The sequence below is a fragment of the Bacillus ndiopicus genome, assembly GCF_000612805.1.
In the GTDB taxonomy this organism is placed as follows: Bacteria; Bacillota; Bacilli; order Bacillales_A; family Planococcaceae; genus Metasolibacillus; species Metasolibacillus ndiopicus.
Window position 1 is genome coordinate 57,672 of record NZ_HG964403.1, and the last position, 230,686, is coordinate 288,357.

A 230,686-nucleotide genomic window follows, 5' to 3' on the forward strand; every position below is an offset into this window, starting at 1 on the left:
GGGGACTATCGAGTTAAGAAGGGGCCGTATGCTGAAATTGCTTTGATGACCTCAAAGCATGTATGTAATATTTTAAAGTCATTATGGGCAACAGAGCAATTTGAGTTATTTGAGCGGTTAATTGAAATTTATCGAAAATATTTATTTATACCAGCTCATTTTAAACAACTTCGTGCGTTTGTTGCCACAACAGTTCGTTCAAATGACTTTTGATATGGCTCCAATTGGAATGTTGTGCATGGGCTTAGAGCGAGGAATGAAAACATAGCGACTTAGTTCCCCTTTATAACGTAAATGCATATAAGGAAGCTTGCCCAAATCTGTTGGCTTCATAAAATATGGACACAGCCCGTCCAAGCAAAAGCCAGCCTCCTTTAATAATGTCGCTATAAACTGTGAGCAAAAGAAAGCCCACTCGCGTTCTAGCTTAATGCGACAAGCTATGCCAATTAAGCCAATGAAATTGTAGCGGTACTTGTCCATATGTTGTTTGAAGTATTGAATTCTTTGCTGCAGTATTTTGTATTGTTCGTCCGATACATAACATTCATAAATAGCACAATTAGCAGAGCGTAATAATTTAGAGTGAATACTTTCTTGAACAAAGCCCCCGATAAAGGGATTGTTTTCAAATTTCCTTCCGAAACTATACATTTCTGTTAAATTGCGGTCAAATGCAATGGAGACGTGGTTAAAATTTTCTTGCGTATATAGTTGTATGGCGCGAGATAGAAATGAACCTGTTTCTGTTAAAACGATATAAATTATTTTACCCATGAACATCACCTCAATATTACGATAACAAATAAAAATGAAGAAATAGTGTAATTAAAAATGAAAAATGTCTTAATATTTAGTACGTTTTAAATCAAGAAAAGATTCATCATATATGGATTATTTTTCATATAAAAATAAATGTAATGTGAATAATCCGAATATTACGCCTTCCGAATAAATTCTGTGGTACAATTTATGTGTAAATACATATCAATTTGGGGTGAGCAATATGGATTTTTTAAAACAGCCGTTTCATTCACAGCGCTATACATATTTTGCACGTAAAGGAATGGTGGCAACATCACAGCCACTTGCTGCACAGGCAGGCTTAGAAATTTTAAAGAAAGGCGGAAATGCTGTAGATGCAGCGATTGCAACAGCAGCAGTTCTAACGGTTGTTGAGCCAACCTCTAATGGCATCGGTGGTGATGCCTTTGCTATCGTTTGGATGAATGGGGAAATGCATGGCTTAAATGGCTCAGGACCAGCTCCAAAGTCTATTTCAATCGATGCGGTACGTGAGCGTGGCTTTGAAAAAATGCCTGTTTATGGCTTGCTACCAATAACTGTTCCAGGTGTACCAGCATCTTGGGCAGCATTATCAAAAAAATTTGGTAAGTTGTCGCTGCTTGAAGCGTTAACACCTGCGATAGAATATGCAGAAAAAGGCTTCCCACTATCACCGATTTTAGGGAGCTATTGGGAAAAAAGCTATACGAAATTTAAAGAATCTTGCACTTCAGCAGAGTTTGAAGCATGGTTTACAACATTTGCCCCAAAAGGATGCGCTCCAAAAATTGGTGAAATTTGGTCGTCGCAAGGTCACGCAGACACTTTACGCTCAATTGCTGAAACAGATGCACGCAGTTTTTATGAGGGTGAATTAGCACATAAAATTGATGCTTTTATGAAGGAGCATAACGGTTTTTTAACAAAAGAAGACTTAGCAAGCTATGAGCCAGAATGGGTGAAGCCTGTTTCTGTAAACTATAGAGGCTATGACGTATGGGAAATTCCGCCGAATGGTCATGGTATTGTTGCGACGATGGCACTTAATATTTATCAACAGCTAGAGCAGCCTAAATGGAAAGATGCGGATACACTTCATGCACAAATCGAGGCAATGAAGGCTGCATTTACGGATGGGAAGGCATATATAACTGAGCAAGCAGAAATGCCAGTAACTGTTGATTATTTATTATCTGAGGAATATGCAAAATTAAAGGCCTCAGAAATTACAGAACGCGCTGCTAGCCCTGCACCAACAAAAATACCTTCTGGCGGTACAATATACTTAGCGACAGCTGATGAAGATGGCAATATGGTATCGTATATCCAAAGTAACTACATGGGCTTTGGCTCAGGTGTGGTTGTGCCTGGAACGGGGATAACATTACAAAATCGGGGACACGACTTTTCATTAGATCCGCAGGCACCAAATGCACTACGAGGTGGCAAACGCTCATACCATACAATCATACCAGGATTTTTAACAAAGGATGGCGAGGCAGTTGGACCATTTGGTGTGATGGGTGGCTATATGCAACCACAAGGACATATGCAAGTTGTCTCACATACAGTGGACTTCAACTTAAATCCACAGGCGGCGCTCGATATGCCAAGATGGCAGTGGACAGGTGAAAAAACAGTATTAGTAGAGCCACACTTCCCACAATATTTAATTGAAGAGCTAAGACGAAAAGGGCATAATATTCAAATTAGCGAATCAGGTAGCTTTGGTCGTGGACAAATTATTTGGCGCGATGCAGAGGGAGTATTAATGGGTGGTACGGAGTCTCGTACTGATGGGCATATTGCAGGTTATTAATGTTAAAAGGGGTGCAGGGAATTGAACTTCCCTACACCCCTGATTGTTGCTAAAACATCTATTTTAACGTATAGAAAAACTATTTTTGTAAATATAATTCAGTATTAATATAGAAGATTCGAGTTTCCTGAAAAATACTACGAATTTGCAGGGAACCGAGCGAAAGTTATACTAGCTTAACATTTTCGTGCTAATACACGTTTTGCGGCTTCAGCTATATTTGTAGGCAATAGCTCGTATTTGTTCAGTAAATCATCATTATCTGCTGATTCAGAGTTGCGGTCTTTAACACCTACAAATTCGATTGCTGTTGGTTTATTTGCAGCTAAAATTTCTGCAACAGCACTACCTAAGCCTCCGTAAATGCTATGTTCCTCTGCTGTTACAATTGCTCTGGTGTGTGCTGCTGCATGAATAATAGCTTTTTCATCAATTGGTTTAATTGAAGGCAAATGTAATACGGAAGCAGAAATATTTTGCTCAGCTAATATTTCTGCTGCTTCTAATGCGCGACTTGTTTGTGTACCAGTAGAAATAATAGTAAGATCGGTACCTTCACGTAATAGAACGCCTTTTCCTAATTCAAATTGGTATTGATCGTCAAAAATAACAGGGTAGTTGTCGCGTGCTAAACGAATATAGACAGGCCCATTATACTGATTTGCCCATTTAATCATTGCAGCCGTTTCAACTGAGTCAGCAGGTGCTAACACAGTCATATGAGCTAGAGTTCTGAAAATCGCAATATCCTCTAAAGCTTGATGAGATTTTCCTGTTAAACCTGTTAATAAGCCACTGTAAGCGCCAATCATTTTCACATCTAGATTCGTCTGTGCGATTTGGACTTGAATCTGGTCAAGGGCACGCTTTGACATAAAGGCAGCAAATGTTGCAACCCATGGCTGTAAGCCTGTTGTCGCTAATCCAGCAGCAACACTTAACATATTTTGCTCAGCGATGCCCATTTGTAAAAATTTCTCTGGTAACTGTGTTGCGATAGTATCTATTTTTGTAGATGTTGCTAAATCTCCATCCAATACGTATACTTTTGCGTCAGCTTGCGATATTTCTAAAAGGGCAGTACTAAATGTATCTCGCATTGAAACTTTTTTAAGCTCAGAAATTTTCATTTATAATCCTCCTACGGCATTTAATTCGTTTAATGCCTTTGCTAATTCTTCGTCTGACGGGACTTTTGAGTGCCATAAATAATTGCCCTCCATGAAGCTAATACCTTTTCCTTTTACAGTATCAGCGATAATTACTGTAGGTTTTTGCTTCGTCGATTTTGCCTCTTCAAACGCTTGTAAAATATCAGTATAGGAATGACCATCTATACGAATAACATGCCAACCAAAAGCAAGCCATTTTTCTTCTAAAAGGTTGTTTGGTGCAGAACGTTCAGTTTCAGTACCAGCCCAACCGTATTGCTGTAGCTTGTTATAATCAAGTATGATAACAAGGTTATCAAGCTGATACTTTGGGGCGATAAATGCAGCTTCCCACACTTGTCCTTCTTGGGATTCGCCATCACCAATCATGCAATAGGTGCGGAAATTTTGATTTTGTAATTTTGCCCCTAAAGCCATACCAACCGCTGCTGAAATACCTTGACCTAAAGAACCTGTAGACATTTCAATTCCTGGCAAAGCTTTCATATCAGGATGTCCTTGTAATCTAGAATCTAAAGAGTCGAAAGTGAATAATTCTTCGTTTGGGAAGTAGCCTCTTTCAGCAAGAACGGCGTATAAACCAATTGCAGAGTGTCCCTTTGAAAGTACAAATCGGTCGCGTTCTGGATCATTTGGCTTGTTTGGGTCAATATTCATTTCTTTAAAATACAGAACTGTTAATAAATCGATTGCAGATAATGGACCACCAATATGCCCAGCTCCTGCGTGATGTACAACTTTTAATAAATCTTTTCGTGCATTTGTAGCCTTTTCTTGTAATGAGTTAATGAGTGACATAAAATTCCTCCTTGATAATTATGGGGTAAGCGCTTAACCATTCTTGAAAATTATAAACTCACCGTCGTTTCAAGGAAATTTTCTTGAATAGGTGAGACATCTCCGTCTAAAAGAGGTGTTAGATAACTTGAAAACATTTCTTTAATCGTATTTGTAGTTTGGTCATACCATTGAATCGGGAAATGCTTTTCGATATCTACTACTTTTTTTAAAGAAACTGTGCCGTAAATCGGAATATAAGTAGTACCTTCTTGTCTAATCAACGTTACCATTACATTGTTATTGCCTTTTTGGACGGCTTCCCAAGCTTTAATTCCTAAAGTATATGCTTCCTCAACATCTATCATAGATAGACAGCTAGTGCAACATCTTTGCCAAATACTGGTATCTATATAGCGAGTTGAGATTCCGAGATTTTGGTGAATTTGTTGTTTTAGAATATAAGATACACCACCCAACTTCGGCCTATCGAGCGCATCGAAAAGAAGGTTATCAGAAGCAATTAATGTTTCGTTTTTATCACGAATACCTTCAGCAACAATAAGAAGTGTATGACAATCATTGTTATTATTTCTTTCAATGCTTTCTAAACACTGCTCCATATGAAATGCAATTTCGGGTATATAAATGAGCTGCTGGCAGTTAGATTGAGAGTTTGCTGCTAGCGAGCAGGCCGCTGCCAACCAGCCAGTATTACGTCCCATTGTTTCTAAAATCGTTACTTTTTTAGGGCGCTCATAGCTATTAATATCGAATGTAATATCCCGTGTACAAGAAATTAAAAACTTCGCTGCACTAGCATAACCAGGTGAATGATCAATTAAATTTAAATCATTGTCAATAGATTTAGGGATGCCAATTGTATATAAGTCATAATTACTTTTACGAGCATACATACTAATTTGATGTGCAACATGCATTGAGCCATTACCACCAATATAGAAAAAGTAACGAACATTTAGAGCTTTGAGTGTTTCAATAATGTGTTTTAAATGTTGTTCACCTACTTTTAAGCGACATGTTCCCAGCAATGCCCCAGGAGTGTATTTAATTTTATTTAGCTGTTGTTCTGAAAGAGAATCTAGACGCACAAATGTATTGTGGACTAATCCTTGTAATCCACCTTTTGCGCCGTAAATAGGGATATCGACTTTTTTGCGAATAGCAGTGACAAGCCCAACTAATGAACTGTTAATAACAGCAGTTGGCCCACCTGACTGAACAACCATAGCAGTTCCAGTAATAATAATACTCGCCTCCTTAAAATTAAGTTAAGCGCTTAACCTAATTTTACGTTATTATAAAATGAATTTTTAGAATTTTCAACTACAAAGTTAAATTTTTTACTGTTTCTCTTTCAATAATTTCTGTTTTAAGCGTAATTGTTTGATGCGTTGTATCCCCATTAATTGCATTCATAAGAAGTTGGACTGCCTCTGTAGCAATATCTCGCTGTGGTTGCGCAACTGTTGTTAAAGAAGGCTCAACAATTTGGGCAAAGATACTATTATCAAAACCAATTATTGAAATATCCTCTGGCACACTTAAATTAAGTGTTTTACATGCTTTAATAGCCCCTGTGGCAATTAAATCATTACATGCAAAAAATGCAGTTGGTTTTGTAGGAAAGTCGTTCATAATTTGTTGTAGGCTTTTAAAGCCATCTTGAATTGTTGATTCTTTTGCATAATAATGTTCATCCATAGGAATAAGACCATTAGCACGCATCGCATCTGCATAGCCTCGAAAGCGTTCACGGTTACTCCAAATATTACGCGCAATAATAGCTATGTGCTGATGCCCTCGTTCAATCAAATAAGAAGTTGCACGAAAACCAGCATCATAGTCATTAATCGATACAAGATTTAATTTTTCTCCAGGTGCATTTCGAGCAACAAGCACAATAGGGATATTCATGGCTTGTATTTTTTTTATCGCATCAAAATTTTCAAAACCTGACGCTAAAATAAATCCATCCACATTTTTTTGCAGTAGCAAAGATACATACATTTCTTCTTTTTCTGTAATATAGTCTGTACTACAAATAACGACATTATAGTTAAAGCTACTAGCCATATCCTCAATATACCTAGCTAATTCAGAGAAGAAGGGGTTAGCTAAATCAGGCAATATAAAGCCAATCGTACATGTTTTTTTGCCCATAAGTGCAGAAGCCATTAGATTAGGCTTATAATCTAACTCTTTTATTACATCATTGACCTTTTTACGTGTTTTATCACCAATTCGTCCTGTGTTATTAATAACTTTTGATACTGTAGCAATCGAAACATTTGCTGCTTTAGCAACATCATAAATATTTACTTTCATACTGTAAAACCTCATTTCACTTAATAATATACTTATATGCTTGGTTGTCTCATCTCGTATTAGTTATAAGGAATTGGTTTGCACAGAAGGCACAGCATTCCAACAAAATAATACTCCAAACAAGATATATATGACGGACGTTAGCTACAAATAAAAGCTTGTTCTAAAAATTGTTCATTGCATTTTTTGATAAATAGTAATGTAGCATACTTAATTTTCAATGTGTATTATTTAACCAAATGTTGCAATTAATCCGCTAGATGTTTAATAAATAAAAGTAGTATCTTTTGAGTAAGAATACCATGATTTTATTCTTTAGCAATAGCTTTAGCAAAAGGATTTATTTGTTATATATAAGATAGAATCTAGGTTCAGAATTTTTGGAAAATGTAGAAAATTGGATTGTTTTAGAGTAAATTTAATATTGACTTTTTTAATAAGCACTCCATATAATCGTATGTAAACCTTTACATCGAATATTAAAGGAGTGAAAATGATGAATAAAAAAGAATTTTTAATTATTAACGGTGAACAAATTGATACAAAAGAACAAATTGAAGTAATAAATCCAGCAACGAATAAAGTGATTGGTACGGTACCTAAAGGTGGTGGCGAAGAAGCAAAATTAGCAGCTGATGCAGCATATGAAGCGCTTAATTCTTGGTCGAAGCTAACTGCTGAAGAACGCTCAAACTTATTGCAAAAATGGTACCAATTAATTGATGACAACAAAGAATTAATTGGAAGAATAATGACTGAAGAGCAAGGCAAGCCATTAGCAGAAGCAATCGGTGAAGTAAATTACGCAAATAGCTTTATTTCTTGGTATGCAGAAGAGGGCAAGCGAGTTTATGGGCATACTGTTCCTTCATCAAGTTTGGTTAAGCGCTTACTCGTTGTGAAACAACCTGTAGGTGTAATCGCTGCTATCACGCCATGGAACTTCCCAGCGGCGATGATTACACGTAAAGTAGGTCCCGCACTTGCAGCAGGCTGTACAGCGGTTATTAAACCAGCATCGCAAACACCATTTACTGCGATTAAATTAATACAATTAGCACATGAGGCTGGCATTCCAAAAGGTGTATTAAATATTGTCACAGGGAATGCGGGGGCTATTGTAAAAGAGTGGATGGATGATAGTCGCATTCGTAAAGTAACATTTACTGGTTCTACAGAAATCGGTAAACAGTTAATGGAGCAGGCTGCGAAAACGGTTAAGAAAATCTCATTAGAGCTTGGCGGACATGCGCCATTCATTATTACGAAACATGCTAATTTAAAATTAGCGGCTGAGAATTTACTAAAATCAAAATTCCGCAATGCAGGACAAACCTGTGTATGTGCAAATCGTATCTACGTACATAAAGATGTAGAGGAAGAATTTGCAAATATTTTTGTAGAAGAAGTCAAGAAATTAAAAATCGGAAATGGTCTTGAAGAAGGAGTTATTATTGGCCCGTTAATCGATAAGCATGCAGTCAATAAAGTGAAAGCGCAATTGCAGGACGCTGTTGATAAAGGTGCAGTTATTTTAACTGGTGGCAAAGAGTTATCAGATAGCCCTGGTTACTTCTTAGAGCCTACAGTTATTTCGAATGTTTCAGATGAAATGGAATGTATGTATGAAGAAACTTTTGGTCCGTTAGCACCGATTACAACATTTGACACAGTAGAAGAAGTACTTGAAAGAGCCAATAATACACCGTTTGGTCTAGCTGCCTATGTATTCTCTGAAAAAATTTCTGAGGCTGTACGAATTTCAGAAGGCTTAGAATATGGAATTGTTGGTTTAAATGATGGATTACCATCTGTAGCACAAGCACCATTTGGTGGATTTAAAGAAAGTGGTTTAGGTAGAGAAGGCGGTCTTTGGGGTATTGAGGAGTTTTTAGAAGTTAAATATATATCTGTTGGCATTGAATAAGGAGGGGATTCGAGAATGCAAGCACTTTTAAAGATGAAAGGCGGAGTGGGCAATATAGAAGTTGGCACAGTGGAGGAGCCTACATGCCAGGATCATGAGGTGAAAATTGAAATTGCTTATACAGGTATTTGTGGAACAGATTTGCATATTTATCATGATACATTTAAAAGCTATCCACCCGTTATACTTGGGCATGAATGCTCAGGTGTAGTCATTGAAGCAGGAAAAGATGTAAAAAAAATAAAAGTAGGCGACCGAGTAACTGTTCTTGGCTCTACAGAGCGTACTTGCGGTAAATGTATCCATTGTAAAACAGGCTATTACATGTTTTGTGAAACACGCCGAGGAATGGGACATGGTGTAGATGGGAGCTTTACAAAATATCTTTCCATTAAGGAAGATGCGGTCTATAAGCTGCCTCAGCATGTATCATTGCAAGAAGGAGCTTTAGCGGAGCCATTAGCCTGTGCTGTACAAGCAATTGAGGAGCTAACAGATATTAAAAGTGGCGATGTCGTCTTGTTGTCTGGTCCGGGACCAATTGGTTTAATTTGCATGTCGTTATTGGCCATCAAAGGATGTAAAGTGTTAGTAAGCGGTACAGATGTTGATTTACAACGTTTAGAAATTGCAAAAGAGCTTGGCGCTTCTCGAATTATTAATGTGCAACAAGAAAATCTAGCGAATATTGTAGCTGAAGAGACGAAAAATCAAGGTGTTGATATTACAATTGATTGCACCGGGGTTCCAATGGCAATTAGTAGCTGTTTAGAGCAAGTTAAAAAGCGCGGACAGCATATTCAAGTGGGGATTGTTGGGAAAGCGTTTAACCTAGATTTTGATCTTATTTTATACAAGCAATTACAAGTATACGGATCATTAGCTCACTCGATGACAACTTGGGAAAAAGTGATGAAAATTTTTGATCAAAATAAAATCAATCTAAAGCCAATTATTACACATGTAATGAACTTAAACGATTGGCAAAAAGCATTCCAATTATGTGAAGAAAAACAATGTGGCAAGGTGCTTATTCAATACGATGAATTTACAAAATTGGAGGATAAATTGTGAGTATAGTGGATCGAAGTCAAAAGATGCAAGTTGCAAGTTTAACTGGGCTTTCACAAGTAGAAGTAGATTATGACACAATACCTAACTTACTGCCAAATGAAGTTTTAGTGAAAGTAGAAGCTGTAGGAATTTGCGGTTCTGATATCCATTATTATCAGCATGGTCATATTGGCACAAGAACTGTACAATACCCACATATTCAAGGTCATGAATTTGCTGGAACAGTTGTTGAAATCGGCTCAAAAGTAACAAATTTTACGGTTGGTGATCGTGTGACAGTTGAACCAGGAGTTCCATGTCGTACGTGCGAAAAATGTAGAAATGGTAAATATAATCTGTGCGATAAAGTTATATTTTTATCTACACCACCACATAAAGGTGCATTGCGTCAATATATTAGTCATCCTGAGGATTTTGTATTCTTGATACCAGACGAGTTAACCTTTGAAGAAGCTACGTTAGCAGAACCATTATCAGTAGCTATCCATGCTTTAAGGAGAGCTAATTTACGACCAGGAATGCGAATTTTAATTACTGGCATGGGACCAGTTGGCTTAATGTGCGTTTGTGCTGCAAGCTATTATAATGCGAGTGAAATTTTTGTTACGGATATGGTCGAACATAAATTACAAGTGGCGACAGAGTTAGGGGCAACAGACACTGTGAAAATTCCATCAGAAGTCATTCCAGAGGATTATTTCGATATTGTAATTGAAACATCTGGCGCAAAATCTGCTGTTCAAAGTGGTATTCGGGCATTAAAAAAAGGTGGGAAATTCGTCAGCATTGGCTTCCCAAAAGACGCAGAAGTACCTATCGATTTAACATTAATGCTACAGCGAGAGTTAGATCTAATAACGGTTTATCGATATGCCAACACTTTCCCGTTAGCCATTAGTATATTAAAAGATTTAAAAGATGTTATCGGGGCTGTTATTACATCCACGTTTGAATTAAAGGATATTAGTGAGGCAATGAAAAAGGCAACGGAAACACATTTAGATTCAATTAAAGTCATTGTTTACCCAAATAAATAGAAGGAGGCTACAAGCGGATGAAAACATACCGAATTGCGACAATCCCTGGTGATGGTATTGGAAAAGAAGTTGTACCAGAAGCGATGCGTGTATTAGATACACTAGCTGAACTAGATGGCAGCTTTAAATTTGAATGGGATATTTTACCTTGGAGCTGTGATTATTACTTAGAACACGGTGAGATGATGCCAGAGAATGGCTTAGAAATATTGAAAAAATATGACCAAATTTTTTTAGGTGCCGTAGGGTTACCAGACATAGTGCCTGATCACATTTCGCTATGGGGATTATTAATTAAAATTCGAAGAGGTCTGAAGCAGCAAATTAATATTCGCCCAGCTAAATTATTAGAAGGTTTAGAATCTCCATTAAAAAACCCTGGAGATTTTGATATTGTCGTTGTCCGTGAAAACTCTGAAGGAGAGTATTCAGATAGCGGTGGTCGCATGCATTCAGGAAGCGATGAAATTGCTATTCAAAATGCAGTATTTACACGTAAAGGTACTGAACGAGCTATCGCTTACGCTTGTGAGTTAGCGTCCAAACGATCTAAAAAGATAACGAGCGTTACGAAATCAAATGGCTTATCACATAGCATGCCATTTTGGGATGATGTTTTTAATGATGTAGTAACTAACTATGATGAGCTACAACATAATAGTGCACATATCGATGCAATGGCTGCGTACATGATTATGAAGCCTTCAGAGTACGATGTGGTCGTAGCATCCAACTTATTTGGTGATATTTTAACCGACATTGGTGGGGCAATTATGGGAAGTATCGGCATTGCACCAGCAGCGAATTTAAATGTAGAAAGAGAATATCCATCTATGTTTGAGCCAGTACATGGTTCTGCACCGGATATTGCTGGTTTAGGCATCGCAAATCCATTAGGGCAAATTTGGACAGGCAAATTAATGTTAGACTTTCTCGGATATGAAGAATTAGGTGAAAAGCTTCTAGCAGCTATTGAATATACATTAAAATCTAATATTAAAACAAAAGATTTGAAGGGCTCTGCAACAACGATAGAAGTGACAGATGCTTTAATCGCTTACTTAAAGCAATCTTAACTTGAAGAAAAAAACAGAAATAATAACGAAAATAAAAAACGTACTAGGATGTTCAGACAAAATAAAAAATATCAAAACAGATTTTGGAGGGTTATAGTATGAAAAAATTGGCAGTTGTTATGATACTGAATCTATTAATGGTTATTCTAGCTGCTTGTGGCTCTGATAAGCAAGATGGTGCAAATGGTGACAATAAAAAAGGCTCAGGGAATCAAATTACTCTTGGTCTGAGTATTCCGGAACCAGAAGATGCGAAGTTTGGTTTAACTGCAAAAAAATTCAAAGAGGAAATTGAGAAGTTAACTGATAATCAAGTAACTGTAAAAATTCATGCTAACAATTCTTTAGGTGGAGAGCGTGAAGTATTTGAGTTAATGGGAATGGGTTCTGCTGATATGGCAATTCAATCAGTAGGCCCTGTAGGAAACTGGGTCAAAGAATTTAACGTGCTAGACTTACCGTTTCTTTTTGATAATCGTGAGCATGTTTATAGTGTACTAGATGGAGAGATTGGACAGGAGTTAAGCAGTAAATTTGAAGCAGAAGCAAATGTTAAAACTTTAGGCTGGTTAGAAAATGGCTTCGTTGCTACAACATCTAATAAAGCGATTAATTCTGTTGAAGATGTAAAGAAAATGAAAATTCGTGTACAAGAAAATGAAATTCAAATTGATACTTGGAAGGCATTTGGCGCAGAGCCAACGCCAATGGCTTGGACGGAAGTATTCACAGGCTTACAGCAAGGCGTTATTGATGGACATTCAAACTCTTTAGCAACAGTAAAATCTTCAAAGATTTTTGAGGTACAGGATTATGTTGCTGAGCTAGGGGACCGTTTCAGTGCAGCAACAATTTCTATCAGTACAAAAACATTTAATAGTTTAACGCCAGAGCAACAAGAAGCGGTGGTAGAGGCTGGTAAAGTAGCTGCTGAATTCGGTCGTCAGGCAAATCAAGACAAAATTAATGAGGCGCGTGAATTCTTATTAGAGCAAGGCAATCAAATTACAGAGCCAGACAAAGAATCATTTAAAGCAACTGTAGGCCCTGTATATGATAAATGGGCTCCTAAACTAGGAAAAGATTTAATTGAAAAAATCCAAAATACATCCTATTAAGTATTGCTAGTTGCATTCTTATTGTGAATACAGCACTTTGTAACGAATGTAGGAGTACAAAGTGCTGTATTTTTCAGATGAAGAATTAAAGAGCAAGCTCGATTACGAGAGGTGAAATATATTGAAATCTATATTGCGAGGGTATATACGTATCGTAGATATCATTAATAAAGTAATGGGTTACGTACTAATGATTATGTTAGCAGTAATGACTGCTATTATCTTTTGGCAAGTGTTTTCTCGTTTCGTTGTAGGGTCTTCATTAGCTTGGTCAGAAGAACTATCACGATTTTTAATGATATTTATGATTTTTATTGGCGCTTCCATAGCTCTTAGAGGGAATGAGCTAATTTCTGTTGAGTTGCTTTTTGAGAAATTGACTGGAACAGCAAAAAAGATGTTAGTTGTAATTATTCAGCTTGTTTCAATCGTTTTCTTTATTATTTTGATTAAATATGGTTATGCAATGGCAGAGAGCTTTAGTAATCAAAAAGCTCCTTCATTAGGTGTATCCATGCAAGTAATTTATCTATCTTTGCCTTTAGGTGGCGTTTTAATGCTTATTAATTCTATTGCATGTATTATTGAAGAATTTATAGGGAAGGGGGAGAAGTAAATGTTAATAGCTTTTTTCATATCACTCTTTGTTTTTATGTTTTTAAGCGTGCCAATTGCATTCTCCCTAGGTCTATCAACAGTAATTGGAGTTTTAATGCATGACACCTTGCCATTAGAGATCATACCACAAAGAATTTTTGTATCTTTAAACTCATTTCCTTTAATGGCGATCCCCTTCTTTATTTTAGCTGGGAATATTATGGGTGCTGGCAGCATGTCTAAGCGCCTTGTCAATTTTGCTACATCCTTAGTAGGGCATTTCACAGGTGGCTTAGCTATGGTTGCTATTGTAACATCTATGTTTTTTGCTGCAATTTCAGGGTCAGGTGCTGCTACTACAGCGGCAATTGGTTCTATTTTAATTCCAGCGATGATTGCTAAAGGCTATAAAATTGAATATGCAGCAGCAAATCAAGCGGTAGCAGGAGCTCTGGGTATAATTATACCACCAAGTATCGCAATGATTTTATATGGGGTAGCTGCGGAAGTATCGATTGGTGATTTATTTATTGCTGGTATTTTACCAGGATTACTAATTACATTTTCACTATTAGTAAGCGCTTTAATTATTGCTAAAAAGAATGGTTATGTCGGAGAAGAAAAAAAGGATTTTCCTCATATTTTCAAAGCATTTAAAGAAGCTATTTTAGCAATTTTAATGCCTGTAATCGTATTGGGAGGTATTTATTCAGGTGTATTCACGCCGACGGAGGCGTCAGTAGTGGCTGTTGCATATTCTGTTTTTATAGGTGTATTTATTTACCGAGATTTAACGATTGCTAAATTAGGCCAAGTATTTAAAGAGAGTGCTGTAAACAGCTCGGTAATTATGTTGGTAATTGGGGCAGCGGGTGCATTTGGCTTTTTCATTGGTATTAATAGTGTTCCAGATATGATTTACGGATCAATCTCATCTTTTGTAACGAATAAGTATGTATTCCTGATTATGGTGAATATTATTTTATTTGTTGCAGGTATGTTCTTAGAGGGTGGGGCAGCTATTCTAATTTTAGTACCACTACTATTAGGAACAGCCTTAAATTTAGGAATCGATCCAGTTCATTTTGGTATTATTATGGTATGTAACTTAGCGATTGGATTAGTAACACCACCAGTAGGTATCGATTTATTCGTTGTTGCTAAGCTGACCAATGTCAGCATTATGAGGATTGCAAGGTTTGCAATACCTTTGATACTTATTTTAATTGTGGACGTATTAATTATTACGTTCGTTCCAGCTTTATCTACATGGCTACCATCATTAATTAAATAAACTGATGGGGCTGTCGGCTAATCTTTCCGGCAGCCCTTTTATGCATGTACTTATAGAATGAGATGTCACGAATTTACTAATTTTAGGTAATGATATTGGGGGAAGTGGGAAAGGTTGTGCAACAATTTGAAATTTCTTGCGAGCATAAAGATATAATAGTTAATAAAAAAGCAGGCTGGCTTAAAACTTAAACCAAACCTGCTTTTGATATTTTGTAACTAATAAAAATTACTTATAAAATCCGAATGTGAAGTACGGAATATTTTGGTTAGAGAATTGTACACCGATGAAAGAATGAGCAAATTTTGCTTGTAAAATATTTTCACGGTGACCTAATGAATTCATTAATGCTTCATGTGCGTAAATGGCACTGTATTGACCAAAAGCTAAGTTTTCACCACTTGTAGTAAATTTGATGCCACCAGCTTTCATACGATCCCATGGTTGTCTGCCATCCTTGCTCTTATGATCAAAGAAATTGTAATAAATCATATCTCGGCTATGCTGACGACCGATGAAGTTATATTGTGCTTCATATGTCAAGGCCGGAACACCTTTTGCTACGCGCGCCTGATTCATTAAATGGAATGATAATTCTTCAAAGCTATTGCGTAAATCGTTTGACGATGCAGTAAAGAAGCCTTGCTTAGACATTTCAGTTTTATCTGTTACCCATAAAATAGAGCGAATTGTGTTTTTAGCGTGTATATCATAGAAAAACGTTACATACTTTCCATCGATTAAATATGTGCCAGATGTTATTTTACCATTACCATCTTTATAGTTTTGCTTGTATTCTGTATTGCCTTTAATAATACTTTCGACAGGCTTACCATATTTTTTGGTTACAGTACTGCTCAAATCACCAATTTTAATACCAAATAAGGTTTGTCCTTTTCGCGTGTCGTATCCACCTACAACCTCATTGTTTTTGCGCCCAACTAAATAAAACTCTTTATAATCTTTTTTCTCCATTTCCCACATCATATCGTACTCTGAATAAAACTTTTTATAAGGCTTTTGCTGAGTAGAAGCTGTTTTTGTAGCCGTAGCTTGTGCATCTACGTGAGTAAAGACGGATGATATAGTGAAGATGGAGCAGGCAACGACAATTGCAGCTAACCATTTTTTTAACATAAATAGTAACCCCTCTCTTTAAATAAATTCCGTTAATATACTAAATTTAGAATGAAAGTGTGTTTTGTGCTTCGTTTGTTTAAATGATTCTTAAAGTCGGAACGAGGGCCAATCAAGGTGTTACACAATAGGGTCAATAAGAAAAATCAACACATTTACATAATATAATAAGCACATTATTTAATAGTAATATTACTATGAAATATTTTTCGGTACTATAGTGGAAAAGGTGTGAAAATAAGTTTTAATTATTAATGTAATGAATAAAAAGTTTTATAATGGGGCTGTACGATGTAGAGGATGGAAAGCGAATGAGGTAATAAGACCTTTATTTTAAATGGAATTTATCATAAATCATTAGATTATTCTAACCATTTTGCAGGGCTTGCGGATATTTCTAAAGCAACTGCATTTTTTTATTTTCTTCTATGAATCTACAGTGTTTATAGCCGATAATACTACTATATGATTCTTTTTTTCCTATTATATATAAAGCGAATTGAAGGAGGAGCTCATGAAAAATAATTATAAAAAATTAAGTAAAGCGGCTGTTGCTACAGTATTAGCATCGAGCGGTATTCTTGTTGCAATACCACCAGTAGCGAATGCTTACGTATTTAAAGATTTAAATCCTAATGCGGATTATTATAAACCAGTACTAGATTTAGTAAATCGGGGTGTTGTAAGTGGTTATAGTGATGGTACTTTTAGACCGAGTGAGGCAATAACTCGTGGTGAGGCGGCGAAAATCATCGCTTTAGCAATGGGTCTAAATGTAACACGACCAAAAAACCCTGGCTATACGGACGTATCACAATCACACCCATATTATTCATATATTGCAGCGATTGCAAATGAAGGGATTATTGATGGCTTCAACGACAAGACATTTAAACCAAATGAATTAATTACACGTGGTCAAATCGCAAAAGCATTGACACTCGGCTTCAAGCTTGAAGTGGCGACAAAAATGAATCATAACTTCAAAGATGTGACAAGCCAAAATGCTAATGAAGCATTTATTCAAACCCTGTACAACTTAGATATTGCAAAAGGCACGACAGCGAATACGTTTGAGCCATTTGGTACAGTAACGAGAGCACAGCTAGCAACGTTTATTTGGCGCGCAGAAAAAGCGGATAAAGGCAATCCATCTTACAAAGTTGGCGATATTCGTGGTGATATTATTTATATCAACGGCGTCCAATACACAATCGGTTCTTCGCTGAAAGCTTTTATTAATGAAGGCAATGCTACGGCTTTAAAAGGAGCTGTTATTGACGGTACATTTGATGGCAAAACATTAACAGGTATTAGTCAATTAACGATTAACGCTTCTGGTACAGTAAATCACCTAATTGCATTGGATGGTGGTGATGCAAGCTTTAATGGCAACTTAACAATTAATGGTACATATATACGTGTGAAAAATATGAAGCTATATGGTCGCACAACAATTGCTGAAGCACCACGTAAGACTTTAGCTGACTATACGCAGCGTATCCAAGGATTAAACGTTGCGAGCATTTCAGGTGTAGGCTTTATTGATTGGTCACAGCCAAATGTACCAGATGATAGTGACTTTTTAAACCCAAATGACAATGAAGTATTAAAGCCTGTCCCTGATAAAAATGCCAAACCAAATACGCGCTACACAGCTCGTATGGGTAAGGTGGATGGTTATGTAGATTTTGAATATTCGTATGTAGCGAATTTATTCATTGAGCGTAACAACACATTCGTATCAGCAGATGAAACACTAAGCCGTGTAACGATTGCACGCGATGTAGAGCAGGCAGAAATTTATGCAGACATGACGACACTGTACATTGAAACAGAGCGCAATCTTGTTTTATATGGTGTACACAATATTGAAACGGTATATAAAAATAATTATAAGAGCGTTTATTTCAACACAGATAGCTTTATCGATTTCCTGTATGTAGACAATGGCTCGGGCTATATAGATCTTGGGGAACATGTATATATTGATCGCGTTATATTACCAAAGGACAAAAAGCCAAATCAAATTTTCGATGACTTCGAAAACGATAATGATAAAATCGGTAACATCACTGATCCTGATGGTAAGCCCGTTGATCGTGAGGAAGAGGACAAGGAAATCCCTGATGAGACAAGACCAGTTGCGACAATAACTTCTGTAGATACAGCAGGTGTAACTGCTACAGCAACGTTTACATCCAATGAGGATGGGACGTATTATTATGTAGTGCGTGAAGCATCAGAGCGTCCACCAACAATTCGTGAAATTTTACAAGAAAGCAAAGATTTCCGCGGTACAGTAAAGGCCAATACACCAACATCATTCCTAATCAGGACTCAGTTGGAGGAAGAAACAGAATACACTATATACTTGGTTGTAGTAGACAATGCAGAAAACGTTTCAGAAAAGGCAGAGTATACATTCTCGACGAAGGATGGTACGCCACCAAGAGTGACAATTAGTGCAGTTCCTATGCATGGCGGTCAACGTGCACTATTAACTATTAAGCCATCTGAGGCTGGAGAATATTACTATTATGTTCGTAAATTAACGACAGCGCCAGATCCAACAACAGCAGATATTTTGAGGGAACATACTGGCAAAGGTACAGCTAATTCAAGAAATGATATTGAAGAAATTATTAGTGACTTAGAGGCAAATACAGAGTATGAAATTTATGTTGTGATGAAAGACAAGTCAGGTAATATTTCAAAAGACCCAGCAGCAAAAACAAAAGTGAAAACATCAAATCTTGATAATGAACATCCGTATGTAGTCGAAGGGAAGTTAGAGTCAAAGGGCAATAACCAATTTGAGTTGACTGTAAATGAGGCATTAGATGTCGACAGCGCAAATAATCCTGATAATTATTTATTAACAGGTACAGTTATTGTCAATACTACGGATGGAAAAGGGATTAAACCTTCAAAGGTAGAGTATAAAGCAGGAAGTCGCAAGGTTTTACTAACAATCCCTTCAAATACAGGCTTTGTTAATGGCGATACACTACGTGTAACTGTACTACCAGGCGTTAAAGATTTGGCGGGTAAAGCGTTTGAGAATAGCAATACGGTGACGCCAGGTGACCCAGTTCGTAACTTTGCAGAATATGTACATGAAGACAAGCTAGCTCCAACAATTAAAGTCGAAAATGTTATAAATAAAGCTGATGAATCAGATGGCTTCCGTCGGGCAGAAGTAGAGTTTAGGCCGAACAAAGCGGGTTCATACTACTATATGATACTACCAAATACAGTAACAACTAGTAGCGGTGATACAGTAACGCTCCAGCAATATTTAGCAGACAACAATATTACAGAGCGTGATTTTGTCAATGAATGGGCGAATAATAGCTCAGACCGTTCTGGTAAATTCCAAATAGGCGGAAAAAACATTTATGTTCTAACAGGTACAGGACCAGCTAATTTAGAAACGAGTACACAAAAATTCCCGATTTCTATCGAGCAAAATAAACTAAATCCATTCAATAGTTATTCTATTTATATGGTATTAAGGGATCGTGGGGGAGAACTCTCTAAAATCGCAGGACCTAATGAAATTTTCGGAGATGTCAAAGCACCATTAATCCGTAATTTAGAAATTAAGCCAAAAGAAAATGACGATACAAAAGCAACTATCAGCTTTGAAACGAACGAAACTGTGAAATTGCATTATTGGTTTGTACCGAAGAAGATTAAAGATAAAGATGGTCTGATTATTGATAATCCAGAGGCAAACTTAACAGCACCAGCAGATAAGACATTTTTAGAAACAGAATTAAAAAAGAAACCCTATGTTGAGAAAATAGATAAAGGTCTTTCAGGTGTACTTGATGCAAGAGGTGTGACGCTAACAGCTCATACCGAATATGTTGTGTATGTAGGGGCAGAGGATACGTACGGTAACTTTACGATTTATAAGGCAAACCCAAATTATACTGACCATGACCAAACAGCAACAGGTTTTATGAAGCAAAATTACTATGCTGATGGTACAGCACCAAACATTGGTATGGTATCGCCTTTAGATAAAAAGCATTATCCAGGATTGATTTATCGCAATAGTGATAGTACATTTACGATTACATTTAGTGAAACAATTATGCGCGATGTGAATGGTAAATCGCAACTTGTAAGTACAGGAGATACAGTTGTTATTGACTTATCAACGATTTTAACGATTACTTCAACAGATGCGAATGGTAATGAGATTGATGTCACAAACCAATATGAGCCTGTTCGTTATACAGTGGGTACAGATACAACAAAGGATAGTCAATTAATTATTAGACCTAAAGCGCCAAATACTGGAGACCAGACTATTACGGTTAAAATGAAAGACAACGCAAAAGACTTTGTAATTCCAGGTTATGAAGGTCATAACTTTGTAAATGAAGGTAAATATTTATATCGTGAACTGGATGCAATGTTTATGGAAATAAAACTTAGTCATAAGACAGTTGTGGGAGATGATAAAAAGGTACAAGTAACATTCGATTTATTGGGATCTATTCAGCAACTCTTTGAAAATGGCGAAGAGCTAAAATACTACTATTTAGTTGATACTGCAGGAACAGACGAGGACGTAATTAAAAATAGAACGTCGGCTCAAGTAATTCAAGCAGTTACAAAGGGGACAGATAGCTCGTTAGCAAAAGGTACAGGTATTGTTGCAACCAATGTAGCGCGTATTACAAGAGAACTAGAACATCCAGCTAAATTCTTCAATGGTGACTATGTAACGATTGTTTTGGAAGATAAGTATGGCAATTTCAATAAGTTCTATGCAACAGTGGGTTATAGACATCCTTCTATTAATAATCCAACTACTCCATAAGCACTATTTTACTGTTAGAAAATAAAACGATGGTAATAAAAGCCAAGTGGTCATCTCGAGATCACTTGGTTTTTTATGTACTTAACATAATTAAGGAAAATGCATTAACAGATGAGGAAAAGCCCGTATTCCAGTAGCGCATTAAACATCTTGGTATCTCTAGTATATTAGACATATCAATTGGATGCGCTTTTCTTAGGCGAATGAACGATATAGTGATGTGAATATCGGTGTTAAAGTTTGATGATAAATATTAATTGAAAAGGAGCGTTATATGTTAAAGAGAAGTATTTCGAAATATTGTGGTTTTATTAGTGATCGTCATTTTGCTAAATACTGTAATTGAGGAACATTTGAAAGAGTATGAAAGAAGAATAAGGTAAGCGGAAATAGAGATTGTAGAAGCTATAGCTAATGAACAAAAAATTCTTTGAGAAAGAAATGAAGTGATGTCAGAAGTAAATACTATGCAAGATACATTGTATAAGAAACAAAATGAGTACATGGATGAGCGTGAGAAAATATTTGCTTTGAATAAAAAAATAAAATACATACTACAAATTTATTGATACAGTAGTCTATTAAAAACCAGTAAGGAGGTTGCACTATGAAACGATTTAGTCTTAGAAAAAAACTTATTTTATCATTTCTATTAATTCTTTTAATTCCATCAATAGCAATTGGGGTTGTATCTTATCAAAGTGCAAAAAAGCAAATTTTATCCGAGCAGCAATCAAGTGCAGCGGAAAGTGTGCGCATGCTTGATACGAATATTACGAATATGATTGCACCTAAAATTTATGATATTGAATATTTTGCTAGTAAATTTACTAAAGCTAGCTTGCAACCAGAGAAACGTGAGGAATTAAGGGTGTTACTTAAGGAGTATACGAATGTACATCCTGAGGTAGAGGTGTTGTATATTGGTACTGCGGATAGGCAAATGATTGATGAGCCCGCATTTGATTATCCAAGTGATTATAATCCAAGCGAACGTCCTTGGTATACACAGGCGATGGACAATAAAGGAAAGGTTTCAATTTCACCACCATATGTTTCAGCGTCTAGTAAAGACATTGTCGTAACACTTTCAATGCCATTAGCTGATAACTCGGGTGTTGTGGCACTGGACTTAAATATGTCTGTTCTTAGCGATATTGCGAGCAGCGTTAAAATAGGGAAAACAGGCTTTACATCTTTATTAGATGACCAAAAGCTATATATTGTGGAGCAAGGAAAGGAAAGTGGTGCAGAAGCATCAGAAAAATATATTGAGGATATTTATGCACAAAATGAAGGTATTGTAACTGAAAAGAATCGCCATATTCTATTTGGAACGAATGAACTAACAGGCTGGAAAGTGCTCGGCACAATGTTTACAGCCGAGGCAACGCAATCCGCAGCTAAAACATTAACAATGATTATTGTTATTGTTGCGATTGCAGTTGTTTTAGGAGGCGGATTTGTGCTGTTTATGATTCGTTTAATTGTGCGTCCAATTAAAGAGTTACAGGCAAACGCGTTGAAAATTAGCGATGGTGATTTAACAACATATATTGAAATTCATACAAAAGATGAGGTTGGTCAGCTTGCAGAGGCTTTTGTGTCGATGAAGGTTAGCCTGAAAAGATTATTGCAGCATATGGAACAAAATGCTTTACACGTGCAAGAATCTGCGCAAAACTTGTCAGCAAGCGCTGAGCAAAATATAGCGGCTTCAGAGCAAGTAACAGATGCGATGCAGGAAGTCGCAAGCAGTACAGAAAAGCAAACAGTAGGTATCGAGCAAAATGCTATTTCCATTGAGGAAGTAGCAAAAGGTATTGTGGAAGTGACAGATAGCACGATGCAAGTATCTGATTTATCTAGCTATGCCATTCAATTAGCAGGTGAGGGCGACCAGTCTGTGCAGCAAACAGTAAATCAAATGCAATCAATTCATACATCCGTATCACAATCAGACGAAACGATTAGATCCTTGTATGAACGAACAAAGGAAATTGGCTCGATCTTAGAAATTATTACAGCAATTTCTGATCAAACTAATTTATTAGCATTAAATGCAGCGATTGAAGCAGCAAGAGCGGGCGAGCATGGTAAAGGTTTTGCGGTCGTTGCGGATGAAGTGCGCAAGCTAGCCGAACAATCGCTTCAGTCAACAAGTCAAATCGCAGAGCTAATAGCTGCAATTCAGCAGGATACAGCGCAATCTGTTCAATCAATGGATAAAGCGACAGCGGATGTTGAGCAGGGTATGCAGCTAACAGCGCAAGCACGTGAGAAATTTACAAGCATTGTAGAAGGCTTACAAAATATTGCACCAAAAATCGAAGGAATTTCGGCAGCTTCTGAGGAGATTTCAGCAGTAGTGGAAGAGGTATCAGCAACGGCACTAGAGCTAGCTGATCATGCAAAATCAAATGCAGCAGCCTCTGAGGAAGTAGCTGCATCGACAGAGCAGACGTTAGCCTCAATGCATGAAATGGCAGCAGCAGCACGAGTATTACAGGATATGGCTGATGAATTACGTGACTATATAGGGCAATTTAAATATTAATATAATTTAAGGGAAGCTTCTGAAGTTAAGGAGCTTCCCTTCTTTTTATATCGAATTATTAAAAATACAGAAAAATCAGAAATCATATTCTTTTTCATTAATGATGTTGAATTAAAATGAAATGATAAGAAAGCGGTTACATTCTATATTATATATAAATCGTTTAAGTAAAAGGAGATGGAGAAATAGCCATGCTTGTTACTTCTAAAAAATTATTTGAAATAGCTTTAGCAAACAACTTTGCCATTCCAGCAACGAACTTTGTTGATCAAAATACATTGCGCGCATATATCGCCGTTGCAGAGAAAAGGCAGTTTCCACTTATCATTTCATTTGCGCAAGCACACCATGAAGTAATGTGCATTGAGGAAGCAGCTTTACTTGGGAAATTTTATGCCGAGAGAGCAAAAGTGCCAATTGTTCTACATCTCGACCATGGGCAAGATATAGATTTTGTAAAGCGCGCTGTGGATCTTGGTTTTTCTTCTGTGATGATTGATGCCTCACAAGATACCCTAGAGGATAATATTGCGAAGACAAAAGAAATTGTGAACTATGCAAGGCCTAAAGGAGTTGTTGTAGAAGCTGAAATTGGCCATGTTGGTTCAGGGGATAATTATGAGAACCTGGAGCAATCAGAATCAATGCTCACTACAGTAGAAGATGCAAAGGAGTTTTATAAACGCACTTTAGTAGACTCATTAGCTATTTCAATTGGAACTGCTCACGGTAATTATATTGGTACACCGAAAATTAATTTTGAAAGACTTCATGAGATTTCTAAAGTCGTGCCAGCGCCGCTCGTCTTACATGGTGGGTCTTCTTCTGGGGACGATAATCTACGAAGATGTGCGTTGAGCAATATTGTCAAAATAAATATTTTTACAGATTTAATGAATGCAGCAGTGAAGGACTTAAAAGCTAATGAACAAAATTATTTCGATATTCAAGAAAAATTACGAACTGGCATCGAAGGGTGTTTAGATCATTATTACTCTGTCTTTAATACCCAAAAAGTGCTTATCCCGAATTAACAGGAGTAATTGATTGAATATAGGGAAGGGAGCAGCATTATGAAAACGATTCAAGCACCTTTTTTTGTAGTAAATCCTAAATCTTTTTTATATGGAGCAGAATTATTAGACTTGGCACAACATGCTAATCGCTTAGCTGAGCAATATAATGTAACGCTATTATTTACAGCACCACATCCAGAATTAGCGAAAATTGCTCAGGAGTGCCCAAATCTCATTGTGACAGCGCAGCATATGGACAGTGTAGTGCCAGGGGAGGCAATGGGGCATATTTTTGCAGAGTCATTAAAATATGTTGGCGTGCAGGCAGTTGTATTAAATCATGCGGACCATCCTTTAACACTGGCAACAGTAGCAAAATCGATTCAACGTGCCAAAGAAGTAGGGCTACAAACAATTGTCTGCGCGGATTCAATAGCAGAAGCACAAGCTATTGCAGTGCTTGGGCCGGATATTGTGCTAGCAGAGCCAACGGAATTGATAGGCCAAAGTCAAAAGAGCGATGGTCATTATGTCACAGCAACTGTTCAAAAAATAAAAGAGGTTAATCCAAATATTTTAGTTGAACAGGGGGCTGGTATTCGCTTAGAGGCTGATGTAATAGAGTTGTTACAGCTAGGGGCAGATGGTGTTGGTGTGACTAGTGGTATCGTGAAAGCAGCGAGCCCGAAAGAGATGATGGGAAAAATGATTCAAGCTGTTGCAACGTATAAAGAAAAAGGAAGTGAATGAAGATGGCCGTTTATTCAGAGAAGCTAACGCTCACATCTCATGGTAATCGAGTAACATATCATGAAATTACAAAGCAAGTACGAGAAGTTGTTGCAAAAAGTGGTATTAAAGAAGGGATTTGTGTAGTAGCCTCACCACATACTACTTGTTCTGTAATTTTCGAGGAATATTCGTATGACAGCAATTATTATGGTTTTGAATACTTGCAAGTAGATTTAAACAATATTTTAGAGAAGCTAGTGCCAAAATGTACGACAGAAGGGCAATATTATCATCCAGGCCCCAAGCATATTCAAGTTGGGCTTGAGGACTTTAAAGGAAAAATTAGCCCAGAGGCATATACGATGCTCAATACAGATGCACATTTAAAAAGTACATTGCTCGGAACAAGTGAAACATTTGTTATTGAGGATGGCGAAATACAGTTAGGCTTAGTAGGTTATATCTATTTTATTGATTGGGATCAAATTCGCTCAAGAGATCGTGTATGTCATGTGAAAATCATTGGAGAATAAACGTTGTTTTTGACAATCTCTACATTATTCACCACACTAATAATCGAATACTTCAAAAGGTAAGGATGTGTCGATAGTGTTTGATATTACGTCTCGTCATGCAAAATTAATAGATTTGCTAATTAAAACAGATGAATATTTACCAGCAAAATATTATGCAGATTATTTAAATGTATCAGAGCGTACTATTTTTAATGATTTAGATAAATTACAAAAAGTATGTGAGCAATTTAATTTAGTTATAGATAAAAAGCGTAATCAAGGTATTAAACTCATTGGAACGAATACGATGTTTGATGAATTTATTCAAAAAGCTGTTGCTAAGTATAGGGAGAAGGATCATGAAAGCTTATCTTCCTTAGAGCGCCAAATATTGATTATTAAATGGTTACTTATTCATAGTCGAGTTGTTACTTATCAATCATTATCTTTAGAGCTGTATATTAGTACATCATCATTAATTAAAGATATTGAACGAATTCGTAGCTTTATGGATGATGAGCTGCAATTTATTTCAGATACGAAAGGTACTAGAGTACATGGAAATGAAATTGCTATTCAGCGAGCTATTAAACGCTTTGCCTATTATTTAATCGAGCAGGAGCTTAATAACTATTCGTTATCAACATATGCACATCTTTTAGAGCCGTTATTTGATAAGAGGGTTATCGAAGTCGTTTATAACACAATCGAAGAGCTACTTGTGGTGTCTGAAAGTGATATATCAGAGCAATATTTAAAATCACTTTTTATTTCCTTACTTATTTTAACGGAACGCTCATATCTAGGCTACCATTTAAGTGAGTACCCTGAAATACAGCTAGAGGGAGCAGAGTATTTAGCCAACTACCCTTTAGCGTTGGAAATTTGCCACAAGATTTCATCGGACCTTCCAATTACTTTTACAGAACTGGACTATCATTATGTCAGCAACCAATTATTTGCCCATCGTATCCAGCTAAAAATAAGCAATAAGCAAATTGAAAAGCTATTTTCACAAGATATTGATTGCTTGATTAAGGATGTTAGTAAGGCTTTAGATATCAATTTAAAAGATGATGGGCAGCTATTTGACTCACTTATATATCATGTATTTCCAATGATTTACCGTTTAAAGTCAGATATATATGTTTATAACCCTTTATTAAATGAAATTAAAAATAACTATGGTGTACTGTTTCGAATTATTTGGTACTCAATGGAGTTTTTCGAGGAGAAATATGAGATTAAGCTAACAGATGATGATGTAGCTTTCATTACACTTCATTTCCAAGTAGCAATTGAAAGAAAAAATAAAATGTCGCAAATATTAGTCGTTTGTCAATCTGGACTCGTGACATCTGATTTAATTATTCATCGTATAAAAAATTTATTGCCAGCGAATATACATTTCAAATTAATCGCGAAGCCATTATTAAAAGATGAGGATTTATCTAGAGTAGATTTTATTATTTCTTCTGTTCAGTTAGGGGAAGTAGGACGTCCTGTTGTTTACGTTTCTCCCTTAATAAGAGATATAGATTTAAAAAAGATTTATGACTATTATTTGAAACACTCTTCTAAAAATGAAGAAGCTGATGATATTACTACTAACTCACAGCTAATCTCTCAATATATGAGTAGTCGCTATATTTTTATGAATGATGATGTGCAAACGAAGGAAGAATGTTTAAATCGGATGATTCAAAGGTTAGAGGAGGATCATATTGTAAAGCCATCTTTTAGACAATCTGTTTACGAGCGAGAGCAGCTAGGAAATACGGTTGTACAGGGATGGGTTGCCATTCCTCACGCGTTGTCTACTATGTCAAACGAAACGCAAATTTCAATTATGACAACAAAACACCCTATTAAATGGAATCATGAGGCACATGTTTCATTCATTATTTTGTTAGCAGTAGCAGAGGAGGATTTAAACCAAGTTCGAAAGCTACTTGCCCATTTATACAAAGTAATTATCAACTCAGAAAGTCGGGGGAACATTCAATCGATTAAGTCGATGACTACACCTAGAGATTTATTCGCTTTTTTAAATAAATAAGGCGAAATGGAATCAAGTCTCTCTTGAGTATAGGAGGAAACAATATGTATGTAGAAAAAAACTTAGTTTTCTATAGTCAAAGATTTGAAGATCAAAACCAGCTCTTCGACTTCATGGCAGACGAGTTAGAAAAACAAGATTATGTAAGGAAAGAATTTAGGGAGGCTATTAAAGTTCGTGAGCAAAACTTCCCTACAGGACTACAGCTACAAAACTTGAATGTTGCTATTGTGCATACGGAAGTTGAATATTCGAAGGCAGAGAAGCTTGTCATTATGAAGCTAGAAAAGCCACTTATTTTTCGGAATATTGCAACGCTTGAGCCTCTCGATGTTGAGCTTATTATAGGGCTAATATTGAATGATAGTAATAAGCATCTAGAAGTTTTACAAAAAGTTAGCCAGCTTCTACAAAGTGAAGCGATTATCCAGGAAATTAAAGATACATCCACTCATGAGGAATTAGCGGAGCTTATGCAAAACTATTTTAATTAAAAAGGAGAATGTTATATGAAAAAGAGAATTGTTGTTGCTTGTGGAGCAGGACTTGCTACATCTACTATGATTTTACAAAAGGTTGAGGAGTTTTTAAAGGAAATTGGAATAGATTATTCAATCAGTCAATCACAAATTTATGAGCTGGATTTCTATGATGGGGAAGCAGATTTATTCGTTACTTCAATGAAATTAGATCAAAATAAATATAAGACGCCAATTGTTGTTGGTACACCGTTTTTAATTGGTATTAACGAGGATACGTTAAAAGAGCAAATTAAAGAAATATTATTAAAGTAAGGGGGGAACTTATATGGGGATTATTGATTATTTTCTATCTCTCGGCTCATCTGTTTTTGTACCTATCGTTTTAATTATTATCGGCTTAATTTTAGGGCAAGGGATTTTGAAATCCATTAGAAGCGGTATTATGGTCGGGATAGGATTTATTGGCTTAGGGTTAGCGATTTCGTTAATTTCTAATCAGCTAGAGCCTGCTGTTAACCAAATTGTTGAACGTTTTTCATTTAATCTTACAGTTATTGATATCGGTTCTGGTGCGGCTGCTGGAATAGCATTCTCATCTTTAGTAGGCGCCCTTATCATACCTTCTGTTTTCATTTTAAACGTTGTTTTATTATTAATTGGTTTTACAAAGACGATGAACATTGATATTTTCAACTATTCTCACTATGCATTCACAGGAGCGGTTATTCATTTAATAACAGGAAGTGTTGTATTAGGCATAGGGGTTAGTTTAGTGCAAGCGACTTGGTCACTATTAGCGGCTGACTACTCAGCAAAAAAAGTGCAGGAAACGCTCGGTGTCGAGGGAATTTCCATTCCACAAGGTTTCGCTTCAAGCACAATTCCATTGTTTAGCGTACTAGATAAAATTTATAATCGCATTCCGTTTTTACGTAATTCAAAATTAGATATTTCATATTTACAAGGGAAAATCGGGATGTTTGGAGATCCAGTTATTATCGGTGCAGTTTTAGGTATTATTTTCGCTTTATTAGCAGGCTATAATTTTGCAGATGGTGCAAGCTTAATGATGAGTGTTGTAGCAATCATGGTTCTTTTCCCTCGCATGGTAAAGATTCTTGTTGAAGGATTACTTCCAATTTCTGAAGCAGCTAAAACATTTTTCAATAAACGATTCAAAGGGAAGGAAGTATACATTGGGTTAGACTCTGCTTTAACTTTAGGTTTACCAACTACACAAATTGTCGGAACGATGTTAATTCCTATTACACTTGTACTTGCTGTTGTATTGCCAGGAAATCAGGTTTTACCTTTAGGCGACTTAGCTTTCGCGGCATTTTTCACATGTATGGCGACAATTATTCATAACGGTAATATTTTAAAAACGATTATTAGCGGTATTATTAATATGATTTTAGTGTTATATATTGCAAGCTTCTTTGCACCGCACTTCAGTCAACTTGCTGCAAATAGTGGAGCTAATTCGATAAAAGGACAAACGACAGCTCTTTGGGCTGGTAATACGTTTGATTTTATTATCGTACAAATTGGTCGATTTGGATATATTGGCCTAGCTATTTTAATCGTTATTACAATTGGACTTGGATTATATGTGAAAAAAGTAACGAAGATGGAGGCAGCAGAGTGATTTAGGGAGGAGAGGTAGTCGATGATTGTAGCAACCTCAATTTTAAGTGCTGATTTCCTTAATTTAGAAAGAGATATACGCGCAATACAGCAAGCAGGAAGCGATTATATTCATATTGATATAATGGATGGCATATTCGTCTCAAATGTTACTTGGGGGCCTTCTACTGTCAGTGCTATTCGCAAAATTACGGACCTACGATTAGACGTACATTTAATTATCAATCAATCTGAATTGATGCTGGATGCTTATATAGAAACTGGTGCTGATATTATTACAATTCACCCTGAGAGCACACATTTTTTAAGGAAAAACTTACTGAAAATAAAAAATGCAGGTGTAAAGGCAGGAGTAGCATTAAAGTTAGAAACACCAATTGAATCTATTCGACACTGTTTAGATTTAGTAGATGTTGTGTTGTTCCTTACTTGTGATGAGGGATTCGGAGGTCAAGCATTTCATTCCCTTGCTTTAGAAAAAATAGCACAAGCCACAAAATGGCGTAAGGAAAAAGGATTCAACTACCTCATTGAAGTTGATGGTGGTATCATTCCTGAAACTGCCGAAAAATGCAAAGAGGCGGGTGCAGATATTGCTGTTGCAGGTTCTTATATTTTTAAAAATAATATGCAGCAAGCAATTCAGCAATTGAAAAATATTTAAAACTGCGATTCGAAAAGACTGAATATTTCATCTCTTTGATTGAGAAACGGAGGTATTTTATTATGCAAGGAACGTATCAGCTTTCACCAAAAGTAGTGGCATTTCTGAAAGGGACGAAGAAGCTTTTTATTGACGGAAAATTTGTCGATTCTGTTTCTGGTAAAACATTTGAAACTGACAACCCAGCAACAGGGGAAGTTTTAGCGGTGGTGAGCGAGGCACAAGCAGAGGATGTTGATAAGGCTGCAAAGGCTGCGAAAAGGGCATTTGAGGAAGGGCCTTGGTCTAAAATGAGCGCGGCTGAACGCGGTAAGCTTATGTATCGCTTAGCTGACTTAATTGAAAAAAATAAGCAGGAATTAGCTGAAATTGACTCGTTAGACAATGGTAAGCCTATACGCGATTTACTTGGAAATGATATCCCGAATGCAGTTGGTCAATTTGAATATTATGCAGGCTGGACAACGAAAATTGTTGGACAAACAATTCCTGTATCGGGGAATTTTTTCAACTATACGCGCCATGAGCCTGTAGGAGTAGTAGGGCAAATTATTCCTTGGAATTTCCCGCTGATGATGGCGGCTTGGAAAATAGCGCCAGCATTAGCGACAGGCTGCACAGTTATATTAAAACCAGCGGAACAAACACCTTTATCAGCATTGTATTTGGCAGAGCTTATTGCGGAGGCTGGGTTCCCTGATGGTGTAGTGAATGTTGTGCCTGGCTATGGTGAAATAGCAGGGGATGCGCTCGTTAAACATCCCGATGTAAATAAAATTGCTTTTACAGGATCAACAGTGGTAGGAAAGAAAATTATGCAGGAAGCCGCAAATACATTAAAACGCGTAACTTTAGAATTAGGAGGTAAATCTCCGAATATCATTTTACCTGATGCGGATTTATCGAAGGCTGCTCCTGGTGTATTTTCTGGGATTATGGCTAACCAAGGTGAAGTGTGTAGTGCAGGTTCAAGAGTGTTCATTCAAAAAAATAATTTCGATAATGTAGTGGCTGACTTAGTATCTTTTGCGAAAAACGTCAAGCTTGGAAACGGTTTATTGACAGACACAGAAATGGGACCGCTTGTTTCAAAAAAACAACAAGACCGCGTTGTAGGTTATATTAACAAAGGAAAGACAGAAGGGGCAGAATTGCTAACTGGCGGAGGCCATAGTTCCAAAGGTTATTTTGTAGAACCTACCGTTTTTGCTAATGTAAATGATTCGATGACAATTGCAAGAGAGGAAATTTTCGGACCTGTTGTAGTAGCGATGCCATATGATGATATAGATGAAATCATTGCACGTGCTAACAACTCGCAGTTTGGTCTTGCTGCTGGTCTATGGACGGAAAACTTAAAAAATGCGCATTATGTAGCAAGTCGTTTGAAAGCAGGCTCTGTTTGGGTGAATTGTTATAACATGACAGACCCAGCCTCTCCATTCGGTGGTTTTAAAGAATCTGGATTCGGGCGAGAAATGGGCTCTTATGCACTAGAAAACTACACTGAAGTGAAAAGTGTGTGGATTAATTTGGACTAAGAGAGGAAGACTAAATATGGTTGAAAAATTTTTCAAAGTAACTGACCCTACAGGGATTCATGCACGTCCAGCATCATTAATAGTGCAAGCTGCGAATAATTTTAAAAGCGAGATTAATATTGAGTTTAACAATAAAAAAGCCAATTTAAAATCTATTATGAGTGTTATGGCTTTAGGTATTCCGCAGGATGCAGAAATAAAAATTGTTGTTATGGGGCAGGATGAAACAGAAGCAATGGACACTTTAAGCGACGTATTTGTACGACAAAAATTAGCGGAATAAATAAAAATGTAGGGAGCTAGTCACTCCCTACATTTTTTATTTTCTCTTCACAACACATTTCCCAACAACATCAAAGTACAATCGATGTTTCCCTCTACCTAAGAAAAAGCGTAGTACATGAATAGCTAAAACAAGCACAAGTATAGTCAATAGTATGAAGGAGCCGAGTGATATAAATACTTGGTAAACGTAAAATGGTGAATCCATATTAAGCTCGATATTACTCATAACATTTAAGCCTTTAAATACTAAATATGTGCTGTAGATTGCCACAAATCTACGAATGATACCGACTGCCGAAAATACTTCTGCGCTTTCATCGACTAAGCGGATTTTTAACAACTTCATACCAAGCGTTTCACCGCCTAAGAGCAACGGAATAATTGCAAAAATAAGCAAGTAGAGCGCTGTTTGAATGAAGAATTGCGGAATTGTTAAAAAGCTTAATGCCGTATTACCCATTGAAATAAGTGCAAAGTCAACGATGACAGCTAGTAGTATTTGCAGAGGCCTTACACCATTTTGTGCAATAATCTCTTGCCCATATTTTATTACGTCTGTATGCTTCGGGAATAACGCCCAAATGACAGGGGCGGCGAAAAATCCTAGTAACGAGCCAACGCTGTTAAGCAGTAAATCATCAACATCAAAAATACGATAAGGGCAGTTGTAAATGCCATAAATGCCCGTTACTTGTGTAACTTCATAAAATAAAGTCAAACCTAATCCAAATAAAAATGCACGCTTCCAATATTTGCGCTCCTTTAAGAAATATCGCAAATAGACGCCAAAGGGCATAAGTAGTAAAAAATTGAAAAAGGCTTGATAAAAGGCAGGTTGCTTAATGATAGTCACCCATGTTGAAGGATTTTTTAAAGTAATATCTGTTTTATATAAAATATCCTGTACAAATTGAAATGGGCGCAAATTAAAAAATTGTGTACCTGGCTTTTGGAATGCACATGTATTCGTTGTTTCAGGTAAGGGGAGCAACACTAAAAAGAGTGCTGTTAAAAAGTAAAATACAAAGCTAAAGACGATAATGGTTTTCGAAATCGATAAAAACCCGTATTTGCGATATGTGTAAATAAGCCAAGGAATCCAAATTAAAAAAGCTAGTATAAAGAAAGCTATGGCTGCAACAAAAATAGGACCTGTATAAGTGCCGTTCAAATGTTATCCCTCATCTCAAAATAAGTTATTTATATATTGAAGTAAAAAGCGGGAGCATGCAAGAATAAGGTAATATATACTAAACAGAATAATTTCACATGTAGAAAATTTAAAAGCGCGTGAAATCAAATTAAAAACTTGATTTCATGCGCTTTACCTATTGTTTTCGAAGTGTTCCAGAGAAGTTTGTACCATTTGTGCGCTCAGCACTGCAATCGATTTCTGTAACCTTTATGGCATTGTTTAAATGCTCAAATTCGATAATACAACGGTTACCTTTGATAGATTCTTGCATAATTGCTTTTTTTGCAGAAGTGACGACAGCATAGCCTTCCGTTGTGCCCTCGTATTTGCCATCATAGGCAGAGAGTTTAACATAAAAGTCTTTGCTACTAGCATTGGAAATTGTTACATAGCGTGCATTGCGCTCATATTGCCCTTTACCCCATTGGTAGATATAGCGGTAGCTGCCATGCCAAGTGCTATTGCTTGATGGATTTTGCTGAAGAGAGGCATCTAGCTGTTTTTTTGCTTCTACAGCTCGTTCATTTAATGAAAGAGTGCCGGCGTTGTTGTGGATTGCTTCAGCATCCTCGGAAATATAATAGAAATCCATTGAATCCATGCGATATAGTAATGTAACAACTTGTGCACGTGTCATATTGTTTGTAGAACCGAAAAACTTTTGTAAGTCACGATTTTCGTATTTTGGATTTTGTCCTGTTGAAATTGAATGCTCAAGTAAAAATTCAATAGAGCTGTCTAGATTTTGCTTGCCATCTGCTAAATGGGCAATGGCTTGTGCCACGACTCCACGCTTAACTGGTTGAGCACGAATTGTATTGTGTAAATAGCCATTTAGCGGTACACCGTAGCTTGCTAATGAATTATAAAATTCATCAGACCAATTTTCTGATAACGTTTGCTTTTTCAACTCATTCTCTATTACATCTAGCTCAAAATAGTTAGCTAATAGTTTAGCAAATTGCTGTTCAGTAATCGTTTCGTTCGGTTTAAATGTACCATCACTATAGCCATTAATAATTTCGTATTTTTGTGCCCATAACACCGCATTATATGCAAAATGTTCCTTTGGTACATCTTTGAAGCCTGATGCCTCAGCACGTAAAGTGGTCAGCATAAAAACGCAGGCAACGATAACAAGCGTATTAAAAATAGATCGAAGCAAAAAAATTCCTCCTCTCGATAAATGCTTTACCTCTAGTGTAGACGTATATTGTGAAAAATTTCAAGATGGAATTTGTCCTAAAAGATAACGCATCTTGGTACTATGTCTTTTTAGTATTTATGTTTATAATTGTAATAAAGGTATATTGTCGAAAAGTAAAAATGGATTTAGCTTGGAGGGGAAGAACCGATGAAAAAAAAGCAAATCGCTACAGCACTGTTACTTTCAGCCTCTGTAGCTGTAGTTGTGGCTCCTGTTGGCCATGCTGCTGATGCAACAGACAAAGAAAAAGAAGATCAAGCGAAAAAGCAGGCAGATGAGGTAATAGGAAAAATAAAGGCACTAACGAATAGCTCAACAGAGGAACAGGTAAAAGCGGCACGTCAAGCTTATAATGCTCTTTCTGATGAAGCAAGAGCGTTAGTTAATAAAGAAGCAGATGTATTCAAAAGGTTAATTGCTGTAGAAGAGTATCTAAAAAATGCACAAGAAGCAGCTAAGAAAAAGGCACAAGCTGACGCAACTGCAATTGAAGCAATAATTAATCGCTTAACATATAGCTCTCCAAAAGAAGATGTGTATGCAGCAAAAAATGCATATGACGGCTTATCTTCGTTAGCGAAAGGTTATGTCACAAGCTCAAGCTATTTATATTTAACGAAGTTGCTACAGGAAATTGCTAAGCAGGAGGCTGCTATTGCTGCAGCGAAGGCAAGTGCAGCGGCATTTGATAGATATATGACAAATGTGACGAGGCAGTCTTCGGGTACTGTATTAGCAAATGCACGTACATATTATAACAGCCTTTCTTATGAGGCGAAGCAGTATGTAACAACGTTGTCTAAGCTAGAGCGTTTAGAGGAATTGTATGGAAAAAACCCATCAGGACCACCGAAGCAGCCAACACATCCGAATACAAAGCATGAAGATTTAACTGGAATTATACAACCAGAGAACAATAGCAATCCCGCACCATTAAAATATATTCCTGATAATGAATATGGCACTTTTGTACCGAATAGCACGGAGCTGCATTTTGTTCGAGCTGGTGAAGAACTATTTGCTTATATCCCAAGCGATATTATTTATTACCAGCAAGAGCCAATTACGATAACAGCGACCAATGGTGTTAATATAAAGCTTCCTATTAACGATTTAAAGAGGATTAATGGAACGGTAACAGTGACATTAACAATTGAAAATGATACGTTTTATTTTTCAGCAATTGCTCGAGGTAATACTATCAATTTCACAGAAAATGTAGAAATTACAATCCCTACAAAAGAACTGAAAGCTACTGCCAATTCGATTGTTTATAAGGAAGAAAGTCGTGCACAAAAAACGCGTGTTCCATTTAAAATTGAAAAAAATGCTTTTGTTGTGAAAACAAAAACTACTGGTAGTTTTATTGCAACAGCATCAAGCAGTTCTTCCAGCTATTTTGATGTTGAAGGGGATCCGAATGCCTTTTATATTAACGAATTAACGAAAAGAGGAATTATATCAGGGGCCTCTGGAAATAGTTATTTACCAAAAAAAATAGTAACACGTGCTGAATTTGCAACGATGCTAGCACAAGTGGCAAATTTATCGTCGTCTAACTATTCACCGTTTAGAGATGTGCGTGGTAAATCATATACTAATGAAATACAAGCATTGCATGAAAAAGGCATTATGACGGGTACAGGGAAAAATTACTACAGTGTAAATGGACAAATGACACGTCAGCAGGCTGCTGCTGTACTAGATCGCTACTTAGCCTATTTAGGTGTAAATACGTACCAAGTGGCAGATGCTGAAATTCTAAAATATACAGATGTTCAAGACCTTACTGATAAAGATAAGAAGAGTATTGCGTTAATGGATACATTAGGTATTTTCACAGTAGATGTGAATGGAGCATTTAGACCATATTCTTCTATAACGCGCTCTGAAATGGCAAAAGTGCTTTATGTAACGATGGAGTTAGCAGGGCTGCTTTAATGAAAATTTGAAAATAGCTGTCAGGGAAGAAGATATTCTCTGACAGCTATTTTGGTTTAAAGTCACTGGTACTAGTTTACAATATGTATCGACAAATTGTAGCCTCAATTTTTGAGACGCTCAGGATTATTGGAGAAGTTCAACAAGACAACCCCACCGATAATTAATAATATGCCAAATGCCGTTAACCATGTGAATTTTTCTTGCCATAAAATGATGCCAATTATGACAGTAGCGATTGTACCTAAGCCTGACCAAATTGCGTAAGCTAAACTAAGGGGGAGGTGCTCAAGGCAATGTGACAAAAAATAAAAGGCAAGTATGTAACCAATCGCTACAATAATCGAAGGAGCTAGCTGTGTAAATCCTTCAGAAAACTTCAACATAATCGTAGCGATAACCTCAAGGATAATAGAAAGACTTAAAAAGAAATAACCTTTAATCATATATATGCCCCTCATATTGCAATATTTAATACAACAACGCCTGCAATAATAAGCAGGAGACCGAGTACTTTAGATATATTTACTACCTCTTTATAAACAATGACACCAGCGATAGCGGTTAATGCTGTGCCTAAGCCAGACCATATTGCATAGGAGAAGCCTAATGGTAATTCATGCAATGCTAATGCCAATAAATAAAAAGCTAAGGCATAGCTTACTAGCATGCCGATTGTCGGCACTAATTTACTAAATTTTCCTGTCATCTTTAGTAATGAGCTACCTATCACTTCACAAATAATAGCAGCCAATAAAAATAAAAAACTCATTGTTTCACCTCGAATGAATGACCTCTCTATTAATTTTACCCTAAAAGTCCATTCATAGTATAAAGTGAAAGCTAACAATCAAGATTTTACGTACAGTTATCGCCCACTTACCCTTTTTGTATTTTAAGTCGTCTGTTCTCCCGCGATTACTCGTCGCAGTAAAAATTCCTGTCTGTTAATGCGGGATAAACATTACAATCTGCAAACGCCACTTAATATAAGGAAAGCTTTCAAAGAGCTTCTTAAAACAGCAAAAAACACATTCTGTATTGTAAAAGAACTATAAGTAATAAAAATAACAACCTCTAAAGAAAAAACGATCAAAAGAATTTTCATCCTTTGATCGTTTAATTATATAGTTTTGTTATTGAATTGATAAAGAGACACGAGCTAGAGCATTAATTATTTTGTATAAGGATTTGTTAAATCCATACCTTCCAATGTTAACCCCATTGCTTTTGCTACACCTTCACCATATGCTGGGTCAGCTAAGTAGCAGTGTAAAATGTGACGGCGTTTAATGAATTCTTCTACTGGAGCCATTTCAGCTGCCGTCGTATCAAATAGACGTTGCTGCTGCTCAGGTGTTAATAAGCGGAAGAGCTTACCTGGCTGTTCGAAATAGTTGTTATCATCTGCACGGAAATCGTGAATGCCAGCGTCACCTTCAAGTTTTAATGGTGGTTCTGCTAACTCTGTGTTGTGCTGCCATTCACCATAGCTATTTGGTTCATAACCTATTGTTGAGCCTAAGTTACCATCAAAGCGCATTGCACCATCACGGTGGAATGTGCGGAATGGACATTTTGGTGCATTAACAGGAAGCATGTAGTGATTTACACCTAAGCGGTAGCGTTGTGCATCTGCATAGGCAAAAATACGACCTTGTAGCATTTTATCTGGTGAGAAGCCAATACCAGGAATAATATTTGATGGTGCGAATGCCGCCTGCTCTACCTCTGCAAAATAGTTTTCAGGGTTGCGGTTTAATTCAAATTCACCGACAGGAATTAATGGGAAATCACCTTTATACCAAACTTTTGTTAAGTCGAATGGATTATATGGTAATTTACGTGCTTCTTTCTCTGTCATTACTTGAATATACATTTTCCATTTAGGGAAATCTCCACGTTCAATTGCCTCGTATAAGTCACGTTGTGAAGATTCACGGTCATTACCAATAACCTCAGAAGCTTCTGCGCTAGTTAAGTTTTCAATACCTTGCTCTGAACGGAAATGGAATTTTACCCACACACGCTCGTTATCTGCATTAATCATTGAATATGTGTGAGAACCGAAACCATGCATATGACGGTAGCCTTTTGGAATCCCACGGTCAGACATGACAATCGTTACTTGATGTAGTGCCTCAGGTAAAGACGTCCAGAAGTCCCAATTTGAATTAGCATTATGCATATTCGTGCGTGGGTCACGTTTTACAACGTGGTTTAAGTCTGTAAAGTGTAATGGGTCACGGAAGAAGAATACAGGCGTATTGTTACCAACTAAGTCCCAATTTCCTTCTTCAGTATAAAATTTTAATGCGAAGCCACGAATATCGCGTTCAGCATCTGCTGCTCCACGCTCACCAGCTACTGTTGAGAAGCGTGCGAACATTTCTGTTTTTTTCCCAATTTCAGAGAAAATTTTCGCTTTAGTGTATTTCGTAATATCATGAGTTACTGTTAATGTTCCGAAGGCACCAGAACCCTTTGCGTGCATACGGCGCTCAGGAATTAATTCACGGTTAAAGTTTGCGAGCTTTTCAATTAACCAAACATCTTGTAATAATAGTGGACCTCGAGAACCAGCGGACATTGAATCATGATTACTTACTACGGGTGCTCCACCAGCGGTAGTGAATTGGCGTTGTTTATCTATTGTCATATTGAAAATACCCCCTACAAATATATATGATTTAAAATCTCTACATTTATAACTATAACAAATTCACATCATAATTTCTACTAAATTATAATAATTCTATTTAAGGAATTTATCTTTTGTTCTGAAAATTCAGGAACACGTTGCCAGAAGTAAATAAAATAGTTGTTTGAATAAAAATAAATGTTGATTTATCAACGCTTTAATGTGTCAGATTGAAAATGCTAGAAGTGTGTAAATAATATGGAGATAGGCATGTTTTGCATTATATGTTTGATGAAAATAGAATATACTAATTGAAAAAATGAAGGATGTTTTCCTAGGGTTTATCTACATCTAATGTAAAGCGTGGGCTTGGGAGCTTGCCTGTTTAAATTTAATCATACCTACTTTTAGCTTATCTTTATTAGCGAGAATCCCCATTAATAGGAATTTCACTTTATGACATTTTGGAGGAATATTACTGCTATAGGCGAACTTTCTATTCGTTTCTTATACAATAGAGGGGAACTATAGCGAGAAGGAGTCGCGATCTATGCAATTAACATTAACATTTATTATTTTAATTACGACAATTGCTTTGTTTGTAACGAATCGTTTTCGTGCAGATTTAGTAGCACTGCTTGCGTTACTTGCCTTTGTTGTATGCGATATTTTGTCGCCAACTGAGGCGCTAGCAGGTTTTTCAAATTCAGTTGTTATTATGATTGCTGGGCTGTTCGTAGTTGGTGCAGGTATTTTGCGCACAGGACTTGCGGGAATGGCAGGTAATCTACTATTAAAATGGTCGGGGGATAGTGAGCTTAGATTATTTATATTGTTGCTTGTTATCGTTGCAACAGTTGGAGCATTTATGAGTAATACGGGTACAGTTGCTTTAATGTTGCCTATCGTTGTAAGTATTGCGATAAGTATACAGGCTAGCCCATCCAAATTTTTAATGCCATTGTCTTATATTGCAAGTATGTCAGGGCTGATGACATTAATTGCTTCACCACCAAACTTAATTGTGTCACAAATTTTAGTCGAAAATGGTTTTGAAAAGCTTGGCTTCTTTACAATTACACCAATTGGAATTATCGCGACAATTACAGCTATTATTTATTTAGTCTTGATTCGTAACAAGCTGCTACCAAATGATAAAAAGCGTATGCAAACAAATGCTGGCTATAAATTATCACCAAAAAAGATTGTGCAGGAATATGATTTACACGATAAGCTATTTTGCGTTAATGTTCCAGAGGCCTCTACTATTGTTGGATTGGGGCTAGCTGAGCTAAAGCTACCTGCAAAATATCATATTTTTATTATGAAAATTCAACGTCGCGCAACAGAAGGGATGAATCTGTTGCCAATGACATATCAGGAAATGGCGGGGCCAACTAGTGTTATTCGTCCAAATGATGCCCTATATGTACAAGGGACTCAGGAGGATGTGGAGCGATTCGCCTCTGATTATAGCTTGGCTATTGATTATATGACGGATGAACATGTCGAGGAGCTAATTTCGAAAAAAATCGGTGTCGCGGAAGTGCTCTTAACGCCACAATCGAGCTTAATTGGCGAAACAGTAAGTGAAATGGGCTTCCGTAAGAAATATAATTTAAATATTATAGGTATTAATCGTAAAGGGGAATATATACTGCAAAATATGGCGGAGCAAAAGCTGCGATTCGGGGATGCTATATTAGTGCAAGGAACGTGGGATGAAATAGACTTGTTATCGCGTGAGACACAGGATGTTGTTGTTGTAGGGCAACCACGTGAACATGCAAGTGTAGCGGCGGCTACAGGAAAAGCACCGATTGCTGGAGCAATCATGGCATTAATGGTCAGCTTGATGGTGTTTGAAGTGTTTGATGCCGTTATTTCTGTTTTAATCGGCGCTATTTTAATGATTATAACAGGCTGCTTGCGCAATATGGACGATGCCTACAGTAAAATGAATTTTGAGAGTATTGTGCTTGTAGCAGCAATGCTTCCAATGGCCACAGCGCTGCAAAAAACGGGTGGTATGGTTATCATTTCGGATGCTATTATTCGAGTGCTTGGTGATTATGGACCATACGGTGTATTGCTTGGCATTTATTTATTAACGGTTGTCTTTGGACAATTTGTTAGCAATACAGCAACTGCGGTATTATTTGCGCCAATCGCAATGACAGCCGCAATCGCGATGGATGCTAATCCGTACACATTTATGATTGCAGTTGCGGTAGCTGCGGGCATGGCCTTTGCAACGCCAATTGCTTCCCCAACAAATTCATTAGTATTAACGGCGGGCGGCTATAAGTTTATGGACTTTGTGAGAGTGGGAGTACCGTTGCAAATTATTATGTTTATCGTGATGATGATTGTTATCCCGATATTGTTCCCATTTTAAATAAAAGAAGCATTTAAAATCTTAACAAGCGTAAGAAATCCATTTGAAAAAATGTCGATTTCTTGCGCTTTTCTGATTTTATTTTGCTTATGAGCAAAATTCATTATGAATCGGGCGAATGGTTATTTTATATTATGATCTAAAAATCATCCCATTTGCATCCAATTTTACTGTATAATAACTTGGGGGAGGGAAAAATGACATGATTCAAGCATTAAAAGTGGGACTTAAAATTGAATTAACTAACCGAAAAAATTTGTTTTTATTGTTCATTGTTGCGCTCATTACAGTAGGTATGATGTTTTATATAGAGTCGCAATCCGCAGGAAATCAAATTGTTGAAAAGACAGGGGATTTTTACTCAGCACAGGCAGCGTTAACGAAATTCCAAGTAATAGATGCATCAGATGATGGGGATGGTAGCGATCTATATAAGAGTTTAAACAAGCAAAAAATTGCTGTTGCCTTACAAATTGCTGCACTAAAAATGCAGAATAGTAAGATGTATTATGAAACTTCTATTGAAATTGCTGAACTACGTGCGAAAGCCTTTGATATGGAGGAATATGATAAAGTGGCATCCTTAATGCCCTCACGCATCAAAAATACATTAAACCATATGTATTTTTCTCATCTATTAAAAGCGGAGCAGGAGATGACACCAAACCTGCTACAATATTTCCCTTTTTTACTGTTTTTCTTTAGCATCGTTGGGGCTGGCTGGTATGTTTTTATTAGCTTTTATACAAGCTCTATTTTGTTGGAGGATTTCGAGCATTCAAGCTTAATTAAAGGCTATCCAATTCGCTTTGACCAATATATATTTACGAAATGTGTAACATATTTTCTATACATAATAGGATTTATAGTGGTCGTCTTTGCTTGTGCAGTACCTTTAATATTTATAAACGGAGCAGGGGATGCAAGCTATCCAATTGCTGTGTATGTGGGGCAACCTGCGATTTATTCGACAATTCATTATGTAGCGCTGAGTATTAGCTATATGATTATCATTGCTATTTTTGCAATGTTATTGTCGATTATTTTAAATGTTCTATTGAAAAATATGTATTTAACATTGTTCGTGCAAAGTATTTTGTTCTTTTTACCAGAAGTATTTCCATCAATGATTAGTTTCATGCCTTACAGTCCGTTTAATTTTTTGAATTTTAACAAGATTTTGAGTGGTTATCCTTTAGAGCTTGCGGCACCTGTAGATATAACGATGACGACTGGGCTAATCATCTTGCTTATTTGTATTGCATTGATGATGTTAGTAATTAAAACATTCTTTTCTACAGGGAAAATAGCGAGAACATAGGGGGTACTACAATGTGGGCATATTTTAAATTTGAGCTGGTGCAATTTTTTACGAATAAGAAAAATATCGCGATTTATGTATTGTTATTGTTTGCAGCTTTGTTTTATGCGATTAAAATAGCACCTGCTTATGATCCGATTGAACAGGTAGATGCAGATGAAATTGAAGCGCGTTATTTAACAAGAGAAACATTTATTAACGATATGGCAGGGAAAAATTTGAGGTTTGCACATCCCTCTGTTAGGTTGGCATTACAAATATTCAATGAACTTAACCCATTGGATTTAGAAAGGCTAGAGGCATTGGAAAAGGGAGATTTACAAAAATACGCCGCTACAACAAGTGATTGGTACTATATTACGAATAGCTACACGCACAATAGCGGTTCTCTTTTCTATAATCCTCGTTACTATGCATATGGTAGTCAATACGCCGATGATGATGCATATTATGCCTATTTAGAAACAGGTAAACGCTATGAAGAATTTGCGAAAGCGGATTATGAGTTATCAATAAATTTATTTGAACAAAGAACTGCATGGCAAACAATAGAGCGTTTGATGACAGGTGTGTTACCTATTGTCCTTATCGTTTGTGCATTGCTGCTAGCAGTAGATGTTGTAACAAAGGACCGCCTACACCCTACACTATTAAAAGGGTTTCCAATTGCTGATTGGAAAAAGCTCTTGGTAAAAGGCTTTGTTGCATTTGTTGGTAGCCTTGTCTTGTTTGTGCCATTAGCTGTAGGTTTCTTGATTATAGGTGTACAATTTGGCTTTGGTCATCTCGACATTCCAGTTCCACAATATATTGTGGATTATAAGGTACAGCAGAAACAAGGCATATTTACAGTTATATCTCTTGGGGCATTTTTAGGACAATGCATCCAGCTATTATTGCTATGGTTTATGGCGATTATTGCGATAGTCTTGTTATGTAGTGTCGTGCTACGTAATGAAGTGATTAATTTAGGCATCGGTCTTGTTATTATTTTTGCAGAGTATTTCTACTTTAGCCGTGGTATCGGCTTTTTATGGGATATCGAAAAGTATCCGACATCATATATTCAAATTGGACAAGTCGTATCAAAAATACGAAATTTCTATTATAACTCGGACGCGATGGCAGCACAGTTAGGGATGAAGCTGCTGGCAATTTATATTGTTGTAATGTTAGTTATTACGTTAGGTATCTCGCTAAATAAACGTTTTAAATTAGTGAAATAGGAGGGGAATGGACTTGATTGAATTACAAAATATTAAGCTGAGCTTTGGAGATAAAAAAGTATTAAATGATATTAGTGAAACTTTTCATCAAGGTGAAGTCATAGGGCTTGTTGCACCGAATGGGACAGGTAAGTCTACATTGATGAATGTTATGATGAATTATGCAGCCCCAAATAGCGGTAAAGTGCTGTTTAAAAACGGCTTGGCCTATTCAAGTAAAGCAAATGAAGTAAAAATTCATCAATTAATTTCGATGATGCCTGACCAAAGTGATTTGTACAATCACCTGAGTGGGCGCGATCATTTAAAAATCTATTGCACAATGTGGAAATCGAATCCAAAGCTGATTGATACAACGATTGAAGCATTGAATATGGGGCATTATGTTAATAAAAAGGCAGGTACCTATTCATTAGGGATGCGTCAACGCTTATGTTTTGCAATGCAAATTGTTGCCAATACGGAAATCATGCTAATGGATGAAGTAATGAATGGGCTTGATCCAATTAATGTGGAAATTATTTCAGGTATGTTAATGCAAAAAAAAGCTGAGGGCAAAATGATTATTATTGCCTCGCATTTGCTTGATAATCTAGAAAAATACGCAGATCGCCTTTTCTTATTTAAGGATGGCAAGCTAATGGATGTTAATGATATTATAGAAGGCTTTAGCGAGAATACAATGACAACAGTACGTGTGAAAAATATGTCTGATAATGTAAAAGTAGCATTCCAAGAGCGCTATCCAAAGCTTGCGGTTCAAACATTAGTCAACGATATGACCTTGCTTACATTGGATAAAAAAGATGCTGAAACACTGGGAAGCATGACTGCACATTTAGCAGAGTTAGGCGTCAACGATTTCACATTCGGTAAAGTAACGCTGAACGATTTGTACGCAATTTATTATGGGTAGGGGCGTAAGTAAGGGTGGAACATGTAATTAGCCTTTACAACAATTGATTCATATTCAAAAAAATTGCCCGGAAAGCGGCGTGCCAGCCTGCTTTTCGGGCAACTTTATACTCTTAGTTACGAATCAAATAATCAAATGCGCCGAGTGCAGCTGTTGCGCCTGAGCCCATTGAAATAATAATTTGTTTGTAGGCACTATCTGTGCAGTCACCTGCTGCAAATACACCAGGGACGCTAGTTGCGCCGTGTCTGTCGACAACAATTTCACCAAAGCGTGTACGTTCGAATTCTTCACCTAACCACTCTGTGTTTGGCACAAGACCGATTAAAATGAAGACACCTTGTACATCGATATGGCGCTCCTCGCCAGATTCGCGCTCTACGTATGTTAGACCGTTTACTTTATCAGTACCTGTAATTTCTTTCGTTTGAGCATTTGTTACAACAGTTACGTTTGGTAAGCTAAATAAACGCTTTTGTAACACTTCGTCTGCTTTTAGCTCAGCGTTGAATTCTATAACTGTAACACTCTTCACGATACCCGCTAGGTCAATTGCCGCCTCGATTCCTGAGTTACCGCCACCGATTACTGCTACATCTTTGCCAGCGAATAATGGACCATCACAGTGAGGGCAGTAAGCAACACCCTTATTTTTAAATTCAGCTTCGCCAGGAACGCCTACATTGCGCCAACGAGCACCTGTTGATAGAATAACTGTTTTACTTTTTAATACGGCACCGTTCTCAAGCTCGACTTCGACTAAATCTTTCTTTTCTAAACGAGTTGCACGCTGTAAATTCATAATATCGACAGGATAATCCTTTACATGCTCCTCAAGGCTAGCAACAACTCTTGGACCTTCTGTGTGCTTCGTTCCAATAATGTTTTCAATCGACAATGTATCGTTTACTTGACCACCGAAACGATCTGCAACAATACCTGTACGGATGCCTTTACGCGCTGCATAAACTGCTGCACTTGCACCAGCAGGACCACCGCCAACAACAAGCACATCGAATGGCTCTTTATTGTTGAATTCAGAAGCATCTGGCCCACTGCCTAGCTTGCCTAAAATTTCTTCTAATGTCATACGACCACTACCGAATGACTCACCGTTTAAATAAACAGTTGGTACTGCCATAATATCTTTGCTTTCGACTTCTTCCTTGAATGCTGCACCATCAATCATTGTATGTGAAATATTTGGGTTTAATACGCTCATAATGTTAAGCGCTTGTACAACATCTGGGCAGTTATGACAGCTTAAGCTAATGTATGATTCAAAGCGATACTCGCCTTGAATTGCTTTTACTTGATCAATTACAGCCTGTTCCACTTTTGGCGCACGACCACTGACTTGTAATAATGCTAAAACAAGTGACGTGAATTCATGACCAAGTGGTACACCTGCAAAAACAATGCCCGTATCTTCATTTACACGATTTACGCTGAAGCTAGGAGTACGTGGAAGTGTAGCCTGCTCAACTGTAATATGTGATGACATCGATTTTAGCTCGTCTACTAATGCTAGCATGTCGCGTGAAACGTCATCTGAGCCAGCGCTAATTTTTAGAACAATATCGCCTTCCATTAACTCTAAATACTGGGCTAATTGTGCTTTAATATCTGCATCTAATAACATGAGAGAAAACTCCTTATTTTAATAAATTTTCAGGGGTATAAACATGAACGGCTGCCTGGAAAGTGGTATGTTAGCCTACTTTCCAGACAGCCTCTGTTTTTTCTTAGATTTTACCTACTAATTCAAGGCTTGGTTTTAATGTAGCAGCGCCTTCCTGCCATTTAGCTGGACATACTTCACCTGGATTGTTACGTACGTATTGAGCTGCCTTAATTTTGTTTACTAATGTGCTTGCATCACGGCCGATACCGTCAGCGTTAATTTCTACTGCTTGTACAACGCCGTCTGGATCGATAATAAATGTACCACGGTTTGCAAGACCTGATTCTTCGTCTAAAACGTCAAAGTTTGTAGAGATTTGGTGAGAAGGATCACCAATCATAATGTATTCGATTTTGCCGATTGCTTCTGAAGAATCGTGCCATGCTTTATGTGTAAAGTGTGTGTCAGTTGATACAGAGTATACTTCAACACCTAGATCTTTTAATGCTGCATATTGGTTTTGTAAATCTTCTAATTCAGTTGGACATACGAATGTGAAGTCCGCTGGGTAGAAGCACACAACGCTCCATTGACCTTTGAAGTTTTCTGAAGATACTTCGATGAATTCACCTTTTTGGAAAGCCTGTGCTGAGAAAGCTTCTACTTGTTTACCGATTAATGCCATGATAAATTTCCTCCTTGTTTATGAAAAACTACAATCACTATTCTACACGAATCGCCAGCAATTGAGAAACGAAATGCATTATAAGCACGTTAAAAGACCTAAAGTCTGTATGTAAAAAGCTTAATAATGACAACGAATATCAAGCATAGTGCATTAGCAAATTCGCTTTATTAATAGTTATTGCTTTTTTATAATAATTATTGCCTACGACTCAAATTATGGTGTACAACCAACTATTCTGTCAAGGTTATGATAGCCAAAAACGAGCACTTTATACAGAAAGTTTGGAAATTGTTCATAAATGGTGAGAGTTGTTTTATATTTTGATGAAATTAATTGATGGGGTGCTAGAAACTCCTAATGAAGTAAGTTTCATTTGCCTCAAAAAATTTTTATAAAAATCTTTGAAACTATTTTCGAAAATCTCCGTCTGTACGTTGCTTAAATGGCAGAGGAGGTAAATTAATTGAGAAGAATTTATTTTAATGGGCTGTTACTTGTCAGCTTTATCATATTAATAATAGGTATTAATGCAAAATGGAGTTCAACCGATGTAGATGGTAGCAAAGCGTTTGCGCAAACTATTCAAAGGGAAGCACTTATGACAGAAAGGGAGTTTGGGCAAGTGCTAACACTGCAAGAGCGTCAACCGATGTATATGAAAGGAGCAACCTTCACTAAAATTGGTGAATTGGAAGCAAACCAGCCAATTGCTATCGTAGGAGAAGATGAAGTGTATTATGAGCTTCGATTTGGAAAAATGGCTGTCTTTGTTCCGAAAGAGCATGCTTCTGTTGAAAGGAAAAGTTTAAATGCATTAGTACATACAGAGCGCCAAGTGGCAATTAAAACGCTACAAAAAACAGCTGTTTATGAGGATGCAGATTTACAAAGTGCTTCTATAATGTATTTGGAAGAAGGTTATCGCTATCCAGTAGTACACGAAGAAAAAGATTGGTATATCGTAAAAATAGGAGAGCGACCAGGCTATATATATAAACAGTCAGTTGCTTTGGATGAAGGGTTACCGGTACTTTTATATCATCATATTTTGCCTCAAGACTGGATAAAAACGACAGCTAGTACGATATCATTAGAAGCTTTTGAGCAGCAGATGGCCTATTTAGCTGAAAATGGATTTAAAACATTAACAACACATGAGCTCTATGATTATTTGGAAGGACGTCTCATTGTACCAGAAAAAGCTGTATTAATTACATTTGATGATGGCCTATTATCTACGAGAGAATATGCTTATCCTATTTTGAAGCAATATGGATTTACCGCGCTACAGCATATTATTTCCTCTCGTACAAATAGGGAGCAAGGGGCACAAATATTCAACACTGAAGGACCGCTACAATTTTTTTCAGCATCAGATTTAGAGGAGCTAGCAGATGTTTTTCACTTTGAGGCTCATACGTATGATTTACATTCGCTTAATAAAGGCTCGGGTATTGCATTAGAGCATTCAAAAGAACAAATTATTATGGATTTACAACGAAATATGGAGGAGGTTCCAACAGCTATTTCGTTAGCTTATCCATATGGACAATATAATGAGGAATTTATCGCTGCGACGAAAGAGGCGGGGCTACTAATCGGTTTTACAACGAGGGAAGGATATGCAAATATGAATACGTCCAACTACGAGGTATGTCGATTTGGAATGACAGAAAAAAGGTCTTTTGAGCAATTTACTACTTATGTTGATGGCGAAATGACATGGTAATAGAAGAAGGTGAGATTTCATAAATGAACCAAATTAATCAAATAATCGATGAACACTCACGCTATTTAGTACGCATCGCTTATTTATACGTGAAAAATTGGCAGACAGCTGAGGATATTGTGCAAGAAGTATTTGTTACGTATTTTCAAAAGAGCGACCAATTTCGCAATGAAGCATCATTAAAGACATATTTAACTAAAATGACAGCCAATCGTGCAAAAGATTATTTGCGCTCATGGAAGCATAAAAAAGATGTGTTGTTTGATACGATTTTTACTTCGACAAAAGGAACAGAGGAAGTATTGTTAGAGCAGGAGCAATTAGCAGAACTGGAGAAAAATCTTTTCCAGCTTCCTTTAAAGTATCGCGAGCCTTTAATATTATTTTATTATGATGAGCAGTCTATAGCGGAAATAGCAGATTATCTACAGCTAAATGAAAATACTGTGAAAACACGTTTGCGGCGAGCTAAGCAACAATTGAAAGAGTTTTTTGAGGAAGAGGAGGTAGTAAACAATTGAGCGATTTTAAACGCAAACTCGATCAAATGATGGGCGACACATCAGAACAGGAAAGACGCATAAAACAACGTGTACATGAAAGTTTACGAATATCAAAGAAAAGGTTCTCATGGCAGGTGCCAGTCGTAACAGCAGCGATTGCTGTAGTAGCGCTTTTCCTATTCATCACATTCAACCCGCTAGAGCAGCTTTCATCAAATGAAGGACCAGAAATTCCATATGATCCACTAGATGATCTAGCGCAAATTTCGGCACTGCAAAAAAAGAAGCAACTATCAGAGATTGATTATGAACAATTTGCAACGCTTCCGCAATTTGATCAAGTCGATGGCCTGAATTATGTGGACAGTGAAGCATTTTCTCTAAAGGGGAGCTCAAGCACTTTCCATACAGTGATAGAACGCAAAACCAACTTATATGATGGAACGGTTTACAAGGCTGGAGATATAGTTCGGACAATGACAAATACGACAAGTCACCTACCAACTTACGCAGATGCATACTATGAAATCATTGCTGTACCAGGTGATCGAGTTCTATTAAAAAATGGGCAGTTGGAGGTAAATGGTAAGCCGCTAAAATCTAAGATTATAGAGCGTTATAAAGAACAAGGAGTTACGATTGTTGGGGGTTATGACCAGCTATTAAATGCGCGTGAATATTTTTTATTAAATCATTTTCCAGCTAGTGAAACAGTACAGGCCGGAACAATAACGCCTGTTCATAAAATTTATGGTGAGGTTGTGGGGTTGGCAACAGAGGAAAATACTGAATCAATTTATTTAACAAAAGGACAAATGGACACATATAATCCAGAGCAATATTTTGATTTGTTTTTGTATAACAGCCTTTTTGGTGAGGGAGATTTAGCACAATCACTCATTGATTCCTCAACATCATTTTCACAAACCAATCGTCTTGGCGAATTATTTTTAGAGGCAGCCTATCGAAAGGTTTCTCCTATTTCCGACAATGAGGTTGAAATTCGCTATCAATACGGACGAGCAGGAGTTAGCGAGTATGTGTTTTATATGACGCAGCAGCCTAATACAGGCTCATGGATAGTAAGTGAATGAGAAAACGCATGAAATCTCTCCTGATTTCATGCGTTTTTTTAGTTAAGTTCGAATTGTTACTTTAGACCTATTTAAGCAAGCACTCAGCTTTTTAACTGATTATTCGCTCGGTAACGATATGGCGTTGTGCCTTGCTGCTGCTTGAACACTTTAATAAAATAGTTAACATCCTCAAAGCCATTTAAATGTGCGACTTCGGTAATGGCTAAATCGGTTTCTAGTAATACTTTGCATGCTGCTTGGATGCGCACATTTTGAACGTAGCGTTTGAAAGGAATACCCTGTTTTTTAGAAAATAACGTGCTTAAATAGTTCGGACTAATACCAAGCTGATGGGCAACGGAGTGTAAGTTCAAATTACTATCGCTAAAGTCACGTTGAATTAATTCCACCGCAAGCTCGCTATAGTCCGCCTTTAGTTGCTCCTTCGACTTTTCAACAGCATCCATTAGAGCTTGGGTAAACAACATCATTTCTTGCAAAATCGAATATAAAATTGGTCCCTTCAATATAAGATGAAATAGCTTTCGATAGTCTGCCTCAATGCTTGCTTGTTGCTGCAAATGATATTTCATCATATAGCGGCGCAGTTGCGCGAGCACACTTGTTAAATGTATGCGCACATCATCATGATGGTAAAATGTATCCGCCTTCGCTAATTGATAAAGGAAAGCTTTAATTGCCGCTGTATTTCTCTCCTCTAAGCTATTAATCCAGAGCTGCTGTTCCTCGGGTGTTAATAAGGGGTCAAGCCTTACAATTGAAAACTGTTCAGAGCTAAGAAAAATATGCTCATAGCCTTTATAAAAGCGTTGTATTAACACCTTTTTCGATTCTTCATACATTTCACGTATTGTTGCATTGTCGCCATCGTATAAGGCAATATTCATATATTCTGTGCTGACAATATGCCATTCTTGAATAAGTAAACGTAGTTGCTTTAATAATTCGCTACGTTCGCTATTTTCTACTACACAAATTATGCGATTTTGTAATGGTAATGCAGTCATTTGCTGAAAGAGATGTAGTTCTATAAACCATTCATAAAGCCGCAAATTTGATTCGAAATTGGATGGCTCAATAATAAAAAATTGCTTTCGGCTGACATCAACAATCGTCGGCTTTTTTAAATATAAATCAACGTATAATTGTACATCTGTTGTTTCTTGCTGCGCTAAAGTTGAAGCAGCTCGATCAATATTTAAAGCGAGTAAAGTCGTTTTTAGCTGCTCCAACGGAATTGGTTTGACAAATAACTGTGCAGCTTGTAATTGTATAGCCTTTGCAGCATGTTGAAAAATTGGCTGTGCTGTTAATGCAATAATATGAGGCTGGTAGCGCAATAACAGCTTTTCAATAGAGGGCGTTAACATTTCAATTTCAACGATAACGACATGCGGGTGCAACATTTCCAAAGAATTTTGCAATTCCGCTGTATCTTGTACATGCTCCACTTCAACATGGCTCGGAAAGTAATTTTTTATATACCAGCTAATACCTCTTGCCTCTTCAACATCTCGATCTATTAATAAAATTCGCATTTTATCACCTGTAATAAATTATATTTGTTAAATTATTTCTGTTTTTAATTGTAATTATGGATTAATTTCTTTAAATATTACTATATTGTGCGAGCTAAATCCATTTATTCAGAATTGAAAGAAATTTAAAGTAAGAGTAAGGGGAGGGAATAAAATGACGAGTCATCAACAAACAGAAAATCCACAGCCATTGATAGGGTTTCGTCCTTCACAAGCTTTGAAAATGATTATCTGTAGTTTGATTGGGATAGCTAGTTTCTTTGTTACATTTGAGTGGCAAGGGAAATCATCCATTTTAATTGATCACATTGTAACATTTCTTTCGACAAATTTGCCGCAAGCAGTCAATGTTTATATCGTGTTAATTTTAATTTTAGGCTCATTTTATCCTTTTGTTACAGGGAAATGGAAGAAGTCAAAGGTTGATATCATCTTATCCATTTTTAAGATTGGCGGATTAGTTGCTGGAATTATGCTAATATTTGGATTTGGTCCAGCATGGTTGTTTAACCCAGATATTGGCCCATTCTTAATGGAAAAGCTTATTAAGCCAGTAGGGGTACTTATTCCAATCGGTGCTATTTTTCTAGCGCTACTCGTAAGTTATGGCTTACTCGAGTTTATAGGTGTTTTTATGCAACCTGTTATGAAGCCATTGTTCAGAACACCTGGACGTTCAGCAGTTGATGCAGTGGCATCATTTGTAGGAAGCTATTCTGTAGGATTATTATTAACAAATCGCGTATTTAAAGAAGGTAAGTATACGATAAGAGAAGCTTCTATTATTGCAACTGGCTTTTCAACTGTATCTGCTACTTTTATGGTTGTTGTAGCGAAAACACTTGATTTAATGGAACATTGGAACGCATTTTTCTGGGTGACATTAGTAATAACATTTGTTGTAACCGCTATCACAGCAAGAATTTATCCGTTACGTTCGATGAGTAATGACTGCTATGAGGGCTCGACACCACAGCCAGAAGTCATCGTGCGAAAGGATCGCCTGAAAACAGCATGGCATGAAGCAATGGTAGCAGTTGATTCTAATCCACCATTATTGAAAAATTTATATCTTCATTTGAAAGATGGTCTCATAATGACGATGGGAGTTATCCCTTCCATTTTATCAATAGGTTTACTAGGGGTGGTACTCGCAACATATACACCAATTTTTGATATAGTTGCATACATCTTTGTACCATTTACTTATATTTTACAGTTACCAGATCCAATGTTAACAGCAAAGGCTTTATCGCTATCTATTGCGGAAATGTTTTTACCAGCATTAGTAGTTACACAAGCTGCAATGGTAACGAAATTTATTGTGGCAGTTATATCAATATCAGCGATTTTATTTTTCTCAGCTGTAATTCCAGTTATTTTATCAACGGATATCCCGTTATCTATTCGTCAAATGATCATTATTTGGTTTGAACGCGTAGTTTTAACGTTAATTTTAGTAACACCAATTGCATTTTTATTATTTTAATATTAAAGGAGAGAATGACAGATGACTTTTAAAACAAATATTCGAGCACCACGAGGTAATGAATTAACATGTAAAGGTTGGACACAGGAAGCAGCAATGCGTATGCTGATGAACAACTTAGATCCTGAAGTAGCAGAAAATCCAGATGAATTAGTTGTTTATGGTGGTATCGGTAAAGCTGCACGTAACTGGGAAAGCTATGAGCAAATTATCGAATCATTAAAGAAACTAGAAAATGATGAGACGTTAATCGTGCAATCAGGGAAACCTGTTGCTGTATTCCGTACACATGAAAATTCACCACGTGTATTAATTGCTAACTCAAACTTAGTACCACAATGGGCAAATTGGGATAAGTTTTATGAGCTTGAAGAGCGCGATTTAATGATGTATGGACAAATGACAGCGGGTAGCTGGATTTACATCGGTGCGCAAGGTATTTTACAAGGAACATACTTAAGCTTTGTAGAAGCAGGTAAAAAAGTATTCGGCTCAGCAGATTTACGTGGTAAATTCATTTTAACTGGCGGTATGGGCGGTATGAGTGGTGCTCAGCCACTTGCAGGTAAAATGGCTGGCGCAGTTATTTTAGTAGTAGAAGTGGATCGTGCGAAAATCGAACGTAAAATTAAAGAAGCATATTGTGATTATTTAGTAGAAACAGTAGATGAGGCAATTGATTTAGTTAATAAGCTACGTGAGAAAAATGAGCCTGCATCAATTGGGCTTGTAGGAAACTGTGCGGATGTTAACCGTGAATTATTAAATCGTGGCATTATTCCAGATTTCGTGACAGACCAAACATCAGCGCATGACCCAATTAACGGATATGTACCAAATGGCATGACATTAGAGGAAGCATTTGCACTACGCAAGGCTGATCCGAAAACATATGAGCAAAAGGCAAAGGAAACAATGGCGGAGCATGTACGTACAATGTTAGAATTCCAACAGGCGGGTGCAGAAGTATTCGACTACGGTAATAATATTCGTGCATATGCTCAAGAGATGGGTGTTGAAAATGCATTTGACTTCCCAGGCTTCGTACCAGCGTATATTCGCCCATTATTCTGTGAGGGTAAAGGTCCGTTCCGTTGGGCTGCATTATCAGGTGACCCAGAGGATATCTACAAAACAGATGCATTAGCGAAGGAAATGTTCGCAGATGATGAAGGTTTAGTAAATTGGGTTGATATGGCTCAGAAAATGGTAAAATGGCAAGGGCTACCTGCACGTATTTGCTGGTTAGGCTATGGCGACCGTCACCGCTTCGCATTACGTGTTAACGAAATGGTAGCTAGCGGAGAGTTAAAGGCACCAATCGTATTCGGTCGTGACCATTTAGACTCAGGCTCTGTTGCTTCACCAAACCGTGAGACAGAAGGTATGCGTGATGGCACAGATGCAGTATCAGACTGGCCATTATTAAACGCGCTTGTCAATACAGCGAGCGGTGCAAGCTGGGTAAGCTTACACCACGGTGGTGGTGTAGGAATGGGCTTCTCACAGCACGCAGGTCAAGTGCTTGTAGCAGATGGAAGCGAATTAGCTGCAGAAAAAATTAAACGAGTATTAGTAGCAGACCCAGGTATGGGGGTTGTGCGCCATGCCGATGCAGGATACGATATTGCAATTCGCACAGCAAAAGAAAAAGGCGTACAAATGCCGATGTTAAAGGACTGAGAAAATGGCGTTATTAATTATCAATGCAAATGAAGTCGTGACATTAGCGAGTGAGAAAAAAGGACCTCGTATTAAAGAGGAAATGACAGAAATTAATGTGCTACAAGATGTAGCTGTATTAGTTGCTGAGGGGAAAATCGTACAGATTGCTCCCCTTGAGCAACTACAGCGCGATTATGCGGATTTAGTAGCGAGTGCAGAGGTTGTTGACGCAAAAGGTCAAATCGTTTTACCAGGCTTTGTCGATGCTCATACACATTTAGTACATGGTGGTACGCGTGAAAACGAATTTAATATGCGTTTGAACGGTGCAACTTACATGGAAATCATGAATGCTGGTGGCGGGATCCACTTCACTACAACAAAAACGCGTGAAGCAAGCTTTGATGAGTTGTATGATAAAACATATGCACATTTAAATACGTTTTTAAAGCATGGCATTACAACTGTCGAAGCTAAATCTGGCTATGGTCTTGATTGGGAAACAGAGTATAAGCAATTAACAGTTGCGAAAAAATTACAAGAAAACCACCCAATTGATGTAGTATCTACTTTTATGGGTGCACATGCTGTACCGAAGGAATACAAAGAGAACAGCGATAAGTTTGTTGATATCGTTATTGAGGAAATGCTGCCGAAAGTGGCAGAGCAAGGTCTAGCTGAATTTAATGATGTCTTTTGTGAGCATGGTGTCTTTACACCAGAGCAATCGCGCCGCATTTTATTAGCTGGGAAAGAGTTAGGCTTAACGCCAAAAATCCATGCGGATGAAATTGAGCCATATGAAGGGGCAGAGCTTGCTGCTGAAGTTGGTGCAATTTCGGCAGAGCATTTACTTGTTGCTTCTGACGAGGGCATTCGTCGCATGGCGGAGGCAGGGACGATTGCTGTGCTTTTACCAGGAACAGCCTTCTTCCTACGTGCACCATTTGCGCGTGGTCGCCTAATGGTTGATTCAGGTGTTCCTGTTGCAATTTCAACAGACTTTAACCCAGGCTCATCACCAACAATTAGTTTGCCATTTATTCAAAACTTGGCGTGCCTAAATATGGGGATGACAATGGAGGAAGTAATTACAGCGACAACGATTAATGCAGCCTATGCAATTAATCGCGGCGATGAAGTAGGTTCATTAGAGACAGGTAAAAAAGCAGATATCGTGATTTTAAATGTACCAAACTATAAGCAAATGCAATACTTCTATGGTATGAACCATACACAGACAGTAATTAAAGGCGGTAAAGTTGTTGTGAAGGATGGCGTTCTTGTATGAGTGAGGTCATTGTACAACCAAGCTTTGTATGGCAACGCCAAGACGGGCAGGATATAAAAGTGAAGGATTGGATTTGCCCAGCAGCTGAAATGGCAGACGAGCCGCAAGTCGTTGTGCTAGGTGTACCATTATCACGCTCATCAATTAGTGCGTCAGCGGCATCGGAATTTCCGAGCGCCTTCCGTAAAAGCTGGGAGCTATTCACGACATATTATATCGATGAGCAAGTCGATATTCGCGGTTTGCAAGTAGCAGATATTGGCGATGTGAAAATGCATACGACAGATATTTTGCAGTGTCATCGCAATATCGAGCAAGCGATGCAAGATATAATGCAGCGCTATCCTCAAAGTTTTTATGTGTCAATTGGTGGTGACCATTCCATTACAGCTCCGCTTGTGCGTGCTTTAAGAGAAGGAAAGCGTGTCGGCATTTTACAGTTTGACACACATTTGGATTTGCGTGATTTATCGAATGGACCATCAAACGGCACACCGATTCGCCAGCTACTAGAGGCGGGGGTTGTGCATGGTGAAGATGTGTATAATATTGGCTTACATGGCTTCTATAATGCGCCTTCCTTAATTGAGGCCGCCGAGCATTATGGTGTCAATATGATTACACTGAAGCAAATGCGTCGTAAAGGTGCACAGCAACAAATCGCTGAGGTGATGTCTGCACTACAAGAAAAAGTCGATTTCGTTTATGTAACAGTTGATATTGATGTGCTAGATATTGCCTACGCGCCAGGTGTACCAGCTTCTACACCAGGTGGTATGCGTACTGATGAGCTATTCGATTTACTTTTTGAAGTAGGCAAGTACGATGCGGTGCGTGCGATTGACTTCGTTTGCATCGACCCGCACCGTGATACGAGCGAGCTACAAACAGTAAAAGCTGTGACCTATGCGTTTTTAACGACATTGAGTTCGCGTTATATTCATTTGAAATGAGGGACATTATTGTCTCTCATTTTTTTAGTGATGTGAAATAGATGAAGCGCCAATAAAAAATAAATAATGCCTCTTTTCGAGGAGAAAGGTCGTTTGTACTCAGCTCTTATTCTTTCTATAGTGTAAAAGTTGCAAGGCTACATAAACGATCATTAAAAATGCTGGTATTTTGAAAAGCCAGTGACTTTCTACAAATATTAATTGTGGGAAGAGAATAATGATAATAGCGAAAACTAGCAATCCAATTGTTCTGCTCAAGGATATTTGCTCGTCATTCTTTTTTTCGCCACCATATTTTATAGTTGCTATATTTTGCACTAGCATGGCGCTAGTAGCTACAAATATCTCTCATATAAAATAAATTGTGAAAAAAGCAGGGATTAGCAGCCCTAGCACTCTTTTAATAGTCATGTTAGTTTTTAATCCTCGGTTTCTTAATTAATAAAAATTGCCCCAAATTATTAGCGCCACACTAATAGAAAGCCTCAACAATCCGCTTATAGGAGCTAAAAATACAACTATACTTAAAATAATTAAGATTAGGGACATACTCCTTTTATTTATAATAATTAATAAATATGTAATTTTCAATTGCACTACATTTTGACCATTTTTAGTCATATATGAAAGATACATGTTTTATAAATCGGAATGTATATTGGTTTCCACTCAAGCTTCTTCTACAATTGAAGTGAGTGGAGGATGGAACAATGAACAGACAAGAAATGCATGATTTTTTCAATTTATATAAAACAGAATGTAACAAAACAGATGAATGGTTAGCGGAACGCCTTAAAGAGGAGCCGTACCAGCTAACGACAGAGGAATTAACATTTGGTGCGCGGGTAGCATGGCGCAATAGTAATAAATGCATTGGACGTCTATTTTGGCAGTCGTTGCATGTTTTTGATGAGCGCGAATTATTAGAGGAGCAAGCGATTTTTGAGGCATTACTACGCCATATTGATTTTGCAACGAATGAAGGGAAAATTCGTCCTACGCAAACGATCTTTGCTCCAGGACGAGTGCGCATTTGGAATCATCAATTGATTCGTTATGCAGGCTATGAAACGGATAATGGTATTATTGGCGATTCAGACTCATTACAATTTACGAAAATGTGTCTAGAGCTTGGTTGGCAGGGAGAAGGGACAGAATTTGATGTACTCCCCCTTGTTATTCAAGTAGACGAACGAGAGCCGAAATTGTTTGAGATTCCAAAAAAGCATGTGCTAGAAGTGGATATTACACACCCACAGTATGATCGTTTTATGGAACTACAATTAAAATGGTATGCTGTGCCGATTATTTCAAGCATGCGCTTTAGCTGTGGAGGGGTTGAGTTTGCGGCTGCGCCGTTCAATGGCTGGTATATGGGCACTGAAATTGGCGCGCGCAATTTTGCAGATGTGGAGCGCTACAATATGCTGCCTGCTGTGGCAGATATTCTTAATATTGCACGTGAATCAAATAGCTCTTTATGGAAGGATCGCGTGCTTGTAGAGCTAAATATTGCGGTATTGCATTCCTTCAAAAAAGCTGGAGTTAGCATCGTCGATCATCATACGGCTGCACAGCAATTTAAGCTATTCCAACAGCAGGAGGAAGCAGCAAATCGTAAAGTAACAGGCAATTGGACATGGTTAATTCCGCCGTTGTCTCCAGCAGCCACACATATTTACCATCAGCCAATCTCGAATGATATAAAGAAACCGAACTATTTTTATCAAAGACAGCCTTTTTAAAATTTGCAGGAAGTAATTATCATCTCAGTCTAGAGACCTAGTGATAATTCCAACGCAAGGAGGTTTTTGGAAAAATGCTACTTCTATATACTAAAGGTAACAGATAAAGTATGTAGAAGGAGGATATAGAAATGAAAAGAGTAATATTACTTGGTGCAATGATGGGTGTTTCAGTATTAATGTTAACAGGGTGTTTTTCCATTATACCTAGCAAGACAAAAGAGGAGTCCATTGTAGTTGAAAAGGATAAGGCAAAAAATTTAAATGTGGACATTGACCTTGGTGTAGGAGAAATAACGATAGAAAAAGGGGCACAAGAATGGGTAGAAGGTACTGCACAGTACAATAAAAAGAAATTGGCTCCACACGTAAGTTATAAACTGCAAGGAAAAACGGGAGAAGTGACGATTGAGCAAAAAAGCGCAAAAAACCTTGGATTATCAGGAGTAAAAAATAATTGGGAAATAATGTTGAATGAAGATGTACCGATGAATTTAGCTATAGAGATGGGGGCATCTGATGCCGACCTTGATTTACAAGGGCTACAGCTCGAGAAACTAGATATTAATACAGGTGTTGGTGATTTAACTGTCAATTTAGGTGGTGATTGGTCGAATAGCTTTGATGCGACAATCGAATCTGGCGTTGGGCAAACAACTGTTATTTTACCATCAAAGGTAGGCGTAAAAATTACTGTAGAAAAAGGTATTGGTACTCTTGATGTTGATGGCTTTACTGCCAAAGGAAAAGGTGTATATATCAATGAAGCTTATGGTAAAGAAGATGTTACGATTAATGTAGATGTTGAAATGGGCCTAGGAGAAGTAACGTTTAAATTAGATAATTAGTAGAGAGCAAAAAGCGCAAGAAATTAATGTTTCTTGCGCTTTTTTTAGCATTTTCTTCTCATTTTTTAAAGTCCTATCTAAAAAGGTTGTTGTTTTTAGGCTTTTAATTTCTTTATTGATTAGACTGAAGATCAAAAGGGAGAAAAAACATGAAAATACGAATGTTGTTGAATACATAATAGATATTAGTGTTCAAAACACTATAACGAAAATACCAAATTAGTTTTATTTACAGATGGCTATTTCTAAATGCTAAAATAATAGTGAAGGAGCCTATAAATATGAATAAAAAAGATGATGTAAAACCATAGTATATAGATATGTGTGGAAATATGGTACATGAGTGTTGCTAATATAAGCCATAAAATCAGAAAAACCTTTCATTAAATTTTGAAAGGTTTTTCTTCTAATTGTATATTATATAAGCTGCTGTGCAAACATAAGACCGACAGGGATAGTTAACCAAAGGAGTAAGCAACTTGTTAAAATTTTAGAATAAGAGGTGTTTTCTAACTTCTTTTTGGAAACGAATCTCCACATCAATAATGCCCCAATAGCCCATATTGGTAAGATTAAAAAGAATTCTGGGGTTAATTTTGAAGCGTCACCTAAAGCCCCTTCTGCAAAAAAATAAGAAATCAATATTGCAATAAGACCACTGACTATAATATTGCTCATAACTAAGATTGGTTTCAATTTAAACATTTAAATATCCTCCTCCCTTTGATTAATAAATATCATGTTCATCATATGTCAAATTATTTACAATGGATAGGTGTATAAAGATATATTATTAGTGATTTCCACCTTATCATTGGGGATAGTCTAACATAACATCAAATTATTTCAAAATATGTTTACTGAAAAACTGAAATTATTATTCCCCTCTACGATTCTTTATTGAACATGGAGGTAAAACTGCTTTCAAAAAAGAAAGGGGAAATGTAATAATGTAAGAAAATGCTATTATTCTAAACGGCAAGTATGTTAATGACGAGGTAGAGCAAGAAGTGTATGTGCAAAACATTTATACGAAATCGGATTTCCATTTGCTAATAGAGGAACTTCAAAAACATGTTCCATTAATAAAAAGCAGAAGCAGGATATGTATAAACCTGATATTTACATGAAATCGCGAGAAACCAATGTTTCTCGCGATTTTGACCAGTTTTATTTATTTAAAATAAGATCAATCAAATCCTCACGGTCAACTAAATAGACATCATTAATATTAGCTAGTTTGATTGCTTGTTTTGTAAAATGGCTATTTGTCACAACCCATGCCTCAGTTGCATTATACATTTTTACTGCACCAATAATTTCTTGTACAGCTTTTACTCCAACTGTGCCACTATAGCGCTTTGCCTGTACAGCAATAATTTCTTTGCGGTCCTTTAAAATAAGGTCCGCTCCGTAATCACCAGATGTGGCAGTATAGGATACTTTATAGCCTCGGCGTTTGAATAATTCACCTAGAAAGCGTTCAAACTCCTCACCAGTCATGCTATCGACTTCTTTAATTCCAGCTTTACGCAAACGGGCTATACGCCTCGTTTTGAACCAAATCGTAATTACTATAATAACGACTAAGTAAATGACGATGGCACCAACGATACCTTGCCATGTTCTAGTAAAATACCAGCCTGTAGCCCCAGCAACTAATAACAACATTTGCAGAAATGAAGTTGATAAACTTTTTTTACGTTTTTTCTTTCTTTTTTTCAAAATTTGTACTCCTTATTACAATGATAGCTTTCATTATAACACAAAAAGGTACAAATGTTCGCATTAGATTTTGCGATTTTGTGAGCTAATCATACTTGTTATTAAAAGTAGAATAGTAACAACTATGAAAATAACATTAGGAATATGCCAGCCATTCATAGCATCGTGAATATAGCCAAGAGCAATTGGTCCAATTGCTGCAAGCAAGTAGCCAATAGACTGAGCGAAGCCTGAGAGCTCAGCAGCCTCATAAGCCGTATTAGTCCGCAAAGTGAAAAGCATCATGCATAAACTGAAAGAAGCTCCCCCTGCAAAGCCAAGGAAAATCATCCAAATAACGACTGAACTCGTCCATTCCATCATTAACCCTGTAAAGCCTATTAAATAGCAAATAACAAAAAACAATGTAATCGGGCGTTGGGAAGAAAGCTTACCAGCAATAATTGGCACAATAAAGGTCATAGGAATTTGTGAAAGTTGCATGATAGTTACCATCCAACCCGCATTTTCTGGTTGCATCCCTTGCGAAACTAATATTTCTGGTAGCCATGTAGCCAAAGAATAAAAGAAAAAAGATTGCAATCCCATTGTTAAAGCGACAGTCCATGCCAGCCATGATCGAGAAAGCTTTGTGCGTGGTTGCTTGATGCCTGGAGCCATCGTTTCTGCTTTATTGTTGCGTAATAATGGGAACCAAGCAATCAATGTTGTAATACAAAGAATTACAGAGAAGCCTAAAGCCCCTTGCCAGCCAAATGATGACATAGCAATAGGGTGACTAATCCCAACTGCTAGCCCTGCTGAGGCATTCATTGATACGGTATAAATGCCCATTAAAAGCCCAATATGTAGTGGGAATTTCAATTTGAAATAACTAGGGATAAGTACATTGGCAAAGGCAATCGCAACCCCGATTAATACAGTTCCAGTAATGAGCAAAAGTGTCATACCTAAGGAGCGTAAAACGATCCCAGCTAATAATAAAAGAACGGAATAAAATAAAGTACGCTCCATCCCAAACTTACGTGCAATAGGTGCTGCGAATGGTGAAATGACCGCGAAGGCCAATAAAGGAATCGTCGTTAAAAATCCAGCGAGTGCATTAGAAATGCCTAGATCCTCACGAATAAATGGAATAACTGGCCCTACAACTGTTAATGGTGTACGTAAAATAGTCGCAATAAGGAAAATGGCTACGACGAAGAGCAGGGTTTGCTTTGTGATTTTTTTACTTGTTTGATGTGATGAATCCGTATCCATAACAATCCTCCTTAGTACATAATTATTTAATTATATAGCAAGCATACAATATTTTCTAAAAGGATGCCTACTGTAGCTAGGAAAAAGTGATGGAAATATGCTAAAATGCAAGCAATCATTAATTATGAGGGAAGTGAAGAATATGGCGGTATCAGCAGGTTTTTACAAAAAAATAAAAGCATGGGTGACAGATGGTGATGCACAATTAGCTTTTCGCCCATTTCAAGTGGATGGCAATCCGTATAAATCAAAAATGCTAGTAGTAGGTGCATTTGCTACACCTAAAATCGAAAGCGATACAACTGACGAAAGAGTATATATAGAAGCATTAGTGAATGCTCAATTATTTGAAGAGATGTACGGCTTTGAGATGCGACAAAAATCGCGGGAATATTTGGGGACGTTACATTTTATCGAATGGATAAAGGAAGAGCTAAATACTTGTGCAACTATAACGTATATGAATGTACTACAGGCAAGGGATGCTAAGGAGTTCAAGCTAACGCATAAAGAAAATCTCGCACTATATAGTAGGGGTCAGGAAGTTTTCGGAGAAATAGTCGAAGAGTTTCAACCAGAATTTATTGTTTTACATGGTACGGAGGCTGTGCAGCAGTTCAGAACACACTTTGCTGAGCAACTAGCAGATTATTATAGTCAAGTGAACAAAGTGCAACAATTAGAGGAGTATGGTGTTTTTGGAGAGTTACATTGTAAAAATGGTCATATAGTTAAAGTTTTAGCATGTCGCAGTATGAGCTACTATGGTAAAGAGGGCAAAGCATTCCAGCAATTTAAAGAAAAATTGAAAAGCCTGTATAAGTAGTATCACTAAGCTACATAATCAGAAAAGTCTAAAAAAAATTATTATTATAGAACTATTGCATAAAAACGTTTAGATGCTTATAATTGGAACGTTCTTAACTTAAATTTATATTTTACTCATATAATAACGAGAATATGGCTCGTAAGTTTCTACCGACATCCCGTAAAGAAGTCGACTATGAGAAGACATAACAGCAAGCATGTGTGCTACATGTTTTGTTATACGTTCTTTCAGTCTATAAAACTCGAAGGGCTCTTCTCAGTATTGAGATAGCCTTCCGAGTTTTTTTATTATTCTAAAGGAGGAGCTTTACATGAAGCTTTTAAAAGATAAAATTCAGCAAGAAGGAAAAGTATTATCGGACGTTGTATTAAAGGTGGATTCTTTTTTAAATCACCAAATCGATCCAATGTTAATGCAGGCAGTAGGGGAAGAATTCGCAAATCGCTATAGTGATGAAATCATTACAAAGGTATTAACAATTGAATCTTCTGGTATTGCTCCTGCAACATTTTTAGGCTTAGTGCTTGGAGCACCTGTTGTTTTTGCTCGTAAACGTAAATCTTTAACATTGACAGATAATTTATATTCATCAAAAGTATATTCTTTCACGAAAAATGAAGTAAATGAAATTTCAGTTTCCAAAAATTTCTTATCAGCAGATGATCGTGTAATTATTATTGATGATTTTCTTGCTAATGGCGAAGCATTAAAAGGCTTAATAGAAATTGTGCAACAAGCAGGAGCGCATGTTGTTGGCGCAGGCATTGTTATTGAAAAAGGTTTCCAGCAGGGTGGGCAACAATTACGAGAACAAGGCTTACGTATTGAGTCATTAGCAAATATTAAATCGTTAGCAAACGGTAAGGTCGAATTTTTCGATTAGGACTGTAGGAGGTCACACTTTTTATGAATGGCTTTAAGGCAACAGCATTAGGTATTCAGCATTTACTTGCTATGTATGCAGGGGCGATTTTAGTGCCTTTGATTATTGGAGGAGCACTTAATTTTACTCCATCACAAATGACCTATTTAGTAGCAATTGATATTATGATGTGCGGTATTGCGACATTATTGCAAGTATGGAAAGGTAAATATATCGGTATTGGATTACCTGTTGTGCTTGGTTGTACATTTACAGCAGTAAGCCCAATTATCGCAATCGGCTCATCGGGTGGCTTAGGGGATATTTACGGTGCTATTATTGCTTCAGGAGCGATTATCGTATTAATTTCAGGAGTTTTTGGCTTATTAGTACCCTTTTTCCCACCAGTTGTGACAGGCTCGGTCGTTACAATTATCGGAGTTAGCTTAATTCCAGTAGCGATTAACAATATGGGCGGTGGACAAGGTGCGGCTGACTTTGCCTCGGGGTCAAATGTTGGCTTAGCGTTTATTACGCTACTAATTATTTTAGTTATTTACCGCTTTTTTGACGGTTTTATTCGTGCTATTGCAATCTTATTAGGCTTAGTGTTTGGAACAGTTGTTGCGATATTTATGGGCAAGGTGGATTTCACACCAGTCGCAGACGCGGCATGGGGACATCTAGTGCTGCCATTCTATCTAGCAACACCAACATTTGATACGTCCGCTATTATTACGATGACGCTTGTGGCGATGGTATCACTTGTTGAATCAACGGGTGTTTACTACGCGCTTAGTGATATTTGCGAAAAGAAACTATCGTCGAAGGATTTGGCGAAAGGTTATCGTGCAGAAGGTTTAGCTTCTATTATTGGCGGGATTTTCAACGGTTTCCCATATACGACGTTTTCACAAAATGTTGGCTTAATTCAAGTTTCTGGTGTACGTGACCGCAAAGTTATTTTTATTACAGGCGGTATGTTAGTAGCGCTAGGCTTTTTACCAAAGCTTGCTGCCTTAACGACAATTATTCCAACGCCTGTGTTAGGTGCTGCCATGCTAGCAATGTTTGGTATGGTTATTACACAGGGCATAAAAATGCTAGCACCTGAAATTACAAAATCGATGGAAAATGCGATGGTTGTAGCATGTGCGGTTGGGCTAGGTATTGGTGTATCTGTTGTGCCAGAACTGTTCGCTGCATTACCTAAAGAATTCGGCTTAAATATATTAACATCAAACGGCATTGTCTGCGGCTCTGTCACAGCGATTGTCCTGAATATCGTTTTCAATATGATTGGAAGAAAAAAATAGTGGATTTAGGGAAGGGAGTGTCTAAAAATTTATTTTGAGACACTCCCTTTACATTTACTTTAGCGAATATTTGAGGCTGCCTAGAAAGAAGTTTCTATCTAGGCAGCCTTTGATTTTGATGTGTTAAATTTGGCTAAGGAATAGAAAGAAGAAAACCGCTGAAATAACTATGATACCAAACAACGAGGTTATTTTTACATAATTAACAGCTGCTTCACTGACTTCAGGTTGCTCTTTAAATGTCCATCTTCTTCCCCATAAAATAGATTCTTTAGGATTTTTATACGACCGAAACATCAGAAAGTATATAGGGATTGATAGTATGAAAAAAACGATAACAGTGGTCATTCCTAGCCTCCTTCTAGCACAGCTTTAGTTGCCATTTAATTTGGTGAAGTTAAGAAAGATTTTGCTTCATGTCAGCTTCACATAAAAATCTTTACCGTTGTTAATTCCTACAATTTCAGTGTTTTTTATTTTTTTATAATAGTCATCAATCTGTCTTGCGAGGCTTGAATGGCCGTTCAAATAACTACCAGGCTCAATTTTTTTAGCTACATTATGAAATTCAAAATACACTTTCGTATCTTCCTCCATAAGGCTGATAATTTGAGAGAACTCATCAGCAGGAATATGGATACCACGCGTGTAACGGCATTCTCTGCGGTATGTGTCGTGCGAAATGTGGATTGGTTGTTGTTCGTCTGTCATTTCTAATTTAAACATAATGAGCGCCTCCTTAGTATGTTACTTTGCCTGTATTATATCAAAATTCCCTAGTATTGAAAGATGCTCATACTACCAATTCTCTTGCTGTATTTCCTCTGCAATGACTTGTAAATCATAGGCATTTATCGTTAAAAGCTCGTAATTATCATGCTGCTCCATGTATTTCTTTACTAAATTCAGCACGTATTTTGGAGAAGCTTCATTTTCCTCATCATAGACGAGAAGCATAGCGTCAGTATTGTTAATAATGAATTTATCCTTTTCGATAAATTGCCAAGGTGCCTCATAAGGTCGCTTCGTTACACTTGTAACAAAATCAGCCTGTAAAATCATTCGTTGATACTGTTCCTGCTTATGCTCGTTCCAATTTTTCTCCTGTTCTAAAAATGGTGTAATAACAGAATATTTCAAAGTAGGGTATTGTTCTTTCAATGAGCAAACAACCTCTGTAGCCCATAGTTCAACGCCGAGCTGTCCACTAACAATCACCCATTCCAAGCCATCTTCTAGTAGTGTGATTAATTTATTTTCCAATGCTTTTTTTATAATTGTGACGCCGGGATGCTTTTCATTGAAAATGCCAAGCTCGTGTGGCCGATAGCCTGTAATAAAAAGTGTTTTAATCATATAAATCACTCCTTGTGAAAATTAATTGCTTCGTATGTTAAGATGTTTCTAATTGTACGAGATTTTTTGAAGAGAAAGAAGGGAATGGTATGGGGAAAGCTAAAATATATATCATTTTACTTGTCGTAATGCTAGCTTGGGGATTGAATGTTGTTGCCCTAAAGCTATTAGTTTCTTATTTTAGCCCATTAACGATGACTGCTGTGCGTATTTTTATTGCTGGCATTACTGTTGTAGGGATTTTAGCTCTTTTAAAAAAGCTACAAAAACCTACTCGTATCGAGGTTTATGCTATTATGGCTGCCAGCATATTAGGCGTTGTGTTACATCATAGTTTGCTAGCGTTTGGATTGGCAAATACGATGGCCGTGAAGGGCAGTATTATTCTAGGCTTTAGCCCATTATTAACGGCAATACTTGCAATCATTTTTGGTTTTACACAAATGAGCTGGCAACGCTTTTTAGGCTTTATTGTTGGCGCATTTGGAGTGACGATAGCTGTTATGCGTGGTGGTGAAGGAATAACGGGAATAGCAATAGGGGACATCCTCGTCTTTCTATCTATTTTAGCACAAGCATTTAGTTTTTTAATTATTAGTAAAGTATCAAAAACATTAAATCCAGTCGTCCTAACAGGCTATATGATGCTAAGTGGCTCGCTTGTTTTACTATTGCTGGCATTAATTATAGAGCCAGCGCAATTTATCACATTTACTACAGTCGCACCATCAGCAATAGCTTTGTTATTAGCATCTGCTATATTTGCAACTGCCCTAGGTCATGTTATTTACAATTATGCTATTGCTAAAATAGGAGCAGCCGAAACCGCAATTTTCGGTAATTTTAATACACTTTTCAGCTTGCTTGGCACAGCAATTTTACTAAAGGAGCCAATAGGGATGAATCAAATATTTGGTTGCTTGCTCATTATTATTGGTGTGCTGACGGGAACAGGGGCAGTAGAGGCATTTGTACGAAGCCGCAAGTCAGGCACATGAGCAATTTAGAATTGTTTATGTACCTGACTAGTACTACAAAGAAGCATTCCGATAAAGCTAATACCCGCTAATATAAAAAATACGTAGTGAATAGAAAAATTTTTGGCCAGTATGCCAAAAACAGGTGTTAGACAAACGACAGTGCCTTGATTAAAAAACATGCGAATACTGGCCGCACGACCGTGGTATTGTGTCTCTGTTGATATTTGTTGAATGGCTTGAAATGTTGTTCGTATCCATGTTGTACAATATCCAATGCCTGCGCAGCCTACTATAATAAGTGCGATTGATGTATCAAATGCTAGCAACAAAAGACTTGCTATTAGTATAGTCATAATAACTAGTGGAGAAAATCGCTGGAATTTCTTTATGAATTTTGCGCCAAGTAGCCCAGCTAACACACCGCTGATTGAAACTGTTATTTCAAGTATTCCATAAATAGTAGAAGTAGATTTTAAAACATCATACGTATAAGCTGCTAAAAACCCAATGGTTGTATGATAAATCAATTGTCCAATTGCCATGATGGCTAGCAGCTGTAGAAAAAATCGACTAGACAAGGAATAGATAAAGCCTGCCATCATTTCTTTAAATATTGATTGATGGGTACGGGCTGTAGAGGTTTGTTCTGTTGGTAATTGCCAAAGTAAATACAGTGCGATGATTAAGGCTAACACAATGACGAAGGATAGCGTGCTAATCAGTGTTTGCGCAATGAAGAAGCTACTAATAGCAGTGCCTAAAATACCACCAATAATCGTGAAGGAAGCCGATTTTTGAAAAATGACAATCAGATGTTCTTTATTAAAAATGGCAGCTAGATATGCCTGCATAGTTGGTCGTACAATCGACCCGCATAATTGCAGCACCATATTGGATATAATCAACAGAGTAGGCGATATATTTTCGAAATATATTAGAACTATACATATTGTCATAAGCATTAATATTAGTGCCAAGAGCAGTAAATATTTTTTATTGTAACGATCTACAAATACCCCGATAAAAGGTATGCATAATAAGCTTGGCAAAAATCCTAACCCTACAAATAACCCTGTATACATAACATTCTCTGTTTGCTCATAAAGACTCCAAGTAATAAAAATAAAATAAGCGGATAAGGCAAAATCCAGTAATCCTTGTAACCAGATTACTTTTACTAAATGAACCAATCTAAACACTCCCCTTCAAATGCTATAATAAAGCGGACGTAACAAAAGAAAAAGGGACAATTACCGAAGTATATGTCTACTTTTTGAGGTAGGGGGGATGAGTCTTGGAACTGGCATTGCAATTATTATGGTCCCTGCGTAATGAACAGCTATCCATTCATCAGATAGGCGATATGATGCAGTTAAGTGCAAAACAAGTGACCCGCAAAATTAAAAAATGGGAAGCAGAAGGCTGGATACGTTATTATGCAGGCAAAGGAAGGGGACATATATCAAGCGTTCAGTGGTTGCAGGATATCGAAGAGCAATTATTAATAGCATTAAATAACGAATTCAAGCAGAAAAATTTCAAAGCATTAACGGATATAAATATGGCTTATTTCTCAGAGGGATTTCAGCAAAAGGTAGCAACACTATTAACTGAAAATATCGTATCGGATGAAAGAAAAAAAGCATCGATGCTAACAATACCTATTTATAGCAAAAATTTAAATCTTCACCCACATAATTATAGAGATACAGAAAGTGGCTGGGTCCTATCCCATATTTATAGTCGCATAGTAGTTCAAAATAATAATACATTCCAAGGAGATTTAATTCATCATTGGGAGCAATTTGGGCAACGTTTTGTTTTTTATGTACGCCCATATCTTTATTGGCATAATGGAGAAACGGTCAAAATAGAAGAAATCATTCAGTCGATTAAAACAACTTTTATGCTAAATAAATACAGCCATTTTTTCAAAAAACTTATTAGCATAGAAAAATTAACGAATGCCGCCTTTGAAATCACATACATGGAGGAAGGAGAAGAGTTACTTATACTTCTTTCTCAATTGGATTTTAGCTTGTATCATCCGTTAAATTATCGCATTGGAACAGGAGCGTATAAAATAGCTCAGGATGCTAAAGGTGTAGTACAATTAGCCGCCTGCTCTCAATACCACCTTGCACAAGCACTTATTAATAATATTCAATTTGTAACAATACCTTCAACATTGCAAAGAAGGTTGGAGTGGTCAATGCAACAAAATATGGCGCAATACCAGCGCTTTGTGGAGCTAGGTGGAGTTGTATCTGCTTACTTCAATCCTTTTTCCAACAATTTGCAGGAGCGCGAGGTCCGTCTATATATGCTTTGGATTTTAAAGCGATTTTCGCAACAAATAGTGCAAGTAGACTCGCTAAAATCCTCTTGTGTTCATGGAGCCTTATTTAGTCCGCAACGAGTAGATATGCCGCCACTGCGTATTGGCTATATCGTTAATCAATTGAAGTTTGTTGTAGCTTTGCAAAAGTTTTGTGAAGAGCAAGGTATACAAGTAGAGGTAATCAAACTTACGATTGATGATTTACCTGTAAATAATTTATTTGCACAAGTAGATTTATTACTAATAGGGGAGTACCTTGCCCCAACGTTCATTTTAGAAAATGATAAAGAGCATCCATTAGCTATTATTTTTGAAAACTCTAAAGATGAAACATGGTTTGCTGTCTTGTATGAATCTTTCCGTGAAATCTATTACCCCTTTAATTTCAGAAGAGGTGAAGAAAATATTTATGGTTATCCTAATTTAACGAAATGTTGGTTTGGATATAAGTAAGTGCTAGACATACAATCCAAAATGGTTTGTATGTCTAGCACTTTATTACTGTGTTTGCTGTTGCACCCTAATTTGTTTAGAAAACAATCTTACTACCCACATACCAATAACCCCACCAAGTATACTACTTGCCAATGTGAAAATATTTAATATACTTGTGTATTTTAAAATAAACCCTAACTGTGCTAAGACAAGTTCTATTAATTCTAAGGCCAGACAGCTCATAAATATAATTAGTAATGTAGATCCTTTATTGGATATAACGGAAATGAATACACCGATAGGAATCCACAATAACATGCTGTAAATGATTGCTGATGGATTATAACCTGATATAGCGGAATAGAGAGCTTCATAAAGGGTATTTACTTTACTATTACTAGATGAAACATAAACATTTAGTATATCTGCATTTTTAGTAGGAAAAATGATACCTCCCCATTTAATTTGAATGAAGTTAATTAAATAAAGAAAAAAACCATAGAAAACAAGGCGATGCATTTTATTGTTCTCTGATTTTCTAAAATAGTCCAAAAATATATCAATGAAAATATAAACTAACAACAGAATGATTCCAAATGGAACTAAATTATAAATAATTGATGTTGTCATTTACAAAAATCCCCCTAAAATTAGATTTCTTGCTAGTTACTGTTCTTGCTCTAATTGTGTATTTGAATGCTTCCCTTAACCTATAGATCAACTAATTTATGTAATATACTTACAATCATTCTAATAATTATTTTAGAAGTTATTAGAAAAATGTGTAGTATTATATCATAAATATATATATTTCTTGAAGGTGACATAATAGTGTTATAATTTGGAAATCATAATGAGTATTTCACAACACCTTCATAGATTTTGGAAGCGACTAAATGGATTTAATAAATATTTAAAATGTAAAATTGAATTTTGGTTTTGAAGAAAGTTTTAAGATGTTTTGGTCTTTGTTATTATGGAGTTCAGGGAAGCTTAGTTAAGGTATAAATATTAAATAAAAACGAGAAAGAGTGTCAAGCAAGTCAGAATTTAATCTGCTCGCTTGACACCCTCTTTTTTTAGAATACTGATTTAATTTGGTCGATTGCCCAATCTAATTCTTCTTTTGTAATTACTAATGGTGGTGCAAAGCGGATTACTGTATCGTGTGTTTCTTTACATAATAAACCGCGTTCCATTAATTTTTCACAGTATGGACGTGCTGCTTCGTGTAATTCTAAGCCGATAAATAGACCGCGTCCACGAACCTCTTTAATTGCTGGGTGCTCAATTTGGCGAAGTGCTTCTTGGAAGTAGTCACCTAAGCCTTGTGAGCGTGCTGCTAAGTCTTCTTCTTCAAGTACTTCTAGTGATGCAACAGATACCGCACAAGCTAGTGGGTTTCCACCGAATGTAGAGCCGTGTGAGCCTGGGTTGAATACGCCTAAAATATCACGGTTAGCAACAACACATGAAATAGGGAATACGCCGCCACCTAATGCTTTACCTAAAATTAAAACGTCTGGTGTAATATCTTCCCACTCATAGGCGAACATTTTACCTGTACGTGCAAGACCTGTTTGAATTTCATCAGCGATAAATAATACGTTGTTTTCTTCACATAATTGTTTCGCTGCTTTGATGAAGCCAGCTGGTGGGATTAGGATACCCGCTTCACCTTGGATTGGCTCGATGATAAATGCAGCTGTATTTGGCGTAATTGCATTTTTTAATGCATCAATATCGCCATAAGGAATCAAGCTGAAGCCTGGTAATAAAGGACCAAAGCCACGTTGGTAGTCAGCTTCTGAAGATAAAGAAACCGCTGCCATTGTACGACCATGGAAGTTGCCAACACAGCCAATGATATGTGCTTGATTTTCTGCAACACCTTTTACATCATATGCCCAACGACGAGCCGCTTTAATTGCTGTTTCAACAGCCTCTGCGCCTGTATTCATTGGTAATACCATTTCTTTATTCGTTAATTTACTTACTTTTTCATACCATGGACCAAGTTGATCTGAGTGGAACGCACGAGAAGTTAACGTAACGCGATCTGCTTGTTTTTTTAGTGCTTCAATAATTTTTGGATGACGGTGACCTTGGTTCACTGCTGAATAAGCAGATAACATATCCATATATTTATTGCCTTCAGGGTCTTTAACCCATACACCTTCTGCTTCAGAAATAACAATCGGCAGTGGATGATAGTTATTTGCACCGAAATTTTCAGTTTGTGTAATAAGCTGAGCTGTTTTTGTCATAATAAAAATCCCCCTAATTATTAATAGTTTAAACGTAATAAAATGCAAAGAAATTTTGCACTTTATTGTACTCTATACTTATTATAATGCAGAAATTTCTTGCTTTTTTCAAGTTTTATTTTAAAAAATTATTCTTTAGTCGCAGTTATGGCGGAAAATATTATTTTTCCCCTTTCTTTTACTTTTATTCAGCAGGCTTTTCATAAGTAAAAATAAAAAGCTTGAGCCTTCAGAAATTTAAGGCTCAAGCTTTTTCGAATTTTAATAGGTAGTATAATTTTTTGGTTTTTTCCAAAAAATCGTAAGGATCACACCAATACCTAACACTAATGCTGCAAAATAATATGGATAATTGAAATTCACATCAAATAATATACCACCAATAATCGGTCCAAAAATATTTGCTAGGCTTGTAAACATTGAGTTCATTCCGCCTACAAAGCCTTGTTCATTACCTGCAATTTTTGATAAATAAGCAGTAACGGCAGGGCGAATCAAATCAAATCCAACAAACACTAAAAATGTTGTTACTAAAATTGCCATATATGAACTAACAAACGTCATAACAAAGACAAGAATCGTTGAGAAAATTAAAGAGTAGCGAATAAGTGCAATTTCTCCTAACCGCTTCGTTAATCTATCAAATAACACGACTTGTGCAACCGCGCCAACGATGGCTCCACCCGTTATAACGATGGCAATATCTTTCGGTGTAAAGCTAAACTTATGGTCAACGAAAAGGCTAAATAGTGACTCGAAGGCTGCTAAGCCAAATGAAGAAATGAAGATAATTAAAAAGGCAATTAAATACATTGGGACAAAAATACGACGTAATCCTGATTTTTGTTCCTCAGCTTGCTCTTCCTCTATGCTGCGTGTAGGTTCTTTTAAAAATAAAATCGAGCCAATTGCTGCAACTACTCCTAAAACCCCTGCTACATAGAACGGGATACGTGTACCGAACTCCGCTAAAAAGCCGCCGATTCCTGGTCCAATAATAAATCCTGTACTAATCGCTGCAGACATATAGCCTAAAGCTTTGGCACGTGTAGCAACGGTTGTAATATCTGCAATAAAGGCCGTAACAGCTGGCATAATAAAGGCCGCACTAACGCCACCAAGCATACGTGATATGAAAAGAATAGATACAGTTGTTCCCATACCGAATAAAAACTCAGAGAATCCGAAAATAAATAGCCCAATAACAATCATAATTTTACGACCATATCGGTCTACCCATTTTCCTGCAATAGGTGAGATAACGAGCTGTGTAATAGCGAAGGCCGCAACCATATAGCCGACCACTTTGCCGCTTATATTTAATTCATTCATAATTGTTGGAAGAACAGGAATGACGAGGCCGATACCTAGAAATGCGATAAATAAATTTGTTAATAAAATACCTAAGGTGACTTTTGAATCTTTCTTAAACATAAAAAAACTTCTCCTATATAAAATTGTACTCTATATAGAATAAACCCTATAGTAACTATATGGTCAATGTTTTTATATTTAATTTATTAAATCTTTACATTTGATTGAATTAAAAGATGGTAAAAAGTCTGTACATTGTTTAAATTCATTAGCACATTTAGTTTGAATGGGGTTGATAGGGAAGCAGGCTAACACCTGCCCCTCCCTAAATGCCGACTCAGGCTGCCTTTTTCAAAATAGTTTTTCTAATGCTATACCATCTACCAATTAACAAGATGATAAGCGCTAGTGTAACAACAGCTCCTGCAAAAAGAAGAGGTGCTTTATAGCTATTGTAGTGCGCCTCAAATTTGCTCGCTAAAATGGGACCTATGATTTGTCCAAAGGCGTAAAATGTCGTAAGCACAGAGACAACAGTGCCACTTTGTGTTGGAAAGAGTTGGCGTGCATAACCAGTTGACATGGAAACAAGTCCAACGAACGTCATACCGAATAAAAATGCAGAAAGTAATACACTCCATGCTGTTTGTGAAAGAACAGGTAGGATGATGCCGATAATTTGTAAAAGGTAGGCAATTGCCATTGCTTTCACTGGTGAGAGCTTTGACATAAGTGAAACCCATAACGGAGCAGAGGGCACTGCCGCTAAACCTGCGACAACCCAGCTATAACCCGCATATGCACGTAAGCTTTCGATATTGTAAATAATATCAACTAAAAACGTCCCTGTAATAATATAACCCAATCCTTCTAAGCCATAGGCGATAATAAGCCACGGCATAAAACCACGCCAAATATCCGTATCATTTGATTTCGCAATTTTCTCGTTATTATGTACCATCAAATTTCGCCATAGAATAGCAGATGTTGTTGCAAGCAGTGCTGATAAAAAGCCAAGGCCAATCCATGTTCCATCCCAAGCAATGATACTTTCTAAATAAGGAACAACAAGTCCAGAAATGGCAATGCCAAGACCAATTCCACTGAAGACTAATCCAGACCAGCGAGTTAAAATGTGTGCAGCTAAATAATCCATAACGATGCTGGAAGTTAAAACAAAAATAAAGCCACCTGTTAAGCCGGCAATAAAGCGTAAAAGCAACCAGAGAGTTAGAGAATGTGTCAGTCCCATTACAATAATGGAAAGTACATTTAAAGCGACATTTGTCATTAAAAAGGCTTTTTTACGTTTATAAATAAAGGCTGCGCCTAAAGATCCTAGAAAATAGCCAATATAATTGCTTGATGCAAGCCAGCCGCCAATTTGTAATGAAAAGCCCTCGTCCTCACGCATAAAAGGTAAAATAGGTGTGAAGGCAAAGCGACTAATCCCCATCGCTACAACTAAAAATAAAATACCTCCAAATACAATCTTAATATGCTGCCTCTCCATATAAATCCCTTCCTTATAAATTCTGAATAGTAAATAAATTTTATCTTGATTCAGCAGATGTCTTTTTGTATCGAAAGCGAAGCGTCAGATACAAAAAACTCCCACCTCTACAGGTGGTGAGATAAATGCTCTATTTTGTTTTCTATGGTTCAGTGGTTGTACAAACACGCACTGAATCAAGATAAATGCACCGGCGGATGTCACAGATTTTTGAAGAGGAGCTTTTCGAGCAAGCTCGAAAAACATCTGGACGCAATTACGCCAAGGCGTAATTGATTATACCGATAAAATTTATGTTTATAAATAGCATATTGCTATGCATGGGGTGTATATTGACATTTTATAATAGGACAACTATATTCCATTTATACGTGCTCTATCAAATTCAATAACTGCTGCCGAGATTTTTTATTTGAAAAGCCAGTGTTGCTTATTGAATCATTTCATGATGAGTGCAAGATAAAAAGCAACAAAAGGGGAAACTTTATGAAACAATATTTATGGGATACATCAGAAAAACTACGCGCTTTATTATGTGAAATTGTGAGCTGGGACAGTCGAACATTAACAGAAGGGGAAAATGACTTTGCTTATAAATTGCGCAGTGAGTTATTAACAGTACCTTATTTTGCAGCACACGCTAACCATATAGAATTACATGATGCAGGGCAAGGTCGCAATGCGGTGACGGCATTATATAAGCACCCAACAGCAACTGAAACGATTGTCCTGATTAGCCATTTTGATACAGTGCATACAGAGGAATATGGAGAACTTGAGCCTCTTGCCTTTTTCCCAGAGCAGTTGACGAAGAAGCTAATGGAGCCTAAATATTTTAAAGATTTGCCAGAATCTGCGCAAATCGATTTAAAGTCAGGTAAATATTTATTTGGGCGTGGTACAATGGATATGAAGATGGGACTTGCTTTGCATATGCAGCTAATTGAAAAGGCGAGCAATGAAGAGTGGCCAATTAATCTTATACTAACAGCGGTACCTGATGAAGAAGTGAACTCTGCAGGGATGCGCACGGCAGTAGTAGAGCTAGTGAAATTGCGTGAACAATATGGCTTAACATACAAGCTATTTTTAAATAGTGAACCTTCTTTCTCACAAAATCCTACTGATATTAAAGAGTATATTTATTCAGGTACAATCGGAAAAATTATGCCTGCTGCTCTATTCTACGGTAAGGAAACACATGTAGGCGAGCCTTTAAAAGGCATGACGGCAAATTTTATCGGCTCTTATATGACCCAGCATATGGAGTGGAATCCAATTTTCCGTGAGACTGATTTAGGTGAAAGCACGCCGTTACCTGTATCATTGCAACTACGAGATTTAAAAATGGAATACTCTACACAAACGCCATATCGTGCAGCAGCCCTTTATAATGTCTTTTTATTAAAGCGCACTGCATCGGAAATTATGGAGCTGTTTGAGCAAGTAGCAGTTGAGGCAATGGAAGCTTGCAATGCACAATACGCTAAAATTTGCGAGCGTGAGCAAGTGAAGGGTGTAGGCACTGTTAAAGTGTTGCGCTATGAAACGTTATTGCAATATGCTAATAAAAAACTTGGAAAAGAAGAAGTGGCAGCAATTAAGGCACGTGTTATTCGAAACGATAAATGGGATGATAGAGAAAAATCTATCCGCATTGTTGATCAGTTAATGATTCGCTGTCAGGAGTTAGCCCCGGCAACGGTAATTCTTTATGCCCCGCCATACTATCCAGCAATTAATTCATCAGACCATCCTCTTGTGAAAGATGCGATTGAATTAATGAAGAAAACAGCTAAAACATTTGATATTGAAGTGGAGCAAATCCACTATTTTAACGGTATTTGTGATTTAAGCTATGTCAACTATTCCGATGCATCTAGGGAATGGACAGCATTTGAAAAAAATACACCAGTATGGGGAGAAACATATAGTATTCCATTTGAAGCGATGTCAGCATTGCAAGGACCTGTACTAAATGTAGGGCCATTTGGAAAAGATCCACACCAAAAAACAGAACGATTGCATGTAGATAGCGCATTTACAGAAATGCCTGTGATGATTGAAACGTTAATAAAAAGCTTAATATAGTAAAAAGCCCAGTGTTATTGCGCTGGGCTTTTCGCTATATTAAGAATAATTCCCTAAATTATGATGGAAATCGCGCTGGAAAATATACATACGATATGCATCATGGTAAGCACCTGCAGTGAAAAACTCTTCTTTCAGCTCTCCTTCAATTTCGAAGCCTGCCTTTTGATAAATATGAATAGCCTTTTCGTTTTGCTTATCAACGATTAAATATAGCTTGTGTAAGTTGAGGATGTTGAAAGCATATTTCATAGCCAGTACAGTAACTGTATGTGCGTAGCCTTTTCCTTGACAACTAGGATCAATAATAATTTGAAACTCTGCATTGCGGTGAATTAAGTCAATTTCCACTAATTCAACTAAGCCAAGAATTTCTTCATCTTTTTGGATAATGAAGCGTCTTTCACTTTGCTTATGGATATGCTTTTCAAATAAGTCCTGTAATTCTACAAATGACTCATAAGGCTCCTCAAACCAATATGACATAATTCTAGAATCATTATTAAGCTTGTGCACATACTTTAAATCTTCGCGTTCTAATGGTCTCAATTTAATACGATTATCCATTTGGCACTCCTCCGAAAACTAATAATAACTATTTTTATTTTATAAAAGTACATGAAATTTTTCACTTTTTTTCTCTGTAAAGCAATAAAATTATTTAATTTATTATGATTCAGTAGATGTTTGTACACCCACTGAATCATAATAGAAGTCCTAGCTGATGACATAAATCTTGAAGGAGGGCTGCATGACGCAGGTTTGTTAACCATAGGTGGAGGAATGAAGGTTTTAGATAAACTTCTGATAGTCAGTTCGAAAAAAATCTGGACTAGAGTTTGCCGAGGAGTAACGGATTAAGTAAGAATTTGTTCAATTTCTGTTCAGAATAATGTAGTGATTTAGTAAAATAATCTTGTCAAAAAAATAAACATATAACACTAAAAGAGGCTGGGACAAAACTAGCTTCAATTAGTGAGAAATCCGAATTTGAATTCATTCAAATTCGGATTTCTCTATAAATAATTTTAAGCATCATGCGTGGGTGATACGATGGGCAACCTGTTTGGCGTTGGAAGGAGTCAAAGGCTCTCTCTGGTATACTTTCGACTAAATAATGGATGGCAAAAGCAATATCATTTTCTTGTAGTTGAACGGCTAAATCGAGAGGCAAAACTAATTGATTCATGTTATAATTTTTAAACATAAGGACCCTTCTTTCGTATAAAATTTGGTGTGGTAACTTTATTTTATCAAAAGTGGTCCTTATTTTTATTTGAAAATTAATGAAAGCCGGTGAAATTTTACGACGAGTAAAATTTCACCGGCTTTTTCAGCTCAGAGGTGGGTTTTGTCCCAGCCTCTTTTAAATTATGGATATGTTACAGTCCCTGAATAGTTAAACTCACCTTGAGCTCCGTACGAATTCAAACTAAAAGCATAAATTGTATACGTTTTACCTGCCACTACTGGGAAAGAGAAATTTACACTACCATTCCCATCAAATTGCTGGAAGAACACTGAGCTAATACCTGTTTCAGCCATGTAATAATTGCTGAACTTAGGCTTGTTTAAATTGGGAGTATATGCATTTTGATACCCTCGCACAGTTGCTGTACCATCAGCAGTAGGTGTGAATGAAGTAAGGTTAAATTTAGTAGCAGTCATGCTCCCAGGGAAAGTCTTATTGTAGCTAGTAGTTTCAGCTGCAGCCACAGGAGCAACATTAGCAACAATCAGTAATGCAATTGTTAGTATTAGCATTGAAATTTTTTTCATATGTATCACCTCCATTTGTACCAATTATTACATATAAGTGGAATAAAATGAATGTTTTAAAGAGAAAAGGGGTGTTATTTCCTGTTTTTACTGTAATATAAGTATAATTATATATTTTTCAATAAAATTACATTAATTTAATTCCTAATATTTCTATATTTTTAAGAAAAATATATTACGACTTGTAAAAATACATCATGAAGCACAATATAAATACAAATAAACTTTCTTTTTGTAAGCAGATTCTTTAGTTGTAACAATTTTTTGTACTAAAAATGAAGATATTTATTCTAAATTCAATTACACCTTGGTGGTGTTCTTACACTGAGTTCCTCTATTTCAGTGAAGGTTTGTTTACTCATTGAATTATAGAAAACATAATATAGCATTCATCTCATCACCTGTATAGGTGGGAATTTTCTGTATCTGTACCGGATGCTCTGCCTTTGCAACAGAACAACATTTTGCTCCTGTGGTTACTCGTCGCAAATAATCTTTGCTGAATCAAGATAAATGAATGATTTTGTTAGAGGTGAATTAAAAGATAGAGGCATAAAAAGTGACAAGGGTTAATGATTCCTGAATATATCAATTGATAACATAGCTGGATACTTTATGTAATATTGCTGTTAAAGCATCAATAGGGTTTGTAATGAACTTTTGAGAAGTTTGATAAATAGTTTGGATATTTCAAGTGAGGACTAGGAAACAGGGAATGGTGCGAGCTATAAAAAAGACCACCCATAATTGAGTGGCCTGCAAATAATCACATTATTTATTGCGAATTTTTATTCTAACGTCTCATTTACCAGCTTAAAATGTGTTTGTAAAAATTTATTTTCGTTTATAAATGTTGTTACATCAACATCTATAAAAAAGCCACATTGCCGTAAATATATAGAAAGTTTTAAACCACACTTCTCCAAGTGGGTGTCCGCATGAGCATTCCTGTTTATCCCTGGGTCAAAAGAGCCAAGGCCCGCCATTCCAGCTCGGATATAAAACTCCCTGTTACTGTATAAAGGTTAAAACTTAATATTAATACGTACAACGTAGCTTGTTTTTTATTGTAGAGCAACTATTAATCGAGTGCAAGTAAGTGTGTTTGTGCAAATTTGTCAAATGATAACATAGTGGAATTTTATTCTTCCTTCACCATAGCTATCGTTCTTTAATAAACATTAAAACAATAAAATTGGTTATAATTGGCGATTTCATATCTGATTTTTGCAATAAAAAAAGCCTTCCTCTTTAATAGGAAAACTTTGGATTAAAGTTTATTCAAAATTTCATTTGTGAGTGTAGCGACATCGATATGTGTGTCCTCCTGCATCGCATCCTTTAGAATTTCTGTACGGAAGTATTGCACCGTTGCATCTAAAGGGATTAAAAGTAGCTTTGCTAATGCGTTTTGATACATATGGACAAACTCCGTGTCAGTATTACCGCGTTTTAACTCTGCAAAGGCCTCGTAAAATTGATCGAGCTTGTCTGCGAATTCTAGCAAACGTCCTTCGGTTGTCGCGTCCTTACCTTCCTTCATACGCTCGAAAAAAATATCTTGGAAATCGGGGGGGATTTCTTCCCGAATAAATTTCTCCATCATCTTTTCTTCAACATGTGCAAGCATTTCCTTCAATTCTGGAGAGGCATGTTTGACAGGCGTTTTAATATCGCCGATAAATACCTCAGCAAAGTCATGATTAATTGTTTTTTCATATAAAGCTTTCCAATCGATTGCATTGCCAGCGCGTTCCTCTAAAGTAGCAAAAAACATCGCATATTGTGATACTTTCCACGAGTGTGCAGCTACATTGTGTTCCTCGAATTTAAAGCGACCAGGACAGCGGATAATGCGCTCCAAATCATTTAAGCTTGTGAAAAAACGATGAATACCTATAACAATCACTCCGTTTCTAGTTGATGTTGAGAATGCTTGTCAAAAGGGAGGTATGAACAAGCATCCTCACTTACAGCATACTTTAATTTATACCCAAAAAGTATAGAGAACTAAACATTTAACATTTTGTTAACAACAACTTTACAACATAACGATGCTATACTGAGAAAAGAAACAAGTAAAGAGGTGTAGGGATTTGCTACTTTTCAATATTTTACTTTATATACATATCGCAAGTGCAGTTGTATCAATTGGTCCTTTGTTTGCATTGTTTTCTATTTTAAAGCGAATGGAAACGGCAGAAGAATCTACGTTAATCGGTTATGTACAGTCATTTCAAGCGGGCATTACAACAGTGAAGCATGGAGGACATGTGCTCGTGTTATCAGGAATTCTTCTAATTTGGAGGGGAGGCTGGGCATGGCATACATCATGGATTGTGTTAACAATCGCTTTAATGGTTGCCTCAATTTACTTTCTAGCGCAAGCCTTTAAGCCAACGATGAAAACATTTGGTACACCTGCATTCAATCGAATGCAGTTTATAAAAAAACTAAGACGCTCTACATGGTTATATGTGGTGTTGTTACTCGTTATGCTTTGGTTTATGGTGGCAAAGCCTATTTTTTGGTAGTGAGGTAATATTTTCTGTATATATAGTTTTTTCTGAAAACTATTGCTTTCCTCCTAATAATATTACTATAATAAACACAAGTTTTATTTTTCTGAATTATTTTAATCTTTTTTCGGTAACAAATGTTTTTGATATTAATAGTGGAGAGATAGATAGAGAGAATATCCATCACTATAGCTGGCGAGATGTCTACCTGTTTTAGTTTTAATCCAGCTAACGTCAAACTTGTGCTGAATCAAGATAAAGCCTTTGGTGGATGTCATAGATTTTAAAGATTGGTCTATATGGATTAATCATTGTCACAAAATGTGAAGGTGTCCACTAGCCAGCTCGAAAAAATCTAGACTTAAGTGAGTGGAGGCTTAATTGATAAGGAAGATGAAGGAACTTATTTAGTATAGGGGGAGAATGTTATGAAACAAAAATTTTCAACATTATTAATAATTGCTGTGGCAATGCTTGTATTAGCAGCTTGTGGAACAAAAGAGGGGGCTAAGTCAGGTAGCGATACAAGCTCTGACGGCGGCGATAACAAAGTGTATGTAGTAGGAACAGAAGCTACATTTGCACCATTTGAGTCAATTGATGCAAACGGAAATATTGTTGGTATTGACGTAGATGTGTTAAATGCAATTGCAGATGAAGTTGGCATTCAAGTAGAATGGAGAAACATTGGGTGGGACGCAGTTTTCTCAACGATTAATAATAAAGAAACAGATATTGGTGGATCTGGTATCACAATCACTGAAGACCGAAAAAAAACATTTGATTTTACAGAGCCATATTATGAATCAAAGCTATTAATCGTTGTACCAAGTAACTCAAAAGTTAAATCACTAGACGAATTAAAAGATAAAAAAATTGCTGTACAAATTAATGCAACTGGACATGTTGCTGCTAAGAAGCTTCAAGGTGAAACGAGCACAAACATTTTAGCATTTGAAAGTCAGCCATTTGCGATTCAAGAAATGCTAAATGGCAATGCAGATGCAGTAATTGGTGACAATGCTGTTGTCTACGAATATATGAAGGCAAACCCAGATAAAAAATTAAAAGTTATCGAAGACGCTGCCTTTGAAAAAGAATATTATGGTTTCATGGTACGTAAAGGAAATACAGAATTACTAGATAAATTAAACGAAGGTTTACAAAAAATTAAAGATAATGGAAAGCTAAAAGAAATTACAAATTCAGAGTTTTGGAAAGAGTAGTATGAGATTACATTCAGAGAACACGCTTCTCTGAATGTAATCTTTAATTAGATGTAATTTCTATTAGGAAGTAGGCTGGCATATGGATTTATTAAATTTACAGTGGGAAGTTATCTGGAATTATCGGGACATGTTTATACGAGGTGTGGGTATAACACTTCTTTTAACTTTAGCAGGTTATTGCGGTGGTATTGTTTTAGGGTTAATGCTAGGGCTTGGGCAAGTATCAACAAAAAAATGGATCTATTGGCCATGCAAAATTTATGTAGATTTAGTACGTGGTACGCCTATGCTTGTGCAACTTTTAATTATTCACTTAGCATTATTTCCAACGATTTTCGGGCATTCGCTAGGGTATTTGGCATCTGGTATTACAACCCTTGTTTTAAACTGTGCAGCATACAACGCGGAAATTTTCCGTGCAGGTATTCAAAGTATTGCTAAAGGACAAATGGAGGCGGCACGTTCACTTGGGTTAACACATGGACAGGCGATGCGCAAAGTCATTTTACCGCAAGCATTAAGACGTATGATACCACCACTTGGGAATGAATTTATTGCATTATTAAAAGATTCTTCATTAGTAATGGTTATTGCTGCGCCAGATATTTTATACGCAAGTAAAGTAATTGCTGGTGCTACATTTAGACCATGGGAGCCGTATCTTTTCGCAGCTTTTTTATACTTAATACTGACGTATACGGCAACGAAGATTATCGCATTTATTGAGAAGCGTTATAGCAATAGCTACATCCCTCGTAAAGCGAAAGGGAGGTTAGCGCGATGATTAAAATAGAAAATTTGCATAAATCCTTTGGCGAACTTGAAGTATTAAAAGGTATCGATTATGAAATACATGAAAAACAAGTTGTTTGTGTAATTGGTCCATCTGGCTCAGGGAAAAGTACATTTTTGCGTTGTATTAACTTACTTGAAGATATAACAGATGGCGCAATCTACATTGAAAAGGTTAAAGTGAACGATCCAAAGACGAATATTAATGAGATTCGTGCAGAAGTAGGGATGGTGTTCCAACAGTTTAACCTTTTCCCACATATGAATATTATTGAAAATGTCATAATGGCGCCAATGCAAATACGTAAAATGAGCCGTGCAAATGCAGAAGCGCTTGCACATGAATTATTGAAAAAAGTAGGCTTGGATAGTAAAGCATACAACTACCCAGAGCAGCTTTCAGGTGGACAACAGCAACGTGTAGCGATTGCGCGCGCACTTGCGATGAAGCCCAAAGCAATACTATTTGACGAGCCAACCTCAGCGCTTGACCCTGAAATGGTAAAAGAAGTGCTAGAAGTAATGAAGAACCTAGCATTAGAAGGAATGACGATGATTGTTGTCACACATGAAATGGGCTTTGCGCGTGAAGTAGGCGACCGTGTTGTCTTTATGGATGGCGGCTATATCGTCGAGGAAGGCACACCAGACGAGCTTTTTGGTAATCCAAGAAATGACCGTACAAAGGCGTTTTTAGGGAAAGTATTATAAAAATGAAATAGCTGAGAGAAAATACGGGTACTAGCCTATATTTCCTTTCGGCTATTTGTGCTTTTATAGCAAAAATAGAAAAACACTCGAATTACAAATAATATAGAAGATTATTTGAATCAGGAGTTAATTGACATTCATTTTAATTTTCATCTTGATAGATTGTGTCGTAATTATTTGTTAGTCCCATTGAATAAGCGGCTGCAAAGCTTGTATCGATTGACGCTAAAGTTCAAGCAGATGTGGTAATTTCAGAGATTGTAAAGGAGGTGCTGGATGTAATTAATGGTTTTCGAGTAAAGTATATCTTATAGGCTTTTGATAATCCAAAAACGACCATACAAAAGTATTATAAAAGTAAAACCGCCCAGAAAAAGAGCATCCTTTTGGGCGGTTTTTCCGCGAAATGAATCTTATAAATAGAATGCATAAAAAAATTTTGCAAATATTAATAATTCTCATTGAAAATGATAATCAATTGCATTATTATTTAATAGTATTGAAAATCAATATCATTTAGGAGATGGATAAATGAATAAGAAATTAGGTTTATTATTTTCAACTATAATTGCAGCATTGCTAGTTTTAGCGGCATGTGGCAGTTCATCAAATAAAGAAGAGGAAAATTCTTCAGATAAGGAATCAACCGACGAGTCTACACGTGTAATCGAACATGTATTAGGTAAAACGGAAATTAAAGGTAAGCCGCAAAAGATCGTTACATTATACCAAGGAGCAACAGATACAATTACACAATTTGGTGTGAAGCCTGTTGGTGTTGTTGAATCATGGGCAGAGCAGCCAATGTATGAATACATTAAAGCGGAGGTTGGAGATGCGAAGATAGTTGGTCAAGAAACGCAGCCAAACTTAGAGGAAATTGCAGCTTTACAGCCTGATTTAATTATTGCTACACAAGTACGTCACGAGGAAATTTATGAGCAGCTTTCTCAAATTGCTCCAACTATTGTGAATACAACTTTATATGATATTCGTGAAACAACAGATCTTATAGGAAAAGCTTTAGGTGAAGAAGACAAGGCTAAAGAGTTAATGACTGCTTGGGATGCACGAATTGCTGATTTCAAAGAGAAAATTGCAGCAAAAGGAAATTATCCGCTTAGCGTAGCAGTTACAAACTATCGTGAGGATCATGCTCGTATTTATGTGCAAGGGTTCGCTGGTTCGATTTTAACAGAGCTGGGCTTTACTGAACCAAAAAATTTAGTTGGACAAAACCTTGAAATTGTAAAGCTTACAGATAAGGAGTCTATTTCAAATATGAATGCAGATGTTATTTTCCAATTCATGGAGGATAATGCTGCTGTAAAGAGTACACATGAGGAGTGGACGAAGCATCCTCTTTATGCAAATCTAGATGCAGTAAAAAATAATCAAGTGTTTACTGTAAATGAAATCATTTGGAACTTTGCTGGCGGTTTAAAGGCAGCAAATTTGATGCTAGATGATTTATACGCACATTTTGGTCTTGAACAATAAGAGAGAGGGAGCCGTCTGAAAAGTAAATTTGAGACGGCTCCTTTGCGACGAGTAACCGCAGGAACATGTGGTTTTTAGCAAATATTTAATGTAGAAGTAAGTGCTGTCTGAAAGGGTATTACATTTTCAAGCAGCACTATATTTTCATTACTTGAAGAGGGTATGCTATGTTACATTCCATACAATTTAAAACAGTTGGTTTGATATTTTTAGTTGGATTAGTAGGAGTTCTTTATTTTTGTAGCCTTGCTATGGGGCAAACTTCTATATCATTTCCGCTTGCATTGGAGGTTATCACAAATTATGACCCAAACAATGAGGCGCATATAATTGTCGCAACAAGTAGGCTTGCTCGTGCAACAATTGCATTAACCGTAGGTATTGCACTAGCTATTGCTGGTATTTTAATTCAATCCTTAACGCGCAATCCATTAGCGGCCCCTGACTTACTTGGTATTAATGCCGGAGCTATTTTCTTTATTGTGTTTGCACTAACATGGCTAAATATGCAGTCACTTACACAATATATGTGGTTTGGCTTTTTAGGTGCAGCTGTAGCGGCAGTAGGGGTGTTTCTTTTAAGTAATATTGGGCGTGATGGCGTTACACCAATGAAGGTAATATTAGCTGGTACTGCACTTTCTGCATTTTTTATCTCTTTCACACAGGGGATGCTAGTTCTTGATGAACAATCCATTCAAACTGTATTATTTTGGCTAGCGGGTTCGATTGCAGGAAGAGACGTACAAATGTTATTTGATGTGCTACCATTACTCGTCATCGCGATTATTGTAAGCGGCTTTATGGGAAAGGCAATGAATATTTTTAGCTCTGGCGATGATGTCGCAAAAAGCCTTGGGCAAAATGTTGCGATTTTAAAGTTATTGATGGGTGGATTAATTATTGTACTTGCAGGCGGCTCAGTAGCGATTGTTGGATCAATTGGCTTCATTGGTTTAATCGTTCCGCATATTGCAAAGGGATTAGTCGGCAATGATTATCGTTGGATGATTCCATATGGTGCATGTATTGGAGCTGCACTATTAATCGCTGCAGATATTTTAGCTCGATTTTTAATTAGCCCAATGGAGGTGCCTATTGGTGTAATGACTGCATTTATTGGTGGCCCATTCTTTATTTACTTAGCTAAAAAAGGGGTGTCGAGACAATGAAATATTGGAATATGCGCTTGTTTCAAAGCAAGGCATCCTTTCAGCTTTCAAGAAAATGGCTAGTTACATTAATTACAGGTTTGTTGCTGCTGCTAGTTATTTTCATGCTAAGCCTTTCAGCAGGAAGCAATTATGTTTCCCCAATTGATGTGTTGCGGCAGTTATTTAATCAAACAGATGAATTTACATTCGTCATTGAAACATTGCGATTACCTCGTGTCCTACTAGCTATTTTAGTTGGAGCTGCTTTAGGTGTATCGGGGTTAATACTACAAAGTATTGTTCGCAACCCATTAGCTTCACCTGATATTATAGGGATTACAAGTGGTGCTTCATTTGGTGCGGTACTGTTTATTACCTTGGCTACTGGTGTTATTAGTATGGCATTTCTTCCATTAGCCGCGATTTGTGGTGGTCTTCTAACGGCAAGCCTCATTTATATGTTATCGTGGAATAAAGGTGTTACGCCTGTCCGACTTGTATTAATCGGAATTGGTATTTCAGCTATTTTAAAATCAGGTGTTACATTTTTATTAGTTTTCAGTGATACATATATTGCTTCTAAAGCTTATATTTGGTTAACGGGTAGCCTATATGCTGCAACATGGCAGGATGTGATGTCACTTAGCTGTTGGTTGTTAATCCCATTGCCAACGATTCTCTGGCTTGGTCGTAGTATGAATGTGACGGAGCTGGGTGATGATGTAGCTATTAGTATGGGGATACGCCTACAACGGCAGCGTTTTTTATTTCTAGCATGTGCGGTACTGCTGGCCGGTAGTGCAGCCGCGTTTGTTGGGGGAATAGAATTTGTGGGGCTAATGGCTCCCCATATTGCACGTCGATTAGTAGGGCGCTCATTTATTGGTTTAGTACCGATTACAGCGATTATTGGTGCATTGCTTGTACTCGTCGCGGATTTAATTGCTAGAACAATGTTTTTACCACTCGATATTCCTGCTGGTGTCTTTACAGCGGCAATCGGTGCACCATTCTTCATCTTTTTACTATTCAGAACGCGCAATCGATAGGAGGTTTACAATGCAAGGACTTCAAACGAAAGGTCTTACATTACAGTACGGCAATCAAACAATTATTGATTGCTTAGACTTTGATATTCCACTTGGAAAAATTACAGTATTAGTTGGTGCAAATGGAAGTGGCAAGTCTACATTACTACGCTCATTAGCAAGGTTATTAAATCCAGCCTCGGGGGAAATTTTACTTGATGCACAAAAGCTGCATTCCATGTCAACAAAGCAAATTGCTAAACAGCTTGCCATTTTACCTCAAGGTCCAGTTGCGCCTGAAGGTATTACGGTGCAGCAGCTTGTGAAACAAGGACGCTATCCACATCAAAGCTGGTTTCAGCAATGGTCGAAGAAGGATGAAATGCTAGTAGAGCAAGCATTAGAGGCTACGCAACTATCTGCATTAAAGGATCGACCTGTTGACGCTTTGTCAGGTGGGCAAAGACAGCGTGCATGGATTGCAATGACTTTAGCGCAGGAAACACCAATCATATTATTAGATGAGCCAACAACTTATTTAGATATGACACATCAAATTGAACTATTAGACTTTTTATTTGAACTAAATCGTCAATCTAAGCGAACGGTCGTGATGGTACTGCATGATTTAAATTTAGCGTGTCGTTATGCAGATCATTTAGTCGCGATTCATAATAAAAAAGTAGCAATCGAGGGTGCTCCTGAAGAGATTGTGACTTCACAAATGGTAGAGGAAATATTTCAGTTAAAGGCCATCATACAAAAGGACCCTTACTTCGGCACACCTTTATGTATTCCAAATGGAAAGGGCCGATATATTAAATGAATTTAGAGGCTTATGGAGTTACCTTCGTTGAAAAAGCACAGGGCTTACCGATAAAGGAGCTAGAAAGTGGAGCTGTACTTGAGCAAATTGTCACGCAATATGCGACCTATTTACAAACTGATTCAATGGCAATTTCAGCATCCCTTTTTATTAAACGTTACGCGGTACTAACTGCTGCTGCCTGTGTAAATTATTATGAGCTTCAGCGAGGCAAAGATAATTGGCTAGATGCTGCACATTTTGATACGACGACCTTTACATTACAAATTAGTGAGGGGGAGAAGTTATCACAAATGAATTGCTGGAAAGACTATTTGCTAAAGGAGCACTTAGCGAATATTGTGGATGCTTTAGCTGCAGACTATAAAATTAATCGTCGTATACTGTGGGAAAATATTGCAGTGCGCATAAATGCTACACTTGAAAAAAATAGCTCCAGTTATGAGCAAGAGCAACTTGCAGAAATAGCCACGGAGCTTTCAGACCCAACACCACAATGGTATGGTAGCTTAAAAAATCCGTTGCAAGACTATATTCACGCACATACGGCTATTCGCAAAACATGCTGCCGCTATTATCAGCTTGAGAAAAAAGAAGAGGGCATGCCATATTGCTTAGTATGCCCATTGAAAAAATAGTAAGGCGTCTCTTATGGCAATTGCAGAGAGATGCCTTTTATCATTTATTCAAAGAATACTACTCAATTGATGGTGAGTTAATTACTTTGATTTTAATCTGCCTTAGAGTTAGTCGAGACTTAATTGATATACACAAGAAATGCAATAAAGGGTATCGCTTCAAATTCAAACCCAGTAAACAAGGCGAGTATTGTAGGCACAATAGAAGGGAAGAAAATAATTGAGGTGGCAGTTTCACAGTTACGAAGTGCTTCAAATATGTGACTTTGTCATATCCATAATATCAATTTCCAATAATTCCATCACATTATTTTAGGTATGTTATTTCAAAATTCGCCAAAAATAGAATAACTATATAATTTTTATTTAAGTGTTACCTATTGTTGAAAATTAAAAAACAACCGCATTGTTGAAAAACCAAAAGCCATTGGAATTTTACATCATGTAAAACTTCAACGGCTTTTTAGAAATGGTGCTACACCTGTGCGTCAAATAGTTGACCTTTATACGGGTGTTCAGCAGCAGGAGCAGGCATTTCTGCTAGCATTTCAACAACGCCTGCGCCAGCATTCAAAGTTTTATCTAAGATTGACATTTGCAATGTTTGCTGTAGCTGTGCGAGTTGATTGGACATAATTGAATTAATTTCCATTGTGACCCCTCCTTTGGCTTTATATCGGATTGAATTTTCTATATTTTAATATGAATAAACAGCAAGCCAATTTGGCAACAATAACAGCAGGAGGGATAACTATGTATAAAATTATCATATTAAGTGCTGCTTTATTATTATCAGGCTGCTCGCTGTTTCAGAAGAAAGAGGAAGAATTGCCTGTGCATGCACCAAGCTCTGCTACAGCTGTTGCTGAAATGATTAACAGTAAAGGTGAAAGCGTGGGGCAAGTGAAATTAAAGGAAGTAACAGAAGGTGTAGAATTATATGCCGAACTTAAAAATTTACCGCCTGGAACACATGGTATTCACATTCATGAAGTAGGGAAATGTGAGCCACCAACATTCGAGTCAGCAGGTGCACATTTTAACCCGGAGCATAAGAAGCATGGCATCGAAAATCCACAAGGACCACATGCAGGTGATTTGCCAAATTTAGAGGTGGGAGAGGATGGCACAGCGGAGCTAGCGTTTACAACGAAGCTCGTAACGCTTTTGAAAGGTCATGAAAATTCGCTCTTCGATAAAGATGGCAGCTCGATTGTTATTCACGAAAATGCGGATGATTATAAAACTGATCCAGCTGGCAATTCAGGTGCTCGTATTGCTTGTGGTGTAATTCAATAGCTACAGAGCTTAGCTGTCGGGAAAGTAGTGCATTAATCTACTTTCCCGACAGCTTTTCACTATGCATAATTCACGGACTAGTTTGACAACTTAAATGATGCTCTGTAAAATGTATAGTGATTAACAAAAGAGGGGGGTTCTGTTAATAATGAAGAAAAGTAGATTACTATTATTAACAATTTTAAGTGTGTTTGCACTTGTATTAGCTGCATGCGGTACCAAAAAAGAGGAAGGCACAGCAGATACAGATAAAAATGCAGGAGAGGCACCAAAATACCTGTCGATTTTAACAGGGGGTACACAAGGAACTTACTATCCACTAGGTGGAACATTTGCTGATTTAATCTCGACTAATACAGATGTAAAAGCAACAGCAGAAGTTTCTCAAGCGTCTGCTGCAAATATGACAGCACTACAAAACGGCGAAGGAGATATTGCTTTCGTACAAACAGATATCGCATATTATGCTACTGAAGGTATGCTAATGTTTGAAGATCAAAAAATTGATTCAGTGTCAGCTTTAGGAGCTTTGTATCCTGAAACAGTACAGCTTGTTACATTGGCTGATTCTGGAATTAAATCATATGCAGATTTAAAAGGCAAAAAGGTATCGGTAGGAGCACCTGGTTCAGGTACTTATGCGAATGCTGAGCAATTACTTGAAATACATGGTTTAACAATGGATGATATTAAACCACAAAACTTAGATTTCGGTGAATCGACAGATGGTATTCAATCAGGCCAAATCGATGCAGCGTTTATTACAGCTGGTTATCCAACTGGTGCTGTTGAAGCTTTAAATGCAACGAAAGGCGTATACATTATTCCGGTTGAGGCAGATAAAGCAGATGCGTTAATTGAGAAATATCCATATTATGCAAAAGATGCAGTTCCAGCGGGTACTTATGGCTTAAAGGAAGAAATTCCAGCTGTATCAGTAGGTGCGATGCTTGCAGTGAAAAAGGATTTACCAGAAGATTTAGTGTATGAGATTACAAAAGCTATTTATGATAACACAGATAAAATCGGCCATGCAAAAGGTGCGTTTATCAAGGCTGAAAGCGGGTTAGATGGTATTGGGATTGAAGTGCATCCTGGCGCTCAAAAATATTTTGATGAAGTAAACAACTAATCCGAAAAAAGGTTCTGTTGCGCAGTGCTTCAGAGCCTTTTTCATTTTGAAAGGTAGTTGTTACAGTAAAATGAAAAAATGGTACTTATTTATTTTCTGTGGTGTATTATTTATTATTTTGTTTATACCATTTGAAAGAGCATTCACATTTACTGAAACAAAAGTTGAAAAGCCGGAAATGTATTATTTACCATTGCATCAAGAACAGGAATTCCAACTATTATTTACTCATTCTATCCATAAAACAGATGTTATTGAGTCATATGTAGTGTTGTCCAATAATGAATTGCGCCTTATGTCAATGCAATACGAAGATGTAGCAATTGGAATGCCAGGGTATGCGGAAGAGGGGCAAACATTAATATATGATAATGGTGTTTACACTTTATCCTATAATGATGCCAAATTGCCCAATTTTAATTTGTTTGTAGCTAATATAGATGCTTCGCTACAACTAATTTATCAATCTAGTTACATAGATTTGAAGCAGCAATTAATAAAAGGGAAATCTTATTTATTTGAAGTTAAAAGATTATCACTCTACGAAAAAATGAAAGGAGTACGATTATATGGAGAAAGAAAATAATAAAAAGCCTCTTGACCAAAATGAAGGATTTGAACAGCTCTCGGCTGAGGACCAACAAGCGTTGTTAGAGAAATACGATATTGAATCTAATACGCGAAACGTTGCAGGTATGTTTAAATACATTATTTATTTTGGTTTATTGGCATTTTCTTTATTTCAATTATACACAGCTATATGGGGTGTATTTCCAGCTCAAATTCAACGAACGGTGCATTTAGGCTTTGGTTTGACATTTATCTTCTTATTATTCCCAGCTAGGCGTAAAGCACGAAAGGATAAAATACCGTTCTATGATTTTATTTTAGCTATTATTGCAATTTTAGTAGGTTCCTATTGGTCGATAAATTATGAGCGCTTAGTAAAAAGCTTAGGTCAGCTTGAGCAGATGGATTTTATCATAGGTCTATTAGCGGTGCTATTGGTTTTAGAAGCTGCTAGGCGTGCTGTGGGATTACCAATTACGATTATTGCCTCACTTTTTTTGTTATACGCTTATTTTGGTCCGTATATGCCAGATTTTATGGCACACAGAGGGCAAAGTATCGAAGGTATCGTCAATTTAATGTTTTATTCGACAGATGGTATTTTAGGTACACCAATTAGTGTATCAGCGACATTTATTTTTGTTTTCTTATTATTTGGTGCTTTCCTTGTTAAGACAGGGGTTGGGCAATATTTTAATGATTTAGCAGTATCGGTGGCAGGGAAGCTGATAGGTGGGCCTGCAAAAGTTGCGATTTTCTCATCTGCATTGCAAGGGACAATTTCGGGCTCTTCTGTAGCAAATGTGGTAACTTCAGGTTCATATACAATACCAATGATGAAAAAATTAGGCTACAAAAAGGAGTTTGCTGGTGCTGTTGAGGCTGCTGCATCCACTGGTGGTCAGCTAATGCCTCCTATTATGGGAGCTGCGGCATTTTTAATGGTTGAGTTTATTGGGCGTGGAATTACTTATTGGGATATCGCGAAGGCAGCTGCTATCCCTGCTTTGCTTTATTTTACAGGTATTTGGATTATGACGCATTTCGAAGCCAAACGCCTAGGATTAAAAGGCCTTTCTGATGAAGAGATGCCTGATCGCAAAGAAGTATTTAAGAAAATATATTTATTGCTTCCAATAATTTTGATTATTGTTTTAATGCTAGCAGGTGTACCAGTTATGCATGCTGCTTTATATGGAGTGCTTGCTTGTATTTTAGTTGGTATGTTTAATAAAGAGACGCGACTAGGGTTTCTTGATATTTTAGACGCATTAGTAGATGGTGCACGGACAGCACTTGGCGTTGTAGCGGCAACAGCTTGTGCAGGGATTATTGTAGGAGTTGTAGTAAAAACAGGACTAGGATTATCATTGGCAAACAGTTTAGTTAAGCTTGCTGGTGGTAGCATTCTATTAACATTAGTATTCGTGATGATTGCATCGCTTATTTTAGGAATGGGTGCTCCAACGACAGCTAACTATGTTATTACTTCAACAATTGCAGCACCAGCGATTATTGCATTATTAGCTCCAAATACACCGCAAGAGCTTGTGCCAATAGTAGTATTATTATCAGCACATTTCTTTGTGTTCTACTTTGGTATTATAGCGGATATTACACCACCTGTTGCGCTAGCTGCCTTTGCGGCATCTGGTATTTCGGGAGGCGATCCGATTAAAACAGGCGTCAACTCCGCAAAACTAGCTATTGCAGCATTTATCATACCGTATATGATTGTGTTCTCACCAGCGTTATTAATGATAGATGTAACAATACTGCAAATTATTTGGGTAGTATTCACGGCGATAATGGGTATGATTGCGATAGGCTCTGGTGTAATTGGCTATTGGTATCGAAAATTATATTGGTTTGAAAGAATTATTGTAATTGCCGCAGGCCTTGCAATGATTTATCCAGAATCAAAGTCAGATATTGTCGGGTTAGTTATTTTTGCTATTATGTTTGCAATTCAATTTATGGCTAAAAATAAAGGCAACGGGGCAACACCGGTGAAAATTTAAGCATTAAGAAAAACCTATCTCTTTTAGAGATAGGTTTTATATTTTTTATGCATATAATGAATTAGTGACTTGCAGACAAAAAGATATCATAGTATTATATGAATAATCAGAAAATTATTTAAACCGGAGGTGTTATTTATGGGTAAAATTTTATCATCAAATCTTGAGACTTACTTGTTAGATGAGGAGTTAGAATTGGAGCGTAATGAAGAGCTGGATATTTTTAAAGAACGCGATACTTACGAGCAATATCCGACAGGCTTCTTTACAAGCTTATAGAAAAGACGAATGTTCAACTGAGCATTCGTTTTTTGTTTCTGTAAAAAATAGCTATGAAAATACATGTGCTAAAGACGCCCAATCAATTATATGTTAGGCTATAACAGAGAAAAATTTTATAAAGTGGTGACAATATGATTTTTAAAGGGCATTTAGGTGAACATGAATTTTATGTAGAGCGTCTACAAAGTGAGCAATTAGCGCAAATTAAGGCATTGCAGCAAACAGTCTGCGATTCTCTTGAGGATAAGACAATTTTACAACCTCTTAGTGAGGAAGAACTATTATATATTTTAAATGGGAATGGTGTTATGATTGGAGCGGTTGTTGACGAGCAATTAATTGCGGTTCGCGCTTTGCTAGAGCCGAATGCGGAAGAGGAAGAGCATTTAGGGCTTGATGTTGGGGCAGAGGATTTGGGGCGTGTTCTTTATCAAGAAATTTCCTTTATTCATCCACAGTTTAGAGGGTATGGTTTGCAGCAAACTTTAGCGTCTATTATTATGACACAGGTGGAAGAAACAAAGTATGATTGGATTTGCGCGACCGTTAAACCTTATAATATCGCTAGTTTAAAGGATAAGCTAGTGCAGAATATGCATATACGAGCATTGAAATATAAATACGGTGGAAAGCTTCGCTACGTTATAGCAAAGCCTTTACATAGTGAGATCAAGTTTGCAGGAGAAGAACTAGAAGTTTCGATGGGCAATATCGACGCACAGCAAAAGGCTTTAAGTGAAGGTTACTTAGGCGTTGCTATTGAAAAACGCGGGGAAGATTGGTTTGTCAAATACCGAAAATGAGGAGAATCACCATTCGCTCGTGAGAAGGGTAGATTCGCTCATTAAAAGGAAAATGCGCTCGCGAGAATAGGAAATTCGCCCATGAAAGTCCACATTTCGCACGCAGCAGCATGAGCTCTATCAAAAAAAGCGTAGCATTACGAATTTGCTACGCTTTGTTGATTTATTTCAATGGGCAAAATCCGCAAGCCATTAATCCAGGGATATCCTTTGATTGACAACAGCTTTTACGCACAGGGACATTTAGTAGCTGAGAAGGGTGTTTGCCACCTGTGTAATTTAGAAATAATGATTTATCAGAAATATAGCTCCATACTTTTGTTCCCTCAAGAATTTCTATATCCTCATATGCTTGATCCGCAAGTGCCGGATTTTCAAGCAATGTATGGTAATGCCATATAAGATAGCCAAAAATATTTTCCCACATCACAAGAGGGGAGATGGATGTTGTTTTTCGTAGCTGCTGAATGATTTCAAATGTTTGCTTATACAATATTTTTTGTATGACAGCCTCGCGTTCGTCCTCTTCTACGTAACGAAAATCATTCGCTGTAATAAACGTGCCAAGCGTGTTGATGCCATATTCGTGCACTAATGCGAAGCGAATATCCTCTAGCTTACCATCCCAAATTTCATCGTAGGTTGCTAGCATATAAAATTGCATTGCAACGAACATGCCATAGCGACGAGTAAAATGTGAAATAGCAGCTGTTTCCGTTGCTGCCTGTGTAATTCCCATCATTAAGTTACGGAAATCTGTTAAATAAAAATCCTTTTGTAAATTTGCGAGTGTAAATAAAGGGCGCTCAGGGTTTTCGGTATAAATGCTATAAGAATTTAATTGTCGTATTTGATCATAGGATAATGCGGGCATAAACTCACCTTTTTTCATATATCATAACATTTTTTACATGGAAAATAAAAATTGCTTAATGATGTTGACAAGTTAATTGAAAACGATTATCATTATCATATAAGCATTACTCATATGCAATACAGTGCTTATGAGCTTGAACTTTAGCTACTTTTCTCCAGAAGTTCGCTAGTTCAAAATACGTTCTACCCCCCTCATTTTAGAACGTAATTTTTTTACCCTTTATATTTTCTTCAAAGCTTCTCTTGTGAGAACTAATTTTGAGCCGGTCCTTAGCCATAGGACCGGCATTTTTTATAAGTGCCAATAAACATTATTCCATAGCTATACGATTGCGTTTGGCAACCAGCATTGTGTGGTAGCTATGTAGTAACATGCCAATAATAATGATAGCTAGCCCGCATAATGCGATAGGCGTTGGTAGGGGAATCCCTAAAAGTAACATCTCACCAATAATAACAAAGACAACCTCAGTTGATTGTGTTGCCTCAACAGCAGCAAGCTTACCTTGATTATCACGTACACGGTCAGTGGCGATAAAGAATAGTGTAGTTGCGATAACACCTGAGCTTAATCCAACAAGCAGCGATTGAAACATTTGGCTTCCTGAAGGCAGACCAACAGTCATGATCGCATAGATTGCCATTATAATCCATGCTGGCAGAGAGGCAATTGTCATACCGAGCACGCGCTGGAATGTATCGATACGGCCACCACACACTTCCATCATTTTGCGATTGCCCAGCGGATAAGCAAATGCAGCAATAAGCACAGGGAAAATGCCAAGCATAAGCGCGCTTGCTGATACGGATTTAGCGTGTGGGATTTGAATTAATAATATGCCGATTAAAATAATGGATGAAATAAGTAATGCTGTCATCGGAATTTTTTGTCGCATTTTTTGACCTCCGATGACTGTAACAAAAAGCGGTGCAAGTAGCACGCCTGCAACAATCGTAAATTGCCAAGTACCTGATACAAGCCAGCCTGGTCCAAATGCAGCAGCGAATGTTAGAGGTGCGTAAAATAGCACGAAGCCAACGAAGCTCCAGAGCAGCCATTGGCGAGAGTGTGACTTCATTTCATTATGTAATTGTCGATAATTTCCCCGATATAATACAATAGCAATTAAAAATGGTAGCATAAAAAAATAGCGTAAAGAAGCACTCCAAAGCCAGCTACCGCCATCTAATTCCATTGAATGATTTAAAATAAAAGTAAAAGCAAAAAATAAAGCAGCGATAATACCAATTAAAATCTCTTTCATTCTTTAACCACCTCTTTGTAACTGAATATTCGGAATATAGTTCTTGAGAAAAAACGCTAGCGAAGCTTATCGCTAGCGTCTTTTTGTATATTTAAGCGCGTGCTTCAAATGCTTGCACGATTTCTAAAATAACTTCTGTTGCTTTTTCCATTGTTTCGGCTGATACGTATTCGAATTTACCGTGCATATTTTCGCCGCCAGCAAAAATATTTGGTGTTGGTAAGCCCATGTAAGATAGTTGTGAGCCATCAGTTCCCCCACGTACTGGCTCGATAATTGGTGTAATACCAAGCTTTGTCATTGCATCTTTTGCAATATCAACGATTTCCATTACTGGCTCAATCTTTTCCTTCATGTTGAAGTATTGGTCTTCAATCTCTACTGTAATTGCATCATCACCAAACGCTGCTTTGATTTTCTTTTCAGCTTCTACAAAGCGTGCTTTTTTCTCCTCGAATTTTGCACGGTCATGATCACGGATAATGTATGTTAGCGTTGCTTCCTCAATATGACCGTTAAAGCTCATTAAATGAATGAAGCCTTCGTAGCCTTCTGTTTTTTCTGGAACTTCGTCTAAAGGCATTTCATTTTGGAATTTAATCGCCATCGTCGTTGCGTTCACCATTTTGTCTTTTGCAGAGCCTGGATGTACGCTCGTGCCGCGAGTTGTTACTTTAACACCAGCCGCGTTGAAGCTTTCATATTGTAGTTCGCCAATTGGGCCACCATCTAATGTATAAGCATATTGTGCGTCGAATGCTTGCACATCAAATTTGTGTGGGCCACGACCGATTTCTTCATCTGGTGTGAAGGCAACGCGAATTTTTCCATGCTTAATTTCAGGATGCTGCACTAAATATTCCATTGCTGTAATGATTTCAGCTATACCGGCTTTATCATCCGCACCAAGAAGAGTTGTGCCATCTGTTGTGATTAATGTTTGACCCACATAGTTTTTTAAGTTAGGGAAGTAGCTCGTTGACATAACTAGCTGTTCATTTAATTGAATATCACTGCCATCGTAATTATCGATGCGCTTAGGATTAACATTTGTACCAGAAAAATCAGGTGTTGAATCAACGTGTGCTAGAAAGCCTAATGTTGGTACGTTGTCTTTATCTGTGTTAGCTGGTAGCGTTGCAAATAAATAGCCGTATTCATCCAATGTAATATCTACTAAGCCGATTTCTGCTAGTTCATCCTTTAAAACATTTAATAAATCAAATTGTTTCATTGTAGAAGGTGTTGTAGTGCTTGAAGAATCTGATTGTGTATCAATTTTTGCATAACGAATTAAGCGTTCGATTAATTGTTCTTTCATGAATTAAAATCCCCTTTGTTATAGTGTTTCTTTGCTATCCCGCATTTACGAACAGTAACTTCTATTGAAATTGAAGCTTCACTTTTATTGTATCACTTTATTTCGCTGTGCGGAATATTGAACGATACTCAGTGCAATAAATAATTGTGCACCGTAATATGTTGCCATAATCAAAATATGAGAATAAGGAATATCTGTAATAAAGCGATTAATCGCTAAAATAGAATCTGATGAAATAAATAAAAATGCACCGATAATTGCAAAGCTGCTAGCCGTTCGGAAAGAAGTCCAGCCCATTAACAAAATAACGATAATATATGCACAAACTGCAACTGTCAGTATAATATCACCTGTGCTTATTATTGTGCTTGCAAGCCAAAACATCATTGCAGCACCATAAATAATTAGTAAAGTTTTAGCGCTTATTGGCGTTTTACTATTATTCGTTTTACTAAAAGCTGTAATGTAAAATAGATGGCCAATTAAAAAGCTACACAAGCCAATGATAAACCATTGCAATGTGTAATCACCAATTGCACAAAAAATAAGACCACCAATAATAATTGCTTTGTATCCTTTATCTCCTTTGGAACGTAGTGCTAAAATTATTAGTAAAATCATAGGAATAAGCTTAAAAACCATGCGTAATGAAACTGCAATTGAATCTAAGAAAAAGACATAATAAAGACCGAATATTGCGAATAACAGTAAAATGATTTTTCTCTCCATTTGAAACCCCCTTATAATTTAATGAAACTTTCATCTATCCTATACGTAAAAATAAATGAGAGGTGATAATAGTGGGACAATTATTTATAACTGTGCTTATTGCTGCTGTTATAATGACGATTTTAATCGTGCCCTTAACAAAGAAAATACCAAAGGGTGAGTTAACAGGCAAGCAGTTTAGTATACTTTTAACTTCAGTTTTTTTAGGAAGTTTAATTTTAACATTTTTAACGGTATATATTTCGAAAATTGATTTGCATTGGACAGTATTTATGTATATTGTGCCAGTTGTTGCGCTTGTTGGCGCATTGCTTGCAACTGGTGCTGAACAAAAGCTGAAATCGGTGTTAACGCTACTTTCAATTGTAGCAGTTGCATATTTACTGGCTTCGCCAATTTTCAATGCAGAGAAGAAATATCAATCTTCAGAAATGGAAGAGCAAGTTGAAATTCAGCCATTTGACGAAACGAAAACACCGGCAAGTGTACCGCCGAAGTTTGTGAAGAATAAAATGAAAAAAGCATTCGGGCAAGTGCCTAACACAAGCTATTATGAACTGGGGCGTTTACAAATTCAAAAGGTCAATGGTGAATATGTTTATATTGCACCAGTAGAATTTTCAGGGCTATTTAAATGGTTTAACGGTAAAACAACACCAGGTTATTTTACAATGAGTGCTACGGATTCAAGTGATAACCCAAAATTTATGGCGCATGAAATGAAATACATTCCATCAGCTTACCTAAATAAGAATTTAGAGCGCCATATTCGTCTACAGTATCCAACGCTTATCTTCTATGGTGATGTGCAGTTAGAAATCGATGATGAGGGCGTACCATACTATATTCGCACATATGGTAATTTTATTTCTGCTCGAAATGGCTTTGATGTAAAAGGAATTGTTAAAGTTGATGCGAAAACAGGTAAATCAGAAAAAATTGCATTAGCAGATGTACCAGAATTTATTGATGGTGCAATTTCTCCAGAGGCTGTAAGCTTGCAAAATAGCTACTACGGGAACTATGTGCACGGCTTCTGGAATAGCGTATTTGGAAAAAAAGATGTGAAGCTGCCGTCAGATGAAGGTACGGAGGCAAATGTTAGCCCAGTCTTTATGGAGGATGGAGAAATGTATTACTTTACTGATTTCTCAAGCCCAAAAGAGGGTGTTGACTCGATGCTTGGCTATTCTTTAACACATGCAAGAACTGGCAAGGCGACATATTATACTGGCAATCTAGAAGAATCGTATATGGATTCGCGTGGTGCGCTTGAAATTATTGAGAAAAAGTTTATTGAAAAAGAGTGGGAAGGCGAAATGCCAATTTTGTATAACTTCTATGGTGAAGCAAGCTGGCTGTCGGCTGTTTTGGATTCGAATGGTTTCCTACAAAATTACTTTATCGTTTCTGCAGCAAATCCAGAAATTTCGGCGTATGCCTCTACCCCAACTGAGGCGTTGAAGTTATATAAAACAGCGCTTAATCGTGGTGGTAGCGCAGTAGACGGTTCTTCAAATGCAGAAGAAGCACAGCTTACTGCAAAGATTGTACGTGTTTATAAAGAGCGAGTTGGCGACTTTACAATCGTTTCATTGCTAACAGATACAGGGCAGAATTTTATCGTAAGCTCTGAAGCTGCGCCACTTGCAATTTATTTACAACAAGGTGACGAAGTAAAAATGATATACTATGCAACTGGCGAGCAGTTCCAACCAATCAAAAAGCTTGAAATTATGAATATAGCACAATAATGATGTGAAACAAGGGATGTTGAGAAAGCAGGTTTTATCTGTTTTTCTCAATATCCCTTTTGCTCTTTTTATTGTGAATTAGTTAGATTTGATTTGATAACATCAATAATTTGTGGAAGGTATTAACTAGAAAATGTCAAATTTACAATTATAACCTCTCATTCTTTTGAAACAATTATTCGGACCGCACACATGATGACGACTCAAATTTAAGAGGTTTCAGCAGTTTCTGAGCAAATGGCTGCAAGTGCGCAGCAAGTTTCTGCAACGTTTGATTCTTTACAGGCAATTTCAGAATCGTCAACGGAAACATCAAAGCAGGTGGCAAGCTTATCTGAGGGTCAACTTGCTTCCATGGAAGAGATTTCTTCAGCTACACATATGTTAGATAAGTTGGCGGTCAATTTGAGCAGTGGAGTAGGGCAATTTAAGTTGTCATAATGACGATTTTCTGCAACTTTCCACAAATGCTTTGCGTCATTAAGAGTAAGTAAAAGGAATTTGTGGGAGGGAAGTAATTTTGGAGAAAAATGAAATCGTCAGTTGGATTAAAACGATTGTATTTGCTGTTATACTAACCGTTGGAATTCGAGTCTTTTTGTTTACGCCTGTTAATGTAGAGGGGGCTTCGATGATGCCAACGTTTGAAAATGAAGAAAAGGTAATCGTCAACATTATTGGTCCTACTTTATCCGATTATAAACGTTTTGATGTCATAGTTTTTGAAGCACCAAATGGGGAAAACTTCATTAAGCGTATTATTGGCTTACCAGGAGATCGTGTTGAATATCACGATGATGAGTTATTTATAAATGGGGAAAAGTTTAATGAACCATATTTAGATATTAATAGAGAAAAGCTATTAGACAGTGGAAATTTAACAGGGAACTTTACTTTACAGGATAGTTTAGGTGAGGAAGTTGTACCTGAAGGGCATTATTTTGTGCTTGGCGATAATCGCCGTAAAAGCTTGGATAGCCGAGATATGTCGGTTGGCTTTGTAGCACAAGAAAGAATACTCGGTACTGTGCCAGTGGTGGTTTGGCCTTTACCGAATGCGCGCTTTATTAAAGAGTGAAATAGGTAAAAGGTAATGATTCGACTATAAGCGGGGAAGTTCACACGTAAGAAATTTAAAATCGCACGAATGTAATAAAGGAGCTGTGGGAAAATCGCCTTTCCTACAGCTTCTTTGGTTGTTGTTCGTGAATATATTCGAGCATTTTTTCGTAGCGAGCTGTGAGCTGTGTACCTTCAAATAAATGTAATTTATCAAATGCTTGCTGCTGCTCTTTTACAATCTGTCGTTCCTGCAAAAACGCAGCATCAGACTCATGTTGGAAAATATATTGCAAGTGGAATAGCTGAAGCATTGCAACTTCCGGGCTTTCTAGGTTATAAGCAAATTTTATATTCCAGACAGATGTGTAAGATATATATTCATTAACATAAGCAGTAGCATATTGATATTTTGCTTCATCGATATTTTTCTGAATTTTTTTGTGAACATCTGCAAGTGCTAAATTGATTTCGGCAATCGCATAATAAAAGCGGCGAATCGATTTTAATTGTTGGCGCTCTAATGATTTTGCGACATGTCTATTCATTTGCATAGGCAAACACCTCTTAATACCTTAATGTATTGTAGGTATATTTTAGCACGAGCTTGATATTACGTAAAATAGGGCTAGTTATAAAGTTTTGATTTCTAACTAGCCCTATTTTCATATATTTAATTTACTTCCATGTAAAGCCTTGCTTAGCAAGGAAATCTTTAATAAATGGACGCTTTTGTTCGATTAAGTAATCTGCCATTTGCTTTGTCCATGTTGCCATTTTTTGATTTGAAGAGCGACTCGTGTAATAGTTTTCCATCGTTGTATCATATTCATCTAATAATGTAGCATAGCGTACCTCGTCATAAGCATTTTCATGAAGCACTGCTCCGACAGGTAAGCGCGGCTTAGTTTCATTGCGTTTTGTAGGTGTACCGATTGTCATTGCAAATAAAGGGAATACATTGTTAGGTAAATTGAATAGCTCGCTAATTTCTACTGGGTTATTGCGTGCTCCACCGATATAGCAAATGCCATAGCCTTTTGCCTCTGCCGCGATCACAAAATTTTGTGCAAATAAAGATACATCAGCTACGCCAACAAGCAAATTTTCTGCTGAATCTGTGACAATGTTAACGTTGTGCTTTTGACCAGCGATTTGTAGGCGCTTGAAGTCGACGCAAAATAAAAATGCAGCACCGGCTGTCTGGAATTGAAATTCATTTTTTGATAGTTCACCAAGCTGCTTTTTCTTGTCCTCATCTGTTACCCAAATGACACTATATGCTTGAACAAAATGTGAGCTAGCTGCCATTTGCGCAGTTTCGATTAAGTCGATTACAGTTTCTCGTGAAATTTGTTCCCCTGTATATTTACGCACAGATGAATGGCTGCGTAAAAGTTCTCTAGTATCCATTTCCATCCTCCTAAATACCTGTATTATCATAATATTTTATACTACTTATAGCAAATAACCAATCAAGTTGACTAAAAACTACTGTTCAAGCGATTTTTGAAGATTAAAAAACTTTTTAAAAAAATAGTTGACTTCTAGGTTTACAATGATTTATACTCAATCCAACGATGGAACATGAATCAAATACTCTTATCAAGAGCGGCGGAGGGACTAGGCCCTGTGATGCCCGGCAACCAGTAAGTGACGAACTTACAAAGGTGCTAATTCCTACAGATTCGGATTGGGATCTGAAAGATAAGGGGAGGAAAACTTGCTCATTTGCAACCCTCTTCTTAGGAAGAGGGTTTTTTGTTTTTCTACCCTCCTCAAAAATCCACTAGCCATCGAATAAATTTTAGGAGGAACATCATGTCAACATTACGTCCAGAAACATTGCTATTACATGGGGGGCAAAAGCCTGATCCAGTAACAGGAGCAATTGCAGTACCAATTTATCGCACGACTGCTTATGCATTTAATGATACTGCTCATGCGCAGCGATTATTTGCATTAGAAGAAGCAGGCAATATTTATTCACGCATAATGAACCCGACAGTTGGGGCATTTGAAGAGCGTGTCGCTTTATTAGAAAAAGGAGCAGCAGCAGTAGCGCTTTCCTCAGGTATGGCAGCTATCTCGTTTTCTATTTTAAACATTGCTGGCGCAGGAGATCATATTGTATCAGCAGGCTCTTTATACGGTGGTACTTACAATTTATTTGCAACAACATTGCCACGCTATGGTATAACAACATCGTTTGTAGACGAGAGTAATCCTGAAAACTTCCGAGCGGCAATTAAGGAAAATACAAAAGCAATTTTTGCAGAAACAATAGGCAATCCAAGTTTAAATGTGTTAGATATTGAAGCAGTTGCTAAAATTGCACATGAGCATGGTATTCCGTTGATTATTGATAATACATTCCCTTCACCATATGGCTCTAACCCAATCGAATTTGGCGCAGATGTTGTTATTCATTCGGCAACAAAATGGATTGGTGGACATGGTACAACAATCGGCGGCATCGTCGTCGATGCAGGGAAATTTGATTGGACACAAGGCAAGTTTCCAGGCTTTACAGAGCCAGATTTAACGTATCACGGCATATGTTATGGAATTGACACAGCAGCGGCAGCATTTGCCACAAAGCTGCGCGTACAATTACTACGTGATTTCGGTCCGACACTAAGTGCGGATGCGGCATTTAATTTCTTACAGGGTTTAGAAACGCTTCATTTGCGTGTAGTAAGACATAATGAAAATGCCCAAAAGGTAGCAGCTCATTTACGCAACCACCCATTCGTGGAATATGTAAATTACAACGGCTTTGAAGATGCTGTATCGCATTCATTAGCGAAAAAGTATTTGAAAAACGGTTTTGGTTCTATTTTAACTTTTGGAATTAAAGGTGGTAGAGAGGCTGGGCGCGCAGTTATTGATAGCGTTAAATTATTCTCACATGTAGCTAATGTCGGGGATGCACGTTCGCTTATTATTCATCCAGCATCTACAACACATCAACAACTATCAGCGGAAGAACTTGAAATCGCTGGCGTATCTGAAGAGCTCATTCGCTTATCGATAGGCTTAGAAGCGATAGAGGATATATTAGCTGATTTAGATCAAGCATTTGAGCAGATAGCAAAAAATTCTTAATTCGTTGTATTGATTTAGACGCAATGTAGAATGAATTACTAAATCTAAATAACAAGCTGTAGTCTGCATCATTTCGCAGTCGCAGCTTTTCTAATTGAAATATAAAATTTAATACCTAGTATTTTTATAAGAATTATTGACTTCTTTGTTTTTGTGAATTATAATAAAACCAACCAACTTGCAGGGAATTAAAATGATAGATTAATCGGTCTTTCCAGGGAGTTAATTTCCGACTTATTCATATCGTTTTTGCTTAACTTTTAAGGAGGGAATCATACTGCCCGTTAATACGAGGTAAATCAAAGGAGTGTTGAACATGGGACGTACATATAGCGCACAAAACATAGCATCTTATATTGTGTATGATTTAAATGAAACATACACATTCGTCAACTCACAGGCAATTCAAGTATTATTAGCAAATGTTGAAAAGATGTGGATGAAAGTGTTTGGGCATAGTGCTTTCTCAGAACCAACATATGATTTATCGAACGGTTATGTCATAAAAGAAGTTTATGATGCGTATGCGGAGTGCGGAAATGCCCATATTGATTTACCAGCAAAAGAATGGTTTTTACGTTATGGAGAATTTCAACTTATTCAGCGTACGTACGCAGTGCCTGCATTTACGGCTTTAGAGGAAAAAATCATGCAATCGATTTTAGAAAACTATCGCCGTAGACAATTGACGAAAGTAAGTTGAAATTTTCCCGCTTATATAATAGAAGAAATTCCCCCATTTCTTCTATTGATATATTAAAAACAAGAGGAGTCATCTAGTGTTAGATGGCTCCTTTTGCTTTGTGTTAATAAATTTGAACATTTAATGATCTCTCTAGAAAAACAAATGTCCGTTTAAGGTAGAATTTCCTTGTAATATTGTAAGGATTACGCTAGAATCACTATATAATATCTAGAACGATGTACGAATTTGCAGCAGTTTTTCTGTAGGATATGCGCTGTTTTATACTTTTATCTTGGTTCAGTAGATTCTTTTGTATCAAAAGTAACACGAGAAGATTGTGGGTGGTTGAATCCCCACTTGAATAGAAAGACTCAGTCTAAGAGCGTTACACCTTCGTAGCAATGATTGAGTGACCAACACCGTGTTGTTCCAAAAAATACTGGCGTATGTCACAGGTCAGTTAAATTGGGAAATCTGGACAATAGTCAGTCAGGGCGTAAAGGATTGTTCGTGAGAGGAAATTTGGAGGCGAATTTATAATGTCAACAGTGAAGGCAGCCATCCTCGGCTTTGGAACCGTGGGGCAAGGGATTTATCATATATTAAAGGAAAGGAAACATGAACTTCAAGATAAGCTAGGTGTAGAACTCGAAGTTGCGAAAATATTAGTTACAGATGCGAGTAAAGAGCGTGTACCGGGTACATTGCATCTTATGACGGAGAGTATAGAGGACGTGCTAGCAGAGCCAGGACTACAGGTTGTTTTTGAAGCGATTGTCAATGAGGAGCCAGCATTTTCTTATTTGAAGCGTGCAGTAGAGCACAGATGCCATGTAATTACAGCAAATAAGGTAATGTTTGCACGACGAGGGCAGGAGCTTGAACAACTGGCTAAAGAGCATGGTGTAAATGTAGGCTATGAAGCATCTGTAGCTGGAGGCGTACCTGTTATCAAAACATTAAAAAATGTGTTATTGGTAAATAATGCCCAGCGAATTCAAGGTATTTTAAATGGAACGACAAATTACATTTTAACGAAAATGCGTATTGAGAATGTACCTTTTGAGGATGCTTTAAGAGAGGCACAGCGATTGGGCTATGCAGAGGCAAATCCGTTCAACGATGTGTCTGGGCAAGACGCCTTTAAAAAATTAATGATTTTATCAAGCTTAGCATTTGGTGAGCAGCCTAATTGGTCGGAAGTAGAAGTAATTGGTATTGATGCGATTTCTCAAGCGGATGTAGAAAAAGCATATGTGGAAGGTTTACGTTTTCGTCATGTTGCAGAAATAGAGCGTTTAGCAGATGGGAAAATTGTTGGTAAAGTAGCGCCGCTATTAGTGAATAAAGAGCATCCACTATATCCAATTGATGACGTTAATAATGCTGTAACTGTAGAGACGAATTATATTGGAACGATTACGCTTGTTGGGCCTGGTGCGGGAATGTACCCAACCGCAAGTGTTATGGTAGAAGATTACGCAGAGATAATGTTAAGAGGCACAGGGCAGGTTGTGTCAATTTAAATAAGTGCCAGGCACGGGAACAATTAAGAATTGTTTCAGTGCCTGGCACTTTTAGTCTTCATCTTTTACATCAATATCCTCTGGGATTGGGGTGTTACGCCAAATATCGATTTCCTCTTTAATGCGTTCGATTTGTTCGTGATATGTATCAAATTGTCCACTATTTATTAAATATTGTTCTCCATCATGTACAGCTTTAATTCGACCATTATGAATATAATATAAAATTTGTTCTTCCGGCATATTTAAATCTAATGCTGTTTGAGCCACAGTTTTATACATTAACTACATTTCCTTTCCATTTCTTCAGAAATTCTTAAGATTTACGATAAACAATTATTCATTTTTATCCTTTATTATAACATTATAAGAGTTAGCAGTGAGGTGAACGATATGACGAAATTAACAGTATTGGTTGTTGACGATGATCAAGATATTCGAGATGGTATAGAGATTTATTTAAAAAATGATGGCTACAATGTTCTGAAGGCAGCGGATGGTGTGGAGGCATTAGAAATGCTATCGCAGCATGATGTCCATTTAATTGTTTTAGATATAATGATGCCAAATATGGACGGAATTACGGCGACGTTTAAAATTCGTGCTGAACGTAATATTCCTATCATTATGTTAAGTGCTAAGGCAGAGGATACAGATAAAATTCACGGTCTATCTGTTGGAGCAGATGATTATATTACGAAGCCTTTTCACCCATTAGAGCTTATGGCACGTGTGAAGTCACAGTTGCGTCGCTATGTTGAGCTAGGGACATTTCAAAATAGTACAACGCAGATTGAAGGCTTGGAGCTTGACATAGCTGGTCGCCAAGTATTAAAAGATGGAGAGCCTGTAAAGTTGACACCAATCGAATACAAAATTACAGAGCTATTGTTGAAAAATGCAGGTCGTGTTTTTTCCATTCATGAAATTTATGAAATCGTTTGGAATGAAGAGGCGTATAATGCTGAAAATATTGTCGCTGTACATATCCGAAAAATCCGCGAAAAAATTGAGACAGATCCAAAAAATCCACGTTATTTAAAGGTAGTTTGGGGACTTGGCTACAAAATGGAAAAATAACATTGCGCTAATTTGTACTTTAATTAGTGCAGCTGCTAGTATTTTCGGTCTCGTTTATATCGGAATGTTTCTATGGGAGACAAGAGCGGATTTAATGGATACATTGCAACTATTACGAAAGCTTTTTTAGGAGGATTTTAAATGAAAAAGGGAAGAGGCGTCCTCACATTACTATTGATTTTTTGGACGGTATTCGCGTTATTTTCTTTTTGGGGGAATGCGAATAGGATTATCGGTAAGTCCTTTATTAGTTCAGATGAATTTCAAATGGAGCTAAGACAATATTACGGATGGCTGTATGAATATGTTTTAGTACCGTTTGATGCAGAGAAAGCGAAGGAACAAATAAAAATTACGAAGGATGAAATTCATTATTATCGTAATTATTACGGAACAGTGGAGGAACAGATAGAAAATATCGTTCTACAATATAACGAACGTTTGCAAGATGAAGGAATTTCTGAAGAGGTAAAAGAAGTAGCGAAGCAAGAGCGTGATCGCAAAATTGAGGAAATTAAGAAAAACTTTGCAGATGATGCGCATGTAGAAGCAAAAATCCGTGTATTAAAGGAACGGATTATTGATAACTATGCTGCTGAAAAGGAGAGATATCGAAGGGAGTTTATGGCATCAAATAGCTATAAGATGTTTAGCTATGATTTAGTGAATGTTGATACGGGGCAACGTTTTTTCAACAATAATACAGTTGCACCAAATATTTTCGAGCAGCAATTTTTAGCGGAAAATAGCGAATATTTTTCACCACTGGATGTGTATCCCAATGAATCGACTTCTATTCAAGAAATTCACATGAATGGAGGCGTTGAAGAAGAATATGCTTTAGTAGATCAGACGATTCCGCTAACGGTGGAGCAGCCAAAATTTACAGGCACTATTACATTGCCAAAAACAGCTTTAAAAGATTCGGAGCTAAAAAGAAATTATGAGGGCTTTGAAATCTTTAAAATTCTCTCTTATATCGTTTGGGTTACAGGAATTTTAACATTATTAGTATTGTTATTTTTAGTACGACCTAAGAAAGTTGAAATTGAAACACTTCTACCAAAAATGAAGCCGCTATTTAACAAATTGCCAATTGATGTGGGAATTGCTATTGTGTTGTTCGGCATCATGGTACTTATTAATTTAGTCGAAGAGCTGGCTAACACTATTTTTAGTATTTCTTATTATGGAACTGAGCAATACAATATTACAAACACAATAGAATTAATTATAATATTTGCTTTCGCTGTTGCCTTATTTATTGCCATTGTTATTAGTTCAATTTGGTTACTTGGTGATGCGCGAGATATGGAACGATGGAAGAAATCTATTTCTCTTCGAATTTGGCAAGCGGGTCAGGACGCCTTTTTAAATCGTTCGATTGGCATGCAAACATTTGCAATGCTTATCGTATTTTTCCTTGCAGGGGTAGGATTTACTGGCGCTTTGATTGACGGGAAGCTATTTATTATCTACGTACCATTATTCTTATTCATATTTATACCGACACTATATGTATTTCTTCTTCGTATGGGCTACCTCAGTCGTGTAATAAAGCAAACAGAGGATATGGCGGAAGGACGTTTATCAAGTGATATTGTGGTGAAGGGCAAATCACCTATTGCGACACATGCTAAAAATTTAAATAAATTAAGAGATGGCGTCAGAACGTCTATGACGGAGCAAGCGAAAAGTGAGCGTTTAAAAACGGAATTAATTACGAATGTTAGCCATGATTTACGTACACCGTTAACATCCATTATTACGTATACTGATTTATTGAAAAAGCCAGATTTATCAGAGGAAGAGCGTAGCAAATATATAGATATACTTGATAAAAAATCGGCACGTTTAAAAACATTGATTGAAGATTTATTTGATGTATCGAAAATGGCAAGTGGCAATGTCGAGCTATTAAAGCAACGAGTTGATTTAGCACAGCTATTACAACAGGCTGTTGGAGAGCATGAAGAAGCATTTACTACAGCAAACTTAGATATGCGCGTCAATATCGAAAGTCAGCCAATTTTTGCATACGTAGATGGGCAAAAATGGTGGCGTGTCATTGATAATTTAATTGTCAACGCACAAAAATATTCATTAGAAGGCACACGTGTTTATATTACATTGAAGCAGCAAGGGGCTGAAGCTGAGCTTGTAGTGAAAAATGTAGCGAAATATGAACTGATGGAAAATGCAGATGAGTTAACTGAGCGCTTCAAACGCGCAGATACATCGCGTCACACAGAAGGCTCTGGCTTAGGGTTAGCAATCGCTCAATCGATTGTTGATTTACATGGTGCACGTATGAGAATTGAAGTGGATGGCGATTTATTCAAAGTAACAGTTGCTGTGCAAGTAGCATATTAAAATATGAGGCTGTTGGAAATGTAGGTCTGCATCTACATTTGCCAACAGCCTTTTCGTTTTTTTGATTAACATGTGTTTTTTCAAAGTATTAAAATAAGAATTTTTCAATTTCTGAGACTTATATTTTTCTACGCTGAACAAAGTAATGTTATACTTTTGCATGACAAAAGAACAGGAGGATACTGTACATTGCAGTTTTTAATTGGTACATTAGTAGTTGTTATTTATAGTGGGCTGACATTTTACATAGGTTGGAATTTGAATTTATGGTTAACATCTATAAGCATACATATACCAAATCTTATTTTTTGGTCCCTCCTTTACGTGGCAGCATTTGGCTTTGTGTTAGGTAGAATTCATGAATTCTTACGTCCGTTATCAATTTTAGGGAATTATTGGATGTTTATTTTTGAGTACGGGCTAATTTTATGTATTATTGCAAATATCATTACATTTATTACCCCTTTAACAGTGCGTACTACAGGTAGCGTAGGGGTGATTGTTTTCATAGCGCTCTTTATTTATGGGACGTATAACGCCTATTCTCCTGTTGTGAGGGAAACGACGCTTAAATTAAATGTGGATGAGCCGATGACATTTGTTGTAGCTTCAGATTTTCATTTAGGCGCGTTATCAAATAAAGCCCATTTACAAAGATTTGTGACATTATCGAATGAACAAAATCCAGATGTCGTGTTATTGGCAGGTGATTTAGTGGACGATAAGCCCGATTTGTTTATCAAGAAGGGGATGGGTGAAGTGATGGCACAGTTGAAAGCTACATATGGTGTATATGGGATACTTGGTAATCATGAGTATTATGGAAATGCCATTGCAGCAGTGGTTGATGAACTGGAAAAAGCGAATGTAAAAATGCTATTAGATGAAACTATTTTAGTAGGAGAGCGTTTCTATTTAACGGGACAAGAAGATAAAACGAATAAAGCGAGAAAACAGATTGCCGATTTAGCGCCGAAAGAGCTAGATAAGCCTTGGATTGTGATGAATCATACTCCAGATGATTTAAACTCACCTATGAAAGCCGGGGTAGATTTACATGTTTCGGGTCATACTCATTTAGGGCAGCTATGGCCAAATAACTTTATTACAGATAAAGTATTTGAATTAGATTATGGCTATAAAAATAAAGAAGGTATGCATGCACTGGTTTCAAGTGGTTTCGGTTTTTGGGGTCCACCGATGCGCGTAGGTAGTCGCTCGGAGCTGTGGGTAATTCATGTTGAAAGTAATTAAGGTAGAATTGGAGGAATTACGTAGTGGAATGGTTTGAATTATTAAAGGCACTGATTTTGGGCTTTGTAGAAGGGATGACTGAGTTTGCCCCTGTATCATCAACAGGTCATATGATTATCGTTGATGATATGTGGTTGAAAACCCAAGAATTTTTAGGCTCTAGCTCCGCAAATACATTTAAAATTGTTATTCAGTTAGGTTCGATTTTAGCTGTAGTTGTAGTGATGTGGAAGCGAATGTTGAGTTTAATAGGTTTATATAAGATTGATGGAAAAGCAGTAACTCAACGCTTTAACTTAGGGCATGTTATTGTTGGTATTATTCCAGCAGGAGTTTTTGGTGTGTTGCTGGAAGATATGATTGATACGCATTTATTTTCTATTAATACTGTTGTAATTGGCTTAATTATTGGAGCTTTCTTGATGATTATTGCTGATAAATTTGGACCAAAGAAGCCATCGATTACATCATTAGATCAAATTTCGTATGGTAAAGCGCTGAAAATTGGGCTTGTACAATGTATCTCATTATGGCCAGGCTTCTCACGCTCAGGTGCAACGATTTCAGGTGGGGTGCTTTTAGGCTTAGACCATAAAACAGCAGCAGACTTCACGTTTATTATGGCTGTGCCGATTATGGCTGGTGCTAGCGGCTTATCTTTAATTAAGCATTGGGATGATATTAACCCAGATCATTTTATGTTTTATGCGATTGGTTTTGTTAGTGCCTTTGTGTTTGCATTAATATCAATTAAATTCTTCCTGAAATTAATTTCACGTGTTAAACTAACACCGTTCGCGATTTATCGTATTGTGCTTGCGATCGTGTTACTTGTTGTATTATATATGTAAAAATAAGAAAAGCCTTGCTGGCCAGCAAGGCTTTTTACTTACTTGTTGAATAAATCGAATAATCCACCGATGCCGCCTTCATCGCTTGATTTTCCGCCACCGCCTTTAGTAGCTGGGGCAGCTGCGAATACACGGCTTGCAAGTCGGCTAAATGGCAGTGATTGCACCCATACTGTACCAGGTCCTTTTAACGTTGCTAAGAATAGTCCTTCTCCACCGAATAATGCTGTTTTCACGCCACTTACCATTTCGATATTGTAATCGACATCTCTCGTCATAGCAACTAAACAACCTGTATCGATGCGTAATATTTCACCTGGACGTAAATCATGACGATGAATTGTTCCACCTGCATGAATAAATGCCATTCCGTCACCTTCAAGCTTTTGCATAATGAAACCTTCTCCACCGAAAAAGCCTGTTGCTAATTTACGCTGAAATTCAATGCCAACAGATACGCCTTTAGCTGCTGCTAAAAAAGCATCCTTTTGGCAAATAATTTTTCCATTCCATGCGCTTAAATCAATCGGAATAATTTTTCCGGGATACGGTGCAGCAAAATAAACATGGCGCTTGCCAGATCCGGTATTAGTGAATGTTGTCATAAATAAGCTTTCACCTGTCAATAACCGCTTACCAGCCCCCATAAGCTTATCCATAAAGCCACCACTGCCTTTTGCAGAGCCATCACCAAATATCGTTTCCATACGAATATCATCTTCCATCATCATCAAGCTGCCAGCCTCAGCTACAACTGTTTCAGCTGGATCAAGCTCCACCTCTACAAATTGCATATCGTCTCCATAAAGCTTGTAATCAATTTCATGATTGTTCATTGTTTGTTCCTCCTATTAATTATATCTCTACTGTCTATCGTCAAGTTTTTGAAAGCTGTTGTAACATGCGCTAAACTGACCTCTCTTCAAAATATAATTTTTACTATATGTACGTGTCGTAAATAAAAGAAGTTTCGAAAATATTAAAATTATTTTTAAAATCAGAAAAAAGAGGGTTTAAAATAGAGAATGTCGAATAATTTGTAATGTAACACAAGAAATGAAGTTTTTGCGTACGGAAAGGAGAGACTAAATGGAGCTGAAAAACTATATAGCTGGTGAATGGGTCGAAGGAGAGCTACAAACGATGCCAATTATTAATCCAGCAACAGGTGAGCATCTAGGTACAGTGCCACTCTCAACAAAAACGGAAATTGATGCAGCTGTTCAAGCAGCAAAAAAGGCACAGAAGGAGTGGGCATTGCTTCCCGCACCGAAACGTGCAGACTATTTATATGAAATTGGCTTTAAATTGAAAGAAAAAAAGGAATATTTAGCGCAGATTTTGACGAAGGAAATGGGCAAGGTAATTGAAGAGGCGCGTGGAGAGGTGCAAGAAGGCATCGATATGGCGCTTTATATGGCTGGAGAGGGACGCAGATTATTTGGCGAAACAGCGCCATCTGAACTAGCAAATAAATTTGCAATGAGTGTGAGAGCCCCGATAGGCGTTGTTGGATTAATTACACCATGGAATTTCCCAATTGCTATTGCAACATGGAAGTCGTTTCCTGCAATTGTGGCAGGCAATACATTTGTTTGGAAGCCTTCCAATGAAACACCGATGATGGCATATGAGCTTGCCAAAATTTTTGAAGAAGTAGGCCTGCCTAAAGGTGTAGCTAATGTTGTATTTGGTACAGGACCAACGATTGGTACAGCAATGATTGAGCATCCTGATGTGCGTGTCATTTCCTTTACAGGTTCAACTGCTACTGGTAGTAAGGTAGCGGAGCTTGGAGGCAAACATTTAAAGAAAATTTCACTGGAAATGGGCGGCAAAAATGCAGTTATCGTAATGGATGATGCAGATGTGGATCTAGCGGTACAAGGAATTGTTTGGAGCGCCTTTGGAACAGCAGGACAGCGTTGTACAGCATGTAGTCGTATTATCGTGCATCGTGATGTGAAGGAAGAGCTGGAGGAAAAGCTATTAAAAGAAATGCGAGCGATCACAATAGGTAATGGACTTGACCCAGATGTAAAAGTAGGTCCTGTTATTAACCGCCAAGCGCTTGAAAAAATCAATCATTATGTACAGCTTGGTAAGCAAGAAGGAGCGACACTGTTAACAGGTGGTCACATATTAACTAAAGCACCGTACGATAAAGGGTTTTATTTTGAGCCAACTGTTTTTACAAATGTTAGTCCAAATATGATTATCGCACAGGAAGAAATTTTTGGCCCTGTAGTTAGTATCATTGAGATTGACAGCTTAGAGCAGGCAATCGAAGTAAATAATGGCGTGCGCTTCGGATTATCGAGTTCTATTTTCTCACGTAATGTGAATACGATATTTAAAGCACAGCAGCTTTTAGATACAGGTATTGTCTATGTAAATGCAGGGACAACGGGAGCTGAAATCCATTTACCATTCGGTGGAACAAAGGGTACGGGCAATGGCCATAGAGACTCGGGTCAAGCTGCACTTGATGTCTACACAGAATGGAAAAGCGTCTATGTAGATTACAGCGGTACTTTACAAAGAGCACAAATTGATACTTAATGTAGTGAAACGATTAGGTGTATATACTTTATCTTAAAATATCTTCTATTGATTGAGCTAAATCCTTCTAGCGTGAATGCTTAGAAGATTTTGATAGTAAATAAGAGCTTTTTACTTCAATATAAGTGCGTTCAGCTGTCAGAAAAAATACTTTTCCGACAGCCCCACATGACATACTAAATAAAAGGGGTTGGATTACATGAAAGTAGTAGTTCTAGGTGCAGGTTTAATGGGGAAAGAAGTAGCACGTGATTTAGTAGCAAGCGAATCAGTTGAAAAAGTATATTTAGCAGACTTAGTAGTAAGCGCGGCAGAGGAATTTGTCGCTACATTAAATACAAATAAAGTAGAAGTCATTGAACTAGATGCAACATCAGAAGAATCATTGCACAATGTTATGTCGAAGGGAAATGTTGCAATCAACGCATTATTTTATGAATTCAATGAAGCGGTAGCCAAGGCAGCGATTGCCACGGGTGTTCATGCGGTTGACTTAGGTGGGCATATTGGTGGTGTGACAGAGCATGTGCTTGCGATGTCAGATGCAGCCAAGGCAGCAGGGGTAACACTTATTCCAGATCTAGGCGTTGCGCCAGGAATGGTTAATATTTTAGCAGGGTACGGGGCGACAAAACTAGATGTGGTGGAATCTATTAAACTATATGTGGGTGGTATTCCTACAGAGCCAAAACCACCACTACATTATACACATGTATTCTCGTTAGAGGGTGTCTTTGACCATTATACAGAGCCGTCCAAAATGATTCAGGACAGTAAGTTAACAGAAGTTGAATCATTAACTGGTGTGGAGCCAATTTACTTTGACGAGTTTGGTGTACTAGAAGCGTTTTATACATCAGGGGGAATCTCGACATTATCTCAAACTTTCCCGAATGTAAAAACTTTAGAGTACAAAACAATCCGTTATAAAGGGCATGTTGAGAAGTTCAAGTTATTAGCTGATTTAGACTTCTTAAGCAAAGATAATTTTGTAGAGGCAAATGGTCATGAAGTAAGCGTGCGTGAAGTTGTACGTGAAGCGCTAAAGAAAAAGCTAGAGCTTGGAAAGAAAGTAGATGCCGTATTATTACGTGCTATTGTAGCTGGTGAAAAATCAGAAGAGCAAGTGACATATGAATATGAGATGGTTGTGAAGAAAGATTTAGAAACAGGCGTAACGGCGATGGCTCGCGCAACAGCAAACACGGCATCGGTCGTTGCCCAAATGATTGGTAATGGGGTAATTTCAGAGCGCGGCGTCTTTGCACCAGAATTGATAGTGCCAGGTGCGGCATATATTGAAGAAATGGCAAAGCGTGGTGTAGATATCAGAGAAACATCACACCGTTCTGCGATGATTGTAAAATGGTAAAATGAGAAATGGCTGTAGGGAAAGTATTTTTTCCTACAGCCATATTTATTTAGGCCAAGTTTTCAAAACATATTTTTCGGACTTTTCAAAAAATGTGTAACGAAATTTATTGTGCCTCGTCTTATTTAATGACATGGAAAGAAAACCATAAAAAGGAGTGAAGAGAACATGAAGAAAGGGCGGACAATAGGCACAATTTTTACCGTAGCTATTATGTTTATAGCGACGCTAGCTTTGTTTGGGAATCAAAAAGTCTATGCAACTACATCGGTATTAGAAGGGCAGCCATTTTATGTTGATTTTTCAGAAGGTATTATTGCACAGGCAAGCTTAACAAATGGCAAGGTGTATGTTACAGATGCTAGTGGAAAAAAGGTAAATGCGCGGTTGACGTTAAACGAGGCAGCCAATGCGATTATTGTTTGGGATTTAAGTATAGGAGAATACACGCTACATGTTGATAAAGGAGCTTATAAAAAGTTGTCATTAAACAATAAGAAAAAATCTGTAGAGTTTAATGTGGTGAAGGCAGTTGAGCAGATAAAATCAACAAAAGATTTAGTGACTTATTTTGAAACAGTATTGAACAATCAAAATTTTGGTCATAACCGAGTTCAAGAGGAAATGATGGAGACATCTGAATCTCGCAATGATAGCGTGGCAAGTAACAAATCTTCAAGTCATTCTACAACAAATAATCAAGTGGAAGGTATTGAAGAGGGCGATATTGTTGTTACAGATGGACGTTATATTTATTCGATTATTGAAAATGAACTTGTTGTTACTGACGCAAAAAATCCTAAAAACATGAAGGTTGTTGCGAAAAAGAAATTTAAGGAAAATCAATATTTAACAAAGCTTATTTTACACAATTCATTACTAATCGTTGCGTACGATAGCTATGAAGAGCGTCCTTTAAAAGGGAAGGATTATATGCAATCAACATCGTTATCAAAGTTTGCATTTTTTGATGTGAAAGATGCTCAAAACCCAAAATTAGTGCGTGAAATTGGGCAGGAAGGTAATAGCGCTGGTATACGTAAGCAGGGCGATGTTTTGTATATGGTGACGAATTCGTCTCCTAATTATTGGTTGCTACGTGAAGGGGTAGATGTAGAACTGCGCCCATACACATACGATAGCAATATTCAAAACACATCACAGCCGATGCCAATTGAAAAGATTTCAATTTTCCCTGGCAATACAGAGCCAAACTACACAACATTATCAGCAATAGATTTAAAGGATTTTGCTAAAAATGAAGTAAAGACAGAAAGCTATTTAGGTAGTGGCTCTCAGCTATACATGTCACCAGAGGCAATTTATGTGACAGCACCTAAATATGACTTTGTAGCTCCGGCGGCATCAAAGCGCATGGTGACAGATATGATGATTATGCCAGCTGCATCAAACACACAAATTTATAAGTTTGCTGTGAATCAAACAGCAATCAAATTAGTGGCGCAGGCAGAAGTAAAAGGGACAACATTAAATCAATTCTCAATGGATGAATATAATGGATATTTCCGCATTGCAACAACAGAAGGCTTTGCATGGGGGCGCAATGCTGATTCTAAAAATCATTTATTTATTCTCGATAGTAATTTAAAGCAAGTTGGGGCCCTAACAGATTTAGCGCGTGGTGAGCGCATCTTCTCTACACGCTTTATGGGGGATAAAGCATATCTTGTGACATTTAAAGAGGTGGATCCACTGTTTGTCATCGATGTGGCAAATCCAGCAAAACCTAAAGTGTTAGGGGAGCTGAAAATTCCAGGATTTAGCAACTATTTACACCCTCTTGATGATAAGCATTTAATCGGTATAGGCTATGATACAGAAATTCGTATGAGTGAATATACGAAAGAGCCATTTATCGTAACAAAGGGCATGAAGCTAGCGCTATTCGATGTAAGTGATTTAGCGTATCCAAAGGAAAAATCAGCAGTCATTATCGGGGGACGTGGCACATATTCTGAAGTGCAATATGATCATAAAGCATTGCTTCGTCATATAGAGAAAGGCTACTACGGCTTCCCAGTGTCGCTATATGAAGAAAAGAATGCAAACGAAATGATTTATAAAGGAACAGGCTCCCAAGTATACGAAGTGACAACACAAGGAATTAAGCTAAAAGCAGATTTAATAGAGCCAGCACAATCGAGTGAAATGTATGAAGAATGGGATAAAACGGTTCGTCGTATGATTTACATCGATGATGCACTTTACACAATCTCTCAAAGTGGTGTTGTGAGCTATGATTTAAATACTTTTGAGAAATTGAGCACTGTGAATTTTACGAAGTAATATAATGGTATTCAATTACTACTTGTTTTGGGGGTACCCCAAAACAAGTAGTTTTCTATGTATAGTAAAGAATGGGTAGGTGAATATAAAGTGGACAAAATACTTCAACGTTTGCTAAGAAGTGGCGTAAATTATATAAAGAGTGATAGTGGACTTATATTAGAGGCTTTAGAGAACAATCTTTCTCAAGCATCTGAAGTTGATGTGCTTTTAAATGAGCTGTTGTGTCAATTAAAAAATAGTAACTTTAAAACAGTAAGATTTGAGTGTCCTAAAGTTTTTTTAGAATGTTTGAATTGCACTAGAGCGAAAATGCAAATTAAAGGTGAAAGAGTGGTGTATAAGGGGGATTTTGCAACACCGTTAGATGTTTCACCACAGGATTATGAGGTATGGTCAATTTTTAATAGTAACTCTATTGCTTTTTTGGCAGAAGTTATGAGAAAAAGCATTGATGATGCAAAAAAATTTCTAACGGAGATGAATGCAGAACTTCCATTACAGGCACATAAAATGTATACAGTGTACATAATTAATAATAAACCAGTTGGGGTAGTTTTTCCTCATATAGAACCAAATACAAATCAAGAGGGGCGCTTGTTTTGGATAGGCATTCATCCAATTTATTTAGGGCAAGGGCTAGGGAAGAATCTACATGCAATCGGGTTATATAGATTAAAAAATGAATTTAGCGCAAAATCGTATATAGGAATAACGCAAGTTGATAATCATCCAATGAAAAAAATTATGGTATCAAACGGATGTATTGAAAATAAAGAAACACTAGTATCATTGCAATATTCTATTTAGAGAATTCTTGGATTTCTAAATAGCTTAAAATACATAAAGGCTGTAGGGTTATTTGTTTTCCCTACAGCCTCTTGTTATTTAATGATATTTCAAGACCTCACTAACTGTCACAAATGTATAGCCCTCTTCAGTTAAATATTGAAGTACAGGCTCTAAACCGTCAGCAGTTGAAGCATGAATATCATGCATCAAAATAATCGCATTGTTGTGCATATGTTGTTTAATAATCGGCAATAACTGTTTTGCGTCGCGGTGCTTCCAATCTAACGTATCGATTGTCCAGTTGACAACAGGGATTGGTATAAGTCCATTAATACGCTGGTTTGTCGCGCCGTATGGAGGGCGGAATACAGTAGCTGATTGTCCAATAGCTTGATTGATTGCTTGTTCTGTTGAGTTATACTCAGATAAAACTTGCTTAGAAGTAAGCTTTGTTAAAACGGGATGGCTCCAAGAATGGTTTCCTACTTCATGACCTGCATTGTACACTTCTTGAGTAATTTCAGGGTAATATTGTACACGGCTACCGAGCATAAAGAATGTTGCCTTTGCATTATATTGTTCTAAAAGCTCTAAAACGCGTCGTGTCACTTTAGGATCAGGACCATCGTCAAATGTTAGTGCAACACGTTTAATATTATCCTGCTCTACTGGATCATTAGCCGTATCTTGGTCTGATGTAATCGTGTCAGTACTTACCATTTGCTCTTGGAATTGCTCAGCAAGAATAGGATTAATATATGATAGTGATGTTGTTACGGTCGGTACACCTATTTCAGGATTGGCAATTTCACCTGCATCAAAATATAAAACTAGAGCTTCGTTTTGAATAGAGAAGCGTTGGAATAGTTTCCATTTTGGCTCGGTTTTTGCTAACATTTCTTCTTCCAATAAATGACCTTCAAATTCTACACTATCTGTAATTTGTGAGCGAATATGTGTTGAAAATACTTCTAGATTTTTTAAATCCTCACCTAAAATAGCACGAATATCTAGTAGTTCACCAGTTTCATTATTATAAAAATAAGTTGTAACTGTCATATCATCACTGCTACTTGTTCGTAATTTTTTCTTTAATACGAACGAGTAGTAATGTTCTTTGTACGGATATGTTTCGAAGCTAATATTTAATTCGCCAGGCTCGACTTTATTATCGTCTACATTTTTTTCTAAACGCATTTCCGCTATGTATTTTTCCTTTGAGGCCGTAATAAATTTAGTAACGACCTTATTAAAAGAATCTGAATTAGATTGAGGGTATTGAATAGCATACGGCATTATTTTATCGTTCGAAGTATCTGTCACAATGCGAATACCAGGGAAGCTAGATTGGCTTTCTGTGACTTCTCCTTGAAAAGCATCTGTTTCAGTCTGTTCGGATTCGTTAGCTTGTTGGAATTTTGACTCTGGGTTAATAACTGTAAAGAATACAATGGCTGCTGCTAAAACGATGATTGCCCCAATTAGAATAAGGTCAATCCATGGTCCACGTCTTTTTCTACGTTCATTTTTCATGTTGCGTTAAGGGCTCCTTTCTGTTATAAAATATAGACGAATAAGCGCTAAAAAAAGACGACGAATTTAGGGAAAATGTTGATTATTTTGATTTAGCGGGTATCCTGCACCTATTAAATCAAGATAAGCCTCCAGCGAATGTTATAGATTTCTAAAAGTCGAGTGAGCTTAAAAACCTGGGCAGAGTTAGCTGAGGTGAAATTAATTATGCTATAATTTCTAAAATCTAAAAAATTGTAATACTAGTATAATTAATACATTATTCACTTGAATATAAAGGTGGTAGTCACTACTATAATATTGATAAGATAAGTAGGTTTTACTTTTAGTCAAGTTAAAATACCAAGGGAGGTTTGAAAGATGATAGAGAAGCCCCAGCAAAACGAACTAGCCATTGATTGTTTCTTATTGGCCGGTCGCATTATGATGGAAAGTGGAGCAGAAACATATCGAGTGGAGGATACGATGCTTCGAATGGCTCGTTCACAAAATATGAATGATGCACAAAGCTATGTAACTCCAACAGGTATTATATTTTCTCTTGGTAAAACACAGCCAACACGTATTTCAGCTATTTCGACAAGAGTTACGGATTTACACCGTATTGTACTTGTTAATAATGTGTCGCGAAAGCTTACATCTCACATCATAACACTAGAAGAGGCATATGACGAGTTAAATAAGATACAAAAGACAAATTATTTTCTACCTGTTCTTTTACAAGTTTTGGCGGCTTCCTTCGCTAGTATTAGTTTTTTAATACTATTTGGCGGAATATGGGGGGATATGCCAGCAGCCTTTATAGCGGGAGGGGCAGGGCAGTATGTTGTAACAGTTATGCAAAGGCTAACGCGTGTGAAATTTTTCTCAGAGTTTGTTGCGACACTCGCTATTGGCATCATTGCTTCGTTAGCTCTTTATTTCGGTTATGGGGCACAAATTGATAAAATTATTATCGGTTCTGTAATGCCGCTTGTACCAGGACTTCTTATTACAAATGCAGTACGCGATTTGATGGCGGGGCATTTTACAGCAGGTATGGCAAAAGGTGCAGAAGCTTTTTTAACAGCATTCGCAATAGGTGCAGGAATTGCACTTGTGATGGCATGGTAACGGGGGGATAGTATGGATTATGTAATTCAAATCATTTTTAGCTTTATAGCAACAGCCTGTTTCGGTGTAATTTTTAATGCACCTGTTAAAGCCATTCCGTATTGTGGTGTCGTAGGCTCTATCGGCTGGCTAATTTACTATGAATTTGGTATGCATGGGGTAGATGAGGTGAAAGCTTCCTTTGCAGGTGCATTCGTTGTGGCAATTTTAGCACAAGCACTAGCAAGGAAATTTCGTATGCCAATGATTATTTATAGCGTATCTGGTATTATTCCACTTGTACCTGGAGGAGTAGCCTACAACACGATGCGCAATATTGTAGAGTTGGATTATGCATTAGGTATGCAAAATGGAATGCGTGTATTTATGATTTCAGGCGCTATCGCAATGGGAATTGTCTTTGCTGAAGTCATTATGCAAATTTTATTTAGTATGCTGCGCAAAGGCAAAACTTCCATTCAATCATTTGTGAAGGTTAAGAGATAGGGGCTTTTTTGAGAACAAACCTTGAAAATCATTTTTAATAATAGGTAAGGGCTGAGGAAAAGTAGATAAAAATCTACTCCCCCTAAGCCCTTTTTTGCTACATTTTTTCAGTATAAAGTGCTTTCACTTCGCTTGCCGTTGTGGGTTTACACACATAATAGCCCTGCGCTAAATCACAGCCGAAGCCTTTTAGCATTTTAAATTGTTCAGCGGTTTCGACACCTTCTGCTAAAATGGTTAACTGCATAGATTTTGCAAGCTGTATAATACCGCGTACAAGCTGTTCTGTTTTTTCAGACTGTGTCATTGCACGGATAAATGTCGGGTCGATTTTTAATGTTTTAAGAGGCAATAGCTGCATATAGCGGAAAGAAGCGTAGCCTGTACCGAAATCATCAAGCACAAAAACAATGCCTTCTTGCTCTAGCTGACGCATTTGCTTCATTATTGCTGTTTCGCTTTCTGCCTCTAATGCAAATTTCTCAGTAATTTCGATTTGAATTAAATGTGCTGGACATTTTGTACGTTCTAGCGTTTCTAAAATGGAACGAGCCATATTTTTGTCGCGGAATTCACGAATCGAAACGTTAATACTTACTTTTAATGGAATACCTTCCTTTTGCCAAGCTAAAGCTTGTTCGCATGCTTGTTCTAAAACAAATGAACCAATAGAGTGGATAAGCCCTGTTTCTTCAGCAATTGGTATTAGTTCATCTGGTGTGACTACTCCAATTTCTTCATCCATCCAGCGAACAAGTGCTTCAGCCGCAATGATTTTTCCTGTTTGCAAATCTAGCTGTGGCTGATATAGTACATTTAAATTTTTTTGATCAAGTGCCAGTAGAAGGCGTTTTTCGATAATCGCTTGTCGACTCAAAGCTTTATGCCCCTCTTTAGAAAGCGACATAATGCTGTTACCTCCTGCTTTTCTTACATTTGTAATTGTTAGCGTAGAAGCCTTCATCATTTGAGCGAATGTTAACTGATCTTCAGGGAAGCGTGTAATACTACCACTAATTGAAAGTGGAACTGCCATATTATCATTGTAAATAGGGTTTTGCTGTAAATAAGATAGAAACCCTTGAATAAACCACTCAGGTAAAGGCGTGATAACAACAAAATCACTTGCATTAATGCGTGCAACAGTACTGTCCTGGAAATACATTTTAATGCGTTTTCCAAAGTCTGCTGCTAAGCTCTGTGCAGCGCTGAATTCTGATAAACCTTTTAAAGTATAAAATTTGTCAATACTAATATATACAAAGGAGAATCGACGCTCTTCCCTAATCATTTCGTCTATCGCATGCTCTAAACGATGAACATTCATAAAGCCTGTTTCTGTGTCGATATAGGCGATTTTTTCAAGTTGTAATTGCACTGTTTTCTCGCGTGTAATATCTTTTTCAATTAATAAGAATGAGCGATTACCTGCTATCGGAATTGCGAGTAAATCGGTCCAATAGAGCATCCCATCCTTTGTTATTTTTTCTACTTCCCCCTTCCACATATTCCCCTTTTGCAACGTCTCCCAAATTTCTTCAGCGGCCTGCACACCTGTTGAAGATTTAGGGAATAGCTGCCAAAAGGATTTCCCGATAACTCTCTTTGGTGTCCAGTGACTTGTTTTTAAAAATAAGTCATTACATTGTGTAATAAGTCCTTCAAAATCAATTGTTACAACCATGAAATAAGACATAATGCTATTTTTCAAATGAACAAGTGTGTCATTATCATGATGGAATGTGCGAATATTTTTCATTGGAATGCAGGTAACCAATATTCCTTGCTGCTCTCCAAATTGACAAGGCGATGTCATTAGCGTAACCTCAAGCAATTGCTCTTCCTTAGTTAATAATTGTAAGGACTCTAACTTCAACGCATCCTTGCTTTTTAAAATTGCCTCATAGATATGTGGGGGAGCTATGGAAAACAATTGTTCAGTAAATATAGTCGAATCAGAAGAAAAGTCTTCTGTCGCATATTTAAATAAATTTTTACAAGCGGATGTCCAATGCACTAAGTACCCACGTTTATCAATAATAAAGGAAGGGAACTGCGTTTGATCCAATAGTTCTTCATTAATTTTATATAGTTGTAAATCTTTCATACCGAATAATCCTCCTCTATTTTTGTATTAAAAAGCGAATGTCTATAATTGATTTTAGGTATAAAGTATGAATGAAATATTTCCAATTTATTATATTATATATCTTTTGAAACGGTATGTGGATGTATTTTGAAAAAATATTCTAAAGAGCGTTACTAATGTTTATTTTGTAGAAGATAAGAGAGAATAATTCCTTAGAAAAAATAAAAATCTATTTATTTCATATTTACTATATATGTTGAAATGGAGAGAGTTTGGTTCACTATCAATAGCGGAAATCAAAGGCTTTTTTGCCTTTTCTATGAGTAAAGAGTGAAATAACAAGCTATTTATTAAATCAACCACAAGTTACGATGATGAACCGGAAGTTTAATTTTTAAGAATATTGTGGCATAATTATATTTCGAGTTACAAAATAAATTAAACGGCAATCAGTGGAGTTTTTCTTATCTTCATTGATTGTTAGTTTTTACTAATGGGGCTTTTACAGGCAGCAACTGTTTGCCTGCTAAATAGCTCGTTGTAATAAGGGGTGTTACGATGAAAACAGTGTTTTCTTATGTGAAGCCATACAAATGGCCCGCAATAATAGCTCTCATTCTAATGTTGATTGAATTATTTGTTGAGCTTGCGCAACCGTTAATAATGGCAAAAATAGTGGATAATGGGATTATAGCACAGGATGGACAAGCGATATGGTACTGGGGTTTAGTTATGTTTGGCCTGTCAGTATTGGCATTAACAGTAGGCATTATTAATTCATATTTTGCCTCACACGCTGCTCAAAGCTTTAGCTATGATTTACGCAATGCTTTATTTAGCAAAATACAGTCATTTACAATGGCGACATATTTAAGATTTCCAACCTCGAGCTTAATCACACGTTTGACAAGTGATATTACGCAAGTTCAAAATGTCTTTTTCATGAGTTTGCGTATTATGCTACGTGCACCACTTGCGGTTATTGGGAGCATGGTAATGGCGTTTATAGTAAATGCCAAATTGGCTTTGTTTTTAATGATTGGCGCTCCGATTTTAGTTATTTTTTTAGCGATTATGGTAAAGCGCGGCGTAACATATTTTAGCGAGGTACAAGGGCGTCTTGACCGAGTGAACCGCGTGCTACAAGAAAGCTTGCAGGCGATGCGATTAGTGAAGGCTTATATGCGTGGACAGTATGAGGCAAGTCGTTTTAATGGAGTTGCTGAAGCATTAAAAATAGATACTGTGAAAGCTTTGCGTACAATGGAGCTTATTATGCCAGTCTTACTGTTAGTAATGAATTTAAGCTTACTTGCAGTGCTTTGGTTTGGAGCATATGAAGTAAACAATAACGATACTCAAATAGGGGATTTAATCGCAATCGTTAACTATGCAATGCGCATGACAGGGGCATTTTCGATGTTTGCCTTTATTATTATCGCTTTTGCTCGTGCAAAGGCTTCAGCAGAGCGTATGGAGGAAATACTAATTATTGAGGATGGGCTAGAAATTCGCACAAGACAAGCCGAAGAGTTTACTGAAGCTGAATTAGGAACAGTTTATTTTGATAATGTATCATTTGCATATAATGGTGAGCTGAATGTATTACATAATGTATCATTCGATGTAAGACAAGGTGAAAAGCTAGCGATTATGGGGGCAACTGGGGCTGGCAAATCAACGTTGCTGAATTTAATACCTCGTTTTTATGAGACAACTAGTGGGCGTGTATTTGTGAACGGACGTGATGTCAAGGAATGGGATTTGGATGATTTACGTGCAATGATTGGCTTTGTTCCACAGCAATCGCTACTTTTTACAGGTTCTATTTTAGAAAATGTCGGATGGGGTAAGACTGATGCAAATTTAACAGAAGTAGAGGCTGCAGCGACAAAAGCACAAATACATGAATCTGTTGAGAGCTTCCCAAAAGCTTATGAGACGCGTGTTGGACAAAAAGGTGTAAATTTATCAGGGGGACAAAAGCAACGTTTGTCCATTGCACGAGCACTTATTCGGAAATCACAAATATTAATATTAGATGATAGTACCTCCGCATTAGATGTAAAAACAGAGGCTGCTTTATGGGATGCTCTAGAAGAAGAGCGAGCAACGATGCTTGTTGTAACGCAAAAAATTCGCACAGCGCGTGGGGCAGATAGGATTTTGCTCTTAGATGCAGGGCGTGTAGTAGGCTTTGGTAGCCATGATGAACTCTTACAAACAAGTGAATTATACAAAAAAATTGCACAATCACAGCAAGAACAGGGGGATGAGCTATGAAATTCTTAGACAAACCTTTCGGCTACGAGCGTGTGTTGACAAAGGAAGATTTGCAACAGGTAACAAAGAAGAAAAAAGGACCCCGTGCAAATGATTGGAAGTCTACATTGGTCCGTATTTGGAAAATTGTTGACGAACAACGTTTTCTATTAGTTATGGTGCTTGTGATGGTTGTTATTAGCTCGGCTTTAGCGTTAGTAGGCCCATTTTTAATTGGGCAAATGATTGACAACTATATTGTGCCAGGTGATTTTGATGGCATGTTATTAATGATAGGATTGCTTATAGCAATTTATGTTGTACTAGCATTATCGCTATATTTGCAAAACTATTGGATGATTGGGATTGCACAGCAAACGATTTATCGCATGCGAGTCGGCGTTTTTAATAAATTATTACATCTGCCAATCAGTTTTTTTGATAAAAGGCAGCACGGAGAGCTAATGAGCCGTGCGACGAACGATATTGAAACGGTAAGTGCGACATTAAATAGCGCATTTATTCAAGTGTTCTCTAGTGTTTTAACATTAACGGGAACAGTAATTGTTATGCTCTATTTAAGCCCGCTTTTAACTTTTTTGACGATGATTATTATTCCTGCAATGTTTATCGCAATGCGCTTTATTACACGTAGAACAGGTAAGCTTTTTAAGGAGCAGCAGGCAGCTGTTGGTGCACTTAACGGAATGATTGAAGAAACGATATCAGGTCAGCGTATCGTTAAAGCATTTTCGCAGGAGGAGCGTGTCAAAGAGGAGTTTCGTGAAAAGAGTGCTCGCCTAAGACTAGTAGGCTTTTGGGCGCTAGCATATTCAGGTTATATTCCTAAGGTGATGAATGCCTTGAATAATGTCAGCTTTGCGATTGTAGCAGCAGTTGGGGGCTTACTTGCATTGAATGGGCAAGCATCGATTGGGGTGATTGTTATTTTTACGGAATATGCTCGTCAGTTCACACGACCATTAAATGACTTGGCTAACCAATTTAATACGGTATTATCTGCAATCGCAGGGGCGGAGCGTGTGTTTGCGATTATGGATGAAGCAAATGAGGTTGAAACAGGGCATATAGAAAAGGACCGTCAGCTAAATGGGGCAGTCGCTTTTCAAAATGTTTCATTTAAATATGAACAGACAGAGGCCGAACATACATTAAATAATGTTAGCTTCTCTGTACAACCAGGACAGACAGCCGCTTTAGTAGGAGCCACAGGTGCAGGTAAAACGACAATTATGCAGCTAATTTCGCGCTTTTATGATACAAATGAAGGTGCGGTACTATTTGATGGTATTGATGTGCGTGATTTTACGCGTGAAGCTTTACGTAGCCAAATGGCATTCGTATTACAGGAGCCCTTTTTATTTGAGGCAACTGTTTATGAAAATATCCGCTACGGTCGTTTAGATGCGACAGATGAAGAAATTGAGGAAGCAGCTAGAAAAGCAAATGCGCATGACTTTATTATGAAATTACCACAAGGCTATAATACATTATTAACAGCCGATGGAAGTGAAATATCACAAGGGCAAAAGCAATTATTATCAATTGCTCGAGCTTTTGTAGCAGATCCCGTGATTTTACTGTTAGATGAAGCAACAAGTAGCATTGATACAGTAACTGAAATGAAAATTCAAGAGGCACTTGAAGTGCTAATGGAAGGACGTACAAGCTTTGTTATCGCGCATCGTTTAAATACGATTCGAAATGCTGATGTTGTCTTTGTAATGCAGCAAGGAGAGCTAGTAGAATCTGGCTCACAAGAGGAGTTAATTGCTAAAAACGGTGTTTACGCTTCGATGGTAGGTTAAACAGAGGAGGGGAAAGAGGATATAATGAGTTTTTCAACCGTAACGGTATCGTTTCCTGTTGATTCGGAAACATTTGAGGAGATGCTGACGCTGTGTAATGATGCTGCACAGGCTGATGGCGTACAATATGGGCTTATTATGAATTTACAGGCTGCAAAAAATTATGAGATGTCAGGTTTTTGTGTACTCGCTTATGATGATGAGCACAATAAGCTTGTTGGCCTGGCAAGTGCGATTGATATGATGGGCCTGCACACGTATGAATGGTCAATAGTTGTGGCACCAGCATATCGTAAGCTTGGTATCGGGCAGTCATTATTACAAGAAGTTTATAATGGTTTATCTATACGTGGTGCAGAAGGCGAGCTTGCTTTAACGTTAGAGCAAGGTCCATTTGGTGCAGAGTTTTTAAAGAACAATGGCTATCGTTATAGCTTTTCCGAGGCTACTTTACAAGGTGAGGCACAGGCTGTACAGCAACCAGAAAATATTGAAATTCGCCGCTATCAAGGAACGGATCAGCAAATGTTAATCGAAACATTTATGGGCGCATTTGGAGATACTGAGGAAGAAGCACAAGATTTAATTGCCTATAATACAACATCGGAAAATTTGATTTTATGGGTTGCAGTGATGGAAGATACTGTTGTAGGGACAGTAACTACGCGTGAGGAAGGAGCAGCTCAGTGGTTAACTGCATTAGCAGTGCACCCTCAGCATGAGAGGCAAGGCATCGGCTCAGCGCTATTAAATTGGGTACGGCAGTTAGCGTATGATTGCGGACAGCAGCATGTCCTGCTAGATGTTGAAATTGATAATGCACGTGCACTCTCAATCTACGAGAAGGCTGGGTTTATTAAAGTAATGCAAATAGATTATTATGTCTATGTAAAAGAAGCATAATCTCGCTTTTTCTCTCATATAAATATAGTAAACTAAGGCTGTTGGGAAAGATTGTCCGACAGCCTTAAGTTCGTTTCATTTAATCAAAACTAAAAAGGAGATTTTATGATGCGTATGCCTGCACTACCTAGAAATCGTAATGAAGCAGAGAAAAAGACTATTTTTCAAAGATTGCGTAGAAGGATCTCTCAAAAGTGGTTTGCAAAAAAGCCATTTTTTAAAGTGCCGCCTCGCCAAGAATAATGGCTATAACAAGAAAGTTTCCTTTGTTGGTCCTACTAAGTACAACTCATGCATGGCACGAGTTAAAGCTACATACAATAGCTTGCGGTCGATGGCATGATCATAAAAGGCAATATCAAAAGCGGCGATGATAACAGCATCAAATTCAAGCCCTTTTGCTAAATGGCAAGGAATCACCAACAATGTTGTTTGGTCAATGCTGGAATTTTCATTTAGCTCTGCAGCATTGACGGAGTGAGCTTGTAGTAGTGCAACGAATTTTTTCGCTTCCTTTGTCGTTTTACAAATAAGGGCAATTGAGCGGTGACCAGCTGCTAGAATCGATTCGTATAGCTCAGCGATTGTAGCTGCATCAAAATCTTCAGCCTCAATAAAAGTAGGTGCTTTTCCGTGGCGCACAACAGGCTCAACTAATGGCAAATCTTCATCCATTTTAGCTAGTATTTTATTAGCTTCTTCCATAATTTCGATTGTTGTCCGATAGCTTTTTTGTAATGTTGCATATGTCGCTCGTGGGAATAGCTCTAGCACAGGTGCCCATTCAGTTACGGAACGGTAGCTATGAATACCTTGTGCTAAATCTCCCACCATTGTAAACATATCTGTTTCAAGCCCTGTCTTTAAAGCTGTGAGCTGGAAGATGCTATAGTCCTGTACTTCATCAATAAAGACGACGCGCATTTTCCACTTTTCATCAATACCTTTAATGCGTGCATGTAAATAGTACAGAGCGGCTAAATCCTCTAGTGCCCAACGTTCTTTTATATGTGCCTGCAAAAATTGCTCCTGTTCCTGTAGCGTCCATTCAAGTGCTAATTCTTGTAAAAGCAAACGATTTGAAACGATATCACGATAGGTCGCTTTAATTTTCAATTTACTAAAGCGCTTCATATAAGAAGACGTAACTGTTTTTGCCTCTGCTTTAATTTTAGGTATACGTGCATCCCGTTCATCAATGTACTTTGTAACAATACGACGGCGATTTTCTGCATCACGTATGCCATTTAAAGCACGTCCAATTGCTTCTTCATAACGCTCATTCAAGGATTTTAAAATAGCAGTCGTTTTTCGCTTTACTTCTGTTTGAATAACTAATTTAATACGCTCTAGCCTTTTTTCAATTGGCATATAGGCAAATTCATGTAAAAAGAGCTTTTGTAAATGATTGCCGCGCACAATTCGATATTTTTCTAAAAAAACATCTTCAAATAATGAGGCGAGCTGCTCTTCGTAGCGCTGTACGTAGCGTTCCATTATATCACGATATACTAGTGAACCTTTTACTTGTGGAATTGAAAATGTAGGCAGTGCAGCGTTACTGTTCTCTATAATATGTTCTAATTGTTCATTTGGATTTTGCAGCTTTAGTTTAATACCGATAGCATTTTGCACATAATCTGCATATGTTGTTTGGCAAATTTTATCGACACCTAGCTCTGGTAGCACATCGCCAATATATTCGATAAATAACTGGCTTGGCGCCAAAATCATCAGCTGCTCAGGCTTAAAATGTTCGCCCATTGTGTATAGGAAGTATGAAATACGATGTAGGGCAATTGTAGTTTTTCCACTACCAGCAGCACCTTGTACTAGTATGGGCTGGCGCAAGTGCGCACGAATAATTTCATTTTGTTCTTTTTGAATTGTCGAAACAATTTCTGTTAGGCGAACATCTGCCTTACCAGCAAGTGCATCCTGTAGTAACTCGTCATTTGTCGTCAAATCCACATCTTGAAAATCAAGTAACTGTCCCTGTTCAATCTTATATTGGCGCTTACCAAATAAATGGCCAGAATGCTCCTCTTCGCGAACTTGATATGTCATATCGCCAAGCCGTCCATCATAGTAAACATTTGCTACAGGTGAACGCCAATCCACGATAATTGGCTCATTTGTTTCACGATCAAAGAGTGAAGTTTTACCGATATATAGAAATTCCTCTTGTTCATCCGTACGTTGGAAGTGGATTCGTGCAAAATAAGGCTTTTGCATCACAGCCTCTAATCCTTCTTTTTGTGTACGAGCCATCTCAAAAAATCGAGCATTCGTTAAAATATTCAAAAAACTATCACTAGAATCAATGTATTCAAGATTGGTCATTGCGGAGCGAATATTTTGCTGTGCTGCCTGCAAGTCACGTTCAGATGCAGATAAAATATCATGCATATATGTCTTTGTCCGTTCTAACCGTTGTACCTCGTCTTGATAATCAGGATGTTGCAATTTGTCCATTCCTCCAATCATATATCAATTACGCCTCGGCGTAATTGCGTCCAGATTTTTTCGAGTAAGCTCGAAAAGCTCTCTTTAAAAATCTGTGACACCCGCCGGAGGCTCTGTCCAGATTAAGCAGAAATTTGTACACCTATCTCTTTAAAGGTAGGAGGTCTTCTGCTTAATTAAGATAAGTCAGAAATTCATCTTACCAAATTGTAGAAGAAGTAGGCAAGTAGTAGCTGATGTTTAAAAGTGATTCATGCTGGGTATATATAATAACATAGAAAGGGGAAGATACAATGAGTACAGCTTTAACTACAAATAAACGCACACGAGGGCAGCATTCAACATTGACAAAGCTGCGTCAGAAAGGTGCGATTCCAGGAGTAGTGTATGGCTATCAAGTTGAGTCTACACCAATTTCAATTGATGCGAAGCAATTTATGAAGGCATTATCTGACAAAGGTAGCAACAGTATTTTTCAGCTTGAGCTAGATGGTAAAAAGGTCAATGCAGTGTTATCAGAGGTACAGCGTGATGCTTTAAAAGGCTTTATTAAACACGTTGACTTTCAAGTAATTAATATGTCAGAGGATTTAGAAGTAAGTGTACCAGTAACCATTACAGGTGATTCGGTTGGTGTAGCAGAAGGTGGTTTATTGTTACAGCCGATTCGAGATATAACAATTAAAGTAAAACCGAATGCAATACCTGAAACAATTGAAGTGAATGTGACAGATTTAGCAATTGGCTCATCATTAACTGTCGGAGATATTCGTTCGCAGTATAATTACGATATTTTAAATCTAGATGAAGAGGTATTAGTCACTGTTACACCACCAGTTGTGAACGAAGAGCCGACTGAAACAGAAGATGAAGTAGTGGAAGAAGAATAGAATTTCAAAATAAAATCTTAAAAAGAAGCCCAGGGAATTTTACGAACAGTAAAATTCTCTGGGTTTTGTTTGCTCTTACATATTAATTAGTTATGCAAAGTTTCAATGTTATTGAAAAAGAGGTTGTTGGCACCTTTATTTGTTCAATGCTTTTTGAAGAGCTTTAAGTGAACGAAAGGCAACAGTGCAATGGCTGCCATTTTCCATGATGATATAACGCTCTTTGAAATTCACTTCCTTAATATTTTTTAGATGGACTAAAATACTTTTGTGACAACGGAAAAAGTCATCACCTAAATCGAGTTCCTTTAAAGAGCCGTAAAATGAATAGCAGCCGTTGCGTTCATGAAGTTGGATTTTATGTGGCTGTGAGGCTGTTTCGAAAAAATAAATATCCCCTAATGCTATATTTTTCACTTTCTCTCCGATTTTTATTTGGAACCATTTGGTCTGATCTGTCATACCAAGCTGTCTATATTTAGTAAAAGCTGCTTGCAATGCCTCAGTAATATCAGTTTGTATTTGTGCGGGCGAATCTTTCATAATAAAATCAAGTGCCGCTAATTTATATTTAAAAGTCAACGTTAAATACTGGGCGTGAGTTGTAATGAAAATAATATGAGCAAGCGGATCTTGCTGGCGTATCGCTTGAGCAATATCTAAGCCGTTAACGCTACTATTAAGCTCAATATCTAGTATGTAGCAATCAATTTGTGTATGTGCCATCTCTTTTAGTAAACTAGAAGGCTGATTCGTACAAGATGCGATATGAATACTAGGAGCTTGAAATAATGCGTAATTTTTTATCGTTTCAACAATTAGATTTTGATAGAAGGTATCATCCTCACATATTGCTATTCGCATATTCTTCGCCCCTTTCAATAAGTAATTCTTGTACAAACCATTCATCTTCGACATATGTATTGAGCGTAATATTTGGATATTGTTTTAATAATTGCTGTACATTATACAAGCCTAAGCCTTGGTTATTTCTTTTAGTAGAATAATTCTCTTCAAATAGTTTTGTTAGATTAACATAGCTTTGAACTGTTGTGTTACGTATAACTATTAGCTGCTGATTTTCGCTAATTATTAAAATAGCCAACTCAATTTGTGGTGCTTGATGTTGTATGCTTGCTTCAGTAGCATTATCAAATAAAATACCAACGAGCCGTACTAAATCAATGGATTCGATAAAAAAATGTTCAATTGTGTTTGGTATTTCTACATTCATATGAATGGAAAGATTATGGGCTTTGACGATTTTAGCGCTGAGAAGCCCTTTTAGTTCTAGTAATTTAATATGTTCTAACTGCTGAAGACTACGAATAGATGGTGATTGGGTAGTCGAAATCATTTTTTCGAAATAATGTTTAAGCCCCTCTAAATTTTCTACTTCTATATAACCTCTTATTGCTACTAATATGTTGGAATAATCATGCTGAACCTGCTGAATTTCTCGATTCATTTGCTCAAGCTGCATTGTATATTCATAAAATGACTCTTGAACCAATTCCTTTTGCTGAAGCATGCTCTCTTTTCTAACAACCTGTAGCAATATTTTGGCTGTGACAAAAAGAAAAATAGAATAGCAGAGCAGCAAGCTTAAATTGAATAGTGAAAGCGATATATCTCCCTTGTTCAGAGGGATAAAAATCGTAACATAAAAGACAATAAACGTTATTATTGCCATTAAAATCAACAATAGTTCTATTTTTAATGGCAGAATAGTCATTTTATTTGTAAATTTTTTATATGCGTAAAGCGCTGATGTAAATAATAAAGCTACTAGCAATGCATGTAGGATGATTGAAAGGTGAAGTGACTCGATTAATAACAAGCTAGCGTACTCCACCAAGACAGCTAACAATAAAATGACGATACTATGTAAAAAGGCGATGCTTTTTTTCGTTATATAGTAAAAGAAAATGCCACTTAATAAAACACTTAAAATAAGTGCGACCCAATGGTCTGGTGCGCAGTAAATAGCGCTTGCAGCAATGCAGGTATTTAACAATAAAGTAAAAGCTAGCAGTTTGATAGTAAGACGAATATGTAATAAATAAAAGAGTGAGCCAAAGACAATTAAGTAATTTAATAAGCTAAAAGCCCAAAATGGTGAATCCATTAACTACATCCTTCCAAATCATAAGACGTTTAAGAGGAATTTTCTAACGCTTAAGATAAAGTTCAGCTTTTTCTAGTACAAGTTTTTACAATGTATAGTATAGCATTTGCGTAATAGAAAGAGGGAAATGGATGAATAACGAACAATATTTTTCAATAAGCAGTAATGCTTTATTGCTAGCTTTTATTTTATTACTTATTGCAATTGTTCCATTTGGCTTTGCGACAAAATCAAGACACACTGTAAGCTGGAAAAGCGCATTAGCTTTGACATGGATAGCTTTTATATTACAAATCATTTATTTTGTTTGCAGATGGAAGGCGGTTGGGCATGCACCAGTAAGTAATATGTACGAATTTATGACGTTTTTCGGTATAATGCTAATCGGTGCAGTATTGTTAATTAGTTATCTTTATAAACAATGGTCGATTGGCTTTTTTGCTCTCCCTATTGCACTTATAGTTTTAGGATATGGTAGTGTATTTACAAATAAAGCTGCGCCATTAATTCCAAGCCTGCAAAGCAATTGGTTGGCAGTTCATGTTATTACAGTAGCTGCTTCGAGCGCTGTATTATCTGTAGCTTTTGTAACAGGTTTAATGTACTTGTTAAAAACAGCAACAACAAAAACACGTAGCACAAAGTGGCTTGAGCTTGTACTGTTTAATTTAATTGTTGTAGTGGGGTTTATTTTAATTTCAACATTGTGTCATTTATTTTTCAGCCCTCAAACTGTTGAATTTATAAACAAAGGGGGGCAAACAACTGTCGCCACATATACATTACCTATCATCATTTCGAATGATACAGAAGTAGGTATAATTAAATTAACTACTAGTATTAATGCAAAAAAACTTAATACAATTGTGTGGTCTTTTTTAGTAGGAATAGTGTTATATTTAATTATTCGATACACGACGCGTAAAACACTCTGTGAAATTTTGAAGCCTTTTACATTGCGTATGGATTTGAGACTACTTGATGAAATTTCTCATCGAGCTATTTTAATTGGATTCCCCTTATTTTCTCTAGGCGGGTTATTTTTTGCGATGATTTGGGCACAAATTGCATGGGGGAGATATTGGGGGTGGGATCCAAAAGAAGTATGGGCACTAATTACATGGCTATTTTATGCAGCCTTATTACACCTTCGCTTAACGAAAGAATGGGAAGGGGAGCGAACAGCATGGCTTGCGATTATCGGTTTTGGACTTATTGTATTTAATCAAGTGTTTGTTAACCTAGTTATTGCAGGGCTGCATTCTTATGCATGAAATTATTTGGATTCAGCGGGCGATTGTCGTCCGCTGAATCCAATAGTCTAAAATTCATCATAACCTAGTAGTACAAAATCATCTTTGGAAAGTTTTGTTTCTTTCTTAGCTTGATAGATTTTTATGTTATCTGTAAGGTTGTGTATTGTGTCTTCTAAAGCTTGCTCTATTGAAGTGCCAAACCCTATTCCGCCTTCATAACCACCTTCATTTAATGGATCTTTTAATCTAAGATTCGTAAATCCTGTAAAACCACTCTCATGAACATTGGAGTAAATACTTTGTCTTTCGTAAACCTTTACTTTAAAAACCCCATAATGAATAATCCCATCTTCAAATACTTCTTCAAAAAAATTTAACGCAGTAATTTCAAATTAGGCAACGCACTTTTCTATGCAATCAATATGATTGATTTTGATATCTTTCCAGCTCAATAATAGATCTCCTTTAATTTTATTGAAATTAGAATCTACCACTTCGCAACATGTTCTTCAATGCAACCTAACATTTGCTGAATTGTTAATGTTTCGCCATCAGGCAATGCGATTGTTCCATGATAATAGCCTACAAGCTGATGTACTTCAGACGTAACTAATTTTGCGTCTGTTTTTGCTACTCGTTCAAAAAAAGGTGTGAATGTCAGATTTACTTGATTGCTTGATTTAGATTGGATTGCCCAAGGCTGCATAAAGTTGGCACGATTATATGTAAAGGTTACATCCTCACTGATTTTTGTCATTTTGCCATCAATGAAAATAGCATTTTCTGTCATTCCTGTTCCATCGGTCCACTGCCCACCGAAATTGAGTCCAATGCGTCGATCTCGAATACGCTGCGAAGCCATTCCCCAGTTCCAAATCGCTTTGCGTGGCCAAACTCCACGGCCGTAATCAAGTACCGCAAAACATTCCTCTGCGTTAAAAGTATAGCTTCGTTGTCCAATATGAACCGTACCAGAAGTAGGCAATGTATGATGCTTAGCGGTAAATTGGAATAATTGTCTATTCCAAGGGATGACAACATTTAATGATTCATCTTGCTGAGGATGCTGAATTATTAGGTCTGCCTGTAAATATTCATTATCGAAATCTGGTATGGAAACAGAGAGCTGTGTTGTATCATTGTTATAAGTAAAGCGAACATTTAGCTCGTTATGCGTAAACTGCACAGTTTCTAGCACTTGTGTTGGCATTTTTACACCTGTGCCAAGTGGGATTGTTACTGTTTTTTCGAAATAGCGCTGTGTTTCATATTCTAAAAAATAAACGAAGCAAACAGCTGCGTAATCCAAATGGCTAATGGTTGCTGAAAATAGTATATCTTCGCCGTAAACACACCAATAATTCCATTTTTTCTTCCGTAAATAGTGACCGGTAACGTTGCAATCAATCAACGGTTTTTTGGCAAAACCAATTGCAGCAGGATTTAAATTTCCTTTTTTATCACATAGTGGTGTTGGAACCGTCACTTCACGTTCTGCAATTAGCTTCATAAAAATCATCCCCCCTGCATAATGCTATTACTGAATAGTGTAACAAAACATAAGTGAATATGGGAGCTTTAGACACGAAAGATGTAAATATTAGCAAAGGCGGATGATAAATGCGTTATAATCGTGAACAGGCAGTAGCGTATGCAAGGATGTGGTGGGATGGGCGCAACCCAGCCTTTCCCGCGTTTCGTGATGATTGTACAAATTTTATATCGCAATGCTTATATGCTGGAGGAGCACCAATGAGAGGAGCTCCTAATCAATCGGCAGGCTGGTGGATGCGACCAGAGCAAGGAATATGGAGCTTTAGTTGGTCAGTAGCCCATTCATTACGTTGGTATTTAGAAACATCTAAAGAGGGGCTTACTGCGACGCGTGTATATTCACCTACAGAGCTTGAAATTGGTGATGTTATTGCTTATGATTTTACTGGAGACAATCGGATTGATCATACGACGATTGTAACAAGTATTCAAGGTGGCATTCCATATGTTCATGCACATACATCAAATAGTGCAGACAGGGCCTACCATTATCGTGATTCGTCAGCGGCTACCCCAAATATGCGCTATTATTACTATCATATAGCAGATGTGTTTTCATATTAAAAGACTTAAATTTTGCACAAGTTATGCTATTGTATAAGAGAACCTAAAAGATGTAAGGGGATGGAGAAATGACAAAAACATTAACTGTACGAGAAGCTATTACAACTCGTCGTTCAATTAAAAAATTCAATGGGCAGCTTGTAAAGCGCGAAGATTTACTAAGCATTATTGATGATGCTGCTTGGGCACCAAACCATGGTACACGTGAGCCTTGGCGTTTAGTTGTAGCATGTGAGGGGCAATTGCCAAAATTACATGAGCTACTGCGTGATTTAGCTGTACCGAAGTGGCAGGAGCTACCAGAAGAGGTCCTAGCTACACAAATGCAAAAGTTTACTTTAGCAGGTGGCTACGCATTTATGATTGTGCCTGAAGATGCACGCCAAAAAGAACGTTTAGAGGATTATGCCGCAGCATCGAGCTTTTTGCAAAACATGCAGTTATTAGCTTGGGAAAAAGGTATCGGCTCATGCTGGAAAACGCCAGGCTTTTTAGATGTGCCTAAATTCCGAGAAGCATTAAATGTAAAGCCAGGTGAGCGTGTTATCTCAATGTTACAACTTGGCTATTTTGATGAGTTGCCAAAAGGCAAGGAACGTAAAACAGCTGCTGATATTGTAACTATTTTCGGAGAATAAAAAAGAAAAAAATCCACTGTGCATAGCAGTGGATTTTTTTACATGCGAAATGAGTTTAAGTGCTCTATTGATAGATAACTTGGTATCTTTATATGAGCATTTTAATAATAAGCAAAATAATAAAGAATTGAGTAAATGTTAGTTTATTTGGATTAAAGGCTGATTGGCAATTGACCTGAAAGCATAGGACGTGGCTCCTTTAGGTTAACTGCCATCCAGTAGCTCGAAAAAAATTGATAGAAACTTATGTTCAATTTACATATGTTTGTCATGCTATATATGAAACCGTCTAATCAATTCATCTTTAAAGTGTTTACCAGCAAAAATAAAATTTCCTACAAAAGCTAAGGTTGAAAGTAGCGCTGCCACAGCACTTGGCCAAATTAAATTAGAAACATTTAGTGCAAATAATAGCATTGGGATGAATCCAATAAAGACCATAACGAGAGAATACCAAAAATATTCATTCATCATCTTCTTCTCAAGCAACATCTTTAAAATGCTAAAGAGAATGCTAATTATTATTATAAATGGTATAAAAACATTAACTGACCATCTTTCATATCCAAAATTAAAATCTATTACGAAAAATGCAAGTGATGCTCCGAATGTTTGCGATACAATCTTAGAGCCTATATTTCGTTTAGACTTAATAGTATGACTTATGGGAATCAAAAGACAAAAAATAACAACTAAAACATAGATAAACGACAAAGTTGAATCCTTCTTGAAGATTAAAATATTTATTAGCATGCAAATACTACAAGAAATAATGGATAAACATAAGATTAATTTAGAAATAAAACTCTTTTTAGCGACCTCATTGTTGTAAATAGGGTATAGACTTTGCCGAGGAATATTTAATTCGTATGAGAGAACCTTTAAACATAGAGGACATCTTAATGGTTGACCATCTAAAGTTACTTTGCACTTTTCACATTTGTTCATGTCCTTATTCCCCATTCATTTGAATAAATTGTAACGTTTAGCTTCGTAACATCTGCTAAATATCGAAAGAAATATTGAATAATTTCCGTTTCAACGATTCTGCTTGTAAAGGTGATTGTCAGCTGATCATTTACGGAACAAACTCCACAATTGATAGGGCTTTTTGGTGTTGGGTATACGACAGCCTCCATTCGCTTCACATACTGACTCATTTCATCTGGTAAAGTAATCATACCTAAGTTTGAGAGTGTAATTGTCTTTTTACTGTCCCCTAAGCTATCAAAAGTATACTTTAAGAAGGCGTTCTTAATAAAAAGAGGAATAAGTCTAACCCAAATATTCTTTTCTATTTGAACATAGTTCGATATGTTTTTTTGTAAGCTTTCTTTTTGGACCTTTTGATTTAGTTGTTTAATAACTTCTGTCAAAATCATAGAAAATGTTGTTTTTTCAGTAACAGTAGCTCCGATGTTGACGACACTAAAAAAATTCCTTAATGTTTTGGAAGGGAATAATTTCCTTAAACTAACAGGAACCGCTATAATTATTTTTTTATCCTCAAGCCCATATTTCATTTTTTCAAAATAGATGCTATTTATCAATAATGCCGTTAAATACGCTGTTACTGTAGCCCCTTCTTGTTTGGCAATTGCATTTAATTGCGATGCACTTACAACTCCGTTTATGACATTGTTACCATAAGGTTCGATGGGTGTTCCGTTTATTTGAAATGCCTTTTCTTCTTTCAATCGTTGCCACTTTGATGGTTGATAATATTTTAAATAACTGTCTTCTACTTCACACTTAGTAGTCATCTCTTCAGGGAGTAAGATTAGCCCCTCGCTTTTGACGCTGTATCCAAGTAATAATAAATATTGATACACCAAGGTTTTTAGAAATTCTACTGCCCCCGATCCATCTGTTAATGAATGAAAAATTTCCACTGATATTCGTTTGTTATAATATAAAATGCGTAACAATCGTCCATCACTTGCTGGATAGCAGGGATAGTTTTCTTCCTCCTCAACTATGACTCTTCCTTCTTGCACATTCAAATAGTTCCAAAAAGAACCCTTTTTAATTTCTACAGATAACATAGGGTACCTTTTAATTGTTAAATCGGCTGCTTTCTGCAAAATATCACTTTGAACAACTTCCTTAAGAATCATCGCAACACGAAAGATTGCTGTATTAGATTTATTTTTTACAGCAGGAAATAATTTTGCTGCATTATCTAATCGATACCAATTATTCATAGTGCTACTCCTTTAATTTTGATACTACATTCATTCTATCTAGGAAAAGCGTCTATTTTCTTAATCATTTCTTACAAAAAACTTAAGTCTTTGATGTCCAATTTTAAAGAAGATAAAACCCAAGAATGCCATTGAATTAGCATTCTTGGGTTTACTAATATTTTCTGCAAAGGGTTTTTAGGTAGCCTCTCTAATTAATCAAAATTCCTTGTTATACAGATATATTACAAATATTAAATCAAATCCACCTTATCAATTTTACGAATTGCTAAATAGGCAATGTACACACCAATAATACCTAATGTAATTGGAATGAAAATAATATTATTCAATGATGCATCGCCATTGTTAGAGCACACAATCAAAACAATGATTAATGATGAAATAATCGTTGTTGGTACTGAGAATTTCCTCATTCCAAAGAAGAGAGGAATTAAGCTCATTCCTGTTGCTGCAAAGGAGTGCATCAAAATTTTTATACTATTATCAAAAATGCTCAAGGCTGTTAGCGTGCCAGGAATAAGATCATAGACATTACTTAACATAACTATAATACCTGAAAGAAATAGATTAGCTAAATTAATATTGATAAAAGTAAATATAGTAATAATTGTGAGCTTCGCCATAATGATTTTTTTGCGACTAATAGGATACATGAATAGTACGGTTATTGTTTTATTTTTGAATTCCTCAATGACAAATTTTGCAATTAGTGTCGCTGCATATACAATAAAAGTACCTCTTACTATTGTATTAATGATAATAAATAATTCATTATAATCTTTAAACGCAAACTCTCCTCTGGACTTTGCTTCAATGGTAATCAGTGTAATGAATGCAAGTATAACTAAATAAGCTATAACTGAACCTTTGATTAATGTAGCTAGTTTATGCTTTTGAAACTCTAATCGCATTAGATTAAGCATGTATGCCACCTCCATTAATTAACTTTAAGAAGTATTCCTCTAAGGAACTTTGTTTTTTACTAATTGCTTCAATTGCGATATCATGAATGACGAGCATCTTTGAGATTTCAGCCTGTGTCATTGAAGCATCGTAAATTCTTATTTTATTTGCATCAATCAGTTTAAAATTTGAAATTTGTAATTTGTCTTGCAAAATAAAGGCAGCCTTTGAGCCATTATCTACTACAACCTCAATATATTCAGTGTTGTTATCACGAACTTGATCCATTGCTACCTCTTCAATAAGTTTACCGTTATTAATTACACCTATTGTGTCTGCCATCTGTTCAATCTCACCTAAAATATGGCTGGAAATTAAAATGGTAATCCCATAATCCTTACATAACATCTGAAATAAATCTCTTAGCTCTCTTATCCCGATAGGATCAAGACCATTGATAGGCTCATCTAAAATCAATAGCTCAGGCTTTGTTGTAATAGCCCTTGCTATGCCTAGCCTTTGTTTCATTCCAAGAGAGAACTCCTTTACTGGCTTGTTATCAATATTCTTTAAATTTACAAGATTTAACGCTTGATCAATAGCTTGTTTATTGTAATATCCCATATATTCGCAATGAATTTGTAAATTTTCTCTCGCTGTAAGCTTTTCATAAAAAATTGGATATTCTATAATAGTTCCCATTCTCTTTAAAACTTCGTAGGACTCACTTGTTAGACCGCTATCAAATATTTCGATTTCTCCGCTAGTTGGTTTAACTAGGTTTGTAATCATCTTCATAATTGTTGTTTTACCAGCACCATTTGGACCTAAAAACCCATATATTTCTCCTTTTCTAATATGCATATTTACGCGAGAAACAACTTCTATCCCATTAAAGACTTTTGTTAAGTCGGTTGTTTTTAATAGATATGTCACTTCCATTCTCCTTTCGTTCATCAACTCTATTTATAGTATAAAAAGAAGAAATCTCATTTTTCTTACTCAAATCTTACAAAATTCTTAAGTTCCTTAAATCGCATTCTCGCTAGAAATCCATATCAATCTAATTTTAAGAACCAAATAAGTGGCTGTCTAGAAGGGCGAAATCACCTTTGACAAAACAGCAAAAAGTTGTCTGAAAGCAGGGGGGAGTCTGCTTTTCGGACAACTCTTTAATAGCTCACTCTTTGTAATGAAAAAGTAAAGATAGTTTGTTCATTTGGCTTGCTTGAAAGATGAATTTCTCCGCCTAATCTCTCTACTAATCTTTTTGTAATTGTCAGTCCTAGGCCACTTCCTTGGTAATTTTTATTCCTTGAATCATCGAGTGTGTACATCCTCTCGAATACACAATCAATATGGAGTTCATCAATACCTTTTCCTCGGTCCCAAACTTCTACATAAACGTTTTGTTCGTCAGCCCTTACATTAATCCCAATGATATTTCCATCAGCCCCATAAGAAATTGCATTCGAAATCAAGTTATTCAAAATTCGATTAAGTGCTTCTGTATTTCCTGACGCATAGATAGGTGCTTCAGGTATGTTGATACTAACTTCTATTCCTTTCATCGTTAAAATTTCATAAAAAGACAAAATGACGCTTCGGCATGTCTCATTTATATTGATTCGAGTGATTGGAAGCTCTTTATCTCCAGACTCTAGCTTAGCTAAATCGAAAAACTCTTGCATCATTTCCAACACTTCTAGCATTTTAGAGTGTACTTTCGTTAATAGATATTTCCGATCTTGCTCATCTAATTCTTCATCTACATTTAAAATTTCCAAATATCCTACAACTACAGTGAGTGGCGTTTTCAAATCGTGAGATATATTGGAAAGCATTCTTCTCATCGAGTGCTCCATTCTCGTATGCTTGCCAATAATTTGTTGGTTATAGCTTAGCAAATCGTTAATGGCAATCAATAATGATTGTAATTCTTTATTGTCTGTTACAACTAAAAGTTTTTCACTAGTTTCATCGTTGATAATAGTATGTAGTTTTTCATGTATATAAATTAAATCAAGGCTATCAATTTCTTTTTTCTTATATTGGAGATAAATAATGATAAGTAGTCCTACAATGATTATACATAATAATAGAATCATGTTATTCTGCCTCTAGCCTGTATCCTATTCCCCATAAAGTTTTTATATATTGAGGATTAGAAGGATCATGTTCGATTTTTTCTCGTAGTCTTCTCATATGAACATTAATAATATTCTCATCTCCATAATAAGCATCATTCCAAACAAGATTATATATTTGTTCTTTTGTGAACACTCGATTGCGATTGGTCACAAACAATTTTAAAATCTCGAATTCCTTCGATGTGAGCTTTATCGGTTCATTTTCTTTTATAGCAGAGTAATTGGCGATATCAACAATCAAATCACCTACGACAATTATTTGTTCTTCATTCTTTTCTTGGCTAGAGTACTTGGTCGCCCGTCTTATGGCTGCCTTCACTCTCGCTGAAAGCTCTATTAGCGAAAAAGGTTTGCAAATATAGTCATCAGCCCCTAATCCAAGCCCTAATGCCTTATCCACATCACTATCTTTGGCAGACATCATCAAGATAGGCATTGAACTTTTTGCCCGAATTATATTCATCGCTTCAAAGCCATCAAGCTTAGGCATCATAATATCTAAAATAACTAAATCAAACTTTTCCTGAAGGAACTTGGAAACCGCTTCTTCTCCATTCGAAACAGCTGTAACGGAAAAACCGTCCTTTCTCAAATAGTCTTCTACCATTTTGTTTATTGATTCATCATCTTCAGCTAATAATATATGAAAGCTCATTTTTTCCCCCAAATTTTTAATATATTTATTGTAATTGGCTGAAACAGCGAAAGCAAATAGCTTTGGTTTTTATCAATTTAGTTCTGTCACTGTAATAGATAGAGTCACAAAATATTTCGGGAAGTTTGAAGAGGGAATAAAATATGAAAGGCAGCCCTATTATTAATAATGCCAAGGCGTAATTGATTGCCACATAATTGTTCAACTTCTTTTAGACTCCCACTAAATACAACACAATTGGCAGAGAAATAACACTTATTGCTGTTGTAACGAGTGTTGTAAACGATACGAGGTCAGGCTCGGTATCATATTTTAAAGCAAGCATTGTTGTGTTTGCAGCAGAAGGCATAGCTGCTTGAATGATAAAAACGGTTTTTGCTAAATCGCTTAAAGGTAAAAAGGATAAGATAAGTGCTGCTATTAATGGTGAGGCAATCATGCGAATCATACTTGCACCTACAACAAAACGGTAGGTCACCTTTTTTCGTGAAATAACAGCAAGCTGCATACCTAAAACAAGCATAATAATAGGAATCGTCGCATTTGCTACAAGATTAAGAGCATCTTGAAAAGGGGGAGATAGCTTAAAACCTACCCAATGACATAACATTCCAAGTATTGCTGCATAAAGTACAGGCATACGTACAACACTTCGCAATGCTTGCTTATGCCCACCACCTTCTTGACCTCCAAGTGCAGCAAAGAAAATACCAAGAGTGTTCATTAACAAAGAGTGTAGCACCATGATAATAACAGCATAATCAAAGCCCGCAGGACCAAGTGCAAACAACACAACCGGTGCCCCGTAGTTGCCACTATTCATAAAAACACTACTTAAGATAAGAGCAGAGCTTTCAGATTGATTAGCTTGCGTTATTTTTGCAACGATGTATGTAATCACTAATAATGACAAGCTTAATGCCAGCGCGGCTAGCATCATATACATATAATCTAGTGTTATATCGTTTGTATAAAATGTTCGAAACGCTAGACAGGGCGATAATATATAGAGCGACATAGCAGAAATCGATTTAATATCGAATCCAATAAGCTTTTGAGCGATAAAGCCAACTAAAAAAATAACGAGTGCAGGCAAAATAATAAAAAATAAAGTCATTGCTTCTTCCCCTTCGATTACCGAAATAATTATGCTTTCATTATTGCATTTTTCTAAAAGAAGTAAAGATAAACAATTGACAAATATTTTTTTGTCTATTATGGTTATATACATAAGTGTATAACCGTATAACTATAAAAGGTGGTGAAGTGCTTGTGTTTGATAAAGATAAACCTATTTACCAACAAATTCGAGAAAAAATCGAGGACCAAATCGTTAACTGTCAGCTACTAGAAGAAGAGCAAGCTCCATCGACAAATCAGCTTGTTAGTTTTTACAAAATTAATCATGCAACAGTTTCAAAGGGAATTAATCAATTGGTAGAAGAAGACATTCTTTATAAAAAGAGAGGAATCGGTATGTTTGTGGCAACAGGAGCAAGAGAAAAGCTTTTGAAAAAAAGAAAAGAAGCGTTTGTTGATCAGTTCGTAGTGAGCCTTATTCAAGAGGCAAATAAACTTGAAATAAGCGAGCAGGAAATTATTGAATTAATTAAACAGGTTAAGGAGCGTGAAAGCTAATGGCAAACATGGAAGCAAAAAATTTAAGTTTGAATTATGGCCAGCATTTGGCGTTACAAAATATTTCATTTGAGCTAGAGGGGAATAAAATATATGGCCTATTAGGGAGAAATGGGGCAGGAAAGACGTCACTATTATCCATTATTGCTTCTTTCCAAAAACAATCAGATGGTACATTAACAATTTTAGGGCAAGCACCGTTTGAAAATGCTGAAATCATGCAGCAAGTAGTTTTTGCCTACAATAAAAATTATAAAGAAGAATCTGAAAAAGTAATAAATCTGTTAAAAGGCATAGCGAAATATCGCCCAAATTTTGATATGGAATATGCGGAACATTTAATTGCTCGCTTTAAAATTCCACATGATAAAAAGATGAAGCAACTATCGAAAGGTATGCAAGCAGCATTTGACGCCATTATTGGTCTAGCAAGTAACGCACCTATTACGATTTTTGATGAAATATATGCTGGCATGGACGCACCGACTCGAACGAGCTTTTATGAGGAATTGCTAAAGTCGCAAGAGCAATTTCCACGAATGATTATTATGTCTACACACTTAGTTTCAGAAATGGAATATTTATTTGATGAAGTTTTAATTTTGCATACAGGTAAAATGCTTTTACATGAGGAGTACGATACGCTTGTTTCAAAAGGTGTGACAGTTACAGGAAGAGCTGAAGATGTAGATGCATTTGTACAATCAATGCGCCAGCTTAGCACGCAGCAATTAGGCAGTACTAAGGCAGTTAGAGTGTATGGTGATATTTCAGAGCAGCAATATAAAGACGCGGCAATGCGCGGGTTAGAAATAGGTCCGATCACGCTACAAGATTTGTTTATTTATCTAACGGAAGAAGGGAATGATTAATATGCAAAAATCAATCTCAATGAGAGTTGCAAAAGATATGTTTTCAACACAAATGATTTGGGCGTCAGGCTATCTATTTGTCATGCTAATCATTTTTTTAGTAAAAACTGTGGGCTCCTTTATAAACGATATTGAAGCGAATAATTTTATTATGAAAATTATTAAATCTATCGCAAATGATAGAGAAGCTGATAGCTTTTCAACACTCATATTTTACTCATCTAATATTTTTATGTTCGTTATTGGGATTATAGCTGCCTATGGCTTTTTGCAATATTTTGTGAGCAATGGTGTGACACGCAAGCATTATTTTGTTGGCGCAGCGCTTGGTTCTTTCGGTGTCGCTATAGCAATACCAATCATTATCAAACTTGTACTATTAGTTGAGGCAATTTTATTAAAAATACTGCCAGTACAATTTGCAGATAGCGTAAAAATAGTGCAGCCTGACAATGAAATTGTAGGGCAAATAATCCAAAATATTCTGTTCTCTTCGTATATTGATTTAAACAGTAGCTGGCTAGTTGGCATTGTACTATTTTCTATTAATGCTTTTTGTTACTATGTAGCAGGCTGGTTAATTGGTATTAGTTTCTATCACTTCGGAAGTGTAATAGGGCTAGTTTCAATTCCAGTAGTGATTGCATTATTATTGATACATGCTGAAATAATGAATATCGCATTCGATATACAAACAATGAATCTATTGGTGATTCATGCAATGCCGATTCCAATTGCCTATCTATTAGCAATCTCTATTATCGCGATTATGCTTATTTTGATACGTCTGTTTACAAAAAAAGTAGTGATTAAGCTGTGAGATTTAACTTGAAAGGGGCTATTCAATTGGATTTTCTGAAATTTAGTATAGGGCGTTTAGTTTTGTATTTTGTCCTTGTTTCACTATTTCTTTTTGTATCAGCTAGTGTTGGGCAATACTTGATAGAAATGCAAAGTTTAAGTCGACAACTGGGTATGTTCTTACAGGGAATAATTTTTACAGCATTAACGATTATTGTACTTTATCTGCTGAAAAGAAAAAATCCAGATGTATTAGCTCGAATTGGTTTGAAGGGTATGAATTCCTTCCCTAAATTGCTGGTTGGGATAGCCTTACCTTTTATTTTACTCATATCTGGCATTTTAACTGCTTATTTGTTGGGTGGTATTGAAAATGTTAGTTTGAATTTGACAACAACGGTTGTGCTAGCAATTTTAATCAATAGTGTAACTGCATTTCTGTATGAAGCATTTCCAGAAGAAGTCTTTATCCGGGGGCTAATATTTGAAGAGCTACATAAGAAATACAGGTTTATCATCTCATTAATATTGCAGCCACTCATCTTTATAGCTGTACCAACCGCAGTATTGTTATTACAGACCGTATTCTTTGGCAATCCATTTACTCTAACAATAGCCCAGGTTTTATTGTTCTTCTTTTTTGGAATCGCTTTACAGTTATATAGAGAATACACAGGTACATTATGGATGAATATTATTTTCCATGTTATTTACCTTGAGGTGGCTAGATATATTTCGGTGGGGGGCATGTATGCTTCGGATGTTGCTCTTTTAGTATTTGATGAGACATTTGAAGGGTTTATGTTACTATACTTATCCTTTATGTTTATAGTAATATTAAGTGTAGTAGTGTTATCAGTTTTAGTATTTATTGATAAAAGAGGAGGGAAACACAATGTTTAAAAAACTAGCAGCAGATGCATTAGGACTATCGGATATTGGGATAGTTGTGCCAAAAGAGGATTTTGATAAAACAGATTCAGATGATTTTATTTTTAATGAAATTGATGAGAAAATTTACTTTTTAATTAAAACAAAGGCGGATGAATATTGCTTTACTAATTATGCGTTAATTCATGTAGATGGGGCTAATGCAATTAGCAAGAAGCGCATGTTGCGCCGTTATGATTATGAGCATGCAACGGTTGAAAGCGTTTTATTAGAAACAGCAGGTACAATTGATCTTGATGTAGAAATAAAGTTTACTATTGCGGATATCCCAATGTCGATTGATATTCATAAAAAATTCCTTACTGAAATTAAAGACTTATATAAAGCATTGCACGCAATTTCTTTAGAGCAGAAATCAAATACTTACAAATACGATGCTGCTAAGCAAAGTTTGACGCTAGCTGCCAACGCATTAGGTCGTGTTGGAAATAATGAGGTAACGCCTGCTAGCTCCTTTGAGGGCATCACAAAATTCTCACATGACTGGCTATTACAGCAGAAGGCACAGTATGTAAAAAAAGACTACAGTGACGTATTCGAACGCTATATTCATAACTAAGTTGGGGAGATTATTTTATGACAAAGACAACATTTGCATTAATTGGTACTGGTATAGTAGGAGAGCGCATTATTAATCAAATATTAGCGCATCCAAACTGCGAAATTACAGCAATTTTCGATGGCAATCAAACGCGTTTACAAGAAATTGCTGAGAAATATTCTATCCCTGCAGTTGCAACATTAGAGGATTTATTAGCAACACGTCCTGATTGGGTATATATTGGTACCCCACCAGTTAGCCATGCACCACTTGCAAAGGAAATTGCAGCACATGGTTTAAACATTCTTTCTGAAAAGCCATTGGCGCATGACGCATTGGATGGTTTAGAAATGGTTCAAGTTGCGGCCGGTGCGGGCGTACATACAGCGATGCATTTCCCATTAATGTATAGCCCAGCGGTGCATCAATTCAAGCAAACATTAGCTAATAAGGAATTAGGAGAAATTGTGCGTGTTGAGCTTCACACATATTTCCCAGAGTGGCCAAGAAAATGGCAGCAAAATCCATGGATTGCATCGCGTGAACAAGGGGGCTTTATCCGTGAGGTATTCCCACACTACTTACAATTAATGCATCATTTCTTTGGAGATATTACAATCTTATCACACGAAACAACGTATCCAGAGGATGTAGCTTTATGTGAGACAGGTGTGTCAGCCTTAGCAAAAACAGAAGGCGGTCTACCTGTTGTATTAAACGGTTTGTCAGGTATCGGGCAAGAGGAGCGCTTGGAATTTAAAGTTTTCGGTACAGAAAAAGTAATGACATTGCGCAACTGGTCTGAGCTATGGCTAAGTGCTGCATACGAAGAAGCACAGCAAATCACGCCGAATGTAAAGCCAGCATCATTATTAGATGCATGCCAAGCGCATTTACAAGGCGAAGATGCACTAATTGTTTCATTTGAAGAGGGCTTAAAAGTACAAAGATGGGTTGATGAGTTGTTGAAATAACTAGTAAAACTACCTTGCTGGTGGCAAGGTAGTTTTTGTATGCTTGAAAATTAATATTTGGTTATTTAAATAAGAGTGATATAGTAAAGATTCTCAAATAGTCAGGCAGCCAAATATGAATTTTAATACTTAAAAATATAAGTAAATATAATTTTTCAGCATTTGTCAAAATATTAAAAGGCACGTATGATACATAAAAAAGGAGGAATAGAGTGATTGCTTTACAGCGAGATCAAACAGTGAAAGAGCTAATGTTACAAGCAGCTATTCGTCGAGGGTTTCAAGAATATAACGACGAGTTAATTCGATTGCAACAAGGTGTATTAGGTGAACGGTATGTGGATCGAAGCTGGCATGATATGAAATTAACTGAACCATATTATTTAATTCATGATTTTCAAACAGAGGCTCATCAAATTGATACGATATTTCTTTGTCAAAAATTTATCTTGATAGTGGAAATCAAAAACATTGCAGGTCGCATTGATTTTGATGAAACACGCCATCAATTTATTAGAACACTCGATAATGGAACTATCAACAGTTTCCGTAACCCACTAGACCAAGTACGCCGCCATAGAAGAATGCTTCAAGGGGTAGTATCTGATTTACCCATTTTATATGCTATTGTTTTTGCTCACCCAAAAACAATTATTGGTCATATCCCACAAGGAGAGCCTATTTTTCATTGCAGTGGGCTAGAATTTCGCATTCGAAAGCTACTCACACAATATGCCACGCAATTATCTTCAATAGAGCTTCACAATTTAACAGCTAAATTATTACAGATGCATACAATTAAAAAACCACAATTACATATTGATAAAACAAAAATCCGCACAGGTGTGCTTTGTGCCCAGTGTCAGACTGGTGTAAAAATGCTGTATCATTATGGTCATTTTAAATGCCCCAAGTGTCATTACAAAGATACAGGCATTTTATTAAGACAAGCAATGGAGGATTATTGTTTATTAATAGACGAATGGATTACGAATGAGGAGTTTAGGAAGTTTGTAGGCGTTACTTCGGCAGATAGTGCAAAGCGGTTATTAAAAAAATTAGGCTTTCCATGTATTGGAGAGAATAAGGGGAGAAAGTATCGAATTTCTATAAAATAAGTCAAGTCGCTGATATATTCTTTAAAGTCGCCGATAAAATGAAAAAGTCGCTGATATATCCCTCAAAGTCGCCGATATAATTAAAATATCGCTGATATATTCTTCAAAGCCGCTGATATACTTCTAAATTCATTTAATATAAGCAAAAAATTATGACGGTTCTCCGAAAAAACAGCCAGTACCATAGCGCATAGCACCTTAAATAATGTATACTAAATAATAGTGACTATAATGAGAGGTAACTATTATGCAGAAGCAATCTATTATAAATCTATGGGCACAGGCTGTTAAGACAGGCATCATTAAATCTAATTTGATTCCAATGATTGCTGGGCTAATGCTTGCGCTTTATACGTATGAACTAAACTTTATTAACAACATCCCGAATATCATATTGGCAACAGTTGGTTCGGCACTTGTTATTGCGGCAGCTGGTATTTTTAATAATTTGTATGACCGCGATATAGATAAAATTATGCTTCGTACAAAAACACGACCTACTGTAACTGGGGAGCTTCATACACGTACAGTGTTACTTGCAGGGATTATCTTTTTAATTCTTGGTTTAATTGCACTGGCATTCACAACAACACTTGCAATGCTTTTAGGCTTTTTAGGTGTATTTTTTTATGTTGTGCCTTATACGATGTGGACGAAGCGCCGTACAATTTGGAATACAGAGGTTGGTAGTATTTCAGGGGCGATGCCGCCATTAATCGGTTGGGCAGCAGTAGGGCCAGATATTTGGCATCCAGCTTGCTGGGCATTATTTATTATTATGGTGATTTGGCAAATGCCACATTTCTATGCAATTGCGATTCGCAAGCATGATGATTATGCTGCTGCGAATATCCCAATGCTACCAGTAGCAAAAGGGCAGCGCAGAACGTATATCCAAACAAATGTTTATCTAGTAATACTCATGTTAACAAGCTTTTTATTCCTACCATTAAGTTTAGGGCTTACGCTAGTGTCGTTAGTTCTCGGCGGCATTTGGCTATGGCTGAGCTTTGTCGGCTATCATAAAATGGAAGGGAAAACATGGGCAAATAAAATGTTCGGATTCTCATTGATTCATATGACAGTGTTATTTGCGACAGTTATTATTTATGCATCTGTAGGGTTAATTTTACAGGCTCTATAAAGAAAAGGTCTGCCAATTTAGGCAGACCTTTTTTCTTATAGCTTTAACTCTGCAACTTCATGTAAGTAATCACCTAATACACGTAAGCCATTATCGAAGTTTTCTAAATGGAAGTGCTCGTTTGGTGCATGGAAGTTTTCGCTTGAAAGACCGAAGCCCATTAATACGACTGGTAAGCCTAAAATTTCATCGAATGCCGCTACGATTGGAATCGAGCCACCGCCACGAGTATAAGCAGTTGGTACATTATAAACCTTTTCGTAAGAGCGACCCGCTGCTTGGATAACAGGGTGATCAAATGGTGTTAAGTATGGCTTTCCTTTGTCGAATTCAGAAATTGCTACTTCAACACCAGCAGGCTTGTGCTTTTCGATATGTGCTCTTAAAAGTGCAACGATTTCCTCGGGGTCTTGATTTGGTACTAAGCGGCATGTAATTTTTGCTCCAGCTTCAGCAGGTAATACTGTTTTAATACCTTCGCCAGAGAAGCCACCGAATACGCCGTTAATTTCTAATGTTGGGCGTGCCCAAGTTTGCTCTAAATAAGAGTAACCCGCTTCACCAAATAGCTCCTTCACTTTTAACTCTTCCTTCAACTCATTCTCATCAAAGTTTAAGTCTTGGTAAGCTTGGCGCTCTTCATCTGATAGTGGAAGTACTTTATCATAGAAGCCTTCAACTTGAATTGTGCCGTGCTCATCGCGGAATGATGCTAAAATTTCAGTTAATGCATGGATAGCGTTTTGCACACCGCCGCCGTAAAGACCTGAGTGTAAGTCGCCTTTCGCACCGCGCACATCAATTTGTACACCTGTTAAGCCGCGCAGACCATAACAAACAGCAGGCTTGCCCTTCGCATAAAGACCTGTGTCTGAAATTAAAATTAAGTCAGCAGCTAATTTTTCTTTATTCTCCTCTGTATATTTCGGAAGAGATGGGCTACCGATTTCCTCTTCACCCTCATAAATAAATTTCACGTTAACTGGAAGAGTGCCCTCTGTTGCAAACAATGCCTCAATCATTTTTACATGCATAAACACTTGTCCTTTGTCGTCAGAAGAACCACGCGCAAATAATTTATTGTCGCGAATTGATGGCTCGAAAGGTGGTGTTTCCCATAAATTCAGCGGGTCAACAGGCTGCACATCATAGTGACCATAGAATAAAATTGTTGGCTTGCCTTCAGCATGTAGCCACTCGCCGTAGACAACAGGATGTCCAGCAGTTTCTTCAACTGCTACATTTTCAATATTTAATGACTTTAAATGATCTGCTAGCCAGTTGGCAGCTTGCTTCATATCCTCTTTATGCTCAGATAATGCCGAGATACTTGGGATACGTAAAAATTCATTTAACTCCGCTAAATGGCGCTCGCGATGCTCTGCAAAATAAGCATCTAATTTTTCTAAATGACTCATGAAAGAAAGCCTCCCTTTATTTCGAATATGGAAATAGTATAGCACATACAAGCCTTCCACACCTATTGAATCTGCAACTCATGAATCGCCAATTTTACAAAATGATCTATTGTGCTGTCTAGCCTTGAATTTGAATAAATAAATTGTATTTTTCTGGTTAATGAGCGATCTGCTAAATCCTTTTTGATTAAAGAGCCTGTAGCTAGCTCATCCCCGATTAAAGATGCTGAAAGGAAGGCGACAGTCGTCCCGAATGTCAGCATTTTTTTAATTGTGCTTATTGAGTCTAGTTCGATTTTGTTCATGGAGGATTGTGTACCTAGCCACTGCTCAATAAAATGATTTGTTGAGCTGGAGGAGGTGTGCAGCAAAATTTTATATTGTAAAATATCCGCTTTTGTAATCGTTTGTTTGGAGGCTAGCTCATGCTGTGGGCTGAATGCTAAAACAAACGTGTCTTCGCCAATCGTTTCATAAACGAGCAATGGGTTTTCCTGCTTTGTTTCCATAATGAATCCGAAATCTAATTCATGTAGTGCGACGAGCTCCTCGATTTCTGGAGCGGTTTTAACGATTAAGGAAATTTGAATGGCAGGGTAGGCTGTTGATATTTTGTGGATAAGCTCTGGCATAAAAATATGCGCGGGTAAACCACTTGCACCAAGTCGAATTGAGCCGACATTACCTGCCAGTAAATCTTCTATAAAAAGCCCCATCTCCTTATGTAGCTGTACAATTTGTCTTGCGTAATGATAAAGCCCTTCACCAGCGGCAGTTAACCGATAGCCTCCAGCGTTTGTGCGGAATAGCTGGATACCATACTCCTCTTCAATTGAACGAATATGAAAGGAAACGGTTGGCTTTGTAATATGGAGCTTCTCTGCAACAGGGGCTAATTTTTTATGCTCTACTAGTAAGCAAAATGCCTGCAATTTTACATTATTCATTTTATCCCCCTAAAGTAAATTAGATAAAATCTTACGATAGTTTAATTTTATTAGATTTATTTTAACGTTTTGTTAATAGTGGGTTAATATTTTCTAAATATCTAGGACTTATAGTTGTATTAGACGAGGAGGATAATATGAGGATTTCATTAACGAAGATTGAAAAGAAATATGGAGATACACAAGTATTATGGCCTCTTAATTTAGAGTTAGATAGCAAATTCATCACGATTTTAGGTCAGTCAGGCTGTGGCAAAACGACGCTATTAAAAATGTTGGCAGGCTTGGAGCAGCCAACTAAAGGTGAAATTCATTTTGATGACACGCTTATTTATTCATCTGAACGCAAAGTTAATATACAGCCAAATAAACGTAATATCGCAATGGTATTTCAGGATTTTGCATTATGGCCTCATATGACGATTTTCCAAAATATCGCATTTGGCTTGAAGGGCATTGTGCCTAAAGCGGAAATACCACTGCGTGTGAAGCATGTAATGCAGCTTGTTAGTATGGAAGGGTTTGAGCAGCGAAAGCCTGGAGAGTTATCGGGTGGTCAGCAGCAACGAGTAGCATTAGCACGAGCTCTTGCAACAAATCCTAAATTAATTTTGTTTGATGAGCCATTGTCAGCCCTAGATGCGGTGCTAAGAGAGAAAATGCAATACGAAATTATGAATATTATTCAAAGACTAGATTGCCAAGCAATTTTCGTAACGCATGACCAAACAGAGGCGATGACGATGTCTGATCAAATTATTGTGATGGAGGCAGGGCATATCGCGCAAGTTGGAGCACCACAGGAAATTTACAGAACACCAGCAACACCTTATGTAGCTGACTTTATTGGTCGGGTAAATTGGCTAGAGCAAAATGAGCGGATTGTACGTCCTGAAGGAATTTCACGTCTGCAAAGCCAAGGGGCAATTGTAAAGCAGGCAAAGGTTTTAAAAAGTATTTTCGTTGGAGATCGCTATTTAATACAGGTAGATGTGGATGGTAAGGAATGGAGCTTTTACGACACAGAGCCGATTTTACAAGGGCAGCAATTTGAGATTTTTATCGATGAACAACAAATATATCAATTGGAGGAACGAACATGAAAAAGGGTAGATTTAAATTTTTAGCAACAGCGGCATTAATGCTGTCATTGACATTAGCAGGGTGTGCGGAGAAAAAAACAGAGAGCGCAGACAAACCAAAGGAAGAAGTAAAGAAGTCGGAAATAGTAACTGTATATTCAGCAGGGCCAGATGGTTTGGCAGCAAATATTCAAGAAGCATTTGAACAAAAAACGGGCATTAAAGTAGAGATGTTTCAAGGGACAACAGGGAAAATTTTAGCACGTCTAGAGGCAGAAAAAAATAATCCAGTAGCGGATGTTGTCGTGTTAGCGTCAGTTGCTTCAATGGATGGCTTAAAGGAAACAGATCAGCTTCAAAGCTATAAAGAAGCTAAAAATGCAGATAAGATGAATGCAGATTGGTCAGATGCAGATGGCTATTATTATGGTTATAGCGCTTCTGCATTAGGCATTGTCTACAATACAAAAAATGCGTCCGCAGCACCAAAAGAGTGGGCAGACTTAGCACAGCCACAATGGCAAAACAAAATTAATATACCAGATCCAAGCTTATCAGGCTCGGCTGTAGATTTTTTATTTGGCTATACAGAGGCTGACGGGGCAGCATGGGAAACGATGGAGCAATGGAAAAATAACGGCTTACAAGTAAATGGTGCAAACAAGGAAGCACTAGACGCAGTAATTACCGGAGAAAAGGATGCAACGATTGCAGGTGTTGACTACATGGTGTACAAAGCGAAGGCTAGTGGCGAACCTGTTGAAATTGTTTACCCAACAAGCGGAACTGTTGTGAGCCCACGTGCTGTAGGGATTATGAAAGATGCTAAACATGCGGATGCGGCACAAGCCTATGTAGATTTCGTATTGTCTGATGAAGGACAAGCACTTGTGGCAGATGCTTACTTACTACCAGGAAATGCAGCAATTGCTGTAAAGGACCGTGCAACGCTAGAGGAAATTCCACAACTAACTGTAACTTGGCGTGGAGCAGAGAAAAAGCAAGTAGATGTTTTAACGAAGTTTATTGAATTATTCCGTTAAGAATGCATTTTAGGGCTTGCTCGATTATCGAGAGGCCCTTTTTTAGGAAGGACTGACGAGTATATGGTGATGGAAAGCAAACGTAGTTTTATTATATTGTTAGCAATTGTTAGCACGTTTGCAATTGCACCGATAGTAGCCATCGTATTTTATACATTTTTCCAAGATGGGCAGTTTAATATAGAGCAACTGCAGCGTTTATTTTCACAGGATAGAGTGTGGAAAACATTATCAAATTCTTTATTGCTAGGTTTATTAGTTATTGTTGGAACGACAATTATCGCTTTTCCAATGGCATTGATTCGTACAAAAACAAGCTTAGTTAAATACAATTGGTTAGACATTGTTTTGACGATTCCTTTTATGACACCGCCTTACATTGGGTCGATGGGCTGGATTTTATTTATGCAGCATAATGGCTTTTTACAGCAATTAGTACCAAGTGCTACAATGCTTTCTGAGCTGTTTTTCACGCTTTTTGGTATGGTATTGATTATGAGTTTGCATTTATTCCCTTTCTTATATTTAATGCTAAAAAACACATTGCTACGAATTAATGGGTCATTTTTAGATGCAGCTTTGATTTTTGGCAGAGGGGCTTGGCGCAATTGGTTTAAGATTGTGTTGCCTTTAGTCGTATCTAGCTATGTTCTCGGCAGCCTGCTTATTTTTATTAAAACATTGGCTGAGTTTGGTACGCCTGCAACGTTTGGCAGTCGCATTGGCTTTCCAGTATTTACAACAGAGATTCATTCGTATCTTTCAAGATGGCCTGTCGATATTCGAATGGCTACATCATTGTCGCTCTTTTTATTATCCGCTTGTTTAATTATTTGGTATTTCCAAAGTTGGATAGGGCGCAAATATACATACGGCGTGCTTTCGGGGAAAACACCAACTATTCGTGCAATGCATGATGCATGGTATGTGAAGGTCAGTGCGTGGTCATACGTCATAATCATTTTACTGCTATCTATTGGTGTACCTTATTTTTCAATTATCGTCACATCGTTGCAAAAGGTGCGAGGCAATGGCTTACAAGCAGGGAATTTTACCTTTGCCGCATATCAAGAAATATTTACGATTGGCAGCGCAGGCTTTACAGCGTTTATGAACAGCTTTGTTTTCTCCATTTTAACAGCAATCATTACGGCAGTACTTGGGCTATGCATTGCATTGTATGTGAAAAAAGGACAAACGAAAAAACAGCAGCTATTAGATTTCTTTAGCTTAACGCCAACTATTATTCCAGGTATCGTTTTTGTTGTAGGTTTAATTATGTTTTGGAATTCTCCGCTTTTGCCTTTTACAATTTACAATACAAAAGCGATGGTAGTTGTCACATACTGTGTGTTGTTTTTACCATATTCTGTTCAATATACAAAATCTGCGTTCACTCAGCTAGACACATCTATTTTCCAATCAGCAGCGATCTTTGGGCGTAACAAATGGCATGTTTATGTGCATATTATTATTCCGCTCTTAATGCAGGGAATTGTTGCAGGTATGATGATGACCTTTATTATTTCTATGCGTGAGCTTGTCGCAGGCTTATTAATCCTACCTCCGTCTGTCGAAACAGGTGCAACATTTATTTATAGCCAATTCGAGCAAGGCAATGTAAGTGTTGGAATGGCAGTCGCTGTTATGACAGTAATTATCACAGTATTATTTATGCTTTTATTAGAATGGATGCAAAAGGGAGGGAAAAGGGAAGATGCTTAATGTGGAAATTTTAGGCGGTGTAGGTGAGTATGGTCGCAATTGCTTTTTCATTGAAGTAAACAATCAAGCGATTTTGCTAGATTGTGGCATTATGAAAAATAAGCAGAAAACCCTTCCCAATTTATCAACAGCACATGTGGAGAAGCTAACAGCGATTTTCATTTCGCATTCACATATAGATCATGTAGGGGCGCTCCCATTTGCTGAGCAGCTAGGCTACAAAGGGCCAATTATTATGAGTGCTATGACACGCCAGCAGCTTAAGCGACCTTATGCCAATACGCTTGTATTTCCTGAAGAACCTTCTGAGGAATGGATTACTGTTAGCGAAAAGTTGGCTTTTCAATGGGGCTATAGCGGGCATGTCATTGGTAGCGTTTGGTATAAAATACGCTTTGAGGATAAAATGATTTTTTACTCTGGTGATTATGTTGTTGATTCTTACGTATTGCGTGCAACATTGCCACAGGAGAATGAAGTATACGATGTCGCCTTTATCGATAGTGGGCATGTCGAGCTGCATGTTCAAAATAAGATTGTGTTACAGCAAATAGCTGAATTTGTTCAGGAGCATTCCCACCACCCCATTATTTTTCCATCATCATTTTCTGGGAAAACGCTAGATATTGCAACATATCTTTCTCAACATACAACAAGGGAAATCTATGTGGATAAGCAATTACAGCCTTTGTTTCAGCAATATATGGAGACAGAGAGTAATGTGCAGCTAGAAAATGCTGCGCGGGAAGTTTTCTGGTTGCCTATGAAGGATGTGGATACTGGACTTTATTTTGTAGCTGAACAAAATGCTGAGCTTTATCCACAGGCACTTCCAATTTATACAGGGTATTTGCATAGGGAAGGGCAGATGGATAGAGCATATCAGCATTTCTTCTATAAAACACATCCAGATTATGAGGATATTTTACAACTGTCCAAGCAAATACGAGCAAAAGAGATTATTTATTTTCATAGTCCATACCCCTTGAATAAATAAAAATCCACCTAAATTCAGGTGGATTTTTTTCTTATCACTCGCAAACCTAGCCCAATCATTAAATAAAGCAATGTTGTAAAAATACCGGCTGTTGGAGAAACGAAAAATTCCTTACCTTGTGCAATTTGAATATAGCCATCTAGCATCAATGGGTTAATTAACGCATCCTCTGTGGCATGCATAAGAACAAGTGGCCAAATACTTCGCGTCATAAAATAAATTTCTGTATACATAATCGTCCAGACAATCATTGTTAGAATGCCTATAATGGCAAAGGTTAAACGATTAACAGGAAGTACACTCGCAATATCACTATCTGATAAAAATACGAGAAAATAAGGAATATGCCATGCCCCCCAAACACCTCCAACTGTAACATAAAGCCAGAAATCATTTAGCTTAAGCTGTAGCAGTTTACTCGTTAAATAACCCCTCCAAACAGATTCTTCAAATATATTTTTAATAAATTGAATGAAAAATACGCTAACGAAAGCAGAAGTTATAGCTTGAATATTAAAATTAGAAAAATCTATCCATCCAGTTAGATAGCCAAATGACAATAACAGAAATGTTGTCATTGGATAAATTAGAAATGCGACAATATACCACTTCCCATTGCCTTTGAAATTTAGCGTTAGGCCCATATCACGCCAACCGTCGCCAGCGAATGCACGTAAAAAAATCGTTGCAAGTAAAGGTGTAACTAGCCAAATGCCCATTCCTAGTGTGTCACCATTAGGTTGCTCAGGTATAAAACGGTCAATTACCACACCAAGCCAGCCACAAAGTAAAGCAACTACAACAAAGATGATGATATTTCTTTTCGTTTGCATTTTATTTACCTCCTAATAATGTCGATAATCCATTTTGCATCGGGACAAGGGGCGTTAGGATGTAAGGCGATATGCTGAGCGATCCCTTGTAAGGAATTCCAAAAGGCAATAGACAATGCTTGCGGGTTACCATCCTTTATTTCGTTTAAGCGTTGACCTTCTTCTATAAGTGAGACGCTTTTGGCGATTAATTTATCTGCCTCATCCAGCATTACTCTGATATCTGAAGGCAAAGTATCTAAATGCTGCGCATTTTCCATTAACACAAACATTTTAGCTGCAAAAGGGTTGGCGCTAATTGTTTGGAAAATGTCTTCAGCAATTAATTGAAAAATAGTCAATGGTGATGATGTTTCAAAATGTAGCTCCATTTTCAATTTTTCACTGCCGATTCGGATAAGTGTTTCGTATAATTTCTCTTTTGACTCAAAATAATGGAAAAGCAGCCCCATACTCATATTTGCTGCCTTTGCAATATCAGCAATTTTTGTTTCTCCGTAGCCTTTGCGAATAAATAAATCTAAAGCAGCCTGTAAAATAAGTTGTCGTCTTTGTTCTTTTTGTTGTTGTCTACTATTCATATTGATACATCCTTTATTGAATTTGTTTTCATTGAAATTATATTCAATGAAATGAACGCGAATTCCTTCTTAATGCCATAAAAATTTTTGAAAAAGGGTATAAGGATTTTTGAATAGAGGTATAACTTGACGAAGAGGGCATACATAATTTGTAGGTGACATGGAAGCTTACACAATTGTAAGGAAATTGAAAGTAAATACGATAGAGCGTAAGGAACAATTTTGCGAAAATGAGGTTAATGAAGCAGACCGAACGGAGGCAATAACAATGAATGAAATGTTAACGAAAGTTTATGATGAATATAATCGATATATATACCACCTTTGCTTAAAGCTTACACGCAACACACTTGAGGCGGAAGATTTAATGCAAGAAGTGTGGGTGAAAGTGGTACGTTATGAAGCAACGATTGAACAAGTTGATCATGTAAAAGCATGGCTAACAACAATTGCAATGAATACATTCCGCGACCGCTATCGCAAAAATGTAAGACGCAGTAAGTACATGATGAATCAACCTGAACAATTAGACGTTCCGATTTTAGATTTGGTTCCCAACAATGAAGTTTCTACAGAAGAGCAAGTAGAGAAAGTAGAGATTACGAAGATTGTTCAAGAGAAAATGCACGAGCTTGATGCCATTTATCAAAAAACATTATGGTATTTCTATGTAGACCAATATTCATTAGCAGAGATTTCAACATTAATGAAGGTGTCAATTGGTACTGTAAAATCACGTTTATTCCGTGCGAAGGCGCGCTTAAAAGAAATGCTTTTAGCGGATCATAAACTTGCAGATGTCGTCCTACCAGCTTAAAAGGGTAGGGCGGTTTTTTGTGGTTAAACTTGGGTTCTGAGATGCAACGTGGAATAAAACTAAAAAAACGTGGAATAAATCTCTAAAAACGTGGAATAAACCTGCAATTCAATAAAATATAGTGAGACGATAGCAAAAAACACTAACGGAAAAGTAGACAAAATCTGCTTTCCCATTAGTGTTATTTAAAGTTAGCGCATTTTATAAAGATTTGGCGCAAGTTTTCGATTTCTTCCTCTGTGAGCATACCGAAAAGCTGATGAATTAATGTGTTTACTTGCTCACGCGATTCATTTAAAACCTCTCTGCCGGACTCTGTAATCGTAATTTGAGAGGCGCGGCGATCGTTTTCGTTTTGTGCTTTTTCGATAAAGCCGGATTTTAGAAGCTTTGTCGTTAATACCGTAACGCCACCTGTTGTCACTTTTAAATGCTCAGCAATGGCAGAAGGGCGCTTTGGACCTTCATTTGCTAAAAAATCTAATATTAAAATATGTGATTTCGAAAAACCAAGCTCATTTAAGCTGTTCCATTCATTGGCAATTCTACGTTCTAAGGCAGCTACTGCTTCGAAAAGCGGTGTTAAATGCTCATGTTTATAATCACCCATGTTTGTCATCTCCAAATTTTCTTTCATACAAAAAAAGGCGACTTATTCAACCGCCAATTTTTGTAAAGCATTCAGCTCAAACGCACGTACTTTACGTGGGATGAAGCGACGAATATCCATTTCATTATAACCGACTTGAATACGTTTTTCATCGAGTAAAATAGGACTACGCAACATACGTGGGTATTTTTGAATTAATGTATAAAGCTCCTGGATAGAAAGCTGCTCGATATCGATATCAAGGTTTTTGAAGTCATTTGAGTTTGTTGCAATAATTTCGTCTGTTCCATCTTCAGTCATGCTTAAAATATTTTTAAACTCAGCTAATGTTAAAGGCTGAGAAGTAATGCGTTTCTCATTGTATGAAATATTGTTTTCGTTTAACCATTTTAATGCTTTTCGTGATGAGGAACAGCTTGATTGAGTATAAATTGTTACTGACATATTGAATTCCTCTCTTCCTTTACATTGGTAACTTACTTGTAAGGTAATTATTTATATTTATATCTTACAACTAAGTTAATTGTAATGCAATTGTTTTTTTAGTTTTTTTTATTTATGAAAGCGGCTGTCTACTTTATGGTGGATGAATGATTTTTCTTCTCTATCCTATATACATAATAACTAGTATTAGCCTTTTATTACCTAATTAATGTATACCCGCTTTGTTATTAATATATACGTCAAAAGAATAAAAAAGTTTCATAGAATTTGAAAAAAATTGGGGGAGAAAGCAAAAAAAGCTGTGGCAAAATCTAATCTTGCCAACAGCTCTGCTAATTATTCCTCTTCTAATTCAATTGTGCGACCAGTTGTGAACCAATCTTGTACGTTCCAAGTTTTTGTGACAAGTCCTTCATAAAAATCAGGTTCGTGTGATACGAGAACGATTGTACCTTTGAATTCCTTCATTGCGCGTTTTAATTCTTCCTTGGCATCGACATCTAAATGGTTTGTCGGTTCGTCAAAGATTAACCAGTTTGCTTCATTCATCATAAGCTTGCATAGGCGCACCTTTGCTTGCTCGCCCCCTGATAGTGAATTAAGTGGGCGTGTTATATGCTCTGTTTTCAATCCTGCGCGGGCAAGCGCTGCACGTACTTGGGCTTGCTCCATTGATGGGAAGGCATTCCATACATCGTCAATTGGCGTTATTTTGTCAGCTTTTACTTCTTGCTCAAAGTAAGAAGGGTATAAATAATCGCCTCGAATAACTTTTCCACCTAATGGATTAATTTTACCTAGCATTGTTTTTAATAATGTAGATTTACCCACACCGTTCATACCAACAAGCGCGATTTTTTCTCCACGCTCAATTTGGAATGTTAATGGTGGTAGTAAAGGTTTGTCATAACCGATTAGCAGGTTTTCTGCTTCTACTACATAACGGCTTGAGGAACGTGCTTCTTTAAAGCCAAACTCAGGCTTCACTGCTGTTTCAGGGCGGTCGATGCGCTCAAGACGATCAAGTTGCTTCGCACGCGATTTTGCACGACCTGTTGTTGAGTAGCGCGCTTTATTTTTAGCGATAAATTCCTCTTGTTTTTTAATAAATTCCTGCTGCTTTTCGTATGCATCAATATGCTGGCGTTTATTAATTTCAGCAAGCTCTAAAAACTTCTCATACGTAGCAGTATAACGGTTCATTTTCGAAAACTCTAAATGGAAAATTACATCGACAACCTCGTTCATAAACTCTGTATCATGCGAAATTAATAAAAAGGCATATGGGTAACCTTTTAAATAGTTTTTTAGCCAAGTCACATGTTCTTCATCTAAATAGTTTGTAGGCTCATCTAGTAATAATACTTTTGGCTTTTCTAAAAGTAATTTTGCAAGCAACACTTTTGTACGTTGACCACCAGAAAGTGCAGCAACGTCACGCTCTAGGCCAATTGCATCTAAGCCAAGACCACGTGCTACCTCTTCAATTTTCATATCTAACGTATAAAAATCTCCTGCATCAAGTGCATCCTGCACCTCAGCCATATCTTCAAGTAGTTTTTCTAACTCTTCAGGTGTTGCATCTGCCATTTTAGCAGTAATTTCGTTCAGCTCTTCCTCTTTTTTATAAAGCGGTAAAAAAGCATCTCGTAGCACATCACGCATTGTACGTCCTGCTGTTAATACAGCATGTTGATCTAAATAGCCATAATGCGTGTTTGGCAGCCATTCCACTTTTCCTGCATCGTGGATTTGTTGCCCTGTAATAATGCCCATTAATGTAGATTTACCTACACCATTTGCGCCAACAAGACCTATATGGTCACCTTCAACAATACGGAATGACACATCTTTAAAAAGTGTGCGGTCGCCAAATGAGTGCTCTAAATTTTCAACTGTTAATATTGCCATATTCATTCCTCCGATAATTATTATGCAAAGAAAAAACTCGCGGGCTTACAACGCCGCGAGCTGTTTATTCAGTTCTGCAAGTCGTGCTTCCATATTTTCTAGGCGCGTTAGAGCTTGCTTTACAGAGCCTTCATGACCTAATGACTCAAGTTTCTCCATATCACCTTGTAAATTAACATAATCCATTTTTAGTTCCGCAATTTCCTGCTGTATTTGAGCTTTTGTTAGCATGGATATACAACCTACCTTCAATATTTGCTATCGTAAATTATAGCATAGAAAAAGCTATACACTCAAATATGGATTATTTCATGACGTGCATACGCCAAATCTAGGAGAATCTGCTTTAACGCTTCATTGCTTGAGCGTAAATCGAGTGTACGCTGCTTATGAATCGCGCGTTCGCGTCGTGCTTCGTGCAAGACAAATTCCATAACTGCATTTTGAATCGTCGATTGCTTCATTTTACGTCCAAGACCTAAATGAACGAAGCCATTATGCTCACGATTTAAATTATTTGTTAGTTCGCGTTCATTTTGCGCTGCTGTAATACATGGAATGCCGACTGTGGCGATTTTATAAGGAGTGTAATTAGCGTTACAAACAACGATATCAGCAGTAGGAAGTAGTGATAAAAGGGCATTTGGATGCTGGTGAATAGAAGTGTGGCGGCGGCTTAATACCATCATTTGTAGATCTTCTACAGAGTGACGGTAGTTTTCATCGATAGCAACAGAAATTTTTAGTGGAATGTGTAGTTGTGTGAGATGGCGCAAAGTGCGATAAGTTAAATTATGCTCATCGCCATCCTCAAATGCAATGACGATATGTGGTAAATCATTTTCTAGCTTGTCCTCAAAGGCGATTTGTAGCAATTCACTCGGCGCAGCAAAGGCAAAATTGCCAATAAGCATATTTGTTGGAATCATTTCTTGCGTTTCTTCACGCAATGCAACGATATGACAATCAGCAACCGTCGCTCCTTCACCACGATCATCAAAATGCACAAGTGTATGGCAATGTGATTTGAGTAACTGTGCCTGCTCTACAGTAGAATCATTGCCGTCGTAAATAATTAAATCAAAATGTTGTTGTGCTAGTTTGCTTGCTAGCTCATTATAGTTTTTGAAAATGGTAGTAGAATCATTTAGCAGCTCTAAAATGTGAGTATCTTTCCCCTTCAGAAAAATTGAAATATGCTCTGCTGCTAACAGATCATGCATAATCGCTGTTCTTTCAAAAGGATAATAACCTTTCCACTCACTATATTCTAAAATGAAGGCGATATTTTTTCGTTGTTCATTTTGCATAGCTTATCCCATCCTTTCTCGTTTCTACATAAAATATGGTGAAATTTCCTGAAGTATGTGTGAAAATTAAAAGAATAGGAGAAAAAGAGGGGGATTACTCATGGCTATGCGCTCAGCTATCGTTGTAGGTGCAACTGGATTAGTCGGTTCAGAGCTTGTAAAACTATTATGTGAGAGTGATGAATACGTAGCAGTGACGGTTATTGCGCGCAGATCGTTAGATTACTCGCATCCTAAATTAATTGTGCGAATACGAGAATTTGATGAGCTTGCGGAAAGTGATATGGAATTTGCACACGAAATATTTTGCTGTTTAGGTACAACGATAAAAAAAGCTGGTTCGCGTGAAATATTTGAAAAAATTGACGTTGAGTATCCAGTACAAATTGCGGCGATGGCGAAAAACCGCGGCATTCAACATATGATTGTTATATCAGCAATGGGTGCCAACGAAAAATCCTTTGCATACTATAATCGAGTGAAGGGCAAACTGGAAAAAGAACTGATTGATATTGATTTGCCACAGCTGTCCATTGTTCGTCCATCATTACTTGTTGGTAATCGCTCAGAATTCCGACCGGGAGAGAAAATGGGTGAAGCAGTATTGAAAATATTGAATCCATTACTAATAGGACCTCTTAAGCTTTATCGTTCTATTGAAGCAAAGCAGGTAGCGCTTGCGATGATGGTCATTGCGGTACACGGCAAGGATTCGAAGGTAGCCGTTTATCCTTCAAGTGAGCTTGCGCAAATGGCGATGCCAGAGCAAGAGGAGGAAGCGGAAGTAAGGCGTGAGGATTTGTTTAATTGGGATAAGCTAAAATCAAATGAGATTAAGCCATTGAATGAGGAGCTGACTTTCGATAAATCTAAAATGGAGCAATACAAGGTGAAGCAGGATACGCCAAAAGACTGAAATTATATTTTTCTAAATCAGTACCCTGTTCGACAACGTTTGCATCTGCTACAATAGGTGACGAAGTAAATACCAATTTGTTAACAAGGAATAGCGGAGGTTTAGAAAATGAAAATTTTACTCGTTGACGGTACAGTCTTTGGTCGCAAAACAGGAGCCGTTCTTCAACAAGTTGAAAAATATATTCAAGAATACAACAAAGATTTAAAGCTAGAGCTACTATATTTCTCGGATTTAAAACATCAAATTTTAGATGGTAGCCCTTTAAATGAAGATATGCAAATGATGATTAAAAAATTTGAAGAAGCGGACGGCTATGTAATTGCTTCTCCAATTTTCCAAGCATCAATTCCAGGCGTTTTGAAAAATGCTTTTGATATGATTAGTCCAAAAGCGATGCGCTACAAGCCAGTAGCAATGGTAGCGAACGGAGGCACATACCAGCATCATTTAGTAATCGAAAATCAGCTAAAGCCAATTTTAGATTATTTCCGCTGCTTAGTAACTCCAAACTACGTTTATACACACGCGGATCATTTCGATGCGGACAACAATATTATCGATAATGATGTGCACAACCGCCTACGCGAACTAGCTCGCGTATTTGTGCAATATTGTGAAATGAGCAAAGATTTATGTAAAGAACCAGTTGATACACCGTAATATCGAGCAAATCTGTAGAGGGCTGCGAGGGAATTTTCCCTGCAGCTCTTTTGCTATCTAAGCTAAAATAGAGAAAAATGATGAAAAGAGAGGGATGAAACAATGAGTAAAATAGAAGCTATTGTATTAAATGAAGAGGATGCGAAAATTGCGGAGGCCTATGGGGCGGATCGATTAGAATTAGTTTCTGCTATTAATGAAGGTGGCTTAACGCCAAGTTACGGAACAATCAAGCAAGTGGTGAATAGCGTTCATATTCCTGTAATGGTTATGGTGCGTCCACATAGTTATAGCTACCAATATAATCAAATAGATTGGGCAGTGATGCAGGAGGATATTCGCATTATTAAGGAGCTTGGTGCTGCGGGTATCGTATTTGGCGCATTAACTACAGAGCAAGCAATTGATTACGATATGTTAGCAAAGGTAATAGGGGAAATTGGCGACTTATCAATTACATTTCATCGTGCTATTGATGAGGCGAATACGTTCGACTTATATAAATCGCTATGTCAATCACCATATCGAATTAATCAAGTATTAACGTCTGGCGGGCAGTCCAATGTAATGCAAGGGCAATCGACAATTCAAGCCTTAATACAGCACTCTTCAGAGCAATTAAATCGACCTATAATTATGCCTGGCTCAGGGCTCAATGCAGAAAATATTACAGATATCCATGAGGCATTGCAGGCACAGTTTTACCATTTCGGCTCAGGAATTAGAAAAGAGAGGGATTTTGCGCAATCGATTGACCCAAGAGCATTGGTACAAATAAAAAAAATACTTAACTGATAGGAGAATCCCTGTTTTTTGAAAAAATACTAAAGTGCTAGAAAATAAGCCCGATATAGTTAATGAAACAGAGGAGGTCTAAAAATGAATAAAAAATTATTTTTAACTTTAGGGGCAATTCCTATTGTAATGATTGCACCTGCTGTTGCACATGGAGAAGAGGTATATACTGTATCGATTTCAGGTGAAAAAATTGTTAATGGAACATTGAAGGCAACAATCGAAAACTTACCAGCGAATTCAATAGTAAAAAGCTATCAATGGTATTATGCAGAAGCTGTAGCAGGCGAGAATACAAATAGCGCAACATATAAGCCGGTCACAGGTGCAACGACTGCGACGCTAAAAGTGCCAGTTGAAGCTGCTGGGCGTTCAATTTTTGTAGAGGCAACGACAACAACAGGCGATAAATATAAAAGTGAATCTGTACAAATTAATGCGCTTCAGCTAACGATTACGGCACCGAAGCTAAATGATTATGCAGTACCTGGGGAAACTGTGAAAGTATCAGGTGCTATTGTAACGGATGCTGCAGGAGCAATTATACAGAGTGGACAAGTTACATATAGTTATCAGTGGTTTTATAAAGTTGGAGAATCATTTACCATTATTGATGGCGCTACAAATAGCACATATACAATTCCTAAAAATGCGTTAGATAAGGATGTACAGCAGCTTGTTGTAATAGCAAAAGCGAGGGTAGGCAATGCGGCAGTAGAATCGGATCCTTCGAATACATTAACTATTTCAAACGAAGCGATTAATTCGATGGTAGATGAAATTAAAGGAATTCTTGTTAGTGATTATAAGTATAATTTGACATCGTTAGCAGCTTTCAAGGCACATGTAACAGCATTAGAAAGCAAATATCAAGCGTTATCGGCAGCAGCCAAAGAAAATGTAACAAACTATTCGACATTAAAACGCGCATTGGCAGATGTAGATGCACTTGAAAAGCTACAGGAAAAAGTAAATAAATTTGATGAAATTGAAGAAAAAGACAAGGCCAAGCATTTGAAAGATATTGAGGAAGCTTACAATAAGCTAGATTTGTTGCAACGAAGCCTTGACCCAGAGGATGCTTTATATACTGATATAAAAAATCTACTTGATAATGGTACAGATGAAGAGTTGAAAGATGTAAGAAGAATTAATGGAGCGATACAAGCTTTATTAATTCATGAATCCTCTTTTGTAAAGTATAACGCAGCAAGTGTTGACAGCTTACAGAAGATGATTGAAGACATTGATAAAGAGATAGCAGCTTTATCACAAAATGCACAAGCTATTGTTCGTAACCAATCAATTTTACAAGATGCAAAACAAGATATTAAAAAGGTGCAACAATTTATTAAATCATTTGATAAATTGTCATTAACAGATGCGCCCAATAAACAAGTAACGACAGCAAAATCAATTCGTAAAGCCTATGAAAAGCTAACATATAAGCAATCAAAATTAGTGACTGATAAATGGATTTCTTTATTATTGCAGGCAGAAAGCGCAGAGGAGCAACAAATTGCGCGACTAAACAATGAAATTGCAGGTTATGTTGGAAATCTCGGAAGCCGTTACCCGATAAATCCATCAAGCAATTCTTGGGAAAGTCATGTCAACAATGTCAATCTTATTATTGCAGAATATAAAGCTTTAACAAAAAATTCAGCTACACAAATTGTTGGCTATGATAGTCTAATTACGCTGCAAAAGGATTTAAAAGCAGCATTAAAAGTGATCCAAAGCATTGACGCATACCAAAAGCTTTCAGAAACAAAAGGTGTGGCGGCTAATAAGCTACAATCGACTTATACGAGCACATTAAAAGCGTACAATAAATTAACAAGTTTACAGCAGTCACTCGTTTATAATGCGAATGAATTTTTGAAAAATACACCATCAACACCTGTTGATACAGACAAGCAGGAGCCAACTGATAAAGCTGCAGCAGAAAAGCTAGTTACCGATATTGCAAAGCTTGTAAACGTTAAAAATTACACGTTTGCAACATTTGAGGATGCGGTAAATTCAGCATCAACGATTTATAAAAATCTATCTTCAGGCGCACGTAAATATGTAACGAATTATCATATTTTAACGGCCGCTAACAAAGATCTTTCTGGTGTCAAATCATTCCACAAAAAGGTACAGGCTGCTAGGGAAGAAATGGACGTGAAGAAGCAGGCTAAAAAGATTGAATCGGTTCAAAAAGCATATGACAAGCTACCTGCTAATCAACAATATTTAGCAAAGCAACAATATGAGGACTTACTAGCTAATCGTTTAATTGATAAAAATGCACCAGATTTATCACAGTTGAATAATGAAATTGGAGCAATATTAGCAAACGATACTTACATAGTGTCAAGCGAGAAAATTAACGAGCTATCAGAAAAGTATAATAAATTAAGCTCGGCTGAAAAAAAGGCGATTACGAACGGAGATATTTTAAAAGCAGCCATATCAGATGCCAAAAAAGTAAAGACATTCATGGCACAATATGATAAATCATTTACAAAGAATCCGACTGTAGTAACGAAAGCTTTTGCTAAGCTCACAACAAAACAAGCAAGCCTAGTGAGCCCAACAGTACGTCAAGCGATTATCAACAAAGAGCAAGAACTACAATCATCCGAAGCAGTATTAACATTAATCGAATCGATCAATGGGCTACTAGTGAAAGGTGAATACATTGCCAACTTGGAGAATAAAGTAAAAGATCTTCAAGCTATTTATAATGGTTTAAGCACAAGCGACAAAAAAGATGTAAAAAACTATAAAAAACTAACAGATGCGGAAGCTGATCTGAAAAAAGCATCAGACCTACATGCACTTTACGTACCAGCAGACGGCGATGACAAAAAACGAAAAGCCTGGAAATCTGCCTACAGCAAGCTATCAAAAAGAGTAGAAATTTTATACAAACAAATGTATCCAAGTGATTTATAAGCAAAAATAAAGCGCCGGGAATCAAGGTGAAAGCCTTGATTTCGGGCGCTTTTATTGTGTGAAAACAAACTTACGTGCGAATTGTAGCTGTTTATGTGCGAATATGTGCGCTCTGCGAGCGAATTATTACTTTTGTCTGTTTTTCGAGGTTTTAGTAACAGGCTAAAATCTAAAAGTCGACCGTTCTAAAGGGCCAAAAGTAGCCTAAAGATAGATTGTTTGGAACTTTCTTGCCATATAAAGTATGCTATATATACTTATAAGATTTTCCAATGGGGTGATTTTATGCTATATAAAACTGAAACTGAATTAATGAAGAAAGCGCAAGAAGCAATTGGAAAAACATTTAATGAAATTGATCAACATGACCGATTAGGTAAAGGACAAAAGGGGGGTTTTGGTCATATTATCGAAGAAAGTCATTTTGGTTATGAAATAAATAGCAATGCAGAGCCTGATTTTAAAGAACTAGGCATTGAGTTAAAGGTAACGGCATTTAAGAAAAATAAAAATGGGACGATATCGGCAAAAGAGCGACTTGTACTTAATATTATTAATTATATGGAAGAAGTTTGTGAGCAGTTTGAAACATCTAGTTTTTGGAGGAAAAATCAAAAATTACTACTGATGTTCTATGAATGGCAGACTGAGTTGGAACGCGGAGAGTTTCATATTATTGAAACAATCCTATATAAATACCCAGAGGAAGATTTAATTATTATAAAAAAAGATTGGGAACATATAGTCAATAAAATCAAAGCTGGTGAGGCACATTTACTATCAGAAGGAGATACGCAATACTTGGGGGCTTGTACAAAAGGGGCAAATAAATCAACAGTACGTCAACAGCCCTATTCTGACATTCTAGCTCCGCAGCGCGCTTTCTCTTTAAAGCAATCTTATATGACTTCAATTATGAGAGAATATATTACCAAGGAAAAGCTCACTTATTTTTCTTCTAAAAAGGAGTTACTAGAAAAAACAATAGAAGAGCTTTTATATGAGCGTTTTGTACCATATATTGGATTAACTCAAAAAGAGATGGCAGCTCGCTTGGATGTCCCTTATAATTCCAAAAATAAAGCATTTATTCCTAAAATAATTAGCTCCCTATTAGGTGTAAAAGGAACAAAGCTTGATCAAATTGCTGAATTTGCGAAAGCAAATATTCAATTTAAAACAGTACAGTTAAAGCAAAGTGGCATACCAAAGGAGCATATGTCTTTTGTAAATATTAATTTTAAACAAATTGTTGAGGAAGATTGGGAAGATAGCTATATTAGAAATTATTTTTTAGAGACGCAGTTGCTTTTTGTAGTATTCCAATTAAATGAACAGGACGAGCTTGTTTTTAAAGGAATAAAACTTTGGCATATGCCAATGGAAACAATTGAAAACGGGGTGTTGGGATACTGGGAAGAAATTCGTAATGTTGTAAATGAAGGTGTTCAATTTGAGATAACGAAGCGCGGTATCAAAAACAACTTACCAGATGTAAAATTTAATGGCATACTTCATGTTCGTCCAAAAGGAAGAAACGCAGCTGATAAAACAGAATTGCCAGATGGCCAATTAATTACTAAGCAAAGCTATTGGTTGAATGCAGAGTATGTAGCGAACATTTTAAACGAAGTGCGGTGAAAGCATGGCAGGATACATTTTTACTTTAGATAGTTATGATTCTTTAAAAGAGATTATAAAAAATGGGGTATATAGCACAAATATTAATATTCCAAAGAAGAATGTCTGGATACCTGCTCATGAAGGGACATTTGCAGATTATTTTTCAATGAAAGAAGGAGATAACGTATATTTTTTTATTGATAGGAAAATATATGGAATTGGCGAATTGGTAAATGTTGTGGATGATTGTAAGCTACTTAATTTTCCATTAGCAGACTTTCCAACAAGCGAAAGCTTTGCTGACTTAAAAAAGAAAATGATTTTAAATAAATCAGCATTTAACTTAAAAAATCGTTTTATCTGTACATTTAAAAAAAGTCCATACTTCTTTTTAAATGGTGTTGATATGGATGATGTACTAGCGTCTAATTCTAAAGCATTTAAAATGTTAAGAGTTTTATGGAAGTTGTCCTTTATAAAGATAGATGATTTGGAAAACAAAGCTTTATTTGATTATATTTTAAAGGCGAATGAACAGGAATTAATTCAAGTAAAAGATATATTTCATGCTGAAGAGGCGTTGCATAATCGAATAAAGAACTTATATAGCGACGGATATAAGGCAACTTCTAAAAATATTATTTCTCTAGTTGCCGATGCGGAGTATATTCGACATGAAATGGCTATTGAGGCTGCGATAATTGATTACATAAGTAATCATAAACGGAGTATATTTGGAGAATGGGATTACATTTCTCATCAGGTCGTGGCATCACCATTCAAGCCTGTTGATTACATGGATAAGATGGATATTTTCGGTTATAGATATATTCCTGGATACTCAACGATATCAAAATATTTAACTATCGAAATAAAAAAAGATAAGGCAACAGAGGATGTCATTCATCAAATAATGAAGTATGTGGATTGGGTAAACCAAGAATATAGTAATAGCTACGATATGATTGAGGCGTTTGTTGTTGCAAAAGAATTTCCACAAGAAGTAATAGAACTAAAAAATAAAATAGCAAAAAGAGTATCTACAAAAGGCAGAAGACCAGCTATAACTATTGAATGGGAAAATTTAAGATTAATAAAATATGCATACGATTCAAATACAAAAAGTATTTTGTTTGAGGAGATATTAGAGTAATTAAAAAAGTTGATCCTTTTGCAGAAATGCTTTATAATGGGTTATAATTAACCCTTGCAGAAAGGATGTTCGCTTATGAAAGAGACTCTAAATGTTGTCGAATTGTTTGCGGGCGTGGGAGGCTTTCGATTAGGTTTAGAAAAAGCGGACGCAAAAGTGTTTAATACCGTTTGGGCGAATCAATGGGAGCCATCACGTAAAGCGCAAGAAGCATTTGATTGCTACAGAGCAAACTTTGGTGGAGAGCCAAGTAACAAAGATATCGCAACAGTTTCAAATGAATTGTTTAGTGAATTGAATATAGATTTATTAGTAGGGGGCTTCCCTTGTCAAGATTATTCGGTAGCTCGCTCATTATCGGGGGAAAAGGGATTAGAAGGGAAAAAAGGTGTTCTATTTTGGGAGATTAAACGAGTAATTGAACATTCGCATCCTAAATATGTGTTGCTTGAAAATGTAGACCGCCTTCTAAAATCGCCTTCTAAGCAAAGAGGTCGTGATTTTGCTGTAATGTTAGCAACATTTCGAGATTTGCAATACAATGTTGAGTGGCGAGTAATTAATGCAGCTGAATACGGTGCAGCACAAAAGCGCCGTCGTGTATTTATCTTTGCTTATAAAAATCAATTAGACTTTGCTAGAGCGCAAACTGAACTTGCTGGAAAAGAAATCGTGTTTAAAGAAGGGTTTTTTGCAAAGACATTTCCTGTTCATGACGAACCTTATAAAGATAGAATAGCTACTTGCACATTGCCACAAGACATATTAGAAATCTCGAATGACTTTGCATTTGGATTCCATACAGCAGGCATTATGCGAGGTGGTAAAGTGTTCACAGCTCAAACAGAAGCTAAAAATCCAACTTTTACACCATTGAAGAACATTTTAATTGATGAATCGATGGTGGATGAACGATTTTATTTAACTGAGGCACAAATTGAGAAGTTTGCTTATTTACGTGGCTCCAAAAAAATTGAACGTACATCAGCAGATGGTCATAAGTATATTTTCTCAGAAGGTGGTATGTCACCAACAGATGAGTTAGATGGACCTGGTCGTACAATGCTAACAAGTGAAGGCTCTGTGAATCGTAGTACGCATATTGTTGAAGTGGATGGTAGAAAGCGATTTTTAACTCCTGTAGAATGTGAACGTTTGAATGGTTTCCCAGATAATTGGACTGCAACAATGCCAGACCGTATGCGTTATTTTTGTATGGGGAATGCTTTAGTAGTAGATATGGTTGCGAAAATGGGAGATACAATATTACAGCTAGATAGAAACGAAAAGCTATCATCGGAGCAAATAACCATTAATTTTTGATTTAATAAACTTTATTAAAAAAGAAACGGCCCTGAAATATAGAATTTCAGGGCTGTTTCTTTTTCTATACCCAAAATATTAATCCTTTACCCCCCCTTTACACTTTTTACACAACCTTTTTAATCCATCCACACTTGCTTAATGTTTGTTTCGTACTATATCAGTTGTAAGCAAATAAAAATAAAGAGAAACAAATGGAGGGTCCAATTCAATGGCGATTCGAAAATGGTGGAAAAAAGGCTTAGTTGGGGCGTTGGCAATTTCGATGTTAGCAGCTTGCTCGGATGGTTCATCTTCTTCTGGTAAAGAAGTGGATAGCAATTTATCGCTTGAGGAAATTACGAAGAAGGCGAAGGAAGAGGGCGTAGTTAATTCTGTAGGTATGCCTGACACTTGGGCGAACTGGGTGGAAACTTGGGAAGAGCTTGGTACAGAGTATAGCATTAAACATACAGATACAGATATGTCGAGTGCAGAAGAGTTAGCGAAGTTTGAGGCGGAGAAAGATGATGCTACAGCAGATATCGGAGATGTAGGTATTGCTTTCGGACCGATTGCGAAAGAGAAGGGCCTAACATTACCATATAAAACATCTTACTGGGATGATATTCCTGAGTGGGCAAAAGATGATGAAGGACATTGGATTGTAGGTTATACAGGGACAATCTCATTTATTACAGATAAAAACAACGTCAAAAATCCACCTAAATCATGGGAGGATTTAAAAAATGGTGATTATAACGTAAGTATTAATGATGCATTAACAGCGAACCAAGCACACTTTGCTATTTTAGCAGCTGCTATGGCATTCGGTGGTGATGAATCAAATATTCAGCCAGGTATTGATTTCTTTGCTGACTTAGCGAAGCAAGGTCGTCTACAAGGTGATCCAAGCGTTGCCAATTTAGAAAAAGGCGAAATTGATGTAGGGATTCTGTGGGACTTTAACTCACTTGGTTACCGTAGCCAAATCGATGAAAATCGTTTTGATGTAGTGATTCCTGCTGAAGGCTCTGTAACATCTGGTTATGCAACAGTTCTTAATAAATATGCAAAAAATCCACATGCTGCCATGTTAGCACGTGAGTACATTTTATCTGATGCTGGACAAGAGAATTTAGCAAAAGGCTATGCTCGTCCGATTCGTGAAAATGTGAACTTATCAGCTGAGGTAAAGGCATTATTATTACCTGAAGATATGTACAAAAACGCTAAGCCAGTGAAGGACCAAAAGAAATGGGAGGAAACAACAAAGCAAATCCCACAATTATACCAAGAGCAGGTATTAATCCATGCAAAATAAGAAAGTCGTATTAATTGTTGTTGACGCATTGCGCTTTGATACAGCATGCACACATATGGGCTTTATGCATCATTTAGTAGAACGGAAAATGGCTGCGCGCTATAAAGTTTGTTCAGAAGTGCCAGCTTTATCAAGACCGTTGTATGAAACAATTTTAACAGGTACGCCACCGATTGTGCATGGTGTAGTAAGCAATATGGTTGTGCGTTTATCGACACAGACGAGCTTATTCCATGTAGCGCAAGAAAATGGCTTATCAACTGCGGCGGCGGCGTACTATTGGGTGAGTGAGCTTTATAATCGAGCGCCGTTCGTTCATATGGAGGATCGCATTCAGCTAGATAAAGAGCTACCTATTAACAACGGTCTATTCTATTTCGAAGATCATTATCCAGATAGCCACTTATTCGCGGAGGCAGCTTGGTTGCTTGATAATAAACAGCCTGATTTCCTATACGTTCACCCTATGAATGTAGATGATGATGGGCATAAATATACGGCTGACTCAGCTGGCTATCGCAATCGAGTGTTAGCAACAGATACTTTATTATCATTATTTATTCCGAAATGCTTAGCGCAAGGCTATGAAGTGATTGTTACAGCAGATCATGGGATGACAAGCGATGGCAATCATGGCGGTACCACGGATGAAGATCGACATGTCCCGATGTTCGTTATTTCAAATTCTGTGAAGCCGGGTATTCGTGATGGAATCGTATCACAATTACAAGTAGCTCCGTTATGCTGTAAATTACTTGGTATTGAGCCAGCAGACAGTATGCCACCATTATTGTTAGATTAATATGGAATAAACCTCGGAAAACGTGGAATAAATCCATAAAAACATGGAATAAACTCAACAAAACATGGAATAAACCTTGAAATGCAACAAATTTGCGCCTTGCCTAACGAGCAATCGTTAGCAGGCGCACTCTATTATACATATGAAAAGAAAGAAGGAATTGTTTTGATCTCGAAACGCCAAGCCTTTGTATGGCTATCTCCTTTTTTAGTGCTAATGCTTCTATTTTTCTTAGTACCGCTACTATACATGCTTATTACGAGCTTCCAAAATAACGGTACATTCACATTGCAGCAGTATCAAACAATTTTGTCGAACAGCTATATTTTACAGGGCTTTAAAAATAGTATTACATTATCTGTTGTGTCAGCGTTTATCGCATTAATTGTCACATTATTTGCTGTGTATGCCATCATGAAATTTTCGGAGCCAATGCGTGAAAGGATTTTGATTTTAACTAACTTAACATCGAACTTTTCGGGCATTCCGTTAGCCTTTGCCTTTATCGTTTTACTTGGTAACAGCGGTTTATTTACGCTGTTATTTGATAAATGGGAAATCGGTATATTATCGTCATTTTCGCTATATAGCTGGGCTGGGTTATTACTTATTTATGTATACTTCCAACTGCCATTAGCGTTAATGCTGCTTTATCCGATTTATGATGGGATACAGCAGCAATGGAAGGAGGCTGCGGCACTTCTTGGTGCTTCTACTTTGCGGTTTTGGATGAAGATAGGGATTCCTGTAATGCTGCCAGGTATTGTAGGTACATTTAGTGTACTATTTGCAAATGCGATGGGCGCGTATGCTTCTGCTTATGCATTAACGAATAGTAGCTATAACTTAGTAGCAATTCGCATCGGTTCATTAATTAAAGGGGATATTTTCGCCCAGCCTGAGTTGGCGAGTGCCATAGCAGTGCTGCTCGCAGTAACGATGGTATTAGCAATGCTACTAAGTGAATGGAGTATTGCGAAAACAAGGAGGAAATTATAATGAAAAAACGTAGCTTTGCAGATTTGTTCTTCCTCCTGTTTGTTGTTTACATTGTGTTACCAGTTGTTGCAACGATGCTTTATGCTTTTGCGGATAAGTGGAATAAAACTATATTGCCAGAAGGGCTAACGCTCAAATGGGTAATGACATTATTTCAAGATCCAGCTTTTATGCAAGCATTCGGACGCTCGGTGCTATTAGCGAGTGGAGCTGTTATCATCGCACTGCTTGTCATTGTGCCTGCTATTTTTGTTATCGTACTATATTTCCCGAAGTATGAAAAATGGATTCAAGCAGCTGTTGTAATGGTTTATTCATTCCCTGGAATTATTTTAGCGGTAGGGTTAATTCGCGTTTATAGCAAGTTTGGTATATCGATGATTTTAGTTGTACTTGGCGCCTATGTTATTAGTATATTGCCTTATATTTATCAAGGTACGCGCAATAGCTTACGTAACGTTGATGCTCGTCAGCTTTTAGATGCAGCACAGCTACTTGGCGCTTCTAAAATGCAGGCATTCACAAAAATCTTGCTACCAACTGTTTATCCAGGTTTATTTGCAGGGGCCTTGCTATCATTTTCAGTGCTGTTCGGCGAATTCGTGTTAATTAATCTTGTTGTCGGTTCTCGCTTTGAAACAGTGCAAATTTATTTGATGAAAAAATTAAGCACGAGTGGACATATTGCAAGTGCGGTTGTGTTTGTTTATATCGTGTTAATGGGCGTATTAACATTTATTATTGCGAAAGTAACGAAAAAGACGAAAGGTGCTACAAACGTATGAGTTATATAACGATTGAAGGACTTCATAAAAAATTTGGAGAAACGACTGTTTTAACAGAAATTGATATGCGAATTGAGAAGGGCGAATTTATTACATTATTAGGTCCAAGTGGCTGTGGAAAAAGTACGATTTTGCGTATACTAGCAGGCTTAACAGATTCTTCAGCAGGCGTTATTCAAATTGATGGAAAAAATATGATTGGTGTGGAGCCGAAGGAAAGACAGGTCGGCATGGTATTCCAATCATATGCGCTGTTTCCAAATATGACGGTCTATGAAAATGTAGCATTTGGCTTACGTATGCAAAAGGTTGCATCAGCAGAAATTGATAAACGTGTGCAGGAAATGCTAGCAATCGTTAATTTAACAGAAAAGGCCAATTTTTATCCAAAAGAATTATCTGGTGGACAGCAGCAGCGCGTTGCTTTAGCACGTGCAGTTATTGTTCGTCCAAAGGTGCTTTTGTTAGATGAACCATTAAGTGCACTTGATGCACAAATTCGTAAAAAGCTACAGGTGGACTTGCGCAATATTCAACAGCAGCTTGGTATGACAATGATTTTAGTAACGCATGACCAAGAAGAGGCAATGGCCATTTCAGATCGCATTTTCGTTATGAATAATGGGATGATTGCACAAAATGGTACACCAACTGAAATTTACACAAGCCCAAAAAGCGAATTTGTGGCGAATTTTATTGGACATTACAATGTATTTACACGTCAAGCACTAGAAAAGATGGTTGGCACAACGTTACCTGTAAAAGGAGAAAAATTTGCAATTCGCCCCGAGGCAATTCATCTTGAACAAAAACAAGGGGATATTGCTATTACCGGTGTGGCGCAGCATTCTTTAATGAGTGGTAATGTTATTCGTACGACATTTGAAGGTGAAAGTGTGTTCTTAATGGAGCAGCTACACCAGCGCAAACATAATGTAGCGATTGGGCAAAAATATACTTGCTATGTTGCGAAGGAAGATGTGGTTGCATTATCATGACGTACGCAAAAATAGAGCGCTTCGAATTTATCGTGAAGCAGCTAGAGCTTGAAGGTAAAATTATTGTTGCAAATATTGCAGAGGCACTGCAAGTTGCCCCTGAAACAATTCGTAGAGATTTGGATGAATTAGAGCAGCAAAAGCTATTAACAAGAGTGCATGGTGGTGCTGTAAAGTATACGAACGTAAGAAATGAGCCAGCTTTTTTGCGTAAGCTTCAAATGCAAATGGAGGCAAAGCGTCAAATAGCGCGTACGGCAGCTAGCCGGATTCAAAATGGCGATACTATTGTTGTAGATACAGGCACAACTACTGTTCATATTGCTGATTTCCTGCTTGCAGTTGATGATGTAACGGTTGTAACAAATTCAATTGCCGCAGCTGTTCAATTTAATTTAGCCATTGAAGAGCGACGTATGACAGGAAAAGTTATTGTGCTTGGTGGTATGACAAATCCAGCACAATCATCATTAGTAGGTGCAATCACAATTGAGATGCTGAGCAGTATGAATTTCGATAAAGCCTTTTTATCGTGTGGTGGAATTAGTGATGGTATCGTTTATGATTATGATTTAGATGAATCATTAGTTTCAAAAAAAATGCTGAAGCAAAGCCAAAAAAGCTATTTACTAGCAGATGCTACAAAATTAAATAGTAAATCCTTTTATCAAATTTGTAAGTTGGATGCGTGTGCAGAAGTATTATGTGATCAAGCTTGTCCAATAATGTGGCAGGCATATGAGGAAATTTGGACGCTATGTCATGGAGGGAAATTCGGATGATTGATTATCATGTACATTTAGAAGAGGGACCATACTCGTTTCGTTGGCTAGAACGCACTGCGCAGGCATTACAAGCTTGCGAGGAAGAGGCTACAGATAAGGGGTATCGTCAAAATGTAGAGCGACAAGTGCAATTATTATCCGAGCGATTACAAAAAGGCTGCTATAGCGAGGAATGGCTTGATTTATACTTACAGCAAGCGAAGCGATTAGGTTTGCGAGAAGTGGGCATTGTTGATCATTTGTATCGCTTTAAGGAAACACGTGCTTATTTTGAGCGTTATATGGAGTTAGATGAGCAGCATGAATATGGTGGCTTGCAGCGCTACTGGTTAGAGCGTGTTATGACCGAAAATGTAGATGAATTTGTAGAAACGATTCAACGCGCAAAGGAAAAATGGAGTGCACAAGGCGTAGAGTTGAAGCTTGGTATCGAGGCTGATTATTTTCTCGGGGGCGAAGAAGAGCTAGCGGCATTACTAGAAGGTCAGCCATGGGATTTTGTTATTGGCTCTGTGCATTTTGTAGATGGCTGGGGCTTCGATAATCCGCAAACAGAATATATTTTTAAACGTATGGATGAAGAGGCGCTTCAACAGCATTATGCGCGATTTTTCACAACAGTTGAAAGCATGATTGAATCTAAATTATTCGATTTTGTTGCACATTTAGATAATTTTAAAGTGTTTAATTATAAAGTGCAGGACGAAGCTTTTTTGGATAGGGCATACGAGCGTGTCGCAAAGGCACTTACGATAACAAACACAGCGACAGAAATTAACGCTGGCTTGTACTATCGTTATCCTGTAAAGGAAATGTGTCCAGGTCCACGATTTTTACAAACATTGTTAGCACATGGCGTTGAGTTTACAGTTTCGTCAGACTCACATTTTCCAGACGATTTGGGGAAATTCACCTTTGACAATGCACAGCAGCTGAAAAGTGCAGGAGTTTCCTCATTGGTAACATTCGATAAGCGCGAGAAGCGATATTTAAAAATTTAATAAAACTGTTGGGAATGCAGATAAATATCAGCTTTCCTAACGGTTTTTTCGCATTTTTATGAGAAACATCTTAAACGTATAAATAAAGCAGAGAAAAGTGCAAATTTGCCCTTCCTTTACCCCTTACGATACTGCATAGAAATTGTTTAGCTCAATATATTAATATATTGATTATCTATCTTTTTAAGAAAAAGCATATATCAAAATAGAGGATAAAGGGAAGAAGAGGGATTATTAATGCAAAATAAAAAAAATTATTTAATGCTACGCTTGGCAGCTTTGACTTCTGGAATTAATATGATCGTTTTTATACTTGCAAAGTTTTTTAATTTATTTGAAGGACATAATTCACATGGAACGATTGCAGAAGTAACAACGGCTATTGTAGTCGGTGGATATATATTTTTTGCTATTCCTTTTTTGCTTTTAACGTGGGGTATTGTGCTTTATTTCAAAAATCCTGAGCATCATTTGTTGCCATGGGTTAATGCATTAGCCCAAACATTTGGCAGTATGGCGATTATAAGTAGTGCTGGGGGTGGTGTGGAGTTCCACTTTTCGATTTTTATGGTGTTAGCAATTATCGCTTACTATGAGCAGGTGCGATTAATGATTTTAATGACTGTGCTCTTTGCGGTGCAGCATATCGCAGGTTATTTCTTTATTCCACAGCTTGTTTTTGGCACAGACAAATATCCTTTTTTAATGCTAGTAATACATGCAATTTTTTTATTATTAACTAGCTATGCGACGATTCAGCAAATTTTGTCGAAAAATGCGATTACAAAACAATTAGAAGAAGAGAAAAACAGTAAAGAAGAAAGCTTAGTTCATGTAGTACAGCAGGTTGAAAAACTGTCTGAGCATATTCAACGAGCTTCTATTAACGTTTCGAATAAATCTGAGCAGAATTTGAAGTTTAATGAGGCGCTAGGTTATTCTTTTGATGAAGTTGCAGGAGGATTGTCACAGCAGATTGATTCAATACAACATATGAATGATAATCTGGGGCGCATTCACGATTCTATCCAAAAAACATTCGATTCCTTTGAAGAAATTCAAGCTGAAGCAATGACAACAGAGGAAGCTGTAACAGAAAGCTATGAGATGATTGAGAGGATACAGGAGCAAAATAAAAATGTGTTACAGACGACTTCTGTTTTTGTTTCGTCTATGCAGTCTTTACAGCAATCGACAGTTGAGGCACAAAGTATGATAAGTATGATTCAGGCCATTGCTGATCAAACAAATTTATTGGCTTTAAATGCATCGATTGAAGCGGCAAGGGCAGGGGAGCACGGCAAAGGATTTGCAGTTGTGGCTGATGAAATTCGTAAATTATCTGATCAAAGCCGAAATGCTGCTGAGGAAATCCAAGAAATCATCACAACAATTGGTCAAGAAAGTGAAACCAATGTTGCGCATGTAAATATTGGGCAAGAAGCAATTCAGCAATCAACAGCTAGTGTAGAGACTTTTGCTACTGATTTTGGAAAGATTCATCAAATGATTCAACGAATGCTGAGCTATATTTTTGAAATGAACAATATGATGACGAACATTCATAAGGACACAAGCGATGTAACGGGGAATATGCAGCAAATTTTAGTCGTTACTGAAAAGGGATTTGATGCTGTGGAAAAGCTAAGAGTTATGAGCGGTAGTCAAATTGAATCTGCAAAGCAAGTAGATGAAGAAATTGAGGGGTTAGGTGCATTGAGCCGTTCGCTACAGCAGCAATTTTCATAGTATCAAAATTTAAAAATAAAGAAGCTGTTTGAAAAGGTAATATCTTTCCAAACAGCTTCTTTATTATTCCGTTTTCGCCGTAACAATTGCATAGCGCTCCCATTTTCGGCTTTTCCAGCGCAATAGGACGAGTATTGCACGCAGCCATTCATCTGCAGAAATTGCTAGCCATACGCCAACTAGCCCCATATCGAATACGAAGACGAATAAATAACCTAGTGGTAAGCTCATGCAAATCATTGAAATGAAACCAATCTTTACTGGGAAACGTGCATCACCTGATGCGCGCAATGCGTTAATAATTGTAATATTAATTGTTCGCCCAGTTTCCAGCAAAATACTTAATAATAGCACAGATGAACCAATGGCAATAATTTCTGGGTCCTTCGTAAATAGCCCTACTAATTGCTCGCGGAAAATCATGACAATTACAACCATCACAAGTGTAAATATTAAAGCTGTTTTTACGCTAAACCAACCACGTTTATAGGCGATATGTTGCTCTCCAGCTCCAACATGTCGACCAATTAAAATCGCTGTTCCCATTCCGATTGCCATTGCAAATAAATAGGTAAACATTGATATATTAACGACGTATTGACGTGCTGCAAGAGAAGCTGATCCTATATACGTAACATAGTACAAGAAAACAATTTGCGCTGTTTGGTATAACACTTGCTCTAGAGCAGAAGGAATCCCGATTTGTAAAATTTTCTTAATATAGTCTTTTGAAAAAGTATAGTAGTATTGTAATTTTACACGCACCTCAAGTGCTTGATATAGTAGCCAGAAAAATACAATAGCGGCGAGCGCGCGGCTAATAACAGAGGATATTGCGGCACCTTCTACGCCCATTGCAGGAGCACCGAATTTCCCAAAAATCAAAATATAATTTAAAACTAAGTGTACAACGTTCATACCCAACGATACGTACATTGTTTGTTTCGTCCAGCCATTAACACGAATAATTGCAGATAGCGAATTAATCAAGGCCTGTAAGAAAATAAAGCCACCAACAATTGCAAGATAGCTTTGCGCAAACTTCAGAACATTGCCTTGCAAGTTCATCATCGTCATAATATTGTTCGAAAACAAAATGAAGAGCACACTCATCGCAATGCCGACACAAAAATTAAGTGAAACCGACAGTGCTGAAATTTTAGAAGCTTCCTTCAAAAGTTTGGAGCCTATATATTGTGAGACGACGATTGATGCACCTGAGCCGACAACTCCTAATATTAAAATAGCAATTTGGATATATTGGTTTGCTGCTCCAACCCCTGCGACTGCCTCATCAGAAACTGCACTCAGCATTAATGTATCCGCAAGTCCCATCAGCATAAACAAAAATAATTCTAAAAAAAGCGGCCAGGTTAATTGAAACAGACCGAGTTCTTTACCATTCTTCGCCATAAAAAGTTTCTTTTCCTTTCAACATCAATTCAAAACAACAAGTATCGTACCATATTCTCTATTGAAAGTCGCCAACTTTATTTCGCGAGGCGAAAAGAAATCGTTTGCACAGTTTAAGAACTGTTATCCTGCCATAACACATTAAAAACTATGTTATAGTAACTATACAAAAGTATGGTGAAGGCACACTTATTGTGGGCTTTTATCAAGTAAACATTGACAGACAGTTTGAATTAACGAGTATTCTCGTTTTATTGTCTGCTAAGTAGATAAAAGGAGTGTAAACTAATGGCGAAAAGTGTAGTACTAGCTGAGAAACCTTCAGTAGCACGTGATATTGCGAATGTGCTGAAGTGTCATAAAAAGGGCAATGGATTTTTAGAGGGAGATAAATATATTGTTACATGGGCTCTAGGGCATTTAGTAACATTGGCGGATCCAGAAAGCTATGATGTTAAATATAAATCATGGAATTTAGAGGATTTACCAATGCTGCCAGAGCGCTTGAAGCTAACGGTGATTAAGCAATCTGGTAAGCAATTTAATGCAGTGAAGGCACAGCTAAGCCGTGGAGATGTAAATGAAGTAATTATTGCCACAGATGCTGGGCGTGAAGGAGAGCTTGTCGCGCGTTGGATATTAGCGAAGGCGAAAATTAATAAGCCTGTAAAACGTTTATGGATTTCTTCTGTGACAGATAAAGCGATTAAAGAAGGTTTTGCCAATTTAAAGCCTGGCAAGCAATATGAAAATCTATATCACGCAGCAATTGCACGCTCTGAGGCAGATTGGTATATCGGCTTAAATGCAACGCGCGCGCTAACAGCCAAGCACAATGCGCAGCTTAACTGTGGGCGTGTTCAAACGCCAACTTTAGCGATGATTGCTGCGCGAGAAGATGAAATAAAAAACTTCAAGGCTCAAACATATTACGGCATTGAAGCACAAACGGACTCAATTAAATTAACGTGGCAAGATGTAAATGGCAATAGTCGTAGCTTTAATAAGGAAAAAATCGATGCTACTATCAAGCAGCTAGGTCGCCAAGATGCGAAGGTTGTCACTGTTGAGCGCAAGGCGAAGAAGTCATTTGCACCAGCATTATACGATTTAACAGAGCTACAGCGCGATGCTAATAAGCTATTTGGTTATTCTGCAAAAGAAACATTAAATATTATGCAAAAGCTTTATGAGTCGCATAAAGTATTAACATATCCACGTACAGATTCACGCTACTTATCATCGGATATTGTAGGCACGTTGCAGGAGCGCTTAAAGGCATGTGCGATAGGGGATTATCGTACAATTGCTAACAAACTAGCGACAAAGCCAATTAAAGCGACGAAGGCTTTTGTTGACGATAGCAAAGTAAGTGATCATCACGCAATTATTCCAACAGAGGCATATGTGAACTTATCGGCATTTTCAGATAAGGAGCGCAAAATTTATGATTTAGTTGTTAAACGCTTCCTAGCAGTATTGCTGCCTGCCCATGAATACGAGCAATTAACGGTGCAAGCTGATATTGCAGGTGAGAAGTTTATTGCAAAGGGTAAAACAGTGCTAAGTGCAGGTTGGAAGGAAGTATATGAAAATCGCTTTGACGACGAAGATGCAAATGAAGATGTGAAGGAGCAGCTTTTACCGCGCCTTGATAAAGGTGATGTATTAAAAACACGTCTAATTGCTGGTACATCTGGTCAAACAAAGCCGCCTGCACGTTTTACAGAGGCTACGCTGTTATCAGCAATGGAAAACCCAACGAAATATTTAGAACAAGAAGACAAGCGTTTAGCAGATACACTAAAATCAACGGGCGGTCTTGGTACAGTTGCAACACGCGCGGATATTATCGATAAGCTATTTAATTCATTTATGATTGAAAAGCGCGGAGGCAAAGATATTTTCATTACATCTAAGGGGCGTCAGCTACTAGATTTAGCACCAGAAGAACTACGTTCACCTGCGACGACAGCAGAGTGGGAACAGAAGCTTGAATTGATCGCAAAAGGTAAGCTACAAAAGGATGTTTTCATAAATGAAATGAAAGAGCATACGAAAGAAATTGTAGCAGATATTAAAAATAACGAGAAAAAATATAAGCACGATAACATCTCTACGAAAACATGCCCAGACTGTGGCAAGCCAATGCTTGAAGTGAATGGTAAAAAGGGTAAAATGCTTGTCTGTCAGGATCGCGAGTGTGGTCATCGTAAAAACGTATCACGCACAACGAACGCACGTTGTCCACAATGTAAGAAAAAACTTGAGCTACGTGGTGAGGGAGAAGGGCAAATTTTTGTATGTAAATGTGGCTATCGTGAAAAGCTATCTGCATTTGAGGCACGTCGTAAAAAGGAAGGGTCAGGTAAAGTAGATAAACGTTCTGTTCAAAAATATATGAAGCAGCAAGAGAAAGAAGCTGAGCCAATTAACAATGCCTTTGCAGCATTGCTAAAAGATTTTAATGTGGACAAGTAAGATTTAAATGAAGAGGAGACTATCTATCTGATAGCCTCCTTTTTTTACATTCAAATAATGAAAATCTAGTTTTTAAAAAGCTGTTTTGAGAATGAACTGTGAATTTTACTAAAGCTATATGACTTAAGAACTGATTTGATTTTTATAAATGAAAAAAAGGGGTATTATCTGATATAATCGTCTTAATTAAAAGGGCAAAACGAAAAAAGAAAGAGGTGAAATTTATGAAAATAGCTAGCTTGATGCAAAGTGGAATGCTAGATTTTGAAGAACGAAAAAAAGTATTGCAGCGTAGAGAAATGGGCGAGGCCTATAAAAGGACGGCACAATTCACAAAGGCAAGCCAAAATCCAATGCTTGTCGCATTAGAAAATTTACTATCAGGTAAAACGGAGAAGGACTTACTTGCGGCGGATGCAAAAACAAACAATCTACAACAAGACAAAGTGCAGGGAAAGCTAGAAGGACCTGAGGCAAAGGTACACTTGCAGCAACTGCAAATGACAGAGGACGAAAAACAGGCACATAAAGCAACGGAATCCAGCATGGCAGAACTAGTTTCGTATACGAAAGGGCCGAGCAGCGGAGAAGTAGTCACTCCAACACCAACTAGTGTCACAGATGATGAAACAATTAAAATATTAGAGCAAGTGCGCCAGGCGGCATTAGCACCAGCTCAGCCATCACCGCAGGATTTACGCGTAGCAGCAAGCGCAGTAGCGCAAATCCAGCAAGTGCAGTCAGGGCTTGATATTGAAGTAGAGCCACTAGAGCAGCCTCCATTTGCAAATGAAGATTTAACTGTTCGTGTGCCTGAGCGTTTCATGAATGATATTGAGCGTGATGTCACAGCACCAACCGTATTCGGTAAAGAATTAGAAAATTTAATTATGCAAAGAGCTTTTAATAAAGCGAAGATGCAATACCAAAGCCATATTGAGATGGTTAGAAATGGCTACCGTGTTGCAGCGGAGCCTATAATTTCGAGAATTGCGTAAATGTAAAAGTTGTTCTAGTATGTATGCTAGAACAGCTTTTTTTTGTACGTGAAAAAAGGGGGAGTTTATATGGGCAAGAAAATAGCAAAAACGAATGCTATTCGCATTATTGAACAACAAAAAATTCCGTATGAAGTGTTAGAATATACGGTTGATGATGGCGCAGTGGACGGTGTCACAGTAGCGCAAAAAACAAATCAAAAAGTAGAGACTGTATTCAAGACGCTTATTGCAACGAATGGTAAAGGGCAGTTTTATGTTTTCGTAATTCCAGTAGCAAATGAGTTAGATTTAAAGGCTGCAGCAAAAATAGCGGGCGAGAAAAAAATCGAGCTAATTGCAGTGAAGGAGCTACTAGGCTTAACAGGCTACATTCGTGGAGGCTGCTCACCAGTTGGGATGAAAAAACTTTTTCCAACCTTCATCGATCAATCAGCGGAGCAGCTAGATTTTATAATTGTTAGCGCAGGTAAAATTGGTATGCAAATGAAGCTGCTACCACAGCATTTGTTAGAAGTAGTAAAAGCGAAATATGGTGGACTAACGATGTGAATGGAAAAGCCTATTGGTAGGCGCTTTCGCAGCAGAAAATATTTACTTAATTAAGATAAAAGATACGATATAGCGAAAGAAGGCAATAGTATGCGGAAAAAGTTTACATGGCAATGGACATTCTTTTTTGTCGGTCTAGCTGTCATGTCATTAGGCATTTCCTTAACAATCAAAGGAAATGCCCTAGGAACAGGCCCTTGGGATGTATTACATATAGGTTTATTTAAGCAGTTTGGTCTTACAATTGGAACTTGGTCTATTTTAACGGGGCTAATTATTGTTGTAAGCACGTCATTATTTTTACGACGACTACCGAAAATTGCAACATGGTTAAATATGCTGCTAATAGGTTCCTTTATTGATTTATTTAATTGGCTGCTTCCATCGACGTCTATTTTTATAGGAGAGCTGTGTTATTTTATCGCAGGATTTTTTGTAATGAGCGTAGGTTGTGCATTATATATATCAGCAAATGTGGGAGCAGGACCGCGCGATACGATTATGATGATTATCGTGGAGCAATTTGGGGGCTCAGTTCGTTTAGCAAGGACAATTATGGAGGTTTTTGCAGCGACAGTCGGCTGGCTACTTGGTGGACCAGTTGGTATGGGTACAGTTATATTAGCACTAGGTTCAGGGCAAATTATTCAATGGGCATTGCCGCTCTTTAGAAAGAAACTAGAGCAACTAGTAGGAGAGTCAGTACAGTAAATTATACAAATATGTTAAAATCAATTTATCTTACACGAAGGGATGAAGTGCTTTGTCAAAAATATTAGATACTTTTTTAGAAGAAAACTTACAAGCATTGCATGAGCAAGGACTATATAATGAAATCGATCCTGTAGAAAGTGCAAATGGCCCGATTATTAAAGTGCGTGGCAAAAACTTAGTTAATTTATCTTCTAATAACTATTTAGGCTTAGCTACAAATGATGAGCTGAAAGAAGTAGCAAAAAAGACGTTAGATGATTATGGTGTTGGCGCAGGGGCTGTACGTACAATTAACGGTACGCTTGATTTACACGTGAAATTAGAGGAAAAGCTAGCGGAATTCAAAGGAACAGAGGCAGCAATTTCATATCAATCTGGCTTTAACTGTAATATGGCAGCTATTTCTGCGGTTATGGATAAAAACGATGCAATTTTATCAGATCAATTAAACCATGCGTCAATTATTGATGGTTGTCGTTTATCAAAGGCGAAAATTATTGCATACAATCATTCAGATATGGATGATTTACGTGCAAAGGCAAAAGCAGCCAAAGAATCTGGTCTTTATAATAAAATTATGGTTATTACAGATGGCGTGTTCTCGATGGATGGTGATATTGCCAAGCTACCAGAAATCGTTGAAATTGCAAAGGAATTTGACCTTATTACTTATGTGGATGACGCACATGGTTCAGGTGTTACAGGTAAAGGTAAAGGAACAGTAAAGCATTTCGGCTTAGAAAATGAAATTGACTTCCAAATCGGTACATTATCAAAAGCAATTGGCGTTGTTGGTGGCTATGTAGCAGGGAAGAAACAATTAATTGACTGGTTGAAAGTGCGTTCACGTCCGTTTTTATTCTCAACGGCATTACCACCAGCAGATGTTGCAGCAATTACACGTGCAGTACAAATAATTATTGACTCAACAGAACTACACGATAAACTATGGGAAAATGGCGATTATTTGAAAAAGGGCTTAGCTGATTTAGGCTTTGATATTGGTGCATCTGAAACGCCAATCACACCATGTATTATTGGTGATGAAAAGTTAACGCAAGAGTTTTCAAAGCGCTTATTTGAAGAAGGGGTTTATGCGAAATCCATCGTCTTTCCAACAGTACCAAAAGGCACAGGGCGAGTTCGCAACATGCCAACAGCAGCACATACGAAAGAAATGTTAGATGATGCATTAGCGATTTATGCAAAAGTAGGTCGTGAGTTAGGCGTAATTAAATAGAAATATTAAAAGCTTGAACTCTTTTGGATAACGAAGGTTCAAGCTTTTTTGTTTAAGCAAATGGAGTAACCGCTTTTCTAATCGACTCTTATAAGTTAGTAATCATCAACTTTAGACTATCTTAAGCAAAACGATTAGCAACTCAAGCTTCCGTATTTATTTGGAAGCTTGAGTTGTTTTTTTGTTTCTACAGATTGAAGGTTAATAAGTGATACTTTTGAATCGCAAAATACATATTATAGGCATTATAGATTATTTACATTTTAAATGAATTGAATGTTCAGACAGATTAAAAGACCTTAGAATTAAATTTCGAAATTTATAATAAGAATTATAATTTCCTATTTTTTTATTTTTTTAACCAAATTTTAACCTTCATTAGTTAAAATGAAATACAAATTAAAATATTTTGTAAATTTCATTTTATAATACAAACTTTATACCTGATAAATTGGAAAAAAGTATATTTTGAAAAACTGTCGCATATATCAAATAAGTCTTCGATGTATTATTTGGAAAGTTAAATATTTACATTTTAAGATATTTAATAATGATACTCCAAGTTCAATAAATAAAGAAAGCTTTCATTTTGAAAAAGAAGAAAGGGAGATTTTCATGAACAAAAAGACGAGTAGCAAATTATCTATACTCACTGAAAAAATACAGACAAAGCAAGCAGTTGTTGGAGTTATCGGTCTTGGTTATGTGGGGTTACCGCTTGCACTCGAAACTGTAAAGAATGGCTTTTCTGCGATAGGATTTGATAAAAATATTGATAAAATTAATAGCTTGAATCAAAAGCAAAGTTATATTTCCGATTTGCTATCTGCTTCTATACAAGAAGCAGTAGATAGCAAGAAATTTATGGCAACAAATCAATTTGAATTGCTGCAGCAAGCCGATATCATTCTTATTTGTGTACCTACGCCTACAACTGCAGATAAGAGTCCGAATATTACGTATATTGAGGAAGCAGTTATGAAAATACAACAGCATATGACTGAAGGTACACTAATTATTCTAGAAAGTACGACGTATCCTGGTACAACCCGAGAAATTATCTATCCAATTATTGAGCAAGGTGGCTATACGGTAGGGGATAACTGCTTTATTGCGTATTCTCCAGAACGTATTGATCCAGGGAATAGGCATTTTAATGTTAAAAATACACCGAAAGTAGTTGGCGGATTAACACAAAACTCAACAGAGCTGGCAAAGCTATTTTACGAAGAAGCACTGAAGACACAGGTACATTGTGTATCCACTCCGGAGGTTGCTGAGATGGAAAAGTTACTTGAAAACACGTTTCGTCAAGTAAATATCGCTCTAATTAATGAACTTAGTAAAGTATGTCATGCAATGAATATTGATATTTGGGAAGTGGTTAATGCAGCAGCAACGAAGCCATACGGTTTTATGCGTTTTACGCCGGGACCAGGAGTTGGTGGGCATTGCATACCGATAGATCCTAAATATTTATTATGGATAGGACAACAGCACGGAGTACATGTTTCAATCATAGATATAGCAGATAAAGTGAACGGATCAATGCCACAATTTGTAGTAGAGCGATTAACGAACTATTTAAATATACAGCGGAAGCCACTAGAGGGAGCAAAGGTAATTGTCATTGGGGTAACTTATAAACCAAATATTAATGATACACGTGAATCACCTGCCCTTAAAATTGTCCAATTATTACAAAGTGCGAATTGTGAAATTCAGATTGTTGATCCATTTATCGAAGAGGTGTGTAATATGCGGACAGTTCAACTAACTTCAGAGCTTATCCAGCAGGCGGATGGGGTAGTCATTTTAACAAATCATTCAAATATTAATTATGAAATGATAGATGATAATGCGAATTTCATTTTTGATACGCGACAAACAGATTATGCATTCAGCAATGAAAATTACTATAAGTTATAAGGAGTGCGTAATTATGCGAAGATTACTATTTTGTAGTATATTGTTTATTTTATTTTTGGGCGCTTGTCAGTCGAATGAAATACAGGAAACAGTACGTGTGATAGAGCCTTCAGTTGAAGTGAAAGAATCAGACGGAACATTAAGTGAAGTTATTCGACTATCCAATACACTACAACCTAAATTAGGTTTGACATTTAATGGTTTAGCCGATGAAGAAACGATGAAGAAAATATTGGATCAACTCGATGCAAATAAAATTAAGGCAACTTTCTTTTTAGAAGGTATGCGTGTGGCACAGGAGCCAGAGCTTGTAAAAGAGATAATTGCACGAGGACATGAGGTGCAAAATGGCACATTAACATTTCAGGATATGTCGAATTTGAATTATGCGCAAACTTATGAAGAATTATTTTTAGCAAATGAAATTTTCGAGAAGCATTTAGGATATACGCCACAATATGTGCGCAGTCGTTCAGGGGATGCAACCCAAAATATGCGTTTGGTAGCATCCACATTAGGTTTGAAGGCGGTTGTAGAATATTCTATTAATCCACAAGATAGAAAAATGCAGAGTGCAGAAGAAATTGTGGCGTATATTGAGCGCTTTTTAAGTAGTGGAGCTATTATCCACTTAAACACATATATTAATTCTTCTGTTATTGAGGCAATTCCATTACTAGTTAAGAAGTCAAATGAGAAAGGCTATGTGCTGACAACACTGACGGAAGTTCTGAAAGATCAATATACATCACATAAATTAGAAGAAATAGAAGGCTATGATGCAATCCGTATAAATTCTAATTATGAAGAGGTACAACCAAATATTTATTACCGTAAAAATACAGATAAAAAAGAAATTGCCTTAACATTTGATGATTGGGCAAGTGAAGCAAGAACGAAGGAAATATTAGATGTTTTACGCAAATACAATATTAAAAGTACATTCTTTTTAATTGGCAGCGGTGTTGAAAAGGACCCACATTTAGCAAGATTAATTTTGGATGAGGGACATGAGGTTGCTAGCCATTCATATTCTCATCGAAATATTACAGAAATGACACCAGAGGAGCTACAGGAGGATCTCGTTAAAGCACATCAAGCTCTAACATACGCCTTACAACAATCACCATTATTATATTTTAGACCTGCACAAGGTATTGTTGATGACAAAATGGCAAAGGTAGTTGCGGCAACTGGAATGAAAACCATTGCTTTATATGATATTGCATCGTTTGATTGGAAAACAGATTATTCTGTACAAGATATTTATAATCGCATTTTGGAACGCGTAGCACCTGGGAAAATTATCGTTATGCACGTTTTAGACGAGACAAAAACAGTTGAGGCATTGCCTATAGTCATCGAACAACTACAACAACAAGGGTATACATTTGAAAAACTCTCTACATGGATTGAACAATATACAGAAGAAAGTGTGGATTGATCATCGTGGAAAAGGAAATTTTAATGACTAAGCGACCGGATCGGCGTATTTTATCAAATATTCCTGATCCAGAAAATATGCGTAGTCTCGTAGATCGACGAGGGGCTAGTTACCAGCAATCAGAAGTGAATATGGCGGATGTAAATGAATTATTTCGTCTGCAGTCATTAAGCTTACGCTATATTACGAGATTTTCAGTGAACGCTTCTAAAACTTCTAGAAAACGAAAAGTTGTTGCAAAGTTTTATTCGGAAGATATTTCTGTAACAGGGATACTTATTTATTCCGATACACCGAGTGTTTTTGAATTAAATGAAATAATGACACTGAGCTTTAAAATTCCTGGGGGTGCAATGCCCGAAGGATACGAAGCAAACGTTAAGCTAAAGGGGAAAGTCGTTCGTACATTTTCGAAAGAGGTAGACGGGCAAACACGTTATTATTATGCGTGTGAATTTTTACAGTCGCTCAATGAATATATGAAGAAAAAGCGCTGGGGGCTATCTATTTTTGTAGCAAGTTTAGTGTTATTACTAGCAACATTAACTGTTATGCTGATGCGTGCGGAAAGTATTATTTATTTCAAATTTAATAAAACCTTATATTTGTATAGCTTGATAGCTGCAGCGTTTTTACTTAGTCGTTATTTGTTTGGAATGTTTTATAGAAATTCGCGGATAAATCCTGAATATGAGCCTGCTGTTTCCATTATTATTCCAGTATTTAATGAAGAAAAGTGGATTCAAAGAACAATTTTAAGCTGCATGAATCAATATTATCCTGTTGATAAACTTGAAGTAATAGTTGTGGATGATTGCTCTACAGACAAGACGAAGCACAATGCTGACGAAATCGCTGAGCTTATTCATCAGGAGGGAGAGCGATTTAAAACAAGTGAGCGTTTATTCGTTCATCAGCTACCTCAAAATGGTGGAAAGCGTGAGGCACTAATTGCAGGTGTGCATATGGCAAAGCATGATTTAGTAGTCTTTGTGGATTCTGACAGTTTCTTAGAACCAAATGCTATTCGCAATTTAGTGCAGCCTTTCCAAGATCCAAAAATGGGTGGTGTAGCGGGACGTACGGAAGTGGAAAACAAGTTTACAAATGCATTAACGAAGCTTCAAACAGTCCGTTACTATATTGCGTTTCGCATTATGAAGGCGGCCGAGTCATGGTTTGATGCAGTAACATGTTTATCTGGTCCGCTTTCATGCTATCGTAAAGAGCTTGTTTTGAAGCATGAAAAAGCATGGCTTAACCAAAAATTTCTTGGTCAACCTGCAACATTTGGTGATGATCGCAGTATGACGAACTATATTTTAAAAACACATCGTACTGCGTATCAAGATAATGCAGTATGTTCAACAATTGTACCATCTGATACAAAATCATTTTTATCGCAGCAAATGCGTTGGAAGCGTTCGTGGCTAAGAGAATCGCTACGTGCACTTACATTTATATGGAGAAAAGAGCCGTTTATGTTTCTCTTCTTCATTATCGGCTTAATCGTACCAATCGCTGCACCAGTTGTAGTTGTTTATAATTTGTTGTGGGTACCTATTACTCAAGGGATTTTCCCTAGAACATTCCTTATAGGCTTATTATTAATGGCAATGCTTATGAGCCTAGCGCATCTTTATTTTAGAAGGAGTAAGCTATGGTCATTCGGTTTTATTTTCGTCCTGTTTTATGAATTTGTGTTACTTTGGCAAATGCCTGTTGCATGGGTTACTTTTTGGAAATCAACATGGGGTACGAGGGAAACACCACAAGATGTATTAGCACGAGAAAAGAAATTGAAGAGAAAAGCTCGTCGCAAGGAGAAATGGAATTTTAGAAATGCGGGTGATGATGAATGAGCAAAAAGGAAGTAGCATTAAATCCAAAATCTAAAGACCGTAAAAAAGTCATTCGAGCAATTATTCAAGCGGTTATTGTCGTTTTTCTTGCGATTGTTTTAATACGTGCTGTCTTTTTACTAAATAAATTTGAAGATTCAACATTAGCGATGACAAATAATGAAGGATTTATCGCCCTATCGTATTTTGGTGTAAGTAGGGGGGAATCTCCAAAGTATGTATCGAAGGATGATTTAGAGAAGCAACTGTCACTGCTAGCTAAGCAAGGCTATCAAACGGTTTCCCAACAGGATATTATTGATTTTTATCAGCAAGGAAAGCCATTGCCAGAAAAAGCTTTATATTTATCATTTGAGGATGGGCGCACAGATTCGAGTGTCTTTGCACAAAAAATTTTGGAGAAGCTAAATTATAAGGCGACGATGTACACATACGCTAATAAATTGAACACGAAGGACCCGAAATTTTTAAAACCAAATCATTTGAAAGTGATGGAGAACAGCGGATATTGGGAGTTAGGCTCAAATGGTTATCGCTTAACGTATATTAATGTGTTTAATGATGAAGGAAAGTCATTAGGAGTTATTGATGAAAACGATGTCCCAGATAAAATGATGATAGAGTATTACAATCATTATTTAATGGATTTTATTCGTGATGAATATATGATTCCAACTGAAACACGAGGCGAGATGGAGGAGCGCATTGCGGAGGATTATGAGTTAATGCGCGAGATTTATACAGAGACGCTAGGAGAAGTACCGAAAGCATATGCGATTATGCATGCTAATTCACTTTATAACAATATGGATGCACTCGCTGAAAACGCCAATGATAAACATATTAAAGAACAATTTAAAATGAACTTTAATTTAGAGTTAGATGCCTATAACGATGCGGATGCAAATATTTATAACTTAAGTAGACTGCAAGTTTCACCATATTGGCCAACGAATCATTTAATGATGAAAATTCAACAATCCAGCAAACAAGAAGTTGAGTTCGCTAGTGGTGATGCAGAGATGGCTGAGCAATGGGGCTTGGCTAATGGTGCTGCAGAGTTTTTAGATAACGAAATAATTTTAACTTCTTCTCCATCAAAAGAAGGTACGTTGTTTTTACAAAAACCAGTACCTACTGCTTATCAATTTGAATTTGATTTTTATGGTAATGTTATTGGTGAGCAATCAGTCTATGTTAATTATGATGCTACAACGAATAGCTATATACGAATAATGTTAAAGGACAATGAAATCATTGTTTTTGAAAAGCAACCGAATAGAGAAGAAACTATAATTGAACATCATCTATTGAAGGAGATTGAATGGAGCGGAGAGGATTATGCTTTCAATAAGGCAACCGTTTACACTTATCGTGATACACAAGGGGGCTCCCGTATTGATGAGGAGGAATATCCGCGCAATTTAAAAAATCGACGTCATTTTATGCTACAAATAGGGCAAGGAGAGCTTAAATTAGAGGTTGATAAGGAGCTTGCAACTACATTCGCCATTAACGAGGCAATTCAAGGGAAGCAAATAGGCTTTAGTGCAGCGTATTCTAAAAAGGATACGACACACGAGCAATATGCGGATGATATATACGATACAGTAGTAGAAAATATTAAAATTACGGATGAGTCTGAACAAGTAGTTTTCTCAAATCAATATACAGAAATGGCTAGAGTAAAGTATAATGTATCGACATGGTTTAATAATATAGTAGATTTCTTTATTCAAACATTTTAAAGAAATATTCTGATTGCCTTGGAGGACCTAAAAGGAATGAAGAAAATATTCACCTTTTTTATCGTCGTATTATTACTACTCACAGGTTGCAATGGTAGCGAAGCGAAGAAAGATCCACAACAAGAAAAGGGCAAACCTAAATTATCCATTTGGCTTCCAGAGTGGCAATTAAAATCTACGATTGAGAATATTGAAAAATCATCGGGAGGATTGCAAAGCTTGCGCGTTTTCGGTGCCTATTTCAATGAGAAAGATGCGCCGTTTTTAACGGATACAGCGGCAAAAATTCATAGGCATATGTATAATAATTTCCGAGATAGTCACACAATACTTTTAACTTTTATTAATGATTACGTTGTAGATGGAAAGCCTTCTGTACAAAAGGATAGCGCCTTACTCCATCGTCTTATAAAGGATGAACAGGCGAGAAAAAAGCATATTAACGATATCACTTCAACGGTTGAACAATTCGAAGTGGATGGCGTAGAAATCGATTATGAAAAAATAGCAAAAGAGGATATAGAAAACTATATTTTATTTTTACAAGAGCTTTATGATGTATTGCAAAAAAAGGGACTATCGATGCATGTCGTATTAGTGCCAAGCTTCCCGTTTGAAATTCCCTTACCAGACGGACCGAGCTATACGGTAATGGCTTATAATGTTCATGGCTATCATAGCGGTCCAGGAGCAAAGGCGACATTCCCATTTTTAGATCAACTTCTTGTGAAAATGGAGAAGTCGAATCAAAAATTTGATATTGCTTTTGCAACTGGCGGTTTTACCTGGCCAAAAAGTGAGAAGGCAATTGCATTAACTGGCGATGAGGCGAAGCAGCTAATCAACTCTAAAAATCTAGCAACAAAGCGCGATAAAGATAGTGCTGCCGTTTATTTTTATTATAAAGATCAGGATATTAACTACGAGGCTTGGTATGCAGATGCAAAAACGCTTGAAAGCTGGATTGCCTACATTCAAGAAAAAGACCCGAAATATGAGCATTTTATTTTATGGCGTGCTGGAGGGCTTAGCGAAGGTACTGTCCAATGGATTGCTGAACAAAAATAATGATTAAATGAAGTTGTCCGAAAGCAGGCTGGCGTGCCACTTTTCGGACAACTTTTTGCTAATTGGACACAATTACGCTGAGGCGTAATTGATTATGAAAAAATATTCAAAGCTGCAATTCTCTGCATTGCTTCACGCAGCCGTTCCTCACATACAAGTAGGCCAACACGTACATAGCCCTCACCAAATTCCCCAAAGCCCTTTCCATTTGCAACAGCAACATCTGCTTTATTGAGTAGCAAATCGGTAAATTGCTCACTTGTATAGCCTTGTGGCACAGGAAGCCAAGCAAAAAATGAGCCTGCTGGCGCTTCCACTTGCCAGCCGATTTTCTTTGCCTCTTCAACCAATACATTGCGTCTACTTTCATAAGTTGCACGCAATTGTTCAACGGCTGTTTGTTCGGCAGTAAGTGCGTGTGCTGCAGCGTGTTGGACTGCTGGGAATAGGCTGCAAAATAAATGGTCTTGTAGTAGTTGAATAGCTTCAATTATTTTGGCATTTCCTACTGCAAAACCTACACGCCAGCCTGCCATATTAAACGTTTTAGATAATGTATAAAACTCAATGCCTACATCCTTTGCGCCTTCTGCTTGTAAAAAGCTAATCGGTTTCTTACCATCAAAACCAATAGCACCATAAGCAAAGTCGTGGGCAACTGCAATATTATATTTTTTTGCGAAGGCTACTGTTTCTGCAAAAAAGTCATTGGTTGCAATAGCCCCTGTCGGATTGTTAGGATAGTTAATATAAAGAAGCTTTGCACGCTCCTTTATTTTTTCGCCGAGTGTGTTGTAATCGGGTAAGAAATTATTTTCTGGTAGCAATGGCATCGTATCGAATTGTATATCTGCTAATGCTACACCTGATAAATAATCGGGATAGACTGGATCCGGTAGTAGCATATAATCGCCAGGATTCATTAAAGCGAGTGGTAGTTCAACAAGCCCGATTTTCGTACCACCGACTATAGCTACTTCTGTTTTAGGATCGATATGTACACCATATTCGCGTAAATAAAAAGCTGCTGCTGCTTCACGTAGCTCTTCGATTCCACGAAATGGAGGATATTTATGTGAAATCGGATTTTCGGCTGCTTGCTGCAATGCATCTACTATATGTACTGGTGTTGGTTGATCAGGGTTACCCTGACCTAAATTAATAATATCGCGTCCATCAGCTATTGCAGCATTCACCTTTTGGACGAGTGAAGCGAAAAATTGCGGTGGTAGCTGTTGTAGTTTTTTTGAAAATTCCATGCAAATCCCTCGTTTTCTGAATATAATAAAAATATGGTAAATCTTTTTTTCTAAAATGTCTATATAGGAAGTGAAGTTATGAAAATAGGATGTGTTCAATTAAATGTTCGTTTTGGCAAAGTAGATGAAAATTTTGAGCGAGCGGAGCAATTTATCCGACAAGCTGCACAAGGCGGTGCTGAAATTATCGTACTACCAGAAATGTGGAATACAGGCTATGCGCTTGAAAAGTTACCAGAGCTTGCTGATGAGAATGGTGAACGCTCGAAGGAGTTTTTAGGTCGACTTGCTAAGGAGCTATCAGTTCATATTGTTGGGGGTTCTGTTGCGATTCGTGTTGGGGAGGAATTTTTCAATACGATGTATACGTTTAATAAAGAAGGGGAGCTTGTTGGTGAATACAGCAAAGTGCACTTATTCCGCCTAATGGACGAGCATTTATATTTACAGGCAGGAGATAAGTTGAATCGCTTTGCACTAGGGGATATTGAGGCTGGTGGCGTGATTTGCTACGATATTCGTTTCCCAGAATGGCTGCGTTCACATGCATTGCGAGGAGCAAAGGTATTATTTGTACCAGCGCAATGGCCTACACCACGTATCGACCATTGGAAAACATTATTACAGGCACGCGCAATTGAAAACCAGTGCTTTGTGATTGCAGTAAATCGCATTGCAAATAAGGTAGAAAACTTTAATGGTCAATCGATGATTATTCAGCCTTGGGGCGAGGTACTGTGGACAGGTGCTGAGGATGAAGAGCTCGCGATTATCGATGTGGATTTTTCAATTGTCGACGAAGTGCGTACGCGCATTCCAGTATACGATGACCGCAGACCAAATTTATATGAAGAAGTTGTAAAATGATTGGAAACAAGTTTGAAAACTTAATAGGCGCAAGAAATCCATCCTAAAAGGCAGATTTCTTGCGCTTTTTTGAATTGATTTTAAGTTTGCGAGCGAATTGAAGCCGTTTACGGGCGAAATTCACTTGCAATAGGGCGAATCTATCCATTTAACGGGCGAATTCACCTGCTAATTGGGCGAATTGTTACGTTAGGCCTATTCGAAAAAGGATTAAAATAAACTTTATTTCACCCCTTCTTATGTTTTGCGTAAATTGAGAAAAATCGTTCAAATAATCATTAATTTCATGGAAAAACCCATACTAAAGCTATTAATTTAACTTGATTCAGCAGAATTTCCTCGCTTCTATAAGTGCTGGGATGAATACAGGAAAAGTAACTAAATCAAAGAGAGCGCAAAACTCTCTGTATCTGGTGCTACGCTTTCGATGCAAAAAACATTACTGATTCAAGTTAAACCTCCGGCGGATGTCGCAGATTTTGAAGAGGAGTTTTCGAGTAAGCTCGAAAAAATCTGGATGCAATTACGCCGAGGCGTAATTGATTAACTTCTCAGCTCATTATAAAATTAATTATTGTCTTTTTATGATGAACATTTTATAATTAATTTCAATAAAAGTACAAACGAACCGCGTCGTTGTAGTATTTGTGTGTGTTTTCCGTGTGTACAAATGTATAATGCCACAGGAGGGTATGGGAATGAAAAAAATTATTGTGACAGGTGCACTTGGTCAAATTGGTTCAGAGTTAGTAGGGAAATTACGAGCAATTTATGGAACGGATGCAGTATTAGCAACAGATATTCGTGCAGCACAGCAAGATGGTCCATTCGAAATATTAGATGTAACAGAGGGCAAGCGAATGCATGAGCTTGCGAAGGATTTTGGTGCAGATACGATGATTCATATGGCTGCATTATTATCAGCAACTGCAGAAAAAAATCCTGTTTTCGCATGGAATTTAAATATGGGTGGCTTAATGAACGCATTAGAAGTATCGCGTGAGCTAAATTTACAATTTTTCACACCTAGCTCGATTGGGGCATTTGGTCCATCTACGCCAAAGGATAATACGCCTCAAGATACGTTACAGCGTCCAACAACAATGTATGGTGTCAACAAAGTAGCGGGAGAATTACTATGTGATTACTACTTCACAAGATTTGGTGTAGATACGCGTGGTGTTCGTTTCCCAGGTTTAATTTCTTATGCTACACCACCTGGTGGAGGAACGACAGATTATGCTGTAGATATTTACTACAAAGCAATTGAGGAAGGAAAATATACATCTTATATTGCAGAAGGCACATATATGGACATGATGTACATGCCCGATGCACTACAGGCGATTGTTGATTTAATGGAAGCGGATGGTTCAAAATTAGTTCATCGCAATGCCTTCAATATTTCAGCGATGAGCTTTGAGCCTTCACAAATCGCAGCAGAAATTCAAAAGCATATTCCAAGCTTCACGGTTGAATATGATGTAGATCCAGTGCGTCAAGCAATTGCAGATAGCTGGCCAAATGCGATTGATTCATCTGCTGCAAAAGCGGAATGGGGCTTTAAAGCGCAATACGATTTAGCTTCGATGACGGTTGATATGTTAGAGAAATTGAAAAAATAATATAGAAAGGCTATTAGAAAGCAGGGCTGTGCCTGTATTTTCTGATAGCCTTTTGTACTTTTATTATAGTTTTTTCCTTTTAAAGTAAGTAAGGATTATTTTTCGCCTTTTCAGTAGTTGAAAGAGGTTCATCTAATTTTTTTCGAAGCCGCAACTAATGCATCAATTGTTGTCCAATCGCCATTTGCTAAAGAATCAACAATTTTACTGCCAACAATGACGCCATCGCTAAAGCTAGCGAATTTCTTTACATGCTCGGGGGTTGAAATGCCAAAGCCAGCTAATACAGGTAAGGGGCTAGCCGCTTTCAATTTTGCAAAATGCTCCTCAAGTTCGTTTGCAAAATCACTGCGTGCGCCAGTAATACCATTCACTGTAACAGCATAAATAAAGCCTTCACTCGCAGCAGTTAATTGTGCGATACGCTCAACAGGGCTTGTTAAGGAAACGAGTTGAATAAGTGAGACTTGCTCCTTTTGTAGCGCACTATAGATAATATTACGTTCCTCCAATGGCATATCAGGAATGATAACACCATGAATACCAGCTTGCTTCGCATCGTAAGCGAATTTCTCTGCTCCATATGCTAAAATTGGATTTAAATAAGTCATTGCTACAAGTGGTACTGTTATTTCATCTGCGAAGCTCGCCAATGTAGCGAGCGTAGATTTTAATGTTGTGCCTTTTTGTAAAGCGCGTTGTCCTGCAAGCTCAATGGTTGGTCCATCTGCTACAGGGTCTGTAAAGGGGATACCAACTTCAATAGCTGTTACGCCTATTTGTTGCAAGCGTAAAATAGTAGATTTTAATGTTTCTAAGCCGCCATCACCTGCCATTATATAAGGAACAAACGCTCTATCACCGCGTGCTAAAACATTGTCGATTGCTTTTTGAATCATGCGTTTTTACCCCCAATCGCATCAATTAATGTATGCACATCTTTATCGCCACGACCAGATAAGCAAACTACAATAGTTTCATCAGGTGACATCGTTTTTGCTAACTGTGCTGCATAGTAAATAGCATGTGCACTTTCTAAAGCTGGCAAAATACCCTCTGTTTCAGCTAGTAGTTTAACACCTTCCAAAGCCTCTTCATCCGTTACACTTTCATAAATGGCGCGTCCGATATCGTTTAAATAACAATGCTCAGGTCCGACTCCAGGATAATCAAGCCCTGCTGAAATTGAATGTGCTTCTTGTATAAAGCCATTTTCATCCTGTAATAAATACATATAGGCACCGTGTAGCACCCCTTTTTGTGCACCATAAATTGCCGCCGCATGCTTGCCCGTAGTGAGACCATTGCCAGCTGCTTCAACGCCAATTAATTGAACATCCTGATCATCAACAAACGGATAAAACATACCAATCGCATTGCTACCTCCACCAATACAAGCAATTACTGTGTTTGGTAGACATCCTTCTTGCTCCAAAATTTGAGTGCGTGTTTCATCACCAATGATGCGCTGAAAATCGCGTACAATTGTAGGAAAAGGATGTGGCCCAAGAGCTGAGCCTAAAATATAATGTGTATCATTGACATGTGTTACCCAGTGACGTAACGCTTCATTTACTGCATCCTTTAAAGTGGCAGAGCCTTTTTCAACAGCAATTACCTTTGTACCAAGCAGCTCCATGCGGAAAACATTTAATGCTTGGCGCCTTACATCCTCTGCGCCCATATAAACGATGCACTCTAAATCGAGCAATGCACAGGCAGTGGCTGTCGCAACTCCGTGCTGACCAGCGCCTGTTTCTGCAACTATCTTCTTTTTCCCCATGCGTTTTGCAAGAAGTGCCTGCCCAATTGCGTTGTTAATTTTATGTGCGCCAGTATGGTTTAAATCTTCACGCTTTAAATAAATTTTCGCACCGCCACATTTCGCTGTTAAGCGCTCCGCAAAATAGAGGGGAGTTTCACGTCCTACATATTGTTGTAAATAATAATGTAATTGTGCCAAAAACTCAGAATCATTTTTCGCTTCCTCATAAGCCTGCTCTAGCTCAAGAAGGGGAGCCATTAATGTTTCAGGTACGAATTGCCCGCCGTATTCCCCGAAACGTCCTCTTACAGTTGTCATATTATTGCTCCTTTCGCATTTCGAATAAATGCTTGAATTAATGCTGAATCCTTTATACCATTCTTTTCAACACCACTAGATACATCAACTGCTGCGGGGCTAATTAATTGAATCGCATTGGCAACATTATCAATTGTTAAACCACCAGCGACGATTACTTTTTCTTGTGATATATTTGCTTTTTCTAATAAAGCCCAATCAAATGTATGTCCGCTACCTCCACGAAAGTCAGTGCCTGGTGCATCGAACAAATAATAATCAACATCGAATGTAGCAGCATTTTTAATATCATTAGCGTTTCGCACCGAAAATGCTTTTAGTGCAGGCAAGCCAATTTGTTGAATAAAATCATTTGTTTCATCACCATGATATTGAATATAATCTAGTGGGACAGCCTCCGCGATTGCTTGAATCGTTGTAGCGTCCTCATTGACAAATACCCCGACTTTTTTGATATGTGCGGGTACATGCTTTGCAAGCTGTGTTGCTTCCTCTACTGAAATACGGCGTTTGCTAGGTGCGAAAACGAAGCCGACAAAATCCGCGCCAGCTAGCACCGCTGTTTCGACATGCTCTACGGTTTTTAATCCGCAAATTTTGACCATTGTCATCGTTTCTCACCAGCTTTCGTGATAGGAATTTGCAGGGCCTGTAAATCGGCAGTCACATTGTGGCTGCGCATTAGCGATTCGCCAACGAGCACGGCACATGCCCCGGCTGCTGCTACAATCTCTACATCTCTATATCCCCAAATACCACTTTCGCTAATAAAGGCGATACCGTTATTCGTTAAATAACGTGCAACCTCTGTTGTTTGCGCCAAATCAACTTCAAATGTTTTTAAATTACGGTTATTAACACCGATAATCTTGGGATTTATTTTTAATGCACGTTGCAACTCTTCTATGTCATGTACTTCTACTAAAACATCAAGCTCTAAAGCTGTTGCGTAAGTATATAAAGAGGCGAGCTCCTCATCTGTTAAAGCCGCAACGATTAGTAAAATAACCGATGCTCCAGCAGCTTTTGCATAGTCAATTTGCACTTTATCAATCATGAAATCCTTACATAGTAAAGGGATATCGACAACCTGTGCTACCGCATTTAAATCAGCAAAGGAACCTTTGAAAAACTTACCTTCAGTTAGAACCGAAATACAAACAGCGCCAGCCTTTGCATAAACTTTTGCCTGCTCTACTGGCTCAACATTAGTTGCAATATCGCCCTTTGAAGGAGAGGCACGCTTCATTTCAGCGATGACCTGCATAGTTGTTGCTTGGCTTAATCGCTCATAAAGGGAAGGGCGTTTTGCCGTCTGGATAAAATTTGGTTTTATAGCGCGTAAGCTATCAAGCTCCGTTTTTTTATGCGCAATAATTTTATTTAAAATCGTCATTGGATGCCCTCCTTTTGTTGTGAATATTCAATAACCGCTTGTAATTTTTGCAAAGCTCGGCCTGAAAAAATGCTATCTTTCGCGATTTCAATTCCTTCTTTAATTGTTGTAGCAGAGCCGTATGCAAAGAAGCCGATGCCTGCATTTAACAAAACGGTATCTAAATAAGCTCCCTGCTGACCTTTTAATAAATCAAGCATTATCTTGGCATTATCCTGAGCATTGCCACCGCGAATTGATGATAAAGGGGCAGCGGTTAAACCAACATCCTCCGCACGTAGCTTAAATGGAATGATATCTCCGTGATCAAGTAAGGCGAGCGTGTTTTCTCCCTCTAGTGATGCTTCGTCCATTCCTCTTGTACCAGAAACGACAATTGCGCGTTTACGGCCAAGCATATGCAAAACCTGCGCATAATCTGTCGTAAAATGGGGGCGGTTAATACCGACAAATTGCGTCTTTAAAGGAACAGGATTCGTCAAAGGACCAACTAAATTAAAAATAGTAGGCTTGCCAATCGACTTACGTATTTCACCAATACGTTTTAATTTGGGATGCATATTTGGCGCGTGTAAAAAAGCAATGCCATGCTGTGCAAGTAACTCAGATGTTTCCTCTACAGAAGGAAGCAAACGAATTTCTAGTGCCTCCAATACATCAGAGCTACCTGCTGAGCTTGATATTTTGCGATTGCCATGCTTTGCCACCAGCAAGCCACCACCAGCAAGGACAAAGGCTGTCGTTGTACTAATATTAAAGCTTTGCAAGCCATCGCCGCCTGTACCACAGTTGTCAATATAAATCCCTTCAGGAACATTAATTTTCAAGGCGTTGTTACGCATAATCATTGCTAGACCTGCAACCTCTTGAGCAGTTTCACCTTTATCGCTTAAGTCTACTAAAAAATCTGCGATATCTTCAGCTGGTGTTGATTCAGTAAAAACAAGCGTTGCTGCAGCTTTCATTTCATCAATAGTTAGGTTTTCGTTCCCTTTAATTTTCGCTGTATATTGTTGTAATGTCATTTTCATCCCCCTTTTCTGTAAAATCAATTTGCCCATTAAAACCAATATAGCCTAGCATTGAAGGCACACTTTTAGATGCTTCAGCTAACGCATCAATTGAATGGGTAGAAGGGGGGAGCTGCCCATCTTGTGTCCATTCACTTACCGCGGGAATCCTTGTTGTGATGACGCTATTTTTCACATTGATAACACTGTTTGTTGAGGAGCCAATCAATGTTTCATTTACAAATTCTACATAATATAAATAAGCAGCTCTTTGTTCTATACGAAATTTGCGATAGTCTTCAAAGGCCCCATTTATATTGTCCGTAGTGCCACCATTTGTTAATTGCTCAATTAATGTGTCTAAATTAGGTGTTTGCTGCTCAATTTGAATATTCGTATGAACAATTGCTAGCTCATCTGTCATATGATCAAAAATAATAACCGTATCATAAACTTGAAACAGCACCTCATCCCCACGAATATAACCAATTGCTCCTCCCATAAACGGGTATTCAGTATGTTGAGAAATACGTGGCATCATTTGCTTTAGAGATTGAATTAAATCACCATTATACGTATACATTTTATTTGTTAGATGGCATATTTCGTGTAAAGCATTACCTCTCCCGCTATATGTTTTACGCGGATTTGCGCCGATAAAGGAATAGCGCCCAGCCGTTTCATGCTTTGTAGCACTTTCTAATAAGAATTTTTGCTTGCCTTGCAGTCTATTGAAAATAATAATTGGCGTTAGACAATCGCCATTTACTTTACGAATCGTTGTACGTGAAGTTTTTTGCATATTTTTGCCCTCCTTTAAAAATGAAAAAAGTCCTCTACAAAAGAGAAATTTCTCTTTTGTAGAGGACGATAAATACCGCGTTGCCACCTCAGCTTGAAGCATATTTGCTTCCACTCTTATACCCCTTATAACGTAGGGGAAATCCGTCCGTCAACAAATAAATGCCAACAGCTCTCCTAAGGCCCATTCACAATTGTTTATGGCGCATTTTCACCAGCCACGCGCTCTCTAAAGCATAAAGCAATCGCTACTATTCTTAGTCATCAATTTTTCTCAGCTCAGCTCAAACTCTACTCATCTCGTCTTATGGTGGTCACGCTCCCGCAACCTGCTACCATGCCCGAACAAAGATGTAGTGCCATTGTAAAAGGTATGTACGAAAAAGTCAATTAATTCTGATAAAATCGGTAATAAAATAAGGCGTGTCTGAAAGATATTTTGAGACACACCCTTTGCGACGAGTAACCGCAGGTAGCGAATATTTATTATAGAAGCTAGGGCTGTCCAAAAAGGTATTCCTTTTTGGACAGCCCCTAAAACTTAAAAGAAACTCATTCGCTTTCTATTAAATTTTTAAAATTAAGTCGTTTGTTCAACAAGTACATAATTGGAGCACTAATCGCTAATACGGCAAATTCGCCAGCCGCAACGACCAGCCAAGTTTCCCAAAATGGAAGCTCCAGTACTATATTTAATTGAAATGCAATTATAAACATCGTGAACGTAAATAGAAACGTATTGATGATTAAACGAGTCCAAATATTTTTGACAAACTTACAGATGATAATGAAAATACCTAAAGTCACAACAGTATGTCCTACACCAAAAATTAAATCGATTGGTCCAACTGAAGAAAATAAAAAGTTGGAAATGAGTACGCCAAGAACGACGCCTAGCATATAACGTGGGTTAAATGCGACTAAATGGTTGAACATCTCAGCGATGCGGAACTGCACTTGCCCAAAGCTAATTGGAGCTACAAGCATCGTCACTGCGATATATAACGCTGCGATAATTGCACTCGCTGCTAAAAATTTGACTTTCATATAGAATTCCTCCTAGTTTTTTTGCGTGGGATGGTTGCGAACCACGTAAAGCAAGTGCAATCATAACAGCAATCATATGTGCTTGTAAATAATTATGTGTTGAATCATAAAATAGCTAAAATATTTCAAATGTTAATACTATTTTCTCTGCGTAGATTGCTAGCGAAATTGTAAGTATTGCAGTTCATATAATAGATATTTACAAAAAATAGAGCTCATACAATTCAAGTTGCTTTTTGAAATATAGGTAGGTTAGTTTGAATCCCATGAATAGGGGATTTTTCTTAAGCTGTGATCAATTATTTAGTTGAATATTTTATGAAATTTTGTTTTGTAAATAAGCCTTGATTGATTGAATGTTATTAAAAAAACAGGAATGTACGTTCTGTTCGAGGGTAAATTTTTTTACCATCTAAGCTTTTTAAATTTAATAGTTCTGTCGGAACACCATAATTTTCAATTGCTTCATGGATGGTAAAATTAGTATTATTTTTTTCGTAAAAAAATTCATCTGGTAACAGTAATTCAATGGCAAAAGTATTTGCTTCTATCTCTAATCTATCTGTAGATAACAATGTGTGCTTCTTTAAGAACGTGGTATTCACATTAGAGTGCTGCACAGCATGTCCAAGTTCATGTGCACAAATAAAAGTTTGTATTTCTTTGTTAGCATCTTGGTTAATATGAATGATAGGTACCCTAAAATGCCTGCTAAAGTAACCCAAGGTGCTTCCCAAAGGTTCGTAGACAATGATTATTCCCATGCGTTCTGCAAGTTCAAAAGGGTTAAATGTGCGGTGCTTTTTAATTAAATGATTTACTAAGTCTTTAATTTGTGACAAATTATCACTTCCTACTTTAACGATACTTGTAGGTATATTATAACCTATTTACCTAATTATAGTGAAATAGAAATAAAGAATGACTATCTATATTTTTTAGGTGTGAATTTTTGCTTTGCAACCCGTTTGGCAAGTCGTAAAGAGTTTTCCAAACTTGATAGTAACAATTCTCTATCTTCCAATTCTTCTTCACTTAACTCATCTAGAGTTCTACCGTCAAATGCTGCATGTCCGCTTTTAGATAGCCCTTCAATCATTTTTTGAAGTTCTTCTTGTATTGATTGCTCATCTTTTTCAGTTAATTCATAATAGCGTTTTTGATTAGTACGACCAAGTAAATAGTCAGTGCTAACATCAAAATAGTCTGCTGTTTTTTCCAAAGTTTCAGATTTAGGGCTTTGAGTTTTCCATTTATAAAAAGCATTTTCACTAAATCCCAATTTTTGTGCAACTATCTTTAAGTTTTCTCCGCGTTCTTCTGCTAATTGTTTAACTCGAGCAAATAGCATGGTATCAACCTTTCTGGATACTTAGATAAAATAAATTATACAAAAGGATACTTTTGTGTTGATTTAATTATCCAACTGTATTAATATATTTACATAAGCTAAGTTATTAGCTAAAAGACAAGACCTCTAATAGCACATTTATTTCGTTGGGGAACGGGTAAAGTGTATGATACACAGGCTTTCTTAAGTCTTTTTTAGCTATGATTAAATATTATACTATTGGATACTTTAAGTCAAACGATTAGCTAATAATTTAGTGAGGAGTATCATCTTATAGCTTGTAAGGATAAACGGATTGCGAGGAGATTTTGTAGTTAAGTTTTATAGTACATGAAAAAGGAGGGGCAATGATGTCAAAAGATTTAGCAGTGTTAGTTCGTTCTGAGCTATTTAAAAGAAAAATGACCCAGAAGGAATTAGCTGCAATAATTGGCATTTCGAATGCATATTTATCAGATATTATTCGAGGGCGAAAGGATGGTCCAAAAGCACAAGAGCATGTCAAGCATATTCGCAAAATTTTGGGTATTTAGACGAGTTGTGAAAAGTTGCTCCAAGCTATTAGCCAAGTATATACGATAATACTTAAAGAAAGTGGGGACAAGAAATGTATGAATGGTTAAAGGATTATCAACAAATTGAAGATGAAATCACTTACCTTGAACAAAATTTGAATCGCTCGAAAAAAGAGCTGAAGCGCTGGATGCATGGTGATTTAGCAAAATACAAGCTCACTGCTGAATCAGATGGAGCGAGGCTAGAAGATAAAATTGCTGTTATCGAATATGAGCTAGCTCATAAACTAAATGATCTATATGATCTTGATCAATTAGTAAAAAAATTCAATGGTATTGAGCAAAAAATTATCTATGGCAAATATATTGAAGGGAAGACACTAGAGCATGTAGCGGAGGATTTGGGCTACAGCTCACAATATATTTATACGAAGCATGCTCAAATCAAAAGACTATTGAGCTTCAATGGCGCATAATGAGTTTAGCATGAACTTACTCTATATTGTTCCTATTAATTTTATTGCTAAATCATATTATGATGATAACGTGATAGTTGTGCAAAGAGCTATCATCTTCCATTATAGAGAAGTCTACTCTTGGTGAGTGGGCTTCTTTTTAAGTTGAATTGAAAGAAAGGAGATGTTGCTTATGCTCTTTATAGTATGTGGTGGAAGAATGCCACTTAAGGATTGCTAGGTTTATTGGAAAGTAGAAAGTAAGTAAGATTGTTTCAAGCGATGTCTAAATTCAAAGCGCGGTTCAAAAAATTGGATGTACATGGCAGAAGGACGATACCAAGGTAGTAAAGATTTTTTAAAGAACAGAGTTCCCAGCATATTTAGTTGTGTCTAAAAGAATATGAAACACTTAAAAAGTGCAAAGATTTATAAGGTTATGGATAATACTTACAAATGAAGAAAAATCAAAACGAACTCCTCTAGTCGCATGATGAAATTTCATGAAGGACAAGGGAGTTTTTATTTTTCTAAAAAAATTAATTAACTAACTAGGAGGTCATTTTTATGACAGAAAATAAAGTTCAATTTGGTATTAAAAACGTACACTATGCAGTAGCAACAGAAGGCGCAGATGGTAAATTAACATATGCTGCACCAGTAGCATTCCCAGGGGCTGTATCTTTAACTTTAGAAGCACGCGGTGAGCAAGCCGATTTCTATGCAGATGATCGTGTATACTACACATCATCAACAAATACAGGTTATACAGGTACATTAACAGTTGCAACATTATTACAGCAGTTCCGAGTAGATGTGCTAGGTGATGAATTAGATGTTGATGGTGTTTTAACTGAAACATCCAATGCAAAACCAAAAACAGTTGCACTTCTATTTGAATTTGATGGTGATGTAAAGGCAACACGCCATGCTTTATATAATGTAACAATTTCTCGCCCAGGATTAACTGGTCAAACTAAAGGAGAAACAACTGAACCAGGCACTCAGGAGCTATCATTTGTTGCTGCACCAACAATTGAAGGTATTGTAAAACGCTCTACTACAGGTGATACAGAGGAAGCAGTCTACGATGCATGGTATGCAAGCGTATTTGCACCAACTGTTGTACCAACACCTTAATTAATCAACAATGGAGGACTAAATAATGGAAATTACATTAACAATTGATGGTAAACAAATCCCATTCAAATCAAATGGTGCAGTTGCAAAGCGTTATATGATGCAGTTCCAGCGTGATTTACTCAAGGATATTTTGGGTATGGGTGCTACGGATAAAAGCTTTGAGGAAATGGCAGAAGGAGAAAAAGTCAGTTGGATGCGCGAAAATATCGATTTCAATATGTTTTACGATATTGCATGGACTTTTGCTAAAACGGCAGACAGTACAATTCCAGATCCTTTAAGCTGGTTGGAATCATTTGAAGAATTCCCTATTTTGGACATTATTGAACCTTTGCAAAGCCTACTTGAAAAAACAATTGCCTCTAAAAAAAAATAACTAATAACGGTGCTGCTGGCGCAAGCCAGATCAGCACCGAACAATTTTTAGTTTTATGTCGAGAGTGTCATCTGACACATGATGATCTGGAAACGATGTCCTTTGGCATGGTTTTAGATTATATAGACGAATATTTAGACAGTAAAAATCCAAATAAAAAGCCAAAAACTAGACATGCAAATCAAATTGATTTTGATAGCTTTTAATATGTCAATTTAGTAAAAAAGGTGGTGTTAGTATTGGCAGAAAACCGGAGCGGAAGCATTAGGATTGACGTAGATGGTAATACAAGATTGTTAGGTGTTATCTTACGAGAAGTAAATGAAGAAGCTTCCAGAGCCCAACAGGAATTAAAGGCAGTTGAGCGTGCGCTAAAGTTTGATGTTGGTAATGCAGCTTTAGTCAGTAAAAGATTAGAGGAATTAGGTAAGTCTGTTCAAGCGGCTGAACAAAAATTAACTATACTACGAAACGCACAGTCACAAGTAGAAGAACAATTCAGATCAGGGCAAATCGACTATGAGCAATATAGAGATTTCCAACGAGAGCTGACAGCTACAGAAAGTCAATTACGAAGATATAGTACCCAATTAAATAATCTAAAAGCTGAGCAAGAGGAATTAGAGAAATCTACTAAAGATTTGAACACTTTTTTTGAAGCAACTGGAACAGAGGTTAGTCAATTTGCTGATATATTAGGTACACGTTTAACGAATGCAATTCGCAGTGGTTCAGCTTCCACAGAGGAAATAAATAGAGCATTGAAGCTGATGGGGCGAAGTACTTTAGGTGCTAGTGCAAACATTGATGAAATGCGAAGGGCACTAAGGAGTGCAGGCGAAGGCGCAAGTCTCGATCAAATTAAACAGGATTTAGAGGGTATCGGCAAAAGAGCTGGGGATGCAAGTAATGCTTTGAATGACTTTGCACAGAAGCAAGCAGATTCATTAACAAGCAATGTTACGAGTGTTGTAACGCAGGCCTTAGATGTATCTAGCCTAAATACTAAAATAGATATTATGTTTGATGTACCTGAAGAAAGTATTGCAACTATACGAGATTCAGTGACAACAGTAACAACATATATCGGAGATCAAGAGGCAGCATTAGAGGGCGTACGTAAGCAATGGGCCTTGAATAAAGATCAATCTGATGAAGCAAATGCATCCATTATTCAAGGGGCTGGAGCCATTGCGAATGTATATAGCCAAATTGATTTTGCTGAGCTTGTTCAAGGAGTCAATGATGTTGGTACAGCTTTAGGTATGAGCAACGAAGAGGCGTTAGGTCTTATTGATAGCTTATTGAAATCTGGATTTCCTCCTGAGCAGTTAGATACTATAGCTGAATACGGGGCGCAAATGAAGGAAGTAGGCTTTACTACAAATGAAATACAGGCCATCTTTGAAAAAGGCATTGATTTAAAAAACTTCGATATAAGTAGCTTAAATGAAGGCATTAAAACGGCCAATACTAATATGAAAAGTTTTGGTCAGGAAGTACCAAGCTCATTAGCTAAATTATTAGAAGGTACTGATGTTTCGGTAAAGCAATTCCAAGCATGGGGCCAAGCAGTTGCAAAGGGTGGAGAAGACGGCGCTTCAGCCATGGGAGAAGTATCAAATTGGCTCCAAGCTATCGAGGATGATTCTTTACGTAATAAATTGGCGATGGAAATATTCGGTACAGAAACAGGGCAGCAAGTCAACGATATGATATCTGTTTTTCAAGGGCTTGCTGATGCACAAGATAAAACAGCAGAAAATGCACAGGGCTTGAGTGAAACAATAAGACAAGTGGATGCGGACCCATTGGTACGCATCGGTGAAGCAGGTAAATTAATAAAAGATTCACTTCAACCTGTTTTTGAAGTAGTAGCTGATTTCATTGGGAAAATAGCAGAATGGGTAAGCAATAATGCGAATCTTGTTGCTGCAATTATAGCAATTGCTACGACAGTTAGTATTTTAGTCGGTGCATTTGCCACATTAATGCCTGCTGTTGGTGGACTTGTCACTGCATGGCCGGCTCTGGCTTCTGCGATAGGTATGATACTCTCCCCTGTGGGATTGGTCGTAGCAGCAATAGCGGGAATAGGCATTGCTTTAGTAGCAGCTTATGAAAACTCTGAAACATTTAGAGAAAATGTCAATAATGTGTTTAATCAAATAAAGGATATAGCAGTCATTGTTTTTGAAGCAGTGGCTTCTTTTATTGGAGAAAAAATAGCATTGATTAAACAATTTTGGGATGAAAATGGCACGCAAATTATGCAGGCTGTCGAAAATGTTTTTAATACAATCAAGGGTGTTATTGACTTGGTAATGCCTGCTATCCAATTTGTTATCGAAACAGTGTGGACAGCAATCCAAAATGTGATAAATGGTGCTTTAGATATCATTATGGGAGCCGTGAAAATATTTAGCGGCTTATTTACAGGCGATTTCTCTAAAATGTGGGAAGGAATCAAGCAATTATTTTCTGGAGCTATCGAGTTTATTATTGGGTGGACAACATTGACGTTTTTTGGCGGTATCAAAAAAATCTTCATGGACCTTGCTCAAGCAGGAATCAGCCTACTAAAAGGAATGTGGGACAATATTGCAAGCTTCTTTTCGACAATGGGTACGACTGTATCAACAACCGTTTCTAACTTTACAGTGTCCATTATAAATTTCTTCAAAGGGCTGGCACAGAATGTTATTAGTTCTGTCAAAAATATTTGGAGCGATTCCGTTTCATTTTTCGGTAATTTAAGCAATTCAGTAAGAGAAATTATATCCTCAATGGCAAGTACTGTTTGGCAAGCTATTAAAAATCTGGCGACTAATTTTATTAACACAATTTCTGCAATGAAAACGGATGTTACAAATAAAATTATTGATTTGACCGTAGACATGATTGCCAAGGTTAAGTCATTACCAGAGAAATTCGTTGAAATTGGTAAAAATATTATTGAGGGTCTAATAAGAGGTATCTCTAACATGACAGTTAATGCGATTGAATCAATTACTGGTGTTGTGGATGGCGTTATAAGTAAAGCAAAGTCGTTATTAGGTATTAAATCTCCATCACGTGTATTTGCAGCGATAGGCTCTGACACGGTAAGAGGGATGGAGGTCGGGATGAGTGGGCGACAAAAGCAGTTGAATCAGGTTATGACCGATTTAACAAAGGGGCTTGAGCAAATATCAGCCAACTTCCGGGAAAATGAAAAGAAAATAACAGAGGACGCCAATAAAGAGATTGGAGCTATAGAGAAAAAAGCTTCAGATGATATAGCAAAGATTAGACAAATTGCTGCATCTAAGAAACGCGCATTAACAAAAGAGGAAGCAGATTCTATTGCACGTATCAAAGCACAGAGCGAGCAAAAAGTTACTGCCATTGAAGCAAAGGCGATACAGGATAGAGAAGCTTTACAGGCAGATAATGATAAAAGTCGTTTAGAGGCAATTAAAAAATTCATCAGTGATAAAAAATCATTAGATCAATTGAATATTCTTCAAGAGATAGAGGTTTGGAGACAATCCGTAAATCATTTTAAAGATGGAACAAAGGAAAAAATCGAGGCACAAAAAGCTTATCAAAGCGCAGTACAATCCCTGAATTCGCAGCTTTTAGCTATTAATAACGAATACGAGTCAAAGGCTAAAACGATCAATGATAATCTGATTCAAGGTGAAAAACGCCTAAATGATGAATATACTAACGCCTTAAATTCACGCATTGGTACATTGAAGAATTTCAAAGGGCTTTTCGATGAGTTTAAAATTGATTCAGAAAAAAAGGGCGTACAGTTACTTCTAAATTTAGAAACGCAGGTTAGTGGCTTTAAAACATGGCAGGAGCAATTTAATTTGCTATCCTCTCGTAATGTAATTAGCCAAGGGTTATTAGTTGAACTACAAGGAATGGGGCCAAATGCAGTTTCTGAGCTAATCGCGCTAAATCAATTAACGGATGAACAGCTATCACGTTATTCTACTTTATATGAGGAAAAATCCAAATTAGCTCGTACCCAGGCTGAGCAAGAATTATCCGGTATGAAATTAGATGTACAAACAAAAATAAACGATTTACGTGTAGCTGCTGGAGAAGAGTTAACGAAACTAAATACAGAATGGCAAGAAAAAATTAGGGGCATTGTTCAAACAACGGATAATGAATTAATAACATTAAGCACAGTAGGTGAGAATGCTGGTAAAGGTTTATTGCAAGGTTTAATTGATACAGCACCTGCAATTGCTCAAAAAGCGTCTGAAATTGCAGAATCTATTAAGCAAACAATTAATGAAGCACTAGGTCTTGATGTTCCTTCATCTGATACGAAAGGTTTTGGTGTCAACCTTAATGAGGGCGTAATGACGGGAATTAAGAAATCAAGCTTGAAATTACAGCACACCATGAGTGCAGTGCGAGGCTCATTATCATCATCTACTAATAAGTCAAGGGATAACCAGGTAGCGCAAACACAGATTATCCAGCAAAGTGCTAATATAAATATGGCATCATTAGTAGAAGCGATTACACAATTGGCTGGGCGTCCTGTACAAACTGTAGTTGCTGTAGATGGTAGAGAGGTCGCGAATGCTGTATCCACACATCAATATAGTAATGCCAATCTTTCAGCTTTAACGAAAGGGGTGGTGTTATGATAATTGAATTGGAAAATGGTACCCGTTACGATATTTCGGACTATAGTTTAAAAAGACTTTTCCACTATATACCTTCTGTTGAGTTAGCCCATACAATACAGTCTGTAGAAGGCAATGGGGATATTGTAACGGCAAGTGAATTTAAACAGCGTGTGATTGCTGTTAAGTTTTTATATATTGTTCAGGATATTTATGATTATTACTTATTGCGTGATGAATTAAATGCTTTATTTATGCGCGATAAACCATTCTATATTATCTTCAAAAAAGAACCTTACAAGCGCTATAAGGTTCGATTAATGCAGCAGCTTTCTACCGAGCCTTCCGCACATATGAACAGCTTTGACGTGCAATTCCGCATGGAGAATTTATTTGCTGAGTCAGTAGGGACATCCTTAGATTTACAAAATCGCAAGCTATGGGACGTAGATTTATGGGGCTGGGGCATGGGTTTAGATTGGGATAAAGAATACTATTATGAGCATGCTTCAAACAACTTCACTATCGACAATATTGGCAATGCAATGATTGATCCGCGTCAGCATGAGCTTGAGATTACCATTAAAGCGAAAGCGGCGTCCTATTTGCAAATCACTAATCAGACAACAGGTGATATTTATAGGTACAATGGTCCGCTAACGACGAATGATACGCTCATTTTAAAAGATGTCCGCACACTTAAAAACGGCACATCTGCATTTAAAGATACAAATAAAAAGCTAATTACATTAGCACCAGGACAAAATATGTTCATTGTGGAGGGCGGTACTATTCAAAGTATCGCTTTTAATTTTAAATTCTTATATATGTAAGGAAGTGATGGAATGACATTGTATAATACAAAATCGCCTATTACGCGAGAAGAGAGAAACAATATTAATGCGACATGGCAGGATATTTTAAATCGCTTTGCAAATCTTCAATATCAAATAAAATTGTTGGCTGGAGGCGAGGAAGTAAATGAGCTGTTACAACGTATTGAAACAGCAATACAAAATGCAGAAACTGCAGTGCAAAGCTACATCGCACAAGTAGATGAAAATGTACAACAGTCTATAGTGGCGGTTAATGAATTGATTACAGAGCTAACAGATGCTTTATATGACACGCAACAAGCAATCAACAATGCTAATGCTGCTACAACGAATGCAACAGATGCAGCAGATGCAGCTAATAATAAAGTGGCTGAGGCTACTCAATTATTAACAGCACTAGAGTTGTTACAAGATGAGTTACAGGAAATGCGAACATCATTAACGCTAATTGCCTCAAATGCTCAGGAGGCTACACAAGATGCTATTGAGGCAACGGGAGCTGCTAATACCGCTACAACCAATGCACAAATAGCAGCAGACAATGCCAATGATGCAACCACAGTAGCGACAAGTGCGGCTAATAGAGCAAATACAGCAGCGGAAGCAATTGAGGGATGGGGAACTGCTCGGGCATGGAACAGTACAGCCAACTATATTAAAAATAACTTTGTGACAGACGAAGGCTCTACTTGGCAAGCGCTACGTCCAAATAGCAATGTAAAGCCTGTTGAGGGGCAAGATTGGACTTGTATAGCGCGTCGAGGTATAGATGGTCAAGGGGCAATAAGTACTATTAGTCATAGGTCACCAACACCAGATGGCAATTTTGATGTGGAAATGCAAGACGTTGAGGGGCTTAATGCGGCTTTGCAAGAATTAGAGGACTTAGTAAATTCAATTGTTGAAACAGGTGTAGCTAAACTTGTGCATTATCCTTACACCATTCAAGCAAGTTCAGACGGTCAGTCGGAAATTGAAATACCATTGACTACATTTGACAAAGATACTGATACTGTATTGTTAATTAAAAACTCAATAGTGTTGTATGAAACAAAAGATTATTCAATTACTGATAAAAAAATCACCTTAGTTAACCCTGTTGGAGTTGCCTCAGATACTTCATTCTACATGCTTATCCTTAAGAATGTACCAATGGGTGAAGAAGGCGGCGTTTCTGCCTCTGTTTTAACAGATGGCTCTATTGCTAAAAGAAAGCTAGAGCAAGCTCTACAAGATGAAATAGACAGTAAGGCAAATAGTTCAGATTTATCAAGCCTGCAACAAGAGTTTGACGCACATAAGGATAAAAGTGCATCTTTAACCGAGGCTGGGCATGTACAGTTATCTAATACACTTACACCGGACGAAACAAAAGCTCTAACACCAAAAGCTGTTCACGATTTACCATGGCAAAAACACAAACTCACTGAATCAAGTGGTCAAGCGGTAAATTTATTTACAGATACAAATTTAAATGATGTGGTATCTACTGGATTATATAGGGCATTTTTTGCTACATCCCCAGTAGGGGAAATTGTAGAAGCTGGCACTTATTCACTTTTTGTTATTAAAAATCACGATAGTAGTAACGCAGTAACTCAAATGCTCATTGGCGAAAATACTGCACCTGGTCGAATTTATACAAGGAGCAGAAACTCTGCTGGAATATGGTCAAAATGGATTAAACAAGTATCTAGTAATTTAACATGGGTAGAAGCCACTTTGCAAAATGGATGGCAGCAAGCATCTGATGCAGTAAATAAATTAAAGTACACAAAAGATGACTTAGGTTTTGTCCATTTGCAAGGAATTATCACAGATGGAATTGCTAATGAAGGTATAACTGTAATGACGTTACCTATAGGCTTTAGACCTGTACAGGCTTCAATACCTATCACTGCCATAAAGTCACAAGATTTAACAAGTCCAATAGTGCAGGTAAATAATTTTGGGAATGTGGTTATTAATAAGCTAGGTTCTACAGGTACAGTACGAATTAATGGATTTTTTTATGCAGGCTAGTGATTATGAAGCCTCTTTATATATTAGAAAGGAACTGATTAGATGGCAGGGAAAATAACTAAAGAAGAATTTCATCCACCCTTAGTTGATGAACTTAATCAATTTGCTGCACATACAAATGATACTGTTAGGCATATAACGCAGGCTGAGAGAGGTTATTGGAACGCAAAACGGAACGTGACAGTACCTTCGAATGTAATTGAAGCTGACCCAAACACTGACACACGCGATTCTTTTCTATGCCGATATGATAATATGGGGGATGGTGGAGTAGCTTTTTGGTATGTCGAGCAAAGTTTCTATAGCACTAATAACAAATGCCAAAGAGCGACTAGTTATGCAGGAGGTAAGGCGCACTTCAAAGTTAGACATTACTATTCTAGCACAGGGTGGTCGTTGTGGTCAGATACATTACAATGGTTTGAAGCCACTCCACAAAACGGATGGCAGAGACAAACAGTTAGTGGAGCGCAATTAAAGTATACAAAAGATGATTTAGGCTTTGTCCACTTGCAAGGAGAATTAAAGGATGGTACTCACGCTAATAATACGGTAATAACTACTTTGCCAGTTGGCTATCGTCCATCAACGACAATTGTTACATCATGTGTAAAGGCAAATGACGGCTCGCTAGTCTCTACGCAAATTAACCAAAATGGCAGTGTTATAATCATTGGTCTAAGCTCTACAGGCACATTAAGAATAAATACAAGTTTTTATGTGGAGGTATAATTTATGTATATTATTTATCAAATAGACGAAAATGGTTTTCTAGTTTGGGAGTCTGGTATGTTAGTTAATGAGGGTGAGCAGTTAGATGGCTATATCAGCACACCATTGCCACAAGGCGTTTCATTTTATAAGCCTCGTTGGGTAAATGGTGAATGGATTGAAGGTAAAACAGATGAAGATTTTATTGAAGACGAGTTTTTAGCCTCATTACAGCCGTCGCAATACGAGCTGGAAAAAGCGGAGCGTCAATTGGAAACAATCGAATTATTAATTGAATTGGAGGTCATTTAATTATGAATACAGTGCAAAAGAAATTAGTCGAATCATATGCAACGTTGGTGATGGGGGAACGTATGAAAATTGAAGATGTACCAGAAACAAAAGCAATCGGTGCTAATGCGTATGTGATTCGAAGTGAAGTAGAAATCGAGATTGCTAACCGTACAATCAATGCGTTAGTATAAAGTCCCTAAGAGAGGGGAAGTGAAAAATGTTTTATGTTACTAGCCTAGATGGCTCGATTTGTGAGCCATTAATAAATATTTCGAATGACTTTAAAATGGAACAATCAGTAGACGGCACTTTTACAGTGTCGTTTTCTTGTTTTCCAAGTAAAAACAATCATGGTTATGATCTTTTACAGTCTGAGGCAATTATCACTGTGGAGAATCAAGATTTTAGGGTTAAACAGTATAGTAATACAGCCTTTGGTAAGACTGTAACAGCTATTAGCACATTCTATGACCATACGAAAACACAACGACATAGTATTTTTAGTGGTAGTCCCACGTTACAGAATCAGATTAATTTTGTACTACAAGGTACTGGATGGACTGCCAAAGTAGACAGTGATATTGCTAATTTAACAAATGATATTGATAAGCTTGGCAATGATAATGTGGTTTCGTTAATCACAAAAATATGTAACGCTTATCAATGCGAATATATGATTTTGCCAAATAAGAGACTGCATTTTGCTAAGCAAGTTGGAGGCGATTATGACTATCAATACCGCTACAAGCACAATGTATCAAGCGTTGTCTTAAAAGAAGATACAACTAATCTTACAACAGTTATACGCGGCTATGGTAAAGATGGATTAGAAGTGATTTATCGTTCTCAAAATGCTGATGTTTTTGGGGAGTTAGAGGCGGAGCCGGTTCGCGACGATCGTTTCACGGATGTAAAAGAATTAAAGGATTACGTGGCAACTCAGATACAAGATGTGCCTGATTTAGCCATTGAATCAACAATACCAGAGCTAACAAAGCGTGAAATTGGTGAGCGTATATGGTTAATTTATGAACCATTAAATGTTGAAATGCAGACACGTATATTAAAGCAAACATTAATATTACGAGAAGGAAAATTGATAACATCTTCTGTAGTGTTTGGCAATTCGTTGATTAAATCTGCTATTGATTTATTTGTAGAACAAAAGGAGCAAATTAACGATAACAAAAATTATATCGACGAAACGAAAGACGGAATTAACGAAACGATTGAAGAAAAAGTACGTGAGATTAGCTTTCGTTTTGAGGAAACAGAAGAGACTATTCAAGACCAATATACTAAAATAACGAATGAATACAGTGCGTCAATTACTGCAAACGCACAGGTTATTCGTACAGAAATGAATCAAAAAGAAACGGTTATAAATAACCGTATAGGCGCTCAATATACGCAAATTACAAGTGAATATAATTCGAGCATTACACAGACAGCCCAGTCGATTCGAGCAGATGTAAGTGCGTCTATTGCTGCTGTTAATGGTAGCATTCAGAGCGTACAAAATTACGCATCAAGCATTGCACAAAAAGCAGATCAAATACAATTAACTGTAAATAGTCAACAGACAACCATAAATGGTTTAGGGACTCGTGTAACAAGTGCAGAGAGCAGTATTAAGATACAAGATGCTCAAATTTCATCGAAAGTCAGTCATACAGATTACAACGGACGGACAATTACATCATTAATTAATCAAGACCCTTATGCAGTTAGTATATCAGCAAGCAGAATCAATTTAAATGGCGCAACTATGGTACAAGGTAAAATTACTGGTTCATCATCAATTGAAGTAAACACTGACCTATATGTAGGTAATAATATTTACTTAGGTTCAGCGATGGCAACAAGTACTAAACAAATCATATTCAATTCTATGGCTCGTATTACTGCTGGTGGTGGCTTTGTTGGAGCGGATATGACAATAAGTGCTGACACTTTATATTTAGATGCAGGGACTATAGATTTTTCAAGGGCTGGGAATGTGAAAGGTTTAAATGTACAAGCATCAAGTGTTAATGGTTATACAATGACTTACACTACTTCTGGAGGGAAAAAATACATGACCTTCAGACAATATGGAAGCTATTTAGGACAAGTAGAAATAAATTAAAGGAGTGTTACTATGGATTATCAAGTACAACTAAACAATGGACAAGCTATCAATTTAACAAATGCGGAATTTGATGTTGCGGCTTTTACTGCAATGCTAAATGACCAAAAAATCAATTTCGTTAACATCGGCGGGGCAATCATTAATAAACACATTATCATTAGTGTTTTGCCTGTAGCAGTTATTGAAACGCAGTCAAACGACTAGCGTTATTTTTATGCCTTCCACGATGATATTGTGGAAGGCTTTTTTAATCTCAAAAATTAATATGAAGGGTGATGTATATGGAAATGATTGAGTTTTTACAAGGTTTTTTGAAATCAGACAGCACAAAATTAATCTACATTTTATCATGTATTTTGTTTGCTAATATACTTGATACTGTAGTTGGCTGGCTAAATGCGAAATTTAATAAAAAGGTGAAATTTAGCAGCTCTAAGGCTATCTTTGGTGTAGCGCGTAAAATAACTTTATTTATTGTACTAGTATATGCTATTCCTGTCGCACTTTTGATGCCAGAGCCTCTTGGTATTGGTGCGTTATATGTGCTATACATCGTTTATTTATTAAGCGAAATTAATTCGATTCTAAATCATTTTAAGCTTTCTGAGGATGATAAAAGTATGGATCCTTTTATCAATTTTTTCAAAGGCTTAATGCGCCGTGAAGGGAAGTGAAACGATGAGCATCACAGCAACTTGCAGAGATTTAGCTGAGTTACTGCCCATTGCACAAACTGCTTGCCGCTTGCTGTTCCAAGAGTGCTACAAAGCTGGTATTACAAACATTTTCATTACTGAGACATATCGTTCACAGGAGCGGCAAAATTATCTTTATGCGCAAGGACGCACTAGGCCAGGGCAAATTGTCACTTGGACACTTAATAGTAATCACAAATCACGTCTAGCATGGGATATCGCTGTTGGTTCTCCGCAATCATTATACGATGTTAATACGTTAAATAAAGTTGGCACACTTGCTCGTAAATTAGGGATCACATGGGGAGGCGATTGGACAGGCAGTATCGATCGACCACATTTCGAAGTTAAGTCGACATGGCAAATGCCAAAAGGCTATAAGCTTGAAGGTCAAGTGGTTGTGCCAAGCAACAGCAAGTTTAAAGTGCAGCTAATCGTAAAAGATAAAGAGGAGGAGATAGCAATGCCACGAATGTGGAATCCAGGAAGCCCGGCAATGCAAACAACAGCAGAGGCTTTTTTAGCACAAGCAGCCAAGGAAGGTATTATCAATGAATCACACGTTAAAGATTTGCAAAGCAAACAAATGACTACAGATCGATTGCTAGGCCTATATATTACAATTAATCAACGCCGTAGTTAGATTAAATAATAGAAAGCCCGTTTCTTCAATTACTAATTTGGAGAGGTCGGGCTCACTAAAATCCACTTTAAAACTTCTTCACTTTGTCAATGTCAACCTCAATGAAATAATAGCTTTTCTTCATTTATCAGAAAAAAGACACAAAAAGTTCACAATTACAGAAATGCTTTAATTTAGCGGTTTAAAGCGTAAAATTATTAGAATATTTACGTATTTTAGTGTTAGAGCATTTTGAATGTTATTGACTATGTAAAAACCCCCATGTAATATTACGATAATTATCGCTTTGTCCAAATAAAGTGTGACAAGAATTATAGGGGGATTTATTGAATATGAAAAACAAACTAGCCTTTTTACTAGTAGCAGTGCTATTACTGTTAGCAGCATGCGGCACTGGCTCAGATAAAGAATCATCTACTAAAACTGAGACAGATAACAAAGGAACTGAAGAAGCAAAAACTTATAAAATCGGGGTAACACAAATTGTTGAGCACCCTTCATTAGATGCGGCATATAAAGGTTTCCAAGCAGCATTTGAGGAAGCGGGCATTAAGGCTGAATTTATTTATAATACGGCAAATGGTGACAACAATGCGAATATGTCAATCGCACAAAAACTAGTAGGCGATCAAGTAGACTTAATTTTTGCGAACTCTACACCATCGGCTCAAGCAGCAAAGAGTGCGACAAATGATATTCCAATCGTATTTACCTCTGTAACTGATGCGGTTGATGCACAATTAATCGACTCAATGGAAGCGCCTGGTGGCAATGTAACAGGTACGATTGACTTGCACCCAGATACAATCGCTAATACAGTAGCGTTTATCAAAAATGAATTAGGTGCGAAAAAAGTTGGCACAATTTACAACTCTGGTGAGCAAAACTCAGTAGCGCAAATTGCACAGGTGAAGCAAGCTTTAACAGAAGCAGGCTTAGAGTTAGTGGAAGCATCTGTAGCAACATCTGCTGAGGTAAAACAAGCAACTGAGTCATTAGTAGGGAAAGTAGATGCACTTTATATCGTGACAGATAATACTGTTGTTTCAGCTTTAGAATCGGTAATTGATGTGGCGAAAACAAACAGCCTTCCAACAATGGTAGGAGAGCTTGATTCAGTAGCACGCGGCGGTTTAGGTGCATATGGCTTTGAATACTATGATATTGGTTATGAAGCAGGGCAAATGGCACTCAAAATTTTAGAAGAAGGCAAATCGCCAAGCGAAGTACCAGCTGCATATCCAGCAAACTTAAAATTAGTAATTAATAAAGGAACAGCAGATTCATTAGGCATTGAAATTAAAGACGCATGGAATGCTGAAGTAAAATAATTTTTTAGGGGATGATTCAACATGTTTACAGCATTATTTGGCTCAGTGGAGCAAGGAATCATCTATGCAATTATGGCACTCGGAGTGTATTTAACATTCCGAGTGTTAGACTTTCCAGATTTAACGGTTGACGGAAGCTTTGTAACAGGGGCAGCTACAGCGGCGATGATGATTGTGCTTGGTTATCATCCAATTATCGCTACATTGGTCGCAATTGTTGCTGGATTTTTTGCAGGATGTATGACGGGTCTATTGCACACAAAAGGAAAAATAAATCCATTGCTTTCTGGGATTTTAATGATGATTGCATTATGGTCAATTAATTTAAGAATTATGGGCTTAACTGCTGACAATACAATCGGTCGCTCAAATATCCCTTTATTAAATGAGGGGACAATCTTTACGCAATTCTACAGTTTTTGGAGCAAAGTAGGCATTGATGATGCATTGAATGGTATGCTAAAAAACATGGGTATTACACCCGTGCCATCAACTTGGGGAACGTTACTTGTTGTTGTTATTATTACTGTAATCATTAAAATTATTGTGGATTGGTTCTTGAAAACAGAGGTTGGGCTTGCGATTCGTGCGACTGGTGATAATAAACGGATGATTCGTAGCTTCTCAGCTAATACAGACCGATTAATTATTTTAGGACTTGGTATCTCAAATGCACTTGTCGCATTTTCCGGTGCGTTAATCGCACAATATGCAAAATATGCTGATATTGGACTTGGTATTGGAATGATTGTTATTGGTTTAGCCTCCGTTATTATTGGAGAG

The 230,686-nt window shown here is 37.2% G+C and carries 206 protein-coding genes, 1 other RNA gene, 1 pseudogene, 3 riboswitches and 1 other annotated feature (2 of these 212 only partly in view); of the genes and pseudogenes, 136 read left to right on the plus strand and 72 right to left on the minus strand.

Going from position 1 to position 230,686, the window contains the following annotated elements; translation table 11 throughout:
* On the plus strand, positions 1-213 hold the final stretch of the coding sequence (locus tag TY13_RS00310) for a hypothetical protein (RefSeq protein WP_042470244.1). The gene continues 1,200 nt to the left of window position 1, outside the view; only the last 213 of its 1,413 coding nucleotides appear in the window; the start codon falls outside the window, past its left edge; it ends in the stop codon at positions 211-213.
* On the opposite strand, the gene TY13_RS00315 is transcribed toward TY13_RS00310, so the two are convergent.
* Positions 199-777 carry a hypothetical protein gene (locus tag TY13_RS00315; protein ID WP_042470246.1) on the minus strand — a complete coding sequence of 193 codons (579 nt, stop codon included), beginning with the start codon at positions 775-777 and terminating at the stop codon, positions 199-201. The two genes, TY13_RS00310 and TY13_RS00315, sit on opposite strands and share 15 nt — an antisense overlap.
* A gap of 229 nt (positions 778-1,006) precedes the next feature.
* Here TY13_RS00315 and TY13_RS00320 point away from each other — a divergent pair, with 229 nt between their 5' ends.
* Positions 1,007-2,605 carry a gamma-glutamyltransferase family protein gene (locus TY13_RS00320; RefSeq protein ID WP_042470248.1) on the plus strand — a complete coding sequence of 533 codons (1,599 nt, stop codon included), beginning with the start codon at positions 1,007-1,009 and terminating at the stop codon, positions 2,603-2,605.
* A 176-nt stretch (positions 2,606-2,781) separates the two neighbouring features.
* On the opposite strand, the gene TY13_RS00325 is transcribed toward TY13_RS00320, so the two are convergent.
* The 4 genes from TY13_RS00325 to TY13_RS00340 all read right to left on the minus strand — a co-directional run bounded on the left by TY13_RS00325 (position 2,782) and on the right by TY13_RS00340 (position 6,903).
* On the minus strand, positions 2,782-3,735 hold the full coding sequence (locus TY13_RS00325; RefSeq protein WP_042470249.1) for a transketolase family protein: 954 nt from the start codon (positions 3,733-3,735) through the stop codon (positions 2,782-2,784).
* Positions 3,736-4,575 carry a transketolase gene (locus TY13_RS00330; RefSeq protein ID WP_042470251.1) on the minus strand — a complete coding sequence of 280 codons (840 nt, stop codon included), beginning with the start codon at positions 4,573-4,575 and terminating at the stop codon, positions 3,736-3,738.
* Between the two features lie 50 nt (positions 4,576-4,625).
* The gene (locus TY13_RS00335) at positions 4,626-5,804 is read right to left on the minus strand and encodes a diphosphate--fructose-6-phosphate 1-phosphotransferase (protein WP_052344192.1); all 1,179 of its coding nucleotides are present in this window, start codon (positions 5,802-5,804) and stop codon (positions 4,626-4,628) included.
* A gap of 97 nt (positions 5,805-5,901) precedes the next feature.
* Entirely contained in the window at positions 5,902-6,903 is a 1,002-nt protein-coding gene (locus TY13_RS00340; RefSeq protein WP_042470255.1) for a LacI family DNA-binding transcriptional regulator, read from the minus strand.
* 493 nt (positions 6,904-7,396) lie between these two features.
* On the opposite strand from TY13_RS00340, the gene TY13_RS00345 reads away from it, so the two are divergent.
* The 7 genes from TY13_RS00345 (at position 7,397) to TY13_RS00375 (ending at position 15,026) form a co-directional block, all read left to right on the plus strand.
* Positions 7,397-8,830, plus strand: a complete 1,434-nt coding sequence (locus TY13_RS00345; RefSeq protein WP_042470258.1) for an NAD-dependent succinate-semialdehyde dehydrogenase — start codon at positions 7,397-7,399, stop codon at positions 8,828-8,830.
* Between the two features lie 15 nt (positions 8,831-8,845).
* Positions 8,846-9,904 carry a zinc-dependent alcohol dehydrogenase gene (locus TY13_RS00350; RefSeq protein WP_042470261.1) on the plus strand — a complete coding sequence of 353 codons (1,059 nt, stop codon included), beginning with the start codon at positions 8,846-8,848 and terminating at the stop codon, positions 9,902-9,904.
* Complete coding sequence (locus TY13_RS00355; protein ID WP_154661480.1) at positions 9,901-10,941, plus strand: NAD(P)-dependent alcohol dehydrogenase; 1,041 nt, start codon at positions 9,901-9,903, stop codon at positions 10,939-10,941. Before TY13_RS00350 ends, TY13_RS00355 begins: the two co-directional genes overlap by 4 nt.
* Before the next feature lie 17 nt (positions 10,942-10,958).
* Positions 10,959-12,017: a tartrate dehydrogenase gene (locus TY13_RS00360; RefSeq protein WP_042470262.1), complete on the plus strand. Its 1,059-nt coding sequence runs from the start codon at positions 10,959-10,961 to the stop codon at positions 12,015-12,017.
* A 98-nt stretch (positions 12,018-12,115) separates the two neighbouring features.
* Entirely contained in the window at positions 12,116-13,135 is a 1,020-nt protein-coding gene (dctP, locus tag TY13_RS00365) for a TRAP transporter substrate-binding protein DctP (RefSeq protein WP_042470264.1), read from the plus strand.
* A 121-nt stretch (positions 13,136-13,256) separates the two neighbouring features.
* Positions 13,257-13,751: a TRAP transporter small permease gene (locus TY13_RS00370; RefSeq protein ID WP_042470266.1), complete on the plus strand. Its 495-nt coding sequence runs from the start codon at positions 13,257-13,259 to the stop codon at positions 13,749-13,751.
* Entirely contained in the window at positions 13,752-15,026 is a 1,275-nt protein-coding gene (locus tag TY13_RS00375) for a TRAP transporter large permease (protein ID WP_042470268.1), read from the plus strand.
* Positions 15,027-15,254: 228 nt separating this feature from the next.
* On the opposite strand, the gene TY13_RS00380 is transcribed toward TY13_RS00375, so the two are convergent.
* A complete protein-coding gene (locus tag TY13_RS00380; protein WP_052344193.1) occupies positions 15,255-16,163 on the minus strand; it encodes a CAP domain-containing protein in 909 nt (302 codons plus the stop codon).
* Between the two features lie 514 nt (positions 16,164-16,677).
* Between TY13_RS00380 and TY13_RS00385 the strand changes: the two genes are divergently transcribed.
* From TY13_RS00385 to TY13_RS00440, 12 genes are all read left to right on the plus strand, one after another.
* Positions 16,678-21,003, plus strand: a complete 4,326-nt coding sequence (locus tag TY13_RS00385; protein ID WP_042470271.1) for an S-layer homology domain-containing protein — start codon at positions 16,678-16,680, stop codon at positions 21,001-21,003.
* A 607-nt stretch (positions 21,004-21,610) separates the two neighbouring features.
* Positions 21,611-23,560 carry a methyl-accepting chemotaxis protein gene (locus TY13_RS00390; protein ID WP_042470273.1) on the plus strand — a complete coding sequence of 650 codons (1,950 nt, stop codon included), beginning with the start codon at positions 21,611-21,613 and terminating at the stop codon, positions 23,558-23,560.
* A gap of 191 nt (positions 23,561-23,751) precedes the next feature.
* Entirely contained in the window at positions 23,752-24,594 is an 843-nt protein-coding gene (locus tag TY13_RS00395; RefSeq protein WP_042470276.1) for a class II fructose-bisphosphate aldolase, read from the plus strand.
* Positions 24,595-24,633: 39 nt separating this feature from the next.
* Positions 24,634-25,326, plus strand: a complete 693-nt coding sequence (locus TY13_RS00400; protein ID WP_042470278.1) for a triose-phosphate isomerase — start codon at positions 24,634-24,636, stop codon at positions 25,324-25,326.
* A gap of 2 nt (positions 25,327-25,328) precedes the next feature.
* A complete protein-coding gene (locus TY13_RS00405) occupies positions 25,329-25,841 on the plus strand; it encodes a YjbQ family protein (RefSeq protein ID WP_042470280.1) in 513 nt (170 codons plus the stop codon).
* 76 nt (positions 25,842-25,917) lie between these two features.
* Positions 25,918-27,882, plus strand: coding sequence for a BglG family transcription antiterminator (locus TY13_RS00410; RefSeq protein WP_042470284.1), 1,965 nt, complete (start codon positions 25,918-25,920; stop codon positions 27,880-27,882).
* A 44-nt stretch (positions 27,883-27,926) separates the two neighbouring features.
* The gene (locus TY13_RS00415) at positions 27,927-28,376 is read left to right on the plus strand and encodes a PTS sugar transporter subunit IIA (RefSeq protein ID WP_042470285.1); all 450 of its coding nucleotides are present in this window, start codon (positions 27,927-27,929) and stop codon (positions 28,374-28,376) included.
* A gap of 15 nt (positions 28,377-28,391) precedes the next feature.
* On the plus strand, positions 28,392-28,676 hold the full coding sequence (locus TY13_RS00420; RefSeq protein ID WP_042470287.1) for a PTS sugar transporter subunit IIB: 285 nt from the start codon (positions 28,392-28,394) through the stop codon (positions 28,674-28,676).
* Between the two features lie 13 nt (positions 28,677-28,689).
* On the plus strand, positions 28,690-30,012 hold the full coding sequence (locus tag TY13_RS00425; protein ID WP_081796893.1) for a PTS galactitol transporter subunit IIC: 1,323 nt from the start codon (positions 28,690-28,692) through the stop codon (positions 30,010-30,012).
* A gap of 21 nt (positions 30,013-30,033) precedes the next feature.
* Positions 30,034-30,675, plus strand: coding sequence for a ribulose-phosphate 3-epimerase (rpe, locus tag TY13_RS00430; RefSeq protein ID WP_042470288.1), 642 nt, complete (start codon positions 30,034-30,036; stop codon positions 30,673-30,675).
* A gap of 62 nt (positions 30,676-30,737) precedes the next feature.
* Positions 30,738-32,216, plus strand: coding sequence for an aldehyde dehydrogenase family protein (locus tag TY13_RS00435; RefSeq protein ID WP_042470289.1), 1,479 nt, complete (start codon positions 30,738-30,740; stop codon positions 32,214-32,216).
* A gap of 16 nt (positions 32,217-32,232) precedes the next feature.
* Positions 32,233-32,499 carry a phosphocarrier protein HPr gene (locus TY13_RS00440; protein ID WP_042470291.1) on the plus strand — a complete coding sequence of 89 codons (267 nt, stop codon included), beginning with the start codon at positions 32,233-32,235 and terminating at the stop codon, positions 32,497-32,499.
* Positions 32,500-32,535: 36 nt separating this feature from the next.
* Here the strand turns inward: TY13_RS00440 and TY13_RS00445 are convergent, their stop codons facing one another.
* Positions 32,536-33,672, minus strand: coding sequence for a VanZ family protein (locus tag TY13_RS00445; protein ID WP_042470294.1), 1,137 nt, complete (start codon positions 33,670-33,672; stop codon positions 32,536-32,538).
* A gap of 157 nt (positions 33,673-33,829) precedes the next feature.
* A complete protein-coding gene (locus tag TY13_RS00450; protein WP_230199361.1) occupies positions 33,830-34,861 on the minus strand; it encodes an S-layer homology domain-containing protein in 1,032 nt (343 codons plus the stop codon).
* 189 nt (positions 34,862-35,050) lie between these two features.
* On the opposite strand from TY13_RS00450, the gene TY13_RS00455 reads away from it, so the two are divergent.
* Entirely contained in the window at positions 35,051-36,844 is a 1,794-nt protein-coding gene (locus tag TY13_RS00455; RefSeq protein WP_042470295.1) for an S-layer homology domain-containing protein, read from the plus strand.
* Positions 36,845-36,948: 104 nt separating this feature from the next.
* Here the strand turns inward: TY13_RS00455 and TY13_RS00460 are convergent, their stop codons facing one another.
* From TY13_RS00460 to TY13_RS00470, 3 genes are all read right to left on the minus strand, one after another.
* Positions 36,949-37,287: a DMT family transporter gene (locus TY13_RS00460; protein ID WP_042472279.1), complete on the minus strand. Its 339-nt coding sequence runs from the start codon at positions 37,285-37,287 to the stop codon at positions 36,949-36,951.
* Between the two features lie 14 nt (positions 37,288-37,301).
* Positions 37,302-37,616, minus strand: a complete 315-nt coding sequence (locus tag TY13_RS00465; protein ID WP_042470297.1) for a DMT family transporter — start codon at positions 37,614-37,616, stop codon at positions 37,302-37,304.
* A 402-nt stretch (positions 37,617-38,018) separates the two neighbouring features.
* A complete protein-coding gene (locus TY13_RS00470) occupies positions 38,019-39,503 on the minus strand; it encodes a catalase (RefSeq protein WP_042470300.1) in 1,485 nt (494 codons plus the stop codon).
* Positions 39,504-40,035: 532 nt separating this feature from the next.
* On the opposite strand from TY13_RS00470, the gene TY13_RS00475 reads away from it, so the two are divergent.
* From TY13_RS00475 to TY13_RS00490, 4 genes are all read left to right on the plus strand, one after another.
* Complete coding sequence (locus tag TY13_RS00475; protein WP_042470301.1) at positions 40,036-41,883, plus strand: SLC13 family permease; 1,848 nt, start codon at positions 40,036-40,038, stop codon at positions 41,881-41,883.
* 202 nt (positions 41,884-42,085) lie between these two features.
* Positions 42,086-43,204, plus strand: a complete 1,119-nt coding sequence (locus TY13_RS00480) for an ABC transporter (protein ID WP_042470304.1) — start codon at positions 42,086-42,088, stop codon at positions 43,202-43,204.
* An 11-nt stretch (positions 43,205-43,215) separates the two neighbouring features.
* Entirely contained in the window at positions 43,216-44,430 is a 1,215-nt protein-coding gene (locus TY13_RS00485) for an ABC transporter permease (protein ID WP_042470306.1), read from the plus strand.
* 13 nt (positions 44,431-44,443) lie between these two features.
* On the plus strand, positions 44,444-45,346 hold the full coding sequence (locus TY13_RS00490; RefSeq protein WP_042470308.1) for an ABC transporter ATP-binding protein: 903 nt from the start codon (positions 44,444-44,446) through the stop codon (positions 45,344-45,346).
* Positions 45,347-45,458: 112 nt separating this feature from the next.
* On the opposite strand, the gene ahpF is transcribed toward TY13_RS00490, so the two are convergent.
* Together ahpF and ahpC are read right to left on the minus strand one after the other, a co-directional pair.
* On the minus strand, positions 45,459-46,988 hold the full coding sequence (ahpF, locus tag TY13_RS00495) for an alkyl hydroperoxide reductase subunit F (protein WP_042470311.1): 1,530 nt from the start codon (positions 46,986-46,988) through the stop codon (positions 45,459-45,461).
* Positions 46,989-47,091: 103 nt separating this feature from the next.
* Positions 47,092-47,655: an alkyl hydroperoxide reductase subunit C gene (gene ahpC, locus TY13_RS00500; RefSeq protein ID WP_042470313.1), complete on the minus strand. Its 564-nt coding sequence runs from the start codon at positions 47,653-47,655 to the stop codon at positions 47,092-47,094.
* A 466-nt stretch (positions 47,656-48,121) separates the two neighbouring features.
* Here ahpC and TY13_RS00505 point away from each other — a divergent pair, with 466 nt between their 5' ends.
* Genes TY13_RS00505 through TY13_RS00515 form a run of 3 tightly spaced genes read left to right on the plus strand, consistent with a single transcriptional unit; the run spans position 48,122 to position 50,984 of the window.
* On the plus strand, positions 48,122-49,387 hold the full coding sequence (locus tag TY13_RS00505; protein ID WP_042470315.1) for a polysaccharide deacetylase family protein: 1,266 nt from the start codon (positions 48,122-48,124) through the stop codon (positions 49,385-49,387).
* 23 nt (positions 49,388-49,410) lie between these two features.
* Positions 49,411-49,908: a sigma-70 family RNA polymerase sigma factor gene (locus tag TY13_RS00510; protein WP_042470317.1), complete on the plus strand. Its 498-nt coding sequence runs from the start codon at positions 49,411-49,413 to the stop codon at positions 49,906-49,908.
* Positions 49,905-50,984, plus strand: a complete 1,080-nt coding sequence (locus tag TY13_RS00515) for a S26 family signal peptidase (protein ID WP_154661481.1) — start codon at positions 49,905-49,907, stop codon at positions 50,982-50,984. The genes TY13_RS00510 and TY13_RS00515 overlap by 4 nt, the downstream gene beginning before the upstream one ends.
* Positions 50,985-51,067: 83 nt before the next feature.
* Here TY13_RS00515 and TY13_RS00520 read toward each other — a convergent pair whose 3' ends face one another.
* Entirely contained in the window at positions 51,068-52,525 is a 1,458-nt protein-coding gene (locus TY13_RS00520; RefSeq protein WP_042470319.1) for a response regulator transcription factor, read from the minus strand.
* A 154-nt stretch (positions 52,526-52,679) separates the two neighbouring features.
* Between TY13_RS00520 and TY13_RS00525 the strand changes: the two genes are divergently transcribed.
* The 6 genes from TY13_RS00525 to TY13_RS00555 all read left to right on the plus strand — a co-directional run bounded on the left by TY13_RS00525 (position 52,680) and on the right by TY13_RS00555 (position 60,516).
* Positions 52,680-54,014 carry a YjiH family protein gene (locus TY13_RS00525; protein ID WP_042470322.1) on the plus strand — a complete coding sequence of 445 codons (1,335 nt, stop codon included), beginning with the start codon at positions 52,680-52,682 and terminating at the stop codon, positions 54,012-54,014.
* A gap of 21 nt (positions 54,015-54,035) precedes the next feature.
* Positions 54,036-55,697 (plus strand): urocanate hydratase, encoded by a 1,662-nt coding sequence (gene hutU, locus TY13_RS00530; RefSeq protein ID WP_042470325.1) that lies wholly within the window; start codon positions 54,036-54,038, stop codon positions 55,695-55,697.
* Between the two features lie 4 nt (positions 55,698-55,701).
* Complete coding sequence (gene hutI, locus TY13_RS00535; RefSeq protein WP_042470327.1) at positions 55,702-56,970, plus strand: imidazolonepropionase; 1,269 nt, start codon at positions 55,702-55,704, stop codon at positions 56,968-56,970.
* On the plus strand, positions 56,967-57,923 hold the full coding sequence (locus TY13_RS00540) for an agmatinase family protein (RefSeq protein WP_042470329.1): 957 nt from the start codon (positions 56,967-56,969) through the stop codon (positions 57,921-57,923). The genes hutI and TY13_RS00540 overlap by 4 nt, the downstream gene beginning before the upstream one ends.
* A 710-nt stretch (positions 57,924-58,633) precedes the next feature.
* The gene (locus TY13_RS00550) at positions 58,634-59,668 is read left to right on the plus strand and encodes a nitric oxide synthase oxygenase (RefSeq protein WP_042470332.1); all 1,035 of its coding nucleotides are present in this window, start codon (positions 58,634-58,636) and stop codon (positions 59,666-59,668) included.
* 131 nt (positions 59,669-59,799) lie between these two features.
* A complete protein-coding gene (locus TY13_RS00555) occupies positions 59,800-60,516 on the plus strand; it encodes a toast rack family protein (protein WP_042470334.1) in 717 nt (238 codons plus the stop codon).
* A gap of 417 nt (positions 60,517-60,933) precedes the next feature.
* Here the strand turns inward: TY13_RS00555 and TY13_RS00560 are convergent, their stop codons facing one another.
* The 3 genes from TY13_RS00560 to TY13_RS00570 form a co-directional block, all read right to left on the minus strand.
* The gene (locus TY13_RS00560; protein WP_042470335.1) at positions 60,934-61,221 is read right to left on the minus strand and encodes a hypothetical protein; all 288 of its coding nucleotides are present in this window, start codon (positions 61,219-61,221) and stop codon (positions 60,934-60,936) included.
* 465 nt (positions 61,222-61,686) lie between these two features.
* Positions 61,687-62,241, minus strand: coding sequence for a restriction endonuclease (locus tag TY13_RS00565; protein ID WP_042470336.1), 555 nt, complete (start codon positions 62,239-62,241; stop codon positions 61,687-61,689).
* A 63-nt stretch (positions 62,242-62,304) separates the two neighbouring features.
* Positions 62,305-63,501, minus strand: a complete 1,197-nt coding sequence (locus TY13_RS00570) for a CynX/NimT family MFS transporter (protein ID WP_042470338.1) — start codon at positions 63,499-63,501, stop codon at positions 62,305-62,307.
* 142 nt (positions 63,502-63,643) lie between these two features.
* On the opposite strand from TY13_RS00570, the gene TY13_RS00575 reads away from it, so the two are divergent.
* From TY13_RS00575 to TY13_RS00585, 3 genes are all read left to right on the plus strand, one after another.
* Entirely contained in the window at positions 63,644-64,327 is a 684-nt protein-coding gene (locus tag TY13_RS00575; protein ID WP_042470340.1) for a hypothetical protein, read from the plus strand.
* A 96-nt stretch (positions 64,328-64,423) separates the two neighbouring features.
* Positions 64,424-64,525: riboswitch (purine riboswitch) on the plus strand.
* Between the two features lie 115 nt (positions 64,526-64,640).
* Positions 64,641-65,213 carry a xanthine phosphoribosyltransferase gene (locus TY13_RS00580; RefSeq protein WP_042470342.1) on the plus strand — a complete coding sequence of 191 codons (573 nt, stop codon included), beginning with the start codon at positions 64,641-64,643 and terminating at the stop codon, positions 65,211-65,213.
* A gap of 23 nt (positions 65,214-65,236) precedes the next feature.
* Positions 65,237-66,508 carry a nucleobase:cation symporter-2 family protein gene (locus TY13_RS00585; RefSeq protein WP_042470344.1) on the plus strand — a complete coding sequence of 424 codons (1,272 nt, stop codon included), beginning with the start codon at positions 65,237-65,239 and terminating at the stop codon, positions 66,506-66,508.
* Between the two features lie 123 nt (positions 66,509-66,631).
* Here TY13_RS00585 and TY13_RS00590 read toward each other — a convergent pair whose 3' ends face one another.
* From TY13_RS00590 to TY13_RS00600, 3 genes are all read right to left on the minus strand, one after another.
* Complete coding sequence (locus TY13_RS00590; protein WP_042470346.1) at positions 66,632-66,856, minus strand: hypothetical protein; 225 nt, start codon at positions 66,854-66,856, stop codon at positions 66,632-66,634.
* A gap of 66 nt (positions 66,857-66,922) precedes the next feature.
* A complete protein-coding gene (locus TY13_RS00595; protein ID WP_042470347.1) occupies positions 66,923-67,234 on the minus strand; it encodes a hypothetical protein in 312 nt (103 codons plus the stop codon).
* A gap of 72 nt (positions 67,235-67,306) precedes the next feature.
* On the minus strand, positions 67,307-67,864 hold the full coding sequence (locus TY13_RS00600; protein WP_042470349.1) for an SLOG family protein: 558 nt from the start codon (positions 67,862-67,864) through the stop codon (positions 67,307-67,309).
* A gap of 89 nt (positions 67,865-67,953) precedes the next feature.
* Between TY13_RS00600 and TY13_RS00605 the strand changes: the two genes are divergently transcribed.
* The gene (locus tag TY13_RS00605; protein WP_042470354.1) at positions 67,954-68,862 is read left to right on the plus strand and encodes a DMT family transporter; all 909 of its coding nucleotides are present in this window, start codon (positions 67,954-67,956) and stop codon (positions 68,860-68,862) included.
* A 5-nt stretch (positions 68,863-68,867) separates the two neighbouring features.
* Here the strand turns inward: TY13_RS00605 and TY13_RS00610 are convergent, their stop codons facing one another.
* Positions 68,868-70,034, minus strand: a complete 1,167-nt coding sequence (locus TY13_RS00610; RefSeq protein WP_042470357.1) for an MFS transporter — start codon at positions 70,032-70,034, stop codon at positions 68,868-68,870.
* Positions 70,035-70,138: 104 nt separating this feature from the next.
* Here TY13_RS00610 and TY13_RS00615 point away from each other — a divergent pair, with 104 nt between their 5' ends.
* Positions 70,139-71,638, plus strand: a complete 1,500-nt coding sequence (locus tag TY13_RS00615) for an ABC transporter substrate-binding protein (protein ID WP_042470360.1) — start codon at positions 70,139-70,141, stop codon at positions 71,636-71,638.
* Between the two features lie 45 nt (positions 71,639-71,683).
* Here TY13_RS00615 and TY13_RS00620 read toward each other — a convergent pair whose 3' ends face one another.
* The 4 genes from TY13_RS00620 to TY13_RS00635 form a co-directional block, all read right to left on the minus strand.
* Positions 71,684-72,250, minus strand: a complete 567-nt coding sequence (locus TY13_RS00620; RefSeq protein ID WP_042470362.1) for a hypothetical protein — start codon at positions 72,248-72,250, stop codon at positions 71,684-71,686.
* A gap of 449 nt (positions 72,251-72,699) precedes the next feature.
* Positions 72,700-73,887 (minus strand): ornithine--oxo-acid transaminase, encoded by a 1,188-nt coding sequence (locus tag TY13_RS00625; protein ID WP_042470364.1) that lies wholly within the window; start codon positions 73,885-73,887, stop codon positions 72,700-72,702.
* Positions 73,888-74,148: 261 nt separating this feature from the next.
* Positions 74,149-75,321 carry an MFS transporter gene (locus tag TY13_RS00630; protein WP_042470365.1) on the minus strand — a complete coding sequence of 391 codons (1,173 nt, stop codon included), beginning with the start codon at positions 75,319-75,321 and terminating at the stop codon, positions 74,149-74,151.
* 217 nt (positions 75,322-75,538) lie between these two features.
* Positions 75,539-76,714, minus strand: coding sequence for a YbfB/YjiJ family MFS transporter (locus TY13_RS00635; RefSeq protein WP_042470369.1), 1,176 nt, complete (start codon positions 76,712-76,714; stop codon positions 75,539-75,541).
* A 486-nt stretch (positions 76,715-77,200) separates the two neighbouring features.
* Between TY13_RS00635 and TY13_RS00640 the strand changes: the two genes are divergently transcribed.
* Complete coding sequence (locus tag TY13_RS00640; RefSeq protein ID WP_042470372.1) at positions 77,201-78,805, plus strand: M20/M25/M40 family metallo-hydrolase; 1,605 nt, start codon at positions 77,201-77,203, stop codon at positions 78,803-78,805.
* A 39-nt stretch (positions 78,806-78,844) separates the two neighbouring features.
* Here TY13_RS00640 and speG read toward each other — a convergent pair whose 3' ends face one another.
* From speG to TY13_RS00665, 5 genes and pseudogenes are all read right to left on the minus strand, one after another.
* Positions 78,845-79,372 (minus strand): spermidine N1-acetyltransferase, encoded by a 528-nt coding sequence (speG, locus tag TY13_RS00645; protein ID WP_042470375.1) that lies wholly within the window; start codon positions 79,370-79,372, stop codon positions 78,845-78,847.
* A gap of 454 nt (positions 79,373-79,826) precedes the next feature.
* Positions 79,827-80,012, minus strand: a pseudogene (locus TY13_RS00650) (IS5/IS1182 family transposase); the annotation flags it as partial.
* Between the two features lie 164 nt (positions 80,013-80,176).
* Positions 80,177-80,584, minus strand: a complete 408-nt coding sequence (locus TY13_RS00655; RefSeq protein ID WP_042470380.1) for a hypothetical protein — start codon at positions 80,582-80,584, stop codon at positions 80,177-80,179.
* Between the two features lie 872 nt (positions 80,585-81,456).
* A non-coding RNA gene (gene ssrS / locus TY13_RS19970) (6S RNA) lies at positions 81,457-81,646 on the minus strand.
* Positions 81,647-81,854: 208 nt separating this feature from the next.
* Positions 81,855-82,493: a YfbR-like 5'-deoxynucleotidase gene (locus TY13_RS00665; RefSeq protein ID WP_195891637.1), complete on the minus strand. Its 639-nt coding sequence runs from the start codon at positions 82,491-82,493 to the stop codon at positions 81,855-81,857.
* 187 nt (positions 82,494-82,680) lie between these two features.
* Here TY13_RS00665 and TY13_RS00670 point away from each other — a divergent pair, with 187 nt between their 5' ends.
* The 9 genes from TY13_RS00670 (at position 82,681) to TY13_RS00710 (ending at position 90,981) form a co-directional block, all read left to right on the plus strand.
* Entirely contained in the window at positions 82,681-83,118 is a 438-nt protein-coding gene (locus tag TY13_RS00670; protein WP_042470386.1) for a hypothetical protein, read from the plus strand.
* Between the two features lie 413 nt (positions 83,119-83,531).
* Positions 83,532-84,329, plus strand: a complete 798-nt coding sequence (locus tag TY13_RS00675) for a basic amino acid ABC transporter substrate-binding protein (RefSeq protein ID WP_042470388.1) — start codon at positions 83,532-83,534, stop codon at positions 84,327-84,329.
* An 82-nt stretch (positions 84,330-84,411) separates the two neighbouring features.
* Positions 84,412-85,116, plus strand: coding sequence for an amino acid ABC transporter permease (locus tag TY13_RS00680; RefSeq protein WP_042470391.1), 705 nt, complete (start codon positions 84,412-84,414; stop codon positions 85,114-85,116).
* Complete coding sequence (locus TY13_RS00685; RefSeq protein ID WP_042470393.1) at positions 85,113-85,835, plus strand: amino acid ABC transporter ATP-binding protein; 723 nt, start codon at positions 85,113-85,115, stop codon at positions 85,833-85,835. Before TY13_RS00680 ends, TY13_RS00685 begins: the two co-directional genes overlap by 4 nt.
* A 531-nt stretch (positions 85,836-86,366) precedes the next feature.
* On the plus strand, positions 86,367-87,335 hold the full coding sequence (locus TY13_RS00690; RefSeq protein WP_042470396.1) for an ABC transporter substrate-binding protein: 969 nt from the start codon (positions 86,367-86,369) through the stop codon (positions 87,333-87,335).
* A gap of 167 nt (positions 87,336-87,502) precedes the next feature.
* On the plus strand, positions 87,503-88,507 hold the full coding sequence (locus TY13_RS00695; protein ID WP_042470398.1) for a FecCD family ABC transporter permease: 1,005 nt from the start codon (positions 87,503-87,505) through the stop codon (positions 88,505-88,507).
* Positions 88,504-89,538, plus strand: a complete 1,035-nt coding sequence (locus tag TY13_RS00700; RefSeq protein WP_042470411.1) for a FecCD family ABC transporter permease — start codon at positions 88,504-88,506, stop codon at positions 89,536-89,538. The genes TY13_RS00695 and TY13_RS00700 overlap by 4 nt, the downstream gene beginning before the upstream one ends.
* 10 nt (positions 89,539-89,548) lie before the next feature.
* Positions 89,549-90,343: an ABC transporter ATP-binding protein gene (locus tag TY13_RS00705; protein ID WP_042470415.1), complete on the plus strand. Its 795-nt coding sequence runs from the start codon at positions 89,549-89,551 to the stop codon at positions 90,341-90,343.
* Positions 90,340-90,981 (plus strand): IucA/IucC family C-terminal-domain containing protein, encoded by a 642-nt coding sequence (locus tag TY13_RS00710; RefSeq protein ID WP_042470418.1) that lies wholly within the window; start codon positions 90,340-90,342, stop codon positions 90,979-90,981. The genes TY13_RS00705 and TY13_RS00710 overlap by 4 nt, the downstream gene beginning before the upstream one ends.
* A gap of 475 nt (positions 90,982-91,456) precedes the next feature.
* Here the strand turns inward: TY13_RS00710 and TY13_RS00715 are convergent, their stop codons facing one another.
* Positions 91,457-91,633, minus strand: coding sequence for a putative motility protein (locus tag TY13_RS00715; protein WP_042470421.1), 177 nt, complete (start codon positions 91,631-91,633; stop codon positions 91,457-91,459).
* A gap of 101 nt (positions 91,634-91,734) precedes the next feature.
* Between TY13_RS00715 and TY13_RS00720 the strand changes: the two genes are divergently transcribed.
* The 6 genes from TY13_RS00720 to TY13_RS00740 all read left to right on the plus strand — a co-directional run bounded on the left by TY13_RS00720 (position 91,735) and on the right by TY13_RS00740 (position 97,088).
* Positions 91,735-92,280, plus strand: coding sequence for a superoxide dismutase family protein (locus tag TY13_RS00720; protein WP_042470424.1), 546 nt, complete (start codon positions 91,735-91,737; stop codon positions 92,278-92,280).
* A gap of 148 nt (positions 92,281-92,428) precedes the next feature.
* The gene (locus TY13_RS00725; RefSeq protein WP_042470427.1) at positions 92,429-93,412 is read left to right on the plus strand and encodes a TAXI family TRAP transporter solute-binding subunit; all 984 of its coding nucleotides are present in this window, start codon (positions 92,429-92,431) and stop codon (positions 93,410-93,412) included.
* Positions 93,413-93,482: 70 nt separating this feature from the next.
* The gene (locus TY13_RS00730; RefSeq protein ID WP_042470428.1) at positions 93,483-93,998 is read left to right on the plus strand and encodes a DUF1850 domain-containing protein; all 516 of its coding nucleotides are present in this window, start codon (positions 93,483-93,485) and stop codon (positions 93,996-93,998) included.
* Positions 93,982-96,003, plus strand: coding sequence for a TRAP transporter permease (locus tag TY13_RS00735; protein ID WP_042470431.1), 2,022 nt, complete (start codon positions 93,982-93,984; stop codon positions 96,001-96,003). The genes TY13_RS00730 and TY13_RS00735 overlap by 17 nt, the downstream gene beginning before the upstream one ends.
* A gap of 138 nt (positions 96,004-96,141) precedes the next feature.
* Entirely contained in the window at positions 96,142-96,282 is a 141-nt protein-coding gene (locus TY13_RS20805; RefSeq protein ID WP_195891638.1) for a hypothetical protein, read from the plus strand.
* Positions 96,283-96,416: 134 nt separating this feature from the next.
* Complete coding sequence (locus tag TY13_RS00740) at positions 96,417-97,088, plus strand: hypothetical protein (RefSeq protein ID WP_042470434.1); 672 nt, start codon at positions 96,417-96,419, stop codon at positions 97,086-97,088.
* Positions 97,089-97,251: 163 nt separating this feature from the next.
* Here the strand turns inward: TY13_RS00740 and TY13_RS00745 are convergent, their stop codons facing one another.
* From TY13_RS00745 to TY13_RS00760, 4 genes are all read right to left on the minus strand, one after another.
* Positions 97,252-97,962 (minus strand): Fe-S oxidoreductase, encoded by a 711-nt coding sequence (locus tag TY13_RS00745; RefSeq protein ID WP_042470438.1) that lies wholly within the window; start codon positions 97,960-97,962, stop codon positions 97,252-97,254.
* Between the two features lie 313 nt (positions 97,963-98,275).
* Positions 98,276-99,229, minus strand: a complete 954-nt coding sequence (locus TY13_RS00750; protein ID WP_042470442.1) for a DMT family transporter — start codon at positions 99,227-99,229, stop codon at positions 98,276-98,278.
* Positions 99,230-99,320: 91 nt separating this feature from the next.
* Positions 99,321-100,550 carry a peptidase T gene (gene pepT / locus TY13_RS00755; protein ID WP_042470445.1) on the minus strand — a complete coding sequence of 410 codons (1,230 nt, stop codon included), beginning with the start codon at positions 100,548-100,550 and terminating at the stop codon, positions 99,321-99,323.
* A gap of 84 nt (positions 100,551-100,634) precedes the next feature.
* The gene (locus tag TY13_RS00760) at positions 100,635-101,279 is read right to left on the minus strand and encodes a lysoplasmalogenase (RefSeq protein WP_042470449.1); all 645 of its coding nucleotides are present in this window, start codon (positions 101,277-101,279) and stop codon (positions 100,635-100,637) included.
* 71 nt (positions 101,280-101,350) lie between these two features.
* Here TY13_RS00760 and TY13_RS00765 point away from each other — a divergent pair, with 71 nt between their 5' ends.
* From TY13_RS00765 to lepB, 3 genes are all read left to right on the plus strand, one after another.
* Positions 101,351-103,033, plus strand: a complete 1,683-nt coding sequence (locus TY13_RS00765; protein ID WP_042470451.1) for a hypothetical protein — start codon at positions 101,351-101,353, stop codon at positions 103,031-103,033.
* 237 nt (positions 103,034-103,270) lie between these two features.
* Positions 103,271-103,474 carry a hypothetical protein gene (locus tag TY13_RS00770; protein ID WP_042470454.1) on the plus strand — a complete coding sequence of 68 codons (204 nt, stop codon included), beginning with the start codon at positions 103,271-103,273 and terminating at the stop codon, positions 103,472-103,474.
* 79 nt (positions 103,475-103,553) lie between these two features.
* Positions 103,554-104,111: a signal peptidase I gene (lepB, locus tag TY13_RS00775; RefSeq protein ID WP_081796895.1), complete on the plus strand. Its 558-nt coding sequence runs from the start codon at positions 103,554-103,556 to the stop codon at positions 104,109-104,111.
* 103 nt (positions 104,112-104,214) lie between these two features.
* On the opposite strand, the gene TY13_RS00780 is transcribed toward lepB, so the two are convergent.
* Together TY13_RS00780 and nfsA are read right to left on the minus strand one after the other, a co-directional pair.
* Positions 104,215-104,646: a hypothetical protein gene (locus tag TY13_RS00780; protein ID WP_042470459.1), complete on the minus strand. Its 432-nt coding sequence runs from the start codon at positions 104,644-104,646 to the stop codon at positions 104,215-104,217.
* A gap of 124 nt (positions 104,647-104,770) precedes the next feature.
* Entirely contained in the window at positions 104,771-105,505 is a 735-nt protein-coding gene (nfsA, locus tag TY13_RS00785; protein WP_042470462.1) for an oxygen-insensitive NADPH nitroreductase, read from the minus strand.
* Between the two features lie 186 nt (positions 105,506-105,691).
* A riboswitch (SAM riboswitch) is annotated at positions 105,692-105,806 on the plus strand.
* A 107-nt stretch (positions 105,807-105,913) separates the two neighbouring features.
* Here nfsA and TY13_RS00790 point away from each other — a divergent pair.
* The 3 genes from TY13_RS00790 to TY13_RS00800 all read left to right on the plus strand — a co-directional run bounded on the left by TY13_RS00790 (position 105,914) and on the right by TY13_RS00800 (position 109,411).
* Positions 105,914-107,200 (plus strand): O-acetylhomoserine aminocarboxypropyltransferase/cysteine synthase family protein, encoded by a 1,287-nt coding sequence (locus TY13_RS00790; protein ID WP_042470465.1) that lies wholly within the window; start codon positions 105,914-105,916, stop codon positions 107,198-107,200.
* A 316-nt stretch (positions 107,201-107,516) separates the two neighbouring features.
* Positions 107,517-107,903, plus strand: a complete 387-nt coding sequence (locus TY13_RS00795; RefSeq protein WP_042470468.1) for a hypothetical protein — start codon at positions 107,517-107,519, stop codon at positions 107,901-107,903.
* Positions 107,904-108,424: 521 nt separating this feature from the next.
* Complete coding sequence (locus TY13_RS00800; RefSeq protein WP_042470470.1) at positions 108,425-109,411, plus strand: homoserine dehydrogenase; 987 nt, start codon at positions 108,425-108,427, stop codon at positions 109,409-109,411.
* Between the two features lie 51 nt (positions 109,412-109,462).
* Here the strand turns inward: TY13_RS00800 and TY13_RS00805 are convergent, their stop codons facing one another.
* Positions 109,463-109,693, minus strand: a complete 231-nt coding sequence (locus tag TY13_RS00805; protein ID WP_042470472.1) for a MerR family transcriptional regulator — start codon at positions 109,691-109,693, stop codon at positions 109,463-109,465.
* Between the two features lie 111 nt (positions 109,694-109,804).
* Here TY13_RS00805 and TY13_RS00810 point away from each other — a divergent pair, with 111 nt between their 5' ends.
* The 4 genes from TY13_RS00810 to TY13_RS00825 all read left to right on the plus strand — a co-directional run bounded on the left by TY13_RS00810 (position 109,805) and on the right by TY13_RS00825 (position 114,969).
* Complete coding sequence (locus TY13_RS00810; protein ID WP_042470474.1) at positions 109,805-110,491, plus strand: response regulator transcription factor; 687 nt, start codon at positions 109,805-109,807, stop codon at positions 110,489-110,491.
* A gap of 141 nt (positions 110,492-110,632) precedes the next feature.
* Positions 110,633-112,864 carry a HAMP domain-containing sensor histidine kinase gene (locus tag TY13_RS00815; RefSeq protein WP_042470477.1) on the plus strand — a complete coding sequence of 744 codons (2,232 nt, stop codon included), beginning with the start codon at positions 110,633-110,635 and terminating at the stop codon, positions 112,862-112,864.
* A gap of 189 nt (positions 112,865-113,053) precedes the next feature.
* Entirely contained in the window at positions 113,054-114,118 is a 1,065-nt protein-coding gene (locus tag TY13_RS00820; protein WP_042470478.1) for a metallophosphoesterase, read from the plus strand.
* A 23-nt stretch (positions 114,119-114,141) separates the two neighbouring features.
* A complete protein-coding gene (locus tag TY13_RS00825) occupies positions 114,142-114,969 on the plus strand; it encodes an undecaprenyl-diphosphate phosphatase (protein ID WP_042470480.1) in 828 nt (275 codons plus the stop codon).
* Positions 114,970-115,007: 38 nt separating this feature from the next.
* On the opposite strand, the gene TY13_RS00830 is transcribed toward TY13_RS00825, so the two are convergent.
* The gene (locus tag TY13_RS00830; protein WP_042470483.1) at positions 115,008-115,805 is read right to left on the minus strand and encodes a TIGR00266 family protein; all 798 of its coding nucleotides are present in this window, start codon (positions 115,803-115,805) and stop codon (positions 115,008-115,010) included.
* A gap of 253 nt (positions 115,806-116,058) precedes the next feature.
* Between TY13_RS00830 and TY13_RS00835 the strand changes: the two genes are divergently transcribed.
* The 4 genes from TY13_RS00835 to TY13_RS00850 all read left to right on the plus strand — a co-directional run bounded on the left by TY13_RS00835 (position 116,059) and on the right by TY13_RS00850 (position 122,020).
* The gene (locus TY13_RS00835) at positions 116,059-117,531 is read left to right on the plus strand and encodes an aldehyde dehydrogenase family protein (RefSeq protein WP_042470487.1); all 1,473 of its coding nucleotides are present in this window, start codon (positions 116,059-116,061) and stop codon (positions 117,529-117,531) included.
* A gap of 199 nt (positions 117,532-117,730) precedes the next feature.
* Positions 117,731-118,903 carry a saccharopine dehydrogenase family protein gene (locus tag TY13_RS00840; protein ID WP_042470490.1) on the plus strand — a complete coding sequence of 391 codons (1,173 nt, stop codon included), beginning with the start codon at positions 117,731-117,733 and terminating at the stop codon, positions 118,901-118,903.
* A gap of 168 nt (positions 118,904-119,071) precedes the next feature.
* Positions 119,072-121,210, plus strand: a complete 2,139-nt coding sequence (locus TY13_RS00845; protein ID WP_042470493.1) for a beta-propeller domain-containing protein — start codon at positions 119,072-119,074, stop codon at positions 121,208-121,210.
* Between the two features lie 90 nt (positions 121,211-121,300).
* Positions 121,301-122,020 (plus strand): GNAT family N-acetyltransferase, encoded by a 720-nt coding sequence (locus TY13_RS00850; protein ID WP_042472288.1) that lies wholly within the window; start codon positions 121,301-121,303, stop codon positions 122,018-122,020.
* 78 nt (positions 122,021-122,098) lie between these two features.
* Here the strand turns inward: TY13_RS00850 and TY13_RS00855 are convergent, their stop codons facing one another.
* Positions 122,099-123,535, minus strand: coding sequence for a polysaccharide deacetylase family protein (locus TY13_RS00855; RefSeq protein WP_042470496.1), 1,437 nt, complete (start codon positions 123,533-123,535; stop codon positions 122,099-122,101).
* A 360-nt stretch (positions 123,536-123,895) separates the two neighbouring features.
* Between TY13_RS00855 and TY13_RS00860 the strand changes: the two genes are divergently transcribed.
* Both TY13_RS00860 and TY13_RS00865 read left to right on the plus strand, forming a co-directional pair.
* Entirely contained in the window at positions 123,896-124,648 is a 753-nt protein-coding gene (locus TY13_RS00860) for a threonine/serine exporter family protein (RefSeq protein WP_042470498.1), read from the plus strand.
* Positions 124,649-124,660: 12 nt separating this feature from the next.
* Positions 124,661-125,134, plus strand: coding sequence for a threonine/serine exporter family protein (locus tag TY13_RS00865; RefSeq protein ID WP_042470499.1), 474 nt, complete (start codon positions 124,661-124,663; stop codon positions 125,132-125,134).
* A gap of 97 nt (positions 125,135-125,231) precedes the next feature.
* Here the strand turns inward: TY13_RS00865 and TY13_RS00870 are convergent, their stop codons facing one another.
* Entirely contained in the window at positions 125,232-127,241 is a 2,010-nt protein-coding gene (locus TY13_RS00870) for a GGDEF domain-containing phosphodiesterase (RefSeq protein ID WP_042470501.1), read from the minus strand.
* A 540-nt stretch (positions 127,242-127,781) separates the two neighbouring features.
* Between TY13_RS00870 and TY13_RS00875 the strand changes: the two genes are divergently transcribed.
* From TY13_RS00875 to TY13_RS20810, 4 genes are all read left to right on the plus strand, one after another.
* Positions 127,782-129,506, plus strand: a complete 1,725-nt coding sequence (locus tag TY13_RS00875; protein ID WP_042470502.1) for an ABC transporter ATP-binding protein — start codon at positions 127,782-127,784, stop codon at positions 129,504-129,506.
* Positions 129,503-131,314 carry an ABC transporter ATP-binding protein gene (locus TY13_RS00880; protein ID WP_042470504.1) on the plus strand — a complete coding sequence of 604 codons (1,812 nt, stop codon included), beginning with the start codon at positions 129,503-129,505 and terminating at the stop codon, positions 131,312-131,314. The genes TY13_RS00875 and TY13_RS00880 overlap by 4 nt, the downstream gene beginning before the upstream one ends.
* Positions 131,315-131,338: 24 nt before the next feature.
* Positions 131,339-132,217: a GNAT family N-acetyltransferase gene (locus tag TY13_RS00885; protein WP_042470506.1), complete on the plus strand. Its 879-nt coding sequence runs from the start codon at positions 131,339-131,341 to the stop codon at positions 132,215-132,217.
* A 105-nt stretch (positions 132,218-132,322) separates the two neighbouring features.
* On the plus strand, positions 132,323-132,460 hold the full coding sequence (locus TY13_RS20810; RefSeq protein ID WP_195891639.1) for a hypothetical protein: 138 nt from the start codon (positions 132,323-132,325) through the stop codon (positions 132,458-132,460).
* A gap of 3 nt (positions 132,461-132,463) precedes the next feature.
* Here TY13_RS20810 and helD read toward each other — a convergent pair whose 3' ends face one another.
* The gene (helD, locus tag TY13_RS00890; protein WP_042470508.1) at positions 132,464-134,692 is read right to left on the minus strand and encodes an RNA polymerase recycling motor HelD; all 2,229 of its coding nucleotides are present in this window, start codon (positions 134,690-134,692) and stop codon (positions 132,464-132,466) included.
* 284 nt (positions 134,693-134,976) lie between these two features.
* On the opposite strand from helD, the gene TY13_RS00895 reads away from it, so the two are divergent.
* Positions 134,977-135,573 carry a 50S ribosomal protein L25/general stress protein Ctc gene (locus tag TY13_RS00895; protein ID WP_042470510.1) on the plus strand — a complete coding sequence of 199 codons (597 nt, stop codon included), beginning with the start codon at positions 134,977-134,979 and terminating at the stop codon, positions 135,571-135,573.
* A 135-nt stretch (positions 135,574-135,708) separates the two neighbouring features.
* Here the strand turns inward: TY13_RS00895 and TY13_RS00900 are convergent, their stop codons facing one another.
* Together TY13_RS00900 and TY13_RS00905 are read right to left on the minus strand one after the other, a co-directional pair.
* Entirely contained in the window at positions 135,709-136,437 is a 729-nt protein-coding gene (locus TY13_RS00900; RefSeq protein ID WP_042470512.1) for a LytR/AlgR family response regulator transcription factor, read from the minus strand.
* Positions 136,418-137,701, minus strand: a complete 1,284-nt coding sequence (locus TY13_RS00905; protein WP_042470513.1) for a sensor histidine kinase — start codon at positions 137,699-137,701, stop codon at positions 136,418-136,420. The genes TY13_RS00900 and TY13_RS00905 overlap by 20 nt, the downstream gene beginning before the upstream one ends.
* 131 nt (positions 137,702-137,832) lie before the next feature.
* Between TY13_RS00905 and ccsB the strand changes: the two genes are divergently transcribed.
* The gene (gene ccsB, locus TY13_RS00910; protein WP_042470516.1) at positions 137,833-138,975 is read left to right on the plus strand and encodes a c-type cytochrome biogenesis protein CcsB; all 1,143 of its coding nucleotides are present in this window, start codon (positions 137,833-137,835) and stop codon (positions 138,973-138,975) included.
* Positions 138,976-139,444: 469 nt separating this feature from the next.
* On the opposite strand, the gene TY13_RS00915 is transcribed toward ccsB, so the two are convergent.
* A complete protein-coding gene (locus TY13_RS00915) occupies positions 139,445-140,467 on the minus strand; it encodes a DUF2804 domain-containing protein (protein ID WP_042470518.1) in 1,023 nt (340 codons plus the stop codon).
* Positions 140,468-140,577: 110 nt separating this feature from the next.
* Between TY13_RS00915 and TY13_RS00920 the strand changes: the two genes are divergently transcribed.
* Positions 140,578-141,075: an amidase domain-containing protein gene (locus tag TY13_RS00920; protein ID WP_042470520.1), complete on the plus strand. Its 498-nt coding sequence runs from the start codon at positions 140,578-140,580 to the stop codon at positions 141,073-141,075.
* 68 nt (positions 141,076-141,143) lie between these two features.
* Positions 141,144-141,713 (plus strand): nitroreductase family protein, encoded by a 570-nt coding sequence (locus TY13_RS00925; RefSeq protein ID WP_042470523.1) that lies wholly within the window; start codon positions 141,144-141,146, stop codon positions 141,711-141,713.
* A 273-nt stretch (positions 141,714-141,986) separates the two neighbouring features.
* On the opposite strand, the gene TY13_RS00930 is transcribed toward TY13_RS00925, so the two are convergent.
* From TY13_RS00930 to TY13_RS00960, 7 genes are all read right to left on the minus strand, one after another.
* The gene (locus TY13_RS00930) at positions 141,987-142,661 is read right to left on the minus strand and encodes a DUF6320 domain-containing protein (protein ID WP_042470525.1); all 675 of its coding nucleotides are present in this window, start codon (positions 142,659-142,661) and stop codon (positions 141,987-141,989) included.
* Positions 142,658-143,917 (minus strand): alcohol acetyltransferase, encoded by a 1,260-nt coding sequence (locus tag TY13_RS00935; RefSeq protein ID WP_042470527.1) that lies wholly within the window; start codon positions 143,915-143,917, stop codon positions 142,658-142,660. The genes TY13_RS00930 and TY13_RS00935 overlap by 4 nt, the downstream gene beginning before the upstream one ends.
* Before the next feature lie 233 nt (positions 143,918-144,150).
* Positions 144,151-144,843 (minus strand): ABC transporter permease, encoded by a 693-nt coding sequence (locus TY13_RS00940; RefSeq protein WP_042470529.1) that lies wholly within the window; start codon positions 144,841-144,843, stop codon positions 144,151-144,153.
* The gene (locus TY13_RS00945) at positions 144,836-145,759 is read right to left on the minus strand and encodes an ABC transporter ATP-binding protein (RefSeq protein ID WP_042470531.1); all 924 of its coding nucleotides are present in this window, start codon (positions 145,757-145,759) and stop codon (positions 144,836-144,838) included. The genes TY13_RS00940 and TY13_RS00945 overlap by 8 nt, the downstream gene beginning before the upstream one ends.
* A 236-nt stretch (positions 145,760-145,995) precedes the next feature.
* Positions 145,996-146,931, minus strand: a complete 936-nt coding sequence (locus tag TY13_RS00950) for a sensor histidine kinase (RefSeq protein WP_042470533.1) — start codon at positions 146,929-146,931, stop codon at positions 145,996-145,998.
* Between the two features lies 1 nt (position 146,932).
* A complete protein-coding gene (locus TY13_RS00955) occupies positions 146,933-147,628 on the minus strand; it encodes a response regulator transcription factor (RefSeq protein ID WP_042470535.1) in 696 nt (231 codons plus the stop codon).
* Positions 147,629-147,839: 211 nt separating this feature from the next.
* A complete protein-coding gene (locus TY13_RS00960) occupies positions 147,840-148,745 on the minus strand; it encodes an AEC family transporter (protein WP_042470537.1) in 906 nt (301 codons plus the stop codon).
* A 155-nt stretch (positions 148,746-148,900) separates the two neighbouring features.
* Between TY13_RS00960 and TY13_RS00965 the strand changes: the two genes are divergently transcribed.
* From TY13_RS00965 to cyoE, 8 genes are all read left to right on the plus strand, one after another.
* Positions 148,901-149,266, plus strand: coding sequence for a GntR family transcriptional regulator (locus tag TY13_RS00965; protein WP_407637697.1), 366 nt, complete (start codon positions 148,901-148,903; stop codon positions 149,264-149,266).
* Complete coding sequence (locus TY13_RS00970) at positions 149,266-150,138, plus strand: ATP-binding cassette domain-containing protein (RefSeq protein WP_042470541.1); 873 nt, start codon at positions 149,266-149,268, stop codon at positions 150,136-150,138. Before TY13_RS00965 ends, TY13_RS00970 begins: the two co-directional genes overlap by 1 nt.
* Before the next feature lies 1 nt (position 150,139).
* Entirely contained in the window at positions 150,140-150,958 is an 819-nt protein-coding gene (locus TY13_RS00975; RefSeq protein ID WP_154661484.1) for a hypothetical protein, read from the plus strand.
* A gap of 26 nt (positions 150,959-150,984) precedes the next feature.
* Positions 150,985-151,842, plus strand: coding sequence for a CPBP family intramembrane glutamic endopeptidase (locus TY13_RS00980; protein ID WP_042470544.1), 858 nt, complete (start codon positions 150,985-150,987; stop codon positions 151,840-151,842).
* Positions 151,835-152,449, plus strand: coding sequence for a PH domain-containing protein (locus tag TY13_RS00985; protein ID WP_042470546.1), 615 nt, complete (start codon positions 151,835-151,837; stop codon positions 152,447-152,449). Before TY13_RS00980 ends, TY13_RS00985 begins: the two co-directional genes overlap by 8 nt.
* Positions 152,450-152,466: 17 nt before the next feature.
* Positions 152,467-153,405, plus strand: coding sequence for a Gfo/Idh/MocA family protein (locus TY13_RS00990; RefSeq protein ID WP_042470548.1), 939 nt, complete (start codon positions 152,467-152,469; stop codon positions 153,403-153,405).
* 212 nt (positions 153,406-153,617) lie between these two features.
* Positions 153,618-154,523, plus strand: coding sequence for a nuclease-related domain-containing protein (locus TY13_RS00995; protein WP_042470550.1), 906 nt, complete (start codon positions 153,618-153,620; stop codon positions 154,521-154,523).
* A gap of 247 nt (positions 154,524-154,770) precedes the next feature.
* Positions 154,771-155,667: a heme o synthase gene (cyoE, locus tag TY13_RS01000; protein WP_042470551.1), complete on the plus strand. Its 897-nt coding sequence runs from the start codon at positions 154,771-154,773 to the stop codon at positions 155,665-155,667.
* 35 nt (positions 155,668-155,702) lie between these two features.
* On the opposite strand, the gene TY13_RS01005 is transcribed toward cyoE, so the two are convergent.
* Entirely contained in the window at positions 155,703-157,085 is a 1,383-nt protein-coding gene (locus TY13_RS01005; RefSeq protein WP_042470553.1) for a dipeptidase, read from the minus strand.
* Between the two features lie 62 nt (positions 157,086-157,147).
* A complete protein-coding gene (locus TY13_RS01010) occupies positions 157,148-158,032 on the minus strand; it encodes a LysR family transcriptional regulator (protein WP_042470555.1) in 885 nt (294 codons plus the stop codon).
* 137 nt (positions 158,033-158,169) lie between these two features.
* Between TY13_RS01010 and TY13_RS01015 the strand changes: the two genes are divergently transcribed.
* The 4 genes from TY13_RS01015 (at position 158,170) to TY13_RS01030 (ending at position 162,879) form a co-directional block, all read left to right on the plus strand.
* Positions 158,170-159,135 carry an ABC transporter ATP-binding protein gene (locus TY13_RS01015; protein WP_042470556.1) on the plus strand — a complete coding sequence of 322 codons (966 nt, stop codon included), beginning with the start codon at positions 158,170-158,172 and terminating at the stop codon, positions 159,133-159,135.
* Positions 159,132-160,157, plus strand: coding sequence for an ABC transporter substrate-binding protein (locus TY13_RS01020; protein ID WP_042470558.1), 1,026 nt, complete (start codon positions 159,132-159,134; stop codon positions 160,155-160,157). The genes TY13_RS01015 and TY13_RS01020 overlap by 4 nt, the downstream gene beginning before the upstream one ends.
* 63 nt (positions 160,158-160,220) lie before the next feature.
* Entirely contained in the window at positions 160,221-161,882 is a 1,662-nt protein-coding gene (locus TY13_RS01025) for an ABC transporter permease (protein ID WP_042470560.1), read from the plus strand.
* Entirely contained in the window at positions 161,875-162,879 is a 1,005-nt protein-coding gene (locus TY13_RS01030) for an MBL fold metallo-hydrolase (RefSeq protein ID WP_042470562.1), read from the plus strand. The genes TY13_RS01025 and TY13_RS01030 overlap by 8 nt, the downstream gene beginning before the upstream one ends.
* A 14-nt stretch (positions 162,880-162,893) precedes the next feature.
* Here TY13_RS01030 and TY13_RS01035 read toward each other — a convergent pair whose 3' ends face one another.
* Both TY13_RS01035 and TY13_RS01040 read right to left on the minus strand, forming a co-directional pair.
* Positions 162,894-163,712, minus strand: coding sequence for a CPBP family intramembrane glutamic endopeptidase (locus TY13_RS01035; protein WP_042470564.1), 819 nt, complete (start codon positions 163,710-163,712; stop codon positions 162,894-162,896).
* Positions 163,713-163,717: 5 nt separating this feature from the next.
* Entirely contained in the window at positions 163,718-164,293 is a 576-nt protein-coding gene (locus tag TY13_RS01040) for a TetR/AcrR family transcriptional regulator (RefSeq protein WP_042470566.1), read from the minus strand.
* A gap of 268 nt (positions 164,294-164,561) precedes the next feature.
* Here TY13_RS01040 and TY13_RS01045 point away from each other — a divergent pair, with 268 nt between their 5' ends.
* Positions 164,562-165,110 (plus strand): RNA polymerase sigma factor, encoded by a 549-nt coding sequence (locus tag TY13_RS01045; RefSeq protein WP_042472289.1) that lies wholly within the window; start codon positions 164,562-164,564, stop codon positions 165,108-165,110.
* Positions 165,111-165,291: 181 nt separating this feature from the next.
* On the opposite strand, the gene TY13_RS01050 is transcribed toward TY13_RS01045, so the two are convergent.
* The 5 genes from TY13_RS01050 to TY13_RS01070 all read right to left on the minus strand — a co-directional run bounded on the left by TY13_RS01050 (position 165,292) and on the right by TY13_RS01070 (position 169,385).
* A complete protein-coding gene (locus TY13_RS01050) occupies positions 165,292-165,720 on the minus strand; it encodes a MarR family winged helix-turn-helix transcriptional regulator (protein WP_042470568.1) in 429 nt (142 codons plus the stop codon).
* Positions 165,721-165,762: 42 nt separating this feature from the next.
* The gene (spx, locus tag TY13_RS01055) at positions 165,763-166,164 is read right to left on the minus strand and encodes a transcriptional regulator Spx (protein WP_042470570.1); all 402 of its coding nucleotides are present in this window, start codon (positions 166,162-166,164) and stop codon (positions 165,763-165,765) included.
* A gap of 336 nt (positions 166,165-166,500) precedes the next feature.
* Positions 166,501-168,075 (minus strand): ABC-F family ATP-binding cassette domain-containing protein, encoded by a 1,575-nt coding sequence (locus TY13_RS01060; protein ID WP_042470572.1) that lies wholly within the window; start codon positions 168,073-168,075, stop codon positions 166,501-166,503.
* Between the two features lie 45 nt (positions 168,076-168,120).
* Complete coding sequence (locus tag TY13_RS01065) at positions 168,121-168,306, minus strand: SE1832 family protein (protein ID WP_042470573.1); 186 nt, start codon at positions 168,304-168,306, stop codon at positions 168,121-168,123.
* Between the two features lie 62 nt (positions 168,307-168,368).
* Positions 168,369-169,385 carry a hypothetical protein gene (locus TY13_RS01070; RefSeq protein ID WP_042470575.1) on the minus strand — a complete coding sequence of 339 codons (1,017 nt, stop codon included), beginning with the start codon at positions 169,383-169,385 and terminating at the stop codon, positions 168,369-168,371.
* Positions 169,386-169,485: 100 nt separating this feature from the next.
* On the opposite strand from TY13_RS01070, the gene TY13_RS01075 reads away from it, so the two are divergent.
* The 15 genes from TY13_RS01075 (at position 169,486) to TY13_RS21200 (ending at position 187,226) form a co-directional block, all read left to right on the plus strand.
* Entirely contained in the window at positions 169,486-170,301 is an 816-nt protein-coding gene (locus tag TY13_RS01075; protein ID WP_042470577.1) for an NAD(P)H-binding protein, read from the plus strand.
* Positions 170,302-170,409: 108 nt separating this feature from the next.
* Positions 170,410-170,964, plus strand: a complete 555-nt coding sequence (locus tag TY13_RS01080) for an NADPH-dependent FMN reductase (RefSeq protein ID WP_042470578.1) — start codon at positions 170,410-170,412, stop codon at positions 170,962-170,964.
* Positions 170,965-171,066: 102 nt separating this feature from the next.
* On the plus strand, positions 171,067-171,759 hold the full coding sequence (locus TY13_RS01085; RefSeq protein WP_042470581.1) for a copper homeostasis protein CutC: 693 nt from the start codon (positions 171,067-171,069) through the stop codon (positions 171,757-171,759).
* A gap of 84 nt (positions 171,760-171,843) precedes the next feature.
* Entirely contained in the window at positions 171,844-174,705 is a 2,862-nt protein-coding gene (locus TY13_RS01090; protein ID WP_042470583.1) for a hypothetical protein, read from the plus strand.
* Positions 174,706-174,990: 285 nt separating this feature from the next.
* Positions 174,991-176,346 (plus strand): Sau3AI family type II restriction endonuclease, encoded by a 1,356-nt coding sequence (locus TY13_RS01095; RefSeq protein ID WP_042470585.1) that lies wholly within the window; start codon positions 174,991-174,993, stop codon positions 176,344-176,346.
* Positions 176,347-176,350: 4 nt separating this feature from the next.
* Positions 176,351-177,481: a hypothetical protein gene (locus TY13_RS01100; protein WP_042470588.1), complete on the plus strand. Its 1,131-nt coding sequence runs from the start codon at positions 176,351-176,353 to the stop codon at positions 177,479-177,481.
* Between the two features lie 75 nt (positions 177,482-177,556).
* A complete protein-coding gene (gene dcm / locus TY13_RS01105) occupies positions 177,557-178,804 on the plus strand; it encodes a DNA (cytosine-5-)-methyltransferase (RefSeq protein ID WP_042470592.1) in 1,248 nt (415 codons plus the stop codon).
* A gap of 211 nt (positions 178,805-179,015) precedes the next feature.
* A complete protein-coding gene (locus tag TY13_RS01110) occupies positions 179,016-180,107 on the plus strand; it encodes an ABC transporter substrate-binding protein (RefSeq protein ID WP_042470597.1) in 1,092 nt (363 codons plus the stop codon).
* Entirely contained in the window at positions 180,097-180,909 is an 813-nt protein-coding gene (locus tag TY13_RS01115; protein ID WP_042470599.1) for an alkaline phosphatase family protein, read from the plus strand. The genes TY13_RS01110 and TY13_RS01115 overlap by 11 nt, the downstream gene beginning before the upstream one ends.
* A gap of 216 nt (positions 180,910-181,125) precedes the next feature.
* The gene (locus TY13_RS01120; RefSeq protein WP_042472292.1) at positions 181,126-181,908 is read left to right on the plus strand and encodes an ABC transporter permease; all 783 of its coding nucleotides are present in this window, start codon (positions 181,126-181,128) and stop codon (positions 181,906-181,908) included.
* Positions 181,908-182,693, plus strand: coding sequence for an ABC transporter permease (locus TY13_RS01125; protein ID WP_042470602.1), 786 nt, complete (start codon positions 181,908-181,910; stop codon positions 182,691-182,693). Before TY13_RS01120 ends, TY13_RS01125 begins: the two co-directional genes overlap by 1 nt.
* Positions 182,690-183,691: an ABC transporter ATP-binding protein gene (locus TY13_RS01130; protein ID WP_042470605.1), complete on the plus strand. Its 1,002-nt coding sequence runs from the start codon at positions 182,690-182,692 to the stop codon at positions 183,689-183,691. The genes TY13_RS01125 and TY13_RS01130 overlap by 4 nt, the downstream gene beginning before the upstream one ends.
* Complete coding sequence (locus tag TY13_RS01135; protein WP_042470608.1) at positions 183,688-184,473, plus strand: DeoR/GlpR family DNA-binding transcription regulator; 786 nt, start codon at positions 183,688-183,690, stop codon at positions 184,471-184,473. Before TY13_RS01130 ends, TY13_RS01135 begins: the two co-directional genes overlap by 4 nt.
* Positions 184,470-185,477, plus strand: coding sequence for a histidinol phosphate phosphatase domain-containing protein (locus tag TY13_RS01140; protein WP_042470609.1), 1,008 nt, complete (start codon positions 184,470-184,472; stop codon positions 185,475-185,477). Before TY13_RS01135 ends, TY13_RS01140 begins: the two co-directional genes overlap by 4 nt.
* A gap of 1,107 nt (positions 185,478-186,584) precedes the next feature.
* Positions 186,585-187,226 carry a methyl-accepting chemotaxis protein gene (locus TY13_RS21200; protein ID WP_407637699.1) on the plus strand — a complete coding sequence of 214 codons (642 nt, stop codon included), beginning with the start codon at positions 186,585-186,587 and terminating at the stop codon, positions 187,224-187,226.
* A 63-nt stretch (positions 187,227-187,289) separates the two neighbouring features.
* On the opposite strand, the gene TY13_RS01150 is transcribed toward TY13_RS21200, so the two are convergent.
* On the minus strand, positions 187,290-188,639 hold the full coding sequence (locus tag TY13_RS01150; protein ID WP_042470617.1) for an MATE family efflux transporter: 1,350 nt from the start codon (positions 188,637-188,639) through the stop codon (positions 187,290-187,292).
* Between the two features lie 288 nt (positions 188,640-188,927).
* Between TY13_RS01150 and TY13_RS01155 the strand changes: the two genes are divergently transcribed.
* The 10 genes from TY13_RS01155 (at position 188,928) to TY13_RS01200 (ending at position 202,675) form a co-directional block, all read left to right on the plus strand.
* The gene (locus TY13_RS01155; protein ID WP_042470619.1) at positions 188,928-191,120 is read left to right on the plus strand and encodes a DNA topoisomerase III; all 2,193 of its coding nucleotides are present in this window, start codon (positions 188,928-188,930) and stop codon (positions 191,118-191,120) included.
* Between the two features lie 224 nt (positions 191,121-191,344).
* Positions 191,345-192,118, plus strand: a complete 774-nt coding sequence (locus tag TY13_RS01160) for a hypothetical protein (RefSeq protein WP_042470622.1) — start codon at positions 191,345-191,347, stop codon at positions 192,116-192,118.
* Positions 192,119-192,187: 69 nt separating this feature from the next.
* Complete coding sequence (ybaK, locus tag TY13_RS01165; protein WP_042470623.1) at positions 192,188-192,670, plus strand: Cys-tRNA(Pro) deacylase; 483 nt, start codon at positions 192,188-192,190, stop codon at positions 192,668-192,670.
* A 90-nt stretch (positions 192,671-192,760) separates the two neighbouring features.
* Positions 192,761-193,381 carry a YczE/YyaS/YitT family protein gene (locus tag TY13_RS01170; protein ID WP_042470625.1) on the plus strand — a complete coding sequence of 207 codons (621 nt, stop codon included), beginning with the start codon at positions 192,761-192,763 and terminating at the stop codon, positions 193,379-193,381.
* 52 nt (positions 193,382-193,433) lie between these two features.
* The gene (locus TY13_RS01175) at positions 193,434-194,624 is read left to right on the plus strand and encodes a glycine C-acetyltransferase (RefSeq protein WP_042470628.1); all 1,191 of its coding nucleotides are present in this window, start codon (positions 193,434-193,436) and stop codon (positions 194,622-194,624) included.
* A 615-nt stretch (positions 194,625-195,239) separates the two neighbouring features.
* Positions 195,240-196,553, plus strand: a complete 1,314-nt coding sequence (locus TY13_RS01180) for a nucleotide sugar dehydrogenase (protein WP_042470630.1) — start codon at positions 195,240-195,242, stop codon at positions 196,551-196,553.
* 13 nt (positions 196,554-196,566) lie between these two features.
* Positions 196,567-197,997: a polysaccharide deacetylase family protein gene (locus TY13_RS01185; RefSeq protein ID WP_042470633.1), complete on the plus strand. Its 1,431-nt coding sequence runs from the start codon at positions 196,567-196,569 to the stop codon at positions 197,995-197,997.
* 23 nt (positions 197,998-198,020) lie between these two features.
* Entirely contained in the window at positions 198,021-199,859 is a 1,839-nt protein-coding gene (locus TY13_RS01190; RefSeq protein WP_042472295.1) for a glycosyltransferase, read from the plus strand.
* Entirely contained in the window at positions 199,856-201,607 is a 1,752-nt protein-coding gene (locus tag TY13_RS01195) for a polysaccharide deacetylase family protein (protein ID WP_042470634.1), read from the plus strand. The genes TY13_RS01190 and TY13_RS01195 overlap by 4 nt, the downstream gene beginning before the upstream one ends.
* Positions 201,608-201,643: 36 nt before the next feature.
* A complete protein-coding gene (locus TY13_RS01200; protein WP_042470637.1) occupies positions 201,644-202,675 on the plus strand; it encodes a glycosyl hydrolase family 18 protein in 1,032 nt (343 codons plus the stop codon).
* Positions 202,676-202,767: 92 nt separating this feature from the next.
* Here TY13_RS01200 and TY13_RS01205 read toward each other — a convergent pair whose 3' ends face one another.
* On the minus strand, positions 202,768-203,934 hold the full coding sequence (locus tag TY13_RS01205; protein WP_042470640.1) for a pyridoxal phosphate-dependent aminotransferase: 1,167 nt from the start codon (positions 203,932-203,934) through the stop codon (positions 202,768-202,770).
* Between the two features lie 78 nt (positions 203,935-204,012).
* Here TY13_RS01205 and TY13_RS01210 point away from each other — a divergent pair, with 78 nt between their 5' ends.
* Both TY13_RS01210 and TY13_RS01215 read left to right on the plus strand, forming a co-directional pair.
* On the plus strand, positions 204,013-204,801 hold the full coding sequence (locus TY13_RS01210; RefSeq protein ID WP_042470643.1) for a carbon-nitrogen family hydrolase: 789 nt from the start codon (positions 204,013-204,015) through the stop codon (positions 204,799-204,801).
* 698 nt (positions 204,802-205,499) lie between these two features.
* Positions 205,500-206,426 (plus strand): L-threonine 3-dehydrogenase, encoded by a 927-nt coding sequence (locus TY13_RS01215; protein ID WP_042470646.1) that lies wholly within the window; start codon positions 205,500-205,502, stop codon positions 206,424-206,426.
* Positions 206,427-206,554: 128 nt separating this feature from the next.
* Here the strand turns inward: TY13_RS01215 and trpA are convergent, their stop codons facing one another.
* From trpA to TY13_RS01260, 9 genes are all read right to left on the minus strand, one after another.
* Positions 206,555-207,325, minus strand: coding sequence for a tryptophan synthase subunit alpha (gene trpA / locus TY13_RS01220; protein ID WP_042470648.1), 771 nt, complete (start codon positions 207,323-207,325; stop codon positions 206,555-206,557).
* Positions 207,322-208,509 (minus strand): tryptophan synthase subunit beta, encoded by a 1,188-nt coding sequence (gene trpB, locus TY13_RS01225; RefSeq protein WP_042470650.1) that lies wholly within the window; start codon positions 208,507-208,509, stop codon positions 207,322-207,324. Before trpB ends, trpA begins: the two co-directional genes overlap by 4 nt.
* Positions 208,506-209,120 (minus strand): phosphoribosylanthranilate isomerase, encoded by a 615-nt coding sequence (locus tag TY13_RS01230; protein WP_042470654.1) that lies wholly within the window; start codon positions 209,118-209,120, stop codon positions 208,506-208,508. The genes trpB and TY13_RS01230 overlap by 4 nt, the downstream gene beginning before the upstream one ends.
* A complete protein-coding gene (trpC, locus tag TY13_RS01235; protein WP_042470657.1) occupies positions 209,117-209,905 on the minus strand; it encodes an indole-3-glycerol phosphate synthase TrpC in 789 nt (262 codons plus the stop codon). Before trpC ends, TY13_RS01230 begins: the two co-directional genes overlap by 4 nt.
* Positions 209,902-210,930 carry an anthranilate phosphoribosyltransferase gene (trpD, locus tag TY13_RS01240; RefSeq protein WP_042470659.1) on the minus strand — a complete coding sequence of 343 codons (1,029 nt, stop codon included), beginning with the start codon at positions 210,928-210,930 and terminating at the stop codon, positions 209,902-209,904. Before trpD ends, trpC begins: the two co-directional genes overlap by 4 nt.
* The gene (locus TY13_RS01245; RefSeq protein ID WP_042470661.1) at positions 210,899-211,717 is read right to left on the minus strand and encodes a hypothetical protein; all 819 of its coding nucleotides are present in this window, start codon (positions 211,715-211,717) and stop codon (positions 210,899-210,901) included. The genes trpD and TY13_RS01245 overlap by 32 nt, the downstream gene beginning before the upstream one ends.
* Before the next feature lie 58 nt (positions 211,718-211,775).
* Positions 211,776-211,990, minus strand: a binding site (T-box leader).
* A 278-nt stretch (positions 211,991-212,268) separates the two neighbouring features.
* Complete coding sequence (locus TY13_RS01250; RefSeq protein WP_042470663.1) at positions 212,269-212,763, minus strand: QueT transporter family protein; 495 nt, start codon at positions 212,761-212,763, stop codon at positions 212,269-212,271.
* A gap of 6 nt (positions 212,764-212,769) precedes the next feature.
* Positions 212,770-212,814, minus strand: a riboswitch (PreQ1 riboswitch).
* 311 nt (positions 212,815-213,125) lie between these two features.
* The gene (locus TY13_RS01255) at positions 213,126-213,605 is read right to left on the minus strand and encodes an ImmA/IrrE family metallo-endopeptidase (protein WP_042470666.1); all 480 of its coding nucleotides are present in this window, start codon (positions 213,603-213,605) and stop codon (positions 213,126-213,128) included.
* Between the two features lie 83 nt (positions 213,606-213,688).
* Complete coding sequence (locus TY13_RS01260) at positions 213,689-214,114, minus strand: helix-turn-helix domain-containing protein (protein ID WP_042470667.1); 426 nt, start codon at positions 214,112-214,114, stop codon at positions 213,689-213,691.
* A 347-nt stretch (positions 214,115-214,461) separates the two neighbouring features.
* On the opposite strand from TY13_RS01260, the gene TY13_RS01265 reads away from it, so the two are divergent.
* From TY13_RS01265 to TY13_RS01335, 16 genes are all read left to right on the plus strand, one after another.
* Positions 214,462-214,647: a helix-turn-helix domain-containing protein gene (locus TY13_RS01265; RefSeq protein ID WP_326582442.1), complete on the plus strand. Its 186-nt coding sequence runs from the start codon at positions 214,462-214,464 to the stop codon at positions 214,645-214,647.
* Between the two features lie 74 nt (positions 214,648-214,721).
* On the plus strand, positions 214,722-215,105 hold the full coding sequence (locus tag TY13_RS01270) for a hypothetical protein (RefSeq protein ID WP_042470671.1): 384 nt from the start codon (positions 214,722-214,724) through the stop codon (positions 215,103-215,105).
* A 546-nt stretch (positions 215,106-215,651) separates the two neighbouring features.
* The gene (locus tag TY13_RS01275) at positions 215,652-216,224 is read left to right on the plus strand and encodes a major tail protein (RefSeq protein ID WP_042470673.1); all 573 of its coding nucleotides are present in this window, start codon (positions 215,652-215,654) and stop codon (positions 216,222-216,224) included.
* A 25-nt stretch (positions 216,225-216,249) separates the two neighbouring features.
* Positions 216,250-216,603, plus strand: coding sequence for a hypothetical protein (locus TY13_RS01280; protein ID WP_042470674.1), 354 nt, complete (start codon positions 216,250-216,252; stop codon positions 216,601-216,603).
* 239 nt (positions 216,604-216,842) lie between these two features.
* Positions 216,843-221,261, plus strand: a complete 4,419-nt coding sequence (locus TY13_RS19625; protein WP_052344194.1) for a hypothetical protein — start codon at positions 216,843-216,845, stop codon at positions 221,259-221,261.
* On the plus strand, positions 221,258-222,073 hold the full coding sequence (locus tag TY13_RS01290) for a distal tail protein Dit (RefSeq protein WP_042470676.1): 816 nt from the start codon (positions 221,258-221,260) through the stop codon (positions 222,071-222,073). The genes TY13_RS19625 and TY13_RS01290 overlap by 4 nt, the downstream gene beginning before the upstream one ends.
* A gap of 12 nt (positions 222,074-222,085) precedes the next feature.
* Positions 222,086-224,098 (plus strand): pyocin knob domain-containing protein, encoded by a 2,013-nt coding sequence (locus tag TY13_RS01295; protein ID WP_042470678.1) that lies wholly within the window; start codon positions 222,086-222,088, stop codon positions 224,096-224,098.
* A gap of 42 nt (positions 224,099-224,140) precedes the next feature.
* Complete coding sequence (locus TY13_RS01300) at positions 224,141-224,830, plus strand: hypothetical protein (RefSeq protein WP_042470679.1); 690 nt, start codon at positions 224,141-224,143, stop codon at positions 224,828-224,830.
* A 3-nt stretch (positions 224,831-224,833) separates the two neighbouring features.
* A complete protein-coding gene (locus TY13_RS01305; protein WP_042470681.1) occupies positions 224,834-225,121 on the plus strand; it encodes a hypothetical protein in 288 nt (95 codons plus the stop codon).
* Positions 225,122-225,123: 2 nt separating this feature from the next.
* Entirely contained in the window at positions 225,124-225,294 is a 171-nt protein-coding gene (locus tag TY13_RS20475) for a CD1375 family protein (RefSeq protein WP_154661486.1), read from the plus strand.
* A gap of 26 nt (positions 225,295-225,320) precedes the next feature.
* A complete protein-coding gene (locus TY13_RS01310; protein ID WP_042470683.1) occupies positions 225,321-227,231 on the plus strand; it encodes a phage tail protein in 1,911 nt (636 codons plus the stop codon).
* Positions 227,232-227,243: 12 nt separating this feature from the next.
* A complete protein-coding gene (locus tag TY13_RS01315) occupies positions 227,244-227,438 on the plus strand; it encodes a hypothetical protein (RefSeq protein ID WP_042470685.1) in 195 nt (64 codons plus the stop codon).
* Positions 227,439-227,515: 77 nt separating this feature from the next.
* Complete coding sequence (locus TY13_RS01320) at positions 227,516-227,908, plus strand: phage holin family protein (RefSeq protein WP_052344195.1); 393 nt, start codon at positions 227,516-227,518, stop codon at positions 227,906-227,908.
* Positions 227,909-227,912: 4 nt separating this feature from the next.
* On the plus strand, positions 227,913-228,572 hold the full coding sequence (locus tag TY13_RS01325) for a M15 family metallopeptidase (RefSeq protein ID WP_042470686.1): 660 nt from the start codon (positions 227,913-227,915) through the stop codon (positions 228,570-228,572).
* A gap of 332 nt (positions 228,573-228,904) precedes the next feature.
* Complete coding sequence (locus TY13_RS01330; protein ID WP_042470688.1) at positions 228,905-229,903, plus strand: ABC transporter substrate-binding protein; 999 nt, start codon at positions 228,905-228,907, stop codon at positions 229,901-229,903.
* 21 nt (positions 229,904-229,924) lie between these two features.
* A protein-coding gene (locus tag TY13_RS01335) for an ABC transporter permease (RefSeq protein WP_042470689.1) crosses the window boundary here: on the plus strand, positions 229,925-230,686 show its 5' portion. 258 nt of this gene lie beyond the right edge of the window; the window shows 762 of its 1,020 coding nt (coding positions 1-762); the start codon lies at positions 229,925-229,927; its stop codon lies off the right edge, out of view.

Bases quoted from the DNA above. Each gene is read 5' to 3' on its own strand.
- TY13_RS00840 (WP_042470490.1), top strand. From the start codon at position 117,731: ATGAAAGTAGTAGTTCTAGGTGCAGGTTTAATGGGGAAAGAAGTAGCA.
- TY13_RS00625 (WP_042470364.1), bottom strand. From the start codon at position 73,887: ATGACAAAAACAGCTCAGCTTATTACACAAACTGAAAATTTCGGTGCA.
- TY13_RS00690 (WP_042470396.1), top strand. From the start codon at position 86,367: ATGAATAAGAAATTAGGTTTATTATTTTCAACTATAATTGCAGCATTG.
- TY13_RS01090 (WP_042470583.1), top strand. From the start codon at position 171,844: ATGAATAAAAAATTATTTTTAACTTTAGGGGCAATTCCTATTGTAATG.
- TY13_RS00330 (WP_042470251.1), bottom strand. From the start codon at position 4,575: ATGTCACTCATTAACTCATTACAAGAAAAGGCTACAAATGCACGAAAA.
- TY13_RS01155 (WP_042470619.1), top strand. From the start codon at position 188,928: ATGGCGAAAAGTGTAGTACTAGCTGAGAAACCTTCAGTAGCACGTGAT.
- TY13_RS20475 (WP_154661486.1), top strand. From the start codon at position 225,124: ATGAATACAGTGCAAAAGAAATTAGTCGAATCATATGCAACGTTGGTG.
- TY13_RS00925 (WP_042470523.1), top strand. From the start codon at position 141,144: ATGACAAAAACATTAACTGTACGAGAAGCTATTACAACTCGTCGTTCA.
- TY13_RS21200 (WP_407637699.1), top strand. From the start codon at position 186,585: ATGATTGAGAGGATACAGGAGCAAAATAAAAATGTGTTACAGACGACT.
- trpA (WP_042470648.1), bottom strand. From the start codon at position 207,325: ATGATTCAAAAAGCAATCGACAATGTTTTAGCACGCGGTGATAGAGCG.
- TY13_RS01200 (WP_042470637.1), top strand. From the start codon at position 201,644: ATGAAGAAAATATTCACCTTTTTTATCGTCGTATTATTACTACTCACA.
- TY13_RS00885 (WP_042470506.1), top strand. From the start codon at position 131,339: ATGAGTTTTTCAACCGTAACGGTATCGTTTCCTGTTGATTCGGAAACA.
- TY13_RS00550 (WP_042470332.1), top strand. From the start codon at position 58,634: ATGAACAGACAAGAAATGCATGATTTTTTCAATTTATATAAAACAGAA.
- TY13_RS00340 (WP_042470255.1), bottom strand. From the start codon at position 6,903: ATGAAAGTAAATATTTATGATGTTGCTAAAGCAGCAAATGTTTCGATT.
- hutU (WP_042470325.1), top strand. From the start codon at position 54,036: ATGACTTTTAAAACAAATATTCGAGCACCACGAGGTAATGAATTAACA.
- TY13_RS01265 (WP_326582442.1), top strand. From the start codon at position 214,462: ATGATGTCAAAAGATTTAGCAGTGTTAGTTCGTTCTGAGCTATTTAAA.
- TY13_RS00375 (WP_042470268.1), top strand. From the start codon at position 13,752: ATGTTAATAGCTTTTTTCATATCACTCTTTGTTTTTATGTTTTTAAGC.
- TY13_RS01150 (WP_042470617.1), bottom strand. From the start codon at position 188,639: ATGGCGAAGAATGGTAAAGAACTCGGTCTGTTTCAATTAACCTGGCCG.
- TY13_RS00930 (WP_042470525.1), bottom strand. From the start codon at position 142,661: ATGAACAAATGTGAAAAGTGCAAAGTAACTTTAGATGGTCAACCATTA.
- TY13_RS00390 (WP_042470273.1), top strand. From the start codon at position 21,611: ATGAAACGATTTAGTCTTAGAAAAAAACTTATTTTATCATTTCTATTA.
- TY13_RS01190 (WP_042472295.1), top strand. From the start codon at position 198,021: ATGACTAAGCGACCGGATCGGCGTATTTTATCAAATATTCCTGATCCA.
- TY13_RS01315 (WP_042470685.1), top strand. From the start codon at position 227,244: ATGGATTATCAAGTACAACTAAACAATGGACAAGCTATCAATTTAACA.
- TY13_RS00960 (WP_042470537.1), bottom strand. From the start codon at position 148,745: ATGACTTTATTTTTTATTATTTTGCCTGCACTCGTTATTTTTTTAGTT.
- TY13_RS00415 (WP_042470285.1), top strand. From the start codon at position 27,927: ATGTATGTAGAAAAAAACTTAGTTTTCTATAGTCAAAGATTTGAAGAT.
- TY13_RS01075 (WP_042470577.1), top strand. From the start codon at position 169,486: ATGGCTATGCGCTCAGCTATCGTTGTAGGTGCAACTGGATTAGTCGGT.
- TY13_RS20810 (WP_195891639.1), top strand. From the start codon at position 132,323: ATGATGCGTATGCCTGCACTACCTAGAAATCGTAATGAAGCAGAGAAA.
- TY13_RS01325 (WP_042470686.1), top strand. From the start codon at position 227,913: ATGAGCATCACAGCAACTTGCAGAGATTTAGCTGAGTTACTGCCCATT.
- helD (WP_042470508.1), bottom strand. From the start codon at position 134,692: ATGGACAAATTGCAACATCCTGATTATCAAGACGAGGTACAACGGTTA.
- TY13_RS00855 (WP_042470496.1), bottom strand. From the start codon at position 123,535: ATGAAAAATGAACGTAGAAAAAGACGTGGACCATGGATTGACCTTATT.
- TY13_RS00830 (WP_042470483.1), bottom strand. From the start codon at position 115,805: ATGAACAATCATGAAATTGATTACAAGCTTTATGGAGACGATATGCAA.
- TY13_RS00870 (WP_042470501.1), bottom strand. From the start codon at position 127,241: ATGAAAGATTTACAACTATATAAAATTAATGAAGAACTATTGGATCAA.
- TY13_RS00385 (WP_042470271.1), top strand. From the start codon at position 16,678: ATGAAAAATAATTATAAAAAATTAAGTAAAGCGGCTGTTGCTACAGTA.
- TY13_RS00935 (WP_042470527.1), bottom strand. From the start codon at position 143,917: ATGAATAATTGGTATCGATTAGATAATGCAGCAAAATTATTTCCTGCT.
- TY13_RS01050 (WP_042470568.1), bottom strand. From the start codon at position 165,720: ATGGGTGATTATAAACATGAGCATTTAACACCGCTTTTCGAAGCAGTA.
- TY13_RS00730 (WP_042470428.1), top strand. From the start codon at position 93,483: ATGAAAAAATGGTACTTATTTATTTTCTGTGGTGTATTATTTATTATT.
- TY13_RS00880 (WP_042470504.1), top strand. From the start codon at position 129,503: ATGAAATTCTTAGACAAACCTTTCGGCTACGAGCGTGTGTTGACAAAG.
- TY13_RS00740 (WP_042470434.1), top strand. From the start codon at position 96,417: ATGATTTTTAAAGGGCATTTAGGTGAACATGAATTTTATGTAGAGCGT.
- TY13_RS01305 (WP_042470681.1), top strand. From the start codon at position 224,834: ATGTATATTATTTATCAAATAGACGAAAATGGTTTTCTAGTTTGGGAG.
- TY13_RS00920 (WP_042470520.1), top strand. From the start codon at position 140,578: ATGCGTTATAATCGTGAACAGGCAGTAGCGTATGCAAGGATGTGGTGG.
- TY13_RS20805 (WP_195891638.1), top strand. From the start codon at position 96,142: ATGGGTAAAATTTTATCATCAAATCTTGAGACTTACTTGTTAGATGAG.
- TY13_RS01250 (WP_042470663.1), bottom strand. From the start codon at position 212,763: ATGAAAGTCAAATTTTTAGCAGCGAGTGCAATTATCGCAGCGTTATAT.
- TY13_RS01230 (WP_042470654.1), bottom strand. From the start codon at position 209,120: ATGACAATGGTCAAAATTTGCGGATTAAAAACCGTAGAGCATGTCGAA.
- TY13_RS01015 (WP_042470556.1), top strand. From the start codon at position 158,170: ATGAGGATTTCATTAACGAAGATTGAAAAGAAATATGGAGATACACAA.
- TY13_RS00555 (WP_042470334.1), top strand. From the start codon at position 59,800: ATGAAAAGAGTAATATTACTTGGTGCAATGATGGGTGTTTCAGTATTA.
- TY13_RS01260 (WP_042470667.1), bottom strand. From the start codon at position 214,114: ATGCTATTTGCTCGAGTTAAACAATTAGCAGAAGAACGCGGAGAAAAC.
- TY13_RS00360 (WP_042470262.1), top strand. From the start codon at position 10,959: ATGAAAACATACCGAATTGCGACAATCCCTGGTGATGGTATTGGAAAA.
- TY13_RS00325 (WP_042470249.1), bottom strand. From the start codon at position 3,735: ATGAAAATTTCTGAGCTTAAAAAAGTTTCAATGCGAGATACATTTAGT.
- TY13_RS00860 (WP_042470498.1), top strand. From the start codon at position 123,896: ATGATAGAGAAGCCCCAGCAAAACGAACTAGCCATTGATTGTTTCTTA.
- TY13_RS01035 (WP_042470564.1), bottom strand. From the start codon at position 163,712: ATGCAAACGAAAAGAAATATCATCATCTTTGTTGTAGTTGCTTTACTT.
- TY13_RS00475 (WP_042470301.1), top strand. From the start codon at position 40,036: ATGCAATTAACATTAACATTTATTATTTTAATTACGACAATTGCTTTG.
- TY13_RS01160 (WP_042470622.1), top strand. From the start codon at position 191,345: ATGAAAATAGCTAGCTTGATGCAAAGTGGAATGCTAGATTTTGAAGAA.
- TY13_RS01280 (WP_042470674.1), top strand. From the start codon at position 216,250: ATGGAAATTACATTAACAATTGATGGTAAACAAATCCCATTCAAATCA.
- ahpF (WP_042470311.1), bottom strand. From the start codon at position 46,988: ATGTTATTAGATGCAGATATTAAAGCACAATTAGCCCAGTATTTAGAG.
- TY13_RS00630 (WP_042470365.1), bottom strand. From the start codon at position 75,321: ATGTTTAAGAAAGATTCAAAAGTCACCTTAGGTATTTTATTAACAAAT.
- TY13_RS00520 (WP_042470319.1), bottom strand. From the start codon at position 52,525: ATGCGAATTTTATTAATAGATCGAGATGTTGAAGAGGCAAGAGGTATT.
- TY13_RS01330 (WP_042470688.1), top strand. From the start codon at position 228,905: ATGAAAAACAAACTAGCCTTTTTACTAGTAGCAGTGCTATTACTGTTA.
- TY13_RS00420 (WP_042470287.1), top strand. From the start codon at position 28,392: ATGAAAAAGAGAATTGTTGTTGCTTGTGGAGCAGGACTTGCTACATCT.
- TY13_RS00580 (WP_042470342.1), top strand. From the start codon at position 64,641: ATGAAGCTTTTAAAAGATAAAATTCAGCAAGAAGGAAAAGTATTATCG.
- spx (WP_042470570.1), bottom strand. From the start codon at position 166,164: ATGTCAGTAACAATTTATACTCAATCAAGCTGTTCCTCATCACGAAAA.
- TY13_RS01020 (WP_042470558.1), top strand. From the start codon at position 159,132: ATGAAAAAGGGTAGATTTAAATTTTTAGCAACAGCGGCATTAATGCTG.
- TY13_RS00400 (WP_042470278.1), top strand. From the start codon at position 24,634: ATGAAAACGATTCAAGCACCTTTTTTTGTAGTAAATCCTAAATCTTTT.
- rpe (WP_042470288.1), top strand. From the start codon at position 30,034: ATGATTGTAGCAACCTCAATTTTAAGTGCTGATTTCCTTAATTTAGAA.
- TY13_RS01085 (WP_042470581.1), top strand. From the start codon at position 171,067: ATGAGTAAAATAGAAGCTATTGTATTAAATGAAGAGGATGCGAAAATT.
- TY13_RS00345 (WP_042470258.1), top strand. From the start codon at position 7,397: ATGATGAATAAAAAAGAATTTTTAATTATTAACGGTGAACAAATTGAT.
- TY13_RS01110 (WP_042470597.1), top strand. From the start codon at position 179,016: ATGGCGATTCGAAAATGGTGGAAAAAAGGCTTAGTTGGGGCGTTGGCA.
- dcm (WP_042470592.1), top strand. From the start codon at position 177,557: ATGAAAGAGACTCTAAATGTTGTCGAATTGTTTGCGGGCGTGGGAGGC.
- TY13_RS00955 (WP_042470535.1), bottom strand. From the start codon at position 147,628: ATGAGCTTTCATATATTATTAGCTGAAGATGATGAATCAATAAACAAA.
- TY13_RS00440 (WP_042470291.1), top strand. From the start codon at position 32,233: ATGGTTGAAAAATTTTTCAAAGTAACTGACCCTACAGGGATTCATGCA.
- TY13_RS00350 (WP_042470261.1), top strand. From the start codon at position 8,846: ATGCAAGCACTTTTAAAGATGAAAGGCGGAGTGGGCAATATAGAAGTT.
- hutI (WP_042470327.1), top strand. From the start codon at position 55,702: ATGGCGTTATTAATTATCAATGCAAATGAAGTCGTGACATTAGCGAGT.
- TY13_RS00425 (WP_081796893.1), top strand. From the start codon at position 28,690: ATGGGGATTATTGATTATTTTCTATCTCTCGGCTCATCTGTTTTTGTA.
- TY13_RS00800 (WP_042470470.1), top strand. From the start codon at position 108,425: ATGTCAACAGTGAAGGCAGCCATCCTCGGCTTTGGAACCGTGGGGCAA.
- dctP (WP_042470264.1), top strand. From the start codon at position 12,116: ATGAAAAAATTGGCAGTTGTTATGATACTGAATCTATTAATGGTTATT.
- TY13_RS01290 (WP_042470676.1), top strand. From the start codon at position 221,258: ATGATAATTGAATTGGAAAATGGTACCCGTTACGATATTTCGGACTAT.
- speG (WP_042470375.1), bottom strand. From the start codon at position 79,372: ATGGATAATCGTATTAAATTGAGACCATTAGAACGCGAAGATTTAAAG.
- TY13_RS01215 (WP_042470646.1), top strand. From the start codon at position 205,500: ATGAAAAAAATTATTGTGACAGGTGCACTTGGTCAAATTGGTTCAGAG.
- TY13_RS01270 (WP_042470671.1), top strand. From the start codon at position 214,722: ATGTATGAATGGTTAAAGGATTATCAACAAATTGAAGATGAAATCACT.
- TY13_RS00525 (WP_042470322.1), top strand. From the start codon at position 52,680: ATGACGAGTCATCAACAAACAGAAAATCCACAGCCATTGATAGGGTTT.
- TY13_RS00950 (WP_042470533.1), bottom strand. From the start codon at position 146,931: ATGATTCTATTATTATGTATAATCATTGTAGGACTACTTATCATTATT.
- TY13_RS01115 (WP_042470599.1), top strand. From the start codon at position 180,097: ATGCAAAATAAGAAAGTCGTATTAATTGTTGTTGACGCATTGCGCTTT.
- TY13_RS01120 (WP_042472292.1), top strand. From the start codon at position 181,126: ATGCTTCTATTTTTCTTAGTACCGCTACTATACATGCTTATTACGAGC.
- TY13_RS00655 (WP_042470380.1), bottom strand. From the start codon at position 80,584: ATGAAAAAAATTTCAATGCTAATACTAACAATTGCATTACTGATTGTT.
- TY13_RS00600 (WP_042470349.1), bottom strand. From the start codon at position 67,864: ATGATTAAAACACTTTTTATTACAGGCTATCGGCCACACGAGCTTGGC.
- TY13_RS01310 (WP_042470683.1), top strand. From the start codon at position 225,321: ATGTTTTATGTTACTAGCCTAGATGGCTCGATTTGTGAGCCATTAATA.
- TY13_RS00875 (WP_042470502.1), top strand. From the start codon at position 127,782: ATGAAAACAGTGTTTTCTTATGTGAAGCCATACAAATGGCCCGCAATA.
- TY13_RS00990 (WP_042470548.1), top strand. From the start codon at position 152,467: ATGACAAAGACAACATTTGCATTAATTGGTACTGGTATAGTAGGAGAG.
- TY13_RS01070 (WP_042470575.1), bottom strand. From the start codon at position 169,385: ATGCAAAATGAACAACGAAAAAATATCGCCTTCATTTTAGAATATAGT.
- TY13_RS01195 (WP_042470634.1), top strand. From the start codon at position 199,856: ATGAGCAAAAAGGAAGTAGCATTAAATCCAAAATCTAAAGACCGTAAA.
- TY13_RS01080 (WP_042470578.1), top strand. From the start codon at position 170,410: ATGAAAATTTTACTCGTTGACGGTACAGTCTTTGGTCGCAAAACAGGA.
- TY13_RS01300 (WP_042470679.1), top strand. From the start codon at position 224,141: ATGGCAGGGAAAATAACTAAAGAAGAATTTCATCCACCCTTAGTTGAT.
- TY13_RS01205 (WP_042470640.1), bottom strand. From the start codon at position 203,934: ATGGAATTTTCAAAAAAACTACAACAGCTACCACCGCAATTTTTCGCT.
- TY13_RS00760 (WP_042470449.1), bottom strand. From the start codon at position 101,279: ATGGAGAGAAAAATCATTTTACTGTTATTCGCAATATTCGGTCTTTAT.
- trpD (WP_042470659.1), bottom strand. From the start codon at position 210,930: ATGACATTACAACAATATACAGCGAAAATTAAAGGGAACGAAAACCTA.
- TY13_RS00750 (WP_042470442.1), bottom strand. From the start codon at position 99,229: ATGAAAGAGATTTTAATTGGTATTATCGCTGCTTTATTTTTTGCTTTT.
- TY13_RS00715 (WP_042470421.1), bottom strand. From the start codon at position 91,633: ATGGAAATTAATTCAATTATGTCCAATCAACTCGCACAGCTACAGCAA.
- TY13_RS01135 (WP_042470608.1), top strand. From the start codon at position 183,688: ATGACGTACGCAAAAATAGAGCGCTTCGAATTTATCGTGAAGCAGCTA.
- TY13_RS00335 (WP_052344192.1), bottom strand. From the start codon at position 5,804: ATGGTTGTTCAGTCAGGTGGGCCAACTGCTGTTATTAACAGTTCATTA.
- cyoE (WP_042470551.1), top strand. From the start codon at position 154,771: ATGCAGAAGCAATCTATTATAAATCTATGGGCACAGGCTGTTAAGACA.
- TY13_RS00795 (WP_042470468.1), top strand. From the start codon at position 107,517: ATGGGACGTACATATAGCGCACAAAACATAGCATCTTATATTGTGTAT.
- TY13_RS01010 (WP_042470555.1), bottom strand. From the start codon at position 158,032: ATGAATAATGTAAAATTGCAGGCATTTTGCTTACTAGTAGAGCATAAA.
- TY13_RS00320 (WP_042470248.1), top strand. From the start codon at position 1,007: ATGGATTTTTTAAAACAGCCGTTTCATTCACAGCGCTATACATATTTT.
- trpC (WP_042470657.1), bottom strand. From the start codon at position 209,905: ATGACGATTTTAAATAAAATTATTGCGCATAAAAAAACGGAGCTTGAT.
- TY13_RS00395 (WP_042470276.1), top strand. From the start codon at position 23,752: ATGCTTGTTACTTCTAAAAAATTATTTGAAATAGCTTTAGCAAACAAC.
- TY13_RS00595 (WP_042470347.1), bottom strand. From the start codon at position 67,234: ATGTTTAAATTAGAAATGACAGACGAACAACAACCAATCCACATTTCG.
- TY13_RS00675 (WP_042470388.1), top strand. From the start codon at position 83,532: ATGAAACAAAAATTTTCAACATTATTAATAATTGCTGTGGCAATGCTT.
- ccsB (WP_042470516.1), top strand. From the start codon at position 137,833: ATGAATAACGAACAATATTTTTCAATAAGCAGTAATGCTTTATTGCTA.
- TY13_RS01100 (WP_042470588.1), top strand. From the start codon at position 176,351: ATGGCAGGATACATTTTTACTTTAGATAGTTATGATTCTTTAAAAGAG.
- TY13_RS00380 (WP_052344193.1), bottom strand. From the start codon at position 16,163: ATGTTAAAAAAATGGTTAGCTGCAATTGTCGTTGCCTGCTCCATCTTC.
- TY13_RS00720 (WP_042470424.1), top strand. From the start codon at position 91,735: ATGTATAAAATTATCATATTAAGTGCTGCTTTATTATTATCAGGCTGC.
- TY13_RS00835 (WP_042470487.1), top strand. From the start codon at position 116,059: ATGGAGCTGAAAAACTATATAGCTGGTGAATGGGTCGAAGGAGAGCTA.
- TY13_RS01295 (WP_042470678.1), top strand. From the start codon at position 222,086: ATGACATTGTATAATACAAAATCGCCTATTACGCGAGAAGAGAGAAAC.
- TY13_RS00470 (WP_042470300.1), bottom strand. From the start codon at position 39,503: ATGACAATAGATAAACAACGCCAATTCACTACCGCTGGTGGAGCACCC.
- TY13_RS00635 (WP_042470369.1), bottom strand. From the start codon at position 76,714: ATGGAGAGGCAGCATATTAAGATTGTATTTGGAGGTATTTTATTTTTA.
- TY13_RS01005 (WP_042470553.1), bottom strand. From the start codon at position 157,085: ATGAGTCATTTAGAAAAATTAGATGCTTATTTTGCAGAGCATCGCGAG.
- TY13_RS00805 (WP_042470472.1), bottom strand. From the start codon at position 109,693: ATGTATAAAACTGTGGCTCAAACAGCATTAGATTTAAATATGCCGGAA.
- TY13_RS00680 (WP_042470391.1), top strand. From the start codon at position 84,412: ATGGATTTATTAAATTTACAGTGGGAAGTTATCTGGAATTATCGGGAC.
- TY13_RS00735 (WP_042470431.1), top strand. From the start codon at position 93,982: ATGGAGAAAGAAAATAATAAAAAGCCTCTTGACCAAAATGAAGGATTT.
- TY13_RS00710 (WP_042470418.1), top strand. From the start codon at position 90,340: ATGAATTTAGAGGCTTATGGAGTTACCTTCGTTGAAAAAGCACAGGGC.
- TY13_RS00780 (WP_042470459.1), bottom strand. From the start codon at position 104,646: ATGCAAATGAATAGACATGTCGCAAAATCATTAGAGCGCCAACAATTA.
- ybaK (WP_042470623.1), top strand. From the start codon at position 192,188: ATGGGCAAGAAAATAGCAAAAACGAATGCTATTCGCATTATTGAACAA.
- TY13_RS00620 (WP_042470362.1), bottom strand. From the start codon at position 72,250: ATGACAACATCAATTATTTATAATTTAGTTCCATTTGGAATCATTCTG.
- TY13_RS00845 (WP_042470493.1), top strand. From the start codon at position 119,072: ATGAAGAAAGGGCGGACAATAGGCACAATTTTTACCGTAGCTATTATG.
- TY13_RS00685 (WP_042470393.1), top strand. From the start codon at position 85,113: ATGATTAAAATAGAAAATTTGCATAAATCCTTTGGCGAACTTGAAGTA.
- TY13_RS01320 (WP_052344195.1), top strand. From the start codon at position 227,516: ATGGAAATGATTGAGTTTTTACAAGGTTTTTTGAAATCAGACAGCACA.
- TY13_RS01170 (WP_042470625.1), top strand. From the start codon at position 192,761: ATGCGGAAAAAGTTTACATGGCAATGGACATTCTTTTTTGTCGGTCTA.
- TY13_RS00510 (WP_042470317.1), top strand. From the start codon at position 49,411: ATGAACCAAATTAATCAAATAATCGATGAACACTCACGCTATTTAGTA.
- TY13_RS00485 (WP_042470306.1), top strand. From the start codon at position 43,216: ATGTGGGCATATTTTAAATTTGAGCTGGTGCAATTTTTTACGAATAAG.
- TY13_RS00985 (WP_042470546.1), top strand. From the start codon at position 151,835: ATGTTTAAAAAACTAGCAGCAGATGCATTAGGACTATCGGATATTGGG.
- TY13_RS01060 (WP_042470572.1), bottom strand. From the start codon at position 168,075: ATGGCAATATTAACAGTTGAAAATTTAGAGCACTCATTTGGCGACCGC.
- TY13_RS00905 (WP_042470513.1), bottom strand. From the start codon at position 137,701: ATGGATTCACCATTTTGGGCTTTTAGCTTATTAAATTACTTAATTGTC.
- TY13_RS01040 (WP_042470566.1), bottom strand. From the start codon at position 164,293: ATGAATAGTAGACAACAACAAAAAGAACAAAGACGACAACTTATTTTA.
- TY13_RS01130 (WP_042470605.1), top strand. From the start codon at position 182,690: ATGAGTTATATAACGATTGAAGGACTTCATAAAAAATTTGGAGAAACG.
- TY13_RS00480 (WP_042470304.1), top strand. From the start codon at position 42,086: ATGATTCAAGCATTAAAAGTGGGACTTAAAATTGAATTAACTAACCGA.
- TY13_RS01045 (WP_042472289.1), top strand. From the start codon at position 164,562: ATGAATGAAATGTTAACGAAAGTTTATGATGAATATAATCGATATATA.
- TY13_RS00770 (WP_042470454.1), top strand. From the start codon at position 103,271: ATGGCTGCAAGTGCGCAGCAAGTTTCTGCAACGTTTGATTCTTTACAG.
- trpB (WP_042470650.1), bottom strand. From the start codon at position 208,509: ATGACAACTGTAAGAGGACGTTTCGGGGAATACGGCGGGCAATTCGTA.
- TY13_RS00975 (WP_154661484.1), top strand. From the start codon at position 150,140: ATGCAAAAATCAATCTCAATGAGAGTTGCAAAAGATATGTTTTCAACA.
- TY13_RS01185 (WP_042470633.1), top strand. From the start codon at position 196,567: ATGCGAAGATTACTATTTTGTAGTATATTGTTTATTTTATTTTTGGGC.
- TY13_RS00700 (WP_042470411.1), top strand. From the start codon at position 88,504: ATGAAATATTGGAATATGCGCTTGTTTCAAAGCAAGGCATCCTTTCAG.
- ahpC (WP_042470313.1), bottom strand. From the start codon at position 47,655: ATGGCATTAATCGGTAAACAAGTAGAAGCTTTCTCAGCACAGGCTTTC.
- TY13_RS01030 (WP_042470562.1), top strand. From the start codon at position 161,875: ATGCTTAATGTGGAAATTTTAGGCGGTGTAGGTGAGTATGGTCGCAAT.
- TY13_RS00790 (WP_042470465.1), top strand. From the start codon at position 105,914: ATGTCAACATTACGTCCAGAAACATTGCTATTACATGGGGGGCAAAAG.
- TY13_RS01025 (WP_042470560.1), top strand. From the start codon at position 160,221: ATGGTGATGGAAAGCAAACGTAGTTTTATTATATTGTTAGCAATTGTT.
- nfsA (WP_042470462.1), bottom strand. From the start codon at position 105,505: ATGGATACTAGAGAACTTTTACGCAGCCATTCATCTGTGCGTAAATAT.
- TY13_RS01210 (WP_042470643.1), top strand. From the start codon at position 204,013: ATGAAAATAGGATGTGTTCAATTAAATGTTCGTTTTGGCAAAGTAGAT.
- TY13_RS01245 (WP_042470661.1), bottom strand. From the start codon at position 211,717: ATGCAAAAAACTTCACGTACAACGATTCGTAAAGTAAATGGCGATTGT.
- TY13_RS00640 (WP_042470372.1), top strand. From the start codon at position 77,201: ATGAAACAATATTTATGGGATACATCAGAAAAACTACGCGCTTTATTA.
- TY13_RS00940 (WP_042470529.1), bottom strand. From the start codon at position 144,843: ATGCTTAATCTAATGCGATTAGAGTTTCAAAAGCATAAACTAGCTACA.
- TY13_RS01275 (WP_042470673.1), top strand. From the start codon at position 215,652: ATGACAGAAAATAAAGTTCAATTTGGTATTAAAAACGTACACTATGCA.
- TY13_RS00570 (WP_042470338.1), bottom strand. From the start codon at position 63,501: ATGGATACGGATTCATCACATCAAACAAGTAAAAAAATCACAAAGCAA.
- TY13_RS00435 (WP_042470289.1), top strand. From the start codon at position 30,738: ATGCAAGGAACGTATCAGCTTTCACCAAAAGTAGTGGCATTTCTGAAA.
- pepT (WP_042470445.1), bottom strand. From the start codon at position 100,550: ATGAAAGAACAATTAATCGAACGCTTAATTCGTTATGCAAAAATTGAT.
- TY13_RS00560 (WP_042470335.1), bottom strand. From the start codon at position 61,221: ATGTTTAAATTGAAACCAATCTTAGTTATGAGCAATATTATAGTCAGT.
- TY13_RS00315 (WP_042470246.1), bottom strand. From the start codon at position 777: ATGGGTAAAATAATTTATATCGTTTTAACAGAAACAGGTTCATTTCTA.
- TY13_RS01180 (WP_042470630.1), top strand. From the start codon at position 195,240: ATGAACAAAAAGACGAGTAGCAAATTATCTATACTCACTGAAAAAATA.
- TY13_RS00725 (WP_042470427.1), top strand. From the start codon at position 92,429: ATGAAGAAAAGTAGATTACTATTATTAACAATTTTAAGTGTGTTTGCA.
- TY13_RS00695 (WP_042470398.1), top strand. From the start codon at position 87,503: ATGTTACATTCCATACAATTTAAAACAGTTGGTTTGATATTTTTAGTT.
- TY13_RS00540 (WP_042470329.1), top strand. From the start codon at position 56,967: ATGAGTGAGGTCATTGTACAACCAAGCTTTGTATGGCAACGCCAAGAC.
- TY13_RS01095 (WP_042470585.1), top strand. From the start codon at position 174,991: ATGCTATATAAAACTGAAACTGAATTAATGAAGAAAGCGCAAGAAGCA.
- TY13_RS00900 (WP_042470512.1), bottom strand. From the start codon at position 136,437: ATGCGAATAGCAATATGTGAGGATGATACCTTCTATCAAAATCTAATT.
- TY13_RS00590 (WP_042470346.1), bottom strand. From the start codon at position 66,856: ATGACCACTGTTATCGTTTTTTTCATACTATCAATCCCTATATACTTT.
- TY13_RS00815 (WP_042470477.1), top strand. From the start codon at position 110,633: ATGAAAAAGGGAAGAGGCGTCCTCACATTACTATTGATTTTTTGGACG.
- TY13_RS01125 (WP_042470602.1), top strand. From the start codon at position 181,908: ATGAAAAAACGTAGCTTTGCAGATTTGTTCTTCCTCCTGTTTGTTGTT.
- TY13_RS00915 (WP_042470518.1), bottom strand. From the start codon at position 140,467: ATGAAGCTAATTGCAGAACGTGAAGTGACGGTTCCAACACCACTATGT.
- TY13_RS00605 (WP_042470354.1), top strand. From the start codon at position 67,954: ATGGGGAAAGCTAAAATATATATCATTTTACTTGTCGTAATGCTAGCT.
- TY13_RS00865 (WP_042470499.1), top strand. From the start codon at position 124,661: ATGGATTATGTAATTCAAATCATTTTTAGCTTTATAGCAACAGCCTGT.
- TY13_RS00405 (WP_042470280.1), top strand. From the start codon at position 25,329: ATGGCCGTTTATTCAGAGAAGCTAACGCTCACATCTCATGGTAATCGA.
- TY13_RS01065 (WP_042470573.1), bottom strand. From the start codon at position 168,306: ATGCTAACAAAAGCTCAAATACAGCAGGAAATTGCGGAACTAAAAATG.
- TY13_RS00465 (WP_042470297.1), bottom strand. From the start codon at position 37,616: ATGAGTTTTTTATTTTTATTGGCTGCTATTATTTGTGAAGTGATAGGT.
- TY13_RS00810 (WP_042470474.1), top strand. From the start codon at position 109,805: ATGACGAAATTAACAGTATTGGTTGTTGACGATGATCAAGATATTCGA.
- TY13_RS00585 (WP_042470344.1), top strand. From the start codon at position 65,237: ATGAATGGCTTTAAGGCAACAGCATTAGGTATTCAGCATTTACTTGCT.
- TY13_RS00745 (WP_042470438.1), bottom strand. From the start codon at position 97,962: ATGCCCGCATTATCCTATGATCAAATACGACAATTAAATTCTTATAGC.
- TY13_RS00970 (WP_042470541.1), top strand. From the start codon at position 149,266: ATGGCAAACATGGAAGCAAAAAATTTAAGTTTGAATTATGGCCAGCAT.
- TY13_RS00895 (WP_042470510.1), top strand. From the start codon at position 134,977: ATGAGTACAGCTTTAACTACAAATAAACGCACACGAGGGCAGCATTCA.
- TY13_RS00575 (WP_042470340.1), top strand. From the start codon at position 63,644: ATGGCGGTATCAGCAGGTTTTTACAAAAAAATAAAAGCATGGGTGACA.
- TY13_RS00705 (WP_042470415.1), top strand. From the start codon at position 89,549: ATGCAAGGACTTCAAACGAAAGGTCTTACATTACAGTACGGCAATCAA.
- TY13_RS01140 (WP_042470609.1), top strand. From the start codon at position 184,470: ATGATTGATTATCATGTACATTTAGAAGAGGGACCATACTCGTTTCGT.
- TY13_RS00455 (WP_042470295.1), top strand. From the start codon at position 35,051: ATGAAAAAAAAGCAAATCGCTACAGCACTGTTACTTTCAGCCTCTGTA.